This window comes from Pseudomonas sp. NPDC077451 (assembly GCF_044543345.1).
GTDB lineage: Bacteria > Pseudomonadota > Gammaproteobacteria > Pseudomonadales > Pseudomonadaceae > Stutzerimonas.
Genome location: NZ_JBITVX010000004.1, coordinates 88,325 through 313,525 on the forward strand (window position 1 = coordinate 88,325; position 225,201 = coordinate 313,525).

Sequence of the window (225,201 nt, forward strand, 5' to 3'; positions counted from 1 at the left end):
CCACTTGCACGGAAGCAAACCCAGGCGCTGGGCAAGCCCGAAGGGCAGATGATGCTCTTTCATCCACCGTTGGCCACTGCTCGGTGGATCGGTGAAGTGCGAACCACCCTACGACCCAAGCCTCAGCAAGTAGGGTGGGCTTTAGCCCACCACTTGCACGGAAGCAAACCCAGGCGCTGGGCAAGCCCGAAGGGCAGATGATGCTCTTTCATCCACCGTTGGCCACTGCTCGGTGGATCGGTGAAGCGCGATCCACCCTACCAAGGCTGAGGCTCACCACCGAGCAGCCCGACCTCAATCCAGGGCGAACCGGCGCTATTCGTTACACTCTGATGCTCCACCACCGCCATTGAGCAGTTGCATGCCCAGCTCCGCACCATCCGACACCGCTGAATTCCTTCCCCTTGTGCTTGCCGGACCCATGCTGCGCCGGCTCGACGCGGGGCGGCTGGTGCTCTGGCTGGTGGCCTGCGAGCCCCTGTCATTGCGCCTGATGTTGCAGCCCGAAGGTGACGCGTCGCGTTCGCTGGCGTTGGAAGGGGAGGCCTGCCGTCGTCTGCGCATCGGCACCTCGGCCTGGCTGCATCTGATTGATGTCCACCTCGAGACGCCGCTGCCGGTCGATCGACTGATTGAATACGACCTGCTGATCAGCGGACAGGGCGTCGAGCAGGGCATCGCTCAATGGGCGCCGCACCTGATCCACGAAGGCTGCGGCCGCCCGGCCTTCGTCGTCCGCTCGCGCTATGACGATCTGCTGCACGGTTCCTGTCGCAAGCCTCATCACCCATCGGCGGATGGGCTGGTAACCGTCGATTCGTTAATCAAGGATGTACGCCACGCGCCCGAGCGCTGGCCGGCCGCGCTGCTGATGACCGGTGATCAGGTGTACGCCGATGATGTGGCGGGCCCAATGCTGGTCGCCATCCATGCGCTGGTCCGCCAGCTCGGGCTCTACGGCGAATGCCTGGAGGGCGCGACCGTGGCCAACAGCGAAGAGCTGATGACGCACCCGGCCACTTACTATCAGCGCGAGCAGCTGTTGCCGGCGTTCCAGTCCAACGAGGCGCTGCGCGAGCGCTTCTTCGGTGGCGTAGAGAAACCGGTATTCACCACCTCCAGCGCGCACAACCATCTGGTGACGTTGGGCGAAGTCCTGGCCATGTACCTGCTGGTCTGGTCCCCGGTGCCCTGGACGCTGATCGAGCTACAGGCGCCGCTGCTGGACGAGGATATGGCCCAGCGCTACGCCCGCGAAGCCGAGTGCATCGACGCGTTCCGCCAGGGGTTGCCGCAGGTGGCGCGCGGGCTGGCACATCTGCCGTCGCTGATGATCTTCGACGACCACGACATCACCGATGATTGGAACCTCAGTGCGCGCTGGGAGGAGACCGCCTACGGCCATCCCTTCTCACGGCGCATCATCGGTAATGCGCTGCTGGGTTATTTGCTGTGCCAGGCCTGGGGCAATACGCCGGATGCCTGTGTCACGTCGTTGCAGACGGTCGCGGCATTGCTGGCAAGCGGCGAGGACGGCCAGCTCGACTGTGCGCTGCATGATCAAGTGGTGGACGAGGTGTTGCTGCGCGGTGATTGGGGCTATGTCATCGCCAGCGAACCGGCGCTGGTGGTGCTCGACACCCGCACCCGCCGCTGGCGAAACGAGCGCAACCTGAGTCGGCCTTCGGGCCTGATGGATTGGGAGGCGCTCACCGATCTGCAACAGCACATCCTCGACCATCGCTCGGTAGTCATCGTCTCGCCGGCGCCTATGTTCGGGGTGAAGTTGATCGAGACTGTCCAGCGCGTGTTCAGCTGGGCCGGGCTGTCCTTGTTGGTCGATGCGGAAAACTGGATGGCGCATCGCGGCGCCGCCCAAGTCATGCTCAACATCTTTCGTCACACCCGCACGCCGGGCAACTACGTTGTCCTCTCCGGTGACGTGCATTACTCCTTCGCCTACGAGGTACATGTGCGTGGCCGGGCGGAAGGCCCGAAGATCTGGCAGATCACCAGCAGCGGGGTGAAGAACGAATTTCCACGCCGTCTGCTGGACCTGTTCGATCGCCTCAATCGCTGGCTGTACTCACCGCGCTCGCCCCTGAACTGGTTCACCAAACGCCGCCGCGTGCGCGTCCAGCCGTGGCTGCCCAGCCGCAGCAAGTCCGGTGAACGTCTGTGGAACGGCTCGGGGATCGGGCGCGTCCGGCTCGACGGCGAAGGTCGCCCGGCACGGGTGGAGCAGATCAACGCCGACGGCTCGCCCCCGGTGACCTTTGCGCCTGAACGCGAGTAGCGTGTATCAGCTGAACGCAGCCCGCAGCGCTGGCAGGGTCGCGTAGTAGTAGGCCGGCGACTCGGCCATCAGCTCGGCGTGGCTGCCAAAGCCGTAGCCCACGCCGACCGCCTGCAAGCCGTTGCGGTGTGCGCCGATCAGATCGTGCTTGCGGTCGCCGATCATCAGCGTGTGCTCGGGATCGAGCCTTTCTTCGGCGATCAGGTGGGCAATCAGCTCGACCTTGTTTGTGCGGGTGCCGTCCAGCTCACTGCCGTAGATGACCTTGAAGTGGTGATCGAAGGCAAAATGCCGGGCGATCTCGCGCGCGAACACCGAGGGTTTCGAGGTCGCGACATAGAGCGTCCGCCCCTGACCGCGCAGGTGCTCGAGCATCTCAAGCACGCCATCGAACAGCAGGTTTTCGTACAGGCCGACCGTCTTGAAGCGCTCGCGGTAATGCCCCACCGCTTCCCAGGCGCGCGCTTCGTCGAAGCCATAGAACTCCATGAAGGCTTGCAGCAGCGGCGGCCCGATGAAGGGCTCGAGCTTGGTCAGATCCGGCTCGTCGATGCCGAGCTGCGCCAGCGCATGCTGAATCGAGCGGGTGATGCCTTCGCGCGGGTCGGTGAGGGTGCCGTCGAGGTCGAAGAGGATGGTCGAATGATGCATGAAGTCGAGCCGGCTGCTGGGGGGGCCGCCGATTGTCCCGCACTCGGCGCGCGGCCGGCAAACCCGAGCTCCGGCAACCTGGCCCTGGCAATCTTGGCCCCGGGCAAGCGTGGGCTCGGCGCAATGGATCAGCGGGCACCGCATCAAGGCGTCTGGCGGGATGTTTCCTTGCACCTCGCCATGATCGCCAGCAAGCTGGCTCCTACGGATCACCAATCCTCTGCGAAATCTGGGATTCGATCCCGGATTGGATCAGCAACCGCGCCAGAGTCGCAGGGCCTTGAACAGACGCGTGAGCATGGCACTGCTTTTCGTAGGAGCCAGCTTGCTGGCGATCCGCGGCGAACACGTCAGTCAGCGTAGGCCTGCTCCAGATGCTGATCCTTCAGCTTCACGTAATTACCCGCGGTATAGCTGAAGAAGCTGCGCTCCTTGTCCGTCAGCGGGCGGGCCTGCTTCACCGGGCTGCCGACGTAGAGGTAGCCGCTCTCGAGCGTCTTGCCCGGTGGCACCAGGCTGCCGGCACCGATGATGACTTCATCTTCTACCACCGCGCCATCCATCACGATGGACCCCATCCCCACCAGGATTCGGCTGCCCAGCGTGCAGCCATGCAGGGTGACCTTGTGTCCGACCGTCACCTCGTCACCGATGGTCAGCGGGAAACCGTCCGGGTTGTAGGGCCCGGCGTGGGTGATGTGCAGGACGCTGCCATCCTGGATGCTGCTACGTTGGCCGATGCGGATGCGGTGCATGTCGCCGCGGATCACGGTGAGTGGCCAGACCGAGCTGTCCGCGCCGATCTGGATATCGCCGATAAGCACCGCGCTGGGGTCGACGAAGACACGCTCGCCCAAGGTGGGCGTGTGGCCCTGGTAGGTTCGGATGCTCATGAATTGCTCCTCTAGCTCAAAGATTGGGCGGTTTCTAGTGGACAGGGCCAACGGCGGAACTGCTGCCGGGCCGGAAGAATTCGCCCGGCGTGGCGCCGAACTGTTCGCGAAAGGCCGCGATGAAGGCCGACAGGGATTCATAGCCGCAGCCCAGCGCGACGTCGGTGACTCGTTCGCCTCGCTCGAGTGCCGGCAGTGCGCTGAGCAGCCGCAAGCGCTGGCGCCAGGCGCGGAAGGTCAACCCGGTTTCGCGGAGGAACAAGCGGCTCAGGGTGCGTTCCGAGACCCCCAGGATTCGGCTCCAGTCAGCCAGCCCTTCCTGCGACTCCGGTTGCGCCTGCAGACTCTTGCACAGCCGATGCAGGCGCGGCTCGGTCGGCAGCGGCAGGACCAGCTCGACTTCTGGGGCTGATCCCAGCTGGTCCAGCAGCACCTGTACCAGACGACCTTCGGCGCCGTCCTCGGCATAGGCTTCGGGGAGCGAGCTGAAATGTCGGATCAGCTCGCGCAACAAGGGGCTCACCTGCAGCACCCGGCAATGCTCCGGTGCATGGCTGACCACACTGCGATCGATGTACAGGCTGCGAATGCAGGTGTCCGGCGCGCAGAACACCTGATGGCTGATGCCGGCGGGAATCCATACTGCGCGCAGCGGCGGCGCAATGAAGCGGCCGCTGTCAGTGCGCACCTCGAGCACGCCCTCGACCGCATGGGACAGCTGCACCCAGGGATGGCTGTGCCGGTAGCCGAGCTTGAGGTTGGGCGGGGAATCCAGCTGGCCATAGACGGGTCGCGGCAGTGCTTTGAGTTCGCCCAGGCGGGTAATCAATGCGGCTTCTTGTCCGATTGGCGACATTTCGTGCCTGCTTGGCGTTAGTCGGAAGGTTGCGCCCACGTTAAGGTCGATTCCAGTCACCCGCAAGCCCTAAGGAATAGTGTTCATGGCCAAGCTGCGCATCCTCTTCGATAACTTCACGCTCGCCTTGCTGGCGGTGGTCGCCATCGCCACAGTGTTTCCCTGCGAAGGCCAAGGAGCGGTGTTCTTTGAGTGGCTGACGGCGGCCGCCATCGCGCTGTTGTTCTTCATGCACGGTGCCAAATTGTCCCGTGAGGCGATCCTCGCTGGCGCCGGCCACTGGCGCCTGCACCTGCTGGTCTTCGCCTGCACCTTCGTCATGTTTCCCCTGCTGGGGCTGGCGCTCAAGCCGGTGTTGACGCCGATGGTGGGCGACGAGTTGTACCTGGGGATGCTCTACCTCTGTGCGCTGCCGGCTACGGTGCAGTCGGCCATCGCCTTCACTTCACTGGCGCGCGGCAACGTCCCGGCGGCGATCTGCAGCGCTGCCGCATCCAGCCTGATCGGCATCTTTCTCACGCCGCTACTGGTGCTGTTACTCATGGGCGTCGAAGGTGAGAGCGGCTCGACGCTGGACTCCATCGGCAAGATCGTCCTGCAGCTGCTGGTGCCCTTCATCGCGGGGCAGATCGCCCGGCGCTGGATCGGCGCCTGGGTGACGCGCAACAAGACTTGGCTGAAGACGGTCGATCAAAGCTCCATCCTGCTGGTGGTCTACACCGCGTTCAGTGGCGCGGTGGTCGATGGCTTGTGGCAGATCGTACCGCTGGGCCATTTGATGGGCCTGGTGGTCGCCTGCTGCCTGTTGCTGGCTATCGTGTTGTGGCTGACCAGTGTGCTGGCCAAGGTGTTCGGCTTCAATCTTGAAGACCGCATCACCATCCTCTTTGCCGGCTCGAAGAAGAGCCTGGCCACTGGCGTGCCGATGGCCCAGGTGCTGTTCGCCACCAGCGCGGTGGGCATGATCATCCTGCCGCTGATGATCTTTCATCAGATCCAGCTGATGGTCTGCACCGTGCTCGCCCAGCGCTATGCCCGCCGTCCCGAGCTGCCGGTGGAATCGCACGCGGCGTCGTAGGTGCCGCGTGCCTTGATCGCGAGCAAACTCGCTCCGACATGAGCCCTGTTGGGGGACCCCGCGTCGAGGAACCGTCGCAGTGATGCCCGTAGGAGCCAGCTTGCTGGCGATCCATGCCATCGGCATACCACGTGGCCGCAGCGGCGCGCCTTGTGCCCCACCAAGCCCTTTCCTTTCGCGGGAACCCGCGCTGCAGTAAACCGTCGCAGTTACTGCATACAACCACACGGCCGGTAGAGGCGGGTTCGATAATGCCTTTTACGGTACCAACTCTATGGCTTGAGTCCTGCTGTGTGGTTATCCATAGCGCCACGCTATCGATCCGTTTGCTGGCTGCGCTGTCGGGCAATTGTCTTTAACATGCTCAGCTGATCACTTATTCAAAAAGGGGCAAATGCCGTGACCGATACCAACCCGCTGCTTCGGGAATTCGACCTGCCGCCTTATTCCGAAATCCGCCCCGAGCACGTCGAGCCGGCGGTGGACGCCGTCCTCGGTGACAACCGTGTCGCCTTGCAGGAACTGCTCAGCCGCCCGGCCGAGAGCCTCGACTGGAGCACTCTAGTCGTCGGCCTGGACGAGATGAACGAGCGCCTCAGTCGTGCCTGGGGCCCGGTCAGCCACCTGAACGCGGTGCGCAACAATGCCGAACTACGCAGCGCCTATGAGGCCTGCCTGCCGAAGCTTTCCGCCTACGCCACCGAGCTGGGCCAGAACGCTGACCTCTTCGCGGCCTACCAGGCGCTGTCGCTGAGCCCTGAAGCAGACGGTTTCGATGTCGCGCAGAAGACCATTCTCGAACATGCGCTGCGCGATTTCCGTCTGTCCGGCATTGACCTGCCGCCCGCCGAACAGCAGCGCTTCGGTGCGATCCGCATGAAGCTCGCCGAGCTGGGCAGCACCTTTTCCAACCAGCTGCTCGACGCCACCCAGGCCTGGACCAAGCACGTCACCGATGAAAGCCTGCTGTCCGGCATCACCGATTCGTCCAAGACGCAGATGGCTGAGGCCGCCAAAGCCAAGGAGCTGGATGGCTGGTTGATCAGCCTGGAATTCCCCAGCTACTTCGCCGTGATGACCTACGCCGACAACCGCGCGCTGCGCGAAGAGGTCTACGTCGCCTATTCCACCCGCGCCTCCGATCAGGGACCGAACGCCGGTCAGTTCGACAACGGCCCGGTAATGGAGCAGATCCTCGACCTGCGACAGGAGCTGGCCAAGCTGCTGGGCTTCGGCAACTACGCGGAGCTGTCGCTGGCCACTAAGATGGCGGAGAGCACCGATCAAGTCCTCGGCTTCCTGCGAGATCTGGCCAAGCGCAGCAAACCCTTCGCCGAGCGTGACCTCAAGGAGCTGCGCGCCTTTGCAGCCGAGCAGGGCGTTACCGACCTACAGAGCTGGGACGTCAATTACTTCGGCGAAAAGCTGCGTCAGGCGCGCTACAGCCTGAGCCAAGAAGAGCTGCGTGCCTACTTCCCGGTGGACAAGGTGCTGTCCGGCCTGTTCGCCATCGTCAAGCGCCTGTACGGCATTGAAATCCACGAGCTGGAAGACTTTGACAGCTGGCATCCGGACGTTCGCCTGTTCGAAATCCGCGAGAAGGGCGAGCACGTCGGGCGCTTCTTCTTCGATCTCTATGCGCGGCCGAACAAGCGCGGCGGTGCCTGGATGGATGGCGCCCGCGACAAGCGCCGCACCTGCCTCGGCACCTTGCAGACTCCAGTGGCCAATCTGGTCTGCAACTTCACCCCGCCTGTAGGCGAGCGCCCGGCGCTGCTGACTCACGATGAAGTCACCACGCTGTTCCACGAGTTCGGCCACGGGCTGCATCACCTGCTGACCCAGGTCGAGCACGCGGGCGCCTCGGGTATCAATGGTGTCGCCTGGGACGCGGTTGAGTTGCCAAGCCAATTCATGGAGAACTGGTGCTGGGAGCCGGAAGGCCTGGCATTGATCTCCGGGCACTACCAGACCGGCGAGCGCCTGCCGCAGGACAAGCTGGACCAGATGCTGGCGGCAAAGAACTTCCAGTCTGGCCTGGTGATGGTACGCCAGCTGGAATTCTCGCTGTTCGACTTCGAATTGCACGCCACCCACGGCGACGGCCGTAGCGTGCTCGAGGTGCTGGAAAGCATCCGCAACGAGGTTTCGGTGATGCGTCCGCCGGCCAGCAATCGCTTCCCCAACAGCTTCGCGCACATCTTTTCCGGTGGTTATGCGGCCGGTTACTACAGCTACAAATGGGCCGAGGTGCTGTCCTCCGACGCCTTTTCGCGTTTCGAGGAAGAGGGCGTGTTCAACGCCGATACCGGTCGTGCCTTCCGCGATGCCATTCTGGCGCGCGGTGGTTCGCAGGAGCCCATGGTGCTGTTCGTTGACTTCCGCGGCCGCGAGCCGTCCACCGACGCGCTGCTGCGTCATCTAGGCCTGACCGAGGAAGTGGCATGAGCGACGAGCCGAAGGTAACCACCAAGCGCTTCATCGCCGGTGCCGTGTGCCCGGCGTGCAGTGCCAGCGACAGCATCAAGATGTGGGACGTCGACGGCGTTCCCCACCGCGAGTGCGTGGAGTGCGGCTACGCCGACACCCTCAACGCCCAGGGCCAGTCGGTGCCCTCGGAACTGGGGACGCGGGTTAACAAGGCCAAGCCGAAGGCGGCCGATCCGCAGGTGCAGGCGGTACAGTTCTTCCCCAACCCGAAGCTGAAGAAAAAACCCGACTGATAGATTGGAGAATCGCCATGTGGCATATCACCTGTGGCGATCTCGCCGCCGACAGCGTCCGGCAACTGCTGGCCGAGGGCAATGAGGTCCGCATTCTGCGCGACGACTTGGCGGTTGGGCCGCTCGCGGATATCGAATCCCCGCCATGCGAGACGCGAATGGCGTTCTGGGAAGGAGTCTGGCCTATCGGGCTGGAGCCTCGTCCGGATTTCTCCGGCATTGCCAACGATGCGGAGTGGCTGGCGCGACTGCCCGATCAGCCGCGGCAGATTACGGTCTGGCATGGCGACAGCGCCTCCGAACAGCTGATGTTTGCGCGGGTGGCGGCGGCTCTGGAAGGCTCGGCGATACCGCTGCATGAGGTTGCTTGCGGCACCGGTGACAGCCGAGTCGGTACACGCATGGCGGTGTCGATGCGTGCGCCGGATGCCCTGGCAGCGCTTTATCAGCCGCGCCTCGTTGCGCCTGCGCGCATCGCCGAACTCGCCTATCAATGGCGGGCCGCCGTCGAAGAGAGCGCAGCGATACGTCGCTGGGTCGACGGGCGTTTCGTCGGTGAAGACCACTCGCGGATCGACAGCGAGCTGCTGTCGGCCTGCGGCAATGACTGGATGCCGCTCGCCCGCGCCATGGCCGAGGTAATGGGCCATTGCGACGGCTTCTTCGCGACTGACCTGTTCCTCTATTGGCGCGCCCGTGAGCTGGCGAGACATGGTGTCATTGAGCTCAGCGACGCAGCTGAAGCCGAGTACAGCCAGGTGCAGGTGCGCCGCGCTTCAGGCATGTGATGTCCGCCGATGGGCTTGGGGTTCGTCGCCTGACATAGGGTAGATGCCGCTTTTTACATCCACGATCGCTCTTGCATGAGACATCACCGGTCGCTCGCGGGGCGGTGGAGCGACAAGGCGCGATCCACCCTGCGCGACGGGCGGTGCGGCGACATTGGAGAGGCTTTGCCGTATTCTGATACTGTATTCATATACAGTATTTTGGAGCCCTTCATGTTCCCGCCGAAAAGCACGCCGCGCGGCCGCGGCACCGCGATCAACCCGGACAACCGTTTCGCCCCGACCACTAGCGAGGCCTACGACGACGGCTGGGAACAGGACGTGCCGCTGACCCGCGCCACCGAGGTACGGTTCGAGACGGCCAAGAGCGTGCTGACCCGCAACCAGTCGCCGGACGTCGGCTTCGACCGCTCGGTCAATCCCTATCGGGGCTGTGAGCACGGCTGCATCTACTGTTTTGCGCGGCCCAGCCATGCCTATTGGGACATGTCGCCGGGGATCGATTTCGAGACGCGGCTGATCGCCAAGACCAACCTCGCCGAACGCCTCGAGCAGGAGCTGAGCAAGCCGGGCTACGTGCCTCAGCCCATTGCGCTGGGCGTCAACACCGATGCGTATCAACCCATCGAACGCGAACAGCAGCTGACCCGCCGTGCGCTGGAAATCCTGCTGCGCTTCAAGCATCCGGTGCACATCATCACCAAGGGCTCGCTGGTGCTGCGCGATCTGGATCTGCTGGTGCCGCTGGCCGAGCAGCGGCTGGTCAGCGTCTCGGTCAGCCTGACCACGCTGGACGATGAGCTCAAGCGCATCATGGAGCCGCGCGCGGCGTCGCCTTCGGCGCGGCTGCGGGTGTTGCGCACCCTGCATGAGGCGGGTGTGCCGGTCAGCGTGATGTGCGCGCCGATGATTCCGATGATCAACGACATGGAGCTGGAGCGCATGCTCGAAGCCGCGCGGGAGGCCGGAGCGCGCTCGGCTGGCTACGTGCTGCTGCGGTTGCCTCACGAAGTCGCCACGCTCTTCGACGAATGGCTGCAGGAGCATTTCCCGCAACGTGCCGCTCACGTCATGAGCCTGGTACGGCAGTCGCGCGGCGGAAAGGATTACGACAGCCGTTTCGGCAGCCGCATGCGTGGAGAAGGACAGTTCGCGCAATTGCTGGCGCAGCGCTTTCAGCTGGCCTGTAAGCGGCTGGGCTACAACCGTCGTGACCAGAACTACGGGCTCGATTGCAGTCGCTTCGCTCCGCCCGGGCAGCAGATGAATCTGCTCTAGTCAGGACCGGGCCGTAGGGCAGTTCACCGGAACTATACGAAGCGCTCAGCGCACCAATCCAGATATCGCTGCGGCGCCGGTATGGTCCGGCGCGCATTCGCGTCTGGAGGCAAGGTGGACTGGATCGATCTTCTGCAATGGCCGGCAATGGTGGTCACGGTGTTGGCAGCGTGGCTGATCGGCTCGCTCAAACCGCAACGGCGAACGGTGGGGTTCTGGTGCTTCCTGCTCAGCAACCTGCTCTGGGTCATCTGGGGCTGGTATGCCGAGGCCTGGGCGTTGATCACGCTGCAGGTGTGTCTGGCGCTGATGAACATTCGAGGCGTGAAGAAGAACGACCACGACGCCGCACAGGCCGAGGCAAGCCCAGGCACCTGATTAATTGCCAGTCCGGGTTCGCTGTCTATACTCCGATCGTAAGCGTACCGATTGAATCCGACTGCGCGTGCAAAGCGAGGACTGGCAACCAGGAATTGGGGGGAGCCAGATCGGAGCGTGGTCAGGCTGTCGTAGCGAGCGTTTTGCGCTGCTCTGCAGCCGGACAGGCGGTCGGCGGGATAACAAGAACCATAAGGGGAACCCGCAATGTCGCGACATCCACGAGCCTGGATGGGGATTGGATTGTGTTCGCTATTCGGTCAGGCCCACGGGGCCTGGGACTTGAATATGCGTTCCGGTGCCACAGACGTCAGTCGTTCCGTTTTCGATCTGCACATGACCATCTTCTGGATCTGCGTGATCATCGGCGTGCTGGTGTTCGCGGTGATGTTCTGGTCGATGTTCGCCCACCGCCGCTCCAAGCGGCTGCAATCGGCGCACTTCCACGAAAACACCAAGGTCGAGGTGCTCTGGACCATCATTCCGTTGCTGATCCTCGTCGCCATGGCGGTACCGGCGACCCGCACGCTGATCCACATCTACGACTCCAGCGAATCGGACGTGGATATCCAGATCACCGGCTATCAGTGGAAGTGGCACTACAAGTACCTGGGGGAAGACGTCGAGTTCTTCAGCAACCTCACCACCCCGCGTGAACAGATCAACAACCTGGCGCCCAAGGGCGAGCACTACCTGCTGGAAGTGGACGAGCCGCTGGTGATTCCAGTCGGCGCCAAGGTGCGCTTTCTGATTACTGCGGCAGACGTCATCCATTCCTGGTGGGTGCCAGATCTGGCGGTGAAGAAGGATGCCATTCCGGGTTTCATCAACGAGTCCTGGACCCGGGTCGACCAGCCTGGCATCTACCGGGGCCAGTGCACCGAGCTGTGCGGCAAGGACCACGGCTTTATGCCGGTGGTGGTGGAGGTCAAGTCCCAGGAGGACTACGCCACCTGGCTCGGCGAGAAGAAGGCCGAAGCTGCCAAGCTCGCCGAACTCACCAGCAAGGAGTGGACGCTCGAAGAGCTGACCGCACGTGGCGAGAAGGTCTACCAGACCAACTGTGCCGCCTGTCACCAAGCTTCAGGCGAAGGGCTGCCGCCGATGTTCCCGGCACTCAAGGGCTCGCCCATCGCCACGGGTGATGCGGAAAACCACATCAGCATCGTTGTGAAAGGCTCACCGGGCACTTCGATGCCGGCCTTCGGCCCGCAGCTGTCGGAAGTCGACATCGCCGCAGTGGTGACCTACGAGCGTCACGCGTGGGGCAACGATACGGGTGACATGGTCACGCCGAAAGACGTGCTCGTCTTCAAACAGGCCGAAGAAGCCACCCAGTAAGAGGATCAGGCGATGAGTGCAGTGATCGACGATCATGGTCATGCCGGGCATGACCATCACCACGGCCCGGCCAAGGGGCTCTCACGCTGGCTGCTGACCACCAATCACAAGGACATCGGCTCGATGTACCTGTGGTTCAGCTTCTGCGCCTTCTTGCTGGGCGGTTCGATGGCGATGGTCATCCGCGCCGAGCTGTTCCAGCCGGGGCTGCAGATCGTGCAGCCCGAGTTCTTCAACCAGATGACCACCATGCACGGGCTGATCATGGTGTTCGGTGCGGTGATGCCGGCGTTCGTCGGCCTCGCCAACTGGATGATCCCGCTGATGATCGGCGCGCCGGACATGGCCCTGCCACGGATGAACAACTTCAGCTTCTGGCTCTTGCCTGCCGCGTTCGGCCTGCTGGTCAGCACCTTGTTCATGGAGGGTGGCGGGCCCAACTTCGGCTGGACCTTCTACGCGCCGCTGTCGACGACTTACGCGCCCGAATCGGTGACCTTCTTTATCTTCGCCATTCACCTGATGGGCATCAGTTCGATCATGGGGGCGATCAACGTGGTCGCCACCATCCTCAACCTGCGCGCACCGGGCATGACGCTGATGAAGATGCCGCTGTTCGTCTGGACGTGGCTGATCACAGCTTTTCTGCTGATTGCAGTAATGCCGGTGCTGGCGGGCGTGGTAACGATGATGCTGATGGACATCCACTTCGGCACCAGCTTCTTCAGCGCGGCCGGCGGTGGTGACCCGGTGCTGTTCCAGCACGTGTTCTGGTTCTTCGGCCATCCCGAGGTGTACATCATGATCTTGCCGGCATTCGGTGCGGTCAGCTCGATCATCCCGGCGTTTTCGCGCAAGCCGTTGTTCGGCTACACCTCGATGGTCTATGCCACAGCGGCGATCGCCTTCCTCTCGTTCATCGTCTGGTCGCACCACATGTTCACCGTTGGCATCCCGCTGACCGGCGAGCTGTTCTTCATGTACGCCACCATGCTGATCGCGGTGCCCACTGGCGTGAAGGTGTTTAACTGGGTGGCGACCATGTGGCGAGGCTCACTGACCTTCGAGGCGCCGATGCTGTTTGCGGTGGCCTTCGTCATCCTGTTCACCATTGGCGGCTTCTCCGGGCTGATGCTGGCCATCGCTCCGGCGGACTTCCAGTACCACGACACCTACTTCGTGGTGGCGCACTTCCACTACGTGCTGGTGCCCGGTGCGATCTTCGGGATCTTCGCTTCGGCCTACTACTGGCTGCCCAAATGGACCGGGCACATGTACGACGAGACCCTGGCCAAGCTGCATTTCTGGATGAGCTTCATCGGCATGAACCTGGCGTTCTTCCCGATGCACTTCGTTGGGCTAGCCGGCATGCCGCGGCGGATCCCGGACTACAACATGATGTTCGCCAACTTCAATATGGTTTCGAGCATCGGCGCGTTCATGTTCGGCGCAACCCAACTGCTGTTCCTGTTCATCGTCATCAAGTGCATCCGCGGCGGCCCGGCTGCCGCAGCCAAGCCCTGGGACGGTGCAGAGGGTCTGGAGTGGAGCGTGCCGTCACCGGCGCCGTACCACACCTTCAGCGTGCCGCCTTCGGTAGAAGAGCTGCACGAGCATCGGACGGGCCCCAAGCATGATTAGGGCACAAGCCGCTAAAGGCTGGAGGCCGGAGGCTGGGCTTCGGGTGGCCTCGACGGGCTGCGCCGTGGCTATCGGACGCGTGGTAGGTAGTGCCGTTGGTGGGCTGAAGCCCACCCTACGTGGCGCCTGGCATTACCAGGAACCCGGAGGGGCTGGTCAGCGCTCCGCTTCAGCACGCCATAACGACCCGGTAGGGTGGGCTTCAGCCCACCGGAGTGGTTGCAATCAAAGTGAGCTACACCCGGCGCGTGTCGAAAAACACTGTGCGATGAGCGTGCGATGAGCGATTCCTTGCCCATACCCCGTCTGGTACGCCGACTGCTGCTGGTGGTCGTGGCGATGTTCGCCTTCGGCTTCGCGCTGGTGCCGATCTACGACGTCATGTGCAAGGCGTTCGGCATCAACGGCAAGACGGCAGGGGCCTACCAAGGGGTGCAGACAGTGGATGAAGATCGCGAGGTGCGGGTTCAATTCCTTGCCACCAATGCGTCAGGGATGGTCTGGGAATTCAAGCCGGTGGCTGACCAGCTGAGCGTTCATCCCGGCTCCAGCCGTGAAATGCGCTTCATCGCCTACAACCCGACGGACAAACCGATGACCGCCCAGGCGGTGCCCAGCGTGTCGCCGTCCAAGGCGGCAGCTTTTTTTCACAAGACCGAATGCTTCTGCTTTACCCAGCAAGTGCTGCAACCCGGTGAGCGCATCGAAATGCCGGTGCGTTTCATCGTCGACCGTGATCTGCCTGCGGATGTGCGTCACCTGACGCTCGCTTACACCCTGTTCGACATCACGTCTCGCCAACCTCCCGTCGCCGTCCTTTCCCAGGCGTCTTTGGTGGTGGCCAAGGAGAGTCTGCAATGAGCCAACAGACCACCACGCACGAGAATTATTACGTCCCCGCCCAGAGCAAATGGCCAATCGTCGGGACCGTCGCGCTGCTGACCACGGTGTTCGGCCTGGGCAGCTGGTTCAATGACCTCAAGGCCGGTCGCGACGAGATCAGCGGGCCGGTGATCTTTTTCGTCGGCGCGCTGTTGATCGCTTACATGATGTTCGGCTGGTTCGGCGCGGTAGTGCGAGAAGGCCGCGCCGGCCTGTACAGCCCGCAGATGGATCGCTCGTTCCGCTGGGGAATGAGCTGGTTCATCTTTTCCGAGGTGATGTTCTTTCTCGCCTTCTTTGGCGTGCTGTTCTACATCCGCTACTGGGTCGGCCCCTGGCTCGACGGTGATGGTGACAAGGGCGTCAGCGCCATGCTCTGGCCGAACTTCGAGTACAGCTGGCCGCTGCTGAACAACCCGGACCCGAGGTTCTACCCCGCGCCGTCCGGCACCATCAGCCCCTGGGGGCTGCCGCTGATCAACACCATCTTGCTGGTGACGTCCAGCTTCACCCTGACCTGGGCTCATCACGCCCTGCGCAAGGGCAACCGCAAGCAGCTCAAGCTTGGGCTTGGCCTGACCGTGCTGCTGGGTGCGGCCTTCCTGGTTCTGCAGATCGAGGAGTACATCCACGCCTATACCGAGCTTGGGTTGACGCTGGGCTCGGGCATTTACGGCGCCACTTTCTTCATGCTCACGGGCTTCCATGGCGCCCACGTGACCATGGGCGCGATCATTCTGACAGTCATGCTGGTGCGCAGCTTTCGCGGCCATTTCACACCTGAGCAGCATTTCGGTTTCGAGGCTGCAGCCTGGTACTGGCATTTCGTGGATGTGGTGTGGATTGGCCTGTTCGTCTTCGTTTACGTGATCTAGCGCGATCAGGCGCCAAAACCGGGCTGCAACTGCCCGCTATAAAAGCCCCATGCGATCAGGGCGACAGTCATTGCGGTGAGGGAGACGCGAACGAAGAGGGCCGTGAGCACGCGTGATGTATGGCCCTCATCCTTGACGAGAAAAAACAGACCACTGAACAGACTGACCAGTGTGGCTACTAATAACAGAACAATCGCCGCCTTGAGCATGAGCGGGTCCGCCGTGACAGGTGACTGGGGGTAAGTGGGGGTGCAGTATAGCCAGCCGGATCAATACGCTGCGGGGCCGGGTATGAGCGGCTTCAAGCCGGGCGTCATACCTACACTTGTGGTGCTGTGCCTGTTGCCATTTCTGGTCTGGCTGGGTTTCTGGCAGCTGGAACGCGCCGACCAGAAGCGCGACATGCTGGCGCGTCAGGAGGCGCGCGAAGCCGCAGCGCCATTGGGGCCGGAGCAGATCGAAACTCTCCAGGACCCCGCCTACGCGCGCATCAACTTGCAGGGCAGCTTCGACGCTGAGCACAGCTTCCTGCTCGATAGCCGCACCCGCGACGGCCGGGTCGGCGTCGAACTGTTGCAGCCGTTTCAGGATCAACCCAGCGGCCGTTGGGTGTTGGTCAACCGCGGCTGGCTGCCCTGGCCGGACCGGCGCATCCCGCCGAAATTCGACACCCCGGATCGTCCGCTGAAGCTGTCCGCGTGGGTGTACGCGCCGTCAGGCGAGCCGTTCATTCTCAACCGACGCATGGCCGAAGGCTGGCCGCGGCTGATCAACCACGTCGAGGTCGAGGACATCTGGCAGTTGCTCGACCGTGACGGCATCAAATACCAGCTGCGGCTGGAACCGGGCCCGGCAGCGTATCGTGCCGACTGGCCGGTCACCTTCATGCAGCCGCAGCAGCACGTCGGCTATGCAGTGCAATGGTTTGCGCTGGCAGCGGCATTGCTGGCGTTGTTCATCTACTTCGGCGTGCATCAGGCACGGGGGAGCAAGCAGTGACCGCGATGAATCCGACCTATAAGCCTGCACCGGCGCAACGGCGCCGGGGGCGTTTGCAACTGCTGCTGATCTTCGCCGTTGTGATTGGCCCCATGCTGCTGGCAAGCGCGATGTACCGTTTCGGTTTCTGGGTGCCTGAAACCCGCACCTATGACGGCGCCCTGGTCGCTACTGGGCAAGGCCGCGACGCCCTGGGTATCAACGCACCGGTCGGCGCCGAGCCGCGCTGGGAACTGCTGGTTACGGCGCCGGATGGCTGCGCCGAAGACTGCCAGCAGCTGGTCTATCTGGCGCGGCAAATCAACATCGGCCTGGCCCGCGAAGCCGGTCGGGCCAGCCACGCCATTGCCAGTGCTCAGCCTTTAGCGGCCGATTACGCCCAGCGTTTGCAGCGCGAGTATCCACAGCTGCAACGCTACTCCCTGGATCCCAACGTATACGGCGCAAATCCTGATCTACCGGATGGCGCACAGCTGTGGATTGTCGACCCGCACGGCAATCTGGTGCTGCGCTATGACAGCAAAGCCAATGGCAAGGCGATCCTCGACGACCTCAAGTACCTGCTGAAAATTTCCCAGATCGGTTGATCCAAGGCACTCGGCCGCCTCGCTGGAGTCCCAGAAAGGCTGCCCAAGGAGAACCAGATGGCAAAACCCGGCTACCGCCTCGCCCTTGTCGCCACGCTATTGGCTGTCGTGGTGGTGCTGCTTGGCGCCTATACACGGCTGACCCATGCCGGCTTGGGCTGCCCGGATTGGCCCGGTTGCTACGGATTTCTCAGCGTCCCTATGAGCGAGGACAAGCAGAGTCTGGCCGCGATGCGCTTCCCGGATGCCCCGCTGGAGGTACACAAGGGCTGGAACGAGATGGTGCACCGCTATTTCGCCGGTGCGCTGGGGCTGGTCATCCTTGGGCTCGCAGTGCAGGCGCTGCGCCGCCGCGCCGAGCCAGGACAGCCGCTCAAGCTTCCCTTGCTGCTGCTCGCGGTGGTCATCGCTCAGGCGGCATTCGGCATGTGGACCGTCACGCTGCAGCTCTGGCCTCAGGTGGTCACCGCGCATCTGCTGGGCGGCTTCACTACCCTGAGCCTGCTGTTCCTGCTGACGCTGCGCCTGTCCGGCCGGCAGCCGGCGATGCCGAGCGTGCCGGGCACGCTCAGAACCTTTGCGTTGATCGGCATGTTCGCGGTGATCATCCAGGTGGCCCTCGGTGGCTGGGTCAGCAGTAACTACGCGGCGGTGGCCTGTACCGATTTCCCTACCTGCCATGGCCAGTGGTGGCCGGAGATGGATTTCGCCAACGCGTTCAACCTGACTCATCACGACATCGGCCCGAATTACCTCGGCGGGATGCTTTATGGCGAGGCACGAACCGCCATCCACCTGACGCATCGGCTCGGCGCGCTCACGGTGACGCTGATACTGCTGGCGCTGGCCTGGCAGCTCTGGCGTCACGGTCTGTCGCGTCTGGCCGCGTTGCTTGTCGCCGCCCTGGCCCTGCAGGTCGCGCTAGGCATCAGCAACGTGCTGCTCAATCTGCCGTTGGCCGTTGCGGTCGCTCATAACGGCGGCGGTGCGCTGCTGCTGCTGGTAACCGTGCTGATCAACCATCGCCTCCGCCGGGCCCCGTCGGTTGCCGCCGTACAGGCGCCTCAGCCGCACCTGAATTCGAACACGACGAGCAGGCTCGACCTGCCTCGCGCATAAGGAGAACCCCATGGCCACTCTCATCAGCGAACGCGGCGCCCAAGCCATCTGGCGCGATTATCTGGAGCTGACCAAACCCAAGGTGGTGGTACTGATGCTCATCACCTCATTGGTGGGCATGTTCCTCGCAACGCGCTCCGGTGTGCCCTGGACCGTTCTGTTGTTCGGCAACCTGGGCATCGCTCTCTGTGCCGGTGGCGCGGCGGCGATCAATCATGTGGTGGACCGGCGCATCGACTTGGAAATGGCACGCACCCACAAGCGGCCGCTGGCACAAGGGCGGGTCGCGCCGGCCGCTGCTTTGCTGTTCGCCCTGGTGCTCAGCGTTGCCGGGATGGCCCTGCTGCTGACCTTTACCAATGCACTGGCGGCATGGTTGACGCTGGCCTCGCTGATCGGCTACGCGGTGATCTACACCGGCTTTCTCAAACGCGCCACGCCGCAGAACATCGTCATTGGCGGCTTGGCAGGCGCCGCGCCGCCGCTGCTCGGCTGGGTTGCGGTAACTGGGCAGGTGACGGCCGAACCGCTGCTGCTGGTTTTGATCATCTTCGCTTGGACGCCACCGCACTTCTGGGCGCTGGCCATCCATCGCAAGGATGAATACGCCAAGGTCAACGTGCCGATGCTGCCAGTGACTCACGGCGAGCACTACACCAAAGTGCATATCCTCCTGTACACCGCGATGCTCCTGGCCGTGAGCGTCATGCCTTTCGCCATTCACATGAGCGGCCCGCTGTACCTGGCTGCGGCCGTGCTGCTAGGCGCGCGCTTCTTGTTCTGGGCCGTGGTGCTCTATCGCGACAGTCGCCCGCATGCTGCCATCAAGACCTTCAAATTCAGCATCTGGTACCTGTTTGCGCTGTTCATCGCCTTGCTGGTTGATCATTATCTGCCGCTGACCTTCTAAGCCGGCCGCCAAGGACCTTCATGACACGCATCCAGAAAACCGTAATTGTTCTAGTGGCGCTGGTTGCGCTGGTCATCGGCCTGACGGTCTACAAGGTGCTCAACACCGAGCAGCAGCTCGATACCGCCGACCTGCTCGATGCGGGCATCGTCATGCTGCCTCAGGGCCGCGATGTGCCCAACCTGACGCTGACCAATCAGGACGGCGAGCCGGTATCCATGGAGCAGCTGGAGGGACGTTGGAACCTGTTGTTTTTCGGCTACACCTTCTGCCCGGACATCTGCCCCGCGACGCTCGCGGAACTGCGGCAGCTGCGCACTAAACTGCCGGAAGACGCGAAACAACGGATGCAACCGGTTCTGGTCAGCGTCGATCCCGAGCGAGACACGCCGGAACAGCTGAAGAAGTACCTGGAATACTTCGGCGCCGGCTTCATCGGCCTGACCGGCTCGCTGGACAAGATCCAGGAACTCGCCAATGCCGTGGGCGTACCCTTCATCCCTGCCGATACCTCGAAAGAGGACTACACCGTCGACCACGGCGGCAACCTCGCCCTGATCGGCCCGGATGGCAGGCTGCGTGGCTTCGTACGTGGCCCGCTGCGTACCGAAAAGCTCGCCGAGCAGCTGCCGGTGCTGCTCAGAAGCGAGGGCTGAGCGCCAGGACAAATGATCCGGCGGGTTGGAATCAGATCGGACTCGTTACGCTAGCTGTCTGCTCTAGCTGGCGCGTTTCTATGATCCTGGCCAGCGCGCCCTTCCTGCTGGCGCGAGGGCGCAACTGATGCTTCGCGCAGAAATCTCGAAGTGCGCCGCGGTGCTCGTAGCGTTTTGCAGGATCGACGTGCACCTGCGGGCCGGTGAGATTTTCGGCGTCCTGGGGCCGAATGGCGCACGCAAGAGCACCCTGCTCGGTGCGATCAGTGGTGAGCTCGCGGCCTGGCGGCGCGCTACTGCGATCGGCTGCTGCTTCTGCATGAAGGGCAGGCGCACCTGCAGGGTTCCGTCGAAGCGGTGCTGCAGGCGGAACCCTTGCGCGAGGTGTTCGGCCTGGACGTGCTGGTGCAGCGCTATCCTGAGCGAGGGCACCCGCTGGTGGTGGTGCGTTGAGTGGACTCCTGTAGGCGCCGTCGGTGGTTACCACCCTTCTCGAGTTGAACGCCTAGAAATGAACCCTTCGAAAGGTTTCAGGATAGTCCAGCACGAGACCGTGCCGGTCTAGGTCGAGGTCCGCAGTAAATTTCCGGAAGATCCCCTCATACCTGTATCGCTGATTAAGAGTGAGGCAGGTATAGCGTTGCTGAGCAATCCGAGGCAAAAAAGCGCCTGTAATCTGAGTCGGTAGTGGGACATAAGCTACGACTATCTCTTGACTAGCCTGCTCCGCTAGTTTTAAGCGTTTGATGGGAAGAGTGTTCGTCGCGGGCGTTACGCCAATATCGACATCCAAGCAGCCTGTTAAAGACGGAATTGGCTCGTTGCGAATCACATCGTGCCAGCGCCCCTCGCCATCTGTGCATATGTGCATGCGTGGGCCGCCAACATATTCGACCCGCACTTCCCGCGTGAGAAAACAAGCGTCGGTAAGGACGAAGTAGTGCGCACCGTAACTACCCTCGCGGCTGCCAGTGACTACCCCGTCGAGAACTGAAGACTCACTATTGGTCAAAAACGAGCAGTAATCGAGGCCGTTCCCCCTCCAATCACACCATTTAACCGTTGTCTGCATTGAAATCTCCATGTTTCGCGGGTCGCTATTCGTAACCTGAGATCAATTAAAATGGCCGACGGCGCAAGGGGAAAAGCAATGACCATTGCCGAAAGTGGTCCCGTTATCATGCACTTTGTATAGCAGACGCCATAAAAAACCCCGCACAAGGCGGGGTTCGTTGGGCTAGCTCACAGGCGATCAGAACGCCGGAACCACGGCGCCTTTGTACTTCTCATTGATGAACTGCTTCACCTCTTCGCTGTGCAGCGCTTCAATCAGCTTCTGCATGGCGGCGCTGTCCTTGTTGTCCGGGCGGGCGACCAGGATGTTCACGTACGGCGAGTCGTTGCCTTCGATGAACAGGGCGTCTTCGGTGGGGTTCAGCTTGGCTTCCAGCGCGTAGTTGGTGTTGATCAGCGCCAGGTCGACCTGGGTCAGCACCCGTGGCAGGGTGGCGGCTTCCAGCTCACGAATCTTGATGTCCTTCGGATTCTCGGCGATGTCCTTCGGCGTGGCGGTGATGCCGGCGCCGCCCTTCAGCGTGATCACACCGGCCTTCTGCAGCAGCAGCAGGGCGCGGCCGCCATTGGTCGCGTCGTTGGGGATCACCACGGTTGCGCCATTGGGCAGCTCGTCCAGCGACTTGTGTTTGCTCGAGTAGGCGCCGAAGGGCTCGATGTGCACGCCAGCAACGCTGACCAGTTCGGTGCCCTTGCCCTTGTTGAACTCATCCAGGTACGGCTGGTGCTGGAAGAAGTTGGCGTCCAGGCGCTTCTCGGACACTTGGATGTTCGGCTGCACGTAGTCGGTGAAGACTTTCACCTTCAGATCGACGCCCTGTTCGGCCAACTGGGGTTTGACGAATTCGAGGATTTCCGCGTGTGGAACAGCCGTGGCAGCGACGTTTAGTTCATCGGCGGCTTGGGCGGAGAAAGCCGCGACAGCGGCAAAGGCGGCAAGCAGTTTTTTCATGGAGGGCTCCTTGTGGGTTCCTGTAGCGGTGCCGGTTAGGCAGTTATTTTCTTGAAAAATGCGTTACCAACTTGTCACCGACGCTCTGCAGTACTTGGACCAGGACCAGCAGCAGCACCACGGTGACGACCATGACGTCGGTCTGGAAGCGTTGATAGCCGAAGCGGATGGCCAAGTCGCCGAGCCCGCCTGCACCCACCACGCCAGCCATGGCGGTGTAGGACACCAGGGTGATGGCGGTGACGGTTACGGCAGCAATAATGCCTGGGCGAGCCTCGGGCAGAAGCGCATTGAAGATGATTTGCCGGGTGGTGGCACCCATCGCCTGGGTGGCCTCGATAATGCCCCGGTCGACTTCGCGCAAAGCCGTTTCCACCAGTCGCGCAAAGAACGGCGCGGCACCCACCACCAGTGGTGGAATCGCCCCCGCCACGCCCAACGAGGTGCCAGTGACCAGCACCGTGAACGGAATCATCACGATCAGCAATATGATGAACGGCAACGAGCGCAGCACGTTCACCACGAAGGACAGAAAGCCGTACAGCGGGCCGTTCTCGAACAGTTGGCGCGGGCCGGTGAGGAACAGCAGCACGCCCAGCGGCAGGCCGAGGATGATGGTGAACAGCAGCGACCCGCCGAGCATCAGCAGGGTGTCCAGGGTCGCCAGCCAGATTTCGTACCAGTCGACATTCCCCAACAAAGAGCTAAACAAGGCGTCCATCAGCGCAGCACCTCCACATGCACGTCAGCTGCATCCAGCTGGGCCAGGGCAGCACCCATGTCGCCCCCTACCAGCGCCAGGGTCAGCTGGCCGTAGGGGGTGTCCTTGATGCGGTCGATGCGTCCCGAGAGGATGCTGAAATCCACACCGGTCTCCCGGGCGACGGTGCCGAGCAGCGGCTTGTAGGTGGCTTCACCCTGGAAGGTCAAGCGCAGAATCCGGCCGGGGACATGGGCAAAATCATCGTGCTGCTCGCCTTCGTCGACTGCTTCGTCTTCAAGGACGAAACGTTGCGTGGTCGGATGCTTCGGGTGCAGGAATACCTCGGTGACCGGCCCCTGTTCGACAATCTCACCGCCATCCATCACCGCGACGCGGTCACAGACACGGCGGATCACATCCATCTCGTGAGTAATCAACACGATGGTCAATCTCAGCTCGGCATTGATCTCGGCGAGCAGCTGTAGCACCGAGGCAGTGGTCTGCGGGTCGAGAGCACTGGTGGCTTCGTCGCAGAGCAGAATGTCCGGCTCGGTCGCCAGCGCGCGGGCGATACCGACGCGCTGTTTCTGGCCGCCCGACAACTGCGCCGGGTACTTGCGCGCCTGATCTTTCAGGCCGACGCGTTCGAGCAGGGCGGCGACCCGGCTGTCGATCTCGCTGCGTGAGTGGTTACCGGCCAGGCGCAGCGGCATGGCGACGTTATCGGCCACGGTCTTGGACATCAGCAGGTTGAAGTGCTGGAAGATCATCCCGACCCGCTGACGGAAGCGGCGCAGGCCGTTGGCGTCGAGCGCCGTGACGTCTTCTCCGTTAACCAGGATGCGGCCACCGGATGGTTCTTCCAGACGGTTGATCAGGCGCAGCAAGGTGCTCTTGCCTGCACCGGAATGGCCAATCAGGCCGAACACTTCGCCTGCACCGATGGTGAGTTCGGTCGGCTTGAGCGCAGGCACTTCTCGAGCAGTGCCCCGGCCGGCAACCCGATAGGTTTTGTGGACTTGCTGAAATTCGATCACGGGCGAACCTTGTGGGTGCGGTCGTATGTGCCTGGATGGTGGCGAAAGGCGTGCATTCTACGCGTTTGCGGCACCTGGGCGTAGCGAACTGCCGCGATTGAGGTAAGCCATCGGTGCGATAGCGGGAGCTAATCGACGTAAGGCGCAACCTTGAGAGGCTTTATAGGGTCACTAACCGGTATGCCGTGAATTGATGCATCCGGCCCAGATCGGTCAGGTCCCTTCGCGGTTAGGCACATACGCACAACCGAGGCCCAAGATGACGGACAACAAAGATCCAAAACACAGCGAAGTTGCCGGTACCGACACCGTTGACCGTAAGAACCACAACGCCAAGCTCGACCAGCTCGAGGGCGCACGCAGCGACGCCACCGGTGAAGCGTTGACCACCAACCAGGGCGTCAAGATCGCTGATAACCAGAACACGCTGAGGGCAGGCGAACGGGGACCCTCGCTGCTCGAAGACTTCATCATGCGCGAGAAGCTGACCCACTTCGACCACGAGCGCATCCCCGAGCGCATCGTGCACGCCCGCGGCTCGGCGGCCCATGGTGTGTTTGTCAGCTATGACGACCACAGCGCGCTGACCAAGGCTTCGTTCCTTGCCGGCAAGGGCAAGGAAACCCCGGTGTTCGTGCGCTTTTCCACCGTGCAGGGCTCGCGCGGCTCGGCCGATACCGTGCGTGACGTGCGCGGTTTCGCCACCAAGTTTTATACCGACGAAGGCATCTTCGACCTGGTCGGCAACAACATGCCGGTGTTCTTCATTCAGGATGCGATCAAGTTTCCCGACTTCGTGCATGCGGTCAAACCCGAGCCGCACAACGAAATTCCGCAGGGCCAGTCGGCCCATGACAGCTTCTGGGACTTCGTTTCATTGACCCCCGAGTCGGCGCATATGGTCATCTGGGCCATGTCCGATCGCGGCATCCCGCGTAGCCTGCGTGCCATGGAAGGGTTCGGCGTGCACACCTTCCGCCTGATCAATGCCGAGGGCGTGAGCCGCTTCGTCAAATTCCACTGGAAGCCTGTAGCTGGCGCCTTCTCGCTGGTCTGGGACGAGACGCTGAAGCTCGCCGGTAAGGATCCGGACTTCAACCGCCGCGACCTGTGGGAGTCCATCGAGATGGGCGACTATTTCGAGTGGGAACTGGGTGTACAGGTGGTGGAAGAGGCCGACGAGCACAAGTTCGATTTCGACCTGCTCGACCCGACCAAGATCATTCCGGAAGAGCTGGTGCCCGTGCAAAAGCTCGGCAAGATGACCCTCAACCGCAACCCGGACAACTTCTTCGCCGAAACCGAGCAGGCCGCCTTCCACATCGGCCACATCGTGCCCGGCATCGATTTCACCAACGATCCGCTGCTGCAGGGCCGGCTGTTTTCCTACACCGATACCCAATTGCTGCGTCTGGGCGGGCCGAACTTCCACGAGATCCCGATCAACCGCTCGATTGCGCCGGTGCACAACAACCAGCGCGATGCGTTTCACCGGCAGACGATCAACAAGGGCCGCGCCAACTACGAGCCCAACTCCATCGACGGCGGCTGGCCGAAAGAAACCCCGCCAGCAGCCAGCGGTGGCGGGTTCGAGAGCTATCCGGAGCGCATGGAAGGGCACAAGGTACGGGCGCGCAGCCCTTCGTTCGGCGATCACTTCTCCCAGGCGACCTTGTTCTGGAACAGCATGAGCGCCCCGGAGAAGGAGCACATCATCGGCGCCTATAGCTTCGAGTTGGGCAAGGTCGAGCGCGTCTTCATCCGCGAGCGTCAGGTCAACGAGATTCTGGCCAATATCGATCTGGAACTGGCTCGCCGGGTCGCTGAAAACATCGGCGTCACGCCACCGACCGCGCCGACCATCAGCCTCAAGCAGCCGAACCCGGCCAGCTCACCTGCGCTGAGCCTGATGAATCACCTGTCCGGCAACATCAAGTCGCGCAAAGTGGCCATCCTTATCGCCAACGGTGTGGACGGTAAGGCTATCGAGGCTTTCAAGCAGAAGCTTGCAGACGAGGGTGCAATCGCCAAACTGATCGGTCCGTCACCGGCTCCGGTCAAGGCGGCAGACGGCACGATGCTCACGCCTGATGCGGCGATGGATGGCATGCCCTCGATCGCCTTCGACGCGGTCTTCGTCCCGGGTGGCGCGCAGAGCGTGCAGGCCATGGCCAAGAATGGCGTGGCTAAGCACTACCTGCTTGAGGCCTACAAGCACCTCAAGCCCATCGCGGTACTGGGCGAGGCGCGGCAGCTGCTCACTGCGCTCAACCTGCCGGAGGATGCCGGTCTGGTGACCGGTGATGACGGTGATGTGGCTAGGGTATTCACGGCGTTCGCCCAGGCCCTGGCGCAGCATCGTATCTGGGCGCGCGAGGCGGCTGCGGAGCAGGTTCCGGCCTGATCGTAGCGGCATGTCCAGAGGCGGTTCGGTTATTCCGAGCCGCCTTTTTTATGCCTGGAGGCTGTGTGTCAGCTCAGCTCAGCTCGCGCCAGTGCAGGTAGCAGCGCAAGTCAAATTCGGTCTGCGCGTAACCCGGCATCATGTGTTCGCAGAGCTTGTAGAAGGCGCGGTTGTGATCGCTCTCGCGCAGGTGCGCCAGCTCATGCACGACGATCATCTGCAGGAATTCCGGCGCCGCTTCCTTGAACAGCGCAGCGACGCGGATCTCCTTCTTCGCCTTCAGCTTGCCGCCTTGCACGCGTGAAACGGCGGTGTGCAGGCCCAGTGCACGATGGGTGAGGTCGAGGCGGTTGTCGTAGAGCACCTTGTCAATGTTCGGCGCGCTTTTCAGATGGCTCTGGCGCAGCTGCTGCACATAGCCGTACAGCGCCTTGTCGCTTTGTACCTGATGACGTTGCGGGTAGCGGCGCTCTAGGTAGTCGCCCAGACGCTTCTCGTCGATCATCTGGCGAACCTGCTGCTGCAATGATTCAGGGTAACCCTGCAGGTATTTGAGCATGGCCGGCGCAACAGTCATCGCGTTAGGCCCTACGCGGCCAGGCAAAGCTGAGCAGAAATATCGCGGCCGCCGAGACGACAATAGACGGGCCGGCCGGCGTGTCCTGATACCAGGACAATGCAAGCCCGCAGCAGACCGCCAGCAGTCCCAGCAGGCTGGCACCCAAGGCCATCTGCTCCGGCGTGCGTGCATGGCGCTGGGCGGCAGCGGCCGGAATGATCAGCAGTGAGGTGATCAGCAGCACACCGACGATCTTCATCGCTACGGCAATCACCATCGCGATCAACAACATCAGGGCCAGGCGGATGGCTGCCACCGGCAAGCCTTCTACCTTGGCCAGTTCCTCGTGCACGGTAACCGCTAATAAGGGTCGCCATAGCGGGATGAGCGCCAGCAGCACCAGGGCGCTGCCACCGACGATCCAGGCCAGATCGGTCGGGCTGACGGCCAGCAGATCGCCGAATAGATAACCCATCAGGTCGATGCGCACGTCCTGCATGAAGCTCAGCGACACCAGCCCGAGCGACAGCGTGCTATGGGCGAGAATGCCCAGCAGGGTGTCCGAGGCCAGCGGCTGGCGCTGCTGCAAGGTCACCAGCAGCACCGCCAGCAGCACGCAGCAAACGATGACCGCCAGGGTCAGGTTGACCTCCAGCATCAAACCCAGCGCCACGCCTAGCAGCGCGGAATGCGAGAGGGTGTCACCAAAATAGGCCATGCGGCGCCAGACCACGAAGGAGCCAAGCGGGCCGGCGACCAGTGCCAGCGCGAGACCGGCGAGCAGGGCATTGAGAAGAAAATCTGGCATGTCGATCAGTGCTTGCAATTCGGGCCGTGGACGTGAGGTTTACCAGTGACCACGCTGCCGTGCAGGTCGTGGCTGTGGTCATGCTGATGGTGATAGACCGCCAGGCTGCGCGCGTCCTGGCCGAACAGTTCGACGAACGCCGGATCGGCGCTGACCTGTTCCGGGTGGCCGGAGCAACAGACGTGGCGATTCAGGCAGACCACCTGATCCGTGGCGCTCATCACCAGATGCAGGTCGTGGGACACCATCAGCACGCCGCAGCCGTAGCGCTCGCGCAATCGCCCGATCAGCCGGTAGAGCTCGGCCTGGCCGGCCACATCGACACCTTGAACCGGCTCGTCCAGCACCAGCAGCTCCGGTTCACGGAGCAGCGCCCGGGCCAGTAGCACCCGTTGCATCTCGCCGCCGGAAACCGATTGCAGCGGACTGTCGATGACGTGCCCGGCGCCCACCTCGTTAAGCGCCGACAGCGCCGCGCCTCTATCCACTCCCGGCACCAGGCGCAGAAAGCGCAGTACGGACAGCGGCAGGGTCGGGTCGACGTTAAGCTTCTGCGGCATGTAGCCGACGCGCAGCTTGGGTTTGCGCCAGACGGTGCCGCTGTCCGGCTTGAGCAGGCCGAGCACAGTACGCACCAGGGTGGTCTTGCCAGCGCCATTGGGGCCGATCAGCGTGACGATTTCGCCGCGATGCACCTGCAGCTGGGCGCCTTCTAACACGGCCTGCTTGGCGAAGCGCACATGGATGTCATCCAGGCGGATCAGCGCTTCGCTCATGCCGCGTTCCGGCAGGGCGCACACAGGCCGACCACTTCTACAGTTTGGCCTTCTACCTTGAAGTCCACGCTGCGCGCGGCCTTGTCAATGGCCTCGCTGATCGCCGGCTGTTCGAGCTCAATGGCGGTGTGGCAGTTGCGGCAGATAAGGAACTGGCCCTGGTGCGGGTGTTCAGGGTGATTGCAGCCAATGAATGCGTTGAGTGAGGCGATGCGGTGCACCAGCCCGTTCTCCAGCAGGAAATCCAGCGCGCGATAAACGGTAGGCGGCGCGGCGCGGCGGCCGTCCTGGGCCGTCAGCTCGGCGAGAATGTCATAGGCGCCGAGCGGCTTGTGGCTCTGCCAGACCAGCTCCAGTACGCGTTTGCGCAGGGCGGTCAGGCGCACACCGGAACGTTCGCAGAGGAGGTCGGCTTCGGCCAGAGCATGGCTGACGCAGTGGTTGTGGTCGTGGGGCGTGCAGGCCAGCGGAGACTTGGGCATGAGCGAGACGATGTGGTTGAGAGACGTTATTATGTTACCCATTCAGTTCAATCGAGTGTTGCCCGTGTTTCGTCTTTTTTCGATACCGCTTCTAGTGACCGCGAGCCTTTTCAGCAGCGCCCAAGCCCATGCCGAGATCGAGGTGCTGACCAGCATCAAGCCGCTGCAGCTGATCGCCGCTGCCGTTCAGGACGGTGTCGGCAAGCCTGCCGTTCTGTTGCCGCCGGGTGCCTCGCCCCACCATTACGCCATGCGCCCATCCGACGTACGGCAGATTCGCAGCGCCGATCTGTTCTACTGGATCGGCCCGGACATGGAAGGTTTTCTCGCGCCGGTGCTGGAAGGCCGCAAGCGGCCGAGCGTGGCGATACAGTCGCTGCCCGGAGTGACCCTGCGCCACTTCGGCGACACAGCCGGCGAGCACGAGGCCGAGCATGATCACCACGACGAGCATGCACACGAGGCGCACGGCGAGCACTCCGAGCAGGCACATGATGAACATGACGACCACGCTCATGAAGCCGCCGCCGACCACGACGAGCACGACCATGCTCACCGTCCCGGCAGCCTGGACGCGCACCTCTGGTTGTTGCCCGCGAACGCGGTGACCATCGCCGAGGGTATGGCGCAGGACATGGCCAAGGCCGATCCGGTCAATGCCGAGCGCTACATAGCCAACCTGGCCGCATTCAAGCAGCGGCTGGATGCGCTCGATAAGCGGCTCAGCCAGCGCCTGAGCGAAACCCGAACCAAGCCGTTCTTCGTCTTCCATGAAGCCTTCGATTATTTCGAAGCCGCTTATGGAATCAAACACGCCGGCGTGTTCAGCGCCGGTGGCGAAGCCCAGCCCGGCGCGCGACATGTTGCCGCCATGCGAGAGCGCCTGGAACAGGCCGGTCCGAGCTGCGTGTTCTACGAGCCACCGGTTCGTCCGCGTCTGGCGGATAGCCTGATCCGGGGGCTGCCAGTGAAGGTCACCGAGCTGGACGCGCTGGGTCACGGCATCGACGCCTCGGCGGGCGGCTACGAGCAGTTGATCGAAGATCTCGGTCGCTCGCTGGCGGAATGTCTGGAATCGCTCTGACTCTCGGTTCATAGCGCTCGGCGGCAACGCTCCGCCCGGCGCTTGTCCGGGTCGTCCGTCGGCCGACTTGATGCGCGTCATAGTGCTTCTGGCGCTCATGGCTATGCTTCGTGCTTTGGTTTCCACTCCATCGACACGAGGACGCGCAGCGCATGGCGAAGACGGACGGGCCCATCACGGCAGAGACGAAAATCACCCCAGAAATCGCTCTTCAGACGGCCTCCGAAGACATCTGGGCGCAAAAATACCGCCTGACCCGCAAGGACGGTAGCGCCGTTGATGACAGCGTCGACGCCACCTGGCAGCGGGTTGCCCGCGCGCTTGCTGATGTGGAGGAACAGGATGCCCGCGAGCACTGGTACGAACGCTTCCTCTGGGCGCTGCGCAACGGCGCCATCCCCGCCGGGCGGATCATTTCCAACGCCGGCGCGCAGGACTACAAACCGGCCACCTCGACGATCAACTGCACCGTGTCCGGCACCATCGCTGACTCGATGGACGACATCCTCGGCAAGGTGCATGAAGCCGGCCTGACGCTCAAGGCCGGCTGCGGCATCGGTTACGAGTTCAGCACCCTGCGCCCGCGCGGCTCCTTCGTCTCCGGCGCGGGCGCACACACCAGCGGTCCGCTGTCGTTCATGGATATCTTCGACAAGATGTGCTTCACCGTCAGCTCCGCCGGTGGGCGCCGCGGCGCCCAGATGGGCACCTTCGACGTCGGCCATCCGGACGTGCGCGAATTCATCCGCGCCAAGCGCGAGGACGGCCGGCTGCGGCAATTCAACCTCAGCTTGCTCATCACTGACGAGTTCATGCAGTCGGTGGAAGCCGACGCGGACTGGCCGTTGATCTTTCCGCTGCACATGAAGGAAAAAGCCGAGCTTGATCTGGCCGATGCCGAACAGGTGGTGTGGCGCGAATGGCCGAGCCATGACGGCTACATCGTCCGCGACGACGGCCTCGTGGCCTGCAAGATCTACGGGCGGGTCAAGGCGCGACATCTGTGGGACATGATCATGGTCTCCACCTACGACTACGCTGAGCCGGGCTTCATCCTCATCGACCGGGTAAACCAGTTGAACAACAACTGGTGGTGCGAAGCAGTCCGCGCGACCAATCCCTGTGGCGAGCAGCCGCTGCCGCCCTACGGCTCTTGCCTGCTGGGCTCGATCAACCTGACCCGCTTCGTCATCGACCCCTTTGGTGCCGATGCGCGTTTCGACTGGGACAAGTACCGCGAAGTGGTGCGCCTGTTCACCCGCATGCTCGACAACGTGGTGGAAATCAACGGATTGCCGCTGGCGCAGCAGCGCCACGAAATCGAGAGCAAACGCCGCCACGGCATGGGCTTCCTCGGTCTTGGTTCAGCCCTGACGCTGCTCAAGCTGCGTTACGGTAGCCCCGAAGCCTGCGTCTTCACCGAAGAAGTCGCGCGCGAAATGGCGCTGGTCGGCTGGGAAGTGGCGCTCGAACTGTCGAAAGAAAAAGGCCCGGCGCCTCTACTGACCGAAACCTTCGAGGTCACCGCCGAATTGCTGCGCAAGCGTCCGGAGATGAAGAAGGACGGTTACCAGATCGGCGATCAGGTGCCGGGCCGCGTATTGCACGCGAAGTATTCGCGCTACATGCAGAAGATCGCCGAATACGCGCCCGAGCTGATCGATCAGCTGGCCGAGCAGGGCGCACGTTTCACCCACCACAGCTCCATTGCGCCCACTGGCACGATCAGCCTGAGTCTGGCCAACAACGCTTCAAACGGCATCGAGCCAAGCTTCGCCCACCATTACTCGCGCAACCTGATCCGCGCCGGGCGTAAGGCCAAGGAAAAGATCGAGGTGTTCAGCTACGAGTTGCTGGCCTATCGCACGCTGATCAATTCACGCGCCAAGCCGGGCTCGACCGAGCCCGGCGAGCAGCTGCCGGAGTACTTCATCACCGCCGACGACGTCACCCCGACGCAGCACGTCGACATTCAGGCCGCAGCGCAGAAGTGGGTCGACTCGTCGATTTCCAAGACGGCCAACGTGCCCACCGATTATCCATTCGAAGCGTTCAAAGACATCTACCGCTACGCCTGGCAGCAGGGCCTCAAGGGTTGCACCACCTTCCGCTTCAATCCGGCGGCGTTCCAGGGCGTGCTGGTCAAGGAGGCCGATCTGGAAAAGACCCTGTACCGCTTCATCCTCGAAGACGGCAGCGTGGTAGAGCTAAAAGGCAACGAAGAGGTCGAGTACGACGGTGAGGTCAACTCCGCCGCCAACCTGTTCGACGCTTTGAAAGAAGGCTATTACGGCAAGTACTGAGCCCCGACTGATAACCGCGCGGCGTCTGTCGTGCGGCTGGAGAACCCGCAATGACCGTAAAGATCACCCAGCGCATCAAGGGCTTCAAGGTTGTCGACGAGACCCTGGAACGCCCCGCTGTCACACCTGACACTACCACCAGGGTCAATGTGGTGGAGATGGACGAGAGTATCCAGCGTCCAGAAACGCTGGTCGGCATGACCTACAAGATCAAGTCACCGCTGTTCGAACACGCGCTTTACGTCACGGTGAATGATGTGGTGCTCAACGCCGGCACGCCCCACGAGCAGCGCCGACCCTTCGAGATCTTCATCAACTCGAAGAACATGGATCACTTCCAGTGGATCGTCGCGCTCACCCGGATCATGTCTGCCGTGTTCCGCAAGGGGGGTGACTGCACCTTCCTAGTCGAGGAACTGAAAGCGGTGTTCGATCCCCGCGGTGGCTACCTGAAAAAGGGCGGCGTCTATATGCCGTCCATCGTGGCGGAGATCGGCGGCGTACTGGAGCGCCACCTGATCCATATCGGCATGCTCGAAGGTCATGCGTTGGACGAAACCCAGCTCAAGTATCTGGCGGAAAAGCGCGCCGCTTACGAGGCCAGCCAGGGGGCGGTGACCGTCGAGCCGGGCGAGGGCTTCCCGGCCGGTGCGCAGCTGTGCAGCAAGTGCAACACCCAGGCGGTGGTGCAGATGGATGGCTGCGCGACGTGCCTGAACTGCGGCAATTCCAAGTGTGGTTGAGCGGGTTGGATTACGCCTTCGATCCGTCGAATTACGCCTTCGGCTAATCCAACCTACATCGGCCGGTACATCACCGTGGCCCGGCCGGACGCACCTGTAGGGTGGGCGTTAGCCCACAAGATGCTTCCGTGCCCCGTCCCGCCCTCTGCAACCGACCAACCGCCCCGGTGGGCTGAAGCCCACCCTACGTTGGCCGGGATTGGCGGCTTTGTAGGACGGAATCGCCGAAGGCGCTTCCGTCGTTTACCGCGTAGCGTTTGCTTCGATGAGCTGGGCGACCCTAGCCGTCACGGCCCTTTCGAGATTTTCAGGTCACCACGCGATAGCACGGCTCGTAGGGGCGACCGCCCGGCAGCTTCATCCGATGCTGCTCGACGAAGGCCTGCAACAAATCGTCCAGTGGCTTCATGATCGCCGTGTCGCCGTTGATTTCGTAGCGGCCGAACTGCTCGATGCGGCGAATGCCCTTGTCCTTGACGTTACCCGCGACGATCCCGGAGAACGCCCGACGCAGGTTCGCCGCCAGCAGGTGGGGCGGCACTTCGCGGGTCAGCTGCAGGCTGGCCATGTTTTCGTGAGTCGGGTCGAACGGGTGCTGGAAGCCTTCCTCGATTTTCAGCAGCCAGTTGAAATGGAAGGCGTCGTTACGCTCACGGCGGAACTGCTTGACCGCTTTCAACCCTTCGGACATCTGCCGGGCTACCTCGGCCGGGTTGTCGATGATGATCTGGTACAAGCCCTGTGCTTTTTCGCCGAGGGTGGCGCCGACGAAGTCACGCAGCTGCTGCAAATACGGCGCGGCACTTTCCGGGCCGGTGAGGATGACCGGGAAGGGCACGCCGCGGTTGTCCGGGTGTAGCAGAATGCCCAGCAAGTAGAGGAATTCCTCCGCCGTGCCGACGCCGCCGGGGAAGATGATAATCCCGTGACCGACGCGGACGAAAGCTTCCAGGCGCTTTTCGATATCCGGCAGGATCACCAGCTCGTTGACGATCGGGTTCGGCGCTTCGGCGGCGATGATGCCCGGCTCGGTCAGGCCCAGGTAACGGCCGCCGACGATGCGCTGCTTGGCATGAGCGATGGTCGCGCCCTTCATCGGGCCCTTCATTACGCCCGGTCCGCAACCGGTGCAGATATTCAGGTTGCGCAGGCCCAGCTCGTGGCCGACGCGCTTGCTGTACTTGTATTCCTCGGTGCTGATCGAGTGTCCGCCCCAGCACACCACCATGTTCGGCTCGACGCCGGGACGTAGCGTGCGAGCGTTGCGCAGTAAATGGAAGACGTAATCGGTGATGCCCTGGGAGCTGCTCAGGTCGATGCGCGGGCTTCCCAGTTCGCTTTCGGTGTAGACGATGTCACGCAGCGCACTGAACAGCATTTCGCGGGTGCTGGCGATCATCTCGCCGTCGACGAAGGCATCGGCCGGCGCATTGAGCAATTCCAGACGCACACCGCGATCTTGTTGGTGGATACGTACTTCGAAGTCGTCGTAGGCCTCAAGGATGGTCTTGGCGTTATCGATGCGCGCGCCGGTATTGAGAATGGCCAAGGCGCACTGGCGGAACAGTGTGTAGGTACTGCCACAACCAGCTTCGCTCAGTTGCTGGACTTCCCGTTGGGACAGCGTCTCCAGACTACCTTTAGGGGTAACCGAGGCATTGATTACATAGCGTGAGGTCATGCGTGTTTTCCCTGAAAACAATGCGGCCTGGCCGAGACGGGCAGGTGCATCAGGATGTTGAGGGCCACGGCCGTGGGCAGCGGCGTATGAATAGGGCCATCCGAGCGGGCAGTGCGCCAGTGGACAGAGTTGCTGCTGGGCGCAGCGGCTAAACCCATAGCCGCAAGCTGCTTGCCGGTGCCGGCTGTATCTTTCCGGGTGCAACGATGCGCCTGGACGGGCTGTACTTGACGTTTAACCGGCGAAAACGTTCCTGAAAACCCCTCCTGGGGCATTGCTCTGTTCATGCGTACATCCCGTACGGTCTTAGGTGCAGGAACTTTGACCGCGAACATGGCTGTTTGATTGCGCACGGCGTGAAGGGTTTTTCCGGCACGGGGCGCGGAGCGGCCTTCCGCTTGAAAAAGGCCTCAAAAGGCAAACGGCAGGGCGCTGTGGCAGTGCTGACGGGCGCTGAGCATACGGCGGAATTCGTCGGGATCCTTGATCAACACCGGTTGGCCAGCGAACTTCTGCGCCGCGATCAAGCGCGACAGCCAGAAACGCACGCAGGCGACGCGTAGCATCGGGCGCCATAGTTCGGCCTCGGCCGGGGTGAAGCGGCGCAGGCTGGAATAGGCGGCCAGCAATGCCTGGCTGCGCGTCTCATCGATCTCGCCGTTGGGGTGCGAGCACCAGTCGTTAAGGGCGATCGCTATGTCGTAGAGCATTGGCCCGGAGCAGGCGTTGTAGAAATCGATCACGCCGGTCAGGTGGCTGCCCTCGAAGAGCAGGTTGTCACGGAACAGGTCAGCGTGCAGGTTGGCCCGCGGCAGCGCCAGAAGCTTTGGCTTCAGTTCGGCAATCTCTGCAAGGCTGTCACGCAGCAGCGGCATTTGCGCGTCGTCTAGCGACAGCGCCAGGCTCGGGCCTTCTTCCTGCATCCAGTCCAGGCCACGGTCGCTGCGCCGCTCGATGATGTGGTCGCGGGTCGCCAGGTGCAGTCGCGCCAGTAGCCGACCCACTTCAGCGCACTGATGGGGGTTGGGTGCACTGACGTGTTTGCCGGCCAGGCGCGGTTGCAGCAGGGCCGGCTTTTCCGCCAGCGTACGTAGCGCTTCACCGCGATCGGTACGCAGCGCGTAGGGCACCGGCAGACCGTGACGATGAAGCACGTCGAGCAGTTCGATGAAGAACGGCAGATCCTGGCTGGGGCCGCGTTCGATCAGCGTCAGGACGTATTCGCCCTGTTCCAGGCTGACGAAGAAATTGCTGTTCTCGCTGCCAGCGGCGATGCCCTCGAAATCGCGCAGGCGTCCCAGTCCATAAGGGGCCAGGAAAACTTCGAGTTCTTCGCGTTGCAGGGGCGTGAAAACCGACATGAGCTGCCTTCCGTTACGTGTGGCGCCAGGTTACCAGCTGAAGATTTCCCAGGCTGGGATCAGCATGTCCGGCTTATCGGCGCGGATGAAGTTGCTGTCGCCATCGGCGCGTACCAGGAAGTACGGCTTGCCGACCTTAGGCGTGATCTTTACTGCATAGAGGAAGCCGTTGACCCGGTATTCCTCAACCGTGCGATCACCTTCCTGGCGAATCGTGACGTCGGGTTCGCCATCGACCGATTCCTGAGCGAAACCGCTCAGCGGCACCAGTGCCAGCAGCCCGGCCAGCAGCAAAGGTTTGAATGTGCGCATGATAACCTTGTCCCTTTGTCGTCAAGTGGTCCTGTGCATTCTAGCCGCGGACCCGTCGAAAAGGTTGATCCTGCTCATGAGCCAAGCGCCCCTCGTTCTGGTGGACGGTTCGTCCTACCTCTACCGCGCCTTCCACGCCCTACCGCCGCTGACCACCTCGACCGGCAAGCCCACCGGGGCGGTCAAGGGCGTACTGAACATGCTGCTGTCGCTGCGCCGGCAATACCCGGACAGCCCCTTCGCGGTGGTCTTCGATGCCAAGGGCCCGACCTTCCGCGACACGCTGTTCGCTGAATACAAATCCCATCGTCCACCGATGCCCGACGACCTCCGCGGTCAGGTCGAGTCGCTGCATGCCAGCGTTCGCGCCCTGGGCATGCCGCTGCTGTGCGTCGACGGCGTCGAAGCCGACGACGTAATTGGAACACTGGCGCGCCAATGTGCGGCGCTGGGACGCGACGTGATCATCTCCACCGGCGACAAGGACATGGCGCAGCTGGTGTGTCCGCATGTCACCCTGGTTAACACCATGACCGGCAGCGTCTACGACATCGAAGGCGTGAAGAACAAGTTCGGCGTTGGCCCGGAGCTGATCATCGATTTCCTGGCGCTGATGGGCGACAAGGTCGACAACATCCCCGGCGTTCCGGGCGTTGGTGAGAAGACCGCCTGCGGCCTGCTCAACGGCATCGAAGGCGGCATCAAGGGGCTCTACGAGAACCTCGACAAGGTTTGCGACCTGCCGATTCGCGGCGCCAAGTCGCTGGCCGCCAAACTCGAGGAACATCGTGACGCCGCGTTCATGTCCTACGAGCTGGCGACCATCAAGATCGACGTGCCGCTGGACGTGCAGGTCGGCGACCTGATGCCCGGTGAGCCGCACCGCGAGGCGCTGATCGCCTTGTATCGCGAGTTGGAGTTCAAGAACTGGCTCGACGATCTGCTGCGTGAAGCCAAGGCCGCCGGCGAGGGTTGCGAGGTGCAGCCCGAGGGCTGTTCGATCCAGGCCGAAGCCGAGTACAGCACGACTTTCGAGCAAGCCGAGTTCGACGCCTGGCTTGAACAACTGAAGGCCGCCGATTGCTTCGCCTTCGACACCGAAACCACCAGCCTCGATGCGCAGAAGGCACAGCTGGTGGGCGTGTCATTTGCCATCGAGGCGGGCAAAGCGGCGTACGTACCGCTGGCGCACAGCTACATGGGCGTGCCGCAGCAGCTCGATCGCGATGCCGTGCTCGCCGCACTCAAGCCGCTGCTGGAAGACCCGAGCAAGCGCAAGATCTGCCAGCACGGCAAATACGACATGAACGTATTGATGCACTACGGCATCGAGATGCGCGGCATGACCTTCGACACCATGCTCGAATCCTACGTGCTCGACGCCACCGCGACCCGCCATGACATGGACAGCCTGGCGCTCAAGTACCTGGGCCGCGGCACCATCCGCTTCGAGGATATCGCCGGGAAGGGCGCCAAGCAGCTGACCTTCGACCAGATCGCCGTCGAGCAGGCCGGACCCTACGCCGCTGAAGACGCCGACGTCACCCTGCGTCTGCACCAGACCTTGATGAGCAAGCTCGAGGCCACACCCTCTCTGCTCAAGGTCCTCAACGAGATTGAGATGCCGTTGGTTCCAGTGCTGGCCCGCATCGAGCGCAACGGCGCGCTGGTCGACGCCAATCTGCTCGGGCTGCAGAGCGTCGAGCTGGGTAACAAGCTGGTCGAGCTGGAGCGTGAGGCGTTCGAGATCGCCGGTGAGGAATTCAACCTGGGCTCGCCCAAGCAGCTCTGCGCGATCCTCTATGACAAGCTTGGCTGCCCGGTACTGTCGAAGACCGCTGGCGGTCAGCCGTCTACGGCGGAAAGCGTGCTGGCCGAGCTGGCTGAGCGGGACTACCCGCTGCCCAAGGTGATCATGCAGCACCGTAGCTTGAGCAAGCTCAAAGGCACCTACACCGACAAGCTGCCGCAGCAGATCAATCCGCGCACCGGGCGCATCCACACCAGCTACCACCAGGCCGTGACGGCGACGGGACGGTTGTCCTCCAGCGATCCGAACCTGCAGAACATCCCGATCCGCACGGCAGAAGGCCGGCGGATCCGTCAGGCCTTCGTCGCGGCGCCGGGTTACAAGCTGCTGGCCGCGGACTATTCGCAGATCGAGTTGCGCATCATGGCGCACCTGGCGCAGGACGCTGGGCTGTTGTACGCCTTCCAGAACGACCTGGACGTCCACCGTGCCACGGCGGCCGAAGTGTTCGGCATCGAGCTGGACCAGGTCAGTAACGATCAGCGGCGCAGCGCCAAGGCGATCAACTTCGGCCTGATCTATGGCATGAGCGCCTTTGGCCTGGCCAAGCAGATCGATGTTTCGCGTGGCGAAGCACAGGCCTATATCGACCGCTACTTTGCCCGCTACCCCGGCGTGCTTGCCTACATGGAACGCACCCGCGCCCAGGCCGCGGAGCAGGGCTATGTGGAGACGCTGTTCGGCCGGCGGCTGTATTTGCCCGAGATCAACTCGAAGAATGGCGCCATGCGCAAAGGTGCCGAGCGCACGGCGATCAACGCGCCGATGCAGGGCACTGCGGCGGACATCATCAAGCGCGCCATGATCGCGGTGGACAATTGGCTGCAGGAGAGCGGGCTGGATGCGCGTGTCATCCTGCAGGTGCACGATGAACTGGTGGTCGAGGTCCGTGAGGATCTGGTCGAGCAGGTTCGCGAGCAGATTCTTCCGTTGATGAGCGGAGCAGCCCAGCTGGACGTGCCGCTGCTGGTCGAGGCGGGCGTTGGCAATAACTGGGACGAGGCGCACTGACGGCACCTGCGAGTCGACGTTCTGTAGTCGGCTCGCTCAGCGGCGAGCAGGCGTCAGTTCTACCGCAGATAGCCGGAAACGGGCGTTGGCGGAATGCGTCAGGTTAGGAAAGCTGCGTGCAAACGCGGTGAGGGGCGACTGGGCAAGGGCGCGTCGCGTTCGTGCAGCCTCGGGCCGCCGCGTTTTAGAGCGCCTACGCCCCGTTATTAAATTATTTTTCGGTCTGTATTGAACTGACGGATCGAAAGCCTGGTCATAGGCTACGAAGGGTGTAAAAGCCCTTCGATGCTCCTTGTTGTGTTAAGTGTTGGCAGATCTCTGGATACGCCTATGGCGTTCCGGATTTAGACCTCGAACTTCCCCCTCCCCCAACGAAGTTCGAGGTTTTTTTTCGCCTCGAAAAAGTGCCGGCACGTTGCTGACTGGAGCCTCCGGCAGCGCCTTCATGTGGCGCTGCCGATCCGCTTCGCTTTGTAGGAGCGAGGGAGGCGCCCAGTTCTTGCCCGTGATCGTGGGCGTTGCGCATGGTCCGGCACGTCGGGATGTATTGCCAGCAAGCTGGCGCCTCCGAGATCGGCATTAACGGGGGCACGGCGCGGCGGACGGGCGTCAGGGTAGCTGCAGACCTCCGCCGGCCTTGTGCAATCCGCGAAGGTGTTTACTGATCTGCGCCAGATTGGCTTCGACGCTTTCCAACTCCAGCCGCCGCTCTTCGCCGAGCAACAGGCGCACCTCGGCATTCAGCGCATCGGTAAGCTGATTCAAGCGCGCCTGGCGTTGGTTGCTTTCCGACTCCAGACGCTGCCATTCGCTGGCCTGCGGCAGCCCGTAGCCGTTGCCGTCGAGCAATTGCGCCGGCTGGCTCAGATAACCGCTGTTGGCAAGGATGCCCTGTAGGGTTTCGTCCGCCTTGGCCAGGCTCCTGTCGCCGTGCTCGCGTCCGCTCAGATAACGATTTTTCAACTCTTCTTGAGCCAGCAGCAGATGCCGGCGCAGCGCCGCCTGTTCGACCAGCAGCAGGGCCGCGCTGGCGCGCAGGTCGGCTTTTTCGATCCAAGGACGGCGTTGTTCGGCGCTGAGCGCTAGCCAGGCTTCGACATCGGTCTGCGGCAAGCCCAGACGCTCGCGAAGCACGGTGAACATGGCCTGGTAGCGATCACGGTAGGAATCGAAGCGATACCCCAGGCGCAGCGCCTCTTGTGGGTCGTCGAGTACGCTGGCATCGGCCAGGCCACGGCTGATCAGGAGCTCCAGCAGGCCGCTGGGCAGGATGCTGTCCAGCGCAACGAGTTCGGGGCGGGCGGTGCCGCTGCGTAGCAGCTTGAGCGTTTCCACCGCGCAATTGTTGGACAGGAAGTAGTAATTACCGTCGTAGCTCCAGTGCATTTCGGCGCTGCGGGTCACCAGGTTCTCGATCTCGTCACGCTGCAGTTTCAGCGGGATCGAGGCGAGGCTGCGCAGTTCGACCTTGGTGTACTCGTCGATCACCTGGCCCAGCGGCAGGACGAACAGGCGTGACGGATAGACGCCGGTGAGTCCGTCCCAGCTCGACAGCTGCACGTCGCCAACGAAGGCGCGGAAAGACAGCACCAGGTGATGGTCCAGATCCAGGCGGCAGTCTGCTCCGCGCGGCCGACCGGGCGCACAGATAACCAGGCGCAGCATGCTGTGGCCCCAGCGACTGACCCATGCGTCGTTGGCCTCGGCGAACAGATAATCAACGGCGTAGACGCGCTCGGGGTCGAGCTCGATCAGCGGGGTGCGCGCAAAGTCGTGTCCGGCATTGAGGATCGGCAATGCGCCTTTGCATGCCTCCGCACTGGCCGGGTGCCAGCCGAAATGCTCAGTGAAATAGCGATGCAGCAGCGGCCGGCGACAGGCGTAGCTGGGGTCCAGAAGAAAGTACTCCAGGTTCACCGCAACGAATTCCAGTGGGCTGGTCAGCTCATAGGCATCGGGGCTGCGCGCCTGTTGCGCATTTTCGCGCTCGCGCTCGCCACGCTCGCCGACGCGTTGCGGCCAGCCGGCAAGATCAAGCAGATATGGATCATCACTGAGGGTAAAGCGGCGCTCGGTCTGGCCGCGGCAACTGTCCGGCAACCCGACCAGGCCGAGGCTGCCGGCGCGTTGATTACAGAAACCCAGTTGCCGATGGGTTTCCGCTGACCAGAGGTGGGCGCGGTCATACAGATGGGCAACCTCATGGACCAGTGTCGCCAACATCTCGCGCCGCACCGTGCCGTGCGGTCGTTCCGTACGTTGATCGGCCGCGCTGCCATCGGCCAGTGCTGGCAACAGGCGTCGATTGAGCAGCAGCAGGTTGCCGCCGGCACTTCCATAAACGTCGTGGGTCAGCCCGTCATGCCAGCGGACGCGGGCGTCTCGGTCGAGACGCTCGAGCATTCGCGGCGGCAACGCGGCCAGCGCTTCGCCCAGCAATTGCTGGCTGGCTGACCGTTCGGCCGGTCGCAGGTCGGCGTTATCCAGGGTCAGGCGCAGTTCGGCCAGGCACATATTGCCGAACGCCATGACCGCAGTGAGCGCAACGCCCAGCCAGCGGGCCCAAGATGGTTTCACTGAGCGAGGATGGCTTCGGCCAGCGCCAGGTCACTGGCTTGTTGTGCTTCCGGGAATGCACCGCGCAAGCGGCCGAGCGCGGCTTCCAGCCGCGCGCCACGAATTTCACCACCGCTGGCGACAAAGCCGGCGGCTTCATCGCGGGCTTCGCTGACGACCTTCATGTCGCTGATGCGGCTGGTCACGTCGGAGGTGAAATTGATGCTGCGGTCCAGGGCGTTGACGACAATATTGCTGGTAGCCACCAGCGTCTGTGCCTGAGCACCGCTGGCAAGAAGGGCCAGGGCAAAAGGCGCGGCGATCAGCTTGAGGTTCATGAGTCTTCTCGAGGGAGCGGAGTGGGTGATTGGACGAGGATAGCCTCGGCCAGTTCAAGGTCGCTGGCCGTCAGCTGCGGTTGCCGCTCGCGCAGCCAACGCAAGGCACCTTCCAGGCGAGCGCCACGAAGCTCGCCGTGGCTGGCAACGAACCCGGCGGCGTCATCGCGGGCGTTGAGGATCAGCTTGTTGTCGAAGGGGGCGCTGGTCACCTGGCTGGCGACGTAGGAAGACGCGACGGTGCTGCCGATGAGGCTGTCGAAGGCCTGCGCGCTGCCGCAGACGCAGCAGCCAGCGAGTACAAGGTAAAGCGAACGCATGTGAATCCTGAGGCTGGACAATCAGCCGGCAAGGCTAGCGAAACGCCAGCCCCAGAGCCAGCGTCATGCTCGCTCACGCCGCGGATCAGAGCGCCAGAATTGCGCTGGCCAGCTGAAGGTCAGTTGCGTGCAGGCTCGGGGCCTGGGTGCGGATGTGCTGCAACGCCGCTTCAAGTTGCGCGCCGCGCGCTTCGCCATTGCTGGCAACGAAGCGGGCCGCATCGTCCTTGGCGTCGAGTACCAGCTTGTCATCGCCCAGGTTCGAGGTGATATCGGAGGTGCCTTCGACGGTGTTGACCAGCGAGGCGCCGATGGCGTCGATGGTGCCGGTGATGCTTCCCGCCGACGCGGTGCCCGCAGCCAGGCAGGCAGCGGTGGCAACAGACAACAGATACTTGTTCATGGTGTTCTCCAGACTAGACGCGGCTTCCCGCCGATAGTCACTTTGACCGTCGCGCGGGGCTTGCCGTTCAGCTTACGGCTCGACGACGTCGCCTGGAAAGCACCGTATCAGCGCCAGAAAGGCTTGTTCAGCTCGTCCAGGCGCTCGCTGTGGCTGATCCCGATGTCCGCCAATTGGCGCTCGTCGAGCGCGGCCAGCTGCTGCCGGGTCCGCATGCGTTGTTGCCACAGGCGTAGCTGCTGCAGCACCCGATGCAGCGGCGGCAGGCCGATTGCAAGTGTTTGCCTCCGAGTCAGTATGCGCTCCATGAGCCGCTCCTTCCCGCAATCAACGGGGATGGGTTATGGGCAGATAGAGTCGCGTGCCGGGCTGTTACGTAACAGTCACAGGGAGCTTGAATTGTGTCGGTTCAGTTGCGCGAGCAGCACTACTGTACCGGTGCTTCAGGCGCCGAAGTGTTCGGCTGCTGAGGGCGCTAAAAACAAAACCCCTCGCGGCAAGGCCGGGAGGGGTTTCGGTGTCACGGTGTCGCTTACTCCACGGCTTTAACCATGTCCTCGACGACCTTCTTGGCATCGCCGAAGACCATCATGGTCTTGTCCATGTAGAACAGCTCGTTGTCCAGACCGGCATAGCCGCTGGCCATGGAGCGCTTGTTGACGATAACGGTCTTGGCTTTGTACGCCTCGAGGATCGGCATGCCGGCGATGGGCGACTTCGGATCGTTCTTCGCCGCCGGGTTGACCACGTCGTTGGCGCCGAGTACCAGCACCACGTCGGCCTGGCCGAACTCGGAGTTGATGTCGTCCATCTCGAACACCATCTCGTACGGCACTTCAGCTTCCGCCAGCAATACGTTCATGTGACCTGGCATCCGACCGGCGACCGGGTGGATCGCATACTTCACGGTCACGCCCATGTGGGTCAACTTTTCGGCCAGCTCCATCAGCGCGTGCTGCGCGCGGGCCACCGCCAGGCCGTAGCCCGGGACGATGATCACGGTGTCGGCGTTCGACAGGAGGAAAGCGGCATCATCGCTGGAGCCGGATTTGACTGGGCGTTGCTCTTTGCTTCCCGTCGCCGGGCCGGCATCCACGTCGCCACCGAAGCCGCCGAGGATGACGTTGAAGAACGAGCGGTTCATCGCCTTGCACATGATGTACGAGAGGATTGCGCCGCTCGAACCCACCAGGGAACCTGCGATGATCAGCATCGAGTTGTTCAGCGAGAAGCCGATACCGGCCGCGGCCCAGCCCGAGTAGCTGTTGAGCATCGAGACCACCACCGGCATGTCGGCACCGCCGATGGGGATGATGATTAGCACACCGATGACGAAGGCCAGCGCCACCAGAATCATGAACGCCGTGAAGTTGCCACTGAAGGTGTAGATCAGGCCCAGCACCAGGATCGCCACGCCGACGGCGAGGTTGATCTTGTGCTGGTTGGGGAACGACACCGGTGCGCCCTGGAACAGGCGGAACTTGTACTTGCCCGACAGCTTGCCGAACGCGATCACCGAACCGGAGAAGGTGATGGCGCCGATGGCTGCACCGAGGAACAGCTCCAGGCGGTTACCGGCAGGGATCGGATAGCCGATGGCCTGGACGATACCCAGCGACTGCGGCTCCAGCACTGCGGCGATGGCGATGAACACCGCGGCCAGGCCGATCATGCTGTGCATGAAGGCGACCAGCTCGGGCATCTTGGTCATCTCGACGCGCTTGGCCATCAGCGTACCGATGGTGCCGCCGATCAGCAGGCCGAGGACGATGAAGCCCAAGCCGCTCCAGGGGCTGGCGCTCTCGGCCAGCTGTGAGCCGAGCTTGAACACCAGGAACACCGTTGTGACCACGGCGATGCCCATGCCGATCATGCCGAACAGGTTGCCGCGGCGCGAGGTGGTGGGGTGCGACAGGCCTTTAAGGGCCTGGATGAAGCTCACCGAAGCGATGAGGTACAGCAGGGTGATCAGGTTCATGCTCATGGCTTGGACTCCGCCTTGGCGCCAGCGCGCTCCTTCTTCTTGAACATTTCCAGCATGCGCCGGGTAACCAGGAAGCCACCGAAGACGTTCACGGCGGCCAGGGTCACCGCCAGGGTGCCCATCAGCTTGCCCATCGGGGTGACGGTCAGGGCGGCGGCGAGCATGGCGCCGACGATGACGATCGCCGAGATGGCGTTGGTGACCGCCATCAGCGGAGTGTGCAGCGCGGGGGTGACGTTCCAGACCACGTGGTAGCCGACGTAGATCGCCAGCACGAAGATGATCAGGTTGTAGATGCCATCAGAAATCATGTCCATGTTCAGGCTCCCTTAACCGTTGGTGCGTACGACCTGGCCGTCACGGCACATCAGGCACGCAGCGACGATGTCGTCTTCAAGATTGAGCTGGAACTTGGCTTCGCCATCGATCACCAGCTTGAGGAAGTCCAGCAGGTTGCGGGCGTATAGCGCCGAAGCGTCCGCCGGCACGAGGGTCGCCAGGTTGGTGTAGCCAACCAGGGTCACGCCGTGCTTGACCACCACCTGATCGGCTTCGGTCAATGGACAGTTACCGCCCTGGGAGGCGGCGAGGTCGATCACCACCGAGCCGGGCTTCATCTGCTGCACGGTTTCTTCTTGCAACAGCGTCGGCGCCTTGCGGCCCGGAATCAGCGCGGTGGTGATGATGATGTCGGCCTGCTTGGCGCGCTCGTGCACGGCCTGCGCCTGGCGGGCCATCCAGCTGGCTGGCATCGGCCGGGCATAGCCGCCGACACCTTCGGCACATTCACGCTCCTCGTCGGTCTCGCACGGCACATCGACGAATTTTGCGCCGAGCGATTCGATCTGCTCCTTCACCGCCGGACGCACGTCCGAGGCTTCGATCACCGCGCCCAGACGCTTGGCCGTGGCGATCGCCTGCAGGCCGGCAACACCGGCACCGAGGATCAACACGCGTGCGGCTTTCACCGTACCGGCGGCGGTCATCAGCATCGGCATGAAGCGCGGGTACTGGTTGGCAGCGACCATCACGGCCTTGTAGCCGGCGATGTTGGCCTGGGAGGAGAGCACGTCGAGGCTCTGCGCGCGCGAGGTGCGCGGCGCCGCTTCCAGGGCGAAGGCAGTGATGCCGCGTTCGGCCATGCGTGCGATGTTTTCGTTGTCGAAGGGGTTGAGCATGCCGACCAAGACCGTACCTGGCTGCATCTGAGCCAGTTCGGTTTCGCTCGGTGCGTTCACCTTCAGCAGGATCTCTGCTGCGAACGCCGCAGCGGCATCGGCGATGGTTGCGCCTGCCGCTTCGAAGGCACTGTCCGGAACACTGGCCTGTACGCCAGCTCCGCTCTGCACCGTCACCCGATGCCCTTGCCCGATCAGCTTTTTGATGGTTTCCGGTGTCGCGGCAACGCGCGTTTCACCGGGCCTGGTTTCGAGAGGAACACCAATGTGCATTGTTCTTGTTCTCCTGCTTGATCGTAACCAGCGTGCTGCCCGGTAAACCGGTTATCGCACCGCTGGTGTTACTTTTCGCCCGGCCACTGCGGATGGTGACTGGGTGTGGATCGGCTAACGGGCCCTGCACTAGTTGGTTTGAGCCTGCTGCGGCGCGGCATTCTGCAAGGGCTGCGGAAATCAAACAACTGTTTTAATCGGAACGCAACAGTGGCGATTCGTTCACGACGTGACCATTAGGTTGCTTTGTATCGCTGCAGGCTGCGTCGGTATTGGGTTCGACCTTCGTCTAAGGTTCCGTGCCCGGTTATGCGCGGCGCAATCATGAATGACGGACCATAGACGTTGTATTCGTCGGCGGGCTTGTCTGTATGCGACCTTGGTGCCGGTCGGCGCGGCGCATGTGCAAAAAAAATCGGATCACGGCCTGTAATGTCATGGATTCCCTGTAGTCCAATGCATTTGGTTGCGCTGGCTTCGGAATGCCGACGACGTTCGATCGCATTACTCATGAGAAATTCACATGGCCGATCTAGACGTGAATGAAATGATCCTGATGGAAGAAGCGCAGCCCAGGCGGCTGCCGTTCGCCTTCGCTCGCCGCCACGGCGTGCTTCTGTTGGAACGCCCGGAAGGCCTGCGTTTGTGCGTACGCGAAGGTGCGCCGCTGACCGCCTTGCAGGAAGCACAGCGCGTCGCCGGCGGGCCGTTGGCGATGCAGTGGCTGGCGCAGGACGAGTTCGAGCAGGCCTTGAGCGCGGCCTACCAGCATGACTCTTCGGCTGCGATGCAGATGGTTGAAGGCCTCGGCGACGACATGGATCTGCATAGCCTGGCCGATCAGATCCAGGAAACCGAAGACCTGTTGGAGCAGGAAGACGACGCGCCGATCATCCGCCTGATCAACGCCATCCTCGGCGAGGCGATCAAGGAAAACGCCTCGGATATCCACGTCGAAACCTTCGAGAAGCGCCTGGTCATCCGTTTTCGCATCGATGGCATCCTGCGTGAAGTGGTGCAGCCCAAGCGCGAGCTGGCGGCATTGCTGGTATCGCGAATCAAGGTCATGGCGCGGCTGGACATCGCAGAGAAGCGCATCCCGCAGGACGGTCGGATTTCCCTGCGGGTCGGCGGGCGGGAGGTCGATATCCGTGTGTCGACGCTGCCTTCGGCCAACGGCGAACGCGTTGTGATGCGTCTGCTGGACAAGCAGGCCGGTCGCCTGACCCTGCGCCATCTGGGCATGAGCGACCGGGATCGCAAGATTATGGAGCAGGCGGTGCAAAAGCCGCACGGGATCATCCTCGTCACCGGGCCGACCGGCTCGGGTAAGACCACCACCCTTTACGCCAGCCTGGTCACGCTCAACGACCGCACGCGCAATATTCTCACCGTTGAGGATCCGATCGAATACAACCTCGAGGGCATCGGCCAGACCCAGGTCAACACCAAGGTGGACATGACCTTTGCACGCGGCTTGCGCGCCATTCTGCGTCAGGACCCGGACGTGGTGATGGTCGGCGAGATCCGCGACCAGGAAACCGCCGACATGGCGGTGCAGGCGTCGCTGACCGGTCACCTGGTGCTCTCGACACTGCACACCAACAGCGCCATCGGCGCCGTGACCCGCCTGGTGGACATGGGCGTCGAGCCCTTCCTGATCTCGTCGTCGCTGCTCGGCGTGCTGGCCCAACGCCTCGTCCGCGTGCTGTGTAATGACTGCAAACGCGCCTATGTGGCCGATGAAGCTGAGTGCGCGCTGTTCGGCCTCGATCCGAGCGAGGCGCCGACGCTGTACCACGCCGAAGGCTGTGAGGTGTGCCGGCAGCTAGGCTATCGCGGGCGGACCGGGATCTACGAGCTGGTGATGTTCGATGACACCCTGCGCAGCATGATCCACACCCGTGCGGCCGAGCAGGACATGGTTCGCCATGCCCGCCGCCTGGGCCCGAGCATTCGTGACGACGGCCTGCGCAAGGTGCGTGAAGGCGTGACGACTATCGAAGAAGTGTTGCGCGTGACCCGCGAGGAATAAGCGCATGAGCAGTACTGGCAGAAGGATCGCTACCCGGCCATGACCAGCCCTGATGACTACATCCATATCGCCGCTGCTGACGTCGGGCAGGCAACTGCCCTCCAACGGCTTCGTGTCCACTGCACCGCGCTAGGGCACCTGACCGCAATGGCTAAGCGCTAATGGCAGCGTTCGAATACATCGCACTCGATCCGCGTGGCCGCGAGCAGAAAGGCCTTATCGAGGCCGATAGCGCGCGCCAGGCGCGGCAGCTGTTACGCGAGAAGCAATGGTCGCCGTTGGAGGTCAAACAGGCCAAGGCCAAGGAAGACATCAGTGGCGGAGGTTTCGCGTTTGGCCGTGGACTGTCGGCGCGCGACCTGGCGCTGGTGACCCGGCAGCTGGCGACCCTGGTGCAGGCTGCGTTGCCCATCGAGGAAGCGCTGCGTGCGGCAGCGGCGCAGTCGTCGTCACAGAAGATCAAGTCGATGCTGCTGGCCGTTCGGGCACGGGTGATGGAAGGCCATAGCCTGGCGGGATCGCTGCGTGAATACCCATCGGCGTTTCCCGAGCTGTACCGCGCCACGGTTGCGGCCGGCGAGCATGCCGGTCACCTCGGGTTGGTGCTCGATCAGCTGGCCGATTACACCGATCAGCGCCAGCAGTCGCGGCAGAAGATTCAGCTGGCGCTGCTGTACCCGGTGATCCTGCTGGTGGCTTCGCTGGCCATCGTGGTGTTGCTGCTGGGCTATGTGGTGCCGGACGTGGTGAAGGTATTCGTCAACACCGGGCAGGCGCTGCCAGCGCTGACCACAGGGTTGATTGCGGTGAGCGAAGTGGTGCAGCACTGGGGTTGGCTGATGCTCATCGGGATTGTGGCGGCAGCCCTGGCGATGCGCCAGGCGCTACGTGATGAAAAGATAAAGCGCCGCTGGCATGCCTTGATCCTGCGCATTCCGCTGGTGGGTCGGCTGGCGCGGGCGACCAACACCGCGCGTTTCGCCTCGACGCTGGCGATTCTGACGCGCAGTGGCGTGCCGCTGGTAGATGCGCTGGGGATCGCGGCGGCGGTGATCGCCAACCTGCGTATCCGTGACAAGGTCATCGAGGCGGCGCAGCGCGTGCGCGAGGGCGGCAGCCTGACCCGTGCGCTGGACGCCACCGGCGAGTTTCCGCCGATGATGCTGCACATGATTGCCAGCGGTGAGAAATCCGGTGAGCTGGATCAGATGCTGGCGCGCACCGCGCGCAATCAGGAGAACGATCTGGCTGCGCAAATATCGCTGATGGTGGGACTTTTCGAGCCCTTCATGCTGGTGTTCATGGGGGCTGTGGTATTGGTAATCGTGCTGGCGATCCTGCTGCCGATCCTTTCTCTCAATCAACTGGTGGGCTAGTGAGAATGATGTTGAACGAACGCAAACAGGGTGGCTTCACCCTTATCGAAATCATGGTGGTGGTGGTGATCCTGGGGATTCTCGCCGCGCTGGTGGTGCCGCAGGTGATGAACCGCCCGGATCAGGCCAAGGTCACCGTGGCCAAGGGCGATATCAAGGCCATCGGCGCCGCCCTCGATATGTACAAGCTGGATAATTATTCCTACCCCAGCACGCAGCAGGGGCTGGATGCGCTGGTGGAGAAGCCGGGCGGCAATCCGCAGCCGAAGAACTGGAACCGCGACGGCTACCTCAAGCGTGTGCCGAAGGATCCATGGGGCAACGAATACCAGTATCTGTCGCCCGGCACCCAAGGCCCGTACGACCTGTATTCCTATGGTGCCGACGGTAAGCAGGGCGGCTCCGAGCTGAACGCGGACATCGGTAGCTGGGACCTCTGAACCATGCCCCAGGCGCGCCGGGACGGTGGCTTCACGCTGATCGAGCTGCTGGTGGTAATCGTCATCCTTGGCAGCCTGGTGGGCCTGGCGGTGCTATCGACAGGTAACACCAGCTCATCGCGTGAAATCCGTGATGAAGCGCAGCGCGTGGCGACGCTGATCAGCCTGATGGCCGACGAAGCCGTACTCGATAGCCGCGAATATGGCCTGCGGTTTGACCGGGACGGTTACCGGGTGATGCACTACGACGAAGCCGATGCGCGCTGGCGCGATGTTGGTGATCGCGAGGCGCACCAGGTCCCCGAATGGATGCGCCTGGAGCTGGAACTCGACGGCACGCCGTTGCAATTGGTGGCGCCGGTCAAGCGCGAGGATGACCCGGCCGGGCTGTCCAATGACGAGGATCGAGAGCGTCGGCGAGCTCCTCGCGTGCAGCCGCAGCTGCTGATCCTTTCCAGCGGTGAGGTGTCTCCGTTCACCCTGACCCTGTCCGATCAGCGACCTGGAGGGAGCCGCTGGACGGTGTCCAGCGATGGCTTTCGCATGCCTCGTGCCGAACCCGTGGAGACCCGTCGATGAGTCATCGTCCGGCGCGCTCGCGCGGCTTCACCCTGCTTGAAGTGCTGGTGGCGCTGGCGATCTTCGCCATCGTCGCGGCTGTGGTATTGACCGCGGCCGGGCGCAGCGTGAGCAATGCCGGGCGGCTGGAAGCGCTGACTCTGGCCGGCTGGATCGCCGACAACCGCCTCACCGAGCTGCAGCTGCAACAACCGGCACCGAGTGTTGGCCGCGAAGATACCCGCCTGGAATTCGCTGGCCGTCAATGGCAGACCCTGAGCGAAGTGGTAACCAGCGGCACGCCCGGTTTGCTGCGTATTCGCGTCTGGGTCGCGGCCGTCGAGCAGCGGCGGGGTGTCGGGGCCGGCTCTATCGAAGAGCGCGCGGTGACCAGCCTCACCGGCTTCGTTGGCGTTGACCCATGACGATCCGCATACCTCGTGCCACCGCAGGCTTCACGCTACTGGAATTGCTGATTGCCATCGCGCTGTTCGCGCTGTTGGGCTTGGCCACCTACCGCATGCTCGAAGCGGTGATGCGCAGTGATGAGGTGGTGCGCGCGCAGGAAGTGCAGCTGCGCGAACTCGGTCGCGCGATGTGGAGTTTAGAGCGGGACCTCATTCAGGCCATGCCACGACCGGTGCGCGACGGCTATGGCGACGAGCAGAACGCGTTCATCGGCCAGATGGCCGGCGCCGCAGACGGCGTGTCGCTGGAGCTGACCCGCAGCGGCTGGCGAAACCCCACCGGTATGCGCCGGGCCAACCTGCAGCGGGTTCGCTGGCGGCTGGTTGGCGACACGCTGGAGCGGGTCTATTGGGTGGTGCTCGACCGCGACGTGGATAGCGAACCACGGGTGCAGCCTGTGCTCGACAATGTGTTGGCGCTGCGGCTGCGTTATCTGGATGCGGAGAACACCTGGCACGAGGAATGGCCGCCGTTCGAATTCGGTCGCGGTGACCCGGCTGAGCAAGCGCGGCGGCTGCCGCTCGCCGTGGAGGTCTCCATTGACCATCAGCGTTACGGCACCATCACCCGCCTGCTGCGGTTGCCGGATGGCCCGACGCCGGCTCCGCAATTCATCCAGCCCGACTCCCAGGGCGTACCGGAGCCCGGCGGCGTGGGAGAGATGCAATGAAGGCCCAGCGCGGCGTCGCGCTCATCACCGTGCTGCTGGTGGTCGCTATCGTTACGGTGATTTGCGCCGGGATGATTGCGCGTCAGCAGCTGTCCATCCGTGGCACCGGCAACCAGCTGCAGGCGCGCCAGGCCTGGCACTACGCGCTGGGTGGGGAGGCATTGGCGCAAACCATGCTGCGCCGTGATCAGCAACTGTCCGGCCAGGGCACAGGGCAACCGGCGGTGGATCATCTGCTGGAGCCCTGGGCGCTGCCGCAACCAGCGTACGATCTTGACGAGGGTCAGGGGCAGGTCCAGGTACGAATCGAGGACTTGGCCGGGCGTTTCAATCTCAACAGCCTGGTGCAGGAACAACAGCCCAACGCGGCAGCGCTCGCACAGTTTCGCCGGCTGCTGCTGCGCCTGCAGATCACCGAGCCTTATGCCGAGCGGCTGGTGGACTGGATCGACAGCGATCAGCAGCCCAGCGGCGAATTCGGCGCGGAGGACAACGCCTACCTGCTGCTTGATCCGCCGTATCGCACCGCGGGCAGACGGCTGGAGGATCTCTCTGAACTGCGCCTGCTGCTCGGCATGCGCGATGAAGACTTTCAGCGTCTGGCGCCCTATGTCAGTGTGCTGCCAGCGGATACACCGCTGAACGTCAACACGGCCAGTGCCATGGTGCTGTCGAGCCTTGCCGACAGCCTCAGCCCCAGCGCCGCCGAATCGCTGGTGAAGGCACGACAATCTGCCCCGTTCCGTGACACGGCCAGTTTCATGGCGCAACCAGCGCTCAGCGGTGTCCAACTTCAAAGCACCAACATCGCTGTGACCAGTCAATTCTTCCAGGCCATCAGCGAGGTGCGCCTGGCGGACCGCCGTCTGGCACTGGTGAGTCAGCTGCGGTGTGAGGACGACGGTGATGTTCGCGTGCTGCAGCGCAACCTGGGACAGCCGCCACGGCTGCCCCGACCAACCAATGACGGAGATCGATAGCCGATGGACTGCCTGTTTCTGCCCGCTGATTGCGGTTCCCAGATCGACAGCGATACGCGCGTCTACTGGCTGCCGGGTGAAGGGGATGACGGCTGGATGCCGTTGGCGAACGTCATCGAGCGGGCGCCGGCGGCTGTGACCCTGGTGCTGCCGGCCGAAGTCTGCAGCTCGTTCGCGGTCAACCTGCCGACCCGCAAGGCGCGCTGGGTCAATCAGGCACTGGCCTATGCCGTTGAAGAACTGCTCGCCGAAAACGTCGATGACCTGCACCTGACCCATGGCGATGCGCTGGAAGACGGGCGGCGTCGGGTCATCGCAATTCGCCGGCAGCTACTGGCCGATTGGCTGGAGGATCTGCAGGCGCTCGGCCTGACCATCGTCGCGATTCATGTCGATGCCGACTTGCTGCCGCGCGACGGTACACAGCTACTGTTCATCGACGGTCGCGCGCTGCTCGGAGGCAAGCCGGAAGCGCGACTGGCCTTCGAGAGCGCCCAGTGGCCGCACCTTGCTGGGCAGTGTCCTGCGCCGCATCACGGACATGGCACGCTGGAAGCAGCGCCCTCACCGCTGGACGACTACCAGCAGCTGGACGAGCCCTATCGTTTCCTGGCATCGGGGCGCGCTGCTGCGCTCAATCTGGCGCAGGGCGATTTCGCCATTCGCGCCGCGGGTAGCGGGCTGGGTCAATGGAAGCCGGTCATGATCGTGCTGGCGCTGGTGTTGGCTGTGCAACTGGTGTTCAACCTGGTCCAGGCCTGGACGCTGGAAAACCAGGCCGAGCAGTATGCAGAGGCAAGTCGGGCGCTCTACACCGAGCTGTTTCCCGAGGACCGACGCATCGTCAATCTGCGTGCTCAGTTCGACGACCATATCAGCCAGAACGCCGGTGCTTCGGCAGAGTTCATGCGATTGTTGAATGAAGTGGCGCTGGCATTGGCTGAGGGTATTCCGGTGTCGATCGGGCAGCTTGATTTCAACCAGGCCCGAGGTGATCTTGCCCTGCAGGTGCGTGCCAGCGATTTCGCTGCGCTCGAGCAGCTGCGACAGCGACTCGGGCAAACCGGGGAGAGCGTCCAGTTGGGGTCGGCCAGTCGTGACGGCGATGCCGTCAGCGCGCGTGTGGTGATCGGAGGCCGAGGATGAATTTGAGACAACAGATGCGCGTGCGCCTGGCCGAGTCGCCCCTGTGGCTGCGCTGGCAACGGCTGCAACCCCGTGAGCGCCTGTCGCTTACCTTGCTTGGCGCCTTTTTGCTGGTGGTGCTGTTCTACGTTCTGCTCTGGGCGCCTGCGCAGCAGCGCGTGCGGGACGCGCAAGCGTACTTCCAGCAGGAGCGTGAGCTGCATGCCTATCTCGAGCAAAACACCGAGTTGGCGCGACAGATGTCGCGTAGCAACCCGGTTTCGCTGGCACCGGATCAGTTGCAGGGACTGGTAACGCAAAGTGCGCAGCAGAGCGGCCTGATCATCGAGAGCTTCGATTTCGGCAATGACGGTAGCCTGCAGGTAACGCTCCCCAGTGCGTCCTATGGGGCGTTGTTGCGCTGGTTCGACGAGCTTCAGGCCGCGGGTGCGAGCCTCGCCGAGGTCAGCATCAGTCAGGTCGGAGAGGGGTTGGTCGATGCACGCGTAAGTTTCCGTGCAGAGGGCTAGACCGTTGCACAACGGAAGCGGGCAGGGCTCGGTGGCCAGCAGCGCCGCGTAGGCGCTGCTGGCCAATGCTCACGGCGCAGGATGAATCTGCATCGCCAGGGCGCGTAGCGCGGCTTCGGCCTCAAGCACCTTGTTCAACACCTCGTTGGCCTTCTCACGGCTCAGCCCAAGGCGATCGAAAAGATCCTGCGGGATCTCGCTGTAGGGGCCGGAGCCGATGCCACGGTTACGCAGCAGGCGGACCGCTAGACAGACTAGGTTGGCATGCCCGGCATGCTCGCCCTGGTAGTGCGGGTCATGCTGGAAGCGCAGTGCCGTCGACAGCTCGTCAGGCATCCCCCAGTAGCGCATCAGCCAGGCCCCGATCTGCTCACGGGTAATGCCCAGCAAGTGCTGTTCGATCACGCTGTGACTCAGATGCGGATTGACCTCCAGGTGTCGACAAATCAGCGAAAAATGCGGGGGAAAGACATGCGCGAGCACCAGATAGCCGAAGTTGTGCAATAACCCGGCAAGATAGCTGATGCCTGCCTCGGGCCGCTGGGTGCGCGGAATGGCGCGGTTCAGCCCCTCGATCACCGCCGCGGTATAGATCGACTGCTGCCAGTAAGGCGTGGCCTGCTGCGGCTGATCCTTGGGCAGGCTCAGGCTCTTGCCCAGCGCCAGGCCGAGCGCCAGGTTGATCACCAGGTCGAAACCGAGCACCCGCACGATGGCATCTTCCACCGAGCGGATCTTGCCGGGCGCGGCGTAGTAGGGCGAAGCGGCCCAGCTGACCACTTGGGCGGCCAGCGCCGGGTCGGTTTCGACCACGCCGGTGATATCGTCCACTGTGGCGTCAGGGTCGACACGTAGCTTGATGATTTTCTGCGCCGTCTGTGCCAGCGGAGGAATCTCGATGGTTTCCTCCAGCCGCTTCTGAATGCGCCGGGCGGTGAAGCTTTGCACCGCCTTGGTAATTTCAGCGCGGTCCTCTTCGGGACGGTCGAGGTTCGGCTGGATGGTACTCAACGGAACGGCGAACTGACCGGCGCTGGCTTTGCTGAGCAGTTGCTTGAAATCCTGGCTGGCCAGGGCCAGCAGCAAGCCGGGCTGACCGGATTCGATGAACAACTCCGGCTGTTGCAACAGCCGGTCCTCGTACAGGCAGGGCGAGCTGGTCAGCGGCGGCAGCCCGGGCAGAACCTTCAGGTCATGCTTGGACAACATCCGAGTGAGCCGCTCGGGCTTAACCGCCACCAACTGGCGCCCGGTCAGATCAACCAGACGTGGCAGATCGAGCAAATGGTCGCTGGGATAGAGCACCAGCAGCGCGCCGATGGCATCGTCGACCAGAATGGCCTGCACGCGCCGGGCCGGATCAAGATCCGGTCGGTCCTCGCAGGCGCGATAAGGCAGCGCCAGCTTGTCCAGCAGCTGAACGATCATGGGTGGGAGCGTAATGTTGTTTTTGGTTTCAGCAGCCGAATTCATGGAAAGTCCGTCTTTATTCCCGATCGGCGCAGTATAGCCTTAGCGTTAGTGCGGTTTGGGTTTGCCGACGAGCGTCAAACCTGCCCGTATTGCTGGCCATGGCGCAGCCAGCGCTCTAGCAAGGGGCTTACGTGCTGTGGCCAGCGTTCCAACAATGCATGCGCTGCATCGCGCACGGCAGGCAGCAAATCGGCATCGCGCATCAAATCGGCGACCTTGAACTGCAGCAGGCCGGTCTGTCGAGTGCCGAGCATTTCGCCGGGGCCGCGCAGTTCCAGATCCTTTTCGGCAATGATGAAGCCGTCGCAGGTCTCGCGCATGATCGCCAAACGTTCACGGCCGACCTGAGACAGCGGCGGGTGGTAGAGCAGCACGCAATGGCTGGCAGCACTGCCGCGACCGACCCGTCCGCGCAGCTGGTGCAGTTGTGCGAGCCCGAGGCGCTCGGGGTTCTCGATGATCATCAGGCTTGAGTTGGGCACGTCGACCCCCACCTCGATCACTGTAGTGGCAACCAACAGTTGCAGGCGGCCTTCCTTGAACTCGGCCATCACCGCCGCTTTTTCGGCGGGCTTCATGCGGCCATGGATCAGCCCGACATTCAGTCCGCCAAGCGCGGCGGAGAGGTCTTCGAAGGTGGTTTCCGCCGCCTGACAGGTCAGCTCTTCGGACTCCTCGATCAGGGTGCAGACCCAGTAGGCCTGGCGGCCTTCGTTACAGGCCGAGCGCACCCGCTCGATAACCTCCAGGCGGCGGCTGTCGGCCACCAGTACGGTGTTGACCGGCGTACGACCGGGCGGCAGCTCGTCGAGGATCGAGGTGTCCAGATCGGCGTAGGCACTCATCGCCAGGGTCCGCGGAATCGGCGTCGCGGTCATGATCAGCTGGTGCGGGCAGAGTCGTCCCTCGACGCCCTTGCGGCGCAGCGCCAGGCGCTGCTGCACGCCGAACCGGTGCTGCTCGTCGATGATCACCAGCGCGAGCCTGCTGAACCGAACTTCATCCTGAAACAGCGCATGGGTGCCGACCACCATCGGGCAGCCTGAGGCGATGCGTTCCAGTGCCGTGGCTCGTGTCTTGCCCTTGAGTTTGCCGGCCAGCCAAGCGACTTCGATGCCCAGCGGTTCCAGCCATTTGCAGAAGGTAATGAAGTGCTGTTCGGCGAGGATCTCGGTCGGCGCCATCAAGGCCACCTGATAGCCCGCCTCCAAGGCTTGCAAGGCGGCGAGGGCGGCGACCACCGTCTTGCCGGCACCGACGTCTCCCTGCACCAGGCGCAGCATCGGCTCGTTCTGGGCGAGGTCATAGGCGATCTCGGCGCCGACTCGCTGCTGGGCGCCGGTGGGCTGGAAACCGAGGTTTTGCAGGTAACGCTGCGGCAGGTCGCGGGCAGCCGGTAAGGGCGGTGCGTGCTGGGCGCGGCTGCTCTCGCGCAGGCGTTGCATCGAGAGCTGGTGAGTCAGCAGCTCCTCGAAGGCCAGGCGGTGCTGGGCCCAATGGCGGCCCTCGGCGAGTTCTTCCAGATCGGCATCGGGCGGCGGCCGGTGCAGGTAGCGAATCGCTTCGTCCAGCTTGGCCAGCCGATAGTCGCGGGTCAGCTCGTCGGGCAGCCAATCGGGCAGGCTGTGCGGGCCGAGCCGCGCCAGCGCCTGTGCGGTCAGCTGGCGCAGCCGCTGCTGCGTCAGGCCTTCGGTGGTTGGGTAGATCGGCGTCAGAGTCTGTTCGACGGCCACCGGCTCGTTGTCATTCAGTGCGCGGTATTCGGGATGATAGATCTCCAGCCCCGACGCGCCCGGGCGTGCTTCGCCATAACAACGCACCTGGGTGCCGCGCTTGAGCGCCTCTTTCTGGGCCTGGCTGAAATGGTAGAAGCGCAGGCTCAGACTGCCGCTGCCGTCATGCAGGCGAACCAGCAGGCTGCGGCGTCGGCCCATCACCACGTCGGCGCCGGTAACGGTGCCTTCGACGACCGCATCCTGACCGGGGCGCAGGGCACCGATCGGCACGATGCGGGTACGGTCCTGGTAACGCAATGGCAGATGGAACAGCAGGTCCTGTAGGGTTTCCAGGCCAACCTTGGCGAGCTTTTCGGCCAGCGCCGCGCCGACGCCTTTTATCGCGGTCACCGGGACCGCAGCCAGCTCGCTCATGACGTCAGGCTTTGTCGGCGGGCGGTTTTGCAACCGAGCACAGGCGGATGGAGTCGGCCAGCACTTCGATGGCCTTCGGGCGCGGGAAGCTGGCGCGCCAGGCAATGGCCACGGTGCGGAATGGCACAGGCGGCGTCAGCGGACGGATGTCCAGCACGCCAGGGGAGTAGTGGTGACTGTCCACGGCAGACAGCGGCAGGATCGACACGCCAAGGCCGGAGGCGACCATGTGGCGGATGGTTTCCAGTGACGAGGATTCCACCGTGGTGTGGCTCGGCGCCTCGCCTTTGCGCGTGGTCGGGCAGGCTTCGAGCACCTGATCGCGGAAGCAATGTCCCTCACCCAGGAGCAGCAGGCTCTTGTCGTTGAGCATCTCGCTGTCGATGGTTTCCTTCTTCGTCCAGGGATGCCCGGCGGGCATCAGCACATAGAAGGGCTCGTCATACAGCGGCAGGGTCAGAACGTCGGCTTCCTGGAACGGCAGCGCGATAATGATCGCGTCCAGCTCGCCGGTGCGCAGCTTGTCACGCAGGATGTGGGTGAAATTCTCTTCGATGTACAACGGCATGTCCGGTGCCACGCGATGCAGCTGCGGGATCAGATGCGGGAACATGTAGGGGCCGACCGTATAGATGGCGCCAACCTTGAGCGGTGCGGCCAGCTGATTCTTTCCAGCCTGGGCCAGCTCACGGATGCTCTGCGCCTGCTCCAGCACTTTCTGCGCCTGGGTGACGATGCCCTCACCGACCGGCGTCAGCCGTACCGCGCTCTTGGTCCGCTCGAATATCAGCACGCCGAGTTCGTCCTCGAGCTTTTTCACACCCACCGAGAGGGTAGGCTGGCTGACGTGGCAACGTTCGGCGGCGCGGCCGAAGTGAGATTCCTGGGCGAGCGTGACGATGTAGCGCAGTTCGGTCAGTGTCATAGCGTTATTCCATCAGAGTGCGGGCTAGCATAGCCTTTGCTCGTGTTCGAACCAACTGGCCAGCAGCCGTTCCCTTATTAAGGGATCAGCGGAAATCCTGCTGCAAGCAGTACACTCAAAAAAGGCGGGCCGAATCGGTGGTCCGCATCGGTTATGGAGCAACCGCCATGGCAACTCGACCCTCTGTAATGATCGCCGGCTGCGGCGATGTCGGTATTCGCCTCGGCCTGCAGCTGAGCCGCGCAGGTTGGACGGTGTACGGCCTGCGACGTCAGGCGGCGAGCCTGCCGGTACCGATCCTTCCGGTACGTGGCGACCTTGCCTCGAGCGAGGTGCCGCGTGGCTGGCCTAATGGCAAGCTGGACTACCTCGTATATGCCGCCTCGGCCAGCCAGCACGACGAGCCCGGTTATCGGCAGGCCTACGTTGAGGGCCTGCGCAATGCGCTTGGCTGGCTGGAGCAGCGGGGGCAACGCCCGCAGCGCGTTTTCTTTGTTTCCAGCACTGGTGTCTATGCGCAGAACGGCGGCGAGTGGATCGATGAAGCCTCGGCCACCGAGCCTACTGGCTACACCGGGCAGGTAATGCTCGAGGCCGAACAGCTGGCGCTTGACTGCGGATTTCCAGCGACGCGGGTGCGCATGGCGGGGTTGTATGACCCGGTGCGGCCATGGATGCAGAACCAGGTGCGCTCGGGTCTGCGGGTCGAGCGCGATCCGCCGCAGTACAGCAACCGCATCCATCGTGACGATGCGGCCGCCCTATTGGCCTGCCTGCTGCAGACCGACCTGAACGGTGGCGCTCTGGAAGATTGCTACCTGGGTGTCGACGATGACCCAGCGCCGTTGCACGAAGTGGTGGACTGGTTGCGCGAGCGACTCGGCGTGACCCAATGGGCCGAGCAGACCATGACCCGCCGTGCTGGCAGCAAACGGTGCAGCAACGCCCGAGCGCGGGCGCTCGGTTGGGTGCCGCAATACCCCAGCTATCGTAACGGATACGCCTCCATCCGCCCGGGCAAAGGCTGAGCGGCAACGAGGCCCGCGATGATGGCCGCGGCTTCTGTAGGAGCCAGGGGGACGCCCAGTCCTTGCTGGCGATCCGTATTCTGCTGTTGCACCGGAGCCGCGCCAGCCCCTGATCGCGAGCAAGCTCACTCCGACGAAAAGCGCTATGCCCGGCCGGCGATGATCGCCGCGGCTCCTACGAAAAGCGCTGTGCCCGGTCCGCGATGGTCGCCACAGAAATGACACGAACGCGCTGTGAATAGTTGATATAACGTTTCAATTCGGCACAAACGATCACTGTTCGTCGGTGATTTCGCTTCATTGCGCCGGAACCAGGCAACTCTGCCGGCACGCTGCTTACTAAAAATCTGATAGCACGCACGCCGTACACCCTGCCGCATGGCAGCAGTCGGGTCAGGAGCAGCTGCCGCAGCGCGGCGCAGAGATCAGGAAGAACCACCACGGCGGCGTTTTCGAACACCGAAGCAGGAGATTTTTCCAATGAGAGCCCTTCGCTGGCACGGCAAGCACGACATTCGCTGCGACAACCACGTACCTGATCCGTCGATAGAAGACCCCCGCGACGCCATCATCAAAGTGTCGTCCTGTGCCATCTGCGGCTCCGACCTGCACCTCTACGACGGCTTCATGCCCGGCATGCAGCACGGCGACATCATGGGCCATGAGTTCATGGGCGAAGTGATGGAGGTCGGCTCGGCGAACAAGAAGCTCAAGGTCGGCGACCGTGTAGTGGTGCCCTTCACCATCGTCTGCGGTGAGTGTGATCAGTGCCGGCGCGGCAATTTCTCCGTCTGCGAGCGCACCAACCGCAACAAGGACGTGGCCGATAAGGTCTTCGGCCACACCACCGCCGGCCTCTATGGCTACACACACCTCACCGGTGGCTATGCCGGCGGCCAGGCCGAATTCGTCCGTGTGCCCTATGCCGACGTCGGCCCCGTCGTGGTGCCGGATGGCATGACCGACGAACAGGTGCTGTTCCTCGGCGACATCCTGCCCACCGGCTGGCAGGCCGCGGCTCAGTGCGATATCCAGCCCACCGATACCGTGGCCGTCTGGGGTGCAGGTCCGGTCGGCCAGTTCGCCATCCGCAGCGCGATCATGATGGGTGCCGAGCAGGTCATCTGCATCGACAACGTGCCTGAGCGGCTGTCTATGGCCCGCGCCGGTGGCGCCATCACCATCAACTTCGACGAAGAAAGCGTACTCGAACGCCTCAAGGAACTGACCCGCGGCAAGGGCCCGGAAAAGTGCATCGACTCGGTGGGCATGGAGGCCCATGCCGCGCGTTCCATCGACTCCATGTACGACCGCGCGAAGCAGGCGCTGATGATGGAAACCGACCGTCCTCACGTGCTGCGCGAGATGATCTATGTCTGCCGGCCGGGCGGCATTATCTCGATACCAGGCGTCTATGGCGGATTGGTCGACAAGATTCCGTTTGGCGCGGCGATGAACAAAGCGCTGACCTTCCGTATGGGCCAGACCCACGTCAACCGCTGGACCGATGATCTGCTCAAGCGAATTCAGGAAGGGCAGATCGACCCCAGCTTCGTCATTACCCACAGCGTCAGCCTCGAGCAGGGTCCGGAGATGTACAAGACCTTCCGCGACAAGCATGACGGCTGTATCAAGGTCGTTCTCAAACCCTGAGGGCCGGGCCTCGCGTCTCGCTAGCGGGACGTGGTCGGCTGTTTCTCCCAGCCCCGAGGAGGGACTGATTCATGAGCGTTCCACATCGTGTCACCCATACCAACCACTCCGCCCGTACGCTGGCCCGTGGCCTCGGCTGGTTCAGCATCGGGCTGGGTCTGGCCGAAGTGCTGATGCCCGGCAAACTGGCGCGCTTTCTCGGCGTGCCCGGCAACGAAGGACTGATTCGCGCCTGTGGCGCGCGGGAAATCGCCACTGGCGTCGGGCTATTGCTGAGTGACGATCCCAAACCCTGGATATACGGCCGCATCGGCGGCGATGCGCTGGACCTTGTCGGCCTGGGCTTGAGCATCGAGAAGGGCACCGAGCAGGTCAACGCTGCCATCGCAGCGGGCGCTGTGGCCGGCATCACTGCGCTGGACATCTCCTGTGCAAAGGGGCTGGCGAGCGAAGGCCAGTTGGTGACGGAATGGGATTACAGCGACCGCAGCGGCTTCCCGCAGGGTGCGGATGCCATGCGTGGCCGAGTCGAAGCGGAGTTTGCCGCGGGGCGTGCCGAGCCAAATGGGTATCCCGTGTCGACTTTGTTGCATTAGATGAGCGTGCTCGACGGCAGTTGATTTGGTGAGGCTGGGTGTGTGGGTTGGGCGTTTCGCTTCACGGCAATTGCTGGCTTTTGGGGGCTTGGTTTTGCCCTGCTGGGCGACTCACTTTTTGCAGTCGCCGGAAGGCCGGCCCGAAAAAGTGAGAAAAAACGCTTGTCCGCCATCCGGCCCCGGCTGCGGTGACGTTCCAGGGCCCGCCGCGAAGGGCCCAAGGCTGGGCGCCCCCGACCAATAGCGGCTCTCGCGGCATCCATGCCGTTCAACCCCTATGTGCCACCTGCGTTCAGGCCTCCTGAAAGGGAGGACGGCGTCGTCTGCCAGGCCGTGCGCTAATAAGCTAAGCAAAACCGGCCACCACCAAGCTCCCAACCCACTGTTCCATCGGCGTGAAAGCGAAACGCCCAGCCAACCCCGTTTGCAAGTCGGGTGACGATCCGACTCCAGGCATGCGATGAGCCATTTTTTTGCTAAGGTCCGCAGCGGGCCCCCTACCACCACCCTCTGGTGGCCACCACACAATGAGAGTCCATGTCCGCCGTCGTTAACATCGTCCTCCCAGTCTTCGCTCTGATCCTGCTGGGTTTCATATGTCGCCGTACCGGGCGTATGGGGCCGACGGGCGCCTCCGAGCTGAACCGATTCGTGGTCTGGCTGGGGTTGCCAGCGCTGCTGTTCAGTGTCGTCGCCAATTGCACCTGGGAGCAGCTTTGGCAGCCAGGCTTTATCACGGCGTTCTCGGTGGGCTGCCTCGGTGTCTTCGGCTTCACGCTTGGTTATCGACTGCTGCAAAAGCAGCCGCTGGCCGACGCCAGTCTCGATGCGCTCGGTGCGTCCTATGCCAATACCGGCTACATCGGCATTCCGCTGTGCATGTTGGTGCTGGGCGACGAAGCGCTGCAGCCAGCCATGGTGGCGTCGATCATCGTCGTCTGCGTGTTGTTCGCGATTGCGCTGGCCTGCGTGGAAACCGGCTTGCACGCCGGGCAGGGCTTCAACCAGACGTTGCGAAAAGTCAGTGTCGCGCTGCTGCGTAATCCGCTGGTGGTGGCGCCACTGCTGGGTGGGGTATGGGCGGCGAGCGGTTTGGATCTGCCGGTGCCGGTGGCGACGCTGCTGAAGTTGCTAGGTGCGGCGGCGGCACCTTGCGCATTGGTCTCGCTGGGGTTGTTCCTGGCGCAACCGCAGCCGGGTGGCACGGTGAGTGGTGTCTGGCCGTTGGTCACGCTGAAGCTGGTAGTCCAGCCGCTGATCACCTGGTATCTGGCCTTTCAGGTGTTCGAGCTGCCGCCGCTATGGGCGTATTCGGCGCTCTTGCTCAGCGCACTACCCACCGGCACCGGGCCTTACATGCTCGCTGAGTTCTATGGACGCGAGGCGTCGCGAGTGTCGCGTGTGGTGTTGCTGTCGACACTCGGCTCGCTGATCACATTGTCGGCCTGCCTGGTGCTGCTGCCCATATAAAGGTCCTGGTACCCGTGGATAAGCCTGCGGCGTTATCCACCCTACGTCTGGGCTGGTCGTAGGGTGGAAAACCGCGAAGCGTTTTCCACGCGGTAACGTTCAGCCCGCCGATCGGGTGACTTCCAGCACCACCGCCGCAATCCGGTCGCATTCGGTATAGGCGCCGTCGAGCAGCTCTTCACCGAAGACATCGGGATCGACCTCTCGATATCGCCATTCCAGCCCGTGACCTTCGAGACGCTGCTCGATTTCGCGGCGGAACGGGTCCTGATTGCCCTTCATCGCTACGCCGGTATAGAGCAGCAAGGTGCCGCACGGGGCGAGACGCGCCAGTGCGCTGTCGAAAATCGCCAGGGAAAGCCCGGCCCCCAAGGGTCCACCGCCGTGGCGATAGGCGCGCTCGTCCGGATCGACCAGATAGGGCGGGTTGGCCAGGATCAGGTCGAACTGACCGTCTATGTCATTGAGCAGATCGCTATGGTGGGCCTTCAGGTTGTCGGCCTCGGCCAAGGCCGCGTTGATGCGGGTCATGCGCAGCGCGGCCGGGTTGATGTCCACCGCCAGCACCTCTGCCTGTGGCCGTGCCAGTGCCGTCAGGATGGCCCCCGCACCGGAGCCACATCCGATGTCCACGGCACGCCCGATCTGACCTTTGTGGTTGTTCAGGTGGGCCAGGATTGCATTGGCGAACCGGTAGGTGTCCGGACCGAAAAACACCGCGTCTGCCGCGTCGGTGGGGTGCGCCGAATGAACGAACAACTGGCCGTCGAGGCTCGACATCCGCACCCGGCTACGCCAGCGTGAGTCGCTGGGGGCAAGCACGCCGGCTTGATCCATCAGGCTGAAAATTGCCGGCGGCAGCAGCTCATGCTGGAACGGCCGGCTCCAGCCGAACACACCTTCCAGATCTTTAGCCAGCTGATTTTCCACCCGCGCGTTGACCCGCTCGTGCGTCAGCGGCGTGGGGGTGATGAAGTGATAACCGCGCTCGCGCAGCGCCTGGGCCAGGTGCAGCAGCGCGCGGTCCTGGGCAGTTTCCGTGGTCATGTCAGATTCCCTGGCGAGTTCGCCTCAATTGAACAATCCGGTGAAGATGCGGGTGGCCAGCAGCCCGGCCGCGCTGTGATGGCGCGTCGGTGCCAACAGCGGCAGCAAGTGGCGCATGCGTGCTTCACGTGTGGGCAGCTGGGTCAGTTGCTGCTCGAGCAGCAAGGCTTCCTGATCGAAGTCGCTGACGTGCTGGCCCTGCTGCACCAGCGCCGGCTTTGCCGGCCGCTCGGTAGACGTCCGTCGACGGCTGCTGAACGGCACCTGGCGTTGTGCAAGCGACGGGCGCGGCTTGCCACGGGTGGGCGTCTGCTCAGCCAGCCAGTCGCCAGCGATCCAGTCGTGAATCAGTTGCTGCTCGTGGGCGCTGAATACGCCGAACATCGGGGCCTGTTCGCCGGTAATCAGCTGCCAGAATCGGCTGTTTTGCGGGTCTTCGTGGCGCTTGATCCAGCTGCGGCGCTGCAGCGTCTCGATGAATTGCGGGATCTGTTCCGGCTCAGCCAGCCATTGGTTCACGGTACGCCCATCGAAGCGGCAGTAGTCCGAATGCACGAACTGGCCGACGCCGGCCTTCTTCTCCAGCACGCGCATCACTTCCTGCTCCGGGTCGAAACCGCCAATCACCGAAAGCGTGCTTGCACCCAGATCATTCAGGCGATAGCCGTTCATGACTCGTCGGTAGAACTCTTCGCTGTCGCCCACCTGCGGCCAGGCCGCAAGCAAGCCTTGAATGGCCTTCTTCGCATGGCCGTTGTCGGCGTTGTCGACCGTCACGTGCAAGGTGAAGTAATAGGGGTCGATGCCCAGCTCGGTGAGCTCATAGGAGCTGATCAAGAGGTGCAGCGGGAGTTGTTCATAGCCGAGGTTGAAACCGATTACCTCAGGCATGAACTGCTCGGCGTGCTCGGCCAGCGCCAGCTGGATGACGCCTTGGACGAAGTTGTCGTCATCCAGCGTCTGCCAGTCGTCACAGCCCTGGCTGGCGAGCAGCTTGCGGTAAAGCACCACGTGGTTCTTTTCCGGCTGACCTTCGCCCAGCTCCTCGAGATAGGTCTGAATCAGCGAAGTGAAGCGCGCATCGTCCCAGCGCTGCAGCAGGCCATAGAGCCAAGCGCCATCGACCAGTTTGGTCGGTGCTACACCGCGCAGAAAGTGCAGCGCATGAGCCTTGCTGGTGAAGTAGCGGCGTGGCGCGCCGGCGCGGCGTTCGTCAAGGTAGGCCTGATATTGCCCGCCGATCTTTGCCGTGTGCGCCTCCAGCCAATCCCCGAGCCCGGCTGGGTCTGGCGGCAGGTCGCAGGGCAGCGCTGAGGCTTCGTCCAGCTTTGCATTGAGGTAGTCGGCGGCGCGATTGCGCACGGCTGCGTCATCGGGGGCGTCGAGCAGGGCGAAGTAAAGCGCCCTGGAAGGCGCTGCCACCTCACAGGTCACTGGCGTGGTGTCGACGGGCATGCTTCGAGTCAGTTGCATAGATTCACACGGTGGCAGTGGGGAACCCCCCAGATGATTTTTTGGCCGTCGCTATGCCGGATTAGTTCAGCGCGCCTGCCGAATGGCCGGCCATCTCGGCAGATTTGCATGCAACTTCTGCGATCGCGCGTCTTCCTAACCTATAGAGATGCCGAGCGGTGTCCGAATGAGCAACCAGACGGAGGTCACCATGAATCAATCCGAACGCGGCAAGGAAAACCTGGAAACGATCAACGATCGCAACGATGAGCGCATCGACCAGGCGGGCAGGACCACCAATGGCGAAGCCGCTGGCGGTGATCGTGACGACGTTCCAGGCGGCGCCTACAACGTCCCGCCGGGCATGGCCGATGAGGTCAGCGATGAAGAGGCGTTGAAGCGCAACAAGCAGAATCGCCCCGAGCGCTAGCCAGGGTTGCGGAGCGGAGCCGTGGCCCCGCTCCGCTAGCTGTAAAAAATAATTGGCTGATCCCTTAATTTTCGTTGTGTTTCGGTCGCTTGCAGCCTTTAAGCACGCCGCCACCGTTATGCCTGGGAGGACGATCCCGGCCGTTTCGCAGCGGAACAAAGGACTGCCAGAGCCTCGCCATGCGCCAACACAGCCGACTCACCTTCCGCCATCTCAGCCGTATCCAGGTCACCAATCGTCTCAGCGGCGACCCTATGGGTTATGTGGCTGACCTGTCGAAAGGCGGGTTGCGCCTGGTCGCCAAGCAGCCATTGGGCGTGAACGGCTGCTATGAGATGTGCCTGCACGTGCCGACCGTGGGTGATCGAACCCGTGAAGTGCAGATCGTGGTGCTCTGCCAGTGGGTGCGCAAGGATTCCCGCCGCGACAGTTTCGAAATGGGCTTCTCCCTGGATCGCCCGAGTGAGGAATACACCCGGTTGATTGGCGAACTGATGCCCAAGCGGCGCGATTAGCGGTTCACCACCTTGGCCGGCAGCGCGATCACCAGCAGCGAGCCGAGCACCAGACACGCTGCGAAGAACCACAACGCCGCACCGCTTTCCCCGGTGAGGTCGAGCGTGACGCCAATCAGCGTATTGCTGACCAGCCCGGCGATGTTCGCCAAGGAGCAGGCCAGGGCGAAGCCGGTCGCTGCCGCGGTGCCGGTGAGAAAGGTCGCCGGCAGGCTGAAAAATACCGGAACCGCACCGATGATTGCCGCCTGGGCAATGGAGAACAGCAGCACCGTCATGATCACGTTGTCGGTGAACGCGGTGCTGGTTGCCATGGCGACGGCGCCGATCCAGAACGGCAGGATGATGTGCCAGCGGCGCTCGCGGAAGCGGTCGGAGCTGGCGCCCAGCACAAGCATGCCGAGCACCGCGGCGATGCTGGGCACGGCGGTCAGCAGGCCGATCTCCGACACATCACTGACGCCGGCGTTGCGGATGAAGGTCGGCATCCAGAAGCCCAGCGCATAGGCGCTCAGCAAGATCGCGAAATCGATGCCGCCGAGCATCCACACCTTGAGGTTGAAAAAGCCCTGGCGAAAGGTCTCGCCACTGGCCGGGCTCTGCGCCTCATCGAGGGTCAGGTCGCGCAGCACCTGGCCCTGCTCGTTGATATCCAGCCAGTCGGCGCGTTTCGGGCCGTCGGGCAGTACGCGTAGCGCCATCAGCCCGAGCAGCACGCTGGGAATGCCTTCGAGCAGGAACAGCCATTGCCAGCCACGCAGGCCCTGTACCTGATCGAATGCACCGAGAATCCAGCCGGACAAGGGCGCGCCGATGACGCTCGACAGCGGCAGGCCGATCATGAACAGCGCGATGATCCGCCCTCGGCGATAGGTCGGGAACCACAACGTTAGGTAATAGAGCACGCCCGGCAGGAAGCCCGCCTCGGCGACGCCCAGCAGCAGGCGCACCACGTAGAACTGCGCCGGTGTGGTGACCAGCATGGTGCAGGCCGACAGCACGCCCCAGGTGATCATGATCCGCGCAATCCAGACCCGTGCGCCGACACGCTTGAGGATCAGGTTGCTGGGCACTTCGAAGAGGATGTAACCGACGAAGAACAGGCCCGCACCCAGGCCGAAGGCCGCTTCGCTGAGCTGCAGCTGCTCGGCCATCTGCAACTTGGCGAAGCCGACATTGATGCGGTCCAGGTAGGCGGCCAGGTAGCAGAAGCACAGAAACGGAATCAGCCGCCAGGCGATCTTTCGATAAAGACGCGGATTGTTCGGTTCGCCGCTAAGGGTGTGAGCGTCTGGCGCCGGCGCCTGAGGCATCGGTCGTCTCCGTGTTGGTTAGGTGTCGAAGCAAGCTCGGCATGTTAATGGAGCCGGGCTGTCGAGTCAGAACCTCTGACCCAAGGCGCGCGGCGGAATGTTCCTTGTCGCCTCTGCCGTAATGACAGGCGGACATAGCGTGACTGAACGCAGGGCTGAGCCCGCGAACTCTGCCCCTTTGTACCTGTCGCACCTGTTCGACCGGTGCTCTTAGGTGCGCCTGAAATTGTCCGGCAACTCGCAACCCAACGGAGACAGGCATGACTTCACAGTGGATCGACATTCCCGCGCAAGACGGCAAGACCTTCAAGGGCTACCTGGCACTGCCGCCCGCCGGCCATGGCCCGGGCATCGTGCTGATTCAGGAAATCTTCGGTGTCAACGAACACATCCAGTCGGTCGCCGACCAGTACGCATCCGATGGCTACGTCGTAGTGGCTCCGGACCTGTTCTGGCGCAGCGAACCGGGCGTCCAGCTCGGTTATGGCGAGGAGGACTGGGAGCAGGCCTTCTCGCTGATGCAGGCGCTGGATTTCGACCTGGCGATCGACGATCTACGGCGCAGCGTCGAGCTGCTGCGCGGGCGCGATGACTGCAACGGCCGCGTGGCGTCGGTGGGCTATTGCATGGGCGGCGTGCTGTCGTTTCTGAGCGCGGCCAATGCGGGCGTCGATGCTGCAGTCTGCTACTACCCCGGCAGCATCGAGAAACGCCTGGACCAGGCCGAGCGGATCACCTGCCCGACGCTGTTCCACTTCGCCGAAGAAGACGACCACATTGACTCCGACGCGGTAGCCGCCGTGCAGGAAAAGATGGCCCAGGTCGGTCAAGCGCAGATCGAGACCTATCCGGGCGTCGACCACGGCTTCAACTGCTGGGCACGGCCCATGTACAACCAGAACGCTGCGGCGCTGGCCCATGGGCGGAGCTTGGTGTTCCTGGCCGAGAACCTCTGAGCAATCCAGACGGCCCGTGTTTGCCCGGAGGGCTGTAGGCGCACGCTCTGCTGGCAGTCTGCAGCCACGCAGGGCCCTTGATCGCGACCAAGGTCGCTCCTACAAGGGTGGCTCGCTCGGGGCGAACGGTTGCGCCGTCCTACACCTGTAGGAGCCAGCTTGCTGGCGATCCTTGGTCTGCGTGCGAGTAGCGACGAAGGATCCTTGATCGCGACCAAGGTCGCTCCTACATAAGCAGCCCGCACGGACAGTGAGCGAGATCGCCTCCCCGCACTCGTAGGAGCCAGCTTGCTGGCGATCCTTGGTCTGCGTGCGAGTAGCCACGACGGATCCTTGATCGCGACCAAGGTTGCTCCTACATAAGCAGTCCGCACGGACAGTGAGCGGGATCGCCTCCCCGCACCCGTAGGAGCCAGCTTGCTGGCGATCCTTGGTCTGCGTGCGAGTAGCCACGAAGGATCCTTGATCGCGATCAAGGTCGCTCCTACAAAGGCAGCTCGCTCGGACAGTGAGCGGGACCGCCTCCCCGCACCCGTAGGAGCCAGCTTGCTGGCGATCCGTGGTCGTTCGGGCGGGCCGCTGACAGGCCGCACGATACTGGGCGCCCTTGGCCTTCTCACGACGGGCCAAGGGCTACGGCTGTTAACCCAGCGTGCCGAGAATGTTCACCCCGACCCGATCCGGGATCTCGTTTTGCGACAGCACGTGCAGGCCGGGGCTGAACACCCGCGCATAGCGCGACAGCAACGGACGCAGCTGCGGCATCACGGTAAGGATCGGCGGGTGACCATCCTTGCGCAGCTTTTCCTTCACCACCGGCATGCTGTTCTGCAGCTGGTTGAGCAGACTCGGCTCCACCGGAATATTGTCCAGACTTACCTGGCCGGCTTGCTGGGCGATCGCCAGCGCATTGAGCAACGTGTTTTCCAGCGCATTTTCCAGCACGAAAACCGCCAGTTCGCGGCGATCACCGGCGATCATCGAAACGATGCTGCGGCGCAGCGCGTAGCGCACGTCGGCAGCCAGCAGCACCGGGTCCTTGGTGGTTTCGCTGCATTCAAGCAGGGTGCTGGCGATGGTTTCGATATCGCGCAGCGGGACTTCTTCCAGTAGCAGCTGGCGGTAGACGCGCATCTGCTGGGTGTAGCTCAGGGCGTTCTTGAGGCTTTCAGCGAGCTTCGGCGCCTGCAGCGTCAAGCGCTGCATCAGGTGCTCGACGTCGTCGTGCTTGAACAGATCCGGCAGGTGCTCACGCACCACCTTGTTCAGGTGCGTGGCAACCACGCTGGCGCAATCGATGACCTGATAGCCAAGGTTCAGCGCGCGGGATTTGTCCGACGGCTGAATCCACACCACCTGCATGCGGTAGGCCGGGTCGGTGCCGAGGATGCCGTCGATCTCGCCGTACAGCTCGGGTGACGGAATCGCCATCAGGCGATCGGCATGCAGCTCGGCGCCGTCGATCTTTTCGCCATTGATGTAGATGTCATATTGCGACGCCTTGAGCCGCAAGCTGTCGCGAATCTGCACTTCGGGCAGCAGGAAGCCCAGGTGCTCCGACAGGGTCTGGCGCACGCCACGCACCCGCGCCGGCAACGGCGCGCCGGAGGCTTCGTTGACCAGCCCGACCAGCTTGTAACCCAGCGAAATCGACAGCCGCTCGACCAGCGGAATGTCTTCCCAGGCCAGCGATTGCGCCTTTTCCTTGTCCATCGCCTGACCGATGGCCTGGATCTCCTTGAGATCGGCCCCAGCGGCAGGCGGCTCGTGCAGCGACACCCGCCAGCCGATGAAACCGATCAGCGCCGCGAAACCGATAAACGCCAGATGCGGCATGCCCGGCACCAGGCCGAGCACGAAGAGAATGCCGGCTACGGTGTACAGCGAGGCCGGGTTGGCCAGCAGCTGGCGCTGAACCTGGCTGGTGATGTCGCTGGATTCATTGATGCGGGTGACGATGATCGCCGCTGCGGTGGACAGCAGCAGCGCCGGAATCTGCGCGACCAGGCCGTCACCGATGGTCAGCAGGGCGTACTGCTTGAAGGCTTCGCCCGCCGCCAGGTCGTGAACGAACACGCCGATGGCAAAACCACCGAAGAGGTTGATCAGCAGGATCAGGATGCCGGCGATGGCGTCACCGCGAACGAACTTCGAGGCACCGTCCATCGCACCGTAGAAGTCGGCTTCCTTGGCCACTTCCTGACGGCGGGCCTTGGCGTCTTCATTGGTCAACAAGCCGGCGTTGAGATCGGCGTCGATGGCCATCTGCTTGCCGGGCAGGGCGTCCAGGGTAAAGCGCGCCGTGACCTCGGAGATCCGTTCGCCGCCCTTGGTGATCACGATGAAGTTGATCAGCATCAGGATCACGAACACCACCAGACCGACGATGAAGTTACCGCCGATCACCACCTCACCGAAGGCCTCGATCACCTTGCCCGCTGCGCCCGTGCCGCTGTGACCTTCGAGCAGCACCACCCGCGTCGAGGCGACGTTCAGGGTCAGGCGCATCAGCGTGGTGACCAGAATCACCGTCGGGAACAGCGAGAAATCCAGCGGACTCTTCGACGACACGCTGACCAGCAACACCAGAATCGACATGGCGATGTTGAACGTGAACAGCACGTCCAGCAGCTGCGGTGGCAGCGGCAGGATGATCATCGCCAGAATCGACAGGATGATCAGCGGAATCCCAATCCGTCCGCTGCTGAAGGTCGGTGTCAGTTTCTGAATCAGGCTCATGATCGGGCTCGGTTGAACAGTTCTTCGGGAATATGGATGTCACTGGTCAGCTTGGGCTTGGCCCGGCGACCCTGCTTCCAGGCCTTGAGCTGGAGGATGTAGGTCAGCACATGGGCCACCGCGGTGTAGAGCGGCGCCGGGATCTGCTGGTTGACCTGGGTACTGAAGTAGATCGCCCGTGCCAGCGGGGGCAGCTCAACCACTTCCAGGTTGTTGGCCTGGGCCAGCTTGCGGATGTACAGCGCCGTTTCATCGACACCACGGGCGATGACGAAAGGTGTTTCGGCCTTCTTCGGGTCGTACTTGAGCGCCACGGCGTAATGCGTCGGGTTGACGATCACCACGTCGGCGTCCTTGATCACTCGGCTGATCTGCCGTTGGGCCAGTTGGCGCTGCAGCTGCTTGATCCGCGCCTTTACCTCGGGCCGGCCTTCCTGGTTCTTGTGCTCTTCCTTGCGCTCCTGCTTGGTCATACGCATCTTTTTCAGAAAGAAGAAGCGCTGCAGCGGGATGTCGATGAACGAGAACAGCACGAATACCAGCAGCAGCGAAATCGCCAGATCGAAGGTCAGCGAAAAGGCACTGCTGATGGCATTGGTGATGTCGCTGCGCTGCAAGGCGATCAGTTTGGGCGCGGCGTAATACAGCTGGCCGACGGCGATGCCCAGCAGGGTGGTGATCTTCAGCAGCGACTTGAGAAGCTCGGTCCAGTTCTGCGCGCCCACCATCCGGCCCAGGCCGGTAATGGGGTTGAGCTTGCTGAACTGGGGGGAAAAGTTCTTCGAGGCGAACACCCAGCCGCCCGGCACCAGGGCGAAGGCGATCACCAGGATCGGCGTGACCAGCAATGGCAGCAGCACGCTGATGAACACCAGCAGGTTATGGGTGAGGATCAGCTGCAGATCATCGACGGTGATTTCGCTCTTGTGGAAGTCGATGTACGAGTAACTGAACGCCTGCTGCAGGCCGTCGAAAAAAAAGCCCAAGCTGAATTTGAGTACCAGTAGCGTGGCCAGCAGCGAGACGGTGGTGGCCACGTCCTTGGAGCGGGTCACCTGGCCATCGTCGCGACTCTTCTTGAGTTTCTGCTCGGAGGCCTCTTCGGTTTTTTCCTGGCTGCTGTTCTGCTCAGACATCGCGGCCGCTCCGCAGAATCTCGCCGATGTTGCCCAGTAGCTCGCGGGTCAGGTGCAGGTAGGCTTCCGACAGGTTTGGCAGGGTCAGGAAAATCAGGATCAGCCCGGCGATGATCGCCATCGGAAAGCCCAGGGAGAACAGGTTCATCGCTGGCGAGATGCGGTTGAGCAGGCCAAAGCAGAACTGCACCAGCGTCATGCAGAAGACGATGGGTAGCGCGATCAGCAGGGCGGCGGAAATGACCCAGCTCAGCGACATCGCGATGGTCTGCAGGCCGTCGAAATGGATGCCGCTGCCGACCGGCCAGAAGATGAAGCTCTGATAGATGATGGTCACGATCACCAGATGCCCATCGGTGGCGAAGAACAGCAGCGCCAGCAGGATGAAATACAGCTGATAGACGATCGAGGCCGACGACACACCGTTCATGGGGTCGTTGAACACCGCCATGGACAGCCCCAGCTGGGTCGAGACGATGTCGCCGATCAGGGTGAATACGGTGAACACCAGCATTAGGGCCACGCCCAGCAGCAGGCCCATGGCGATCTGCTCCAGCGCGGTGAGAATGCCCTTCATGGACAGCGGGTCGATGGGCGCTGTGGGCGGCAGGGCGGCGGTGAGCACCACCGTCAGCGCAATCGCCAGCAGCACCCGCGCGCGGATGCTCAGCGACTTGTGGCTGAACATCGGCGCCAGGCTGAACACCGCCATGATCCGGCAGAACGGCCACCAGTAACCCAGCAGCGACTGCAGGTATTGACCGACCTGCATGATGGGTTCGTTGCCCACGGCTAACCGACCAGCCGCCCGGCTTGGGTGAAGGTTTCGATGAACAGGTCGCTGAAGGTCCGCAGGATCCAGTGCCCGGCGAACACCAGCATGCCGAGGGTGATCAGCAGGCGCGGCAGAAAGCTGAGCATCTGTTCGTTGATCTGGGTGGCGGCCTGGAAAATGCTCACCAGCAGGCCGCCGAGCAGGCTCGGCACCACCAGTACGCAGACCACCAGCACGATGACGTGGATGGCGTTGGAGATGATATTGACGGCGGTGTCTGGGGTCAGCATGGGAGCACCTGGGAGGTGAGGGTGGTTGTGCCGGTTAGCGCGGCAGTAAGCCCATGTAGGAGCGAGCTTGCTCGCGATCCGGTGTTGGCAGCCCGTATGCTGCTAGATCGCGCCGCGCTTTCTCTGGCCGGTGCTACGGATTGCGCCGTCTGCAGTGGTTCCGACGCTTTTTGTAGGAGCGGGGAGCGAGACCGAGTTCCTAGCGAAGCTTTTTGGCTTTGGCTTTGGCTTTGGCTTTGGGTTCGTTGAGTGATCCCTGTTGGCCGGGTTGGCTGAGGCATTGGTTTCGCCCTGCTGGGCGACTCACTTTTTCCAGGCGCGGAAAAAGTAAGCAAAAACGCTTGCCCCTGCATCCGGGTCTCGCTGCGCTCGACTTCCCTCGCTCCGGTGACGTTCCAGGGGCCCGCGGCGACGGGCCATCCATGGCCCAACGCCGCTCTCGCGGCATCCATGCCGCTCAACCCCTTACACGCCACCTGCGCTCGGCCTCCTGAAAGGGGCGATCCGGTGGTGTGTGATGGGGCGTGCAACGAAACGGTTGTAAGGGCTATATGTAGGGTGGGTAACGCGAAGCTTACCCACCGCTTTTGGTGGGCAAGGTCCGATATCAATTGTGGGATCAATCGTGGTGGAAAATGCTCCGCAGTTTTCCACCCTACGAACTTCTGAAGGTTATTGATTAAGTGACCCTGGCTCGACACTGCTTCTTGCTTTTCCATTGCACGACCTGCCAGACGACGCCGAACGCCCCTTTCAGGAGGCCGAATGGAATCGCTGCGCAGAGGGGCGAGCGGCATGGATGCCGCGAGAGCCGTGAAGGGCCATGGATGGCCCTTGCGCGGCGACCCTCGGAGCAGCGATGGAATGAGGGAAGTCGAGCGCAGCGAGACCCGGATGCAGGGGCAAGACCTTTTGGTTCCTTTTGGGGCAACTGCCAAAAGGGACTCGCCCAGCAGGGCGAAACCTGAGGCTGGGGCCCCCAGCAGAGCGGCGGCGTCGTCGTTATCAGGTTGCGGCAACTCCGCCGGATCGCGAGCAAGCTCGCTCCTACGAAAAGCGACAGACCGCTCAGCGGTTATGGCATAAGGAGAGCGACGACTGTTCACGGCGCCCCCTAAAACGGCTGAATACTGGTGGTCAGGGTCCCCATCAACAACGCCCACCCATCCACCAACACAAACACCATCAACTTGAACGGCAGCGAAATCATCATCGGCGACAGCATCATCATGCCCATCGCCATCAGCACGCTGGCGACTACCAGGTCGATTACCAGAAACGGCACGAAGATCATGAAGCCGAGCTGAAAGGCTGTTTTCAGCTCGCTGAGCACGAACGCCGGCAACAGCAGGAAGAAGTCCAGATCATCGAGGTTCTCCGGCACTTCCTCGCCTGCCAGCGAGACCATGGTTTCCAGCGAGGTCTTGTTGGTCTGCGCCAGCATGAACGCCGAGAGGCTGGTTTTGGACACGTCCAGCGCCTGTTCCAGGCTGATCTCGTCGTTCTGGAAGGGCTCGAAGGCGGCGCTATGAATCTCCTGCCAGACCGGGCGCATCACCAGCAGGGTGACGATCAGTGCAATGCCGATCAGCACCTGGTTCGGCGGGCTCTGTTGCAGGCCGATGGCCTGGCGCAGGATGGCCAGCACGATGATGAAGCGGGTAAAGCAGGTCATCATCATCAGCATCGCCGGCAGGAAGCCCAGCAGCGTCATGATGATCAGGATCTGCAGCTTGATGCTGAATTCCTGGCCGTTCTCGGTATCGTTCAGGTTGAACAGAGTGATTTCGCCACCGGCAGCCTGCGCCACCAGCGGGAACAGGCTGGCCAGCAGCAGGCACAGCAGCGACAGCCCGTGGCGCAGCTTCATTGCGTCAGCGCATCCAGGCCGACGCCGGACAGTTCGACGATACGCAGGCCATAGCTGCCGTTCATCACCACCACTTCGGCCTTGGCGAACAGGGTGCCGTTGACCTTCACGTCCAGCGGCTCGCCGGCCACTTTGTCGAGCACGATGACGCTGCTGGTGTCGCACTCCATCAATTCTTTCAGCGAAATCTCTGCCGAGGCCACTTCCAGGGTGACGTTCACCGGGATCTTGCCGAAGAAGCTCAGGTCCTGGCGTGGCGCCTGGGGCTGGGGAGCGGGCGCGGCGGCTGGCTCGTCGGTGCCGTCGAGGCTCAGGTCGCCCTCGTTGATGAGGTTCTCGAATTCGTTGTCGGACAGTTGACCGGTCATTGGGATTTCACGCTTTCAAGTGAAGTGAGGAACAAGGCGCCGTCTTCTTCGAAGACAGTCCCCCGATAGAGCTTCTGCTGGTTGATGCGCACTTCGTAACGGTCCAGCGGGCGCACCATGAGAATGTCGTTGAGCTGCAGGGCAAGTACCTGCGACAGCGGCATCTGCACCGAGGCGACTACACAATCCAGGCGTACCGGCAGGTGTTTGATGTGATCGACCGGGTTACCGGTCAGCCGGGCGGGCACCGGGCCGGCCAGGCGACTGGTCAGTTCATCGACCAGATCGGTGTCCAGATGAATGAAAATCGATGAGCGGCTATTGGTCAGGTGGCTGATGTATTCGAACTCAGCGACATATTCCCAAGTGGTTTCTTCGTAATCGTTTTCATAGCGCTCAAGTGCGCCGAATGTGTCGCCGGATAATATCGAGCGCGCAAAAATATAAGTCAGATCCAAGCCCAGTCGATCACGCATCCGTTGTTCGGAAGTGCTGATCGGCGGTGCTTCCTGACTGGGCACGATTGTTCCGCCGTAATAGCACTCGAGTGCCTCGGTGAGCAGGGCCCGGTCAATTGAAAAACCAACTTTTCCCATCGGCGAACGGTAGATGCATTCCGGTGCGTTATCTGCCGGCTCCTGAACATCGACCTTGCTCAGCTCGAGGCTGATCCGGTAATTGCGCAAAAAGTAGTCGCCGATCAAGCGAGGGTTCTTATTGGTGGTTTCCTTGATGAACTGAGGAATCTTGTGGTGATGCCGGCCAAGCTTCTGCGGTTTTAATACAGTCAGGCTTTGGGCGGGCACGCCATGGTGGACTTTTGAATTGCCAGACATGTTGTGAACGGTAGTTCCTGGTTCTTGCACGGCTGGCGAAGGCCTGTCGCGCGGGTATAAGCAGAAGAAGGTTTGGCCAGGGCGGGTGTGCAATGCCTGAGGTCACGGGCACGGCTCTAGCGTGCCGCCAGTCTAGGCTTGGGCGCGAGGAAGAATTAAATCAATAGGTATCAATTGATCTTTTTTGAGATCACTGATGAGCATTTGATTTTAATTTAGCGGAACTGATTGGGCAGTTCCGGGCGGGCTTGTTAGCGTGCGCGCAATTGTTTCGGAGTGATCGGCTGCAGTTACCTGTCTCGTTCGGCGAGTTGGACAGGCAGGGCGACAAAAGTTCCGAAAGACTTAAATAAATTTTTCAGCGAATCCGGCGTTGTGCTCGAGCAACAGGCGTAACAGCGCCAAGGTGGTCACATTGAATAGTGTCAGTCATGCAATGAACTACTCCCGCGAAGAGCTATTCGCTCCAGCGCCGGCGCGCAAGAAAATACTTATTGTCGGCAATCCCGCAGAGGCGGGTTGCGAATTCCTTGAAACGGGTCTGCGCAAGGAAGGTTGTGCGGTCTTTTCCTATGCCGGTCTGAATGGTCTGGATAACGCCGCATTGAAGGGCGCGTCGCTGGTTTTTATTCTGATCAGCGGCATGCAACAGCCAACTCTCTATACGCAGGTCGATTCACTGATTCGTCGTGGACGCGCCATCAGCGTTATTCCCGTCGTGCAGTATGCCGATCAGGAAAAAGCCGCGGCCTTACTTGAACTGGGTTGCGTCGACTACTTGTTGTCGCCGTTCAGCGAAAGTCAGTTAAGCGCATTGTTGCGTCGTCAGGAATTCGCCGACGCGGCTCAGGAAAGTTTCGTCTCCTGCTCCCAGGCTGGCCGTCGTTTGCTGGCCATGGCGCAGCGTGTGTCGCTGACCCGCGCGCCGATCCTGATCACCGGTGAAACCGGAACCGGCAAGGAACTGATGGCACGTTACATCCATCGTTTCTCGGCCAGTGCCGATGCACCCTTCATTGCAGTCAACTGTGCGGCCATCCCCGAGCAGATGCTCGAATCGATTCTGTTCGGTCACGAGAAGGGCGCCTTTACCGGTGCGGTGACGGCCCAGCCGGGCAAGTTCGAACTGGCCAACGGCGGCACCCTGCTACTCGACGAAATCGGCGAGCTGCCGCTGGGGCTGCAAGCCAAGTTGCTTCGCGTACTGCAGGAGCAGCGCGTGGAGCGCCTCGGTGGACGCAAGGAAATCGAACTCAACGTGCGCATCATCGCCGCCACCAACCGCGATCTGCAGCTGGAAGTGGCGCAAGGGCGCTTCCGCGCCGACCTGATGTTCCGTCTCGACGTGCTGCCGCTGCACATCAGCCCCCTGCGTGAGCGCAAGGAAGACGTGCTGCCACTGGCTCGCCGTTTCGTGGCCAAGTACGCGCCGCAGGAGGCCGGTGAAGAATTGTTCACCAGCGATGCCTGCCGCGCCCTGCTGCAACACGACTGGCCGGGCAACGCTCGCGAGCTGGAGAACACCGTGCAGCGCGCCCTGGTACTGCGCAACGGCCTGTTCATTCAGCCGCAAGACCTCGGCCTGGCAGCACCGGCACAAGCCGAAGTGCGCACCGAGCGGCTGCCGCTACCCACCGCCGAGACCGGCAAGGCCGCCCTGCGCGCCAGCGGCAAGTGGGCCGAGTACCAGCACGTGATCGACACCATTCGCAAGTTCGACGGGCACAAGACCAAGGCCGCAGCCAGCCTCGGCATGACTTCACGCGCTTTGCGCTACCGCCTCAATGCCATGCGCGAGCAGGGCATTGAGCTGAATTTCTGATTTAAACAAGTCAAGGGAGAGCCAGCGATGAGTTCAATCACTCAGGTACAGCAGGAACTGCTGGGCCGGATGCAGCAGCTCCAGGGTGTCGCCTCAGGCGCGGCCATCAAGCCGGCTGACCAGGCGGCGCCCGATGCGGGCGGGATGTTCATGGCGGCAATGCGTTCGGTCGACGCCCAGCAACACCAGGCCGGCGCAGCCATGGCCGCGGTGGACAGTGGCAAGAGTGACGACCTGGTGGGTGCAATGATCGACAGCCAGAAGGCCAGCGTGTCGTTCTCCGCGTTGCTGCAAGTGCGCAACAAACTGACCACGGCGTTCGATGACGTCATGAGAATGCCGCTGTGATCGAGCGTGAGAGCTAAGCCGTGTTTGAAAAACTGAAAAGCAGGATGCCAGCAGGTGGCTTCCAACTCGACCCGCGGGTAACGCTCGCCGGCATGGCGGTGATCGCTGCCGCGCTGGCGGTGGCCGTGGCCTTCTACCTGTGGCGCGACAACGGCTCGTTCCGGCCGCTGCATGGCGCCGGTGAAGCCTTTCCGGTCGCCGAGGTGATGCAGGTGCTCGATGCCGAGGCCGTGCAATACCGCATCCATCCGCAGAGCGGGCAGATTCTGGTGCGTGAGGACCAGCTGTCCCGTGCGCGCATGCTGCTCGCCGCCAAGGGTGTGAAGGTGGCGCTGCCGGCCGGCTACGAGCTGTTCGACAAGGAAGAGCCGCTGGGCACCAGCCAGTTCGTTCAGGACGTGCGGCTCAAGCGCAGCCTCGAAGGCGAGCTGGCGCGCACCGTGATGTCGCTCAAGGGCATCCAGCATGCCCGTGTGCACTTGGCGCAGGAGGAGAACAGCTCCTTCGTGGTCAGCAAGCGCGCACCGACCAAGGCTTCGGTGATGGTGCAGCTGGAGCCCGGCTACAAGCTGAGCGCGGATCAGGTTGGCGCGATCGTCAATCTGGTGGCCGGCAGCGTGCCCAACCTCAAGGGCGAAGACGTCGGCGTGGTCGATCAATACGGTGCACTGCTGTCTCGCGGTCTGAATGTCGGTGGTGGCCCGTCGCAGAGCTGGGGTGCGGTGGAGGAGTACCAGCAGAAGGCCGTGGCTAATATCGAGGAAGTGCTGGCGCCGGTGCTGGGCAGCGGTAACTACCGCATCAGCGTGGCGGCCGATATCGATTTCAGCCAGAAGGAAGAGACGCTCCAGTCCTACGGCGAAACCCCACGTCTGCGTCGCGAAGTGCTGAGCAATGAAAGCGCGCTGGATCAACTGGCGCTCGGCGTGCCCGGCTCACTGGCCAACCGACCTGTGGCCCCGCCGAAGGAAGGTGAGGAGCCCAAGCCGGCCCCAGGCGAGACCAAGGGGGCGACCTCCCTGCGCGAAGAATCCACCCGTCAACTGGACTACGACCAGAGCGTGATCCACGTGAAGCACGCCGGTTTTGCCCTGCGCCAGCAGAGCGTGGCGGTGGTGCTCAACGCCGCCGCCGCGCCGGAAGGTGGCTGGAGCGACGAGGCCCGCGCGGAACTCGAAGCCATGGTACGCAGCGCCGTTGGTTTCAAGGAAACGCGTGGCGACCTGCTGACCCTCAGCGTGCTGCCCTTCGCCGCTGTTGAAACCGTCACTGAAGAAGTGCCGTGGTGGGAAAACAGTCAAGTGCATGCCCTGGCCAAGCTCGGCGTGGCCGGCCTGATCGCACTGCTGCTGCTGTTGATCGTGGTACGTCCGGCTGTTCGCAGCCTGACCCAGCGCAACGCGCCAGGCGAAGCTGATCCGGTTGCACTTGAAGGCACCCTGGCGGCTGCGCCCGGGCCGCTGCCCATCGAGGCCGAGGCCCGCGCGGCATTGGCCAGCCCACGGCCCAGTGGCGACGGCATCCACGTATTCGGCGAACTCAATCCGCTCTCGGAAATTCGCCTGCCAGCGCCCGGTTCGGGGCTGGAGCTACAGATCGAGCATCTACAGATGCTCGCCAAGAACGACCCGGAGCGCGTTTCGGAAGTCATCAAGCATTGGATAGGCCGCAATGAAAGAGACCTCAACCCAGCCAGCTGAGTCGGTGACCGGCTCGAGTAAGGAAATCAAGGCGCGCCCGGTGCAGTTGCGCTCGGTGAGTTCGCTGGATCAGGCGGCGATCCTCATGCTGAGCATGGGCGACGACATTTCCGCGGGCATCCTGCGCAACTTTTCCCGTGAGGAAATCATCAGCATCAGCCAGGCGATGGCGCGTCTGTCCAACGTCAAGCAGCCGATGGTTTCCGATGTGATCAGCCGCTTCTTCGACGATTACAAGGAGCAAAGCAGCATCAAGGGCGCCTCGCGCACCTACCTGTCCGGCATGCTTGGCAAGGCGCTGGGCGGCGACATCACCCGTTCGCTGCTCGACTCCATCTATGGCGAGGAGATCCGCGCCAAGATGGCCAAGATGGAGTGGCTCGATCCCAAGCAGTTCGCTGCGCTGATCGCCAAGGAGCACGCGCAGATGCAGGCGGTGTTCCTCGCGTTCCTGCCGCCGGGCATGGCCACCGACGTGCTCGAGTGCATGCCGGCCGAGCGTCAGGACGAGCTGCTCTACCGCATCGCCAACCTCAACGAGGTCAACAGCGACGTGATCGCCGAGCTGGAACAGCTCATCGATCGCAGCTTGCAGGTGCTCTCGAATCAGGGTTCGCAGGTGCGCGGCGTCAAGCAGGCGGCGGACATCATGAACCGCTTCAAGGGCAACCGTGACCAGATGTTCGAGTTGTTGCGCGCCCACAACGAAGAGCTGGTGGGCAAGATCGAGGATGAGATGTATGACTTCTTCATCCTCTCGCGGCAGAACCAGGACGTATTGCAGACCCTGCTGGAAGTGATCCCGCTAGAAGAGTGGGTGGTCGCGCTCAAGGGCGCCGAACCCGCGCTGGTCAAGGCCATCCAGGGTGCGATGCCCAAGCGGCAGGCGCAGCAGATGGAATCGATCAACCGTCGCCAGGGCCCGGTGCCGCTGTCGCGGGTGGAGCAGGTGCGCAAGGACATCATGGCGGTGGTCCGCGACATGTCCAACGAAGGCGATCTGCAGGTTCAGCTGTTCCGCGAACAGACCGTCGAGTAAGCGCCGATGAGCATCAAGATCATCAAGGGTGAAGGCCGCTCCTGGCGCCCGTTCCGCTTTCCGCCTCGCGTGCGCACCGCCGCCGAACTGGCCGACAGCATGGCCGGTGATCCGGCCGCTTTACAGCGCGCGGTTGCCGATGGCTTTCAGGAAGGCATCGACAAGGGCTACGAGCAGGGCCTGGAGCAGGGTCGTGAGGCCGGGCACCGCGAAGGGTTCGAGCGCGGTGTCGAGGACGGCAAGGCCATCGGCCGCGAAGAAGGTCGTGCCCAGGGACGTCGCGCATTCGACGAAGCGGCCCGGCCCATGGATGAACTGGTCGAGCGCTTCGAGCGCTTCCGTCAGGAGTTCGAGCAGGCGCGTCGCGAGCAACTGCTGGAGTTGGTGCAGAAAGTCTCCAAGCAGGTGATTCGCTGTGAGCTGACCCTCCATCCGACCCAGCTGCTGACGCTGGCGGAGGAAGCCCTGGCCGCCATGCCGGGCGATCAGGAAGACGTACGCATCCTGCTCAACCCCGAGGAATGCACCCGCATCAAGGAGCTGGCGCCGGAGCGCGCAACAGCCTGGCGTCTGGTGCCAGATGAAAAACTGGCGCTCGGCGAGTGCCGCGTGATCACGGCGCAGGCCGAAGCCGATATCGGCTGCCAGCAGCGCCTGGATTCATGCATGGACACGCTGGGCGAACACATCCGGGCGGAAGCCTGAGATGTCCCTGCGCGAGAGCTTCCGGCTCGACGAGGCGTTGCGCTCGCTGGATACCGTGCAGCTGGCGAAAGTCAGCGGCCGGCTGGTGCGCGTCTCCGGCATGCTCTTGGAAAGCCTCGGCTGCCAGCGCATGACCGGCCAGCGCTGCTTCGTCGAACAGGGCGACGGCAGCATGCTCGAAGCGCAGGTGGTGGGCTTCAATCGCGATATCACCTATCTGATGCCATTCAAGAAGCCGGTTGGGCTGACATCCGGTTCGCGTGTTTTTCCGGCACCGGATGACGCCAAGCTACATATCGACGAATCCTGGTTGGGGCGTGTGGTCAACGGCCTCGGCGAGCCCTTGGATGAGATGGGCAAGCTCAGTGGACGCGATCCACTGCCCACCGAGCTGCCATCGGTCAACCCGCTCAAGCGCAAGCCGGTCAGTGAACCGCTGGACGTCGGCGTGCGGGCGATCAATGCCATGCTTACCCTCGGCAAGGGCCAGCGCGTTGGCCTGTTCGCCGGTTCCGGTGTGGGCAAGAGCGTGCTGCTGGGCATGATCACCCGGCAGACCAAGGCCGACGTGGTAGTAGTCGGGTTGATCGGCGAGCGGGGTCGCGAGGTGCAGGAGTTTCTGCTGCATTCGCTGGGCGAGGAGGGCCTGAAGAAGGCCGTGGTCGTCGTCGCGCCAGCCAACGAGTCGCCCTTGATGCGCCTCAAGGCCACCGAGCTGTGCCACAGCATCGCGGCGTATTTCCGCGACCAGGGCAACGATGTGCTGTTGCTGGTCGATTCCTTGACCCGCTATGCGATGGCCCAGCGCGAAATCGCCCTGGCCCTGGGCGAACCGCCGGCCACCAAGGGCTATCCGCCTTCGGTATTCGGCATGCTGCCGGAACTGGTGGAGAGCGCCGGCAATGGTGCCAACGACAATGGCAGCCTCAGTGCGCTGTACACCGTGTTGGCCGAAGGCGACGACCAGCAGGACCCGATCGTCGATTGCGCGCGGGCGATTCTCGACGGCCACATCGTTCTGTCGCGTCGGTTGGCCGACGCCGGCCATTACCCGGCCATCGACATCTGCGCCTCGGTCAGCCGCTGCATGAGCCAGGTCGGTCAGCCGCCGCATCTCGGCGCGGCGCGCCAGCTCAAGGAGTTCTACAGCACCTACGAGAAGATCAAGGAACTGATCCCGCTGGGCGGTTACAGCCCGGGCGCAGACCTGAAAACCGACCGCGCCGTGAAGCTGGCACCCACCATCGAGCGCTTCCTGCGCCAGGAAGTGGGCGAAGCCGCGGAGCTGGAAACCAGTCTCACCATCCTGCAGAGCATCATCAAACAACCATGAAGCAGCAGATCGAAACGCTCACGCGCCTGGCCAGCCTGCGTGGCAACCGGGTCAAGCAGATGCTCGGGCAGGTTCAGTATCAGCAGAATCTCTGCCAGCGCTATCGCAACAACATCACTGGCCTCAGCCGTCTGTGCGGCTTCAGCGTGCCGATGAGCACACCCTTGCAGCGCGACAACCAGCAGCGCTACAAGGCCACGCTGTACAAGATGGTCGAGTTGCAGCGCCGTGAACTGGCGGTGGCCGAGCAGGCGCTGACGCGCATTCAGCAGGAGCTGCTGCAGGCCATGCGCAGCGAGAAGGTGGTCGAGCATGTGATCGAGGCCAAGATGCAGCAGTGGCAGCAACTGTTGATGGCGCAGGAACAGAAGATTCAGGATGGCCTAGCCGCGCAGACTTGGTGGCGTAACCAGATTGCCTAGGTGGTGGGGTTGGGCTACAAGTTTGCTTGGCCCCGGCCCCTCACCCCAGCCCTCTCCCCAAAGGGGCGAGGGGGCGTGTACGGCGCGGTGGACGGGTGGGGGCTGGATGCAGGGCCCCGGCGAAGGTTACGCAAAGGCAACCCGGGCACGTCGGCAACGGCCCGTAGGGCCAAATCCCTCTCCCTGATGGCGCAGAACCAAAAGATTCAAGGATGGCCTGGCGACGAAAAGGCCACCCTGGGCATGCCGGCAATGACTTGCACGGCCGACTCCCTCGCCCCGCTTGCGGGGAGAGGGCTGGGGTGAGGGGGTGTGCTTGAACACCGCACCGGAGGACCGGCTGAAAACGGTCCGCCTGTCAGCCCCAGCAAAAAAATATTTAAGGTTTCCGCCCGAGCGGTCGCTTGTTAGGCAGTAACCACCGAGTTGGAACGAAATCATGGAAATCAGCCGGCAGTTCAAGCCCGCCATTGCAATGCCCACCGAGACCGCCGCGGCGCGTCCGGCCAGCGCCCGTCCTGCAGCCCAGGCGGCCGCACGTCCAGCTGCAAGCCTGCCGCTGGAGCAAATGCAGGATGCCCTGCGCGCCATGCCCGAGGTCGATCTGGATCGCGTAGCGGCCATCAAGCAAGCCCTGCAGCGCGGCGAGATCTCTACCGATGTGGGCGAACTGGCCAGCAGCATGCTCAGCTATCACCGCGGAAACGATGCGTGAGCCAGCGCGAAAAGCTGCTGGCAGTCGTCGATGACGATCTCCAGCAGGACTGCGGCGATTACCTCGCCTTGCGCGAGCTGATGCAGGAACTCTACGGCCGTCTGCTCGAACGCGATGTGCCGGAAATCGACCGCATTAATATGCAAATCACAGTCCGCGTCGAAGCCATTGCCGCGCGTGCCCAGCGTCGCAGCAAGGTGCTGGCGGCTTTCCGGCTGGAAACCTCCGGCGTGGGCATGCGCCGGCTGTTGTCCAGCTGCACCGGCGAGCGCGGCGAATCCCTTCAGCAGCACTGGCGGCAGGTCGGTGACCTCGCCGTGCAGTGCCAGCAGTTCAACGAGCACAACGGCAAGCTGCTCGCCATGCACCACGACATCCTTCAGCAACTGCTCGCCGGTGGGCAGGACGCTCGGCTCTACTCGCCTCAGGCTTACTGAGGCGCAACGTTCGGCTTCCTGCGCCTTCCGTTAGCAAGCGCGCCGCGCTGGCCTCATGTTGGGGTAACCCACCCGCATATCCACCGCGAATGTTGGATGGGAAAACAACATCCGTCCTGCATCCAGTGGCGCTCGAAGTCGCTTCTAGCCTTGCAGATCGCCAGCAAGCTGGCTCCTACAGGAGCGCGCTATCGCGGCGGCGGCTGCCTGTCGTGATGCGCTCAATTTGCACGCAACGCTTTTGGTAGGAGCCAGCTTGCTGGCGATCGAAGCCTGCGAGCGCCATCAGGTCAAAAGGCTCGTCTCGAGCCAAAGCCTTCCACAGCTCAATCCACTTCATGGCGCTTTTGGGAGCGACCCACGCTTGTCGAGTCGCTCGCGCTGATAAGGATTAATCCTTTTCGGTTGCCGCTTTAACTCCCTCGCCTTTCACGTCGCCTTTATAGACAGATGTTCCGCCATCGGCCGAGGCGGAAACGGTGCTTCCCCGTTTCCTTGTCTTGTCGCGTTGCGGAAGCCTTTTTTCTGCATGGCCGGCTCTGAAACGCCCGTAATACGGGTATTCGAGAACTGGCATCCAACTTGCTCTACCTGTTTCAAGAGGGGATGGTGATGGCTATAAATTCCGATTACGTACAACAGATGTCGACGCAGTTGGCCACCTACGAAGTTCAGGGTTCGTTGGATCGGCTTAACCGCAACGAATCGCGCTACAAAGCTCAGCGCGACGCGTTGAACTCGCTGCGCACGTCGATGACGACTTTCAAGTCCGCCATCACCAAGCTCAACAGCAGCACGTCGAGCATGCTGACCAACAGTGCGACCTTCAGTCAGGAGGGGTACGCCACCGCTACCGTGGGCACCACGGCAAAAGCCGGCACCTACGACTTCTTCGTCGAGCGCCTGGCCGCCAAGCAGCAGGTCGCTGTACAGGGCCTGGTCGATGGCAGCCTGAGCGGCACCCTGACGCTGAATGCCCAGGCCTTCGACCTGAGCCAATACGCCACGCTGAGCGATGCTGCCACGGCTATAAACGATGCTGGGCTCGGTGTACAAGCAACGCTGGTACGCAGCGATGGCGCGGTCAGCCTGGTGGTCAGCAGCGAGCAAACCGGCGCCGCCAATGCGTTCAGTCTCAGCATGACGGGCAACGCTGCCGCAACCACGACCCAGCTATCCACTGCTCAAGACGCCATGGTGCGTCTGGGTGGTAGTTATGGCACCGGCGGCATTGAGCTGACCAGCGCCAGCAACACCTTCACCGACGTCATCGATGGCGTCAGCCTGACCGTGAGCAAGACCCATACGGCGACTGACACCGCGTTGACTGTCACGGTGGGTCAGGACAAGGCCGGCACCCAGGCCAAGGCGCAGACCTTCATCGATGCCTTTAACGCGCTGATGACGAGTTTCGACTCGCTCACCGCCAGCGGCAGCGACAGTGCCAAACGCGGCGCTCTGGCCGGCGATTCCAGCGTGCGCTCCATCGAGAGCCGCCTGAATGGCCTGCTGCGTGCCGATTTCGGTGGCAAGAGCCTGATCGAGTTCGGCATCAGTGCCGACCGTAACGGCAAGCTGACCATTGACGCCAAGCGCTTCGAAGCTGCGGTCGCTAATGATCCCGCGGGCTTCGAGGAGCTGTTCACTGGCACTGACAAGCTGCTCGACAGCATGGACAAGACCGTCGCCGCGTACACCAGCAGCACCAACGGGCTGCTGAAGAACCGCATGGACACGCTGGACATGAACCTGCGCCGTATCGACGAGCAGTTCGACAACCTCCAGCAGCAGTACGACACCCATTACAGCCGCTACCTGCGGCAGTTCACCACGATGATGCAGACCATGCAGAGCATGGAGCAGACCAGCGGAATGTTCTCGATGCCAACCACACCGCAAGCTAACGGATTGTTCTCATGAACAGCTATCACCCTAACGACAGTTATGACAGCTACCGCTCGGTAGACCTCGAGGCGCGTGCAGCCTCGGCTTCGCCTTACGAACTGGTGCTGGTGCTGATGGACGGCCTGCTGGATGAGCTGGCCCGTGCCCGCGGCCACATCGAACACAAGCGTTACCAGCAGAAGGGCGTGTCGCTGGAAAAGTGCATGAACATCCTCAACGGCCTTAACGGTGCACTCGACGAAGAGGGCGGTGGCGAGGTGGTTCAGGGGCTGGCGCGTCTGTATGAGTACTGCATCTACCGGCTTTCGGACGTCAGCGTGTCGCTGTCGCTGGAAGGGCTGGACGAAGTGATCAACCTGCTCAGCATTCTCCGCGAGGGCTGGGAGGGCGTCAGTGCCGCCCGTAAGTGACAGCGAGCGCCTGATGGCGCTGCACGGCGAATTGCAGCAGGCGTTGCAGAGCAACGACTGGACGGCGGTCGCCGCGGTTGACGCGGCGATCCGGCAGTGTCTCGAAACTCTGGCCGGGCGGCTTGAGCTGGACGAGCCGACCCACGCTGCAAAGAGCCGCCTCAAGCAGCTCCACGGTGAAGGCTTGCAAGCCTGTGCCGACGAATGTGAGCGCCTGCGCCTGTTGTTGTTGAACCACCTCGAACACGCCGAAGGGCGTGCCGCCTATCAGCGCATAGACATGTTCCAAGTCGGAGACAGGGGATGATCGTCCAGTCAATTTCCGCCACGCGTGCCGCCGCAGCAAGTGCTGAAGCCGCATTGCCGGTTGCTGCGCGCGCGAGCCACGGTGGGCAAACCACCGCCGGCCGGGCGATGGCAGCCGATGCCCTGCGAGGCTTTGCTGAGCGCATGCAGCGGGCGTCGACCGCAGCTGATGATCAGCCCTCTGAGTTCTCCGCTGTCCTGTTGCAAGGTGCGCTGCCTGAGCTGGCAGCCGAGCAGGGCCAGGTGATGCAGGCAGGCGGCAATTCCAGTCAGGGCAATGAAGCGCCCCAGGAGCTGACCCCTGAGCAATGGTTGTTGGGCATGATCGACCAGCAGCTGGCCGAAATTCAGGCGCGCGATGCGGCACAAGTTGGCGCCGCCCCTGTGCCACAGACACTGTCGCAAACCGCCACACCGACCAGCGACGACCTGCTGAGCGTATTGCCGGGGCAGGCCCAGCTTGCCAACGCCCCGCTCGACGCCGTGCCGGACGATTCGCTGAACATCGTGAAGATGGCCGTTCAGGGCCGCACCGTTGAGCTGAATCCGGTGGCGACGGCCATGCCCAAGCCCATCGTCGAGATGAGCATCGGCCAATCCCTGGCCGCCGCAGTCACGCCGGCTGATGCCATGCCGGCCGCGTCGCTGGACTCGCTTCTGGACGTCGCTGAGCCACTGGAAGCGGGCGACCCGCTGACCGTGACGGTCGAGCGCGGACAAAGCGCGCCGCTGCAAGCTGCGGACCGTGCGCTGAAGTTGCAGGCACCGGAGGCCAAGTGGGGCGAGCAGATGCTCCACGCCTTGCGCGAAAACGTAGATCTGCAAATCCAGCAGAAGATCCAGAGCGCCACCATCCGCCTCGATCCGCCGGAACTGGGCAGCATGGAAATCCTACTCAGCCACGAGTCGGGCCGGCTCAACGTGCACCTGTCTGCCGCGAACGCCGACGTGGCGCGTCTGCTGCAGCAGACCAGCGAGCGTCTGCGCCATGAACTGGTGGGCCAGCACTTCGTCCAGGTCAACGTGCAAGTCGGCGCCGACAGCGGCGGCCAGCAGGGTCAGCAGGGTCAGCCGCGTCAACGGCCAGTGCTTGCAGGGGAAGAGGCACCTCTGGCGGCCCGGCCGCAGGAGCAGGAACAGCAGCGTGAAAGCGGCCGCGCCCGGGACGTTCTGGTAACGGTTTGACCCGTTTCAACCTAATTAGCCATTTGTGAGTGAGTTATGTCGACGTCCCGTATTGTCCTGCTGATGCTGTTGCTCAACGTCCTGACCGTTGCCGGTGGCGTGGGTGCCAGTTACTGGCTGCTCAAGCCCGGCCTGGAAGGGGCCAGCTCGGGTGAAGTTGCTCAGGCTGAGCCGGTCGAGCCTTCGGAGTACGTGTTCTTCCCGGTGGACAAAGTGATCGTCAGCGTCCGTGGCGACGGCCGTGAGCATTACTTCGTGCTGGATCTGGCGCTGCAGGCGGATGCGTCAAAAGAGCCGCCTAAGTTCGAGCAAGCCGAACCCATCGTGCGTAACTCGGTGGTGGGCTACCTGTCGTCCCTTCCGTTCGATGAATTGCGTGGGCTGAAGATCGGTGAGTTGCAGGAGCGTCTGGAAACAGCCCTGTTCGCCGATTTTGCAGCCAAGAATGCAGCGGTGCCCTTCAAGCACGTGCTGGTCAACAAGCTGATCGTGCAGTAAAGGCCGCGCCATGAGTGCCACTTGCCCCATCGACTATTACGGCGCTACGCCGGCCGGCCCCTCGGTGTTCGCACCGGCGGTCGAACAGCGCTGGCTGATGCAGTACCTGCCACTGGTCAAACGCATCGTTCGCCAGCTGTCACTGCAGGCCAACCAGGTGCTCGACCGCGAGGACATGGAACAGATCGGCATGATGGGGCTGCTCGAAGGCTTGCGCCGCTACGGCGAGCCGGACGAAGGCTTCGGCAAGTTCGCGTCCCTGCGAATTCGTGGTGCCATTCTCGATGAGCTGCGCCGCCAGGACTGGCGCCCGCGCCAGGTCCGCCAGCAGGCGCACAAGGTTCGCGATGCGATCCGCGATCTGTCACGTCAACTGGGCCACGAACCCAGCGATGAAGAGATCAAGGCCCACACCGGCCTCGATGAAAAGGAATACCAGGAATTCCTCTGTGCTGACTCATCCGAAGCGATTGAAAGCCTCGATGAGCTGTTGCAGAGCGGCCACGAGCACTTCCCTGACACCACCGAGCTATTCGAGGAGCGCCTGATCAAGGAGCGCGTGCTGGCGCAAGCGCTGGCGCGACTGGACGAGCGCGAACGCCTGGTGCTGACACTGTATTACCAGCACGAACTGAGCCTGAAGGAAATTGCCCTGGTGCTGGAAGTCAGCGATGCCCGGGTTTGTCAGCTAAGCAAGCAGGCGATCGGCAAGGCCTGTCGCTTTTTAACCGAGAGAAGTCAGTAGTCATGCAGAAAGTATTAGGTGCCTTCATCATCATCGGTTGCGTGCTGGGCGGCTACGCCATGGCTAATGGCGATATGCGGGTGCTTTGGCAGCCTGCCGAGGTGGTGATCATTCTCGGCGCGGCCCTTGGCAGTCTGGTGGTTGGCAACCCCAAGGAAGTTCTGATCGAGATGCTGCACCAGATCAAGGACGTCTTTTCCTACAAGCGTCGGGGCGAGGAATTTCAGCGCCAGTTGCTGATGCTGCTCTATGAGTTGCTGGAGATGGTCGACGTGGGTGGCCTCAAGGTGCTCGACTCGCATATCGAGGAACCGGAACAGAGCGATCTGTTCGTGCGCTATCCCCTGATTCTTCAAGAAAAGAACCTGATGGCCTTCATTGCCGACAACTTCCGCCTGATGGCCATGGGCAAAATTAGCGCTCACGAGCTGGAAGGCTTCCTCGAGCAGGAACTCGAAGCCATGGAGCACGCCCTGCTGCAGCCAGCGCGCTCGCTGCACAAGATCGGCGAAGCCATGCCGGGGTTCGGCATTCTCGCGGCGATCATGGGCATCATCATCACCATGGGCAGCATCGGCGGCAGCGTCGCGGAAATCGGCGCCCATGTGGCCGCAGCGCTGGTGGGTACTTTCCTCGGCATCTTCTTCTGCTACTGCCTGATGGACCCACTGTCGAACGCCATGAGTCAGCGCATCAAGACCGAGCTGTCGGCGCTGGAATGCGTGCGCACCACGCTGGTCGCCCATGTGGCCGGCAAGCCCACGCTGCTGGCGGTGGACGCCGGTCGCAAGTTGATCGAGCAGGACGTGAAACCCGCTTTCCGTCAGCTGGAAAAATGGGTGACCCAGTATGAGGAAGAAAGGGACGCCGCATGAGGAGCCGGGACAAGAGCAAGGGCGGCGGCGAGCACGAGATCATCATCAAGCGCCGCAGCAAGAAGGGCCATGGCGACGAACATGGTGGTGCCTGGAAGGTGGCCTTTGCCGACTTCACCCTGGCGATGATGGCGCTGTTCATGGTGCTCTGGATCATCCAGCCGCAGATGAATCAGACCAACCCCTCCTTTGGTGAGATGGAAAGTAACCCGCTGGTTGATGGCGGAGCCGGTATCTTCGATGGCACCAGCACCTCGCCGCTGGAGCTCGATGGCGTACCGGTACGTCCGCCGCAGGCCGACGACACTGACCGCAACAACGCGAAAAGCGACAAGGATGGTAGCCACAACTATGGCTCGACCGAAGAGCTGAAAAAGCTCGCCGAGCTTATGCGCGAAGTCGCCAGTGAAGTCGATGCGCTGGCCAACCTGGAAGTGGACGTGGTCCCGCAGGGGCTGCGCATTCTGATCAAGGACGACCAGCAGCGCTTCATGTTCCAGCGTGGCAGCGCGACGCTCAATCCACATTTCCAGAAGCTGCTTGGCGTGCTCGCCGGCGTGCTGGCCAAGGTCGACAACAAGCTGATCATCAGCGGGCACACTGACGCCACGCCGTACCGGCAGAAGAATGGCTACAACAACTGGAACCTCTCTGGGGATCGCGCCTTGCGCGCCCGCAATGCACTGGTCGACTCTGGCCTGGGCGAAGGCTCGGTGCTGCAGGTAACGGCTCAGGCGGACGTCATGCCGCTGCACCCCGAAGACCCACAGAGCGGCGCCAACCGCCGGGTGGAAATCCTGTTGCTCACTGCCTCTGCCGAGGCGCTGTACAAGGAATTGTTCGGCGACAGCTACGGCAAGGTGCGCTTTTCCGAAAGCGGGGCGAGCTATAGCGGAGCTTCCGCGGATTAACAGCTTGCGGGCGATTGGCGGGAATGAGCGCCTACGGAGCGAGCCACTTAAGCTTGGATCGCGAGCACGCTCGCTCCTACAGAATTGGCTGACGGCAGGCCCGGCGTTCGGACCAACATGTCGGGTTTGAATCTAGCTGATATGCCGTTGGTAGGAGCCAGCTTGCTGGCGATTGGGTATTTGTAGAGACCGGCTCCTTGGAGTTCGCTGCACCTTGTTCGCGAACAAGCTCACTCTTACAGGGCGGCTATGGGCCCCGCAACAGGAAGAACGCTTCGGTTTGGTTCAGCGATATGCCGTTCGTAGGAGCCAGCTTGCTGGCGAATGGGCGGCGAGGGGGCTGGATCACGCGGGCGCCGTTACTGGTTCAGGCGCTGATGTTCACTGCTAGGCACAACGAATCTCGTAGAAGCCCGGGGACATGTTGACGATCAACCGCGCCGGCTCGGCACTCATGTTGCTCATCGTATCGACCAGCAGCCCTGTTTCCTTAATCAGCGCATCGAGCAGGTGTTGGCTCTTCTCCACATACAGCACCTCAAGCGCCCCAACATCGACCGTTTGAGTAAACGACGGCGCAGAGCTGCTGGCCAGGCGAAAGCCGAGGGTCGCCAGGCCCAGCAGCACCATCATTCCCGACCCGGCGAGCGCCATGCTTTGCCACGAACGGAAGCGGCGTGCGGCTTTAGGCTGCTCGGTCTTTGGCAAAGCGCTTGGCGCCGGCAGGTCCATCACCACCGCGCCTTTATTTTCAGCAACGGTCGTCAACGGCGCGGCGTTGATTGAGGGCTGCGCCTGATCGACTTTCAAATACTGCGGATTGAATAGGTAGCCGCGTCGCGGCAACGTCTGGATGATCTGGCTACCCGCATCGAACAGGGCCTGGCGCAGGGTGTAGATCTGCTGATTGAGGCTGCCCTGGCCAACTACCCGACCCTCCCAGGCATAGGTCATCAGCTCCTCGCGGGACACCACTTCTCCTGGCACCTGCAGCAGGCGCTCCAGCACTCGGCTACCGGAAAACCCCAGATCGAGTGTGTCTTCGTGTTCATCATGGGTCAGCACGAGCTGGAAGAGCGCGCGGTCGAAGCGAGCCGTGCAACCGTCTCGCCCGGTTTTCAGCAGGTGACAGACGAGGGCATCGGTGGCCAGTGGGGTCAGAGATGAGGTCATGAGCGCCTGAGTTCGGGTTTTTCGGATTAATGGTTTTACCGGTGTGATGACCTTGGCAAAACGGGACGCCGGCATATTGGCGTCGTTTTTTTGATAGGGCAAGCGGGTCGACCATTAAAAGCGCTGGGCGGCGAGGGGCCGAGCGCTCCGAACAGGTGCCGTTGGAAGGGCAGATATGGCGTTTTACGGCTGAAAATTGGGATTAATCGCGTATATCTAGTGTATGGACGTCTGGCTAAAAATAGCCTCCGTTTGTCGGAGCTTCCATGGGGCAGGGCTGGGAAAGCAAAAAGCCCCGAACCAGTCGGGGCTTTTTGATCCGGTCTTGGTGACCAGCAGTACTGCGTGCGGCTTAGCCCAGCAGACCCATGACCATGCCTGGCATCTGGCCAGCCTGCTTGAGCATAGAGATGCCCGACTGCATGAGCATGGAGTTCTTGCTCATGTTGGCGCTTTCGATGGCGAAGTCGGCGTCCATGATCCGGCCTTTGGCCATGTCGGTGTTGTCCTTCATGTTCGCCAGGTTGTTGTTGACGTGGTTCAGGCGGTTGATGGTGGCGCCAAAATCAGCTCGCAGGCCCCCGATCAGATCAAGCGCATCGGCAACTTTATCAATCGTTGCATTAGCGTTGGCTGCGTTCAGTTCGGTTTTCGTTGCAGCTGTAAGATCATCTGTGGGGTCTGCTGCTAACGCAGTAAACACCGAACTAATACCCCCGAGCCCGCCAGCACCTACAAGAGTAGTCAAATCAGCAATTACATTGACAGTCAACGTTTCAGCAGACGTTGCGCCGATTTGAAACGCAACACCCGCACCGGCAGCAGTAGCGTCTGCGCCGCCAAACTTACCCCCAGTGCCATTGGCTACACCGTCATCGGCAGCGAAAAGACGCTCGCCCGCATAGGTGGTGTTGCTGATGATGTTCGCCAGCTCTTTACCCAGTTCGTCATACTCGGATTGCAGGGAAGTGCGATCGTCGGCACTGTTAGTCCCGTTAGCTGACTGCGTAGCAAGATCTTTCATCCGCTGCAGGATATCAGTCATCTCGCTGAAAGCGCCTTCAGCAGTTTGCAACATTGATGTCGCATCGCCGACGTTACGCATAGCGACGCCCATGCCGCGGCTTTGAGCGTTCAGGCGAGTGGCGATTTGTAGACCGGCAGCGTCATCGGCGGCGGAATTAATACGCAGGCCGGTGCCGAGACGCTGTTGGTTGGTAGCTAGAGCATTGTTGGACTTGTTCAGCGCGGTATTTGTGGTCAGCGCGGAGTAGTTCGTGTGAATGGACAGAGCCATGTCAAAATCCTTTAGTTAGCGAGCATAGAGCTCATGAGCGCGTAAGAAATTAACCAAGCAGGCCCATGACCATGCCTGGCATCTGACCAGCTTGCTTGAGCATGGAGATGCCCGACTGCATGAGCATGGAGTTCTTGCTCATGTTGGCGCTTTCAATGGCAAAGTCAGCGTCCATGATCCGGCCCTTGGCCATCTCGGTGTTGTCCTTCATGTTCGCCAGGTTGTTGCTGGTGTGGCTCAGGCGGTTGATGGTGGAGCCGAATTCGGCGCGAAGCGAGCCAATGGCGTCTAGCGCCGTGCTTACCAGATCAACAGTTGCGTTTGCAGAAGCGGAGATTTCAACTCCCGTAGTATCAGCGGCTGCACCGGCCGTATACGCCGCTGACATCCCGTCTAGCGCATCGGTGAGAGTGGTGATCGCACTGGATCCTGTCGCGTCGCTAAGGTCCATCTTTAGAGTTTCAGCTGACGTAGCTCCGATTTGAAACGTAACGGCGGTGAAGAATTTACCGGCCGTATCTCCTCTGCTGAACAACTCTTCCCCTGCGTATGAAGTGTTGTCCATGATGTTGGCGAGCTCTTTGCCCAGCTCGTCATACTCTCCTTGCAGTGCGGTTAGATCGTCGGCGCTGTTGGTGCCGTTAGCACCTTGGGTCGCAAGGTCCTTCATACGCTGCATGATGTCCGTCATCTCGCTGAAAGCGCCTTCAGCGGTCTGCAGCATCGAGGTGGCATCACCTACGTTACGCATGGCAACGCCCATACCGCGGCTCTGGGCGTTCAGGCGAGTGGCGATCTGCAGGCCGGCGGCGTCGTCGGCGGCGGAGTTGATGCGCAGACCGGTACCCAGGCGTTGCTGGTTGGTGGCCAGGGAGCTGTTCGACTTGTTCAGCGCAGTGTTGGTGGTCAGCGCGGAGTAGTTGGTATGAATGGACAGTGCCATGAAGATGATCCTTTTTGCGTTGGGCTGTTAGGAGCTGGCTTGACTGCCTGCTGAAAGGGAAGGGCGACAGCACTGCGCAAAGGATTAAATCCTGACGTCAAATTTTTTTTGAAATCGTTCGGCACGCCGGATAGGGGCGTCGGTTTGGTCGTGGTTGGGCTGTGGGTTAAGTCGCGTCTTCAGCGCTTCGTGCAGCTCGGATCGCCAGCAAGCTGGCTCCTACAGGACGCACCCGCTGTCCCTGATCGCTTCGCCAGGCCGAGCATGCTCCGCTTCTACAGAGGCTGGCCCGATCAACTAGAACGTACTGGTCACCACACCCTGCTCAAGCACCTTCGCGTCGATCACCTTGCCGCTACCGACGTTGCGCACGCGGATGACGTCGCCTGGCTGGCCGTCGGCCAGGGCTTCGCCAGAGGTTGAGGCTTCGATGCCCTCGTTGTTGGCGACGATCTTCACCGGCTGGCCGCGTTTGACCGCCATGGCTTGTTCGAGCAGTGCTGGGGTGATGGTCTGGCCGGCGCGGATGCGGCGTTTGGCCGCCAGGCCGACCACCTCTTCGATGCGGTTGTAGTAGCCGCGCCGGGCCTTGGCGACGTTGATGCGTTGTAGCTTGAGGTCGTTGGCCGTCAGGGTCTGGCCGCGGTCGATGATGCCTTCGGCGTGGACGGCCGGAAGGAAGACGTGGGCTTGGCCTGTGGCGTTCGTTGACCAGCCGGGTGTGTCGACGCAGCGAAGCTGCAGGTTCTGCCGCTCCATGGCCGATGGCGCCTCGCCCGTCGCCCGGACCTGGAGTGCTTCGGAGCAGCGCGGCAGATTGGCTGCGCTGGCCGGCACGCTGATGTCGTAGCGCAGTTGCATGCCTTGCCAGCCCTGACGCGTGGCCTGCTGTTCGAGCATCAGCCGCAGGTGATTTTCCACGGCCTGCTGAACCTGCGTCGTGGCGTCCGCCTGCGCCTGGGGCATGACACCCATCAGTAGAAAGGTGACGAGCCACCATGCGGAAGGCGCTTTTCCGCTTCCGCATGGCTGCTTCTCGCCAAGCGGAAAAAGATGCTCGCTGCGTTCTGCTCTGTTCTCTTTTTTTGCTATGAAAATCAATGGATTACCCGTATCTGTAGGTTCGGCACGCTTTCTGCAAAAAGCAACAGCAAAGCGGTGGGCTGGGTTCAGCCTGCACAGGCTGCAAAGGGTATCGGCAAATGAGTATACGGATTGATGATGCGCTGGGCGTTCACGAGCGCGCCCTCGGTCTGCGCATGCAGCGCAGCGAGATTCTCGCGGCAAACCTGGCCAACGAAGACACACCGGGCTTCCAGGCGCGGGACATCGATTTCAGCAAGGAAATGCAGCGGCTCGACAGCAGCACCTCGTCGCGCGCCAGCATGGCCGGTACCGATCCGCGTCTGCTGTTCCGCGTGCCGAGCCAGGCTTCGCAGGACCGCAACACCGTCGAGCTGTCGACCGAGCAGGCGCAGTTCTCGCGCAACTCCATGGATTTCCAGACCAGCCTGACCTTCGTCACGATGAAATTTCGTGGCTTGAAACAAGCCATCGAGGGCCGTTAAGCCATGTCGTTCGATTCTATCTACCGCATCGCCGGCTCGGCGATGAACGCCCAGACCGTGCGTCTGAACACCGTGGCGAGCAACCTGGCCAACACCGACTCGGCCGCCAACAACGCTGCCGATGTCTACCAGGCGCGCAAGCCGATGTTTGCCGCCGTGTATGAGAACAACTCGCTGACTCGCGGCGTCGGCCTCGGTGGTGCTCATGTACAGGTGCTCGACGTGGTCACCTCCGGCGCCGAGCCCAAGCGTCGTTATGAGCCGGGTAATCCGCTGGCCGATGGCGATGGCTACGTCTATTACCCGGACATCAACGAGATCGAAGAAATGACCGACATGATGTCGGCCACGCGCAGCTTCGAGACCGGCGTCGAGGTGTTGAACCGTGTGAAAAGCATGCAGCAGAGCCTGTTGCGGCTGGGAGAATCCTGATGGCCGTGACCAATAACCTGCAGGGCAGCGGTCTATCCGGCGCTGCAGCGAGCGATCTGCCCAAGCAGGCGGTGAACATCAGCGATGCCACACAGATGGAGAACAACTTCATCAGCCTGATGGTTGCGCAGATCAAGTATCAGGATCCGACCAAACCGGTCGACAGCACCGAGTTTCTAAATCAGTTCTCGGCCATGTCTCAGGTCAAGAGCATGGAGAACTTGGCCACCCTGGCGCAGAACAATCTGGTGCTGACTGACAACCTGCAGACCCTCACCGCGGCTGGCCTGGTCGGCCAGCAGGTGAGCGTCGCCGTTGAGTCGCTGGAGCTCAGTGGGCAGGCCGTCAGCGGCGGGTTCGATCTGAGCCATGCCTCGACCCGGACTGCTGTTGTGCTGACCGACTCCAACGGCACCCAGACCCGCATCGAGCTGGGCGCGCAGTCCGCTGGCAAGGTGCCCTTCGTCATCGACCCGGCCAAACACGGCCTGCGCGACGGCAAATACAGCGTGAGCATCGAATCGGAAAACGGCGAGTTTCCACCGGTGGAAGTTGCCGGCCAGGTCTCCAACGTGCGCGTCAGCGCCGAAGGTCCGGTGCTCCAGGTTCAGGGCGTCGGTGCGGTGCCGTTCTACAACATCCTCGAATTTGCCCAGGCCGATGCCGGGCTGCTCGGCGGCTGAGCCTCGCGGCTCGCCAGTGTTCATTTCCCTTTAAGTATCGAGATCAGCCCATGAGCTTCAACATCGCCCTGACCGGCCTGTCCGCCGTCAATGAACAACTCAACACCATCGGTAACAACATCGCCAACGCCGGCACCGTCGGCTTCAAGTCGTCCCGGACCAACTTCGGCAGTCTTTATGCTGAAAGCCAGGCCATGGGCGTTGAAGTGACCGGCACCAGCCAGAGCATCAGTCAGGGCGGTGCCTTGACCACCACCAACCGTAACCTCGACCTGGCCATTTCCGGCGGTGGCTTCTTTGTTACCCGCGCCAGTAACGGCGATGTGGCCTACACCCGCGCCGGCGTTTTCGGCACGGACAAGGACAGCTACCTGACCAACAGCCTCGGCCAACGCCTGCAGGGCTACCCGGCCGATGCAACTGGCAACCTGCAGACCGGCGTGGTCAGCGACCTACAGATGAAGGCCGGCGGCCTGCCTGCCAAGGCCACCGACGCGCTGAGCTTTGTCGCCAACCTCGACGCGAACCAGGAAGTCCCGGCGGTCGCTTTCGATCCGCTGGTCGCCGACAGCTACAACTCCACTTACACCACCAAGCTGTACGACTCCCAGGGCAAGGAGCACACCCTGACCCAGTACTTTGCCAAGACCGCTGATAACAGCTGGAACGCCCATTACTATGTCGACGGCGCTGCGGTTGCCGGACCTCAGGCGCTGACCTTCGATGGCGCGGGCACACTCTCGGCCCCGATTGGCAAGGTTGCGATAAATGCCGCTCTGACCGGCGGCGTCGATCCGCTGGCCATCCAGCTCGACTACAGCGGCACCAGCCAGTACGGCTCTGAATTCAGCGTCACCAGCAATCGCGCCACCGGCTACTCGGCCGGCGAGCAGACCGGCATGAGTGTCGAGAAGGACGGCAAGGTCTACGCCAGCTATTCCAACGGCGAGCGCCTGCTGCAAGGCCAGGTGGTGCTGGCGAACTTCGTCAATGCCGAAGGCCTGAAGAACATCAGTGGCACCGCCTGGACCGAAACCGCGGCGTCCGGCGCGGCGATGCTCGGGGCGCCGGGTGTTGGCCAGTACGGCAACCTGGCCAGCGGTGCGCTCGAAAGCTCCAACGTCGACCTCACCCAGCAGCTGGTAGGCCTGATGGAAGGCCAGCGTAACTACCAGGCCAACACCCAGGTCATTTCCACCAACAAGGAACTGACCCAGGTTCTGTTTAGCGCACTCTGAGGCTGATCCATGGATCGTTTGGGATACACGGCGATGACCGCTGCCAGCCGCACGATGATGTCGCTGCAGGTGCGCTCCAACAACCTCGCCAACGTCAACACACCGGGCTTTCGTGCCGACCTCGAGCGCGCTCAAGCCGTCGCCGTGGAAGGCTACGGCTATGACAGCCGGCACATGGCGGTGGTCGAGAACAACGGCGTCAGCCTGGTCGCCGGCCCGATGGTCGCCACCGGTCGCGAGCTGGATTTCGCCGTCAAGGGCACCGGCCTGATCGTCCTGCAGGACGGCGAAGGCGAGGCCTATACCCGCCAGGGCAGCATGCAGATCGATGCCGAAGGTCGCCTGACGCTCAATGGCCGCGCGGTCATGGGCGAGGGCGGGCCGATCGAGCTGCCCGAGCATGAGCGGGTTGAGATTGGCAATGACGGCACCGTGTCGATCATGGCGCCGGGCGACTGGATGATGGCCGAAGTGGACCGCATCCGTTTGGTCGACGTTGCGGCTGCAGACCTGATGAAGAACGAAGCCGGCTTGCTGGTCACGCGCAACGGCGAGCCCGCCGCGCCCAGCGAAGAGGTACGCCTGGCCAGCGGCTTTCTGGAGTCGAGCAACGTCTCGGCGATCGACGAGCTGGCCTCGACCATGAGCCTGAATCGCCTGTTCGAGACTCAGGTAAAGATGATGAAAGCCGCCGAGGACCTCTCCGACGCCGGCAACCGAATGATCCGCGGCAGCTGATCGGGAGATAACGCATGAATTCCGCACTTTGGGTCAGCAAGACCGGCCTGGCTGCACAAGACACCGCCATGGCGACCGTCGCCAACAACCTGGCCAACGTCAACACCAACGGCTTCAAAGCTGACCGCGCGGTCTTCGAGGATCTGTTCTACAGCATCGAGAAGCAGCCCGGCGCCCAGGCGGATGAGATCAACACCGTTCCGTCCGGCATCCAGCTCGGCAGCGGCGTGCGTGTCGCCGGCACGCAGAAGGTGTTCACCGAGGGCAGCATCCAGACCACCGGCCAGCCGATGGACCTGGCGATCGTCGGCCGTGGCTTCTTCCAGGTCGAGTCGCCCAACGGCGACATCCTCTACACCGAGAACGGCCAGTTCCAGCTCAACGCCGAAGGCGTGATGGTCAATGCCCAGGGCTTGCCGCTGACGCCTGCCATCGAAGTGCCGCAGGGCAGCACCGGCTTTACCGTGGGCGCCGATGGCATCGTCACGGCCGTTCTGCCCGGTGACACACTGCCGTCCGAGCTGGGCCAGATCACCCTGGTCAACTTCACCAATCCGGGTGGCCTGGAAGCGCTGGGCGGCAACCTCTATCGCGAAAGCGTCGCCAGCGGCGAAGCGGTGGAAGGCGTGCCGGGCGAAGAGGGCCTCGGCCAGCTCAAGCAGGGCGTACTGGAAGGCTCCAACGTGCAGGTGGTCGAGGCGATGGTGGCGATGATCGCCATCCAGCGCGCGTACGAGGCCAACGCCAAAGTCCTCGATGCCGCCAGCGGCATGCAGCAGTTCCTCAACCAGACCGTCTGAGAATCATGATGCGTACGCCCATTCTGCTCGTCGCTCTGGCCTTGCTCGGCGGCTGCGCCAGCTTCAACGAAATGCTGCCGGAAGAGCCCTCGACCGAGTACGAACCGCTGGAGCTGGACTACAGCCTGCCGCCAACCACCGGTGGCGGCCTGTTCCGCTCCGGTTACACCGGCTCGCTGATCAGCGACAGGCGCGCGGTGCGGGTCGGCGACATTCTCACCGTGGTGCTGGACGAATCCACGCAGTCGAGCAAGAGCGCCGGTACTAGCTTCGGCAAGGAGTCGAGCGTTGGGATCGGCGTGCCGACCATTCTCGGCAAGACCTACCCGGACGTCGAAACTTCGGCCTCCGGCGAGCGTGAGTTCAAGGGCTCGGCCAAGAGCTCGCAGCAGAACACCCTGCGCGGCTCCATCGCCGTCAGCGTGCACCGCGTGCTGCCCAACGGCACCTTGCTGATCAAGGGTGAAAAGGCCCTGCGGCTGAATCAGGGTGACGAATACATCCGCCTCACCGGCCTGGTGCGTATCGACGACATCAACCGCTACAACCAGGTGTCCTCGCAAAGCGTGGCCAACGCGAAGATTTCCTATGCCGGGCGTGGTGTGCTCAACGACAGCAACTCGGCCGGCTGGCTGACGCGCTTCTTCGCCTCGCCGCTGTTCCCTCTTTAAGTGATGGCCCTTGGAATGACTAGCCCGATGCGATCCCTCAAGCTGTTCCTCGCCGCCGTCGCGCTGTGGCAACTGCCGGCCCAGGCTGTGCCGTTGATGGACCTGGTGGATGTCGAAGGCATTCGCGGCAACCAGCTGATCGGCTACGGCCTGGTCGTGGGTCTCGACGGCACCGGTGACAAGAACCAGGTCAAGTTCACCAGCCAGTCGGTGACCAACATGATCAAGCAGTTCGGCGTGAACCTGCCGCCGAACGTCGACCCGAAGCTGAAGAACGTCGCCGCTGTGACCATCACCGCCACGATGCCGCCGTCCTACAGTGCCGGCCAGACGGTGGATGTCACCGTCTCCTCGCTGGGCGACGCCAAGAGCCTGCGCGGCGGCCAACTGCTGATGACCCCGCTGCAGGGCGTCGACGGTGAGATCTACGCGCTGGCTCAGGGCGCGGTAATCGTCGGCGGCGTCAACGCCGAAGGTGCAGACGGCTCCAAGGTTTCCATCAACACCTCCAACAGCGGCCTGATCCCCAACGGTGCGACGGTCGAGCGGATGATCCCCAGCGACTTCACCGAACGCCCGGAAGTGATGCTCAACGTCCGCCAGCCGAGCTTCCAGACCGTCACCCGCGTGGTCGACGCGGTGGATGCCTATTTCGGCAAAGGCACCGCCACGGCGCTCAACGCCACCAAGGTGTCGATCCGTGCGCCCCTTACCAGCACTCAGCGCATGAGCTTCATGGCCATGCTCGAACGCCTGGAAGTCGAAGAGGGCCGCACCCGGCCTAAAGTGGTTTTCAACAGCCGCACCGGCACCGTCGTGGTCGGCCAGGGTGTGCGGGTCAAAGCCGCGGCGGTGGCCCACGGCAGCCTGACCGTGACCATCAGCGAGAACCCCCAGGTTAGCCAGCCGAACCCCTTATCCGGCGGCCAGACCGTCGTTACGCCGCAGTCGGATGTCGCCATCGAGCAGGACCGCAAGGCCATGTTCAAGTGGCCCGAGGGTGCCAGCCTGGAAAGCATCATCAGCACCATCAACAGTCTTGGCGCCACACCCGACGACGTGATGAGCATCCTGCAGTCGCTGGAACGTGCCGGCGCACTGAACGCTGAATTGATCGTGATGTAACAAGCGCCTGCTTCTGATGAAGCAGGCCTGACGCGCAGCAGATTGAATAGGTTTTTTGTCGGATGAGCATCGTATCCCTCCCCCAGCACCTCAACACCCTGCGCAACCGCCAGGACGGCCCGACCGCGGCCCGGCGCCAGCAGCTGGAAGTCGTCGCCGAACAGTTCGAGGCGATGTTCCTGCAGCAGATCCTCAAGCAGATGCGCAAGGCCGGCGACGTGCTCGGTGCCGGCAACCCGATGCGCAGCCGCGAGCTGGATACCATGCGCGACTTCTATGACGAAGTGCTTGCCGACACCCTGGCCGGCAAGCGTCAGACTGGGATCGCCGACATGCTGGTGCAGCAGCTAAGTGGTGAAGCCGGCAGCGCGCCCGCGCCGACAGCTCTGGCCGGTCACGCTGGCAGCGGTTTGCAGGGTGGCGGCTTGCATGCGCTGCGGGGCACCTGGCAGCGTGGCGTCGATGCGCTGGACAGTGCTTGGGAAAGCGGCAAGGCCGGCTTCAAGTCGCTGGTCGACAGCGTGATCAAGCATGAGTCCAGCGGCAACATCGCCGCCGTCTCGCCCAAGGGCGCGCGTGGCCTGATGCAGCTGATGCCGGGTACGGCACGGGACATGGCGGCCGAGTTGGGTTTGCCGTTCAGTGAAGCGCGGTTGACCACCGATGCGGAATACAACAAGCGCCTCGGCAGCGCCTACCTGAACAAGATGCTCGACCGCTACGACGGCCATCAGGCGCTGGCGCTGGCCGCCTATAACGCCGGCCCCGGGCGGGTAGACGAGTGGCTGAAGAGCCATGGCGACCCGCGCAAGGGCGAGATCGGCACCGGCGCCTGGGTGCAGAAGATCCCTTTTGCAGAGACCCGCAACTACACCCGCAACATCCTCAACGATCTGAGCGCCGCTGCGCCTCGGCAGGCCGAACCGCGTGCGCAGCTGCAAGCCGTTCCGCCTGTTGTGCCGTCGCCGCTTAATTCCGCTGGCGATTCGGTCGCTCTTTCTACTGGGCACAGTGTTGTTGCTGGAGCCCGCCTCTCGGTGGCGTTCGCGCAACCGATCCGGATCGAGCCGAAGGAAGTCGTGTCGTGAGTATTCTTGGTCAAATTGGCTACAGCGGCGTTCGCGCCTCGCAGATCGCCCTCTCGGCGACCGGGCAGAACATCGCCAACGTCAACACGCCGGGCTTCAGCCGTCTGACGCCTGACATGAAGTCGGTGGGCGGGCAGACCTCGGTCAGCATCGGTGGTGGCGTACAGGTCAGCAGCATTCGGCGTCTGTCCAACGACTTCCAGAATCAGCAGCTCTGGCGCGCCAGCACCGACAAGAACTACTTCAACACCAGCCAGCAATACCTCACCGCCCTCGAAGGCCTGATCGACAGCGAAGGCTCGAGCGTCAGCGTTGGCCTGGACAACTTCTTCGCCGCCCTCAGCGAAGCCAGTTCGACCCCCGAATCCATCGCGCTGCGCCAGCAGATCATCGGCGAGTCGAAGCAGTTGGCACAGCGCTTCAACGGGCTGAACAGCAACATCGGCACCCAGCTCAACGCCCTGCAAGGCCAGCGCGTGGCCATGACCAGCGAAATCAACGGGCTGTCTGGCAACATCGCCGAGTTGAACGCACAGATCCGCGAGATGGAGTCCTCGGGCCGTGATACCGCGACCCTGCGCGATTACCGCGACAACCTGGTCAAGGATCTCAGCCAATACGCCGGCATCCGCGTGCAAGAAGCTGCTGATGGCACTCTGAATGTCTCGCTGGCCAACGGTCAGCCGCTGGTCGCCGGGGCAACGGCGGGGCAGTTGAAGGTCAATGCCAACCTGGCCGGCGAGCAGGAAATGACGCTGGTGTTCGCCAAGACCACCTTTCCGCTCAACCAGCAGGGCATCGGCGGCTCGCTCGGCGGTCTCTACGACATGGAATACGGCGCGCTGCGCCCGGCCCAGAAGGACCTGCACGACATGGCCTCGGCCGTGGCGACCATGGTCAATGACACCCTCGCCGGTGGCTTCGACCTCAACGGCAACCCCGGCCAGCCGCTGTTCAGCTACAACGCGGGCAGCACCAGCGGGATGCTGGCGGTCAACGCGCTGGGCGCCTCGGAACTGGCGTTTTCCGGCACGGCAGGCGAGGTGGGTAACAACAAGACCCTGCTCATCATGCTTGAACTCAAATCAGCGGGTGTCACGGTCGCCGGCAACACCGTACCGCTCAACGACGCCTACGCCGGCCTGGTTGGCCGCGTCGCCAGTGCCAGCCGGCAGAACCAGGCGGATCTGCGCGCCGCGACCACGGTAGCCGAGCAGGCTCAGGCCCAGCGCGACAGCGTCAGTGCGGTCAACCTGGACGAGGAGGCCGTCAACCTCATGGCCTACGAGCAGGCCTACCAAGCCAACATGAAAGTCATCAGCACTTCCAACGATCTGTTCAACGCCGTACTGGCGATGTTCTGAGCTGGCGCAAGCCAACTCGACTGACGAGAAAGACACCATGCGCATCTCCAACGCCCAAATCACCGCCATGATGCACGGCTCGATGAACACCAGCTCCGAGAAGCTCGGCAAGCTGATGCAGCAGATGGCCACCGGCGAGCGCATGCTGATGCCCTCGGATGACCCGATTTCCGCCGTGCGCGTGTTGCGCATCCAGCGCGAGGAAGCGACGCTGACCCAGTACCGCACCAACATCGCCAACGTGTCCGGCAACCTGTCCAAGCAAGAAGCCAACCTCAAGGCGGCGTCCGACACCATGCTCAACGTGCGCGACCTGCTGCTGTGGGCCGCCAACGGCAGCAACACCAGCGAAGACCTGGCCGCCATCGCCAATGAGATGGGCAATCTGGAACGCACCATCGTCAGCTTCGCCAACGTGCGCGACGAGGAAGGTCGTTATCTGTTCTCCGGCACCCTCAGCGACCGGCCGGCCATTACCTTCGATGCCGCCACCCAGAGCTACGGGCTGACCGGCAACGATCAATACCGCCAGGCGGCAGTCGCCAATGGCGTACTGGTCGAGGAGAATGTCACCGCCGCGCAGGTCTTCGGTGGCGGCGTCGGCATGCTCAACGACCTCAATGCGCTGGTCAAAATGCTCGCCGACCCGGCACTGAATGCCAACGATCCGGCAGTACAGGCTTCGATCAGCGCTACGCTCAACAGCCTCGACAAGACTCACGGCGACCTGCTGGGCGCCGTCTCGGAGCTGGGCGGGCGGCAGAACACCCTGACGTTGCTGTCGAGCAGCAACGAGGACGTTTCGCTGGTGAACCAGAAAATCGACGGCGAGCTGTCGCAACTCGACTACGCCTCGGCCAGCATCGACCTGAACAACTATCAGCTGTCGCTGCAGGCGACGCAGAAAACCTATTTGAAGATCAACGGGCTGTCGCTGTTCGGCATGCTCTGACCGAGGTAGCGTGAATGAAGATTGGCAAGCAGCTCCCCGCTGTTTCCGCAATCAACCCACAGGAACGCCGCGAGGCGCTGCTGCGGGATGCGCCTGCGCCGCTGCGTGCCGGTACGCCGGTTGACACGCCGCACACCGAAACGGCCCCCAGCAAGAACACCAGCTTCAGCCTGCAGCTCAATCAGCAACTGTCCTCGATGCAGTCGGCCGACAGCTACCTCGGCGACCTGCAGACGCGTCTGTCACAGCTCAAGCTGAATCTCAGTCGCCAGATCAGCTCGCCGCAGCCCAACGGTGAGGAAAGCATTCGCCAGACCGTGCAGCAGGTTGGCGAGTTGCTCAAAGAGCGCAGCAAACGCTCCGGCAATTCTCTGGACGCCAATCTCAAACTGCGACTGACCGAGCCGGTGCGCAGCCGCTTCAGCCTGCAAGGGCTGGAGTCGCTGGAAAAGATTCGCCAGTCAGGCCGCGAGACACTGCTGTTCAGCGGCGGTCGCCAACTGGCCGAGCCCGTGGCCGTAGTGCTCGACGACGAGATGACCGACGAGCAAATCCTGCGCCGCTTCAATGGCAGTCTTGGCCAGGCCGGTATCCGCGCCGAACTGGATCAGAACGGCGAGCTGAAGTTTTCCGCCCGCGAAGGCGATTGGCAAAAGCTCAAGGACCAGCTGGCGGTGCAGGGCGAAGGCAAGCTGTTCGACAAGGGCCGATACGTCCGCGTGCAGAGCGAGGACGAGCAGCTGCTGAGCTTCCCTGAAGAGCTGCAGCTCGATTCCTTCCGCGAACTGCGCCGCCTGCTTGACTCGGTGGTGGCCGGGCTCGACAAGGTCACCTCGCTGCGCGAACAGCTGAGCAACCGCCAGCAGGAAATCCGCGAGTTCCTTGCCCGTCAGGCCCACGCCGACGAGAAGCAGTGGGCCATGGATTTCTCACGCTCAGTTTTCAACCTGATGCAGCGCAGCCCCTCCAGCTACGCGGCGGTCACCCAGACCGTCGTGGCCCAGGCGACCATCAGCCGCTTCGCAGTGGTCAGCCTGCTGTCCTGATCGATCCTGCGCCGGGCTGCTTACGGCCCGGTTCGATCGATGAATTTCACATCCGAAGGTCGCCCCATCGGCAACGTCTGCACGGTATCGCCCAGCTTGCCGCTGTCGGGGTCGCGCTGCACGATCACCAGTGCATCACTCTTCTGATTGGCAATGATCATGAACTGGCCGCTCGGGTCGATGGCGAACTCCCGCGGCTCGCGGCCCTCACTGTCGCGCTGCTGGATCTCGCGCAGATTGTCGTTCTCCGCGATGGCATAAACCATGATGCGGTTCTTCTCGGCGCGGTCACTGACGTAGAGAAAGCGACCGTCCGGCGAAGGATGGATAGCGCCGGGCGAATGCAGGCTGACATCGCCGCCCGCGGCCAGATCGACCAGTTGACGCTGCACCAGGCCGCCATCCACATGATCGAAGCGCGCGATCTGAGCGCTCAGCTCCAGCGTCGCGTAGGCCTGGCTGCCATCCGGGCTGAACACCAGATGACGCGGGCCGCTGCCGTCCGGCAGGCTGATAAAGGCCGGGTCAGCTGGCGACAATGGGCGCTCGGCGTTGGTCGGGTCGTAGCGATAGACGAAGATCTTGTCGGCGCCCAAGTCGCTGACGAACAGCGTCTTGCCGTCCGGTGACATCACCGCGGAGTGCACGTGAGACGATTGCTGGCGTTCCGGGTGCACTTCGCTGGCCTTGTGGGTCGCGATCTGGGTGACCGGCAAAAGCGTCCCATCCTTGGCCAACGGGACCACCGCGAGGCTGCCACCCGGGTTTGCGCGCGACCCGTAGTTGGAGACGAACAGATAACGCCCGTCGCGGCTCTGGCTCAGGTGCGTGGGTTCGTCGCCCAGGGTGATCTGCTGCTCCAGAACCGATAACTTGCCCGTGGTCGGTGACAGGATGAAGGCGCTGACCCGGCCCACCGGATCAGGATGGCCCGGGCCGTTCTCGTTCACCGCATAGATCCGGTTGCGGTTGAGATCCAGCGTCAACCAGGACGGGTTGTGAGTCCGCACGATCTGTAGCGGTTGCGGTTCGATCTGGCCGTTTTCGGCATCGAACTGCATGCGATAAATCCCTTCGCTGTTTCCTTCGGTGGTGTAGCTGCCGATCAATATCTGATGCATGGGCGCCGCTGCTCCGCTGGTACAAATGGCTAGGAGTGCCGCGGCTATGCCGTGGCGAAAGGTGCGTGGTTCGTGCATGCCTGCATCCTTTTGGTGTCGGCGCGTGGCTGGGAGCCGTTCTTGCCTGTGGATCGTCTTTGACCAACTTACTGGCGGTACGTTGTGAAGCTCCCTGCCGAACTGCGTAGGGCGATCTGTGTCATTTCCCTGACTAGACCATTGCCCACGCGAAAAGCTCGGGCATTATGACGGGGCCAATCCCACCAGACTTCATCCCGAACCCTTCCGGGCACTGACTCTCATCAGCGTGGCTTATCTCTCATGGAACTACCTGCTTACCTTCAGTCGCTCCAGGAACGCACGGCCGCCGTCGTTGAAGCCGAAATCGCGCCTCGCTCTTCTCAGGTGGACCAGGCCGCTCAGTGGCCAGCCCACTCGATGAAGGCGCTTGGCGAAGCAGGGCTGCTGGGGCTGATGGTGCCAGCCGCGCTCGGCGGCCATGGCCAAGGACTGCTGGGGCTGAGCGTGATTACCGAAGCCATCGGGCGGGCTTGTCCGTCGTCTGCGCTGTGTTTCGGCATGCACTGCGTGGGCACGGCGGTTATCGCCGCCAAGGCTACCGAGTTCCAGCAGGAGCACTATCTGCGGGCCATCGCTGAAGGGCGTCACATCACCACGCTGGCGTTGTCCGAGCATGGTTCCGGTGCGCATTTCTACGTACCCCAGACCCGAATCGAGGATACCGGCCAGCATTTTCTCGTCGACGGCACCAAGCAGTTTGTTACCAATGGCGGACACGCCGACTCTTATGTTGTTTCGTCGGTCGCGAGTTCGGACAGTGATGCTGGCGATTTCAGCTGTCTGATCGTTGATTCCGACAGCGCTGGCATGAACTGGCTCGATCCCTGGCTGGGTTTCGGCATGCGCGGTAACTCATCGCGTCCGCTGCATCTGGATCGGGTGCAGGTGAGGCACGAAAATCTGCTCGGCGAAGAGGGCGACCAGGTCTGGTATGTCTTCGAGGTAGTGGCGCCGTTCTTCCTGATGGCCATGGCCGGCACCTATCTCGGCCTGGCTCAGGCTGCGCTTGACGTTACCGGTGAGCACTTGCGGGCGCGGCGTTATACCCATTCGGGCGAGTCGCTGCGCGATATCGAATCGATGCAGACCCGTTACGCCGAAATGTGGATGGCGGTCGAGAAGACCCGTGCGCTGATTCGCGAGGCGAGTCGGCGCGGCGACATCAACCATCCCGAGGCGCTGCCGTTCATCCTCTCCTGCAAGGCTGATGCCGGTGATACGGTGGTGCGAGTGACCAACGAGGCGATGACACTCTGTGGTGGAGCTGCGTACCGGGAGAACAGCCGCATCGGCCAAATGCTGCGTGACGCCCGTGCCGCTCACATCATGAGTCCTACGACCGATCTGCTGAAACTCTGGGCAGGCCGTAGCTTGCTCGGCCTGCCGCTGCTTTGAAGAGGACCGAGGCCGTGCAATCGCTGCTCTTGCTCACCGCCGTGGCAAATCAGGAAGCACCGCGCCGCATGCTTGAAGACATTGCGGTAGCGCAGCAGGTACGGCTGGATATCCTTGACCAATCATCATTAAGCGAACGGTTCCAGACAGAAGATGAACCCTCGCTGGTGCTGCTGGCACCTGGGCTTGGCAAGACGTTGTCGCTGGCCCGCGCGGTGCGCAAGCGATGGCCACAATGCGAGCTGATTTTTCTCTGCCTGCCGGGCGGCGTCGATACGCTGCGTCAGTCGTTCGGTATCGCACCGCTCATTGGGGCGCACTGGTCCATCGCCGAGATGGAGCGTGACCAGCTCGCCCGTGAGGTGGATCGCTCGCTGAACGCGGGGCGGCGGCGTAGCAAGCTGCGAACCACGCTGGAGCGTGCCAATGCGACGATTGCAAAACCCCGTACGGAGTTCGAAGGCATATCGCAGCGTCGGCTGAACGCCGATTACTACGTGCACAACATTATCGACGCCGCCCGTGATGCCATTGTCGGGCTAGATACCACGCTTGAGGTGTTGTACTGGAGCGCTGGCGCTTGCGAGTTGTTCCGGCTCTCCGCCCGCGACACGGTCGGGCGGCAGGCCGAGCAGCTGCCGTTCTGGTCGGAAGCGCTGGTAACCGCGGTGCGCCAGGTGTTGTCGGGTAGCGGTACGCAAAGCCATGAATGCAGCTGCGTAGTCGGGGATGTCGAGCTGGCCCTCGAGGTCAACGTCTCGGCAGTGAGTGGTGGCGATGGGCTGGCCGTGGGCGCGTCTCTGACTATCCGCGACATTACGGCCCTGGCCGCGGAACGTCGCGCCAACGCAGAGCGGGGTCGTCAGCTGAGCGATGAGCGCCAGCATCTGCATCGACTTTTTGAACAGGCGCCCGGCTTCATCGCCATCACTCAGGGTCCACAACACGTTGTTGAGATCGCCAATCGCTCGTTTCATCAGCTCGTTGGGTTGCGTGACGTAATCGGCCTGCCCGCTGCGGTCGTGTTTCCTCAGATTGAGGGACAGGATGTAGGCAGCCTGTTGCAACGGGTCTACATCACCAGGCGGCCCTATGTGGGTCGCGGCACGCCAATATTGGTCACTCGTGCTGGCGAAGAGCAGCCGCGCAGAGGCTATGTCGATTTCGTCTTCCAGCCGGTGCTGTCCGAGCAGGATCAGCTCACTGGCGTTTTTTGTCAGGGCCATGATGTAACTCAGCAGGTGCTGGCGCAGCTGGCGCTGCAGCGTTCACAAGAGGACTTGCAAGCGCTGGTGGACGAACGGACCCGGGAGCTGGAGCAGAGCCGTCACGCGCTCTACCAGTCGCAGAAACTGGAAGCCATCGGCAAGCTGACCGGGGGCGTGGCCCATGATTTCAATAACGTGCTTCAGGTCGTCAGCGGCAATCTACAGCTGTTGCGTCCGCTGCTGAGCGGCAATCGTCTTGGTACCGGCCGGCTCGATGCGGCGACCGGCGCAGTCGACCGGGGTGCCAAGCTGGCGGCGGAGTTGCTTGCCTTTGCCCGCAAACAGCCTTTGCGTCCGGCGCCCACGCATCTGGCCCGACTGTTGCGCAACATGGATGCACTGCTGCGCCAGGCACTCGGCGAGGCGATCGAGATCGAGACGGTCGTTGCCGGCGGGCTATGGACCACCATGGTGGACCCGCACCAGCTTGAAAACGTCGTGCTCAACCTGGCGATCAATGCCCGCGACGCCATGCAGGCCAGCGGCAAGCTGACGCTGGAACTGAGCAACGCGATGCTTGACGAGCTGTATACCCAGACCCAAATCGATGTCGAGCCCGGACAGTACGTGCTGCTGGCCGTTTCCGATACCGGCTCGGGCATGTCGGCGCAAACCCTCGAGCATGCGTTCGAACCCTTTTACACCACCAAGCCCGAGGGCGAGGGCACCGGCCTCGGCCTCAGCATGGCTTACGGGTTTGCCAAGCAGAGTGGCGGGCACATACGGATCTACAGCGAGCCCGGCAGCGGCACCACAGTAAAGCTGTATCTGCCGCGAACCGAACAGCCGGAAGTTCTAGCGGTGCCACTGCCGGTCGGGCCGGCTGTGGGTGGCGACGAAACCATTTTGGTGGTCGAGGATGACCTGGCGGTGCAGGGCACAGTAGTCGAGCTGCTCAATGGGCTCGGCTATCAGGTGCTGCGGGCCAACGACGCGCAGAGTGCCCTGAGCATCCTGCAAAGTGGCCTGCGCATCGATGTGTTGTTCACCGACGTGGTTATGCCCGGCGCGCTCAGCACGACTGAGCTGGCACGACAGGCCAAGCTCTTGCTGCCCGCTATCGCTGTTCTCTTTACCTCCGGCTACACGCGTAACGCCATCGTCCACGGCGGCAAGCTCGATACCGGCGTCGAGCTGCTGAGCAAGCCGTACCGGCAGGAAGAGCTGGCGCGCAAACTGCGGCAATTACTGGCGCCTCGACAGACCCCGGCGCTGCCTCCCGAAGCGGTGCGGCCAGCGGTATTGGTGGTCGAAGACCAGCTGCAGCTGCTAGCCCTGACCTGCGAGATGGTTCAGGAGCTGGGGCTGACCGCAGAGGGCTTTCCTTCGGCCGAAGCAGCACTACCAGCCCTGCGCGAGAAGCACTTTGAGTACCTGTTGGTCGACGTGAACCTCCCAGGCATGTCCGGCCCCGAGTTTGCCAGGCTCGCCTTGCAAGAACAGCCGAAGTTGCAGGTCGTGTTGCTCTCTGGCGAAGGTGCGGTGGAAACCAGCATTCCGGCAAGCTCGTTGGGCAAGCCCTATACCTTCGAGCAGCTCGAGGCGATCCTCAAGGGCTGAGTTTTTTCAGCAAGCTGTCGATTTCCGGCACGGCCAGACGACCAGTACACAAGAGAAGCCGCTGCCGAGGAAGCTGCGATGCGCTATCTGTGCCTGGTCTACCTGAACGAGGACGCCGTGGCGGCACTGCCGCCAGCCGTTCACGCCGCGCTCGATGCCGAATGCTGTGAGTACCACGCGCAGCTGCGGCACAGCGGCGAGCTGGTCGTCGGCGAAGCCCTGCAGCCGGTGTCGAGCACCACCACCGTGCGCCGACAAGGCGACCGCCTGCTTCTGCACGATGGGCCAGTGCGCGACGGCCACGAGCAGCCCGCGGCGATCTATCTGTTCGAGACCCAGGACCTCAACGGCGCGATCCGACTGGCATCCCGCCTGCCATCGGCGCGGTTGGGCGGCGTCGAGGTGCACGCGCTGGAGGCGCGAGCGCCGCCTTGAGTGCCAGCAACTGTGATCGGCCCGAACCATCGACCCCGAGGATGACGACATGAACAACCTTACCCAAACGCAGGACGAAGCCCGGATCCGCCAACTCACCGAGACCTTCCAGCAGGCCACCGTGCGCAAGGATCTGGACACCATCATGGCGCAGTACGCCGCAGACGTACGGGCCTTCGATGCGGTTGGCCCGCTGCAATTCAAAAGCGCCGAGGCGTACCGCCAACACTGGCAAAGCTGCTTCGATTTTTGTCAGGGCGAAGGCTTTTTCGACATCAGTGAGCTCGAGATCAACGTCAGCGGCGACCTGGCCTATAGTCATTTCCTGAGCCACTGCGGCGGCACCGATGAAAAAGGTGACATGCAGTCCGGATGGATGCGCGGCAGCCGCTGCTGGCGTCGTCAGGACGGCGACTGGAAGGTTGTCCATGAGCATTTCTCGATGCCATTCGACATGGCCAGCGGCCAAGTCAATTTCGGCATCGAACCCGAACCACAGGCTGGCGTAGCCAACTGATCGACCCTTCGTTCCGTCGCGGCTGCCAGGGTGGCAGCCGACGGGCGTCATCGGAGAATGAAATGAAATACCTGTGTCTGGTCTATTACGACGAGCAGCGCGTGGATTCGATGACTGACGAGCAGTGGGCGGCGCTGGTCGAGCAATGCATTACCAACAGCGAGCGGCTGAAGCAGAGCGGGCAGTTCATCGCGGGCGAGCCGCTGCAATCGGTGCGTACCGCCAAAACGGTGCGGGTCCGCGACGGCGCGGTTTCGGTCGTCGACGGCCCGTTCGCCGAAACCCGAGAGCAGCTGGCGGGCTTCTATCTGATCGAAGCGCAGGACCTGGATGAGGCCCTGCACCTGGCGGCAAAAATCCCGCCTGCGCAACTGGGCAGTATCGAAGTTCGCCCGTTGCGCCAGTTACTTGATCGTTAATCGATGCCTGAGCGGGGCAGGCCGACAGCAACCGATCATGTCGGTAACGGGCCGACGCTGGCTGAAATCGACATTCTTTACCGCACTCAATCGCGGCGGGTGTTGGCGACGCTGATTCGCTTGCTGGGTGATTTCGAGCTGGCCGAGGAGGCCCTGCATGACGCCTTTATCGCGGCGGTGCAGCAGTGGCCGCATGATGGTTTGCCGTCCAATCCCCGTGCCTGGCTGGTGTCCGCCGGTCGCTTCAAGGCCATCGATGGGCTGCGCCGGCGTGCGCGTTTCGACGCATCCCTGAGCCTGTTGGCCGATCAGCTGGACGGCCGCGATGAACCCGAATGGGAACGTGAAGACCTTGAGGACGATCGCTTGCGACTGATCTTCACCTGCTGCCACCCGGCGTTACCGGGCGATGCGCAGGTGGCGCTGACGCTGCGTGAGGTCTGCGATCTCAAGACCGAAGAGATCGCGCGAGCCTTTCTCGCCTCCCCCAGCACCATTGCCCAGCGCATCGTGCGGGCCAAGCAGAAGATCCGCGACGCGAGAATTCCCTACCGGGTGCCCACACGCGAAGAGCTGCCGGCTCGACTGGATAACGTGTTGCGGGTGATCTATCTGGTCTTCAACGAAGGTTATTCCGCCTCCAGCGGCAGCGAGCTGACCCGTGCAGACCTCAGCGCGGAGGCCGTCCGTCTCGGTCGTCTGCTGCTCGAACTGTTGCCGGACCCCGAGCTGATGGGGTTGCTGGCGCTGATGCTGCTGCACGACTCGCGTCGCGCCGCGCGTACCGATGAGGCCGGCGAGCTGGTGCGCCTCGACGAGCAGGACCGCAGCCGCTGGAATCAGTCGCAGATCGCCGAAGGTGCCGCGCTGGTGCGGCGTGCGCTTGCCTCCAGGCGCTTCGGCCCTTACACCGTTCAGGCCGCCATCGTCGCCGTACACGCCGAGGCCGCCTCTTCAGCTGAGACGGATTGGGCGCAGATTGTCGGGCTCTATGACCTGTTGCTGCGCATCAGCCCGTCGCCGGTCATCGAGCTCAATCGCGCGGTGGCGCTGGCGATGCGTGACGGTGCCACGGTCGGGCTGGCCGCCATCGACAGGTTGCTGGCCCGCGGCGAACTGCGTGACTACCATCTGCTGCACGCGGGCCGCGCTGATTTTTGTCGCCAACTGGGCCGTCTGGACGAGGCCCGCGAGGCCTACCGAACCGCGTTGGCCTTGGCCCAGCTGGATCCGGAAAAGCGCTTTTTGCAGCAGCGTTTGGATGAGCTGGGCGGGGCGGGCGTGTCATAGCACCGTTTCGTTTCGCCTCATCCGAAACTCCGTAGGATGGGCCGCACGGCGTTGCGCTTCAGCCCACCGTTATCAATGCCAGAGGTAACACTCAGCCCCGCCACGCCCCAGGGTTCACCAGGTTCTCCGGCCATTCGCCCGCCAGCGCGGCTAGCAGATTTTCCACCGCACAGCACGCCATCGCCTCCCGCGTCTCGTGGGTGGCCGAACCCATATGCGGGGTCGCCACCACATTGTCCAGTTGTAACAGCGGCGAATCCGCACTCAGCGGTTCCTGCTCAAATACATCCAGCCCGGCGCCGCGAATCTGGCCGTTGCGCAGGGCCTCAATCAGTGCCGCCTCGTCGACCACCTTTCCGCGGGAAATGTTGATGAAGATGCTCTCAGGGCGCATCTGCTCGAACGCTGACGCCCCGATCAGGCCATGGGTTTCGGCGGTCAGCGGCAAGGTCAGGCAGATGAAATTCGCCTCCCGCAACAGTGCCTCGAGGCTGCGATAGCCCGCTCCGAAACGCTGCTCGGCTGCCGGATTAGGCGAGTGGCTGTGGTAGATCACCGGCATGCCGAAACCGAAATGCCCGCGCTGGGCGAGGGCTTCGCCGATGCGCCCCATGCCGATGATGCCCAGCGTCTTGCCATGCACATCGCTGCCGAAATGCCGAGGCCCGATGTTCTGTTGCCACTGCCCGGCGCGGACCATGTTCGCCAGCTCCACGACTCGCCGAGCGGTCGTCAGGATCAGCGCGAAGCCGGTGTCGGCGGTGGTTTCGGTCAGCACGTCCGGGGTGTTGCTGAGCAGGATGCGACGTTCGGTCAGGTAGTCGATGTCGTAGTTATCGACGCCCACCGAGACGCTGGCTACAGCTTGCAGCTCCGGCGCCAGATCCAGCAGTGACGCATCCAGCCTGAGGCTTGCACCTAGCAGACCGTGGGCGCTGGGCAGGGCGTCGCGTAGCTGCGCCAGGCCCTGGGCATCGAGACGCTCGATGAGGGTGACTTCGGCCCGCGCCTGTAGGCGCGCCATCAGCGGCGCGGACAGCGTCTTGTACAACACGATGTGCTTTTTCATGAGAGTCCTCGAATCAGGGGCGAGCGGTGGCAGAAAGGGGCGTTGCGGTTGCCGGCGCTGTACGGTCGCTGGCGCCGGGTTTGAGGGCCAGGGTCAGCACCACCGACAGCAGCAGCGCGCCGCTCATCAGCAGGAAGGACATGCTGGGCGAGCCGGTGGAGCCGTTGAGGTAGCCCACCAGGTAGGAGCCGCCGAACGAGCCCAGCGCGCCCATGCTGTTGATCAGTGCCATGGCGCCACCGGCCACGTTCGCCGGAAGGATTTCCGGCACGATGGCAAAAAACGGCCCGTAGGGTGCGTACATGCAGGCCCCGGCGATCACCAGCAGGCTATAGGACCACCAGAAGTGCTCGGCGCCGAGCAAGTACGACGCGTAGAAGGCGATAGAGGCGATCAGCAGCGGCGGCCAGACGAAGCGCTTGCGTTTTTGCACCTTGTCCGACGCCCAGGACACCAGCAGCATGGCGATCACCGCCGCCAGGTAGGGCAGCGCCGACAGCCAGCCGGCCTCGACCATGTCCATTTGCTGACCGGCCATGAGGATCGACGGCAGCCACAGTACGAAGCCATAGACACCGATGCTCCAGCAAAAGAACTGCAAGGCCAGGATGATCACGTTGGGCGAGCGGAAGGCCTCGGCGTAGTTCTTCACCGCTTTGATGCCGACCTGTTCGGCGGCCAGTGCGTTTTCCAGGTCCTGCTTCTCCCGCTCGTTGAGCCAGTTGGCCTGGGCCGGGCGGTCGTCTGCCAGGCGCCACCAGATGAAGGCCCAGAACACCGCTGGCAGCCCTTCGATGATGAACATCCAGCGCCAGTCGAATTGCTCCACCAGATAACCGGAGACCACCGACATCCACAGCATGGTCACCGGATTGCCGAGAATCAGAAAGGTATTGGCGCGCGAACGTTCGGCGCGGGTGAACCAGTGGCACAGGTAGACCAGCATGGCCGGCATCACCGCGGCCTCGACCACGCCGAGCATGAAGCGGATCACGATCAGCCAGTAGGCGTTGGAGACCATGCCCGTCAGGGTCGCCAGCGAGCCCCAGAGGATTAGGCTGACGAAGATGAGTTTCTTAACGCTGCGCTTCTGCGCGTAGATCGCGCCGGGTACCTGGAAGAAGAAGTAGCCGAGGAAGAACAGCGCGCCAAGCAGTGACGACATCCCTGGGGTGATCATCAGGTCTTCGGCCATGCCCGAGGCGGCGGCGAACCCGTAGTTGGCCCGGTCCAGGTAGGCCAGGCTGTAGGTGATGAAGACGATGGGCATGATGTACCACCAGCGGCGGGTGGCGAGGTTGCGCGTTTGCATGTCATGACTCCTGAGCTTGTTGTTTTTGTCTGCAGCAGGTGTGTGTAGGTGTGTCTCGGGCCTTTATCGAGCGTCGGCTCCTGCCTAGCCCGTCGCCTGGGAGGCGCTGGTCTGCTCGCAATCGAGGCCCGCGAATTCCGCCGATAATTCAAGGCGGGTCGGCAGTCCCTCCATGTCGCCGCGGCTCTGTACCGCTCGGCTGCCGATCCAGTTGGCGCGCTGCACCGCCTCGTCCAGGCTGCGCTTTTCCAGCAGTGCGCTGATCAGACCGACAGCGAAGCCATCGCCGGCGCCGACGGTGTCCACTACCTGAACGTCCGGCACCGCAGCGACGAAGCCTTGCGCGTCGGCCGTGCGGTAGTAGGCGCCCTCTGCGCCAAGCTTGATCACTACCGCGTTGGCGCCCTGATCCAGATAGAAGGCGGCGATGTCGGCCGGATCGTCGAAGCCGGTCAGCACGCGGCCCTCGGCGAGCCCGGGCAGGACCCAATGGGCGAGGGCGGCGAGGCGGTTGATCTCGCGGATCATGGTCGACTCGCTGTCCCACAGACTGGGCCGCAGGTTGGGGTCGAAGGACAGGCTGCGCCCGGCGTCGCGCATGCGCGTCATCAGTTCGAAGGCCATCTCGCGGGCGGTGATCGACAGCGCCGGGACGATGCCGGTGGCATGCAGGTGGCGGGCCTCGAGCAGCGCCGGCGCGATGGAGTCGATCGATAGGTGGCTGGCCGCCGAGCCGCGGCGGAAATACTCGACCTGCGGGTCGCTACCATCGTCGCTGCGGGACTTGAACTGAAACCCGGTGGGGTGGGCCGCGTCGACCGCCACGTGGCGACAATCCAGGCCTTCGTTTTCCAGCGTCTGCAACACGAAGCGGCCGAGGGAGTCGGCACCGACCCGGCTCAGCCAGGCCACCTTAAAGCCCAGCCGCGACAAACCGATGGCGACGTTGCTGTCGGCCCCGGCGATGCGCTTGTGAAATCGCTCGACGCTGGCCAGGTCACCGGTCTGCTCGGCCACCAGCATCGCCATGGTTTCGCCGAAGGACAATACGTCGAACTCAGACATGGGCGGCCTCCCGATGCGGCTGCCCCAGGCGGGACAGGAGGGCGACGTGTTCAGAGGTCAGTTGCAGCAGGTCATCGCCTTGCAGCGGGTACTCGGCGGCGCGCATCACGCCGGCCGGCATCTGCTCGAGCAACTGCTCCCACAGCGGCAAGTCGGCCATGACGGGTGGGATGGCAACGAGCTTGCCGTCCGGGCGGCGCGTCACCGCCTTGCAGTGCACATAGGTCACGTGTCGGCCGAGCTGGCGGGCGGCGACCGGCGCCGACTGGTCCTGCCATTGCCAGTTGCCGATGTCGAACGTCATGCCGATGGGCAGGCCCCGTTGTTCGACCGCCGAGAAGAAGCACTGCAAGGGCTCGATCCGCCCGCCTTGCGAGGTCTGGTCATTCTCGACCAGCAACTGCACCGGGCTTCCGGCGAGTGCAGCGGCCAGGGCCGACAGGTCGTGGGCCTCGCTGAAATGGCCGAGGGAGACCTTCAGCCAGCTCGACCCAAAGGCCTCGGCGCGCCGCAGCGCCGTCAGCAGGGCGGAATTGGGCGCGGGCTGGTCGGCGAGCCACAGCTCCAGCGGCGACGAAAAGATGCTGCGCAGCCCCTTGGTCCGGGCGGCAGCGGCCAGTTCGGCGGCATTTTCGGTGGTCAGCAATTCCTCGCGCCATTCGATCCGCGAGGCGCCGGCGTCGGCCAGCAGATCGACGAAGCTGCCCTGACCGCACGCGCGCACCAGGTCGGCACCGTAACTGGAGAGGCTGATGGAGACGGGTGGTTTATGCATTGTTGTGCTCCTCTGAAACCGGTTTCAGGTTTGCTTAAAAAAACACGCATCGGTCAAGGCCTCGTCGTACGAGACCTCCTACTGTCAGCGTTGCGGGCCGCGTGTCGATCCGCGCTCTATCAGTCGCGCCGGGAAATCGAGGGTGCGCGCTGGTCCACTGTCGCCGCGCAGCCGCTTGAGCAGACAGTCGAACGCGCTGGCGCCAATCTCGGTAGTGGGTTGCGCCAGGGCGCTGATGCCGCTGCCTACCAAGGGGTACCAGTCGAGATCGTCGAGGGCGAGCAGGCCAACATCGTCGAACAGGTTGCAGCCCAGCTCGCGCAGCGCCTGAGTAGTTGCCAGCGCGGCGACGCCGTTGGCGCAGAACAATGCTTTGGGACCGTAGTCCGGCCCGGCCAGAAAGGTTTCGATGCGTGCGGCGAAGCGGTCGGAGGTTTCCACAACGGCGCCGCGTAGCGCGGGACGCTGCTCGATGCTGGCGTTGAAACGCTCGACCCGTTCGATGCGCGAGCTGGTGCCGTCGACCGGCTCGGTGACCAGCAGCAGGTCGCGGTAACCGCGCTGCTCGAGGTGATCGAGAGCCATGTCGACGGCGGCCGGGTTGTCCAGGCCGACCAGGTCGCTGTCGAGCCGATCGACCTTGCGGTCGACCAGTACCAGTGGCATTTCCTGATGCAGCTCCAGCAGCTCGTCCCGGTGGTGGCCGAGGGTGTTCACGATCAAGCCTTCGATGTTGTAGGCGCGCAGCAGCGCCAGATGCTGGCGTTCCTGCTCGTCGTCGCGATCGGTGTTGCACACCACCAGGCTGTAGCCATGACGCCGGCAGGCGGTTTCCACACCGTGCATCACGGCAATCGAATAGGGGTTGCGGATGTCGGCCACCAGCATGCCGATCAGCCGGGTGCGACCGCGCTTGAGACCGCGGGCCATCTGGTTCGGTCGATATCCCAGCTCTGCGATCGCCTGCTCGATCCGCCGAGCGATCTCATCGGAAAGCAGGTCGCGGTCTTCGCCAATAAAGCGCGAGACACTGGCCTTGGACACCCCGGCGCGCTCGGCAACATCGAGCATTGTCACGCGGCTGCGCTGGGCGGCGGAAAAGGAATTCACGGGCGGTAAACCTGTTTGTTGGTTTTATTGTCTGGCTCTGAAACCGGTTTCAGGAAACCTTGAATCGCTGTTGCGAGTCAAGGGTCTCGTGCCCCAGCGGCGACCGACGGTCGCGGGCGAATTTCCTGCAACTGCGCCTATCGGAGAGTGCGAGGGTCAGCTTTCGCTGCTTCCCGCCGGCAGGTAATCGCTGCGGCTCAGCCCGTGGCGTTGCATCTTTTCGTTGAGGGTGCGGCGGGGCAGCTGCAGTTGCGCCATGACTTCGCTGATGTTGCCTTTGTGCTGTTGCAGGGCGCTGTGCAGGCACTGGGCTTCGAAGGCTTCCATCTGGTCGGCCAGTGACGTGCCGGTGATGGCTGTCGGGGGCGTGGCGGGTGGAGGTGGCGTCAGGCCAAGGGCGTGGCGCTCGGCGGCGTTGATCAGTTCGCGCACGTTGCCGGGCCAGTCGTGGGTGAGCAGCTGCGCCAGTTCGGCCGGGCTGGCTGGGACCGGATCGCGGCCGTGGCGTTGTGCGGCTTGGGTGGCAAAGTGATCGAACAACAGGGGAATGTCCTCGCGGCGATCACGCAGCGGCGGGATGTGCAGTTCCGCGACGTTCAGGCGGTACAGCAGATCCTCACGGAAGCGCCCGCCACGCACCTCTTCCAGCAGGTCCGGCTTGGACGCGCTGATCACGCGCAGGTCGACCTCGATGCTGCGGTTCGAGCCCAGCCGTTCCAGCGTTTTTTCCTGCAGGACGCGCAGCAGCTTGACCTGCTGGGCCAGCGGCATGCTCTCAATCTCGTCGAGAAACAGGGTACCGCCGTGGGCGTGCTCGATGCGGCCGATGCGTTTGCCCTGGGCGCCGGTGAACGCGCCGCTCTCGTGGCCGAATAACTCGCTTTCGAAGATGGTTTCCGGAATCGCCGCGCAATTGAGCGCGACGAAGGGGTTGCGCGCCCGCGGGCTGAAATCATGCAGGCAGCGCGCAACCTGCTCCTTGCCGCTCCCGGTGTCGCCGCGAATCAGTACGTTGACGTCCGTGCCCGCCAGCTCCAGCACCTGGCGGCGAAGGTTCTCCATGGTCCGCGAGACGCCCAGCAGCATCGATTCGATGCGGCCTTTGCGGGTGAACTGTTCCCGCAACTGCCGGTTCTCGCAGACCAGCCGGCGCTTATCCTGGGCGCGACGGACACTGTCGAGCAGGCGCTCCGGGGTGAAGGGTTTCTCGATGAAGTCGTAGGCGCCCTGGCGCAGCGCCTGGACCGCCATCGGCACATCGCCGTGGCCGGTCACCATGATCACCGGCAGCTCCGGGTCCAGCGCCACCAGCTTCTCCAGCAGGCCAAGGCCGTCCAGGTCCGGCATGCGCACATCGCTGATCAGCACACCGGGAAAGCCCCGGTCGACGATGGCCAGGGCTTCCTGGGCGCGTGCGCAGGTACGCACACTGAAGCCCGACAGCTCCAGCCACTGCTGCACCGCCTGGCGAATCGCCGCTTCGTCATCGATGAAGATCACCTGACCGCTCATGTTTCACTCCTCCTGTGAGTGGCCAGTCTACTCGTCGCCATGCGATTCGGCCGCCGGCAGATGCAGCTCGAATACGGCGCCCTGCGCATCGTTGTGCACGCTGAGGCTGCCGCCAAGGTCGCGCACGATGCCGTAGGAGACGGCAAGGCCGAGGCCGAGCCCGTGGCCGACCGGTTTGGTGGTGAAGAACGGCTCGAAGACCTGATCCAGATGCTCATCAGCGATGCCACCACCGCTGTCGGCGACACTCAGCGTCCAGCCGCCGCCCTGCGGCTGGCAGAGGATGCGCAACGTTTTGGTCTCGGCATTGCTCATGGCGTCCAGCGCGTTGGTCAGCAGGTTGATCAGTACCTGCTCCAGGCGAATCGCATCGCCATTGACCCAGGCCTCAAGCGGTACCTGACAGATCACCTCGACGCGTTCGCTGCGAATGCGCGGGCCGAGCAATTGCAGCGCCTGGTCCAGTACCTCGGCCAGGCTCAATCGTTGGCGCAGCCCGGCGGGGCTCTTGCGCGCGAAGGTCTTCAGGTGACTGGTCAGCGCGGCCATGCGTTCGAGCAGGCCTTCGACCTGGCCGATGCCTTCGCGCACAGCGTCGGTGCGGCCGCTGTCCAGCAGCAACCGCTGGCTGGCCAGTTGCATGCGCAGGGCGGTCAGTGGCTGGTTGATTTCGTGGGCGAGGGCGGCTGACATCTGCCCCAGCGCGGCCATGCGCGCGGCATGCACCAGTTCATCCTGTGCCGTGTTCAGCTCGCGGGTACGTTCCTCTACCAGGCGCTCCAGCTCGTTTCGGCTGCGTCGCTCCACACGCAGGGTCTTGCGCCGCTGGGCCAGGTACAAGAGCAGGAACGCGAGCGTCATCCAGACGCCCGCCGCGGCCAGGCGATAGCTGCGGACGTTGGCGGCCACCAGTTGCGGCTCCTGCAATAGGTGCAGGGTCCAGTCTTCTTCCGGTAGAGCCAGGCGTTGCCAGAGGTAGTCGCGGCGGCCATCGGGGCCGTCGACCAGGCGTCGCTCGCTGTTATCGGCGATACGCTGCAGGCTTTCGCTGGCCAGCGGCTGCAGGTTCTGTTCGGCGTAGCGGCGGACCGCGACGAGGCGGTCGCGCACGGCGTCGCTGAGCGGGCGCAGGTAACGGAAGCGCCAGGCCGGACGGTTGGTCAGGATGACGATGTCCAGCGAGTCGGAAATCAGCAGGATGCCGGACTGCCCGACCCATTCCCGCTGCATGTCTTCGAGTTCGAGCTTGACCACCAGAACGCCGATCACCTCGCCGTTGGCATCCTTGACCGAACTGGAGAGGAAATAGCCGGGGATGCCGGTGGTCACGCCGACTGCGAAGTAGCGGCCCGAGTCGTTGGTTACCGCATCGATGAAATAGGGCCGGAAGGCGTAGTTGTTGCCGACGAAGCTGCTCCAGTCGCGCCAGTTGCTGGCCGCCAGGGTTTCGCCATGGCGGTCGAGCAGGTACAGCACCGAGGAGCCTGCGGCCTGATTCTGCTCCTCCAGCCGATGATTGAGCTGCTCACGCAGGGCTTGGTCGCTGGGGTTGTTCAGCAGCGCCTGAATGTCACTGTCGAGCGCCAGCAGCGCGGGCACCGAGCGGAAGCGTTGCACCTGGGTGTGGATCGCTTGGGCATATAGCTCGAGCTGGCCAGCGGCCTCCTGGCTGCGCTCGGTCCAGGCGCGTTGCTCGGCGATGCGCCCGGCCCAATACATGCTCAGCAGTAGCCCGGCCAGAATAAGCGAGGTAATCAGGGCGACGCGGTAGCGGCTGGTCTGGGCTGGCATGGTCGGCTCGGGTAGTGATGCCGCATGGTAATGCAGCGCATGTCCTGTGACGAAAAGGCTGTACATATATTTCATGTTGTACAGTTATCCTGATAGAGGCACTATGATGCCAACGCGCGACTTTATCGAGTTGCTCGATCAGCAAGGACGCTACTGTCAGTAGTGGCCACCTCGGCAAGGTGGCCAGCTCCTTGTTTCGTATCGCCTCGAGGTGCCCATGCTGAAGAAGATTCCTGCCGATGCGGTGCGTTTAGGCATGTATCTCCACGCATTCGAAGGCAGCTGGCTTTCGCATCCGTTCTGGAAAAATAAGTTCATCCTCGACGATCCTGAAGATGTGCAGCGTCTGCACCAGAGCGGGCTGACGGCCGTTTGGATCGACCCTAGCAAGGGCGTCGATGTCGTCGATCCGGCGGTGGTGCTGTCCACGACGCCGGCCTCGGCTCCTCCGCCTGAAGCGCCTACCGCTCCGGTTGTGGCGCGCTGCAGTGCGCGTGATGAACTGCAGCGCGCTGCCCGAGTGCTCAACCGTTCGAAGAAGGCGATCACCGAACTGTTCAACGAGGCACGGCTGGGCAATGCGATCAGCGTCGAAAGCTGCCTGCCGTTGGTGGCGGAGATCAGCGACTCGTTGGCGCGCAACAGCTCGGCGCTGATCGGCCTGGCGCGGCTCAAGCACAAGGACGAATACACCTATATGCACTCGGTGGCCGTTTGCGCCCTGATGGTTTCGCTGGCCCGGCAGCTCGGCCTGAGCGAAGACGCCGTGCGTGAGGCCGGGCTGGCGGGGTTGTTACACGATGTAGGCAAGATGGCCATGCCAGTGGAGGTACTGAACAAACCCGGCAGCCTGACGGATGCCGAATTCGCCGTGATGCGCAGCCATCCAGAGCGGGGGCATGCGCTGCTGCTGGCGGCAGGAGCAATTCCCGCATCCGCACTGGACGTCTGCTTGCACCACCACGAGAAATTCGACGGCAGCGGCTATCCGCATCGCTTGCAAGGCGAGGCCATCAGCCTGTTCGCGCGGATGGGTGCGGTCTGCGATGTATACGACGCCATCACCTCCAACCGTCCTTATAAAAAGGCATGGAACCCGGCGGAGTCGCTGGCCCGCATGGCGCAATGGACTGGCCACTTCGATACCCAGGTGTTTCACGCGTTTGTGCGCTCGGTGGGCATCTATCCGCTCGGCTCCTTGGTGCGGTTGGAATCCGGCCGGCTCGGCGTGGTGATCGACCAGCACCCGGAAAAACTCACCGAACCGCTGGTACGGGTGTTCTTCTCGGCGAAGGCCAAGACGCCAATTCAGCAGCTGGACCTGGACCTGTCTCGGCCGGGTGCGAACGACCGCATCGTGGGCCGGGAAGATCCTGCGCAGTGGGGCTTCGGCAACCTCGATGACTTCTGGCGGTAGGCCGGTCATGCCGGATTTGGAGGCACTCGACCAGATCCGTAGGGCGCGTCGGGCGCGACGGCGGAGGCTCTGACGGCCGCTGTGGGTCGCGCCAGACGGCTTGCTGCGCTATCATCCGCGGCCTGTTTTCAGCGGCTTCGAGCTGTCGAAGCCCGCCACCGAGTAAGACCTGTCACATGATTTGGTTGCCCAGTCCGCCTTAGCGCAATGCCCCCGCCTTGCCGCGATCGCTTGTAATCGGATGCAGGCGCACACGGCTGCGCGCACGTCGCATGTGCGCGAATCGCACGTTAATCGAAATCAGAAACTAGCCTTGTATCAACCGCGTGCCGCCCCGGCCTGCCGGTGATGCCTTTGCTCCGGAAATCACCATGCTTCATTCACTGAAACAAAACTGGCTCTGCAACATCCGTGGCGACGTGCTCGCCGGTCTCGTCGTCGCTCTGGCATTGATCCCGGAAGCGATTGCCTTCTCGATCATTGCCGGTGTCGATCCGCGGGTGGGCCTGTACGCCTCCTTCTGTATCGCGGTCGTGATTGCCTTCGTCGGCGGCCGGCCGGGCATGATCTCGGCAGCCACGGGCGCCATGGCGCTGCTGATGGTGACGCTGGTGCGCGAACACGGTTTGCAGTACCTGCTGGCGGCCACATTGTTGTGCGGCGTGCTGCAAATCGGCGCCGGTTACCTGCGCCTCGGCTCGCTGATGCGCTTCGTCTCGCGTTCGGTGGTCACCGGCTTCGTCAACGCGCTGGCGATTCTGATTTTCATGGCGCAGCTGCCGGAGCTGACGAACGTCACCTGGCACGTCTACGCCATGACCGCCGCCGGGCTGGGCATCATCTACCTGTTCCCCTATGTGCCGAAGATCGGGCGGATCATTCCGTCACCGCTGGTGTGCATCCTCGCGTTGACCGCCGTCGCCATGTACATGGGTCTGGATATCCGCACCGTGGCCGACATGGGCGACCTGCCGGACACCCTGCCGATCTTCCTCTGGCCCGAAGTGCCGCTGACCTTCGAAACCCTGGCGATCATCTTCCCGTACTCAGCCGCGCTGGCCGTGGTCGGCCTGCTGGAGTCGCTGATGACGGCGACTATCGTCGATGACCTGACCGATACCGGCAGCGACAAGAACCGCGAATGCAAAGGCCAGGGCGTCGCCAATATCGTCTCCGGACTGTTTGGTGGCATGGCTGGCTGCGCGATGATCGGCCAGTCAGTGATCAACGTGAAATCCGGCGGCCGCACCCGACTGTCGACCCTGATCGCCGGCGTCGTGCTGCTGCTGATGGTGGTGTTCCTCAGTGACTGGGTCGGTCAGATCCCCATGGCGGCGCTGGTTGCCGTGATGATCATGGTCTCCATCGGCACCTTTAGCTGGGACTCGCTGCGCAACCTCAAGCGCTACCCGCTCTCCACCAATATCGTCATGGTGGTGACCGTCGTGGTGGTGGTCTTTACCCATAACCTGGCGTACGGCGTGCTGGCTGGCGTGCTGCTGGCGGCGCTGTTCTTTGCCAACAAGGTCGGGCATTACCTGCACATCGGCTCGGAACTGGATGCCGAAGGCAACCAGCGCACCTACCGGGTCACGGGCCAGGTGTTCTTCAGCTCCTCGGACAAATTCACCGCCGCTTTCGACTTCAAGGAAGCGCTTTCCCGCATCATCATCGACCTGACCCATGCCCATTTCTGGGACATCACCGCCGTTGCGGCGCTCGACAAGGTCGTCGTCAAACTCCGCCGGGAAGGCACCGAGGTCGAGGTGCTGGGATTGAACGAAGCCAGCGCGACCATCGTCGACCGCTTCGGTGTCCACGATAAACCTGAAGCCATCGACAAGCTGATGAGCCACTGACCAGGAGAACAACAATGAACAACGTAATGGCTTGCATCGACGGCTCCCCTCAGGCCTCAGCCGTCTGCGATTGCGCCGCCTGGGCCAGCCGCCAGCTGGATGCACCGCTGACCCTGCTGCACGTGCTCGATCAGCAGCAGTACCCGGCGACCGGCAACCTCAGCGGCATCATCGGTCTCGGCAGCCGCGAATACCTGCTCGAAGAACTCGCCGCGCTGGATGAAAAGCGCAGCAAACTAGCGCTCGAAGAAGGTCGGATGATGCTCGACGCGGCCAAACATCGCGTCGTCGGCGCGGGCGTCGCGCAACCGGAAGTGCGTCAGCGTCACGGCGATCTGGTGGAAAGCCTGCGTGATCTGGAATCCGATATCCGTCTATTGGTGATCGGCAAGCAGGGCGAGGACAGCGGCACCGACCTGCAACTCATCGGCAGCCAGCTGGAGAGCGTGATCCGCACCCTGCACCGGCCGATCCTGGTCACCCCGGCGAGCTTCTCTGTGCCCACCAGCGTCATGCTCGCCTTCGACGGGAGCGCCACCACGCGCAAGGGCGTCGAGATGCTGGCCTCCAGCCCGCTGTTCAAAGGCATACCGATCCATCTGGTGATGGTCGGCGAGGATACCGGCGACAGCCGCACCCTGTTGGAATCTGCGCGCGATGCGCTGGTGGCGGCCGGGTTCGAGGTGCACATCGCTATCCGTGCCGGCGAAGTCGAACCTACGCTGCATGCCTATCAGGCCGAGCACAACATCGGCCTGCTGGTGATGGGCGCCTACGGACATTCGCGCATTCGCCAGTTCCTCGTCGGCAGCACCACCACCAGCATGATCCGCTCCGCCACCACGCCGCTGTTGTTGCTGCGCTGAGGGCGCCAGGTCGCCGATAAAAGCAACGCTTCGCCCCGAGGGCGGGCCTCTCACTTCAGCTCTTATGCATAAGCTGTGGAGGCGCGACCCGCGGCGAATGGTGATCCCGGATCTGCCTCGGGGCCGCAGATCGCCGCCCTGACTGGCTGCCATCGTTGATCGACCCTTGTTCAAGAATGCGATCGAGCAGAATAACTATCGGTAGATATCAGCCCGCGACCAGGGCAGTTCGTGGGAGCCATCCGGCAGCGGCTTGCTCGCCAGGATCTGATGCAGGTTGATCCAGTTGCGTCGGAAGCCGTAGGCACAGCCCGCAAGATAAACCCGCCAGATACGCAGCGCTCGCTCGGGGACCATCCGCTGCGCCTCGTCCAGCCGCGCCTCCAGCCGCTCACTCCAGAATTGCAGCGTGCGCGCGTAATGCAGGCGCAGGCTTTCCACATCGACGATTTCCAGTCCTGACTCGCTGATGCAGGCGCTGATCTTCACCAGATGCGGCAGCTCGCCATGGGGAAAGACGTAGCGGTCGATGAACTCGCCAGCCCCATGGGCCACGGGCCGGCCGTCGATATGACGCGAGGTGATGCCATGGTTGAGCACCAGCCCACCCGGCCTGACCACCTCTGATAATTGCTTGCAGTACAGCGGCATGTTCTCGTGACCGACATGCTCGAACATGCCGACACTGACTACCTTGTCGAACTGGCCCTCGGTGGCCAGATCGCGGTAGTCCATCAATTCCAGCTGCACCTGATCTTCAAGCCCCTCAGCGGCGACCCGCTCGCGCCCTAACTTCAGCTGCTCACGGCTGAGTGTGATGCCGAGCACCTGCGCGCCATACTCGCGCGCCGCAAAACGCGCCAGGCCGCCCCAGCCGCAACCGACATCGAGGAGACGGTCGCCGGGTTTCAGTCGCAGCTTGCGACACAGATGCTGCAGCTTGGCCTGTTGCGCCTGGTCGAGATCTTCATTCCCCGTCTCGAAATAGCCGCAGGAATAGACCATGTCGCGGTCCAGCCAGAGCTGGTAGAACTCATTCGAAAGGTCGTAATGGTAGGAGATGGCCTCGGCGTCGGTGGCCTTATCGTGGGCTTCACGCACAGGCGGCGCGGAATGTGAGCCGCCCAGTGCCCGGCTGATCTCGTCGCCGATGCGGATCACCTCTTCCAGCGGGCCGTGGAGATCGACCTTGCCCTCGACGTAAGCGCCGCCAAGCAAGGCCAGGCTGGGATGGGCCAGCTGCGGAATCAGGTTGGGGTCTTTGATCTCCAGTGTCACGCTGGGGGCGGGCCCGAGATCGATCTCGTTGCCGTCCCAAAGCCGCAGACGCAACGGCAACTCCAAGTCTCGAAGTACTGGAAGCAATGTGGTCAACATGCTCGTTCTCCTGGATTTGGCGTGCATGAAGCCTAGACCAGCTTGTTTCCGCTTGCGCTCCATCGACCGATGGTTTCGGCTATCGGGAGATGGACGGAAGTGATTCGAACAATGTTATGGGTGACGGCCGTTTGCGGAAGCCTTCGCGCTAGATGCAGTGGGCTTTGCAGGCGGTAACGTGTCGCTAGAGCGACAGCGATAAACCTGTTTCGTGTACTCCTGTTGGAACCTACGGCCTGTTTGGCGTGCGAACAATAAAAGGCAAAGCGATGACCCATTTCGACTGGCATAGCGATCAGATAACGAACGAAACAGTGGTAACCGCCAGCTATAGAAACACGCAGAACGTACGAAGGTTCATGGCCGAGGCTTGCGGGCCCGATTTCAAGTTCGACCGTGATTTTATGGGCTGGATAAAGGATGGAACATCCAAAACCATGGGGCAGGTAGCCCGCGAGTGGCTGCGACGTCATAAGCGCTGACGCGCTGCGCGGTTAACGAGGCTGCTTCGAAGATGGCGGAACGCAGCGGAATAGGTAGTTCGACACCCCTCTGGTAAGGTCCCGATGCCTTGCGGCAGTCTGTCGCGTCAATGGCTGGGAACAGTCATGCTCACTTGGTGGTGGTAATCGTCACATCCGGCCATGGATCATTTGGCTTTTGCGTTAGGCTGAGACATGAGTCATTCAGTGGGCGGTGAGGCGGTGCCAGCAATGCCCTGGCGCGTTATTTGGGCTGCTGCGATCGGCAACGGGCTGATCACGTACGACTTCACGGTATACAGCTTTTCTGCCGTGATCATCGGAAAGCTGTTTTTCCCCGCTGACAATCCAATGGCATCGCTGCTGTTATCCCTTTTGACCTTCGGGGCCGGCTTTGCGTTGCGTCCGATCGGAGCCTTGCTGATTGGTCATCTGGCTGACCGAAAAGGGCGCAAGCCAGCGTTGCTGCTGTCCATTGCCCTGATGCTGCTGGGCACTGGGGTTATTGCCTTTGCTCCGACCTATGACGCCATTGGCGTCAGCGCCATGCTGCTAATGGTCGGTGCGCGGCTGATTCAGGGCTTTGCCGCCGGTGGGGAAATCGGCGTGGCCTCGGTGGTGCTAATGGAGCTGGCGCCGCGTGCCCAGCGCTGTTTTATCGTCAGCTGGCGTTCCTCCAGCCAGGTGCTGGCAGCCTTGCTCGGCGCTTTGGTGGGGGCGGCACTGACCTTCTCGCTGTCTCCTGACGCGATGCTGGCGTGGGGCTGGCGCTTGCCCTTTATCCTCGGCCTGCTGCTCGGGCCGGTGGGCTGGTACTTGCGTTATCACTTGATCGAACAGGCCAGCACTGCGCCCCAGCGGCCCTCCCTCAAGCGGGTCCTCACCCAGCGTGTACGCACGCTTTGCCTCGGCATTGCCTTGATGGCAGCGCCGACCTCGGGGATCTATCTACTGGTGTATTACATGCCGACCTACTTGGTCAGGAGCCTTGGACTGTCATCGGGGGTGAGCCTGCTCTCGGCTTGCGCGTCCAGCCTGGCGATTGTCATCACCTTGCCGTTGCTGGCGCGCCTGGCCGACCGCCAGGTAGGCAGAAAACCCACTCAATATGCCACGATGCTGGCGAGCATGCTTTTGCTCTTCCCTGTCTTTGCGCTGCTGGTAGAGGGCGTTCGGGAGGTTGCCTCGATTCTGCTGATCGCCGGTTACAGCGCCTTGCTGATGGGCAATAACGCGGTCATGACGGTGATGATGGTCGAGGCGTTCGCAGTGCAGGAGCGGGCGACGGGCACCTCGATCATGTACAGCGTCGGCGTCACGCTGTTTGGCGGTTTTTGCCCGTTTATCGTCACCTGGCTTATTCACGCAACGGGCAGCCTGATGGTGCCGGCCTGGTACCTGCTCGGCGCGCTGTGTGTCAGTCTCTATGCGCTCTATCGGTTTCCCGAAAACCCACGGCCGGCTGACTCGGCTATATGACTTGGAGTCGGTGACGCTTACGCGATTCGCGGCAAAGGTCGCACTTATGGCGGCGTCGATAGGCTGAGCTGCAGGGCGTTGATGCGAAAGTCGCGCGGCGCCATGTCATGCACCCGGCGAAAGGCACGGGTGAAATCCGAGGCACTGCCAAATCCCAGGCTGTAGGCAATATCCAGCACTGGTGTCTGCGGGCATTTGAGCAGCTGTTCGGCGGCTTCGCGCAAGCGGCAGCGCAGGATATAGGCCGCGAGCCCGCCTTCATGTTCCAACAGGCGATAGACCGTGGCCCGCGGCAGCCTTAGATCCAGCAGCACACGCTCCGGCGACAGCTCGTCGCTGTACAGGTTGTGCTGTATGTAGCGGCGCACACGGCTGAACATCAGGCTACGCGCGGCGGCCCTTGCGTTGCCGCTGAGCTTGGCCTGCTTGGTAAAGGCGCCAAGCAGCGATTGGGCGCTGTATTCGAGGGCCACCAGCGCCTCAAGGGGCGGCATCGTGGGCAACTCGTGGGCGAGTGCCAGCAGGTGCTCGATTAGCTTGCCGACCTCGGTGTGGGTCGAGTTCAGGACCCGGCCATGCAGCGACTCGGCGTTGGGGAACAGACTTTCCACGCAGGTCCGGGGGGCGAATAACGACAGCACGCGACAGGCACTGCGCTGCATGCGCAACGGCTGGTTGAGGTCCAGTAGCAGGATGCCGGCCGACTGGGGCGTGCGCAGGTTCTGCGCCTTGCTCGGGTCGAGGCTGATGCCGCCGTTGATAAATAGCTGAAAAACGTAATCGCGCTTGTTATCGGTGGAGATGCGGGCAAGCGAGCGGCTCAGCAGCAGCGGGTCGCTGTAGCAGTCCGTGAGTGTCCATTCACCCAGCCGGTAACGGTCAATCGCCGCCTGGAACGGCTGCTCGAGTTGCCACTTTGCCGGCACCACATCGATCACGTGGCCAACCCGCTCACGCCAGGCCAGAAGTTGCTGGTGCATGTGCACCTGGCCGACATCAAAGTGGTCATGGGCGAGGGGGCCATTTGCGGCTGATGAATTATGAGCGCCGGGCTGCAGCATGTGTGGGTCTCAGGGCATACCTACATGACTTGTGTGGGCAGGTGCCGTGCATCATCACACGCCCACCCTGGCAACACTACGGTCATCAGCAGTCACAAAGGCTTAAAACTGCAACGCAGGGTCAAGTCCGCCTTTCGGGTTAGCAGCATACTGATGGCACTTGCATGTGCTGCTGAACCCCGCGCCGCCGGCAAGGCCCATGTATCTGCTCTATCTGGAACGAACCATGAATTTTAAAACGCGCGCCCGCCAACTTGGCCAAGGGATGACTGAGTACATCATCATAGTGGCACTGATCGCCATTGCCGCGATCGTCGTCTACAACCTGTTCGGCGATACCGTGCGCGGCCAAGTAGGTGATATGGCCGCCGAGTTGGGCGGCGGTACCGCCACCGGTCAAGGCGCGACCAAGGGTGCAGCCGCTGGCGTTGAAGCGATCAATGACGCCTATAACCTGGGCGACTTCAAACAAAGCGAGACCGGCCAGTAATAAGCCCGGCGTAGCGCTAAGCCTCGTGGGCACTTTGCGCCAGGGCGGCCAGGCGATGATTATCGGCCTGCTGTTTCTCGGCATGATTGTGGTCGCGATGCTGTTGGTCTACAACCACGGCATCCTCACCCGTGACCGTGTGCAGCTGGAGAACGCCGCCGATGCCGCGGTGTATTCGCAAGCCAAGCTGTTCGCGCGCAATCAGAATTTCATCGCCTATACCAACCGGGCGATGGTCGCCAACGAGATGTCCATCGGTCAGATGGTGGCCATGATGTCCTGGGCCAAGCGCTACCAGAACATCCCGCAGTGGCTGAACTCGTTTCCTCCATACCAGATGGTCGTTGCGCCTCCAGCGCCGCGGCCGTCTTTCAGCGAAGTACTGAACGCGGTGTATTCGCCGTATATCGCCCTGGGCACCGGGGTAAATTCCGTGGCCAATGTCATGGTTGGCTTCTACCCGACCACCGTCTCCTACTTCAACATGGCGCTGTCGATGTTCCAGAAGGCCTTCGCCGTGGCGACCGTCGAGGCGCAGATGGAAGGCATGCTGGATGTCGTGGAGGCGCATCAGAATCGTTCCCTGGCGGACCCCGGCGATGAGCTGTACATCCCCATGCTCGGCTACTTCTTCCTGGCGCAGAACACCACCCTGACCTATTACGGCGACAAATTCAGCTACGAAAACCTGCGCAAGGCTGCCAACTCGGTTGCCGGCGGCGTGGGCGAGAACGTCGTCAGCTCGTTCCTCGGCAGCGGCGATGGCCCGGCCACGATGCTGGTGGACACCAGTCCTGGGCGTTACAGCGATCCCAACTCGGCGGCGGCCACCAATGGCAATGCGCGCACGGCCTACAAGCAGTTTGCCGCGATGATCAACGGCGGTCGCAACGACTGGTTGAGCAATCGTTCGTTTGCGCTAACGACGCCGACCATCACGTCGCCGGAATTGCCGTTCTTTCTCGGCCCGCTGGTGATCAGTCTGCAGTTTTCCCTGCAGGCCGGCTCGTACAACGACGGCGGCACGGCCTATCGCTACAACCCCGAACGGACCAACTCCAATAACGACAAGATCGAACGTTACGCCTGGACCTCGTTTGATTCGACCTCCCTGGGCTTCAGCCTGGGCATCAAGCTTGGCGTCGATTTGTGTATCTGGATCCCCTTTGCCGGCAAGCAGTGCTTTGGCATTTACCATCCTGACCCCTTCACCCTGAGCCTGGGCATGCCCATAGGCGCGGCGACCACCCAACTTGTGGCCGAGCAGGCCGATGCCATGCGCCGTGCCGCCCAGTGGGGCAAGACCGGTATGAGTCAGCCGGGCCCTGACGGTATGTACGGTGATGTCTTCGATGAAGTGCACCGGGTGACCAACCTGTGGGGCAACGTGATGCAGACCTACGGCACCCTGCCCACCGACGTGTCGACCAACTACGCAGGCCCGCCGGCGTTCTTTTCTCTGAATCCGGCTTTCGCCAGCAGGGGCACCAGCCACGAGTTCAGCATCGCCGTGGCCAAGCGCCTGAGCGATGTGCCGACCACCGACAGCGCGGATGGGCTCAACCTGAATGCCTCGGCCGGCAATAACCTGCATCGCTTCCAGCTGGAGACCAGCAGCGCCCGCGATGACGGCGCCGAGGTGCTGTGGCGCGAAGCCGATGCCCTGATGACGGTGTCCTCGGCGGAAACCTACTTCGCCAGCCCGCGCAGCACGGGCGAGGTCGCCAGCCAGTACAGCCCGTTCTGGGACGCGCGCCTGCGCGAGCCGAGCGAGATCACCCGGCGCATCGCCAATGGTGAGCTGGACCCGTTCCAGCTGCTCGCGGACCTGAACCTGGCCGATGGCGTGATGGGCGTCGCGCGCTGGGTCGTCGACATAACCCTCAACCAGCTGGTCGACCCGGCCAAGGCGCAAATCCTGGGTAAGGTGCCGTGGCCGGTCAAGCCCCTGGCCGAGAGGGTTGTCAATGGCGTGGTCGATACCGTCGGCGGCGCCGCCCGAGACGCTACCCTGAGCGAGATCGGGAGCTACAGCCCATGAATGCCGGTTACGGCTGCACGCCCAAGCGCTGCCAGGGGCAGGCCATGACCGAGTTCGTGGTGATGACCAGCGGTGTGCTGCTAACCCTGTTTCTCGTCGTGCCGGCGCTGGGCAAGCTGCTCGACATGAGCTTCCAGACCCAGGTGCTGGCGCGTTATGTCGCCTGGGAACGCACCGTCTGGTATGACCTCGGCAACCAGCCGGGGGAAACGGGCGAGCCGGGCACGGACATCGCCCTTCGCAGCGACAGCGAAATCGCCGGCACCGCACAGAAGCGCCTGCTGAGTTTCACGAAAACCCCTGAGTTGCTGTCTGGCAACGACATCAGCGGGCTGGGTGACAAGGCGCAGCATGCGCTGTGGCGCTGGAGCAATGGCCAGCAGATGCTTGGCAGCGGCGGCCTGAACAGCGGCAGCCTGGCGGCCCATGGCACGCCCTCGGTGGCCTACGACGTGCTGGCTGTCTACAACGACGGCATGGACCTGCTGATGAAGCCCCTGAACATGCTGAAAATCCAGAAGGATGATGACTTTCTGCAGGTCGCCCACCCGGTCAAGAACTACTTCACCCCCAGCGTCGCCCTGCAGGTCAACTTGGCCGGTAGCGGCGCAGAAGGCGGCGCTCGGTTCGGCTTTCTTCCCACCAGCCTGACCCTGCGCGCCAACAGCGCGGTGCTGGCCGATGGCTGGAATGCCCAGGGCGATCACCACTTCAAGGAGCGGGTCGATGACTTCGCCATCGGCACCATGATGGATAACGCCGTGGTCAACGCGGTGATCGATGTAGTCGGCATCTTCGAGCCGTCCTTCGGCGATGTCGATTTCGCCGCCATCGATATCACCCCCGTCCCGCAAGCCCCGGTGAAGTGCGATTACGGCTTCTGTTACTTCAATGAATAGTCCATGGCGGTGCGTCCTCATCTTTTGTCTGGGGCTGTTGCCCGGCAAAGCGGTCCACGCCGCCTGCGATTTCGACGATTTCCCGGTGCTCGACGAAATGGTCGTGGCGAGCATTGCCGATCAGTTGCAGTGGAACAACCAGCCGATGAACGTCAAAGCCTTCAGCCTCGACGGGCCGCTGTCGGCGGTTACCAGCTTCTATACCAACAAGTGGCAGGGCGCGGTGGACGTGACCCGCTTCGGTGAGTGGCAGCAGGTGCTGCACATCAGCGAGGCGTGTCTGATGCTGGTTCAGGTGCAGGCACACCAGGACAAGAGCATCGGCCGGCTGATGCTGGTCAACCCACCAGTCGAGGCGTTGGCCGGTCGCGTGCTCGGCAGTGGCGTACCGATGCCGCCCGATGCCGTGGTTGTCAGCGACATGCAGAGCGACGATGGCGGCCGCGAAGGGCAACAGGTGATGCTCGCCAGCACCGAAAGTCTGGAAGACAACCTGCGCTGGTACCAAAGCGAAATGCTCCGCGGGGGCTGGCATGCCAACCACCAGACCCAGCAGCAGAACGACGCCACACTGATCTACAGCAAGGGGCGCAAACAGTTCTCGGTAGTGCTGCTGCGCCATCAAGGCTTCACCCAGATTTTGCTCAATCGGATGGAGCACTGATGCGGTGCCAATGGGGCCAGGCAATGGCCGAGTACTTGGTCGTACTGGGTGTCAGCGGCAGCCTGATCGCCGCGCTGACTCTGCTGCCTTGCGACGAGGCAAAGAGCAGCAAAGGCTGTATCCCGACCATTCTCGATGCACTGCACAGCAACTACCAAAGCTACTCCGCGTCGCTCAGTGGCGTGCAGGACTATGGCCGGTTGGCCGTTGCCGCGCCGCCCAGCAGCGTCCCGCCGGCCAGTGATGATGACAGTGACGATGCTGACCAGAGCGCGCCGCCCGGCGAGACGCAAGCCGCAATCCAGACCCTGCAGGTGCAGGAAGTCGTCGACAACGCCGGTAATGTGATTGGCACCCTGAAGAACGGCCGCGTTATAGATGCCAATGGCAATGATATCGGCGCCTACCTGTTCGACGTGCAAACCGGGGTGCAAACCGTGGTGATCGATGGCCAGACCCTGGTCGTCAGCCTAAACACGCTGATCATCGGCAGCGATGGCAAGCCGGCGGTACTGAAAGCCTTCGTCAATGCTCAGGGCCAGGTGGTCGGCTTTGGCTACTTCGAGGCCGGCGGTTACTACGACTCGACCAGCGCCAACAAAGTCGGCGTGCCCACGGGTACCCAGGCTGTGGCAATTCGCCCGGTGAAAACCCGTGACGACAAGGGCAGCGACCAGTTGTACGGCTACGAGGCTGGCGGCTACTTCTACTCGCTGAAAACCATACTGACCCCTCAGAGCACCTATGCCAGCGCCCTGGTCGCCGATGGCGAACTGCTCGAGATGCGTATCTCCGAGGCTGATACAGCGGGCGCCTGGAGCAGCTACTCCACCTGCGTGGTGCGCAAACCGGGCTGGACCACCCGCGAGCTGGAGGGGTATGCCGGCAGCGGTGGCTTCACCTTCGCCAAATTTGACGCAATCAGCATGAGTACGAGCAACAACACCGTCGTCGCGAGTCCTGAGAAAACCAACGGGTTTATCGAGGCGAGCGAAGTGGGTTCAGGCGGTTGCCAAGGGCGCTGGGTGCTGCAAGAAGACCCGGCTAACTGGACCTTGAGTGGCCCTTTCACGGTTGTGCAGTAACGCGTTGCCGAGCCTGGGTGGGCGGCATCGGTTTATTTAGGAGTGGGAATGCAAGCGGTATCGGCAAGCAAGTTGGTCATCATTGCGGTGGTATGTGGGCTCCTGGCAACGGGCGCGGCCTGGATGTACCTGAAAAACAAGGAAGACCAATACCGCCAGGCCTATAAACCGGTGGTCGAGCAAAAGATTGCGCTGATCGTGCCGCGCCTGGACATCGCCAAAGCCGAGGTCATGACCAAGGAAAAGGTAGCGGTGCTCGAAGTACCGGCCGCCTTCATTCCCTCCGGCGCCGTGCTCGCCCAGGACTGGAAGACGCTCGAAGGGCGCATGGTCACTACGCCGCTGCAAAAGGGTAAGCCGATTACCTGGAGCGCCGTGGAGGGCAGTGCGGTGTCGCGCTTTTCCGAAAACGTCGAGCTGGGTAAGCGCGCCAAGACGGTGAAGATCAGCAAGATCAACTCCTTCGATGGCCTGCTGCGCCCCGGCGACCATATCGACCTGCTTGGCAACTTCAGCGCCGGCGACATCGGCCTGCAAAAGCAGCCCAACTACGCCGACGACGTGATCATCAGCGTGCTGGAGAACGTAGTGTTGCTGGCGGCCGGGCGCGAAGACGCCAGCGGGCGCAAGTACGAAACCTTCTACGACCAGAACTCGGCCGACGGCTTCAATATGAACTTCTCCACCGTCACCCTGATGCTCAGCCCCCTGCAGGTGGCGCGGGTCGAACTGGCGGAAAAGAGCGGCGAGCTGGTCGCGGTCTTGCGCCATCCGAAAGACACCAGCTTAAGCCCCATCGGCCAGGTCACCGTGGCCAACCTGCTCGACCCGCCCCCGGCTGAAAGCATCGACGTGGTGCTCGACAGCAGCGGCAACCTGGTCGGCCGTATCGTCGGGGACAACGTGGTCGATGCCTCTGGGCAGATTGTCGGCAAGATGGTCGATGGCAAGGCCGTGGGCTTCGATGGCGCGAGCCTCGGTCAGGTGCTCGAACAGGTGGCCGCCAATGACCCGCTGTTGCGCGTGCGCGAGCGCGCCGATGTGGTCCGCGATGCCCAGGGCAATGTGGTCGGCCGGGTGGTCGATGGCCAGGTGATTGATGCCAGCGGCAAGCCCATCGGCACCCTGAAAGATGGTGTGGCGGTGGGCCTTAAAGGCGAAGCCTTGGGGCGGGTGGAGCGCAATGTCGCACTGGATGCGCGCGGTCACGTTGTCGATATGAGCCTCTCCAGCGCACAACCTGATCCCGGGCAGCCGGCGCGTCAACAACAGGTGGTGCGCGACGCCAGCGGCAAAGTGATTGGCCGGGTGCAGGGCAACCAGATCGTCGATGCCAACGGCCAGGTGCTCGGGCAGCTCAAGGGCGGCAAAGCCATCGGTCTGGACGGCAAGGATCTGGGCCAGGTGGCCAGCATTCTGGTCGATGCCCAGGGCCAGGAAATAGGCGAGGTGGCCGAGGTGGTGCGCGACGCCAGCGGCAAAGTGATTGGCCGGGTGCAGGGCAACCAGATCGTCGATGCCAACGGTCAGGTAGTCGGGCAGCTCAAGGACGGCAAGGCCATCGGCCTGGACGGCAAGGACCTCGGCCAGGTGGCGCGTGCGGTGCTCGATGCCAAGGGCCAGGAGGTGGTGCAGCGTGGCAATGTCGTGCGCGATGCCAGCGGCAAGCTATTGGGAACGACCCTGGGCGATCAGGTTATCGACAGCGAGGGCCGGACGATTGGCACCCTGGTTGACGGTCAGGTGGTAGCGGCCGACGGCAAGGTGATCGCCGTAGGCGTCAGCGTTACACCGCAACGCCAACTGGCGAGCACCAGCCAGCGTGGCAGCGATGAAGCGCAGCAAAAGGTTACGCCAAGCCGGCTGGTGCAGTTCATCCCAGGGGGGACCGGCAAGGGCGGTATCACACCGATGCAAAGCATTCGCCTGGAATAAAACACCGATCTGCCAGCACAGCGGCCACGCAGCCGCTGCACATAAGAAACGCTAGGGCTCGATATGACGATGATAAAAGCGCAATGGCTGACGCTGTTGCTGGTAATGAGCGGGGCCGCCCAGGGGGTTGCCGCTGACGACAGCCTGCCGACCCAGCTGACCCTCTACAAAGGCGATGTGCGCGTGCTCGAAGCGCCTGGTATCGAGCGCCTGGCGGTCGGCAACACCGAGATCCTCAGCACCACGCTGCTGAAGAACCAGGAGATGGTGCTGGTTGCCGAAGCGGAGGGTGAAACCACCGTGCAGGTGTGGTTCGAGGACGGCCATCGCGAGCAGATCGGCGTGGTGGTGGTGAAAGCCAACGGCTATCGCCAGGTCGGTGAACTGCGCCAGTTGCTCGCCGATATTCCCGGCCTGCGCATTCGCACGGTCGGGCGCCAGGTGGTGATGGAAGGGCGCCTGTACAGCACCGACCTGGAGCGGGTCAAAGACGCAGTGAAGTTCTACGACAACGTACTGGTGCTGGCCGAAGAGCAGACCGGCGCGGCGACCAAGGCTGACTCCGGGCTGATGCTGACCGAAGTGCAGGCCATGCTCGGGCAGATTCCGGGCATTTCGATCAAACCGGTGGGTCGGCAGATCGTGGTCGATGGAGACCTCAACGTCATCGATATCGAGCGCATCAAACTGCTCAGCGCGCGCTACCCGGAGCTGCTGATTCTGGCCCAGCCGATGTCGCAGTTCGTCGCGCCGATGATCTATTTCGATGTGCGCATCACCGAGTTCACCAAGGACGATGTCGAGGAACTGGGCGTCAGTTGGAGTGACAGTATCAGCGGGCCGACAGCCGGCTTCGCTGTCTCCGGTGGCAGCAGCCGGGTCGGTGTGCCCGGCGACACGAGCGGTTTCTGGGGTATCGCCACAAATATCACCTCGACCATCAATCTGCTGGAGCGCAATGGTTCGGCCTTGACTCTGGCCTCGCCGCGGCTGAGCGCGCGCAGTGGCGGCATGGCGGAGCTGACCGTGGGCGGGCAGACCCCGGTGATCACCAGCAGCATCAATGGCTCCTCGGTGGAATACAAAGACTTCGGCATCATGCTAAGCATCGCCCCGCAGATTTACGGGAAGGACCGCATCGCCGCCAAGGTCTCGGCGGAGGTCAGCCAGTTGGACAAGGCTAATCAGGTGGGCGACTACCCGGCCTTCAAAACTCGCCGCACCGATAACGAGGTGCAGTTGCGCGTCGGCGAGACCCTTGTGCTCTCGGGTCTGGTTAGTCGTGAGGATCAGAGCACCTACGAGGGCATTCCCTGGTTTATGAACCTGCCGTTTCTGGGGCCTGTCTTTCGCAACAAGAGCCTCAAGGCCGGGCAAACCGAACTGGTGATCTTCATCACCCCGCAACTGCTCACCGATGGCACCAGCAATGTCAATCAGCGCGAACTGGAACGCGCCGAGCGCATGCAAGAGCGCTTTGGCGAGGCCCTGAAAACCGGGTTGCTGGAGTGAGCGGGGCACAGCCATGTTTGAACTAGACATTACCTACCGCAATGGCGAGGCGGTCGACACACTCACCTGCACCGCGCCGCAGTGTGAGCTGGGCAAGGCGCGCACCTGCATTCTGCGCTTGCGCGGCTGGAAGGTCGCACCGTTGCACGCACGCATCGAGCAGTCCCTGGCCGGGCTGTTCGTCGAGGACATCAGCCGCGGTTACGAGTTGGAGGTGAACGGTCGGCTGGTGCAGCGCCATGGCCCGCTGACCCCGGATGATCTGATCGGCATCGGCGGTTACCTGGTCCGTGTGCGCTCGCTGAGCGGCGAGCTGGACGATCCGACGCCGCCGCTGGATATTCAGGCGCCCGAGGTGGTGATCAGCGTCGCAGGCGACCAGGCCGCCTACATGGAGTGGTCGAAGTACATTACCGGCGAGCTGTTTCGCGCTATGGACCTGCGCCGCCTGAACCTGGACACCATGTCCCACGACGAGGTGCGCACGCGCCTGGCCGAGCTGGTCGATGAAATCCTCGAGCAGATCCGCAGCCGCCTGCCGAAAAACCTCGACAGCGCCATGCTGCACAAGATCGTCCTCGACGAAGCCGTCGGCCTCGGCCCGCTGGAAGACCTGCTGGCCGATGAGAGCATCACCGAGATCATGGTCAACCGCCATGACGACATCTATGTCGAACGCGCCGGGCGGCTCGAACGCTCGGCGGTCAACTTCAGCTCCGATGCGGCGGTCATGGCCACCATCGAGCGGATCATCTCGCCCCTGGGCCGGCGCATCGACGAAAGCTCGCCGATGGTCGATGCGCGGCTCAAGGACGGCTCACGGGTCAACGCCATCATCCCGCCCCTGGCGCTGCGTGGGCCGTGCCTGACCATTCGTAAATTCTCCCAGCACAAGCTGACCACCGACGACCTGCTGCGCTATGGCTCGATCAACGAACCCATGGTGCACTTCCTGCGCACGGCGGTGGAGCAGCGCATGAACATCGTGGTGTCCGGCGGCACCGGCTCGGGCAAGACCACCTTGCTGAACATCCTCTCCAACTTCATCCCGCCCGAAGAGCGAGTGGTGACGGTGGAAGACGCCGCCGAGCTGAAATTGGTCCAGCCCCATGTGGTGTCCCTGGAGTCGCGCCCGGCCAACATGGAGGGCAAAGGCCATGTGACCATCCGTGACCTGGTGCGCAACTGCCTGCGCATGCGCCCGGACCGCATCGTAGTCGGCGAGTGCCGGGGCGGCGAAGCGCTGGACATGCTCCAGGCGATGAACACCGGCCACGACGGCTCGCTGACCACCGGCCACGCCAACACCCCACGGGACATGCTGCGCCGTTTGGAGGTGATGGTGCTGATGGCCGGCATGGACCTGCCCCTGCAGGCGATCCGCGAGCAGATTTCCTCAGCGGTGCAACTGATCGTCCAGCAATCGCGCTTCGGCGATGGTTCGCGGCGCATCACCAGCATCACCGAGGTCACCGGCATGGAGCAGGGCACCATCCAGCTCAACGAGATCTTCTGTTTTCGCCAGCACGGCTTCGACCAGGGCGGGCGCATCCAGGGCAGCTACCAGGCCACCGGCCAGGTGCCGGAGTTCTACGAGGCCCTGCGTAATCGTGGCGTGCCGCTGGACATGGGCATCTTCAAACCCACGCTGGAGGTCAACGGATGAACACCCTGTTGCTGCTGTTCTGCCTCACCTGTGCGGGCGTCGGTATCTTTTCCCTGGTGTTGGTGTTCGGGCGTAACGTCTCGGTCAACATGCGCTTTTACCGTCGCCAGTTCAGCGCCAACGCCGAGGTGGAGCTGGCCGATATGTTTATCTTCGCCAGCGGCCAGCAACTGTTCGTGCTCAACCTGATGCTGCTGGTGATCGTGCCCTTGCTGCTGCATGCGTTGTTTCATATCAGCGTCATCACCCTGGGCGGTGCGCTGGTGAGCCTATTTGTGCCGCGCATGCTGTTCAAGATGCTGCGACGCAAACGCATGCAGAAGTTCGAGGAGCAACTGCCGGACGCCTTTATGCTGCTGTCGAGCAGCTTGCAGTCCGGGGCCAGCCTGAACATGGCCCTGGAAAATCTGGTTCAGCAATCGCCCGCGCCGCTGTCCCAGGAGTTCGGCCTGCTGATGAAAAAGGTGCGCCTGGGCGTCAGCCTGGAGGAGGCCCTGGTGAAGATGGAGCAGCGCATGCCGCTGCCGTCGTTCGTCATGGCCAGCTCGGCGGTGCGCATCAGCCGCGAGGTGGGCGGCAACTTGGTGGAAACCATCACCGGCATGGCCACCACCCTGCGCCGCAAAAAAGTCATGGAAGGCAAGATCGACAGCCTCACCGCCCAGGGCCGTGCCCAGGGCATCTTTATGGCCATGCTGCCGATCTTCCTGGCCGGCATTCTCAGCGTGATCGAGCCCGAGGCGATGAGCCAGCTCTACACCACCCGCGTGGGCCTGATGGTCCTGGCCGGCATGGTGGTGATGGAGATTCTCGGCTTTACCTTTATCAAAAAAATCACCCAGATCGATGCCTAGCGCCATGACCGAACTCCTCGCCCTGATGAGCAGCGCCGGCTTCGGCGTGGCCCTGACCTGCCTGATCCTGATGTTCGCCGCCTTGTTCCGCTTCGTGCCGAGCGAAAGCCGCACCTACATGGACCCGGTGCCGCCGCTGATGAAACCGGTCTGGCCGCTGGTGCGCCTGGTCGCCTACTTCGTCGGCGCCGTCCTCCCGGCGCCGTTGCTCGACCGCCTGGACCGGCGCCTGCAACGCACCGGCGCGCTCTACGTGCTGACCCCGGAAGACTACTTCGCCCTCAGCCTGGTGCTGGCGATTGTGCTGCCGCTGGTGGCGCTGCTGCCCATGCTCAGCGGCAAAAGTGGTGTTATCTGGTCGCTTTTGCTGTTGATGAGCCTGGTCGGCGCCGTGTTGCCGGAATTGTGGATCAGCGACACGCGCAAGCGCCGCGACCGCGACATCGTGCGTAACCTGCCGATCTTCCTCGAATACCTGACCATGTGCGTGGACGCCGGGCAGAACTTCCTCGGCGCCCTGCAGCAGGCAGTGGAGAAGGGCCCGAACGGCGCGATGAAGAACGAGTTCCGCATCGTCCTGCGCGATATCCGCTCGGGCCTGCCGCGGGCCGAAGCCCTGGGGCGCATGGAGCAACGGGTCAACCTCAAGGACATCGCCACCTTCGTGCGCGCCGTGGTGCAGGCCGAGAAGATGGGCTCCAGCCTCAAGCAGACCTTGCAGATACAGGCCCAGCAACGCCTGGAAGAGCGCTTTCAGCGCGCAGAGAAAACCGCCATGCAGGCGCCGGTGAAGCTGATCATTCCGCTGATCCTGTTCATCTTCCCGCTGACCTTCGTCATTTTGCTGTTCCCGATTGCCGTCAAATTCATGGGCCAGGGATGAGCGCGCACATACGCCCGGTACAGGTCTGGCGCGGCGAACGCCTGCTCGTCGAACTGCAAGTGTTCAGAGCCTTCAGCCCCTGGCAGCGCGCCCGTGGCCTGCTCGGCCGGCCCAGCCCCGGCGCGCTGCAGGGCCACTGGTTGCAACCTTGCAATGCGGTGCACAGCTGGTTTATGGGCTATGCCATCGACCTGCTGTTTCTCGATGCCAGCGGCCGCGTCATCAAGCAAGTAGAGGCTCTGCAGCCCTGGCGCATGGCCGCCTGCCGCCACGCCCGCAGCGTTATCGAACTGGCCGCCGGCGAAGCCCGACGCCTCTCCATCGAAGAAGGTGACCTATGTTTATCCGCTCCCTGACGCTCGCCGGCCTGCTACTGTCCCTGGCTGCCTGTAGCCAGTTTCCCCTGGCCCAGCCCGACCTGCTGGCGCTGCAAAAACAGGCCAGCAGCGCCTACGCGGCCGGCGACTACGCCAGCGCCAGCGAGGGCTTTCGCACCCTGGCCGAGGCCATGCCGCAGGATGCCGACGTGCGCTACCGCCTGGGCAACAGCCTGGCCCAGCAAAAGCAGATAGACGCCGCCATCGCCGCCTACCGCGAAGCGCTGCAGCGCGACCCCAAACACGCCAAGGCCTGGCACAACCTGATCTTCCTACAACTGGAAGGGGTCAACTACAGCGTCGCCGAGATGTACAAACACATCGACACCCGGGACCCGCAAATCGCCCCCATCGTCAGAAAAGCCGAGGCGGTCATGGACCTCTTCGATGTGCGGCAGCAGCCGTAGGGCGCCCGCCATGCTCAAGCGCAAGCAGCGCGGCCAGGCCATGGTCGAGTTCTTGATAGTTGCGCCTGTGGTGATCATGCTGATCTTCGGCACCATCCAGGCGGCCTTTATCTACTCGGCCAAAAGCACCCTCAACTACGCCACCTTCCAGGCCGCGCGCCTGGGCGCGGTGAACAACGCCAGCTACGATGGCCTGCGCCGTGGGCTGATCCGTGGCCTCACGCCCATGTTCACCCACCAGAACACCGACGCCGACAAAACCCGCGCCCACCTGCAAGCCGGCAACGAGGTCGACAACTACATACGCATCACCCGCATCAGCCCCAACCTCGGCGACTTCAGCGCCTTTGGCCAATGGGACAGCAGCAAGGCCGATTACGCCATTCCCAACGACAACCTCATGTACCGCCCCGGCATCGGAATTCAGGACGCCAACCTGCTGAAAGTGCGTGTGCAATACTGCTTGGCCCTTACTGTACCCATCGTCGACCGTCTCCTCAGCGCCGCCTCGCGGTTTAACAACGCCGGCATCGAAGGCAGCTTCAGCGGCGCCTCCGCCAACGCCGTCAGCCAATACGCCACCCTATGCCAAGCCGGCCGCCGCGGCATCGTCATCACCGCCGAAACCACCCTGCGCATGCAATCTAACGCAATGCGGGACAGTACAGGCTGTGCGAGCCGGATGGCCTGTATGTAGCGGGCGGGCGCGCTACCCGGGCTCGGCTGGCGGTTTTGATTTCCCCGGGTGCATGCTGTCGTATGGTTGGCGCTCACTTTCCGCAGAGTACGTGTTGTCACAGCCCCACCTTTACTTGCCCACCGGCACTTGATCGGGGGAGAAGGCGTTGGACATCCGTACGATTGAAAAACCTAGCCGAGTCGGGCGCCGGGTTAAAGGAAGAGCCTGTAGGAAAAAGCATTTCGCGAGCGTGAAGGAGATTGGTGATTGCCAGGGATATTGGCGGAAGGCAGTGGGAGTCGAACCCACCCAGGAACGGCTGCCGCCCCCAACCGGGTTTGAAGCCCGGCCGCACCACCGGGTGCGATTGCCTTCCAGCGAGGCCTCGAATGAGGTCTGGACTGGAGATTAATAAGCAGCCTACCTGACCTCGGGCTCCGAGGCCAAGGCGCTGTCGCGTCGCACCTTGCGTTCGTTGCCGAACCGACGGGTAAGGCCGATGCGGTCGAAATGTTCGAGCAGTTGGATGCTGCGTTTACGGCCCAGTTGGATCTGGTCGCGGAAGGCGGCGGCGCGGATCACGCCGGACTGGCGCTCCATGTCCAGTACCTGGCTGGCCAGTTGGCGGATGGTCGCATCGGGGTAGAAGAGATCTTTGACGACCTGCTGCAACTCGCCGATGCGCGAAAGCTTGCGCAGCAGGTGCCGGATGCGCTCCTCCTCGACATTCAGCGCGCTGGCGAGGTCGCGAACCCAGGGCGGGTTGAACCGCGCCGCTTCGAGCAATGGCCAGAGCCGGGCCTTCAGGGCTTCTTCTTCCTCGCTCAGGCGAACCCGGTGTCCGGGAAGGTGCAGCCACGGGCCGCTGGCTTCGATGGTGCCAACCGCCAGCAGGCTTTCCAGCAGCGCCAGGTAGACCGGTCGCTCAAGCTGAGGTAGGGCGTAGCGGCGCAGGCGATCACGATCCGGCCCAAGTTCGTCCGGTTGGGCTTCGTGAAAGCGCTGCATAGCCGCCACCAGCGTTTGTCCGAGGTAATCCCAGGTGCCGCGTTCGAACAGTCTCCGGCCCTGCCGTGTATGGATCTCCAGCGCTTCGTCTGGCAACCGCCAGGTCTGCCGGGGACGATTGAACTGCCGTTCCAGCAAGGTGGGGTCCAAACCTTTGAGGGCGCTCGGCAGCAGCCCGGGCAAAATATCTTCCAGTGTGTCCCCGGCCAGCGCGCGTAGCACAGCCAGGCGCGCCTGACGATGTCGGTTGCGTGGCGGTGCGAAGGGGTCGAGGACGCGGCCGCCGCCAAGGGTGCGCTGGGCGGATTGATCGCGCAGGACCACGCGGTCGCCATGCACGGCATGCGCGGGTGCATTGAGCAGCAACTGCGCATGCACGTGCCCACCGGGCGCCAGACATTCGCCTTCGAGCAGGGCGATACGGCCGGTGACATCCTGGGCACCAAGGTGGACGTGTACCGGTGTCCAGTGGCGCAATTCGCGGGTTTCGCTGGGCAGCAGTGTGAATTCGATGTCGATACGCTGGCTGCCGACCTGCAGTTCGGGCGTCACCAGCCAATCGCCGCGTCTGATATCAGCCACCGAGAGTCGGTCACCGCTGAGGTTGAGGGCGACGCGCTGGCCAGCCTGAGCCTCCTGCGTCTTCTGATTCTGCGCATGCAATCCGCGGACGCGGACCTTGTGCCCGGATGGCCCCAGACTCAGTTCGTCACCCACCTTGACGCGACCTGCGAAGGCGGTGCCGGTCACGACCACGCCAGCGCCGGTCACGCTGAACGCCCGGTCGATGGAGAGGCGAAAATGGCCGTCTTCGCGGCGCACGCGCACTTCACTGGCCTGCTCGAGCAACTGGCTGCGAAGGGCGTCAATGCCTTCGCCGGACACGCTGGACACCGGAAGGATCGGCGCGCCGCAGAGCGGCCCAGCCTCCAGCAGCGCTTCGACTTGCAGCTGCACTTCGGCGATGCGCGATGGCTCGACCCGGTCGATTTTGGTCAGTGCCACCAGTGCACGGCGAATGCCCAGCAGCTCGACGATGGCCAGGTGCTCGCGGGTCTGCGGCATAACGCCGTCATCTGCGGCGACGACCAGCAGCACGCAGTCGATACCGCAGGCCCCGGCAAGCATGTTATGCACGAAGCGTTCATGACCGGGCACGTCGATGAAACCGGTCAGGTCGGGTTCGCCCAGCGAGGCATAGAGGTAGCCGAGATCGATGGTAATGCCGCGCAGACGCTCTTCCTGGCGCCGGTCGCCGGCCTGCCCGGTCAACGCCTGGAGCAGAGCCGTCTTGCCATGGTCGATGTGGCCGGCGGTGCCGATGATCATGACGCCAGCTCCCGTTGCAGATGCGGCAGCTGTTCAAGGAAGGCCGGCTCGTCGTCCAGCTGTCGCAGATCGAGCCAGAGGGCGTCGTCGGCAACCCGGCCGAGAATCGGGATTGGCAGGCAGCGCAGCGCTTCTTCGAGCTGACGCAGGCTGCGACCGCGCAAACGGCGGGGTTGCAACGGGCGAATACAGAGCGCGGCGCTTGGCAGTCGTGCAACCGGTTGGGCGCCGCTGCCGATCATGCCCAGCGCATCCTCGACAACCACCTGCCAGCTTTCGCCAAGGGAGGTGGCCACTGTTGGCGCGATGCGCTCGGCCTGGGCGCGGATGTCATGCTGCGGGCGGCTGAGCAGGCGCAGGCTGGTCAGCCGCTCGCCGAGGCGGTCCGGATCACGGTACAGATTGAGCACGGCTTCCAGCGCGGCGAGGGTGAGCTTGTCCACGCGCAGGGCGCGCTTGAGCGGGTTCTTCTTGATCTTCTGGATCAGCTCGCGGCTGCCGACGATCAGCCCAGCCTGCGGCCCGCCAAGCAGCTTGTCGCCGCTGAAGGTGACGATGTCAGCGCCATCACGCAGGGCTTCCTGAACGGTGGATTCCTTTGGCAGACCCCAGCGCGACATGTCGACAAGGCTGCCGCTGCCCAGGTCTTCCAGCAGCGGCAGGCCGTAGGCGCGGGCGATGGATGCCAGCTCGGCCGTGGCGACGCTGGCGGTGAAGCCTTGCACGCTGTAGTTGCTGGTGTGCACACGCATCAGCAGGCCGGAGCGGGGATTGATCGCCGCTTCGTAATCCTTGGCATGCGTGCGATTGGTGGTGCCGACCTCGTGCAGCTTCACGCCGGCGCGGGCCATGATGTCGGGGATGCGGAAGGCGCCGCCAATCTCAATCAGCTCGCCACGGGAGATGATGCCTTCCTTGCGCGCGCCGAGGCTGTTCAGCGCAAGCAGCACAGCGGCGGCGTTGTTGTTCACCACGGTGACGGCTTCGGCGCCGGTCAATTCGCGGATCAGGCCTTCGATGAGGTCATCGCGGTCGCCGCGCTTGCCGCTGGCCAGATCGAACTCGAGATTCATTGGATAACGCGCTGCCAGCGAGATGGCCTCGATGGCTTCATCAGGTAGCAGCGCGCGGCCGAGGTTGGTGTGCAGCACCGTGCCGGTGAGGTTGAACACGCGGCGTACGCGGCTGCGGTGCTGGTTGGCCAGGCGTTCGCCTGCGCGGCCGGCAAGCACCGCCTCTGACAGCTCCAGCGCAGCCAGTTGGCCGTGGCGAGCGGGTTCGCGCAGTTCGTCGAGCAGGTCGCGCAGGGTGCCGAGAAGCGCTTCACGTCCGTAACGCTGTTGCAGCGGCGCACAGGCGGGAGCGCGCAGCAGCTTGTCGACGGAAGGTAGGCGAACGCTATTCATCGCGGGTGTAACCAGTACTGGCGTGCGGTGAACACACCGCCCTGACTACAGCAGTGGCGCCAACCCTTGTTTCGATGCTGCCTGACACGCAGGACCTCTCGACTATTGCTGTTATGCGAACAGCATAGACGTCCATTTGCTGGCAGGGTTCAGATGGCCTCGCCAGGATGGGCAAGGGTTGGAGCCGGTGGGGGTGTGTTGGATCGGCGTGCTGACAGGCGCTGTAGGGCAGCCTCTATTCAGCCATGGGCGGCGGTCGGGCAGGGCCCTGCCGGTTCGTTGCGTTCAGGAAGCAAAGCAAGCGCGCAATAAAAAGCCCCGCCAGTACGGCGGGGCTCTTTATCAAACGACTCTGTGCATAGCGGAGTCGCGTCAAACCTCAGTTCAGGCGTTCTGGCGGATGCCGGCCACCAGCCAAGGCTGGTTCTCGCCCTGTGCACGCTCCATGCGCCAGCTTTCGCTGAACGGCTCGCCCTGGTCGAAGCGTGAGTTCTTCGACACGCCTACGAACGTCAGGGTGGCGACGGTCTTGTCGGCCTGATCATCCACGCCATCGAGCTGAATCTGCAGGTCGTCAACGTAGGTGGATTGATAGGCGTCGCCGATCTCGGCACGTTCGCGCTGGAGGAATTCGAACAGCTGCGGCGTGACGAACTCGCTGATCTTGTCCATCTCGTTGGCATCCCAATGCTGTTGCAGCGAGATGAAATGTTCGCGAGCGGCCGCCACGAAGTTCTGCTCGTTGAACCAGGCCGGCGCGTTGATCACCGGTGCGGCAGCCGGACGTGCAGCGCTAGCGCCGCCGAAAATCGATTGCTGGGCAGGCATTTCGCGCTGCATCGGTGCGTTTCCGTGTCCGGCCATGGCCGGTTGCTGCTGGCGACGACGCGCCGCAAGGAATCGGAACAACAGGAAGGCAATGCCGCCGAAGATCAGGATGTCCATGAACTGGATGCCTTCGAAGCCATCTCCCATGAACATCGAAGCCAGCAGGCCACCTGCGGCGAGACCGGCCAGCGGGCCGAGCCAACGCGACGCGCCACTGGCAGCTGCGGGAGTTTGACGGCCAGCCTGGTTGGGCGCCGCCTGAGTTTGTTGGGGTGCCTGGCGAGTCTGATGGCTGGGCGCCGAGCCGAAGCTCTTGCCGCCACCGAAGCGCTTGGCGTGAACGTCGAGGCTGAAGGTCAGGCTGATACACAGGGCCATGAAAATGCTGAGCACACGTTGCATTTGGTATTCCTGAATGGATGATGATACGGCGCTGATGGTGCATGGCCCGGTGCGGGCACGCCAGTCATAGAGTGTTTCGGGCTTTTGCTTCGTTGCGCTTGCCGGCTCACCGACAAGCGCAACGGATCGTCTGACTCAACGCCAGTTGTACAACTCTTTCTCGGAGATCTCGTGCATCGGCTTGACCTGCGCCTGGAACGCCTTCATTGAGGCCCAGATGCGGCCATTCAGCTCGCTTTGTGCGGCCAGTTCGCCAAGGACGACGTCGGACTGCTCGCGCATGGCGTTCAGCACCTCGTCAGGGAAGCGCTTGAGTTGCGTACCTTGTTGCTTGAGCTGCTCGAGCGCCATGGCGTTGTTATAAACGTAATCGTCGATCATGTCGCGGCTGGCGGCGCCGGCCGCCTCGGTGAGGATGGCGCGCAAATCGTCCGGCAGGGTGTCGAGCGCCTTCTGGTTGATCAACAGCTCCAGCACGGCCTGGGGCTCCTGCCAGCCGGGGTAGTAGTAGTACTTGGCGGCCTTGTGCAGACCAAAGGCGAGGTCGTTGTACGGGCTGACCCAGTCGGTGGCGTCGATCGCGCCGGTTTGTAGCGCGGTGAACACTTCACCGCCAGGCATGTTGACGGTGGTCGCGCCGAGACGGGTCAGCACTTCGCCGCCCAGGCCTGGGGTGCGGATTTTCAGGCCCTGCAGGTCCTGCAGCGAGTTGATTTCCTTGTTGAACCAACCGCCCATCTGCATGCCGGTGTTCCCCACGACCATAGGCTTGACGCCATAGGGTGCGTAGGCTTCGTCCCACAACTCCTGACCGCCGCCGCGGGTCAGCCAGGCGTTCATTTCACTGGTCGACAGGCCGAACGGAACCGAGGTGAAGAATTGCGCGGTGGGCACCTTGCCCTTCCAGTAGTAGGCCGCGCCATGGCCTAGCTCGGCGGTACCGCGCGAGACGGCATCAAACACTTCGAGGGCGGGAACCAGCTCACCTGCGGCATAAACCTTGATCGTCAGGCGACCATCGCTCATGGCCTCGACCCTATCGGCCAAGCGCTGGGCGGCAGTGCCCAGGCCCGGGTAGTTCTTCGGCCAGGCGGTGACCATTTTCCAGTTGTAGGTCTCGGGGGCTTCGCTGGCGGCGGCCTTCGGCTCGGCGGAGGGTTCGACTTTCTTTTCGTCGTTGCAGCCTGCGAGGCTGAGGGAGGCAAGCAGGGCAGCGGCGGCACCAAACAAGTGACGGCGTTTCATGAATGGCTATTCCTTTGGCGAATTTTATTAGTATCGGTATAGGTTGACGTAAACGTCATAGCGGTTCCAGTTTGGCATAACTGAGCATCAACCACTTGCTTCCTTCACTTTCGAAATTCACCTGCACCCGCGCCTGGGCGCCGGAACCTTCGAAGTTGAGGATGGTGCCTTCGCCAAACAGCGAATGGCGGACGCGCTGACCGAGGTTGAACGGGGTATCCGGCACATTGGCGCCGTCGAACAGCGAGCCGCCACCCATGCCGCGTGTGTTGAAGCTGCGGCTGACGGTATTGCTCAGACGGACTTCGCTGATCAACGCTGGCGGCAACTCGCGGATGAAACGCGAGATTTTATTGTAGGTCTCGCTCCCGTAGAGCCGACGGGTTTCTGCGTAGGTGACGATCAGTTGCTGCATGGCGCGGGTGATGCCGACGTAGGCCAGGCGGCGTTCCTCTTCCAAGCGGCCCGGTTCTTCCAAGCTCATCTTGTGCGGGAACAGGCCTTCTTCCATGCCGACCAGGAACACCAACGGAAACTCCAGGCCCTTGGCGCTGTGCAGGGTCATCAGCTGCACGCTGTCTTCGTGGTCGCCGGCCTGCTGTTCACCGGCTTCCAGCGAGGCGTGATCAAGGAAGGCGGCGAGCGGTGTCTGCTCGTCTTCCTGGTCTTCGCTGTAGTTGTCGAAGGCGCGCGCAGCGGAGACCAGTTCCTCAAGGTTTTCCACCCGCGCCTGGGCTTTCTCACCTTTCTCGTCACGGTGGTACGCCAGCAGGCCGGACTGTTCGATGACCAGCTGCGCCATGTTGTGCAGCTGCATGCCCTCGACCTTCAGCGCGAGGGTATCGATCAGCTCGACGAAGCCGTTCAGCGCGCTCGCCGCGCGGCCCGACACCACCTTTGTGCCGACCGCCTGATGCAGCGCGGCCCACATCGAGCTTTCCTGCTGTCGGGCCAGCTGGCGAAGGCATTCGACAGTCTTCTCGCCGATGCCACGGGCCGGCACGTTGATTACCCGCTCCAGCGCCGCATCGTTGTCCCGTGCCTGAATCAGACGCAGGTAGGCCATGGCGTTCTTGATCTCGGCGCGCTCGAAGAAGCGCTGGCCGCCATAGATGCGGTAGGGGATGCGTTCACGCAGCAAGGCTTCTTCGAGTACCCGCGACTGGGCGTTGGAGCGATAGAGGATGGCGATCTCGCTGCGGCTCATGCCGTCGCGGATCGCTTTCTCGATGCTCTCGACCACGTAGCGCGCCTCGTCGTGCTCGTTGAACGCGGCATACAGGCTGATCGGCTCGCCTTCGCAGCCTTCGGTCCACAGTTCCTTGCCCAGACGGCCCTGGTTGTTGGCGATCAGCGCGTTGGCGGCCTTGAGGATGCAGGCGGTGGAGCGGTAGTTCTGTTCCAGGCGGATGGTTACGGCGTCCTGGAAGTCTTCGCTGAACTGATGCAGGTTTTCCACCCGTGCGCCACGCCAGCCGTAGATCGACTGGTCATCGTCGCCCACCACCATCAGGCTGTCGCCGCCCTTGGCCAGCAAACGCAACCAGGCGTACTGAACGGCGTTGGTGTCCTGGAACTCGTCCACCAGAATGTGGCGGAAGCGGCGCTGGTAGTGATCCAGCAGGCCCGGGTTGTCACGCCAGAGGTCCAGCGCTCGCAGCAGCAATTCGGAAAAGTCGATGACGCCGGCGCGGGCACAGGCCTCTTCATAGCCCTGATAAATGCTCAGCATGGTCGCGAGGAACAGATCGCCGCTGGGCTGGATGTGCTTGGGCCGCAGACCTTCGTCCTTCTGCCCGTTGATCCACCACTGGGCCTGGCGCGCCGGCCAGCGCTGTTCGTCCAGGCCGAGCTCGCGGATGACCCGCTTGACCAGGCGCTGCTGATCGTCGGAATCGAGAATCTGGAAGTTCTGCGCCAGCTTTGCTTCCTGCCAGTGAGCGCGCAGCAGTCGGTGCGCTAACCCGTGGAAAGTGCCAACCCACATGCCTTGAGGGTTGACCTTCATCAGCTGCTCGATGCGCTGGCGCATCTCCGCCGCGGCCTTGTTGGTAAAGGTCACTGAAAGAATCGAGTGCAATGATGCGCGCTCGACCTGGTGCAGCCAGGCGATGCGGTGCACCAATACGCGGGTCTTGCCCGAGCCGGCACCAGCGAGGACCAATTGACGACCCAGCGGCGCGGCCACGGCCTGGCGCTGGGCATCGTTGAGGGAGTTCAGGAGGAGAGAGAGATCGTCATGCATGGGCGCCATTCTAGCCGGAAATCCGGCCGACCCGCTCGTGCAACGGACGGGCGCCAGTCAAGCGAGGGCTTGGTTGGGGGAGGACAGGAACCGCGCCGAGAGCCGGGGCGGGTCGTGGTCATCGACCTGTCGAAAATCCATCTGATCGATACCCGCGTATCGTCATCCACGGTCTTTGGTCGGAGAGACGATGACCAGACGCTAGCGTCGTGCCATTGTCGAGGCGTGCTTAATGCAGGCCTACTGCTCCAGACATCCATTACAAGAACAACCCGATGACCGATTCCGCACAAGCCAATCCGTCGGCGTCAATGGCCATGGAGGACCACGCCGCTTTCAACCTTGCAGAGCTTGATCAGCGGGCCGAGCGCACGCGGCTGCTCTATGAGGGCTCGCGGCTCGCGCTGCTGCTGATGATCATCACCAGCCTGGTATTCCCTGCCGTGCTCTGGACGGAAGGCCCGAAGCTGCAATTGGCGATCTGGTCTGGTGTGACCTTTGCACTCGCCCTGCTGAGGCTGCAGCAGACGCGCAGCTTCGCCAAGGCCAGCGCCGAGGAGCAGCAGCACCCCCGCTGGTATCGATCTTTCCTGCTGGCCAGTATCGCCAGCGCGGTGACGCTGGACTACGCGATCATCGAGCTGGCGTTAGACGGGCCATTCCTGCAACAAACGGTACTGCTCGGTTCGCTTGCCTCGGTGTTTTTTGCAGGCTGCGTGGCCTGCGGCGTATCGCTTCGCGCGTTCGGCGCCTTTGCCATCCCAGGGCTGCTTCCCGCTGCGGTGGTGCTGTTAAGCAGCGGCGAGCCCCATCTGCAGGGTTGGGGGCTGCTGGCGGCAATCGTGCTGCTGACGCTGAGCATGATTGCCTGGCAGATGAACCGGCTGGTGACGGCCAGTCTGGCGCAACGTCTGCACAACCAGTTGCTGATTCGTCGCCTGGAAAGCATGCGTGGTGAAGCCTTCGAATTAAACGGCGATCTGGCCCGGGAGATCGAGCAGCGACGCCATGCCGAGGTCCGGCTGCGAGAGGCTTTCGATGGGCTCGAGCGGCGGGTGATTGAGCGCACCGCTGCGCTGCGTGAAAGTGAGGCACGCCTGAGCCTGGCGCTGGAAGCCAGTGAGCTGGGCATGTGGGACTGGGACATGGCCAACGGTGAGGTCCATCACTCGAGAATGGATGTGGTTTTTGGTGTCGGCCTGAGTGACCGCCTGCTGCTGGCCGAGCAGCAGCGTCCCGAAGTGCATCCCGAAGATGGCCCGCGTGTACGGCAGGACATGATTGATCACCTGAAGGGCAAGACCGAAAGCTATGCCGTGCAATACCGGGCCATGCTCAACGACGGCAGTTCGATTTGGATCGAAGACCGCGGGCGTGTCACCGAGCGCGATGCTAACGGCCGGGCCTTGCGCATGATCGGCACCCGGCGAGACATCAGCGAGAGCCATCGCCAGGCCGAGCAATTGCGGTTGGCGGCCACGGTGTTCGAAGCGGCAGGTGAGGGCATGGCGATCATGGATCCCGAATTTCACCTGCTGGCAGTCAACCAGGCCTGCTGCACGCTGTCCGGTTTCAGCCGAGAGGAACTGATCGGACGAAGCGTCGCCCTGTTGGCGAGTTCCGAGGACAGCCGCCAGCAGTATTCGGTTATTCGCGAAAACCTGGCGCAGCACGGTATCTGGCAAGGCGAGCTGATCGAGACCCGCAAGAATGGCGAGGTGTACCCGCAATGGGCGCAGATGCGAGTGGTGCACGACCGGCACGGCAACGTCACCAACGTGGTCGCGTTCGTTTCCGATCTCAGCGTCAGGCGCCAGGTCGAGGAGCGTCTGCGTTACCTGACCCACTTCGACGAGCTCACCGGACTGGCCAATCGCAGCCTGCTCAAGGAGCGTCTGCACAGCGCCTGCGAGCGTAGCCGATGCAGCAATCGCGGGCTGGCGGTTTTGTATATCGATTTGGACCGTTTCAAGACGCTTAATGAAAGCCTTGGGCACGAGGCGGCTGATCAGCTGTTGCGCGAGGTCTCCCGCCGTCTGTCCCATACGTTGTCGGACGCCGACACCATTGCCCGTTTATCCGGTGACGAGTTCGTGGTGGTGCTCGAAGGTTACGGCAGCCTTGCCAGCCTGGCGCACAGCGGCAGCCGCCTGCTGTCGCGCATCAGCAAACCCATTCCGCTCGACGACCAGGAACTGGTCATCACCGCGTCCATCGGCGTCAGCCTGATGCCAGACAACTCGCGCGAGGCGACCTCGCTGCTGTTGCAGGCGAACATGGCCATGCAACATGCCAAACATCTCGGCGGCAACACCCTGCAGTTCTTCACCGAGCGCTTGCAGGTGTCGAGCCTGGAAAATCTCAAGCTTGAGAACCAACTGCGTCGCGCACTCGAGGAAGGCCAGCTGGAAGTCTTCTATCAACCGCGACTGAACGTGGCGGAAGACAGCCTGGATGCGGCCGAAGCACTGGTGCGCTGGCGGCATCCGCAGAAAGGCCTGATTGCGCCAGGCTTTTTCATTCCCCTGGCAGAAGAAACCGGGCTGATCATCCCGCTGGGTGAGTTTGTTCTGCGCGAAGCCTGCCGGCAGGCGCGTCAGTGGCAACTCGATGGGCTGGCCGCCATTCGGGTGTCGGTGAACCTGTCCGTTAAACAGTTGCGCCAGGGCAACTTCGTCAGCCTGGTGCGACAGGTACTGGAAGAGACCGGGTTGCCCGCCGACCGGCTCGAGCTGGAGCTGACCGAAAGTCAGCTGCTCGATGACATCGACAATGCGATCAACATCAGCCGCCAGTTACGCGCGTTGGGCGTGAAGCTGGCGATCGATGACTTCGGCACCGGCTATTCCTCGCTCAGCTACCTCAAGCGCTTCCCGGTGGACTACGTGAAGATCGATCGCTCGTTCATTTCCGAACTGGATCAGGTCGGAGAGGATTCAGCCATCGTCCGGGCCATCATCGCCATGGTCCATAGCCTGGAGCTGAAGGTCGTCGCCGAGGGCGTCGAAACCCAGGCACAGGCGGACTTCCTCAAAGCTCACGGCTGCGACGAGATGCAGGGTTACCTGATCAGCCGGCCAGTGCCGCCTGAGGAGTTCGTCAAACTCTTGGTTTGATGGTGCGGGCTGGGCTTTGCGGACCGTAGGGTGGGCTTCAGCCCACCGCTTGTCTCTGCGCCACCAACTGCTGGTGGGCTGAAGCCCACCCTACGGCTGTCGCAGCGAAACTCGCCACGCGGTGTGGCGAGTCCTGAGCCAGCGCCGTGCTGGCGGCTAGCCGCGGGTGGTGCCGCCGTCCAGCTCCCGCATCACTAGCGCATACTGCAGGTCCACTGTTTCCGGGACCGGCAGATAGAGCACGTGTCCGTCGCCGGGTGCCACATCGACACGTTCGCCGCGTTTGTTTTCCAACCCGTCCAGGCGGAAATTCAGGTTGCCCTGCGGGGTCATCAACTCCAGGCGATCGCCGACGGCGAAGCGGTTCTTGACGATCACTTCGGCCAGCCCGTTGCGCCGTTCACCGGTCATCTCCCCGACGAACTGCTGGCGCTCCGATAGCGAAAAGCCTCGCTCATAGTTCTGGTATTCGTCATGCACGTGACGACGCAGAAAGCCTTCGGTGTAGCCGCGGTGCGCGAGCGATTCCAAGGTGTCCATCAGTGACTTGTCGAAAGGTCTGCCTGCGACCGCATCGTCGATTGCCTTGCGATAGACCTGGGCGGTGCGCGCCACGTAGTAGTGGGATTTGGTCCGGCCTTCGATCTTCAGCGAATGCACGCCCATCTGTACCAGCCGCTCGACATGCTGGACGGCGCGCAAGTCCTTGGAATTCATGATGTAGGTGCCGTGCTCGTCCTCGAATGCTTCCATCATTTCGCCAGGACGGCTGCTGTCTTCGAGCAGGAAGACCTGATCGGTCGGCGCGCCGGCACCCAGAGTCGGCTGGATGGCGCCTGCTCCAAGCTGCTGCACGGGGATCGGCTGATACTGCTGGACGATATTGCCCAGCTCGTCTTCCTTGCCCTCGTGCGCCTTGTATTCCCAGCGGCAGGCGTTGGTGCAGGAACCCTGGTTGGGGTCGCGCTTGTTGATGTAGCCGGAGAGCAGGCAGCGTCCGGAATAGGCCATGCACAGCGCGCCGTGAACGAAGACCTCCAGCTCCATGCCCGGCACCTTTTCACGGATCTCGCCGATCTCTTCCAGCGACAGCTCGCGCGAGAGTATGGCGCGGGTGAGGCCCTGCTGCCGCCAGAACTCGACGCTGGCCCAGTTCACCGCGTTGGCCTGTACCGACAGGTGAACGGTCATCTCGGGGAAGTGCTGGCGAACCAGCATGATCAGACCGGGATCGGACATGATCAGCGCATCCGGGCCCATGGCGACCACCGGCTCGAGATCCTTGATGAAGGTGCGCAGCTTGGCGTTGTGCGGCGCGATGTTGACCACCACATAAAACTGCTTGCCCTGGGCATGCGCCTCGTCGATCCCCAGACGCAGGTTGGCGTGGTCGAATTCATTGTTGCGCACGCGCAGGCTGTAGCGCGGCTGCCCGGCGTAGACCGCGTCGGCGCCGTAGGCAAAGGCGTAGCGCATGGATTTCAGGGTGCCGGCGGGCGACAGCAGTTCGGTGCGAGGGTGGGTCATGGTGCGGTGGCTCTGTATACCAGCAGAAAGTGTGCGGATTCTACTGAGTTGGCCGGCGCTTTTCGCCCCGTCAGGTCAAGTCGATGGAGAACTCCTGAGGCTGACCCCAGTCACTCATAGACAGGGCTTGAGTCGAGCGTACCGAGTTCCGATGCAAGCCAACCCGTTAGCAGCCGGAGGCCCATCGTGAGCAAACACCCCGCCGATGCCAGAGGTAGTCTGATCGCGACGAGCTTTTTCGGGATTGGTTTGATGGCCGCCATCGACGAGATCGTCTTTCACCAGATACTCGCCTGGCACCATTTTTTCGACCGATCCACACAAACCGTCGGGCTGATATCTGACGGTCTGTTGCATTCAGCCGAGCTGCTAATGCTGGCCGCCGGCTTTTACCTGTTCGTGCAGCTGAGCAGCCGCCGCGCGGTGTCGCGCTTGCACGGTTGGGCCGGTTTGTTTCTTGGCGCAGGTGGCTTTCAACTGTTCGATGGGATCGTCGATCACAAGATTCTCCGGCTGCATCAGGTGCGCTACGTGGATAATCTTCTGCTCTACGACCTGGCGTGGAATGCCTTTGGCGCGCTGCTGCTGGCGATAGGCTTCATGATCTGGCGAACAGCTCGGTCATCCCCTGCCTCGTTGCAAGGGGGTCGGTAGCCGGTGGCCCACGATACCCATCTACTCACCCTGGCCGGCACCTCGCTGCTGGTCTTGCTGACGCTGGCCCTCTGGTTTGCGTATGTTCTCGGTGTACGCGCGCAACGGCGGCGTCGAAAGACCTGGCATTGCTGGCGCACCGTCAGTTTCAGTCTGGGGTGCGGGCTGCTGGTGGCCGCGTTTTCGCCGTTTATGGTCGAGTGGGGCCATGCAGACCTGCGCGGGCACATGGCGCAGCATCTTCTGCTCGGCATGTTCGCGCCGATTGCGATGATGCTCGGCTCGCCGGGCACGCTGCTGTTGCGCAGTGTGCCGGCCGTGACCGCCCGACGAATTACCGAGTTTGCGGGCAGCGTGCCGGTGCGCTGCCTGAGCCATCCGGTGACCGCACTGATGTTGAATGTCGGCGCGCTGTACATCCTCTATCTCACGCCGCTATACCAGCTGAGCTTCAGCGAACCTGTCCTGCATGTATGGCTGCATCTGCACTTCGTACTGGCGGGCTATCTTTTCAGCTGGTCGATTGCCGGACCGGACCCTGCGCCGCATCGCCCCGGCATGTGGTTGCGGCTGATCGTACTGTTCGTGGCGATTGCCGCTCATGCCGTGCTGGGCAAACTCATGTATGCCTACGGCTTTCCGCGCGACGCCGGCCACGACCTGGCGGAAATCGAAGCGGCTGCACAATTGATGTATTACGGCGGCGATCTCGCCGAGCTGTTGCTGGCGGTGGTGTTTTTTGCCACCTGGTATCGGCGGCGCAAGCTGGCCGGGTCCTCCAGCGACGGCGGACAGCAAACTGCCGACCCTGGCTAGAGCCAAGGCCGGCGGTCAGTGCAGCCGTAGCTTAGGCTGCGGCGATCACATCACCGTGGTTTTCCGGCTCGATCAGCGCGCGGTGCAGGGCCGCGACGGCGTCGTCGTAGTCTTCCTCGTTGACCACACACTGCATCTCAACCTGGCGGATCGACTGATGCACCGCCTGGATGCTGATACCGGCACCGGCCAGGGCCGCGACGGTCTTGGCGAGGATTCCTTTGACCTTGAGGTCGGAGCCGATCGCCGAGACGATGGCGACGTTGTGCACGGTCACTTCCGCAGCCGGATACTTCTCCTCAATCAGCCGCGCGGCGCGGTTGATCAATTTGCGCGAGCCCGACGCGTAGTAGGTGATGCTGTTGGCATCGGAGTCCTTGTTCACCACATAGAGACGCAGCTGCTTGAGCAGCTTGCTGATCTCAATGTCGTAGCCGATGTCGCCGAGCATGTCCTGATCGAACACTTCGATGCCGAAGACATCCTTGCGCCCGGCGATAATCTCGACGCAGGGCCGCTCGCTCTTGTAGTCCTGGCTGATGAGCGTGCCGGCGTGGTCTGGCTCGAAGGCGTTCTTGATGCGCAGCTCGATGCCAGCACGACGCAGCGTCTTGGCCGCGCGCGGATGGATCGCTTCCATGCCCAGGTTCGACAACTGGTCGGCGACGTCGTAATTGGTACGGCCGATGGTGACCACCTTGTCCGCTCCGACCAGGTTCGGGTCGGCGCTGGAAAGGTGGAATTCCTTGTGGATGATCGCTTCACGGGCACCGGTAGCAGCGGCAATCTGAGCAAAGGTGATCTCGCTGTAACCGCGGTCGAAGGTGTTCATCAGGCCTTCGCTGCAGTGCGTGTAGCCGGTTGCGACCACCAGTTCGCGGGAGAGGTCGACCTCTTCGAAGCTATGGCGCACCATTTCTTCGAAGGGCAGCGGCGCGTCGCGATGCCAGCCGGTGAGGTCGACCATTTTCGCGTTGACGCCGCGATGCTTGAGCGCCAACACCGAGTTGAATGCCGAGTGCGCCTCGCCGAGGGAGGCGAGCATCTCGCGGACCTTCATCAGGTGCTCGTCGAGCTGGAAGTGGCCATAGGCACAGAGGCGCTGCAGGCTGCTCATGCACTCGCGGGCATCGTCAATGCGCGAGTTGATGAACTGGTTGGCGGCACGCAGCTCGAAGTCGCTGGCGAACAGCTCAGCGTTCTTGCCGAGCATGCGCTCGCGGACGATGTCCAGTGCATCGAGCCAGGCGCCCTCGTTGCGAGCGTCGGCGAAGCGTTGGTAGACGCCGGGTTCGCCAGTCTTCTTGTGTTCCAGCAGCAGGTTGGTCATGCCGCTGTAGGCTGAGACGACGAAGACGCGCTGATAGAGCTCGTCGCCTTCGCGTCCGCCGATAAAGATATTGTCCAATAGCTCGTCGAAGCGGCTCATGGATGTGCCGCCGATTTTTTCTACGGTATGCATCGATTCAACTTCCCGTCTTGGGGGTGAATTTTCATCCCTGGGCCGCCTCTCGGCCGCCAACAAAGAACAGGCCCGGTAGTCGGGCCTGATCGGGTACGTCAGAGATACTTCTGCTTCTGGATCTGCAGGGGCTCGAAATTCTCGCGTTCACCGACGAAGGCCGGACGTGGCGAGAGGCCGCAGAACGGCGCCTGCGCGGCATTATCTACATGGTTGTAGACATAGAACAGATTGCTGCGCGCGCTGGGTGTAATGTTGCTGTTGGAGCCGTGCATGGTGTTGCAATCGAAGAACACCACGCTGCCCGCCGGGCCCGTAGCGGTCTCGATGCCATAACGGTCCGCCAGCTCGGTCAGGCTGTCGTGATCCGGTACACCGAACTCCTGCTTGCGCAGGGACTTCTGGTAGTGGTTCTCCGGTGTCGCACCAACGCAACGGATGTAGTGCTTGTGTGATCCAGGCACCAGCATCAGCGGGCCGTTGTGCGGCTCATTGTCGGTCAGCAGGATCGAGCAGCTCAGGGTGCGCATGCGTGGCAGGCCGTCTTCGACGTGCCAGGTTTCGAAATCGGAGTGCCAGTAGAACTCTTTGCCGGTGAAGCCGGGTTTGAAGTTCATCCGCGACTGATGCACATAAATGTCACCACCGAGGATGAAGCTGGCGATGGCGGCAATGCGCTCGTCGCTGGCGACACGGGCAAACAACGGATTGTCGGCGTGGATGGCGAACACCGAGCGGATCGCGCCGCTGTCGGGTTCCTTGATGGTCTTGCCGGACTCGGCAACGGCCGGGTCCTGACGCATGCGGTCGAGTTCTTCGCGGAATACCGCGACTTCCTCGGCGCTGAACAGATTGGGGATGACCAGATAGCCGTCACGCTCGAAGCGTTCGATCATCTCTGGTGCGATCGGGGCGTTGGCCAGGTCACTGCGGTAGACGACCGGGTCCATACGCTCTTGCCAGCTAGGTTCGTCGTGCTGGCGCGAAGGGTACAGGTCGGCTTGCACGGGGTTCACTTTAAACTCTCCTTGAATCGGGTGTCGCAGGGCGGGGTGCAGCCGCCCTGCGGAGTCGCATCAGACTACGGTTTCGGCCTCAAGCGGATACACACCGCTTTCGTCATGCACTTCTTTGCCGTTGAGTGGCGGGTTGAAGACGCACGCCAACTTCATTTCCTCGCTGCCGCCACGGAGCAGGTGCTCGTCGTGCTTGTCGAGGATGTACAGAGTGCCGGGCTCGATTTTGTAGATCTTGCCGTCAGCGATGGTCTCGATCTCGCCATTGCCGCTCATGCAATAGACCGACTCCAGATGGTTCTGGTAGTGGATGTGCGTCTCGGTGTTGGCGTAGATGGTGGTGATGTGGAACGAGAAGCCCATTTTGTCGTCCTTGAGCAGCATCCGCGTGCTGTCCCAGGTATCGGTCTTGATCTTGCGGTTGGACTGCTCGCATTCAGCCAGGGTACGTACGATCATTCTTCAATCCTCAAGAAGCTTGGTTGGCGGCTTGATCGGACATAACGGCGGCGAAGGCCTTGTCCAGGATGCTCATAGCCTTGTCGATCTGCTCTTCGCTGATGATCAGCGGGCAGAGACACTTGACCACTTCGCTGTGGGCGCCGCTGGTTTCGACGACGAGGCCGTTCTCGAAGGAATGGCGGCAAATCGCGGCGGCGGTGTCGCCGTCCGGGCAGCTGATGCCGATCATCATGCCGCGACCTTTGACGAACAGTGAATCCGGGCCGTAGCGGCGAACGATTTTGTTCATGCCGTCGGCAATACGCTTGCCCTTGGCCTTGACGCTATTGGCGAACTCGTCGTCTTTCCAGAAGTGTTCGATGGCAGCAGCAGCAGTGACGAACGCGTGGTTGTTACCGCGGAAGGTGCCGTTGTGCTCGCCCGGCTTCCATTGGTCCAGCTCTTTGCGCAGCAGCACCATGGCGAAAGGCAGGCCATAGCCCGACAGCGACTTGGACAAGGTGATCATGTCCGGCTTGATGCCCATCTCTTCAAAGCTGAAGAACGTACCAGTACGGCCGCAGCCGGCCTGGATGTCATCAACGATCAGCAGCATCTCGTGCTTGCGGCAGAGTTTCTCCAGCTTGCGGACCCACTCGGCGGATGCGGCGTTGAGGCCGCCTTCGCCCTGAACAACTTCCACGATCACCGCGGCCGGCTTGTCGATGCCGCTGGATGGGTCGGTCAGCAGTTTGTCCATCATCGCGATGGTGTTGACCTTGTCACCGAAGTAGTTGGCATAGGGCATGCGGCTGACGTCAGTCAGCGGTACACCGGCGGCGCCACGGTGATGCTTGTTGCCGGTCGCCGCCAGCGCGCCGATGCTGCAGCCGTGGAAGCCATTGGTGAAGCTGATGACGTTGTTGCGGCCGGTCACCTTGCGCGCCAGCTTCAGCGCGGCTTCCACCGCGTTGGTGCCGGTCGGGCCGGTGAACTGCATGACGTAATCCATCTTGCGCGGCTTGAGGATCAGGCGGTCGAAGGTCGATAGGAAGGTTTCCTTCGCCTCGGAGTACATGTCCAGACCATGGGTGATGCCGTCAGCTTCGATGTAATCGAGCAGCGCCTGCTTGAGCACCGGATGGTTGTGGCCGTAGTTGAGCGTGCCAGCGCCAGCGAGGAAGTCGATGTAGTGCTTGCCTTCGCGGGTGATCAGTTCAGCGCCACGGGCTTGCTTGAAGACCACTGGGAAGGAGCGGCAGTAGCTGCGAACGCCAGATTCGTGCAGTTCGAAAGTTTTCATGCGTTTTCCTCTAGTTCTTCTTCTGAATTAGGTGCGGCGAACGGGCCGGCGCGGTAGAGCACTTCGTCTTCATGCTTGCCGGCAAAGTGTTCGGCGCGGGAGAACAGGGTGCGGGTGCTGTAGTCGACGCCAAGTTTGGCGAAGGCCTTTTTAAACAGCGCCTGGGATGCCCCGTTGTCCGGCGAGATGGTGGTTTCCAGGTTAGCGACGCCCTGCTCTCTGGCGACTCGTGCGACCAGTGCCATCAGCATGCGCAGCGCCAGCCCCTGACCGCGCATCGACGCGTCGACTGCGACTTGCCAGACGAACAAAGTGTCTGGGCGAGCAGGAGGGCAGTAACCGGAAATGAAACCTACCAATTGGCCATCCGCGTTTGTGGCGGCAATGGAGGTGTCGGCGAAATCGGAGCATTGCAGGAGGTTGCAGTACGCCGAATTTGTGTCCAGAGGTTGGCAGCGTGCTACCAGCTCATGGAGGGGGAAACCGTCGCCGTCGGTTGGGCGACGGAGCGTTACGGTAGGAACACTCAAAACAAGACCTTTGGGGTTGCTGATTGAAATCCTTTTCTAGAATAAACACATCAAAAAATTAATCTCAACCTCAGTCGCCGATCATGGGCGTTGATTCGCCGCTGATATCTCCGAAGTTCGCCGTTTATCGCGAAAGTTGAACTTGCCGGTCAAGCGCCGTCACCGGACTCGATCTGGAGTGTATATACGGCCGAATATGCGCGTCGGATTTGGCTCATGGGCTGGGCGAATAGATCGGCCTGTTTCGGGCGCGGCAGAAGAGTACGTCACCGTGCTTGCGAAATTTGACAGAGCCCGCGCGAAACAAGGCGTTTAGCTGATCGTGGTGATAGCGGTTTGGTTGTGGATAACGTGCGCATTAGTCTGGCTAGAACCATCCGAAGTTACGGCTGGTTTAAGCCCGGCTCGACGGGCTAGAGCGAGCGAGTTCAGTCGCCGATATCATGCCTAGATATCGGCGATCTGCTCCGCGGAGATGACGACTTCGTCGCGTTCTGTTAATTTTTTTTGTCAGCGCGACAAATTGATGATGTTCGGAAGTTCAGTCGATAGTTGCCAGGCACCTGGTTTGTTAGTTGCCGATACTTGCATTTGACCGCTCTATTTCGCGGCTGGAAGCGATTTTGCAGGGCCGCCAATTGGATGCTTAGGCTGGCTCAGCGCCACCATTGCCGACCCTGATGCTCAATCAGTTGGTGTGCTTGCTCGGGACCGTCCGTTCCGGCCGGATAGGGCCTGGGCTTGCGGTAGTGACTCTGCCAGCCGCAGAGGATCGGATCGACCCAGTTCCAGGCCGCTTCCACCTCATCGCGGCGCATGAACAGTGTCGAGTCGCCTTCGATAACGTCCAGCAACAGACGCTCGTAGGCCTCCCAGCGGCGTGTGCTGCTGAACGCATGGGCCAGATTCAGATCGAGCTCGACGGGCTCCAGTTGCATCCCTTTACCGGGTGCCTTGGCCATGAGCTGCAGGCTGATGCTCTCCTCCGGCTGCAGGCGGATCACCAGGCGGTTGACCTCGCCTTTGGTGAACAGCATGTGCGGCACCTGTTTGAAGGTGATGATGATTTCCGAGCGCTTCTTCGCCATGCGCTTGCCAGTGCGCAGGTAGAAGGGCACGCCAGCCCAGCGCCAGTTGTCGATTTCGGCCTTTACGGCGACGAAGGTTTCGGTGTCGCTGTCGTTATCCACGTCCTTTTCGAAGTAGTAAGCCTGCACATCATTGCCGCCGATCTGCCCGGCGACGTACTGCCCGCGCACGGTCTTGTCCTGCACGTCGTTACCGGTAATCGGCTTGAGGGCTTCCAGAATCTTGACCTTTTCGCCGCGAATCGATTTGGCATCGAAGCGCACCGGGGCTTCCATCGCCACCAGGCAGAGCAGTTGCAGCAGGTGATTCTGCAGCATGTCGCGCATGGCGCCGGCATGGTCGTAATAGCTGCCGCGTTCCTCGACGCCAAGGGTCTCGGCCACCGTGATCTGCACATGATCGATATGGCCGCTGCGCCAGATTGGCTCGAACAGAGCGTTGGCAAAACGCAGTGCCATGAGGTTCTGCACGGTTTCCTTGCCGAGGTAGTGGTCGATCCGATAAATGCGCGATTCGGGGAAGACGTTACCGATGGCCTCGTTGATCTCGAGTGCTGATTCGAGGGAATGGCCGATGGGCTTCTCCAGGACGATGCGCGCGTCTTCTCCGGCAAGCCCGGCGCTCTCAAGGTTCGAGGCAATAGGCTCGAATAAGTTGGGCGCGGTCGCCAGGTAGTGGACCCGCACGCGGCCTTCGGCCTGGCCGAGGTGATGCGCCAGACGGACGTACTCACCCCTCTGAGTGGCGTCCATGGGGAAGTAGTCGAGGCGCTGGCTGAACGCATTCCAGATTTCAGCCTCGAAGTCCGTGCGCGCGATTTGCGCTCGGATATGTCGCTCGGCCAACGCGAGATAGGCGTTGCGATCAATATCCTGGCGCGCAATCGCCAGGATGCGGACATCATCATGCAGACGATGCTCGCGGTGCAGGTAATAGAGTGCAGGGATGAGTTTGTGTAGCGCCAGGTCGCCGGTACCGCCAAATACCAGCATGTCGCAGGAAATGGACACAGCGTCACTCCTAGAAGGTGGACAGACTCGATAGGTGGGCGATACTGCGAGGCTTGTAGTATAACTACAAGCCCACTACAACCCAGCCGGCTTGACGGATGCGAGCGCACCCGCAGCGTTCGACCATTCTTGCCAGGTTTTGATCATAGCGAGTCCGCCACGTGAACCTGCTGCAACACATTGCCCAATCGAGAGGTTCGTTACGCAAGTCGGAGCTGAAAGTCGCCGACCATGTACTCCTCGATCCAGCTGCCGTGATGCACAGTTCAATGGCCGACCTGGCCCATGTGGTGGGAGTCAGTGAGCCGACCATCGTGCGCTTCTGCCGCGCCATCGGTTGCCTGGGATTTCAGGACCTCAAATTGAAACTGGCGCAGAGCCTTGCTGCCGGCGCCAGCTTCGGCCAGTTCGCCATCAGCGAAAACGACTCGGTCACCGATTTCGCGCTGAAAATCTTCGACACCACCCTGCACACGCTGATGGAAGTGCGCGAGAAGCTCGACTCCGATGCGCTCGAGCGCGCAGTGGCGGCGATGGCCAAGGCCGAGCGAGTCGAGTTTTACGGCTTTGGCGCATCCGGCGCGGTGGCGACCGATGCCCAGCACAAGTTCTTCCGCCTGCTGCTCAGCGCCGCGGCCTATTCCGACCCGCACATGCAAGCGATGTCGGCTGTCACGCTGAAGCCCACCGACGTGGCGATCTGCATTTCCCAGTCGGGCCGCTCCAAGGATTTGTTGATCACGGCGAATGTGGTTCGCGAATCTGGCGCTACGCTGATCACCCTCTGTCCGAGCCAGACCCCGCTCGCCGAACTGGCGACCATCAACCTGGCCATCGACGTGCAGGAAGACACCGAGATCTATACGCCGCTGACCTCGCGTATTGCGCATCTGGTGGTGATCGATGTACTGGCGATGGGTGTGGCGATGGCACGCGGTCCGAGCCTGGTCAATCACCTCAAGAGCGTGAAGCGCAGCTTGCGTAGCCTGCGCCTGTCGCCGAAATCGGTGAAGCCGCACGAAGATTGACGAGCGCTTGAGCGGCGTTCATCGCTCCGTCATCTGCTGGTCCTCATAGCGTCACCCGGGGCTTCGATGCTGGGCTCTCCCGACACCTGTTCCGGAGACCGCGCATGTCCCAGCACCGTGAAGCCTACGTCAACCTCGATGCCCGTGCCCGCCGCAAGCAGCTGGACGAGCGCCGCATGCATTTCCGCCGTGCCATCGAAAGCTACGACGAGCAGCGCCAGCTGCATGCACAGCTGATGGAGTTCCCCGACCTGCTGATGGTCAGCCCGCTGCTGGAGGGTTTGCCTGCGAGCCGTCAAAGCGCGCAGCCAGGGCGATGATCTGCGCGCGTTCTTCGCGGATAAAAGTGAAGAACGCCTGAGCCACCGGGCTCAGCCGCTTGGCTCGCGGATGTACCACGCACCAGCTGCGGTACAGCGGTAGCTCCTCAACTGGCAGCTCTCGCAGCAGGCCGTGAGCCAGCTCCAGGTGGACTGCATGGCGTGGCATCAGCGCTACGCCGAGCCCTGCTACGACGCTCTCGCGTAGCGCGTCCAGTGAGGCCACCTGGATCGTCTGGGCGAAATGCGCACGCTTCTGGCGCAGATAGTCTTCGCCAGCTTTGCGCGTACCCGATCCCGGCTCTCGGACTAGCAGTGGGTAGGCGGTCAGGTCCTGCAAGGTCAGGGATGTCGCCTGGCTTAGTGGATGATCAGTCGGTGCGACGGCCACGATGGGGTTGTTCAGGAATGGCATGAATTCCAGATCCATGTCAGTCGGCACCTGCGACATGATCAGTAGATCGTCGCGGCTGATCGAAAGGCGTTTGACCGCCTGCGCATGGTTGACCACCACGAGTTCCAGGCTGACCTCTGGATGCTTGCGTTTGAAGGCCGCAAACAGGTGCGGCGTGATGTATTTGGCGCTCGACTCGACCGCCAGATTCAGCTGACCCTGTAGCGAGCCCTGCATGTCGGATAGCTGCATATCCAGGCTGTCCAGGCGCCCAAATATGTCGGTGCTGGCGCGCTGCAGCGCTTCGGCAGCGGCGGTCAGGTAGAGTTTTTTGCCCAGATACTCGAACAGCGGCTGGCCGATCAGCTCCTCGAGTTGGCGAATCTGCAAGCTCACGGCTGGCTGGGTCAGCGCCATTTCTTCTGCCGCTCGGCTATAGGAGCGGCTTTCACATACCGCCCGGAACACCTGCAGCTGACGCAAGGTTATCCGCATCATGCTTTTGCGCATTGATTCCGCCGCTCCTGTTTAGTTGGGTCCATTGATCCCGCTGATCGCTAGGCCGCTAAGGCCCGTTCAGTGCGGGTTTGACTGAGCGTATAAGTTATTACTTATGCAAGATCAAACTATTATTCATTTTCAGTAATCATGCCGGTAGGCGTAGGGTTTATAGGCTTGTACAACGTGCAGGCGTGACATGGCCCCTCAAGGCGGCCTTCTGCTCATCGACCGAGGGAATGACAGCGTGATCAAGAAGCTGCTGATCGCTAACCGCGGTGAAATCGCCGTCCGCATCGTGCGGGCTTGTGCCGAAATGGACGTACGCTCGGTGGCGGTGTTTGCCGAGCCCGACCGGCACGCGTTGCACGTCAAGCGTGCCGACGAGGCCCATTTCATTGGCGACGATCCGCTTGCCGGCTACCTCAACCCGCGCAAGCTGGTGAACCTGGCCGTGGAGACCGGCTGTGATGCGTTGCATCCAGGCTATGGATTTCTGTCCGAAAACGCCGAACTGGCGGAAATCTGCGCCGAGCGCGGCATCCGCTTCGTCGGCCCCAGCGCCGAAGTGATTCGACGCATGGGCGACAAGACCGAGGCGCGGCGCAGCATGATCAAGGCCGGCGTGCCGGTCACGCCGGGCACCGAAGGCAACGTGGCGGATGTCGAAGAAGCGCTGGCCGCAGCTGAGGGCATCGGCTATCCGGTGATGCTCAAAGCCACCTCGGGTGGCGGCGGTCGTGGTATCCGCCGCTGTAACTCGCGTGACGAGCTGGCCCAGGCCTACCCGCGCGTCATCTCCGAGGCGACCAAAGCCTTCGGATCGGCTGATGTATTCCTTGAGAAATGCATCGTCGAGCCCAAGCACATCGAGGCGCAAATTCTCGCTGACTCCTTTGGCAGCACCGTGCACCTGTTCGAGCGCGACTGCTCGATCCAGCGCCGCAACCAGAAGCTCATCGAGATCGCCCCCAGCCCTCAGCTCACCCCGGAACAGCGCGCCTATATTGGCGACCTGGCGGTGCGTGCGGCCAAGGCGGTGGGTTACGAGAACGCCGGCACCGTGGAGTTCCTGCTCGCCGAAGGCGAGGTGTACTTCATGGAAATGAACACCCGCGTGCAGGTGGAGCACACCATCACCGAGGAAATCACCGGCATCGACATCGTCCGCGAGCAGATCCGCATCGCCTCCGGTCTGCCGCTCTCGGTCAAGCAGGAGGACATCCAGTATCGCGGCTTCGCCCTGCAATTCCGCATCAACGCCGAGGAACCGCGTAACAACTTCCTGCCCTGCTTCGGCAAGATCACCCGTTACTACGCCCCCGGCGGCCCCGGTGTGCGCACCGATACGGCGATCTACACCGGCTACACCATTCCCCCGTATTACGACTCCATGTGCCTGAAGCTGATCGTCTGGGCACTGACCTGGGAGGAGGCGCTGGCGCGCGGCTCGCGTGCGCTGGACGACATGCGCGTGCAAGGTGTGAAAACCACCGCCACCTATTACCAGCAGATTCTCGCCAACCCGGATTTCCGCAGCGGGCAGTTCAACACCAGCTTCGTCGACAACCATCCGGAACTGCTGAACTACTCGATCAAACGCAAGCCGGGCGAACTGGCCCTGGCAATCGCTGCCGCCATCGCCGCCCACGCAGGCCTGTGAGGAACGAACCATGACTGCTCAGAAGAAAATCACCGTTACCGACACCATCCTGCGTGACGCCCACCAGTCGCTGCTGGCCACCCGTATGCGCACCGAGGACATGCTGCCGATCTGCGACAAGCTCGACCGCGTCGGTTACTGGTCCCTCGAAGTATGGGGCGGCGCGACCTTCGACGCCTGCGTGCGTTTTCTGAAAGAAGACCCGTGGGAGCGCCTGCGCCAGCTCAAGGCCGCGCTGCCCAACACCCGGTTGCAGATGTTGCTGCGCGGACAAAACCTGCTGGGCTACCGGCACTACGCCGATGACGTGGTCGAGGCGTTCTGCGCCAAGGCGGCAGAGAACGGCATCGACGTGTTCCGCATCTTCGATGCGATGAACGACGTGCGAAACCTCGAAACCGCCATCCGGGCGGTGAAGAAGACCGGCAAGCACGCGCAAGGCACCATCGCCTACACCACCAGCCCGGTGCATACCGTCGAGCTGTTCGTCGAGCAGGGGCGGGCGATGCGCGACATGGGCGTCGACTCCATCGCCATCAAGGACATGGCCGGTTTGCTGACACCGTTCGCCACCGGCGAGCTGGTTCGTGCGCTGAAGGCCGAGATCGACCTGCCGGTGTTCATCCATTCCCATGACACGGCGGGCGTCGCCAGCATGTGCCAGTTAAAAGCCATCGAAAACGGCGCGGATCACATAGACACGGCGATCTCGTCCATGGCCTGGGGCACCAGTCACCCTGGCACCGAGTCGATGGTCGCTGCGCTGCGCGGCACGCCCTACGACACCGGCCTCGACCTGGAGCTGCTGCAGGAGATCGGCCTGTACTTCTATGCGGTGCGCAAGAAGTACCACCAGTTCGAGAGCGATTTCACCGGCGTCGACACCCGCGTGCAGGTCAACCAGGTCCCGGGCGGGATGATTTCCAACCTGGCCAACCAGCTCAAGGAGCAGGGCGCACTCAACCGTATGGATGAAGTGCTGGCCGAGATCCCTCGCGTGCGCAAGGACCTGGGCTACCCGCCGTTGGTGACGCCCACCTCGCAGATCGTCGGCACCCAGGCGTTTTTCAATGTGCTCGCCGGCGAGCGCTACAAAACCATCACCAACGAAGTGAAGCTCTACCTGCAAGGCGGCTACGGCAAGGCGCCGGGCACCATCGACGCCAAGCTGCAGCGCCAGGCCATCGGCGGTGAGGAGCTCATCGAGGTGCGTCCGGCCGATCTGATTAAACCCGAGTTGGACAAGCTGCGGCGGGAGGTCGGTGCGCTGGCGAAATCCGAAGAGGACGTGCTGACCTACGCCATGTTCCCCGACATTGGCCGCAAGTTTCTTGAGGAGCGTGAAGCCGGTACGCTGGTGCCAGAAGTGCTGCTGCCGATTCCGGATGGCAGCACGGCAACTGCCGCGGGCGCGCAGGGCGTGCCGACCGAGTTCGTCATCGACGTGCACGGCGAGACCTACCGCGTCGATATCACCGGCGTAGGCGTGAAGGGTGAAGGCAAGCGGCACTTCTTCCTCTCTATCGATGGCATGCCGGAAGAAGTGGTGTTCGAGCCACTGAACAACTTCGTCGGCGGCAGCGGCGGCGGTCAGCGTAAACAGGCCAATGGTCCGGGGGACGTGAGCACCAGCATGCCGGGCAACGTGGTGGACGTGCTGGTCAAGGAGGGCGACGTGGTCAAGGCCGGCCAGGCCGTGCTGATCAGCGAAGCGATGAAGATGGAAACCGAGATCCAGGCGCCGATCGCCGGCAAGGTGAAAGCGGTGCATGTGGCCAAAGGTGACCGGGTGACCCCCGGCGATCTTCTTATCGAGATCGAAGCCTAAGCAATTGTCCTCTGGGAGCCGAAAGGCTCCCTTTTTTCTGTTCAATGAATCCGGGAGGTATCGATGGGGCTCGACCCAGTAGTGCTGTTCTTCCTGTTCGGCCTGTTTGCCGGGTTGGTGAAGAGTGAGTTGAAGCTGCCACCGGCGTTGTACGACACGCTGTCCATTCTGCTGCTGCTGGCGATCGGTCTACACGGTGGTGTCGAGCTGGCCGAACAGGCCAGCGCAGCGCTGCTGGGCCAGTCCGCGCTTGTGTTGCTGCTGGGTTGTACGCTGCCACTGTTGGCGTTTCCGTTTCTGCGGCTGCTGGGCTTTTCGCGGGTCGACTCGGCCAGCGTGGCGGCGCACTACGGCTCGGTCAGTGCCGGTACCTTTGCCGTGGTAGTGGCCTTTCTGTTGGCCAACAAAATCGCCTTCGAAAGCTACATGCCGCTGTTCGTGGCGATCCTGGAAATCCCGGCGATCCTTATCGGCATAATCCTGGCCAAGGGGATCAGCCGCGATACACATTGGAAGGAGCTGGGGCGCGAGATCTTTCTCGGCAAGAGCATCATGCTGCTACTGGGAGGATTGATCATCGGCGCCATCGCCGGCAAGGAGGGGATCAAGCCGCTCGAGCCCTTCTACACCAGCATGTTCAAGCCAGTGCTCGCACTCTTCCTGCTGGAAATGGGGTTGATTGCGTCCGGCCAGATGGGCTCCCTGCGCCGCTATGGGCTGAGGCTGGCGGTGTTCGGCCTGGGCATGCCACTGGTAGGCGCGGTGATCGGTGCGCTGCTAGCGCGACTGATGGGCCTGTCGCTCGGGGGCACTGCCATGCTCGCCACGCTGGCCGCCAGCGCCTCCTATATTGCGGTACCGGCGGCTATGCGACTGGCATTGCCTGAGGCCAACCCTTCGTTGTCGCTGACGGCGTCGCTGGGCATCACCTTTCCGTTCAACATCCTGGTCGGCATTCCGCTGTATCTCGCGCTGGCCGAAACCCTGATCGCCTGGGGGCTGTAGACATGACAATCGCAACCCGAACCCTGCTTACCGTGATCTGCGAAGCAGCGCTGGAAAAGAAGCTGGTGGCCGACCTCGACCACCTCGGCGCACCGGGCTGGACGCTGTCCGAAGCGCGCGGGCGAGGCAGCCGTGGTGTGCGCAGCGCCGAATGGGATACCGAAGGCAACATCCGCCTGGAGATCATCTGCAACCGCGAACTGGCCGAACGCATCGCAGAGCATCTTCAGGCGCGCTATTACGATAACTTCGCCATGGTCTGCTATCTGGCTGAAGTTGAGGTGTTGCGCCCGGAAAAGTTTTAACCGACTTGTCACGCGCCATCGGCTGGACGAGCTACAAGCGTTTGGAGCGATCCATCGCCTCAGGGCATACCGAGGCGATGTGCCGCGGGAATCTAGCGGTCTAGACGGCGCTGACTGCGAAGATCCTTCAGGTCGCCCTGGGTGCAGCTGAGCGGCTCGGCACCGGTCAGGTCATAGCAGCGCTGACCGAACCCCATCGGCCAGTAGATGATGCCTCCTGGCGGCCAGAAAATGGAGGCGACGCGGAAGCGCGCACGCAGCTGGCCTTGCTGCAGCAGCTCTCCGTCTTCGCTGCTGAGTTTGTAGGGAATGCCGCCAGCGGCTGTCCAGAAGAACGGACGCGTCTTGACCAGACCCTGGGAGTATTGCTGCGGCCGTTCATAAACCGAGACTTTGCTGTTCTCGGGCAGTTTGAAGTAGGTCGCGGTGGAGCAGCCGCTCACTGCCATCGCGAGCGCCAGCAGGCCCGCCGCACGTTTCAGTTTCATCTGTTTTCTTTCCTTGTTGTGACGCCCGAGGCACAGGCCGTGCCCCGTGAAGCGGGCGGCACTATACCGGAGCCAATCGTGATCTCGAAAACAGGGTGCTTTGTGTCGAGCGCCAGTTCAGCCGGAATGCGCCGTGAAGCCTTGATGTGTCACCTGCACGCGTTTGATTAGTGGGCTCGGCAGACTGTCTAGAGCATGGGTCGGAACGTGAGGCGTTGCGGTTGGACTCATGAAACAGACGCACCTTTTCGTACTGTGATGACCGTGGGTTTAGCGGCGTCTAGTAGCCTGGTGCGCCTCGCGCCTTTTACATGAGGATGTCATGCAAAACCTATTGAGTGAGATTCTCGACGAAGTCCGCCCGCTCCTCGGCCAAGGCAAGGTGGCCGACTATATTCCGGCGCTGGCGCACGTACCGGCTGATCAATTGGGGATCGCGGTCTACAGCGCCGAGGGTGAGCTTTACCACGCCGGTGATGCGAAGACGCCGTTTTCGATCCAGAGCATTTCCAAGGTCTTTAGCTTGGTGCAGGCAATTCAGCATTGCGGCGAGTCGTTGTGGGAGCGCCTGGGTCACGAGCCGTCTGGGCAGCCGTTCAACTCGTTGGTGCAGCTGGAGTTCGAGCGTGGCATACCACGCAACCCGTTCATCAATGCCGGGGCGCTGGTGATCTGTGACATCAACCAGTCGCGCTTTGCCGTGCCGGCACTGTCCATGCGCGATTTCGTTCGGCATCTGTCGGGCAATCCGCTGATTGTGTCCGACTCGGTAGTAGCCGAATCGGAATACCAGCATCGCGCGCGTAACGCCGCGATGGCGTATCTGATGCAGGCGTTCGGTAACGTCCACAATGATGTCGAGGCGGTGCTGCGCAGTTACTTCCATCATTGCGCGCTGCGCATGAGCTGCGTCGACCTGGCCCGTGCGTTTGGCTTTTTGGCTCGTGACGGCGCTTGCCTGGCAGGTGGCGAACCGGTGCTGACACCGCGCCAAGCGAAACAGGTCAATGCGATCATGGCCACCAGCGGTCTGTATGACGAGGCAGGTAATTTCGCTTACCGCGTTGGGTTGCCCGGCAAGAGCGGCGTAGGCGGTGGCATCGTCGCGGTCGTGCCGGGGCGCTTCACGGTCTGCGTCTGGTCACCCGAACTGAACCAGGCTGGGAATTCACTGATCGGCATGGCGGCACTGGAGAAGCTCTCCCAGCGAATCGGCTGGTCTATCTTTTGAGATCAGCGGTACAGATTCATCACGTCGAGGCAAGCGCCCGGCGTTCGTTACGGTCTGTCACATCTGTGCAGTGTCCGGCCTGATGCGTGCAACGTCGTACCTAACCAAACCATAAGAGAGATCGTGTTATGAGTCTCGAAGACAAGAAGACCGAAACAGCGCAGGAGGCGCTCGACAACCTGATCGCGGGGGTCATTCAGTTTCGTGAAGACATCTACCCGGAGCAGCGTGAGCTGTTCAGCAAGCTGGCCCACGAGCAGACGCCTCGGGCCATGTTCATCACCTGCGCGGACTCGCGAATCCTGCCCGAGCTGATCACCCAGAGCTCGCCGGGCGACCTGTTCGTGACCCGTAATGTCGGCAATATCGTGCCGCCCTACGGGATCATGAATGGCGGCGTGTCGACCGCCATCGAGTTCGCGGTGATGGCGCTTGGCGTGCATCACATCATCGTCTGCGGGCATTCCGATTGCGGTGCGATGAAAGCGGTGCTGAATCCCTCGAGCCTCGACGGAATGCCGACCGTACGGAGCTGGCTGCGACACGCCGAAGTGGCGAGGACGGTGGTCGAGGAAAACTGCGGCTGCGCCGACCACAACACGCTGGGCGTGCTGACCGAGGAGAACGTGTTGGCCCAACTCGACCATCTACGTACTCACCCATCAGTGGCGGCGCGGTTGGCCAGTGGGCAGCTGTTCATCCATGGCTGGGTGTACAACATCGGCACCAGTGAGATTCGCGCTTACGATGCGTCCAAGGGCGAGTTCCGTCTGATCGGCGACGGCCCACTGCCGATGGCCACACCGAAGTCACGCTACGTCTGAGCGCCTCGCGACCCCGGTGCGCTCAGGGCACCTTGCGGTCGCGTATCAGATAGCAGAGGTCGGGGGTCTTGCTGCAGCCGGCATACCCCTCGCCAATCACATCATTGAGCGCGCTCTGCAGACGCTCCACGGCTTCGTCAGGCGTGTCCTTGTGCAGCGCCAGGTACAGGTCTTCAGCTCGATAACTCAGCGCTGGCTTGAGGCCTTCTGCGCCCTGTTCTTTGGCCTGGTAACGCCAGACCGGATCAGCCGTTGCCCAGAGATCGAGGCGGCCGCTGAGCAATTTGCGCAGGTTTTCGTCTTCGCTGAGGCTATCGATTGGGCGCAACCCTTGTTGTTCCAGGTACTGGCTGATGCCGCTGCTTTTCTGCGCGCCGATTTCCAGCCCCTGGGCCTGAGCCAAGGAGTTGAGGTCGATGTGCTTGTCCGCCGCCGCGAGCAGCACACTTTCGTAGCGGGCCAGGGGCCCGACCCATTTGAATAAGCCTTCGTTCTGCGCCGTACGGGTGACGGAAAACAACCCGTGACCGGTGTCGGTGAGGGTCTGGTTGTAGATGCGGTCCCAGGGCGAGCGAAGCGTCAGGTTGTAGTCGATGCCGGCACGTTTGAAGATCTCCCGCACGGTATCAGTGGCGATGCCTTGCACCTCATCGCCGCGAGCGAAGTTCTTGTGCGCTGGCCCCATGTTGAAGGGTGGGAAATTGTCGGTCTGCAGGATGATCTGATAGTTCTTCGGCAACTCGGCGTGCGCGGCACCGCTGAGGGCGAGCAGCACACTGAGCAATAGGATGGCTTTACGGGACAGGCCCATGGCATCGGCTCCTTGACGCTGTATTTTTATTGTTGGCAGGTGCAGCGTAGTCCGGCGTGCGCTTGCATGCCAGTCTTAGCGGTAGCTTGCTAGCGCGGTAACGTCCGGCAATTGCTTACGATGGGGCACGACCGAACAGCCGGCGCCAGCCCGCCGCTTCGCAGTGGTTGCGCGGGCGTTTGGGCAGCGAGCGGTCAACGGTGCGCGCGGGCTGTAGCAGCCCGACGCACCCTGGCAGTGCAGAGGGGGCGGCTGCGTTTACTTATGCAGCACGAACTGGCCGGTGAAACGCACTGCGTCCCGGCCATCAGCAGCCAGGATGCGGCTGTGCAGGGTCAGACGCGAACGGCCACGGCGACGGTAGATCGTCTCGAATCGCTCCCAGGCGCTATCGTCCGGGGCCGAGCATACAGCGGTGGCGTCATCCATCACGGGCAGCGGATAGTCGATCTGGCCTTCCTGAATGACGATATGACCGTCGTCGATCCCGGCCTCGCGCAGGCGCAGGTGCAGCCAGCCCCAGCCAGCCAGCACCGAGGCGCAGTAGAGGCTGCCACCGAACATGCTGCTTTTGTGGTTGATGTTCGCTTGCAGCGGGACCTTCAGGCGCAGCTCATGATTTTCCCAATGCTCGACGCGCAGGCCCATCGCCCGGGTCAGTGGGATGTCGTGGTGCAGAATGGCTTCCAGGTAGCGGCTATCGCGGCTCATGCCGGGTGGATTCCTAACGTATGCGGATACAGGCAGACGTCAAGCATGACTGCTGAGTCACGATATTGCCAGTTTCCGCGGCGCTTTTTAGCGGCCGTTTTCCGACGTTTCGGATGGGTTGGAAAGCGGCGTTAGCGCGCTGCGGTTTTCTGCTGATAGGCGCAGTAGCAGGGCCTTGGACCGACATGCGGGTGGTTGCGGCAGGTATCGGGGCGCTTGGCATAGACCGTGCACAAGCGTGTCTTGCGATCGAGGTAAAGACAGTCTCCGTTGGCCAGTCGGGTCAGGGTGAAGATGCCGTGCTTCTGATTGAAATGTTCAACGAGGCCTTCTTTGCTCAGGCGTCTGGCGATGCCCTTGAGCGGCTCGTCACGCTCGAAGGCGTCGACCACCTCAAGGCGGATCAGGTCATCGATCCGCACCTCGACCGGCAAAGTGCAACACCTGGCGTGGCAGTCTCGGCACAGGCCGTTGCTGTATCGCGCCCAGGTTTCGAGGCGTACGGGGTCGGCAGAAGCGATCAAACGTGTCTTCACAGCGGCGGTATCGGTAATGGCGGCGCGCGCTCATAGCGACATGGGGTGGAATTTCCAGCGAAACCCACGAGTCGAACGCCGGACAGACGGTCGCCCAGATGCTGTTGAAACCTGCAAACCTGTCTGTATTGCCGTTTTTTGGGGCGGCCTGGCGCCGCCATGAATGCTTCGTATCCTTTCACCCGCTGCACGAGGTCTGTCCATGACGCAAGAAACGACTGCTCCCAACGCCGATGAGGTCGCAGCTTTTCGTGAAAACGTAATCAGCAAGCTGACCTATTCGATCGGTAAGGACCCCGAGCATGCCTCCGACCATGACTGGTTCGAGGCGGTGGCGCTGGCCACGCGTGACCGTATGATCGACCAGTGGATGGACCGTACCCGACAGGGCTATCGCGAAGGCAAGAAGCGGGTCTATTACCTCTCGCTGGAATTCCTCATAGGCCGTCTGCTCACCGACAGCCTCAGTAACCTGGGCCTGCTCGATGTGGCGCGCGAGGCGCTGGCCGGCGTAGATGTCGACTTCGAGCGCATTCGCGTGCTCGAGCCTGACGCCGCGCTGGGTAATGGTGGCCTGGGGCGTCTGGCGGCCTGTTTCATGGAAAGCATGGCGACTCTCGGCGTTGCCGCGCACGGCTATGGCATCCGCTACGATCACGGCCTGTTCCGCCAGGCGATCGTCGATGGTTGGCAGCACGAGCAGACCGAGACCTGGTTGAATTTCGGCAATCCATGGGAATTCGAGCGACCCGAAGTCAGCTATCTGATCGGCTTCGGCGGCAGCGTGGCGGCGATGCCGTCGGATGGCAGCAGCTCTGATCAGCCCAAGCATTTCTGGCACTGGGCCGAAGGGGTCCGGGCCATTGCCTACGACACGCCAGTGGTGGGCTGGCGCGGTGCTAGCGTTAACACTTTGCGTTTGTGGCGTGCGCGGGCCGAGGCTGACTTCCATCTGGAACGCTTCAACGCCGGCGACCACATCGGTGCGGTCGCTGAGGAAGCGCGCGCTGAAAGCATCTCTCGTGTTCTGTATCCCGCTGACAGCACCGAAGCGGGGCAGGAGCTGCGTCTGCGCCAGGAGTATTTCTTCGTTGCGGCATCCTTGCAGGACTTGCTGCGCCGACACCTGGATCAGCGCGGCACGCTGATGAATCTTCCGGAATTCGCCGCTATCCAGCTCAACGACACGCACCCGGCGATCGCCGTTGCCGAGTTGATGCGCCTGCTGGTAGACGTGCATGACGTGCCGTGGCGCAAGGCCTGGGAGCTGACCGTCGGCACCCTGTCCTACACCAACCACACGCTGCTGCCCGAGGCGCTGGAAACCTGGCCGGTGGGGCTGATGGAGCGCCTGCTGCCGCGGCACATGCAGATTATCTACCTGCTCAATGCCCAGCATCTCGATGCGTTGCGTGAGCGCGGTATCCACGACGTAAATCTGCTGCGCTCGGTCTCGCTGATCGAAGAAGGCCACGGCCGCCGCGTACGCATGGGCAACCTCGCGTTTCTCGGTTCGCACTGTGTTAACGGTGTTTCAGCACTGCACACCGGGCTGATGCGCGAGACGGTCTTCACCGACCTGCATTCGCTCTATCCCAAGCGGATCAGCAACAAGACCAACGGCATCACTTTCCGCCGTTGGCTGTATCAGGCCAACCCTCAGCTCACCCGGCTGCTGGTCGATCATGTCGGCGAAGAGCTGCTTGATTCGCCGGAGACGCTGCTGCGCAAGCTGGAGCCATGCGCCGATCAGCCGGATTTCCGCGCCCGCTTCGCATCGCAGCGACTGGGCAATAAACAACTACTAGCGCGCATGATTCAGGACCGCCTGGGTATCACCGTCGACCCGAATGCCCTGTTTGATGTGCATGTCAAACGCATCCACGAGTACAAGCGGCAACTGCTCAACCTGCTGCATACCGTCGCGCTGTATCAGGCGATTCGCTCCGATCCAGGTGGTAACTGGGTGCCGCGCGTGAAGATATTTGCCGGCAAGGCGGCGGCCAGTTACCACACGGCAAAACTGATCATCAAGCTGACCAACGACATCGCGCGGACCATCAACGATGACCCAACGGTGCGCGGCCTGCTGAAGGTGGTGTTCCTGCCGAACTACAACGTGAGCCTGGCCGAACGCATCATCCCGGCGGCCGACCTATCCGAGCAGATTTCTACCGCCGGGCTCGAGGCGTCGGGCACCAGCAACATGAAGTTCGCCCTCAACGGCGCGCTAACCATCGGTACGCTGGACGGCGCCAACGTCGAAATGTGCGAGCAGATCGGTGCCGAGCATATGTTCATCTTTGGCATGACTGCGCAGGAGGTCGAGGCGCGCAAACAGGCGAATGAGTACAACGCCGAAGCCACCATCATCGGCTCGCCCCGGCTCAACGAGGTGTTGATGGCGATCCGCAATGGCGCCTTCTCGGCGGAAGACCCGGGTCGCTATACCGCCTTGATCGACGGCTTGAAATGGCACGATACCTTCATGGTTTGTGCCGACTTCGAGGCCTATTGGCAGGCGCAGCTGGAAGTCGAGGCGCGCTGGCGCGATGCGGACAGCTGGTGGCGCTCGGCAGTGCTCAACACGGCACGCACCGGCTGGTTCTCGTCGGACCGTACCATCCGCGAATATGCCCAGGAGATCTGGAAGGTGCTCTGATGGGTAAAGTGAAGCGGCTTGGCGGGTTGTTGGATCGAACCGCCGCCGCTTCCGCATGATGGGAGGCGTTCCGGGAAGACGGAAGATATGGTTTGCAGGCACTTTGCCGCTTCGCTGAACTCTGCACCCGGTCGACAGGTCTGAGGGAGGGTTAGTTTCCCCCCGGCCTGCTAAACTGCGCGGGCTTATCCATCCCTCCGGAGCCATTCCATGTCACGCGTAACCCTGAGTCGCTACTTGATTGAGCAGACCCGCAGCAACAACACCCCTGCAGATCTGCGCTTCCTTATCGAAGTAGTGGCTCGAGCGTGCAAGGAAATCAGCCACGCCGTCTCCAAAGGCGCATTGGGCGGTGTTCTCGGGGCGACTGAAACCGAGAACATCCAGGGCGAAGTGCAGAAGAAACTCGACGTCCTTTCCAACGAAATCCTGCTCGAAGCCAACGAATGGGGCGGCCACCTGGCCGGCATGGCCTCGGAAGAAATGGACAACGCCTACCAGATTCCTGGCAAGTATCCGAAAGGCGCCTACCTGCTGGTCTTCGATCCGCTGGATGGCTCCAGCAACATCGACGTCAACGTATCCGTCGGCACTATCTTCTCCGTGCTGCGCTGCCCAGACGCGTGCTTCTCCCAAAATGACGCCCTTGGCGAGGAGGCTTTCCTCCAGCCCGGTACCAAGCAGGTTGCAGCCGGTTATGCGATCTACGGACCGCAGACCATGCTCATGCTGACGCTGGGCAACGGCGTTATGGGCTTCACCCTCGATCGCGAACTGGGCAGCTTCGTGCTGACTCATGAAAACATCCGTGTGCCGGAAAGCACCGCTGAATTCGCCATCAACATGTCCAACCAGCGTCACTGGGAAGCACCGGTGCAGCGCTACGTTGGCGAGTTGCTGGCCGGCAATGAAGGCCCGCTGAACAAGAACTACAACATGCGTTGGATCGCTTCGATGGTGGCTGACGTGCACCGCATCCTGACCCGTGGCGGCATGTTCATGTACCCACGCGATTCGCGCGAGCCTGGCAAGGCCGGCAAGCTGCGCCTGATGTACGAAGCCAACCCGATGTCTTTTATCATCGAGCAGGCCGGCGGCGCGGCAACCACCGGCACTCAGCGCATTCTCGACGTCCAACCCGAGTCGCTGCACCAGCGTGTGCCAGTGTTCCTGGGGTCGAAGGAAGAAGTCGAGCGCGTCACTGGTTATCACAAGGCCTGAAAGATGACCTCGCCCTCACAGGAATTGCTGAACTGGTGGTTCGGTGAGGGCGCCACTGCTACTGAGGTAGCTGGCGCAAAGAATAGCCTCTGGTTCGGCTACAAGCCCGAACAGGATGAAGAAGCCCGCGAGCGTTTCGGTGGTCTCATCGAGCGTGCACTCGCAGGCGAGCTGAACGAGTGGGCCGAGTCGCCACATGGCTGGCTCGCACTTGTCCTTCTCCTTGATCAGCTTCCACGCATGATCCATCGCGGCACGCCGAAGGCATTCGCCGGAGACGAGCGCGCGCTGCAGCTCGTGCGGGACGGCATGGCCCATGGCGGCGATGTCCTGCTGGCGCCTATACAGCGTGTATTCATTTACCTTGTGCTGGAACACGCGGAAAATCTCAGCGTGCAGGATCAGGCCGTGCAGCAGTTCGAGCAACTCCTTGGCATCGCCGATGCGGGCGAGCAAAAGCTGTTTGCCGATTTCCTCGACTTTGCTGAACGCCATCGGCAGGTCATTGCTCGCTTCGGCCGCTTTCCTCATCGCAATGCCATGCTGGGTCGCAGCTCGAGCGAGGCTGAACAGACTTTTCTCGCCGGGCCTGGTTCAGGCTTCTAGTCCTGCTGAGGAACCTTCCTGGGCGGCTTGTTTTCTATCTTTTACCGCAAGGCCAAGCAAGGCCAGCCGTTGACTCGAAAAAAGGAATCCGCCATGTCGTTGCGCTATGTATCGCTGGTCATCGCTGTCGTGCTGTTGGCTGCGTGCAGTCCGGTGACGCAGGAAAACTTCTCCAAGTTGCAGGCGGGGATGTCCCGTGCAGAGGTCGAAAAGCTATTGGGCAAGCCAGGCGAGTGCGCTGGCGCGCTGGGCATGTCGAGCTGCACCTGGGGGCAGAAAAATCGATTCATCAGCATCCAGTTCGCGGGTGACAAAGTCATGATGTTTTCGGGCCAAGGTCTGAAATAAGGAGCTCGCATGCGCCTGTTCGTTGCGCTTTTCACTGCACTGCTGGTCGCCGGATGTGCAGGTTCCGGCAGTAACGTGAACGGACCTGAGACCGCCGGGCAGGTGGATCTGGAACGCTATCAAGGCACCTGGTACGAGCACGCGCGCCTGCCGATGTTTTTTCAGCGCAACTGCGTGCGCTCGCAGGCGAATTACCAGCTGCAGGATGACGGCAGCGTGGCGGTAACCAATCGCTGCGAAACCGAAGATGGTGAACAGCAGGAGGCCACGGGGGAGGCGGTACCGCAGCAGAAGGGCGAGACGGACAAGCTGTGGGTTCGCTTCGACAACTGGTTCAGCAATCTCTTCCCGGGCCTGACCAAGGGACATTACTGGATCCTTTATCTTGCCGATGACTACAGTGTGGCGCTGGTCGGCAGTCCTGATCGGGATTACCTCTGGTTGCTATCGCGAGAAAAGGAGATCAAGGAGGCAACCCGGGACCGCTTGCTCGACGAGGCGCGTAAGCGTGGCTATGACATCAGCGCGCTGATCTGGCGCGGTGAAGCGGGCTGAGTTGCCATTTCGCAGGGGCAGGTCGGCTAGTCCCAGTTCAATCGAGCCAGTTGCCATTTCCCATCGGCTAGCCACCATTCGAGCCGGGCGTTGTAATGCCCGAGCCGCTGAGGCAGGAGGGCTTCGGCACCGGTCAGCGCCACCTGTGCCTCGCTGTAGCCTTTGTCCGGGTAGGTCGGGTCAATCCAGCTGCGGCTGTTGAGTGCGATGACGTGCACGTTGCGATGACGTAGGAACATCAAAGTAGCCGTGCGTCTTGCCCAGTCCCGATCCGCCTCTTGGTTAGCGCTGAACTCCTGGTGAATGAGATCCATGAGCCGTGAGGCGTCTTTGCTTTCGATGCTCTCCTGCAGCGATTCAACAGCCGCCTGCAGCGCAGCCTCTGGATCATCGCGACCACATCCGACCAGCATCAGCGCTACTGCCATGAACGCGACGGCTAATTTCCATACGGGCATGCCTAACCTCTCGAACCTCGTTATGATGCCGGAAACGTCCGGCGGCCTAACCCGCGTACCGATCATGGAGTGTGCCATGCAAACCTTGTATCCGGAGATCAAACCCTACGCCCGGCATGAGCTGGCGGTCGAAGCGCCGCATGTGCTTTACGTCGACGAGAGTGGGTCGCCGGAGGGCCTGCCTGTTGTATTCGTTCACGGTGGCCCAGGCGGTGGTTGTGATGCGCTGAGTCGTCGCTTCTTCGACCCTAACCTTTACCGCATCATCACGTTCGATCAGCGTGGCTGCGGTCGTTCCACGCCCCATGCAAGTCTCGAAAATAACACCACGGCGCACCTGATCGCGGACATGGAGCACATCCGCGAATTTCTTGGCATCGACAAGTGGGTGCTGTTTGGCGGCTCCTGGGGTTCGACGCTGTCGCTCGCGTATGCCCAGACCTTTCCCGAGCGTGTCCATGCACTCATCCTGCGAGGCATCTTCCTGTGTCGGCCGGAGGACTTCCAGTGGTTCTATCAGGAAGGCGCTAGCCGCCTGTTTCCAGATTATTGGCAGGACTTCATCGCCCCGATTCCGCCAGAAGAACGCGGCGATCTAATGCAGGCGTTCTACAAACGTTTGACCGGTACCGACCAGATCGCCCAGATGCATGCGGCCAAGGCCTGGTCCTGCTGGGAGGGGCGCACGGCCACGCTGCGGCCCAATACCCAAGTAGTCGATCGTTTCTCCGATACTCATCGTGCGCTGGCAATGGCGCGTATCGAGTGCCATTACTTCGTCAACCAGGCATTTCTTGAACCGAACCAGTTACTGCGCGACGTGCACAAGATTGCACACCTGCCGGGCATCATAGTGCATGGCCGTTATGACGTAATCTGCCCGCTGGACAATGCGTGGGCGCTGCACGAGGCCTGGCCCAACAGCGAGCTGCAGATCATTCGCGAGGCTGGCCATTCAGCATCCGAACATGGCATCTGCGATGCACTGGTCCGAGCCGCGGCCGAGATAGCACAGCGCCTGCTCGACCTGCCCCCTGAGGAGGCCTGATGAAGGCATTGATCCAGCGCGTGGGTCAGGCGCGGGTCGAGGTGGCTGGCGAGGTGATCGGCTCGATCGATCAGGGCCTGCTGGTGCTGGTCGGGGTCGAGCGAGAGGATGATCGAGCGCGTGCCGATAAGCTCCTGCACAAGCTGTTGCGATACCGAGTGTTCAGCGACGAGAACGACAAGATGAACCGCTCACTTTCCGACGTCGGCGGTGGTCTGTTGCTGGTTTCTCAATTCACCCTAGCGGCGGACACGAACAGTGGTCTACGGCCGAGCTTCTCAACTGCTGCGCCTCCAGAGCTGGGTGAAGAGCTCTACAATTACCTGGTCGGTCAGGCGCGTCTGCAGCATCCGAATGTGGCCTGCGGCCGTTTCGGTGCCGATATGCAGGTCTATCTTCAGAACGACGGGCCGGTGACCTTCCTGCTGGAAAGCTGAGGGTAAGGCGGCGGGCTAGGTCAGCGTTTCGACGATTCGAGCCCATTTTCGTGCAGCCAGGTAATAGCGTATTCACGTAACTGCACCGCCTGATAGTCCAGCCAGGCCTGGCGAACATCCGGAAAGTCTTCCAGCTTGAAGTCGAACGTTCGCAGCGGCTTGCGTCCCTGCAAGGCATTGGCAAGGACGGTATGTGCGTTGGGGTCGTGCTGGGTGAACAGGAACGCTTCACGCATCGCGATCGATTGCGCCAGCCCGAGAGGCTCGATGTGCAAGTAGCGATCTTCTTGCACATCATATTTTTCATCGGCACCTGGGGCGGCTTCTCCGGGGAAAACCGCCTGAATCTGGCCGGACTCCAGGTCCAGGTAATGCTCGCTGGCGTCGCGGTTTTCCAGGGCGTATTCCAGGCGGTGAAGATCTATGGTCAAGGGTCGCATGGCTACAACTATGATTGAGGGGTTCACAGGCTCTGACCCGTGCGCACCGCTTGCGTGCACTACGTTCATCGGTACCGCGTCGCATCTCGGCTAAATGATCTTCAGAACAAGCGCGCCAGCAGGGCGCTGACGGCGGTCTCAACTCGCAGAATGCGATCCCCAAGCTGCACTGGCTGCAAGCCTGCCTCGGTCAGTTTCTCCACTTCGTAGGGTATCCAGCCGCCTTCGGGACCAATAGCCAGCGTCACCGGCTCGCTCAGTGCACGAGGGCAGGCCGGGTAGTCGCCTGGGTGACCGACCAGGCCGCGGGTACCGGCAACCAGCTGTGGCAGGCGGTCTTCTACGAAGGGTTTGAAGCGCTTCTCGATGATGACTTCAGGCAACACGGTATCGCGGGCCTGCTCCAATCCGAGTAGCAGCTGTTCGCGGATGGCCTGCGGCTCGAGGAACGGGGTCTGCCAGAAACTCTTCTCTACGCGGTAGCTGTTAAGCAAGACAAGCTTAGGCACGCCCATGCTGGCTACCGTTTGCAGGACGCGGCGCAGCATCTTCGGCCGGGGCAAGGCCAACAGCAGAGTAACGGGCAATTTGGCTGGCGGAGTTTGCTGCAGCTCGATCTTGAGTTCGGCTTCCGTGGCGTCCAGACGCAGCAGTTGTCCCTGGCCCATTTGGCCGCCTAGCAGTCCGACCCTCAGGCACTCTCCCGCCTCGGCGCGGTGAACCTCATGGAGGTGTGTCAGACGGCGGTCACGCAGAACTACCCGATCGGCGGCGACAAAGTCGGCCGCCTCCAGCAGCAACAGATTCACGGACGTGAAACGGGTGGTTGATCGCCGGGGTCGGGTTCGCTGCCGTCTGCATCACCGCGAAATTCTTCTTCGCGCTTCTTCACCATGCTGCCGCAGATTAGACCGGCCTCGAACAGTATCCACATAGGCACAGCGAGCAAGGCCTGGGAGAACACGTCGGGCGGCGTCAACACCATGCCAACGACGAAGCAGCCGACCACAACGTAGGGACGGCTTTTGCGCAGGGTGGCTACGTCGACGATGCCCACCCAGATCAGCAGGAAGGTCGCTACCGGGATTTCGAACGCCACGCCAAAGGCGAAGAACAATGTCAGCACGAAGTCGAGGTACTGACCGATGTCGGTCATCATCGCCACGCCTTCGGGTGTCACGCTGGCAAAGAAGCCGAACATGATTGGGAAGACCACGAAGTACGCGAAGGCCATGCCGCCGTAGAAGAGGAAGATGCTGGAGATCAGCAACGGCACCGCAACGCGCTTTTCATGCTTGTACAGACCGGGCGCAATAAAGCTCCAGATCTGATGCAGGATGACCGGCATCGACAGGAACAGCGCCACCATCATCGTCAGCTTGAACGGTGTCAGGAACGGCGAGGCCACGCCTGTGGCGATCATCGTCGCGCCTTCTGGCAGGTAGGCCCGCAGCGGTGCGGCCACCAGCGCGTAGATCTGCTGGGAGAAGTAAAACAACCCGCCAAACAGCAGCAGTATCGCCACCACGCAGCGCAGTAGCCGCTTGCGCAATTCGGTCAGGTGGGCAATCAGCGGCATTTCCTGATCATCAATGGATGTATTGCTCATGGCTCAGGCGATTTGTCCGGGCGAGGTACGGGGGCCGTGTCGGCGGGTTTGGCTTCTGTGGACGCTGCCTCTTCGAGGTGGCTGGCATCCGGTGGCGGTGTGGCCGATTGCGGAGATGGCGTGCTGTTGGCGATGGGCGAGCTGGGCATGATGCTCTGCTTCATTTCCCGCTCAAGGTCGAGGATGCGCTCGTTGTGTAGCTGACGGCGAATCTCGTCGGCGCCAATCTCGCGTTCGACCTCGGACTTGATGTTCGCAAAGCTTCGCTTGGCGCGACCAATCCAAAGTCCTGCAGTGCGCACCGCACCGGGCAAGCGCTCAGGGCCGAGAACGAACAGCGCAACCAAGCCGATCAGCAGCAGTTCGGTGAAACCGATATCGAACATGGCGCGTCAGTTCTTCTTTGTCGGTTCTTCGACCTTGCGGGCCTCGGCATCGATGGTGTGGTTTTGTTTCTCATCGACACCGGGCTTTTCCTCGTCGGTGCCCATGGACTTGCGGAAGCCCTTGATCGCATCGCCAAGGTCGGAGCCCATGCCCTTGAGGCGCTTGGTGCCAAAAAGCATGACCACGATGAGCAGAACGATCAGGAGCTGCCAGATGCTGATTCCACCAAAACCCATGCTGCAGTACTCCGAAGTTGTCTATCAGGAATGTGGGCGCGCGGCTTTTTCCGCATGCCCAGAGAGACCGAATCGCCGGTCGAGTTCGTCCAGAACCGCCTGTGGATGCTGGTCCAACGCGGCCAGCATTACCAAACTGTGAAACCAGAGGTCGGCGGTTTCGTAGATCAGGTCGCTGGCGTCACCGCTTGCGGCAGCGTCTTTGGCGGCTAGTATGGTTTCAACCGACTCCTCGCCGACCTTCTCAAGAATCTTGTTGAGTCCCTTATGGTAGAGGCTGGCCACATAGGAACTGTCTGCCGCGGCTCCCTTGCGGGCTTCCAGCACCTCGGCCAGGCGGGAAAAGGTATCACTCATGTGTGTGCTCCGCGTATATCGCGTGCGGGTCCTTGAGGACCGGTTCGACAGTCTTCCAATCACCGTTCTCAAAGACTCGGTAGAAACAGCTTTCACGCCCGGTGTGGCAGGCAATGCCACCAAGCTGTTCGACCATCAATACGATCACGTCGGCGTCGCAGTCCAGGCGCAGCTCGTGCAGCTTCTGCACGTGGCCGGATTCCTCCCCCTTGCGCCACAGCTTGCCACGCGAACGTGACCAATAGATGGCGCGGTTCTCTGTAGTGGTCAGTTCCAGCGCTTCGCGATTCATCCAGGCCATCATTAGGATGCGCCCGGTCTGATGGTCCTGGGCGATCGCCGGTACTAGCCCGTCTTCGTTCCAGTTGATTTGATCCAGCCAGTTCATCGGATTCTCCACTCTGTACGCTCAGTGTGCCAGCCTGCCCGACCGCTGGCTATCGGCGCACCACGATGTAGATGCCGGCCGCCAGCATCAGCCAGGCGGGCCAGGTCGCCAGCGCGGAAATACTCTCGGCCGCCGCCGCCAGCGTGGCGCCCCCGGCTAGCAACGCGGCGCCGACCAGACGCAATGGCCAGTGATGATGGTGTTCGCGCCAGGGCGGCGGCAGGTTGTGCGCGTGGGGCCCCGACATCCGCTCGAGCAGCTCGCGCGTCATGCCCGCCAGGTGCGGCAGCTGTTCGATCTGCGCCTGGGCGTTCTTCAACAGCTGTTTCGGGCTCATGCGTTCGCGCATCCAGCGCTCGAGGTAAGGCTGGCCAGTGGCCCATAGGTCCAGCTCCGGGTAGAGCTCACGGCCCAGACCTTCGATGTTGAGCAGCGTTTTCTGGAGCAGGACCAGCTGCGGCTGGACTTCCATGTTAAAGCGGCGCGCGACCTGGAACAGGCGGACCAGCAGCTGGCCGAAGGAGATGTCCTTTAGCGGCTTTTCGAAGATTGGCTCGCAGACGGTACGGATTGCCGCCTCGAACTCATTGACCTTGGTTTCGGCCGGCACCCAGCCTGAGTCGATGTGCAGCTGTGCCACCTTCCGATAATCGCGTCGGAAGAAGGCCATCAAGTTGCGTGCAAGATAGTCCTGATCCTCCGGGGTGAGACTGCCGACGATGCCGAAGTCGACCGCAATGTATTGCGGGTTCCACGGCTGGTGCGTGCTGACGAAAATGTTGCCGGGATGCATGTCGGCATGGAAGAAGCTGTCGCGGAAGACCTGGGTGAAGAAGATCTCCACGCCGCGCTCGGCCAGCTGTTTCATGTCGGTGCGCTGCTCAGCCAGGCGCTTCATGTCGGTCACTGGCACGCCGTAGATACGCTCCATCACGAGCACCTGCGGGCGGCAGTAGTCCCAGTAAACCTGAGGGACATAAAGCAGCGGCGAACCTTGGAAGTTGCGCTTCAGCTGGCTGGCGTTGGCCGCTTCGCGCAGCAGGTCGAGTTCGTCGTAGATGGTCTTGGCGTAGTCGTCGACCACTTCTACCAGGTGTAGGCGGCGGGCCTCGTTGGAGGCGCGTTCGGCGGTCTTCGCCAGCAGGAACAACCAGGCAATGTCCTGGCTGATGATTGGTCGCAGGTTCGGTCGTACCACCTTGACAACCACCTCTTCACCGCTGCGCAGTTTGGCGGCGTGTACCTGGGCGACCGAGGCGGACGCCAACGGCTTGCTGTCGAATCGGGCGAACACTTCGCCCACTGGCGCGCCCAGCTCACGTTCGATGAGTGCCGTGGCGACTGCCGAGTCGAACGGCGGTACCCGGTCCTGAAGCATGGCCAGCTCTTCGGCGATGTCGAGCGGCAGGAGGTCGCGTCGGGTCGAAAGAATCTGGCCGAATTTGATGAAAATCGGGCCGAGCCCTTCCAGCGCCAAGCGTAGGCGCGCCCCTCGAGAAAGTTCGGTGCGCCGGCGTGGCAGCCAACGCCATGGCAGCAGGTAACTGGTCGCACGCAGCCACCACGGCATCGGCAGGTCGAGAATGATGTCGTCCAGGCGGTAGCGGATCACCACCAGCAGGATGCGAAACAGGCGGCGGGCCGCGGCGAACAGCTTCATTCGGATCGGTCTGGTTTTTGAGAGTGGGTGAGCCGCTCGATGCGGGCTTCGAGTCGGTCGAGGTCGAGCTTGAGGCGGTCGAGTTCAGCGAAGCGCGTTTCAGCCTCGGCCATGCCGACCAGTGTGCGTGATTCTTCGCTGAGGTATTCGGCCAGGTTCTGCTGCAGGCTGTCAGCAGTTTGTCGCAACCAGGCGGATTGACGGCGAGCGCTGGAACCGAGCAGATGCGCACCAACCGGACCCAGCCAGCGCGACACCTCGTATTCCCAGTCCAGCTCGAGATCCTGCAGCACTTCGGCGAGGCTCATAAGCGCGCCGCTGTCGCCTTGGATTTCGACATCCGGACCATGCAGGATGGCCGTCTTGTTGCGGTTGGTCGCCAGGCGCAGCAGATCCGTGGCGGAAGCGCGCAAGCGGCAATCCGGCTCGCTGCCCCATTGCGTTGCCAACCGCAGGCCATCGGCATCGGCCAGGATGAACAGTTTCAAAGCCGGTGCCGTGCAGTCGATTTCTATGATTCGACCACTGAGCTTGGCCAGCCGCGGCAGGGCGGTCGGATCCAGGCGCAGAACGCCATTGAGACCGCGCTCGGCGCCGGCCAGCAGGGCAGCGCGCAGCATCAGGGCTTGATGCCGCGGTGCAGGGCGACGATGCCGCCGGTCATGTTGTGGTAGGTGACGCGCTCGAAGCCGGCGTCGGCCATCATGCCCTTCAGGGTTTCCTGATCCGGATGCATGCGGATCGACTCGGCTAGGTAGCGGTAGCTTTCGGAGTCGTTGGTGATCAGCTTGCCCATCATCGGCAGGAGGCTGAACGAGTAGGCGTCGTAGGCCTTGGAGAACAGCTGGTTGGTCGGTTTGGAAAACTCCAGAACCAGCAGCCGACCACCGGGTTTGAGCACGCGCAGCATGGACGCGATGGCGTCTTCCTTGTGCGTCACGTTGCGCAGGCCGAAGGCGATGGTAACCACATCGAAGTGGTTGTCCGGGAATGGCAGCTTTTCGGCATCGGCCTGAACGAACTTGACGTTATCGGCCACGCCTTTATCCAGCAGGCGGTCACGTCCAACCTTGAGCATCGAGGCATTGATGTCGGCCAGTACGACTTCGCCGGTCGGCCCAACGATGCGTGAGAACTGGCGCGCCAGGTCGCCAGTGCCGCCGGCGATATCCAGCACCCGGTTGCCGTGGCGGACGCCGGACAGCTCGATGGTGAAGCGCTTCCAGAGGCGATGCACGCCGCCGGACATCAGGTCGTTCATGAGGTCGTACTTGGCGGCTACAGAATGGAATACCTCTGCCACCTTCTGCGCTTTTTCGCTCTCCGGCACGTTCTTGTAGCCGAAGTGGGTGGTGGCTTCTGCGTCACGCTCTTTGCGGGGATCGGTCATGTCACTGTCACCGGAAGAATGTGCCGGCATTCTAAACCTAAAAGCATCCTCGAGCGCCAAGCCGCGAGCGGCAAGTCAGCATAGTCCATGCTGGCCGAACACAGCCTGACAGTCGGCGCTGGGCGACGGCGTTCAGACGCAAATCGAGCAAGCCCTGGTGCAGGCGCTTCGATCCTGAACCCCATTTGAGCGCAAGGCTGCTGCGATTTTTTGCAACCCCGGTGGCCCGGTCGTGGATCAATGAAGCGCGGTCCACCGTAGCGGGTGCCTACACGTTGAAGATTAGAGCATTAGCTTGACCGGTGAGATGTCCGGATCACGGGACTTTCCAGCGCGGGCAAGTGCGTCGAGGTAGTCCGCCCACATCTGCTGCTGATCGGTCGACAACCGATAGAGATAGTCCCAGCTGTACAAGCCGCTGTCGTGGCCATCGCTGAAGGTCAGCTTGAGTGCGTACTGCCCGGCCGGCTCGATCCCTTCAAGGCCGACGTTGATCTTGCCGGTCTGCAGGATCGGATTGCCATGACCCTGCACCTCGGCTGAAGGCGAGTGGACCCGCAGAAATTCAGCGGATAGCACATAGCGCTGCTCTGGCCCGTATTCCAGCTCCAGTGTTTTCGACGTTTTGTGCAGCTTGATTGCAGTAGGGATACGCATCGATTGCTCCTGACAGCGCACCGAGCCTCGTCCATGAGGCGCAGTCGCTCATTTCAAAGGATATAGCGCGACAGGTCTTCGTCTTCGGCCAGCTCACCGAGGTGACTGTTGACGTAAGCGGTATCGATGCGGATCGGCTCGCCATTCTGCTGTCCGGCCAGGTCGCCAGCGCTGAACGAGACCTCTTCAAGCAGGCGCTCAAGCAGCGTGTGCAGGCGGCGAGCACCGATGTTCTCGGTCTTCTCGTTGACCTGCCAGGCGATCTGCGCCAGGCGCTTGATGCCGTCCTCGGTGAATTCAATGCCCAGCCCTTCGGTCTTCAGCAGCTCACGATACTGCTCGGTCAGCGAGGCGTGTGGCTCGGTGAGGATGCGCTCGAAGTCTTCCGGCGACAGCGCTTTCAGCTCGACGCGGATCGGCAGTCGACCCTGAAGTTCCGGCACCAGATCGCTGGGCTTGGACAGGTGGAACGCGCCGGAGGCGATGAACAGGATGTGGTCGGTCTTGACCATGCCCAGCTTGGTGTTGACCGTGCTGCCCTCGATCAACGGCAACAAGTCGCGCTGCACGCCTTCACGGGAGACATCGGCGCCGCTGGTGTTGCCGCGCTTGGCGACCTTATCGATCTCGTCGATGAAGACGATGCCGTGCTGCTCCACCGCTTCCAGTGCGCGGGCTTTGAGCTCTTCTTCATTGACCAGGCGCGCGGCTTCTTCATCGCGGACCAGTTTGAGTGCGTCCTTGATCTTCAGCTTGCGGCTCTTCTTCTTGCCTTTACCCATGTTGGAGAAAAGACTCTGCAGCTGATTGGTCATCTCCTCCATGCCTGGGGGAGCCATGATCTCGACCCCGGCTGGGCTCTCGGCCACTTCGATATCGATTTCCTTGTCGTCGAGCTGGCCCTCGCGCAGGCGCTTGCGAAACAGCTGGCGCGTATTGGAATCAGTGCTCTGCACCGGTTGCTCCTCATTGAAGCCGGCCGGGCGAGCCTGAGGTAGCAGCGCGTCGAGGATGCGCTCTTCGGCGGCATCTTCGGCGCGATGGCGCATCTTCACTACTTCCTGCTCGCGGAGCATCTTCAGTGCCGCATCGGCGAGGTCGCGGATTATCGACTCGACATCACGGCCGACATAACCCACTTCGGTGAACTTGGTCGCCTCCACCTTGATGAACGGCGCATTGGCCAGCTTCGCCAGGCGCCGAGCGATCTCGGTCTTGCCCACGCCAGTGGGGCCGATCATCAGGATATTCTTTGGCGTTACTTCCGGGCGCAGCTCGGCGGAGAGCTGCATCCGCCGCCAGCGGTTGCGCAGCGCAATGGCGACGGCACGCTTGGCGTCGTCCTGGCCGATGATATGGCGATTGAGTTCGTGGACGATCTCGCGGGGCGTCATGGACATGGTGCGGTACTCCGGGGCTCGAGGGCGATTAGATCGCGCTGTCGAGCTCCTCGATGGTGAGATTCTGGTTGGTGAAGACACAGATGGTGCCGGCAATGTTCAACGCGGTTTCGGTGATGTCCTGGGCCGACATGCTCTGGTCACCTTTCTGCATCAGTGCCATGGCGGCGGCCTGGGCGAAGCCGCCACCGGAGCCCATGGCAATCAGATCGTTCTCCGGCTGCACCACATCGCCGTTGCCGGTGATGATCAGCGAGGCGTCTTTGTTGGCTACCGCGAGCATGGCTTCCAAGCGGCTCAGTGAGCGATCGGTCCGCCAGTCTTTAGCCAACTCAACGGCCGCCCGAACCAAATGACCCTGATGTTTTTCCAGCTGACCTTCGAAACGCTCGAACAGTGTGAAGGCATCGGCGGTGGCGCCAGCGAAGCCCGCCAGGACCTGGCCGTGATAGAGGCGCCGGACTTTCTTGGCGTTGCCTTTCATGACGGTGTTGCCGAGGGAAACCTGGCCGTCGCCGCCCATGACGACTTTGCCGTTGCGGCGTACTGAAACGATGGTGGTCAAAGGAAAATCTCCACGCAGCGGGGCGATGAATGCCCGAATGCGCTTGATATGGGGACACTGCCGCGCATTTCAACCGATGCGAGGGAATCGCGTCTTGCCCCCTTATGAACCTACCGACGTGACGCCAGGCGGCTCGCCGTGCAGGCAGGGCTGAGCGTTACTGATCGCCAAGCGACACGCACGGGCCCGCTGTTGGCGAGGCAGCGCTATTGCAGCGCGAAGTCCAGCTGTCGCCAGGCCTCGTAGACGGCGACGGCCACGGTGTTGGAGAGGTTCAGACTGCGGCTGTCTGGACGCATCGGCAGGCGCAGGCGCTGCTCGTTGGGCAGCGCGTCGCGGATCTCCGGCGGCAAACCGCGGCTTTCCGGGCCGAACAGGAAGGCATCGCCGCGCTGAAATTTGACCTCATGAAAGGGTTGCGAGCCTTTGGTGGTAAAGGCGAACAGGCGAGGGCGGCCGAGGCTCTCTAGGCAACTATCGAGATCGGCGTGTCGCTTGAGCGGCGCGTACTCGTGATAATCCAGCCCGGCGCGGCGCAACCGTTTGTCATCCAGCTCAAAGCCCAGCGGTTCGATCAGGTGCAGGCTACAACCGGCATTGGCGCAGAGCCTGATAATGTTGCCGGTATTCGGGGGAATCTCCGGTTGAAAAAGGATTACATGAAACATGCGCGGCACCGACTCTGAAAACGACCGGCATTCTACTGCGGCTAACGACCCGCTACCTCGCCTTCGCCGGCGCTTTTTCGGCTCGCTGGTGCTGCTCGGGCTGTTGTTCGGCTCTTTTCTCGGCCACGTCTTTCGGCCTGGCCCGGCCGAGCTGTTACGTATCGAGCCTGTAGCGAGTGGGCTGCAGCTATGGTTTAACCGCGAGCCGGAGCTCTACAGCCAGGACGTCGAAGGCGCCGTGGGCATGCTGTTTCAGTCCAAGGGCAGCGCCGATGCCGGGCGTATAGAGGTTGGGAGCACCAGTGCTGGCTGGCGCGTGCAGACGACCGAGAAGGGGTTGTTGCTGCATTTTGTGGCGACCCGACCGCTCGTAGCGGCCTGGTCGGGTGAAAAAATCGATGGCGAGTGGCGCTTGCTGGTCGAGGTCAAGCCGCGCTAAGGCGCAGCCGCTGGCTGCGCCAGTTCAGGTCAGGCTTCGTCGCCCTCATCCTCGTCTGCGCTGTCGCCCATTCCCAGCTCTTTGATTTTGCGCGTCAGCGTATTCCGTCCCCAGCCCAATAGCAGAGCCGCATCACGGCGGCGGCCGGCGGTGTGCTTGAGTGCAGTCTCGATCATGATGCGTTCGAAAGCCGGTACCGCCTCGTCGAGCAGATTCGATTGGCCGCGAGCCAGTGCCAGGTCGGCCCAATGGCGCAGCGCCTGCTCCCAGTTGTTCGACGGCATGGCATCGGCCGGCTGATTGAGCAGTTCCGGGGGCAGGTCGTCGACATGCACTTCGCGCCCGGACGCCATCACCGTGATCCAGCGGCAGGTGTTCTCCAGCTGGCGCACGTTGCCCGGCCACGGCAGGTTTTGCAGGTATTCCTCGGTTTCGGGCTTGAGCAGCTTGGTCTCGACTGCCAGTTCGGTAGCGGCACTGGCAAGGAAATGTGAGGCCAGCGTCGGAATGTCTTCGCGGCGGTCGGACAGGCGTGGGATATGGATGCGGATGACATTCAGCCGATGAAACAGGTCTTCGCGAAACTTACCGGCCTGAACCAAGGTTTCCAGGTCCTGGTGGGTAGCGGCAATGATGCGTACGTCGACCTTGACCGGTGTATGACCGCCGACCCGGTAGAACTCGCCGTCAGCCAGTACGCGCAGGAGGCGGGTCTGGGTGTCGGCGGGCATGTCGCCAATTTCGTCGAGGAACAGCGTGCCGCCATCGGCCTGCTCGAAGCGGCCGCGACGCTGGTTGGCAGCACCGGTGAAGGCCCCTTTCTCGTGACCGAACAGCTCCGATTCCATCAGATCCTTTGGAATCGCGGCCATATTCAGCGCAATAAACGGGGAAGCCGAACGTGGGCTATGCCGGTGCAAGGCATGAGCGACCAGCTCCTTGCCGGTGCCGGACTCACCGTTGATCAACACAGTAATGTTTGAGTGGGAGAGGCGGCCAATGGCGCGAAACACCTCCTGCATCGCTGGCGCTTCGCCGATGATTTCCGTTGTGTGGCGTTGATCGGCGGGTGCCTTTAGCCCTTGTTGCTCTTTGGCGTGCTGGTTGGCGCGCTTGACCAGCGATACCGCTTCATCCACATCGAAAGGCTTGGGCAGGTATTCGAACGCGCCGCCCTGATATGAAGCCACCGCGCTGTCGAGGTCCGAATGTGCGGTCATGATGATCACGGGCAGGCGCGGGTAGAGGTCGCGGATCTGCGCCAGCATGTCGAGACCGCTCACTCCCGGCATGCGGATGTCGGAAATGATCACATCCGGCTGCTGCCGTGCGAGTTTCGCCAGTACACCATCAGCGCTTTCGAAGCTTTGGGTGGTCATGCCTTCCTGTTGCAGCGCTTTCTCCAGGACCCAGCGGATGGAGCGGTCATCGTCGACAATCCAGACAGTTTCGCTGCGGCTCATGCGGTTGGTACTCCTTGTTCCAGCGGCAGGAAGATCGAAAACGAGGTGTGCCCGGGATGGCTTTCGCATTCGATCAGCCCCTGGTGCTGGCTAATGATGTTCTGGGTAATGGCCAGGCCTAGACCGGTGCCGTCGGGGCGGCCGCTGACCATCGGGTAGAAAAGCGTGTTCTGCAGTTCGGCGGGAATGCCTGGCCCGTTGTCGATGATTTCGATCCGGGCGACCAGCCGATGGCGTATATGACCAATGGTGAACTGGCGCAGCGTGCGAGTACGTAGCGTCAGGCGGGCCAGCCCCAGTTCGGTTTGCCCGGCAAGCGCCTGCATGGCGTTGCGCATGATGTTGAGCACGGCCTGAATCATCTGCTCGTGGTCCATCAGGACCTCGGGAATACTTGGGTCGTAATCACGCACCAAAATGAGGCTGCCTTGGCATTCGGCTTCGATCAGGCTGGCGACATGTTCGAGTACCTCGTGAATGTTGGTCATCGCCAGCGATGGCAACTTGTTTGAGCCGAGCATCCGATCGACCAGGTTTCGCAGGCGGTCGGCCTCCTCGATGATGACTTCGGTGTAATCCTTGAGGTGTTCTTCGGGCAGCTCGCGGGCCAGCAGTTGGGCGGCGCCGCGTATTCCCCCAAGCGGGTTCTTGATTTCATGGGCAAGCCCGCGGACCAGCATCTTGGTGGTTTCCTGCTTGGACAGCTGGGCCTCTTCCTTGGTGATGCGCAGCAGCCGGTCGCGTGGCAGCACTTCCAGCAGCAGCATCGTTTCCTGCTTCGTCAGTACCGGCGTCACGGCGTAGTCGACGGTCAGCGTCTGGCCGCTGGCGGATGTCAGGGTCGCTTCCCGCTTGGTGAACGGATGGGCTTCTTCGACGGCCAGGCGCAATGCAGCCAGGGCTTCCGACGACTCGGTGAACAGTTCGCTGATGAACTGACCGTGGCTGCGCTGGCCGCTGACGGCAAGCAGCATCTCGGCAGCGGGGTTCATGTATTCCAGGCGCAACCGTGAATTAAGCAAAAGGGTGGCGGTGGTGAGATTCTCGATCAGCAGGCGCTGTAGGGCTTCGTTGATCATGGCAGTCTGCATCCGGGGTGTACGTCAGGAAATGCAAGAAGCAAACCAAGGCGCTCCTTTTCGGCGCGGCGCCGCGAGCACTAGCGCTCCAGAGCAGGGCGTCGAACAGGAAGGGGAGCGCTACACAACATGGCTTAAACTATGCACCATTCAGGTGCGCAGCATGGTCACAGAAAGGGCACGAATGGAATATCTTTCTTTTCCTTCGGTTTATCTTTCAGCGGGCATTCTGGCCGAACGCCGTAGTCGCCTTTCTTGCAAGGGTTGACCATTCGGCGTTGCGCAAGGGAGGTGCGCATCATGTGGAACACGCGAGGCGCGCTGGCCTGTAGGCGCTCGCCCTGGCTGTCGATCACTTCGACCACCAGCTGGTGGGTACCTCGGTCGACGTTTTGCAGCATCAATACGGGGCTTTCACCTGGCGCGCCCACAGCCGCGCCATCAAGCAGCAATTGATACTGATGGCCCGGATGCAGGGCAGGCGTGCTGGTCACACTGACTGCCAGCTCACCGGCATTGTTGCGAATGGTGGCGTCGGGATCGGGCTGCACGATATCGAGCACTGTGTAGCCTGGTGTGGTCGCCTTTAGAACCTTAACCACTTGCTTCGGCGGCGGTACGGGCTGTGCCGCCATGCTGTTAGCCGGTTTGGTCTCGACCTGCTCGGCGGCGCGGCCGCCCGGGCGATCGGTGAATACGCGGTTACCCTCGGCATCGGTGTAGCTGTAAATGGCTGCGCTCGCGGGCAATGCGAACGCTAGCAGCAGCCCCGAAAGCCCCAGCCGCGTGGTGCGTCTCATCGGCGCGCCGGGCTGGAGGTGTGGACGCGCTGAACGGTGAACTGCTCCTCGGCCTGCTGCACAACTTGGCCCCCGCTGAGCACCTGTACTTCGAGCAGGTGGGTGCCGCGATCCACGTTTATTAACTGTAGTGCGGTCGCGCTGCTGGGTTCTGCCTGGGGAACGCCGTCGAGCAGGAAGCGGATCTGGTGGCCCTGCTTTAGCGGCGGATCGAGCTGGGCGTTGACGATAAAGGTGCCGCTGTTTGCGCGTAGCGCTTGCTCGTCCGGAATACCGCCGATCGCGACGCTCCGATAGGGTTGCTGACGCTCCCCGCCGCTCTGCTCGTTGGCCAGCGGTGGTGGAGCTGTTGGCGTCTTGATATCAACGGTGTTGGCGGGCGGAAGGTCGACAGCGTCTGCCTCGACGCCCTCGGGTGGCTGATTGGTGAAGACGGTGTTGCCCTTGTCGTCGGTGTATTTGTAAATCTGTGCCATGGCCGGGGCCATGAGAGCGAGTAGCAGGCTGAACAATGCAATGCGCATGGGAAGCTCCGCGGTAGGGGTGGCGAGAAGCCTTGCACCGTGCTGGCGGCGAGGCAAGCGCGACCGTTGCGATTTGGGATCGACGCCACTCCGGTCGTTTGTCGTAACATCGGTATCACCAACTGATGACATCGCAGAAACGGAAAAGCCTCCCGAAGGAGGCTTTTCTGTCACGCGTACTGGCTTAGACGCTGTAGTACAGGTCGTATTCCAGCGGGTGAACGAAGGTACGGACCTTGATTTCTTCCTCGCTCTTCAGCTCGAGGTAGGCATCGATGAAGTCATCGGAGAACACACCGCCCTTGGTCAGGAACGCACGGCCCTTGTCGAGTTCTTCCAGGGCTTCCTTCAGGCTGCCGCATACCTGCGGGATCAGCTTGCCTTCTTCTGGCGGCAGATCGTACAGGTTCTTGTCAGCAGCATCGCCGGGGTGGATCTTGTTTTGGATGCCGTCCAGGCCAGCCATCAGCAGTGCAGCGAAGCACAGGTAGGGGTTGGCAGCCGGATCCGGGAAGCGCGCTTCGATACGGCGGGCTTTCGGGCTGGAAACGTAAGGGATACGGATCGAGGCGGAACGGTTACGAGCCGAGTAGGCCAGCATGACCGGTGCTTCGAAGCCTGGAACCAAGCGCTTGTAGGAGTTGGTAGCCGGGTTGGTGAAGCCGTTCAGCGCCTTGCCGTGCTTGATGATTCCGCCGATGAAGTACAGGGCGGTTTCGGACAGGCCGGCATAGCCTTCGCCAGCGAAGGTGTTCTTGCCGTCTTTGGAGATCGACATGTGTACGTGCATGCCCGAACCGTTGTCGCCGTACAGCGGCTTCGGCATGAAGGTCGCGGTCTTGCCGTAGACATCGGCCACGTTGTGCACGCAGTACTTCAGGGTCTGAACTTCGTCAGCCTTGTTTACCAGCGTGTTGAACTTGACGCCGATTTCGTTCTGACCGGCAGTCGCCACTTCGTGGTGATGCACTTCGACGACCAGGCCCATCTCTTCCATGGCGTTGCACATGGCCGTACGGATTTCGTGGTCGTGGTCGCACGGCGGAACCGGGAAGTAGCCACCCTTCACGGCCGGGCGATGGCCCTTGTTGCCGCCTTCGACGTCCTGGTCGGTCATCCAGGAGCCTTGCTCGGAGTAGATCTTGAACATCGAGCCGGAGATGTCGGACTTGAACTTCACCTGGTCGAAGATGAAGAACTCAGGTTCCGGGCCAACGAATACAGTGTCGCCGATGCCGGTGGACTTGAGGAATTCCTCGGCGCGCTTGGCGATGGAGCGTGGGTCGCGGTCATAGCCCTGCATGGTGCTTGGCTCGACGATGTCGCAGACCAGAATCAGGGTTGGCTCTTCGGTGAACGGATCCAGAACGGCAGTTTCATCGACCGGCATCAGGATCATGTCGGAGGCTTCAATGCCTTTCCAGCCATGGATGGACGAGCCGTCGAACATTTTGCCGTGCTCGAAGAAATCTTCGTCGTGAGCATCGCGCGCCGGAACGGTCACGTGGTGCTGCTTGCCCTTGGTGTCGGTGAAGCGCAGATCAATCCACTTCACATCGTAATCTTTGATCAGTTGAAGCGACTTCGACATGGTGCTCTCCAAGTGGTGGAAGCGTTGACAGATATGCTTCCGGAATCTAGGGGGTGAAGCCGAGCGGGCGATACTCCGTCAAGGCGACCTGCCTCACAAGGGAGCAAATTACATGCCAGTGCTCCGAGATGGATCCGAGCACCCTTGTTAAGCCGCCCTAGCGTACTCGCCGTCGTTTAGTGCAGCTGTGCTTGTTTATATGCGCTCTAAATTGGTGCGAAAAGTAATGGGATTGTTCCATAAGGGTGCAAGGTTGGGCTTTCCGATAAAACTGTCTAAAGCTTGACCAAATTCCGATATACTCCGCCCCCCTCTTTTCACGCCATGCTGGCGCTGCGCTGTTTCCATGAAACTGATCGTCAAGGTTTTCCCCGAAATCACCATAAAGAGCCCACCGGTACGCAAGGGCTTCATTCGCCAATTGGCGAAGAACATCCGTACCGTGCTGCGCGACCTCGATCCCGAACTGCGGGTGGAGGGGGTGTGGGACAACGTTGAGGTGGAAACCGCGCTCAGTGATCCGAAAACCTTGCACCAAATGATCGAGCGCCTGCGCTGCACGCCGGGCATCGCCCATTGCCTGGAAGTGCACGAGTACCCGCTAGGCGATCTGGACGACATCCTCGCCAAGTGCAAGGCGCACTATGCCGACCGTCTGCCGGGCAAGATCTTCGCCGTGCGATGCAAACGGGCAGGCAAGCACCCATTCAGCTCGATGGATGTAGAGCGATATGTTGGCAGCGAGCTTCGCCAACAGTGCGGCGCCGCTGGCATCTCGCTCAAAGCACCGGAAATCCAAGTGCGGATGGAAATCCGCGACCAGCGCCTGTTTGTCGTGCACGCACAGCACGACGGTATTGGCGGCTACCCGCTGGGCGCACTTGAGCAAACGCTGGTGCTGATGTCCGGCGGCTTCGACTCCACAGTGGCGGCGTATCAGATGATGCGCCGCGGGTTGATGACCCATTTCTGCTTCTTCAATCTGGGTGGTCGCGCCCACGAGCTGGGCGTGATGGAAGTGGCCCACTATTTATGGAAGAAGTACGGCAGCTCCCATCGCGTACTGTTTATCAGCGTGCCGTTCGAAGAAGTGGTCGGTGAGATCCTGGAAAAGGTCGATAACAGCCACATGGGTGTGGTGTTGAAACGCATGATGCTGCGCGTCTCGACTCAGATCGCCGAACGTTTGCATATCGACGCGCTGGTAACCGGTGAAGCGATCTCTCAGGTCTCGAGCCAGACGCTGCCTAATCTGTCGGTTATCGACTCGGCTACCGATATGCTGGTGCTGCGTCCGCTGATCGCCAGCCACAAACAGGACATCATCGACACCGCTTCCGAGATCGGCACCGCCGAGTTTGCCAAGAACATGCCCGAGTACTGTGGCGTGATTTCGGTGAACCCGACGACCAAAGCCAAACGCTATCGCGTCGAGCACGAAGAGAAACAGTTCGACATGGCGATCCTCGAGCGCGCTCTGGCGAATGCCCGGCAGGTGGCCATCGATCGGGTGATCGACGAGCTGGGCCAGGATTTGCAAGTTGAAGAAGTTATCGAGGCGAGTGCCGGGCAGGTGGTAATCGACATTCGCCACCCCGACCTTGCCGAGGACGAACCTCTGCAACTGCAGGGCATCGAAGTGCAAACATTGCCGTTTTATGCACTGAACAACCGATTCAAGGAACTGGACGACAATCGCCAGTACCTGCTGTATTGCGATAAAGGTGTCATGAGCCGCCTGCATGCTCATCATTTGCTGAGCGAGGGGCATGTCAATGTGCGCGTTTATCGTCCGAGCTAAACAGCCCGGCCTGCTGGGCGGCAGTATCCGCCACCGCCCTCCCGACCCGCTTTGCGGCTGAATCGCCGCAACACGTCGCTAACGATCTATTCCCTTCATCCAATCTTTTCGCGTTGGGCAGCTTGAAGCATTTGCCGAGTAGCCCAACCCAACTACGAGACCACTACTGTGATCGACAATCTTCGCAACATCGCCATCATCGCTCACGTTGACCATGGCAAAACCACTCTGGTCGACAAGCTCCTGCGTCAGTCCGGCACTCTGGAGCGCGGCGAGCTCAACGACGAGCGCGTGATGGATTCGAACGACCAGGAAAAAGAGCGTGGTATCACCATTCTCGCTAAGAACACTGCAATCCGTTGGAACGACTACCGCATCAACATCGTCGACACCCCCGGCCACGCCGACTTCGGCGGTGAAGTTGAGCGCGTGATGTCGATGGTCGACTCCGTGCTGCTGCTGGTCGATGCCCAGGACGGCCCGATGCCGCAAACCCGCTTCGTGACCAAGAAGGCCTTCGAAGCCGGCCTGCGTCCGATCGTGGTGATCAACAAGGTCGACCGTCCGGGCGCGCGTCCTGATTGGGTGCTGGACCAGATCTTCGACCTGTTCGACAACCTCGGCGCCACCGAAGAGCAGCTGGACTTCCAGGTCGTCTACGCCTCGGCCCTGAACGGCATCGCCGGTCTGGACCACACCGACATGGCTGAAGACATGACCCCGCTGTACCAGGCCATCGTCGACCACGTACCGGCTCCGAAGGTCGACATGGACGGCCCGTTCCAGATGCAGATTTCAGCGCTGGACTACAACAGCTTCCTCGGCATCATCGGTGTAGGCCGTATCGCCCGTGGTCGCGTCAAGCCGAACACCCCAGTCACTGCCATCGACATGCACGGCAAGAAGCGTAACGGCCGTATCCTCAAGCTGATGGGTCACCACGGTCTGCACCGTGTCGACGTCGAAGAAGCCACCGCTGGCGACATCGTCTGCATCAGCGGTATGGATGAACTGTTCATCTCCGACACCCTGTGCGACCAGAACAACGTCGAAGCGATGAAGCCGCTGACCGTTGACGAGCCGACCGTTTCCATGACCTTCCAGGTCAACGATTCGCCGTTCTGCGGCAAGGAAGGCAAGTTCGTCACCAGCCGTAACATCAAAGACCGTCTGGACAAGGAGCTGTTGTACAACGTAGCCCTGCGCGTTGAAGAAGGCGACTCGGCCGACAAGTTCAAGGTCTCCGGTCGTGGTGAGCTGCACCTGTCGGTACTGATCGAGAACATGCGCCGTGAAGGCTTCGAAATGGCCGTAGGCCGTCCGGAAGTGATCATTCGTGACGTCGACGGTGCCAAGCACGAGCCGTTCGAGAACGTCACCATCGACATCCCGGAAGAAGCTCAGGGCAAGGTCATGGAAGAGATGGGCTTGCGTAAGGGCGACCTGAGCAACATGGTTCCGGATGGCAAGGGCCGTGTGCGCCTTGAGTACAACATCCCGGCTCGTGGCCTGATCGGTTTCCGTAACCACTTCCTGACCATCACCAACGGTGCGGGCATCCTGACCTCGATCTTCGACCGCTACGACGTGATGAAATCCGGCCACATGTCCGGTCGTCAGAACGGCGTATTGGTTTCGGTCGAGACTGGCAAGGCACTGACCTATTCCCTGGAAACCCTGCAGGCGCGCGGCAAGCTGTTCGTTGAGCACGGCCAGGAAATCTACAACGGTCAGATCGTCGGCCTGAACAGCCGTGACAACGACATGGGCGTCAACCCCACCAAAGGCAAGAAGCTCGACAACATGCGCGCATCGGGCAAGGATGAAACCATCGCCCTGGTTCCGCCGGTGAAGTTCACCCTGGAGCAGGCGCTGGAATTCATCCAGGACGACGAGCTGTGCGAAGTTACGCCGAAGTCGATCCGTCTTCGCAAGAAGATCCTCGACGAAGGCGAGCGCAACCGCGCTGCGAAGAAAGCCAAGGCTTGATTCGGGCTTAGCTGCAAAAAGGCGCCTTAGGGCGCCTTTTTGCTACCCGCGAAAACTGCCAAACAAATGCCTGGGCTCGAAATCAATTCAATGCATCGCTTAAAGATACGCAGTACTACTTAGATCGCGGGTCGTTCGGGTGCTCTGTGGGAGAGTCGTTACAGGTCTAGCGCTGTTTAAACAGGCACTGGCTTGCTTGCCTGCTCAAGCTATATCGAGTTGTAACAGGTGCTTGCCGCGATGGTACCTCGCGTTAGGGAATGCCGAAGAGCAGCGATACAAGCGATCCAAAGCATTTGTTAGTGAGGCCGCATCTGAGCAAGAGCTGAACGCGATCAGTGAGGCGTTACAGCGTGGTCAGTGACTGGCGATAATAGGTTTGTCGACGAAGTGCAACGCATCACCGAGCGCGGTATCGAGCGAAAAGCCAATGTAGGCTGCGAGCCAAAAACGAAAGTAAATCTGTTCAGTTTTTTATTTTTCTTTTTGACAAAACAAAACGCCCCAACAAAAGATCGGGCGTTTTTGGTCTCTTCTGCTGGGTTAAGGGTGTATACAACTCTGATGCTAGCTCAATAATCGCGCCATGACTCTCATAGGCACTAGCCTTTTCTTTCCAATATTTTCCATTTGTGAATAATATTTTTGGTAGTAAGGTTTCGCTTCCTCTTGAAGTCCTTTCTCCCAAAGGACGTCGGCCAGATTCAGCATGAGTACAGTGCGTTCGGGCGATATTTCTTCTACGTTTCGAAGCACGCAAAGAGCTAGATCAAGCTCGTTCGCTTCAGCTAATGCATAGCCAATGTCGTTATAGATCGAAATGTCGGGTTTAGCGGTTGGAGGTTTTCTAATTGTTTCCTTATTTTTTCTGTCAGAGGTATAGGATCTGATTGCTTCATAGTCGCGGTTTGCCAGTCTGGTAAGAATTATTTGGTGAATAAGCTTAGGGGAGTCAGTTTCCCCATCTTTCAGCTTTTGTTTGGCCAGTTCACTTGTTGGGTAAAAGTAATACTGCCTTTCTCCATTTTCTGCGTCCCCCTCGTAGCCAGAGATAAGCTGTTCAAGCCTTTTAAACCTTTCGATTGATCCAGAAACCTCCTTAAACACGTAGCTGATATATTGCGTTCCTTTTAATCCTAAACCACTGTGGTTCAGGTCATAAGAACAGGTAATAACTAACGCATTAGACCCGTCGGGTAACGCGAGCGAGTAGGAGCTACTAAGCGACGGTTCTCCTCCCTCCGGGTTGCATCGCACTGGAAGGACCATGCGCTGCCCACCTTCCTGAACCAATTCAGCTGTTAATGCCTTTTCGTCGCCATCGCTAGCGGTGTTAGAAAAGTGTATCTCATGGCTTCCTAAGAAGCTTGGTGATAGGGGCTTTATTAGCTCTTCGGCTACAGAGGTATTAACGAGGAGGATCGAAATTATTAGTGGCTTAAGGAAGTTCATTTATATCTCAAAGAGTCCACGGAGCGATTCGAAAAGTTCGACGCGTTCGGGTAGGCCGATAGTTCCACCGTTAACGATTGTGGAAACGTCCGCGACGTGAGTGGTAATATTACTCTCAGTCCTTGCGCTATAAGACTTCAGTATTTTTTTATTCATATCGTTCATTTCCCACCAGACAAAGGCGGACTCAATTCCATATTCAAGGTTGCTGGTAACCAAGTCTGGATTGCTTACAAAATCTTGGTGGTCCTGTGCGTTTTTTTCATTATGTATGCGAGTATAGGCTATGTAGTTATTTTTGCCGGTAAGCTGAATAATCCCTCGGCCACGGTACTTGTATCCGTCGCGGCTTTCTTCATCACCATTACCATTTCGGCCAGCGTAAACATAGCTGCCTAGGTTTTCTGCGTTTCTTTCGTATTTGGCAGCTTCTGTCCATAGCTTTGGCCTTAGCCTAGGGGATATCTTGCAGTCGTCCTTGCTCGCGTCGTAACCACGTATGTTGTTCTTGCAGCCAAATACTTCCCGCATACGCTTGGCAGAATAGCTCAAGTTTTCTGATCTCACTATGAAGCCGCTTTCATGGCCGACTTGAGATAGAAAGTTGGCAATAAGTAGCGGCGTGTCTATCTTGTATGATATGGCGTATTTATTGAGGTGCGGAAGTACAGCTTCAGCGTAATTGTCAGTAATGCTAGGGCTCGCAGTTTTGAGCATTTTAAGAGTAATGAACTCTTTGCGTTTCGCTTTAAAGAGGACTGTTAACCACTGAGGCTGTACATGCCAAGCCTTACCATCCCCACCGATCCCGTGTTTTTCGGCTAGATCGCTCCACCAGCTCAGCTTCTCGATTCGCTGCTTTTCCGTTTGCCAAATCAGATTCGGTCTTCCAGGTTCTTCCTCCAGTAACGGATCCAGCTCATCCCATTTACTTTTTTCCCAGAACCATTCGCTTTCATGTCCGGTGATCAACTGTCCGAGCAATTGCGCCTGCCAAGGCTTGGTAAGGGCGGCACGGATTTCCCGGCTGCTCAGTATGCCGTCCTTGTCTGCGTCGACGATGTCATGCAACCGGGCCAGCGTCAGGATGGGGCCACCGTCTGCCTTGTTGATCTGGGCGCGGTAGTTTTGCTGTTCTTCCGTGCTCAGCAGGCGGCGGGCGTTGAGACTATAAGCAAGCTTCTCGACAGCAGTCCCGGTTTCCTCGACGCAATGGAAGCCTTCCCATTCCCAAGGGCTATGGCGGGTAGTGATCAGCTCCTGCTCGGCGAGCCAGCCATCGATGGGGTTGCCGTTTTCGTCGGCGAACAGGCTGTTCAGTCGCCACCATATGGTTGTGCTTGCTGGCGTACTGCCTTCGGCAGGGATAGTGACCTGAATCTTGTGCGAAGCCGGCAATCCATCCACCAGCGTTTGCGGAATTATCAGGTCGACACCGACTTGCGAGCCTTCATCGCTGAGTTTGGGTGGATTCTCAGCACCTATGTCCTCTCGATGAGCGATCAGTTTGCTGGCGCCTTTGTAGACCTTGAGCAGGGTTTTCTGGCCGTCTGGCAAGCGGCTGGCCCAGGCGCGGCTGCGCGCGATGAACGCAGGTGCATCATCGCAGCTGAACAGTTCGACATGGACCATGTGCTGGGCGGCGCTGTCGTGGTTCTGGTACAGGCCTGGATGGCCGATCAGATCATCGGCCTTGATCGGCAGCCCGCTCTCGAGAACGACTACCTTGTCGTATTCCGTTGGTTCGCTGTGCGGTTTGAGCAAACTGGTGGATACATAGCCGGGCAGTTGCCCTTGATCGTCAGCAGCCAGCGCGGGCTGTGCCGTCCCGCTGATGATGCTGATCAGCTTGCTGAATTCGCCTTCCGTTTCGCCAATGGTGACTTCAGCACCCTTGCACAGCTCTGACAGTTTGGTGGTGTTCTTGCTCGGGCCTGCGCGAACGCTCAGGCCGTCTCTCTGCGTATTCACGGTATAGCGCTTGGCATCCCAGAAAGCGGGGCGCATCAGGTCCGGTTTCGCTTGGTAGCCCGCCCAGTCCAGCAGATGCATGTAGAGGCTGTAGAGGGTCAGGCTTGGAGGGTTTTGCCCATTGCTAAGGCTGCCGTCAGAGTTCTTCAGTGGCGGTGGCTGGAGGCTGTGCTTGACCAGCACGAACCCCGTGGAAAAGGGCGCTCGTTTCACGCGCGGGATCTCGTCAGTGAATTCGCTGACCGGGTAGCGCTCGTCGATGCGGTAGGCAATCACATCGCCATCGGCTATACAGCGCACGCTCGTCTGATCGAAAAATGCCGCCGTGCCATCGTCGAAATGTACGCCGCCGTGCCATAGGCCATTCTCCCCAGTGGGGTAGTAGCCACCCTTGGCGTTAGCCATATGGGTCATGAGCTGCAGTGGGTTGCTGTTCGGTTCCTTGCTGGGAAACGGGTATGCCCAGTTGATCGGCTTGTTTTCGGCCATCGATGCTTCCTTACTGTTCGAGCTGGCCTGACGGCCGCCCCTGTCCTTTTCTAGCCGGAGAAATTGAGAGAGCGCTTGCGTTTGCTGGTTACCTTGGCTCCCTCGCCCGGTGGTGCCTGTTCCAACAGGCTCCCCGCCTTATCCCTATCTGCCATTCCCGGCGGCACCGGCGGCTTGATCTTTATCCCTGCTCCCTTACCTGGCGCACCACCGGCGTTGATCTTGATCATCGGGCCGCTGACGGTGATGCCGCCGGGGTCGAGCTTGATAAAGCTGCCGCCTGCTTTCAGGGTCAGTTCGATGCCGGCTTCGATGACCATCTTCTGGCCGGCTTTTAGGTGAATCTCGCGGCCGGCTTTGGTCAGTTGGGCGGTGCCGAGCTTGATGTGCTGGGCCTGGCCGACGGTGAGGTGATCTTCAGGTTTGACTTCGACCTTGCGGTGGCCGACGACGGTCAGGTGTTCTTCGGCGCGGAACTCGCTGTAGCTGTTCTTCTCAACGGTGTCGTGGCGTTCATGGCCAACGCGGATCTTCTGGTCGTGCTCGATGTTTTCGTCCCAGTCGCGCTGGGCGTGGATGTAGATCTGCTCGGCGCCTTTGCGGTCTTCGATGCGTAGTTCGTTGTAGCCACCTCCACCGGGTGAGCTCAGGGTCTTGAAGACTGAGCGGGTCTTATTTGCCGGCAAGTCGTAGGGAACCTGGTGTTCGGCATGGTAGAGGCAACCGGTCACCAGGGGTTGGTCGGGGTCAGCTTCGAGAAAGGTGACCAGCACTTCCATGCCGACGCGCGGGATTGCGATACCCCCGTAGCCGTCACCGGCCCAACTGTTGGAGACGCGCAGCCAGCAGCTGGTCTTGTCGTCCGCCTTTCCCTCTCGATCCCAGAAGAATTGCACTTTGACCCGACCGTACTCATCGCAGTGAATCTCCTCGCCAGCGGGGCCGGTAACCACCGCGGTCTGGGCGCCGAGTACGCGAGGTTTTGGGTGGTTCAGTGCTGACCGGTAAGGAACTTCCCAGGGTGTAGCAAGGAAACGGTTGCGGTATCCCTGATTGAATTCGGTGTCGCCGAAAGGCCCCTCACCCCAGCTGTCTCCTCGACGGGGAGGAGGGCTTGAACCTTGTAGGTCGGGATTACTGGTAATTGACTCTTCCAACACCTGTGGCTGTTTGCCCTCATGAAGCACCTCGGTCAGCAGCCAGAGGTCGTTCCATTCCGGGCGGGGGTGGTCGGATATTTCCAGCAAGTGACCACTCACAAGCGTGGGCTGGTCGCTTCGGCCTTCAGCCAGTCGGTAGTCGGCACGATGGCGTTCAAGGGCGCGCTGGGAAAGGTGCTTGCCACGGGTGCGATCCGAAAAGCGCGCGGGGTAATCGTAGTCTTCAAGCGCTGGTCTTGGTGAGCTCTGTTGTTCGGTGCTCTTGTGGTTAGCCTCCATCACCAGGCGCGGCTGCTCGAAGTCATAGTCACGCCGACTTACTTGGTTGGTTCGGGTCTCCAGACGCACGGAAAAGCGTTTGATCACCGGCTCGTCGGCGACCAGCCCGCTGTCCTGCAGGTACGCGGTGGGCTGTCCGAGTTTCGGGAAGCTCGTCTGGTCATCACCGAACACCAGCACATGGCCCTGTGCGCTGTGCTCGAAGTGGTAGTGGATGCCCTCTTCTTCACACAGACGCTGGACAAAATGCAGGTCGGTTTCGTCGTACTGAGTGCAGTAGTCACGCTCGGGATAGATCGCCGGGCCGAGCTGAAATCGATAGACGTCCGCTTGTATGCCGTGACCTTCGAGCACCTGAGCGATGATTTGCGGGACGGTCAGGTGTTGAAAGATGCGCTGATCGGTGCGGTGCGCGAGGTAGGCCAGTTGCGGAACGATGGTCACCTGGTAGCGGGTCAAGCGTTTGCCGGACTCGCCCTGGGCGACGCGATAGATCACCCCATTGATACCGTTGCCTGCCGGCGAGAGTGCTAGGAAGGCTGGCTGGTGCAGCAGGCTTTGCAGATCCAGATCGGCGTGCTCGCTGACAACCTCCAAGTCGAAGCGGTAGGGCTGGCTGATGGCCTCGCGACCGTTGAAGGCGAGTACCTGCAGGTCGTGATCGATGCCTTCGATGGTGAGGCTGAAATGGGCTTCATTGGCCGCGTTGAACATGGCGCTTCCTTGTTTCCTTGTCATCCATGGGCGCGCCCGAACCAGCGCTGCAGGCGGCTTGGTGCGGGGCGGCGGAATATATTCAGCAGTTGGGTCAAGCTCGCTGTGCGCTGATCAGCATCAAACGCCAGCGCTGCCTGCAATGTGAGCCAGCCATGAGCCAAGTGCGGTGGGCGTTGTAGTTCCTTGTCGAGGGCCAGCGCTTTTGCCTGCTTGGCACTCAGCCGCCGGAACGGGTGGCGGCCGCTGGCCATTTCATAAAGCAGGCAACCGAGTGCGTACATATCGCTGGCTGCTGATGGCTCGCCGCCGTCCAGAAGCTCAGGGGCTGCATAGCGCGTGGTCCAGGCCTTGAATCGGTTGCGGGACAGACGAGGCAGATTCTTCAGCACGCCTTCGAGCGGCTGGCCAAGCCCGTAGTCGAACAAGCGCAGACCATCCTCCGCCAGTATTACGTTGCTTGGTTTGATGTCACCGTGAATGACGCCGCGGCTGTGGGAGTAAGCCAAGGCTTCGATCAGCGGCACGGCGATTTCGCGTAACTCGTCCCAGGTGAGGCCTTCGGGACGTTCGCTGAGCAACTGGTCGAGCGTGGGTCCCTTGAGCAGTTCGAGTGTAATGAAGGCGCGCTGGCTGAGGGCGTCCACGTCAAAACCGAACAATCGCACAACGTGGCGATGACTCAAGCGTGCGGTCAACGCGAACTCGGTATAAAGCAGCGCATGTGCGTCGGGGTACTCGGTGAACTCGTCGCTCAGGGTTTTGACGGCGATGTAGGGTTCCGGGTCGCCAAACTGCTCACGTAGAAGGTCCCGCGCGCGGTAAACGGCGCCCATGCCGCCGACGCCGAGCAGCCGTTCGATCAGGTAGCGTCCTGCCAAGACTTCAGGCAAGTCGCTAGCGGCGGTGGCTGCGGCCGATGTGGCCAGACTCGCTGGTGTGGTGGCCGAGGCAGCGAAAGCGAAGTAGGTGAGGTCTGATGCCGGCTCTGCACGCAGGGGCTCGTTCATAGGCGGATCACCACAGCGCTCAGGTTGTCTCGACACGGACCGTCCATGGCCTCGTCAAACAGCCGCTGCAGGGCTAGGCTCGTTGACGGTGCGTTGAGCGCTGCTCCCAGGCTGTCCGGCGACAGGCTTTGGTAGAGCCCGTCGCTGCACAGCAGCAAGGTATCGCCTGGATACACGTCGAACTCGAGGATATCCAGCGTCAGTTGTTCGCTGGCGCCGATGGCGCGGGTAAGGGCATGCGCTGCAGGGTGGCGCGCGGCTTCCTGCGGGCTCAGGCTCTGCTCATCGATCAGCTGTTGCAGCAGCGAATGGTCGCGTGAGAGCTGATAGAGCCGCCCGCGGCGCCAGAGGTAGCAGCGGCTGTCGCCAGCCCAGACGCAGGCGGCGCGATCGGCTTCCATCAGCAGCGCGACCACGGTGCTGCCAATCACGGGGTCGGGGCGGTCAGCCGTGACTGTCAGTTCCTGTCCCAGCCTGCGGTTAAGGTCATGCAGGCAGCGGCGCAAGCTGACCAGGCGCTCGGACATGTTGCCCTCAGGCAACACGGCGAGCTGCTCGACGATCAGACGGCTGGCCAGCGCGCCGTTGTGGTGGCCGCCCATTCCATCGGCGACAACCCAGAGGCCTTGCTCGGGACGGTCGAGAAGGGCATCTTCATTGCGCGCGCGAACTTTACCCGTATCGGTCCGCGCGGCGCTGCGCCAGCTGTAAGCCAGGCTTGCGGTGGCTGACATCACAGCGTTGCCGGAAGCTTGAAGTCACGCAGCCGGGCGATGTCGAACGGGTTCGGCGAGCGCTGGCTGTGCAACAGGTAGTTAGCGTTGCGACCTCCCAGATTGGCCTTGAGCATGAGCACGTCGCGACCGCTGTGGTAGTCGACCTGCATCAGGTCCAGCAGACGGAACAGCGACCAGGGGCCGGTGTTCTTCTCGATGCCAACGCGGCGCCCGCCCAACTCTTCGACTACCAGGCTGGTGCGGCCGTCCTCTGCATCGGCTGGCCAGCTGAAGGCGGTCTGCATGATCGGACCGTGGCGGTATTCCATCTGTTGATTACCGAAGCGGAAGTCGGCGCGACCCAGGCTCGAATCCAACGAGTAGGGTTCGAGTTTGAAACGAATCTGCGGCTCGTTCGGGTTTTCTGCAAAGAAACTGCGGCGGATGGTTTGTGCGTTACTCATTTGCGACAGGAATTCGCGTGACAGGGGCAAGCCACGGCCGTCGACTCGACGAAGTTGATAGTGGCCAGCGCTTCCGCTGACGAACGCCTTCAGGTAGCGATCAAAGAACCCGTCAGCGACGCCTTGCGTCTTGAAGAACTCCCTGAAGTCAGCGATGGCCACATCACTCTCGCTGTGGGCGCTAAACGGATAGCGCTGGCGCAGCGAACCCTTGTAGACCGCGTAGAGCTCGCTCTGGTAGCGCTGGTTGAGGTAGTGATAGGCATCGTTTAGAACGAGCGTCCAGCTGTCTTCGGCGAGGAGGCCGAGCCAGTTACCGATCGGTTGTGGCAAGCGCGCTGCGCTCGCGCGCAACTGGTTGATTGCATCACGTTGCCCGCCCATGCGCGCCTTAGCGAGTTCGAACGCCGCCTGATCAGGCGCGCTGGCGTGGGTCAGGCTAGCCAGTTGCAATTGAAGAGCGTCGAGGGCTTGCAGTGTTGGGACAAGCTCGGCGCTGGCGCCTGCGTTTTCATCGAGCAGCCGATGCAGCGGTTCGAAGCGGCGCTCGAGTGTTTTGCGCGCCGTATCAGGCAGGTTCTTTGCTAATGCTGCCTGTGTTTGCTCTGCAGCGGCTGAAGCCAGCTTGGCCGCCTTGCCGAGCTTGCCGTTGGCTTCCTTGAGGGCGTCGGCTGCCTCCGTGGCATCGCCGGCGGCATCGGCTACGCCGGCGAATCGGGTGTTATCGCGGACCTCGACGAGCAATTGCAGCAGCGGCGAATTGGCTGCGCTCAAGCCGCTGAGAAGTACCGAGCCCTGGCCAGCACCTGCGATAGGCTCCAGCGCCAGCTGAGCTACCGCTTCGCTCCAATAGTTGGCGTAGTCACGGAAGTAGAGCTGCTCCATCTCGACCATCAGCCGTCCAAGATCTTTCAGACTCAAGCTGTCGCCTTCGCCGAGCACCCAGTTGTCGCGGAGGATCTCGCGTACCAACTCGCTGCCTTGGGCGAGATAAAACTTCTGATAACCATGCTGGGTATAAAAGCCAGGAATCGTGTAGTCGCTGCCGCTGAACAATGCGCCCTGCGGGCCGAGACGCTGACTGAACCGGTAGTCGGGCAAGCTGCGAGCCTGGTCGCGCAACATGCGATAGACGACGTTGGCTAGCGACTCGCTGCGCAGCACCTGACGTGCCTCGGTAACGAGCTGGTCGTTAAGCGCATAAGGAGCGAATCCGTCATTGAGTAGCCGCTCGAAATGGGTGTTGAGACCGTTCTGCGCGACGGCGTTTCCGGCGTAGCGCAGCGACCAGTCGGCGGCGACCCAGTCCTTGAGGAAGTCGTCGTCGCGGCGTTCTTCCAGATTGAACATCAGGTAGGCGCGCAGGCTGCCAAGCAGGCGCTCTCGATCAGTGAGATTGGCGCGGATTTGGGCTTCGAGCTGACGCGCAACACGAGGCAATAGCAGGGTTTGCAACTCGCGGCGGTAGGCCTGATAGACGGTGGGATCGACCAGCGCGCCCTGGTAGAGCCCGCCGCGCTGCAGGTAGGACACCTTAGCCTTGTCTGGGAATACCTGGGCGGCCGCATAGCTGGTATCCAGCGCCTTGAGCGTACGCAATGCATCGTCTTGGGGAGCGATTTCCTGGAGCTCGCGACCCAGCTGGTTAGCGAGGTTGCGCAGCTGCTCGAGTCGTTCGTGATTGCCGGAGAAACCGTTTGCCCAGAGCGCACCAAACAGTGCCAGGCAGGCGAAGCTCGCGGCATACAGGGCGCGCTGACCCCAGTCGATGCGGCGTACTTCCTTCTGATCCAAGCCGGCCAGGTCCGCCTCGGGGAAAATTACGCGGCTTAGCAGGTGATTAATGAAGCGCGCCCGACCGCTACGGAACGTCGGCAATGTACTGCTCGACAAACCGAGGTTGCGTCCGATGCCGCTGGTGAGCGGGTCGAGTTCACCTTGCAGCTGCGGTGCGCTGGTCAAGTAGAACCCGCGCAGTTGGCTGGCACGCTGGTAGCGGTTACCGGAGAAGGCCAGCTCGACGAAGAGGCACAGCCGCTCGCCGATCTGGCCGAGCTGATGCGGAAAATCGAGAATGCGCCCCCGGCGCTGGGTGTCGCGCTCCTGGTGCATGCGCAGGATGACCTGGCTGTTGAGTCGGCGCAGCAGTTCCTCGAACTCGCCCCGGATTGCATTGACGTCGGTGCCGTCCTGCTCCTTGCGGAAGCTGGCCCCCAGCACCTGATCGCTTTCTTCGCGCGAGAGTTGATCGAAGAACTCGTCGAAGCCAAGCACCTTGTCCGCTTTACTCAATACCAGATAAACCGGTACGTCGGCCCCGAGGCGCTGGTGAATTTCGTGCAGGCGCTGACGGCTCTGGCGCGCCAGGGTCTCGAGTTCCAGTTCGCTCGAATGAAGCAGCTGCTCGACCGGGATGTTGATCAGTACGCCATTGAGTGGCCGTGCACGGCGGCGACGCAGCAGGCCAAGCAATGTATTCCAGGCTTTGCCGTCGACTCCCGAGTCCGGCTGGGTCAGGTATCGGCCGGCGGTATCGATCAGCACGGCGTGGTCGGCGAAGTACCAGTCAGCGTAACGGGTGCCTGATACATCTTTGGTCAGACGCTGGTTTTCACCGCGGTTGAGTGGGAAGTCCAGGCCGGAAAAGTCCAGCAACGAGGTTTTGCCACTGCCCTGAGGGCCGAGCAACAGGTACCAGGGCAGGTCGTTGCGCCATTTCTCACTGCGCCCGCGGTACAGGCTCGAACTCTTGAGCGTGCGCACGGCGTCGCGGTAGCGTTGGCTCAGGATGCCTTGTTCCTCACTGACCAAGCCCTCACGCCGAAGTCGCTCCTGCATTTGTTCGTCGCTGGCTTCGGCCTGTTTGCGGCGGGTGCTACGCCAGCTGGCGAACACGATGAATAGACCCCAGACCAAGCACAGGCCGGCAATGGTCAGCAGGCGGCTGGTCGAGGGCTCCCAGAATTTGTAGTCGTCCACCGCCAGCAGCGGTCCGACGAACCACACCAACAGGGCCAGGGCCAGCAAGACGCACAGGCTCCATACCCAGGTCTTGCGGAAAAACGCGGCAAGCTTGCCGAAAAAAACCTTCATGGCGTTACGTCCTTGTTACGGCTTGGGCTCGATCTGAATGGCTGGATCGATGGGTTGGTATGGTTGCAGGACCGTTTCGCGCTGCTCGCCCAGCACCCAGGCAAAACCGGCGTAAAGCATCCCAAGGCAGATCAGGGTACACAGCGCGACCATCCACCACGGCACGATGCGCACCAAGCGCCGGCGGGTATCCTTCAGACCCTGCCAGTGGGGCGAGACCTCGCGCGGTACGTCGCCGCGCAGTTGACGAATCTGCCGGTAGAGGCTGTCTCGCACCGCTTCGAGTTCGAGCATGCCGCGCGGCATGACCCGGTACTTGCCCTCGAAACCGAGCGACAGGCAGAGATACATCAGCTCTAGCATCGGCAAGTGCTTGACCGGGTTGCGCGAGAGGCGCTCGAGCAGCTGGAAGAACTTCTCGCCGCCAAAAGTCTCGTTATGGAAGGAGGAAAGCAGGCTCATCTGCGACCATTCACTTTCGTTGCCCCAAGGTGTGGTCACCACAGCCTCGTCGATTGCCGTGCATAACACGTAACGGGCGGCCATCACCTGGCTGCTTTCCGCACCATCGTGCAGGGCCCGGTGTTCGAACAGCTTGAGTTCGCCGGACAGGCGCTGGTTCAGCGCGAGCAGATCTTCGCCTTCGTAGCTGTGCTTGAGCCGCACCACTTCCGAGAGCAGAGAGGAGGCCGCCGCTACCAATGGGTTGAGGCTGATGTTGAAGGTTTCGGCCGGACGCAGCCGCGCTGCGTAGATCATCCGCTCTTCGAGCTGCTCGAATTTGGGGGGCGTGCTGAAGTCGGTCAGCGGGCTTTGCGCCGGGGCATCGCCGTGGCGATTGAGGATGACGGTCTTGTCGTCCTGTTCGTAGTCCATTTCTCTGATCATGTCGGTCAGTTCCTGATCGCCCAAAATTTCAGCTCAAGGCCGGTGAATTCTCCGGACACGTGGAAGGCGAAGCCGCCGGAACGCTCCAGCTGCGCCAGTTCCTCGGAGTTGAGTTCCAGTGCGAAATAGGTCTTACCGGAATGAAATGGGATCTGCCGCGGCGCCACCGGCAGCGGTTTCACCTTGATCCCCGGCAGGTGAAGATTGACCAACTGGCGAATACGCTCCACCGGACCGACCTTGAGGTGAGCTGGCAAGCGCGTTCGCAACTCTTCGGAGTCGCATTGGGCGCTGGCTGCGAGTACGAACGAGGCGCTGCCGAGCAGCTTGTGGTCGTGCAGCGGTGAGACCTGGATGCCGTACTGGCGCTGCTGCAGTAGCAGCTCGATGGCGTGCTGCTCAAGCACCATCGACAGCACCTGGCGAATCGCGTCCATCAGCTTGCGAAACGACAGACCCTGGTCATTGTGCAGGTAGCGACCCTCCAAGCGAGGGCGCTTGGTCTCGCTGGAGAACGTCGCCAGTTCCCCCAGCAACCCCAGCAGCTCACGGTAGATGTGTTCGGGATGGATCCGGTCGATGCCCATGTAATGGCGTAGCACGGGTTCGTAGCGGTTGATCAGCTGCAGCATCATGAAGTCGCCGACTTCTGCGCCGCCTACTTTGCCGGTCGCGCGAATACGCTCGGCCAGGATGTCGCCGCGATGCCCCAGCATGCTGATCACTTCCTTCAGGCACGACAGCAGATAGCTGGACGCCTGGAAGTCGATAAAGGTCGGTATGTACTCGGGGTCGAGGCTGATGACCCCATCCGGTGTGGTGTCGAGGATGTCGCAAAGCTTGAGTTTCACGTAAGCCTGGTCGCTCTGCTGCTCTCCCAGCAATAGCCGAAAGTCCGGTCGCCCAGTGCTGACCTGGCTGCTGCTGCTGTCGCCTGCGTTGGAGTCAGTGACCTCTTCGTCGAACGCGGTATAGCGCGCCAGCACGTCCTTCTGTTCTGGGCGGCGGCTCTCGATGTGATTGCCGGTCACCAGCGGTAACGCCAGGTACACAGGCGTATTTCCAGTGTTGGGCGGCACGTCCAGGGCCAGTGGCTCACGCTCGGCGCCAATCTCGAAAAGGCTGCCATCAGGAAGTAGACCACTCGCCTGGCTAAGCACCAGCTTGCCCATGTTGAGGAACTGACGGTCGATCTCCAGTCCGAAGAAGCCCCAGGCGTAATGGCCTAACTTCTGTGTCCGCAGCTTGAGCTGCGCGTCGTAGTAGCGATCGCTTTGCTGGAAATGCTGTGGACGCAACAGCATGCCTTCCTGCCAGATGACTTTGTTCATGCTCATCAATCAGTCTCCCTTCGCGAGCGGATCGATGGCCTTGATGCCGTGCTCGTCCAGCATCAGCTCAATGCGGTTCTGTGCCTTGTCTTGCAGCGGGATTACGAAACGCCAGCTCGATTCAGGCAGGTCGCGATAGGCGGCCAGCACGCCGACATAGCGGCTACCGTCCTGAACAAACAGCTTGAGGTCGCGCTGCTCGCCTGGGCGCAGTTCCAGCTCTTCCTGAATCACCATGTCCGGGGACAGGGCTTCCTTGGGTCGCTGGTAGAGCGAGAAGAAGTCGGCGTTCTCGAAGGCCACCGGATGCTTGAGCTCCAACAGGCGTATCACGACGGGCGAAGGGCGGCCGTTAAGGTCGGGGTTGAGCCTGTCGCTCCCCTGCAGCGACAGGTCCAGCTTGGTCAGATCTGAGTTGGGCGTGAGGGCAGAGCAGCCGCTCAGAACGGCAAGTGCCGCCATCACCGCGGCGGATAAAAAGCGTGACATGGACATCATCCTTGAAGGTCTGTGTTGAGCGTGGCGATCAGGCGGGCCTGCTCTTCGTAAGCCTGTGCGAAGTCTCGAGCAAACAAACGTTCGCCCCAATCGTCGTCACGCTGCATCGCCGAGTGCAGCCGCTTATAGGCACGCCAACGATTACCGGATGTGGAAATAAGAGGCTTGTTGTCACGCTCGAAGCGCAGCGCCAGCTGATCAGGGGACAGTTGCTCCAGCATGCCTTTGATGGCGGCGCGACTGGCGGCCAGCATGGCCACTTGGTGCGCCTGAAGATCACGGTAAGCGCGCCCCATGGCCTGTTCCGCAGGTAGCTGCCCCGGTTTGCCGCCGCGCAGCAGGAGGTTCAGAGCTTCCCCCCTGTCGGTGCTGTGCTTGAGCGGGTTGTTGCCGGCACTCTGCACGGTGGTCACTGACAGGCGCATCTCGTTTTTCAGCTCGCCCCGGGTGCGCAGCGCCTGTTGAAGCCCACCGACGCTCTGCTTGAGCAGACATGCGGCCTTGAGGGCCAATGCTTGACGAGCTTCTTCGTCCAGGCTGTCCAGATTAACGCCGAGCGCTTCACCGAAGCGCGTCCAGAAGTCTGGTGCTAGACGTTCGGGCTCCGGTGCGATCTGGGGTGGTGTGGCCTCCTTGGGCATCACCAATTCGGGAACCCGGAGGTTCTCCTCGTCGATCTGCGCATAATCGCGCTGCTGAGCTTGGGCGCGTGGGGGCGCGAGGACCGCAGTCAGGTCGTCGACCTCAGCGTAGACGCGTTCCTGCTGATCGAGAGCAGTCAACGGGTCGAGGTCAAGAAAGGCATCGTCGGGGATGATGCTGCCGGCCGGCTGTGGGCGGCCGATATCGCCTTCGAAAGAAGCGGGGTCCTGAATCAGTCGTGCGCGGATTTCGAAGTCGCCCAGGCAATACACGCTGCCGTGTTCGATTCGCTGCGCCCGGCCTTTGTCCAGGCTGGCGCCAGAGTCTTTGAGCTGAATGCCGTTGCTACTGGTGTCGGTGAGGAAGAATGTCCCGTCGCGGTAGCTTACTTCGGCGTGTCGGCTGGACAACACCCGCTTACGGTCCGGGATTACCCAGTCGCAATCCTCAGCGCGGCCGATGATGCCGCCGGCCTGCTTGAAGGTCTTACTGCTAATCAGCCCTGGCGCGAACTGCTGCGCACTGACCATATCGAAAACCAGTTCCATGGCTTCTTCTCCTTGGCGAGTCAGCTACTGCGTGTCGATGCTTGCGGATCACCCAAAGGGCGATACTCGTCGTCGTTGAATTTGTAGTTACCGGAGCAGCCGGCAAGGGCGAGGGATGCGATGAATAAAACGAGGGCGCAATAGCGGGCTAGCACGCGATTTCCTCCTTGAAAGCGTGTGGGCAGACGGCCCCGCTGACCGATAACGGCGAAGCGAGACTCAGGCTGTGCATTGAAGTTCAGCTGGCTACTCGCGTGGGTGAACGGGGTCACGAAAAAAAGGGGGGGTGGCTTGGAAACGAGAGCTGCAGCTATAAATGCTTTCGCCCTCGTCAGACCTAACGAAACTGCTAGGCGAAGGCTTGGGCGCTTTCTTTTTTGATGGCAGCAAGCCGCTCTGCTGCCTGGTTGTCGTTGATGGCGCGCCATTGCGCGACCAACTCCGCAATATCGACTCGTTTTGCGTGTTCGCCGAACACGCTGCGTGGCGTCACCAAGCGTTCCGCCTGTGCAAGTAAACGTTGCTGGGTTCGAGTAAGAGCGGGACTCTGTTCAGCTCGAACACGTTCCCCCTGTTCGATTGCATCGGCATAAATGGCACGTAGTTCCAGATCGCTTTTGCCGTAGAAACGCATCTCACCCCTGCGCCTGATTTCCCAGCGGAACTCATTGAATGAGCGCGCTTGCCAGTTTTCCAGTAGCTGGGCGGTGCTTAGCAGCTGGGCATAGATGTCACGGATTTCAGCCTCGCTGAAGAGCTTTCCGTTGCGCTCTTCGACGCTGGCATTCCAGCGCAGCAGATTAGTGAGCGCTGCTCGTGCATAGCCGCTATCGCTGGCATGGTGAGTACCCGCAAGTGCAAGCCGATTCGGCATATCACCATCCAAGCCGATTTCGCCAACGTAGCGTGCGCAGGTTTGCTCATCGATCAGCGCGCAGCCCGGTTGCCACAGCACTGCTGCCTCGCTTCCGCCCCCGGGTTTACGAGGCATGAAATGCCACTGCTCGCCGTGGTGCTCGTAGGAGTCGCCCTGAAGATTAACGAGCCCTGCAAGCAACAATGCTATGCCGCTTACTGGCGAGCTGAAAAGCAGAGCTGTACCGGGGAGAGCCAGTTTCCACTCCGCGTCCATCCAAGGCAGCGGAACGGCGGGAACTGGGTCGTTATGGTTGACGATACGGTGGTGGGTAAGCGGCTGGGCGGCTTTAACGAAAGCAGCGTCGCCGGCGCGGGGTGCGCCATAGGTATAAAGGATGACCTTTGGTTTGGTGGGCTTACGACGCAGCCACTCCGCAAGCAGAAGGGCAACTGCTCCCCCTAGGCTATGGCCACAAATCACTAACGTTTGCTCGCCTGTGTAGAAGGCATTGAGGTAGCGCTCAACGAAGGGTTTCGCTGCTTTGTAGCCACCATAGAACCCGCGATGTGCCTGGCCTTCGCCATCCTCAAATGGCACCTGGCGAGCATCAGCGTCGCGGCTGGCATCTGCCAGAATTTCCTGAGTGCCGCGCACCGAGATCAGTACTACTTTGTCGTTATGCGTAATGAAGGCTTGGGTATTCGCGACCGCGCTGTATAGAAAATGCACGTCTTCTGGGTTGTGCCATTCAGCCCGCGCTTCTTTTCCGTAGCGATCTGGATCGTAGGGCACAATCTCGAGGCGCTTCGAATAAGCAACTTCCTCACAAAGTAAATGATAGGGGCCCGCACCATCGAACTGCGTTGGCTTGACTCGACGTCCCAACTGATTCTGCAGCACATGGCCGATGCTCCCAATCGAGTCGTAGGGAGGAGGTGAAGAGACGTAAGGCTTCTTTTCGGTATTAAAAGGGGCGTAAACGAACGTGCTCATCAGCGCGAGGTGGTAAGCGTTCAGTGCACAGAAGTCGGTATCGCGGGAAAGTAGTGGACTATAGGCGCGAAGCGCTTTGATTTCGATTACATGGTGCTGGTTACAAATGAGCGCAATGCCAAACTGATCCGTTGCTAAACCTGCGCTTTTCTTTAATTGCGAAGGTCGTCCCTTCCAAGACTCGTCTGGCTCTGGCAGATGACTTTTTACCTCGGTGAAGTCGCTGACTTCAGCCCGAAGAAAACGAGCCCTCTCTCTCGCTGCGCGTTCTTCTGCTAGATAAGTCATGCCGTTGGGACTACGAGGTCCGGCGGGCGATTGCTCCGCCGCTATTTGCAGTGATGTCAGCGGAATCTTGAAAGACTTTCTTAGCGCTAGCTCTTCATACCATGGGTCTGGATATGTAGTGGCTAGTTGCGATAGATCCAGAACGGCGGCTCCCGGATGTACATTGTGGATTTCCGCCAACCCATCGCTATCCAGAAGGCCTTCGAAAGCTTGCCCTTGGCAATCAACCAATCTGTACGGCAACTCAGCATAGGGTTTTCCTTCTCCTAACTCATTTACGAGCCGAAAGCTAAACCAGGTGCTGCGTAATGGGCATTTAAGTATTTCAACGGCACGCTCCATCCTTGGTCACTCCGTACAGTTTGGGTAGATAGTGCATTCACGATTGTTATTTCTGTAGGTCTTGAATACCGGCGGGTCTTGGCATCCCTGCCATCCCTCTTTTGGTAAGCATGGCTTCCAACCTTTCGGAAATTTAATCCAGGTATTATCCCGGTAAGGGAGTTCTTCGGGCTTCAGTTTAAAAGAAAGGTTGACGGTTTTATTAGGAAGTTTATCCCGCGTTAGGTATGCGCCAGCGTTGGTGCAATCCAATACTTTGGATATTTCAAGGTTTAGCTTGCTTTCCTGAAACAGCCATGAGCATTCGGCTGTCTTGGCTAGAGTCCCGTCTGCTCGAAATGCTGGAGCACCCTCGGGTAGTTGGTCGATTATGGTCAACCCACCGTTGTCATAAGTTTGTTGCCAGTCCTTGTCGCCGTAACGGGCATTGATGAACAGCCCGACCCGGGCCAGCGGCAGGTCGCACGTACCATCGCGGTAGTTCACTGGAATACGGAATCGGTATTCATGAGGGTGACTGTCAAAGTCTGCTTTGAATGTCTTCGTCTGGCTCCGGCCGCCGCAGTTTCCCGCTGCTCCGTAGTGAGCCTGTGCTTTGAGGGCAAAGTCGGCGGGCAGCTCACCTTCTAGCGTGAAGGACTCAGCGCCTAGCGGACCCACCGTGCTGCAAGCATTAAGGGAAAGGGCTAGCAGCGCCGGCCACCACAGCAAGGCGCCGGTATAGGATTTCTTGGTCGGATTCATAAGAAAGGTTTCCGTGCATTGGGACTCGAAAGCACCGTGCTGACCCGGGCGAAATGGGCTTCTCTTGTTTCATGCTCGGCGGGCGCCCAAGCCGGGTGCTCAGCAAGCGCAGGGTCCAGTTGGTGGAGCAGCAAGAAATGCAGCTGTTGTTCAGCAAGCCAATTCCAGCGTCGGGCTTTATCGAGTTGCTGATCCAGCCAGTCCGTTAGCAGACGAGTTTCGGCGAGATCCGCGGTGGCCTTTGAATGGTTCTGCCACAGCCAGAGCTCAAGATTGTGTCGGCTGATATGGTGCTGCACCGTTTCCGGTTCGGCTATCGCAAGCCATGGCGTCTCGAAC

Annotated in this window: 214 protein-coding genes, 1 tRNA gene and 2 pseudogenes (1 of these 217 running past the window's edge); 113 read left to right on the forward strand and 104 right to left on the reverse strand. The window is 62.0% G+C overall.

What is annotated here, in order from left to right:
• Positions 1 to 361: 361 nt before the first annotated feature.
• Positions 362 to 2,296 carry a metallophosphoesterase family protein gene (locus ACIGHL_RS08725; RefSeq protein WP_128119746.1) on the forward strand — a complete coding sequence of 645 codons (1,935 nt, stop codon included), beginning with the start codon at positions 362 to 364 and terminating at the stop codon, positions 2,294 to 2,296.
• 6 nt (positions 2,297 to 2,302) lie between these two features.
• On the opposite strand, the gene ACIGHL_RS08730 is transcribed toward ACIGHL_RS08725, so the two are convergent.
• From ACIGHL_RS08730 to ACIGHL_RS08740, 3 genes are all read right to left on the reverse strand, one after another.
• Positions 2,303 to 2,947 carry an HAD family hydrolase gene (locus ACIGHL_RS08730; protein ID WP_128119745.1) on the reverse strand — a complete coding sequence of 215 codons (645 nt, stop codon included), beginning with the start codon at positions 2,945 to 2,947 and terminating at the stop codon, positions 2,303 to 2,305.
• Between the two features lie 350 nt (positions 2,948 to 3,297).
• Complete coding sequence (locus ACIGHL_RS08735) at positions 3,298 to 3,840, reverse strand: gamma carbonic anhydrase family protein (RefSeq protein WP_128119744.1); 543 nt, start codon at positions 3,838 to 3,840, stop codon at positions 3,298 to 3,300.
• A 34-nt stretch (positions 3,841 to 3,874) separates the two neighbouring features.
• Entirely contained in the window at positions 3,875 to 4,696 is an 822-nt protein-coding gene (locus tag ACIGHL_RS08740; RefSeq protein ID WP_128119743.1) for an AraC family transcriptional regulator, read from the reverse strand.
• An 85-nt stretch (positions 4,697 to 4,781) separates the two neighbouring features.
• On the opposite strand from ACIGHL_RS08740, the gene ACIGHL_RS08745 reads away from it, so the two are divergent.
• The 10 genes from ACIGHL_RS08745 (at position 4,782) to ACIGHL_RS08790 (ending at position 15,680) form a co-directional block, all read left to right on the forward strand.
• On the forward strand, positions 4,782 to 5,774 hold the full coding sequence (locus ACIGHL_RS08745; protein ID WP_128119742.1) for a bile acid:sodium symporter family protein: 993 nt from the start codon (positions 4,782 to 4,784) through the stop codon (positions 5,772 to 5,774).
• 399 nt (positions 5,775 to 6,173) lie between these two features.
• Complete coding sequence (gene prlC, locus ACIGHL_RS08750) at positions 6,174 to 8,222, forward strand: oligopeptidase A (protein WP_216707018.1); 2,049 nt, start codon at positions 6,174 to 6,176, stop codon at positions 8,220 to 8,222.
• The gene (locus ACIGHL_RS08755; RefSeq protein WP_064481155.1) at positions 8,219 to 8,497 is read left to right on the forward strand and encodes a YheV family putative zinc ribbon protein; all 279 of its coding nucleotides are present in this window, start codon (positions 8,219 to 8,221) and stop codon (positions 8,495 to 8,497) included. The genes prlC and ACIGHL_RS08755 overlap by 4 nt, the downstream gene beginning before the upstream one ends.
• A gap of 17 nt (positions 8,498 to 8,514) precedes the next feature.
• Positions 8,515 to 9,285: a DUF1835 domain-containing protein gene (locus tag ACIGHL_RS08760; protein ID WP_128119740.1), complete on the forward strand. Its 771-nt coding sequence runs from the start codon at positions 8,515 to 8,517 to the stop codon at positions 9,283 to 9,285.
• A 213-nt stretch (positions 9,286 to 9,498) separates the two neighbouring features.
• Positions 9,499 to 10,563, forward strand: coding sequence for a PA0069 family radical SAM protein (locus tag ACIGHL_RS08765; RefSeq protein WP_064481157.1), 1,065 nt, complete (start codon positions 9,499 to 9,501; stop codon positions 10,561 to 10,563).
• Positions 10,564 to 10,644: 81 nt separating this feature from the next.
• Positions 10,645 to 10,941, forward strand: a complete 297-nt coding sequence (locus tag ACIGHL_RS08770) for a hypothetical protein (protein WP_413818142.1) — start codon at positions 10,645 to 10,647, stop codon at positions 10,939 to 10,941.
• Between the two features lie 207 nt (positions 10,942 to 11,148).
• The gene (coxB, locus tag ACIGHL_RS08775) at positions 11,149 to 12,282 is read left to right on the forward strand and encodes a cytochrome c oxidase subunit II (protein ID WP_045422800.1); all 1,134 of its coding nucleotides are present in this window, start codon (positions 11,149 to 11,151) and stop codon (positions 12,280 to 12,282) included.
• Between the two features lie 12 nt (positions 12,283 to 12,294).
• Complete coding sequence (gene ctaD, locus ACIGHL_RS08780; RefSeq protein WP_128119738.1) at positions 12,295 to 13,923, forward strand: cytochrome c oxidase subunit I; 1,629 nt, start codon at positions 12,295 to 12,297, stop codon at positions 13,921 to 13,923.
• A 279-nt stretch (positions 13,924 to 14,202) separates the two neighbouring features.
• On the forward strand, positions 14,203 to 14,784 hold the full coding sequence (locus tag ACIGHL_RS08785) for a cytochrome c oxidase assembly protein (RefSeq protein WP_128119737.1): 582 nt from the start codon (positions 14,203 to 14,205) through the stop codon (positions 14,782 to 14,784).
• On the forward strand, positions 14,781 to 15,680 hold the full coding sequence (locus ACIGHL_RS08790; protein ID WP_128119736.1) for a cytochrome c oxidase subunit 3: 900 nt from the start codon (positions 14,781 to 14,783) through the stop codon (positions 15,678 to 15,680). The genes ACIGHL_RS08785 and ACIGHL_RS08790 overlap by 4 nt, the downstream gene beginning before the upstream one ends.
• Before the next feature lie 5 nt (positions 15,681 to 15,685).
• On the opposite strand, the gene ACIGHL_RS08795 is transcribed toward ACIGHL_RS08790, so the two are convergent.
• Positions 15,686 to 15,889 (reverse strand): twin transmembrane helix small protein, encoded by a 204-nt coding sequence (locus tag ACIGHL_RS08795; RefSeq protein ID WP_128119735.1) that lies wholly within the window; start codon positions 15,887 to 15,889, stop codon positions 15,686 to 15,688.
• An 82-nt stretch (positions 15,890 to 15,971) separates the two neighbouring features.
• Here ACIGHL_RS08795 and ACIGHL_RS08800 point away from each other — a divergent pair, with 82 nt between their 5' ends.
• The 7 genes and pseudogenes from ACIGHL_RS08800 to ACIGHL_RS08830 form a co-directional block, all read left to right on the forward strand.
• On the forward strand, positions 15,972 to 16,679 hold the full coding sequence (locus ACIGHL_RS08800) for an SURF1 family protein (protein ID WP_045422790.1): 708 nt from the start codon (positions 15,972 to 15,974) through the stop codon (positions 16,677 to 16,679).
• Positions 16,680 to 16,684: 5 nt separating this feature from the next.
• Positions 16,685 to 17,266: a PA_0111/PP_0108 family redox-active disulfide protein gene (locus ACIGHL_RS08805; RefSeq protein WP_128119734.1), complete on the forward strand. Its 582-nt coding sequence runs from the start codon at positions 16,685 to 16,687 to the stop codon at positions 17,264 to 17,266.
• Between the two features lie 57 nt (positions 17,267 to 17,323).
• Entirely contained in the window at positions 17,324 to 18,385 is a 1,062-nt protein-coding gene (locus ACIGHL_RS08810) for a COX15/CtaA family protein (RefSeq protein ID WP_128119733.1), read from the forward strand.
• A 10-nt stretch (positions 18,386 to 18,395) separates the two neighbouring features.
• Positions 18,396 to 19,295, forward strand: coding sequence for a heme o synthase (gene cyoE / locus ACIGHL_RS08815; protein WP_045422786.1), 900 nt, complete (start codon positions 18,396 to 18,398; stop codon positions 19,293 to 19,295).
• Between the two features lie 20 nt (positions 19,296 to 19,315).
• Positions 19,316 to 19,951, forward strand: coding sequence for an SCO family protein (locus ACIGHL_RS08820; protein ID WP_128119732.1), 636 nt, complete (start codon positions 19,316 to 19,318; stop codon positions 19,949 to 19,951).
• 127 nt (positions 19,952 to 20,078) lie between these two features.
• A pseudogene (locus tag ACIGHL_RS08825) lies at positions 20,079 to 20,219 on the forward strand (heme ABC transporter ATP-binding protein); the annotation flags it as partial.
• Positions 20,220 to 20,233: 14 nt separating this feature from the next.
• Positions 20,234 to 20,404: pseudogene (locus ACIGHL_RS08830) on the forward strand (heme ABC transporter ATP-binding protein); the annotation flags it as partial.
• Between the two features lie 52 nt (positions 20,405 to 20,456).
• Here the strand turns inward: ACIGHL_RS08830 and ACIGHL_RS08835 are convergent.
• From ACIGHL_RS08835 to ACIGHL_RS08850, 4 genes are all read right to left on the reverse strand, one after another.
• Positions 20,457 to 21,035 (reverse strand): putative glycolipid-binding domain-containing protein, encoded by a 579-nt coding sequence (locus tag ACIGHL_RS08835; protein WP_499176008.1) that lies wholly within the window; start codon positions 21,033 to 21,035, stop codon positions 20,457 to 20,459.
• 168 nt (positions 21,036 to 21,203) lie between these two features.
• On the reverse strand, positions 21,204 to 21,977 hold the full coding sequence (locus ACIGHL_RS08840; protein ID WP_128119729.1) for a MetQ/NlpA family ABC transporter substrate-binding protein: 774 nt from the start codon (positions 21,975 to 21,977) through the stop codon (positions 21,204 to 21,206).
• A gap of 43 nt (positions 21,978 to 22,020) precedes the next feature.
• A complete protein-coding gene (locus tag ACIGHL_RS08845; protein WP_045422780.1) occupies positions 22,021 to 22,698 on the reverse strand; it encodes a methionine ABC transporter permease in 678 nt (225 codons plus the stop codon).
• Positions 22,698 to 23,717 (reverse strand): methionine ABC transporter ATP-binding protein, encoded by a 1,020-nt coding sequence (locus tag ACIGHL_RS08850; protein ID WP_128119728.1) that lies wholly within the window; start codon positions 23,715 to 23,717, stop codon positions 22,698 to 22,700. The genes ACIGHL_RS08845 and ACIGHL_RS08850 overlap by 1 nt, the downstream gene beginning before the upstream one ends.
• A 259-nt stretch (positions 23,718 to 23,976) precedes the next feature.
• Between ACIGHL_RS08850 and katE the strand changes: the two genes are divergently transcribed.
• Positions 23,977 to 26,121, forward strand: a complete 2,145-nt coding sequence (gene katE, locus ACIGHL_RS08855) for a catalase HPII (protein ID WP_128119727.1) — start codon at positions 23,977 to 23,979, stop codon at positions 26,119 to 26,121.
• A gap of 73 nt (positions 26,122 to 26,194) precedes the next feature.
• Here katE and ACIGHL_RS08860 read toward each other — a convergent pair whose 3' ends face one another.
• Genes ACIGHL_RS08860 through zur form a run of 4 tightly spaced genes read right to left on the reverse strand, consistent with a single transcriptional unit; the run spans position 26,195 to position 28,746 of the window.
• Positions 26,195 to 26,698 (reverse strand): M48 family metallopeptidase, encoded by a 504-nt coding sequence (locus ACIGHL_RS08860; protein WP_241509071.1) that lies wholly within the window; start codon positions 26,696 to 26,698, stop codon positions 26,195 to 26,197.
• 4 nt (positions 26,699 to 26,702) lie between these two features.
• On the reverse strand, positions 26,703 to 27,488 hold the full coding sequence (gene znuB / locus ACIGHL_RS08865) for a zinc ABC transporter permease subunit ZnuB (protein ID WP_046163573.1): 786 nt from the start codon (positions 27,486 to 27,488) through the stop codon (positions 26,703 to 26,705).
• Between the two features lie 5 nt (positions 27,489 to 27,493).
• The gene (znuC, locus tag ACIGHL_RS08870; RefSeq protein ID WP_128119726.1) at positions 27,494 to 28,264 is read right to left on the reverse strand and encodes a zinc ABC transporter ATP-binding protein ZnuC; all 771 of its coding nucleotides are present in this window, start codon (positions 28,262 to 28,264) and stop codon (positions 27,494 to 27,496) included.
• Complete coding sequence (gene zur / locus ACIGHL_RS08875; RefSeq protein ID WP_128119725.1) at positions 28,261 to 28,746, reverse strand: zinc uptake transcriptional repressor Zur; 486 nt, start codon at positions 28,744 to 28,746, stop codon at positions 28,261 to 28,263. Before zur ends, znuC begins: the two co-directional genes overlap by 4 nt.
• A 64-nt stretch (positions 28,747 to 28,810) precedes the next feature.
• On the opposite strand from zur, the gene ACIGHL_RS08880 reads away from it, so the two are divergent.
• The 3 genes from ACIGHL_RS08880 to ACIGHL_RS08890 all read left to right on the forward strand — a co-directional run bounded on the left by ACIGHL_RS08880 (position 28,811) and on the right by ACIGHL_RS08890 (position 32,876).
• A complete protein-coding gene (locus ACIGHL_RS08880) occupies positions 28,811 to 29,830 on the forward strand; it encodes a zinc ABC transporter substrate-binding protein (RefSeq protein ID WP_128119724.1) in 1,020 nt (339 codons plus the stop codon).
• Between the two features lie 152 nt (positions 29,831 to 29,982).
• Complete coding sequence (locus ACIGHL_RS08885; RefSeq protein WP_128119723.1) at positions 29,983 to 32,133, forward strand: adenosylcobalamin-dependent ribonucleoside-diphosphate reductase; 2,151 nt, start codon at positions 29,983 to 29,985, stop codon at positions 32,131 to 32,133.
• 50 nt (positions 32,134 to 32,183) lie between these two features.
• Positions 32,184 to 32,876: a TSCPD domain-containing protein gene (locus ACIGHL_RS08890; protein WP_128119722.1), complete on the forward strand. Its 693-nt coding sequence runs from the start codon at positions 32,184 to 32,186 to the stop codon at positions 32,874 to 32,876.
• A gap of 307 nt (positions 32,877 to 33,183) precedes the next feature.
• Here ACIGHL_RS08890 and ppnN read toward each other — a convergent pair whose 3' ends face one another.
• The 3 genes from ppnN to ACIGHL_RS08905 form a co-directional block, all read right to left on the reverse strand.
• Positions 33,184 to 34,557, reverse strand: a complete 1,374-nt coding sequence (gene ppnN / locus ACIGHL_RS08895) for a nucleotide 5'-monophosphate nucleosidase PpnN (protein WP_128119721.1) — start codon at positions 34,555 to 34,557, stop codon at positions 33,184 to 33,186.
• A 410-nt stretch (positions 34,558 to 34,967) separates the two neighbouring features.
• Positions 34,968 to 35,918 carry a homoserine kinase gene (locus ACIGHL_RS08900; RefSeq protein WP_128119720.1) on the reverse strand — a complete coding sequence of 317 codons (951 nt, stop codon included), beginning with the start codon at positions 35,916 to 35,918 and terminating at the stop codon, positions 34,968 to 34,970.
• Positions 35,919 to 35,948: 30 nt separating this feature from the next.
• On the reverse strand, positions 35,949 to 36,230 hold the full coding sequence (locus ACIGHL_RS08905; protein ID WP_127838111.1) for a DUF2782 domain-containing protein: 282 nt from the start codon (positions 36,228 to 36,230) through the stop codon (positions 35,949 to 35,951).
• Between the two features lie 76 nt (positions 36,231 to 36,306).
• Here ACIGHL_RS08905 and polA point away from each other — a divergent pair, with 76 nt between their 5' ends.
• Positions 36,307 to 39,051 (forward strand): DNA polymerase I, encoded by a 2,745-nt coding sequence (gene polA / locus ACIGHL_RS08910; protein WP_216707017.1) that lies wholly within the window; start codon positions 36,307 to 36,309, stop codon positions 39,049 to 39,051.
• Positions 39,052 to 39,660: 609 nt separating this feature from the next.
• Here polA and ACIGHL_RS08915 read toward each other — a convergent pair.
• From ACIGHL_RS08915 to ACIGHL_RS08950, 8 genes are all read right to left on the reverse strand, one after another.
• The gene (locus ACIGHL_RS08915; RefSeq protein ID WP_128119804.1) at positions 39,661 to 41,580 is read right to left on the reverse strand and encodes a DUF7844 domain-containing protein; all 1,920 of its coding nucleotides are present in this window, start codon (positions 41,578 to 41,580) and stop codon (positions 39,661 to 39,663) included.
• 44 nt (positions 41,581 to 41,624) lie between these two features.
• Positions 41,625 to 41,945, reverse strand: coding sequence for a DUF2388 domain-containing protein (locus tag ACIGHL_RS08920; protein WP_045422762.1), 321 nt, complete (start codon positions 41,943 to 41,945; stop codon positions 41,625 to 41,627).
• Positions 41,942 to 42,265 carry a DUF2388 domain-containing protein gene (locus ACIGHL_RS08925; RefSeq protein WP_045422760.1) on the reverse strand — a complete coding sequence of 108 codons (324 nt, stop codon included), beginning with the start codon at positions 42,263 to 42,265 and terminating at the stop codon, positions 41,942 to 41,944. Before ACIGHL_RS08925 ends, ACIGHL_RS08920 begins: the two co-directional genes overlap by 4 nt.
• 85 nt (positions 42,266 to 42,350) lie before the next feature.
• Positions 42,351 to 42,668: a DUF2388 domain-containing protein gene (locus ACIGHL_RS08930; protein ID WP_128119719.1), complete on the reverse strand. Its 318-nt coding sequence runs from the start codon at positions 42,666 to 42,668 to the stop codon at positions 42,351 to 42,353.
• Between the two features lie 107 nt (positions 42,669 to 42,775).
• Positions 42,776 to 42,976 (reverse strand): DUF1127 domain-containing protein, encoded by a 201-nt coding sequence (locus ACIGHL_RS08935; protein WP_128119718.1) that lies wholly within the window; start codon positions 42,974 to 42,976, stop codon positions 42,776 to 42,778.
• A gap of 224 nt (positions 42,977 to 43,200) precedes the next feature.
• Complete coding sequence (locus tag ACIGHL_RS08940) at positions 43,201 to 44,652, reverse strand: NAD(P)(+) transhydrogenase (Re/Si-specific) subunit beta (RefSeq protein ID WP_128119717.1); 1,452 nt, start codon at positions 44,650 to 44,652, stop codon at positions 43,201 to 43,203.
• The gene (locus tag ACIGHL_RS08945) at positions 44,649 to 44,969 is read right to left on the reverse strand and encodes an NAD(P) transhydrogenase subunit alpha part 2 (protein ID WP_021209089.1); all 321 of its coding nucleotides are present in this window, start codon (positions 44,967 to 44,969) and stop codon (positions 44,649 to 44,651) included. The genes ACIGHL_RS08940 and ACIGHL_RS08945 overlap by 4 nt, the downstream gene beginning before the upstream one ends.
• Positions 44,970 to 44,981: 12 nt before the next feature.
• Positions 44,982 to 46,103 carry a Re/Si-specific NAD(P)(+) transhydrogenase subunit alpha gene (locus tag ACIGHL_RS08950; RefSeq protein WP_046163449.1) on the reverse strand — a complete coding sequence of 374 codons (1,122 nt, stop codon included), beginning with the start codon at positions 46,101 to 46,103 and terminating at the stop codon, positions 44,982 to 44,984.
• Between the two features lie 523 nt (positions 46,104 to 46,626).
• On the opposite strand from ACIGHL_RS08950, the gene gspE reads away from it, so the two are divergent.
• From gspE to ACIGHL_RS08995, 9 genes are all read left to right on the forward strand, one after another.
• Positions 46,627 to 48,138 (forward strand): type II secretion system ATPase GspE, encoded by a 1,512-nt coding sequence (gene gspE, locus ACIGHL_RS08955; RefSeq protein ID WP_128119716.1) that lies wholly within the window; start codon positions 46,627 to 46,629, stop codon positions 48,136 to 48,138.
• Positions 48,139 to 48,299: 161 nt separating this feature from the next.
• Positions 48,300 to 49,514, forward strand: coding sequence for a GspF family T2SS innner membrane protein variant XcpS (xcpS, locus tag ACIGHL_RS08960; RefSeq protein ID WP_128119715.1), 1,215 nt, complete (start codon positions 48,300 to 48,302; stop codon positions 49,512 to 49,514).
• Between the two features lie 5 nt (positions 49,515 to 49,519).
• Positions 49,520 to 49,954 (forward strand): type II secretion system major pseudopilin GspG, encoded by a 435-nt coding sequence (gene gspG, locus ACIGHL_RS08965; RefSeq protein WP_128119803.1) that lies wholly within the window; start codon positions 49,520 to 49,522, stop codon positions 49,952 to 49,954.
• Between the two features lie 3 nt (positions 49,955 to 49,957).
• Positions 49,958 to 50,533, forward strand: a complete 576-nt coding sequence (gene gspH, locus ACIGHL_RS08970; protein ID WP_128119714.1) for a type II secretion system minor pseudopilin GspH — start codon at positions 49,958 to 49,960, stop codon at positions 50,531 to 50,533.
• Entirely contained in the window at positions 50,530 to 50,937 is a 408-nt protein-coding gene (gene gspI, locus ACIGHL_RS08975; protein WP_128119713.1) for a type II secretion system minor pseudopilin GspI, read from the forward strand. The genes gspH and gspI overlap by 4 nt, the downstream gene beginning before the upstream one ends.
• Positions 50,934 to 51,650, forward strand: a complete 717-nt coding sequence (gene gspJ, locus ACIGHL_RS08980) for a type II secretion system minor pseudopilin GspJ (RefSeq protein WP_045422741.1) — start codon at positions 50,934 to 50,936, stop codon at positions 51,648 to 51,650. Before gspI ends, gspJ begins: the two co-directional genes overlap by 4 nt.
• Positions 51,647 to 52,630 (forward strand): type II secretion system minor pseudopilin GspK, encoded by a 984-nt coding sequence (gene gspK, locus ACIGHL_RS08985; protein WP_128119712.1) that lies wholly within the window; start codon positions 51,647 to 51,649, stop codon positions 52,628 to 52,630. The genes gspJ and gspK overlap by 4 nt, the downstream gene beginning before the upstream one ends.
• 3 nt (positions 52,631 to 52,633) lie before the next feature.
• The gene (gene gspL, locus ACIGHL_RS08990; RefSeq protein ID WP_128119711.1) at positions 52,634 to 53,776 is read left to right on the forward strand and encodes a type II secretion system protein GspL; all 1,143 of its coding nucleotides are present in this window, start codon (positions 52,634 to 52,636) and stop codon (positions 53,774 to 53,776) included.
• Complete coding sequence (locus ACIGHL_RS08995) at positions 53,773 to 54,285, forward strand: type II secretion system protein M (RefSeq protein ID WP_128119710.1); 513 nt, start codon at positions 53,773 to 53,775, stop codon at positions 54,283 to 54,285. The genes gspL and ACIGHL_RS08995 overlap by 4 nt, the downstream gene beginning before the upstream one ends.
• A 69-nt stretch (positions 54,286 to 54,354) precedes the next feature.
• On the opposite strand, the gene ACIGHL_RS09000 is transcribed toward ACIGHL_RS08995, so the two are convergent.
• From ACIGHL_RS09000 to ACIGHL_RS09010, 3 genes are all read right to left on the reverse strand, one after another.
• Entirely contained in the window at positions 54,355 to 55,758 is a 1,404-nt protein-coding gene (locus tag ACIGHL_RS09000) for an aminoacyl-tRNA deacylase and HDOD domain-containing protein (RefSeq protein WP_128119709.1), read from the reverse strand.
• Between the two features lie 74 nt (positions 55,759 to 55,832).
• Complete coding sequence (recG, locus tag ACIGHL_RS09005; protein WP_128119708.1) at positions 55,833 to 57,908, reverse strand: ATP-dependent DNA helicase RecG; 2,076 nt, start codon at positions 57,906 to 57,908, stop codon at positions 55,833 to 55,835.
• A 4-nt stretch (positions 57,909 to 57,912) separates the two neighbouring features.
• The gene (locus ACIGHL_RS09010; protein ID WP_045422729.1) at positions 57,913 to 58,833 is read right to left on the reverse strand and encodes a hydrogen peroxide-inducible genes activator; all 921 of its coding nucleotides are present in this window, start codon (positions 58,831 to 58,833) and stop codon (positions 57,913 to 57,915) included.
• A gap of 167 nt (positions 58,834 to 59,000) precedes the next feature.
• Between ACIGHL_RS09010 and ACIGHL_RS09015 the strand changes: the two genes are divergently transcribed.
• Entirely contained in the window at positions 59,001 to 59,861 is an 861-nt protein-coding gene (locus tag ACIGHL_RS09015) for a Rossmann-fold NAD(P)-binding domain-containing protein (protein WP_128119707.1), read from the forward strand.
• 175 nt (positions 59,862 to 60,036) lie between these two features.
• Here ACIGHL_RS09015 and ACIGHL_RS09020 read toward each other — a convergent pair whose 3' ends face one another.
• Positions 60,037 to 60,342 (reverse strand): hypothetical protein, encoded by a 306-nt coding sequence (locus ACIGHL_RS09020; RefSeq protein WP_128119706.1) that lies wholly within the window; start codon positions 60,340 to 60,342, stop codon positions 60,037 to 60,039.
• Here ACIGHL_RS09020 and ACIGHL_RS09025 point away from each other — a divergent pair.
• The 3 genes from ACIGHL_RS09025 to ACIGHL_RS09035 all read left to right on the forward strand — a co-directional run bounded on the left by ACIGHL_RS09025 (position 60,342) and on the right by ACIGHL_RS09035 (position 63,580).
• Positions 60,342 to 61,514: a zinc-dependent alcohol dehydrogenase gene (locus tag ACIGHL_RS09025; protein WP_128119705.1), complete on the forward strand. Its 1,173-nt coding sequence runs from the start codon at positions 60,342 to 60,344 to the stop codon at positions 61,512 to 61,514. The two genes, ACIGHL_RS09020 and ACIGHL_RS09025, sit on opposite strands and share 1 nt — an antisense overlap.
• A 71-nt stretch (positions 61,515 to 61,585) precedes the next feature.
• Positions 61,586 to 62,110, forward strand: coding sequence for a transcriptional regulator (locus ACIGHL_RS09030; protein ID WP_128119704.1), 525 nt, complete (start codon positions 61,586 to 61,588; stop codon positions 62,108 to 62,110).
• A 537-nt stretch (positions 62,111 to 62,647) separates the two neighbouring features.
• Positions 62,648 to 63,580 carry an AEC family transporter gene (locus ACIGHL_RS09035; protein WP_128119703.1) on the forward strand — a complete coding sequence of 311 codons (933 nt, stop codon included), beginning with the start codon at positions 62,648 to 62,650 and terminating at the stop codon, positions 63,578 to 63,580.
• Positions 63,581 to 63,679: 99 nt separating this feature from the next.
• Here ACIGHL_RS09035 and ACIGHL_RS09040 read toward each other — a convergent pair whose 3' ends face one another.
• Both ACIGHL_RS09040 and ACIGHL_RS09045 read right to left on the reverse strand, forming a co-directional pair.
• Complete coding sequence (locus tag ACIGHL_RS09040; RefSeq protein WP_128119702.1) at positions 63,680 to 64,627, reverse strand: methyltransferase; 948 nt, start codon at positions 64,625 to 64,627, stop codon at positions 63,680 to 63,682.
• 24 nt (positions 64,628 to 64,651) lie between these two features.
• The gene (locus ACIGHL_RS09045) at positions 64,652 to 66,100 is read right to left on the reverse strand and encodes an iron-containing redox enzyme family protein (RefSeq protein ID WP_128119701.1); all 1,449 of its coding nucleotides are present in this window, start codon (positions 66,098 to 66,100) and stop codon (positions 64,652 to 64,654) included.
• 190 nt (positions 66,101 to 66,290) lie between these two features.
• Between ACIGHL_RS09045 and ACIGHL_RS09050 the strand changes: the two genes are divergently transcribed.
• On the forward strand, positions 66,291 to 66,509 hold the full coding sequence (locus tag ACIGHL_RS09050; RefSeq protein WP_128119700.1) for a hypothetical protein: 219 nt from the start codon (positions 66,291 to 66,293) through the stop codon (positions 66,507 to 66,509).
• A gap of 179 nt (positions 66,510 to 66,688) precedes the next feature.
• Entirely contained in the window at positions 66,689 to 67,024 is a 336-nt protein-coding gene (locus ACIGHL_RS09055; RefSeq protein ID WP_046163465.1) for a PilZ domain-containing protein, read from the forward strand.
• Here ACIGHL_RS09055 and ACIGHL_RS09060 read toward each other — a convergent pair.
• Positions 67,021 to 68,337: an MFS transporter gene (locus ACIGHL_RS09060; RefSeq protein WP_128119699.1), complete on the reverse strand. Its 1,317-nt coding sequence runs from the start codon at positions 68,335 to 68,337 to the stop codon at positions 67,021 to 67,023. The genes ACIGHL_RS09055 and ACIGHL_RS09060 overlap by 4 nt on opposite strands.
• A gap of 260 nt (positions 68,338 to 68,597) precedes the next feature.
• Here ACIGHL_RS09060 and ACIGHL_RS09065 point away from each other — a divergent pair, with 260 nt between their 5' ends.
• Positions 68,598 to 69,293, forward strand: a complete 696-nt coding sequence (locus ACIGHL_RS09065; protein WP_046163467.1) for a dienelactone hydrolase family protein — start codon at positions 68,598 to 68,600, stop codon at positions 69,291 to 69,293.
• 642 nt (positions 69,294 to 69,935) lie between these two features.
• Here ACIGHL_RS09065 and ACIGHL_RS09070 read toward each other — a convergent pair.
• From ACIGHL_RS09070 to ACIGHL_RS09100, 7 genes are all read right to left on the reverse strand, one after another.
• The gene (locus ACIGHL_RS09070; RefSeq protein WP_128119698.1) at positions 69,936 to 72,032 is read right to left on the reverse strand and encodes a flagellar biosynthesis protein FlhA; all 2,097 of its coding nucleotides are present in this window, start codon (positions 72,030 to 72,032) and stop codon (positions 69,936 to 69,938) included.
• Positions 72,029 to 73,168 carry a flagellar biosynthesis protein FlhB gene (flhB, locus tag ACIGHL_RS09075; protein WP_216707016.1) on the reverse strand — a complete coding sequence of 380 codons (1,140 nt, stop codon included), beginning with the start codon at positions 73,166 to 73,168 and terminating at the stop codon, positions 72,029 to 72,031. Before flhB ends, ACIGHL_RS09070 begins: the two co-directional genes overlap by 4 nt.
• Positions 73,161 to 73,940, reverse strand: a complete 780-nt coding sequence (fliR, locus tag ACIGHL_RS09080) for a flagellar biosynthetic protein FliR (RefSeq protein WP_128119697.1) — start codon at positions 73,938 to 73,940, stop codon at positions 73,161 to 73,163. The genes flhB and fliR overlap by 8 nt, the downstream gene beginning before the upstream one ends.
• A gap of 20 nt (positions 73,941 to 73,960) precedes the next feature.
• Positions 73,961 to 74,233, reverse strand: coding sequence for a flagellar biosynthetic protein FliQ (locus ACIGHL_RS09085; protein WP_045422699.1), 273 nt, complete (start codon positions 74,231 to 74,233; stop codon positions 73,961 to 73,963).
• Between the two features lie 1,114 nt (positions 74,234 to 75,347).
• On the reverse strand, positions 75,348 to 76,103 hold the full coding sequence (fliP, locus tag ACIGHL_RS09090; RefSeq protein ID WP_128119696.1) for a flagellar type III secretion system pore protein FliP: 756 nt from the start codon (positions 76,101 to 76,103) through the stop codon (positions 75,348 to 75,350).
• Positions 76,100 to 76,471: a flagellar motor switch protein FliN gene (gene fliN / locus ACIGHL_RS09095; RefSeq protein WP_046163473.1), complete on the reverse strand. Its 372-nt coding sequence runs from the start codon at positions 76,469 to 76,471 to the stop codon at positions 76,100 to 76,102. Before fliN ends, fliP begins: the two co-directional genes overlap by 4 nt.
• Positions 76,468 to 77,307, reverse strand: coding sequence for a FliM/FliN family flagellar motor C-terminal domain-containing protein (locus ACIGHL_RS09100; RefSeq protein ID WP_128119695.1), 840 nt, complete (start codon positions 77,305 to 77,307; stop codon positions 76,468 to 76,470). Before ACIGHL_RS09100 ends, fliN begins: the two co-directional genes overlap by 4 nt.
• 436 nt (positions 77,308 to 77,743) lie before the next feature.
• Between ACIGHL_RS09100 and ACIGHL_RS09105 the strand changes: the two genes are divergently transcribed.
• The 9 genes from ACIGHL_RS09105 to flgN all read left to right on the forward strand — a co-directional run bounded on the left by ACIGHL_RS09105 (position 77,744) and on the right by flgN (position 85,828).
• The gene (locus tag ACIGHL_RS09105) at positions 77,744 to 79,129 is read left to right on the forward strand and encodes a sigma-54-dependent transcriptional regulator (protein WP_128119802.1); all 1,386 of its coding nucleotides are present in this window, start codon (positions 77,744 to 77,746) and stop codon (positions 79,127 to 79,129) included.
• Between the two features lie 27 nt (positions 79,130 to 79,156).
• Positions 79,157 to 79,477, forward strand: a complete 321-nt coding sequence (gene fliE, locus ACIGHL_RS09110) for a flagellar hook-basal body complex protein FliE (protein ID WP_128119694.1) — start codon at positions 79,157 to 79,159, stop codon at positions 79,475 to 79,477.
• 20 nt (positions 79,478 to 79,497) lie between these two features.
• Entirely contained in the window at positions 79,498 to 81,177 is a 1,680-nt protein-coding gene (gene fliF, locus ACIGHL_RS09115; RefSeq protein ID WP_128119693.1) for a flagellar basal-body MS-ring/collar protein FliF, read from the forward strand.
• Positions 81,149 to 82,216, forward strand: a complete 1,068-nt coding sequence (locus ACIGHL_RS09120; protein ID WP_128119692.1) for a FliG C-terminal domain-containing protein — start codon at positions 81,149 to 81,151, stop codon at positions 82,214 to 82,216. The genes fliF and ACIGHL_RS09120 overlap by 29 nt, the downstream gene beginning before the upstream one ends.
• A gap of 6 nt (positions 82,217 to 82,222) precedes the next feature.
• On the forward strand, positions 82,223 to 82,921 hold the full coding sequence (gene fliH / locus ACIGHL_RS09125) for a flagellar assembly protein FliH (protein WP_128119691.1): 699 nt from the start codon (positions 82,223 to 82,225) through the stop codon (positions 82,919 to 82,921).
• Between the two features lies 1 nt (position 82,922).
• Positions 82,923 to 84,254 (forward strand): flagellar protein export ATPase FliI, encoded by a 1,332-nt coding sequence (gene fliI / locus ACIGHL_RS09130; protein WP_046163480.1) that lies wholly within the window; start codon positions 82,923 to 82,925, stop codon positions 84,252 to 84,254.
• On the forward strand, positions 84,251 to 84,676 hold the full coding sequence (locus ACIGHL_RS09135) for a flagellar FliJ family protein (RefSeq protein WP_046163481.1): 426 nt from the start codon (positions 84,251 to 84,253) through the stop codon (positions 84,674 to 84,676). Before fliI ends, ACIGHL_RS09135 begins: the two co-directional genes overlap by 4 nt.
• A 439-nt stretch (positions 84,677 to 85,115) precedes the next feature.
• A complete protein-coding gene (gene flgM, locus ACIGHL_RS09140) occupies positions 85,116 to 85,391 on the forward strand; it encodes a flagellar biosynthesis anti-sigma factor FlgM (RefSeq protein ID WP_128119690.1) in 276 nt (91 codons plus the stop codon).
• Complete coding sequence (gene flgN / locus ACIGHL_RS09145; protein ID WP_128119689.1) at positions 85,388 to 85,828, forward strand: flagellar protein FlgN; 441 nt, start codon at positions 85,388 to 85,390, stop codon at positions 85,826 to 85,828. Before flgM ends, flgN begins: the two co-directional genes overlap by 4 nt.
• A gap of 175 nt (positions 85,829 to 86,003) precedes the next feature.
• On the opposite strand, the gene ACIGHL_RS09150 is transcribed toward flgN, so the two are convergent.
• Entirely contained in the window at positions 86,004 to 86,168 is a 165-nt protein-coding gene (locus ACIGHL_RS09150) for a hypothetical protein (protein ID WP_181689975.1), read from the reverse strand.
• 272 nt (positions 86,169 to 86,440) lie between these two features.
• On the opposite strand from ACIGHL_RS09150, the gene fliD reads away from it, so the two are divergent.
• Genes fliD through ACIGHL_RS09190 form a run of 8 tightly spaced genes read left to right on the forward strand, consistent with a single transcriptional unit; the run spans position 86,441 to position 92,663 of the window.
• Positions 86,441 to 87,748, forward strand: coding sequence for a flagellar filament capping protein FliD (fliD, locus tag ACIGHL_RS09155; protein ID WP_128119688.1), 1,308 nt, complete (start codon positions 86,441 to 86,443; stop codon positions 87,746 to 87,748).
• Positions 87,745 to 88,143 (forward strand): flagellar export chaperone FliS, encoded by a 399-nt coding sequence (gene fliS / locus ACIGHL_RS09160; RefSeq protein WP_045422669.1) that lies wholly within the window; start codon positions 87,745 to 87,747, stop codon positions 88,141 to 88,143. Before fliD ends, fliS begins: the two co-directional genes overlap by 4 nt.
• On the forward strand, positions 88,127 to 88,450 hold the full coding sequence (locus ACIGHL_RS09165) for a hypothetical protein (protein WP_128119687.1): 324 nt from the start codon (positions 88,127 to 88,129) through the stop codon (positions 88,448 to 88,450). The genes fliS and ACIGHL_RS09165 overlap by 17 nt, the downstream gene beginning before the upstream one ends.
• On the forward strand, positions 88,447 to 89,634 hold the full coding sequence (locus ACIGHL_RS09170) for a flagellar hook-length control protein FliK (RefSeq protein WP_446697623.1): 1,188 nt from the start codon (positions 88,447 to 88,449) through the stop codon (positions 89,632 to 89,634). The genes ACIGHL_RS09165 and ACIGHL_RS09170 overlap by 4 nt, the downstream gene beginning before the upstream one ends.
• A gap of 36 nt (positions 89,635 to 89,670) precedes the next feature.
• Positions 89,671 to 90,132, forward strand: coding sequence for a flagellar basal body-associated FliL family protein (locus tag ACIGHL_RS09175; RefSeq protein ID WP_046163486.1), 462 nt, complete (start codon positions 89,671 to 89,673; stop codon positions 90,130 to 90,132).
• Between the two features lie 10 nt (positions 90,133 to 90,142).
• On the forward strand, positions 90,143 to 90,877 hold the full coding sequence (locus tag ACIGHL_RS09180; RefSeq protein ID WP_446697622.1) for a FliA/WhiG family RNA polymerase sigma factor: 735 nt from the start codon (positions 90,143 to 90,145) through the stop codon (positions 90,875 to 90,877).
• 2 nt (positions 90,878 to 90,879) lie between these two features.
• On the forward strand, positions 90,880 to 91,752 hold the full coding sequence (gene motA, locus ACIGHL_RS09185) for a flagellar motor stator protein MotA (RefSeq protein WP_446697621.1): 873 nt from the start codon (positions 90,880 to 90,882) through the stop codon (positions 91,750 to 91,752).
• Entirely contained in the window at positions 91,749 to 92,663 is a 915-nt protein-coding gene (locus ACIGHL_RS09190) for an OmpA family protein (RefSeq protein WP_446697620.1), read from the forward strand. The genes motA and ACIGHL_RS09190 overlap by 4 nt, the downstream gene beginning before the upstream one ends.
• Before the next feature lie 387 nt (positions 92,664 to 93,050).
• Here ACIGHL_RS09190 and ACIGHL_RS09195 read toward each other — a convergent pair whose 3' ends face one another.
• The 4 genes from ACIGHL_RS09195 to flgA all read right to left on the reverse strand — a co-directional run bounded on the left by ACIGHL_RS09195 (position 93,051) and on the right by flgA (position 97,042).
• Positions 93,051 to 93,836: a transcriptional regulator gene (locus ACIGHL_RS09195; RefSeq protein WP_128119683.1), complete on the reverse strand. Its 786-nt coding sequence runs from the start codon at positions 93,834 to 93,836 to the stop codon at positions 93,051 to 93,053.
• Between the two features lie 352 nt (positions 93,837 to 94,188).
• Entirely contained in the window at positions 94,189 to 95,133 is a 945-nt protein-coding gene (locus ACIGHL_RS09200; protein WP_216707015.1) for a flagellin N-terminal helical domain-containing protein, read from the reverse strand.
• A 49-nt stretch (positions 95,134 to 95,182) separates the two neighbouring features.
• Positions 95,183 to 96,076 (reverse strand): lateral flagellin LafA, encoded by an 894-nt coding sequence (lafA, locus tag ACIGHL_RS09205; protein ID WP_128119681.1) that lies wholly within the window; start codon positions 96,074 to 96,076, stop codon positions 95,183 to 95,185.
• A 297-nt stretch (positions 96,077 to 96,373) separates the two neighbouring features.
• The gene (gene flgA, locus ACIGHL_RS09210) at positions 96,374 to 97,042 is read right to left on the reverse strand and encodes a flagellar basal body P-ring formation chaperone FlgA (RefSeq protein WP_241509069.1); all 669 of its coding nucleotides are present in this window, start codon (positions 97,040 to 97,042) and stop codon (positions 96,374 to 96,376) included.
• 236 nt (positions 97,043 to 97,278) lie between these two features.
• Between flgA and flgB the strand changes: the two genes are divergently transcribed.
• The 12 genes from flgB (at position 97,279) to ACIGHL_RS09270 (ending at position 107,781) form a co-directional block, all read left to right on the forward strand.
• Complete coding sequence (gene flgB, locus ACIGHL_RS09215) at positions 97,279 to 97,644, forward strand: flagellar basal body rod protein FlgB (protein WP_128119679.1); 366 nt, start codon at positions 97,279 to 97,281, stop codon at positions 97,642 to 97,644.
• Positions 97,645 to 97,647: 3 nt separating this feature from the next.
• Positions 97,648 to 98,076: a flagellar basal body rod protein FlgC gene (gene flgC / locus ACIGHL_RS09220; RefSeq protein ID WP_021209033.1), complete on the forward strand. Its 429-nt coding sequence runs from the start codon at positions 97,648 to 97,650 to the stop codon at positions 98,074 to 98,076.
• Positions 98,076 to 98,759 carry a flagellar hook capping FlgD N-terminal domain-containing protein gene (locus tag ACIGHL_RS09225; protein ID WP_241509067.1) on the forward strand — a complete coding sequence of 228 codons (684 nt, stop codon included), beginning with the start codon at positions 98,076 to 98,078 and terminating at the stop codon, positions 98,757 to 98,759. The genes flgC and ACIGHL_RS09225 overlap by 1 nt, the downstream gene beginning before the upstream one ends.
• Positions 98,760 to 98,809: 50 nt before the next feature.
• A complete protein-coding gene (gene flgE, locus ACIGHL_RS09230; RefSeq protein ID WP_128119678.1) occupies positions 98,810 to 99,997 on the forward strand; it encodes a flagellar hook protein FlgE in 1,188 nt (395 codons plus the stop codon).
• 9 nt (positions 99,998 to 100,006) lie between these two features.
• Entirely contained in the window at positions 100,007 to 100,735 is a 729-nt protein-coding gene (gene flgF / locus ACIGHL_RS09235; RefSeq protein ID WP_128119677.1) for a flagellar basal-body rod protein FlgF, read from the forward strand.
• Positions 100,736 to 100,749: 14 nt separating this feature from the next.
• Positions 100,750 to 101,535, forward strand: a complete 786-nt coding sequence (gene flgG, locus ACIGHL_RS09240) for a flagellar basal-body rod protein FlgG (RefSeq protein WP_019340569.1) — start codon at positions 100,750 to 100,752, stop codon at positions 101,533 to 101,535.
• A 5-nt stretch (positions 101,536 to 101,540) separates the two neighbouring features.
• Positions 101,541 to 102,206, forward strand: a complete 666-nt coding sequence (flgH, locus tag ACIGHL_RS09245; protein WP_046163497.1) for a flagellar basal body L-ring protein FlgH — start codon at positions 101,541 to 101,543, stop codon at positions 102,204 to 102,206.
• Positions 102,207 to 102,233: 27 nt separating this feature from the next.
• A complete protein-coding gene (locus ACIGHL_RS09250; RefSeq protein ID WP_128119676.1) occupies positions 102,234 to 103,331 on the forward strand; it encodes a flagellar basal body P-ring protein FlgI in 1,098 nt (365 codons plus the stop codon).
• A 62-nt stretch (positions 103,332 to 103,393) separates the two neighbouring features.
• Complete coding sequence (locus ACIGHL_RS09255; RefSeq protein WP_046163498.1) at positions 103,394 to 104,419, forward strand: lytic transglycosylase domain-containing protein; 1,026 nt, start codon at positions 103,394 to 103,396, stop codon at positions 104,417 to 104,419.
• A complete protein-coding gene (flgK, locus tag ACIGHL_RS09260; RefSeq protein WP_128119675.1) occupies positions 104,416 to 105,783 on the forward strand; it encodes a flagellar hook-associated protein FlgK in 1,368 nt (455 codons plus the stop codon). The genes ACIGHL_RS09255 and flgK overlap by 4 nt, the downstream gene beginning before the upstream one ends.
• Before the next feature lie 37 nt (positions 105,784 to 105,820).
• Entirely contained in the window at positions 105,821 to 106,735 is a 915-nt protein-coding gene (gene flgL / locus ACIGHL_RS09265) for a flagellar hook-associated protein FlgL (RefSeq protein WP_128119674.1), read from the forward strand.
• 14 nt (positions 106,736 to 106,749) lie between these two features.
• Complete coding sequence (locus tag ACIGHL_RS09270) at positions 106,750 to 107,781, forward strand: hypothetical protein (protein ID WP_128119673.1); 1,032 nt, start codon at positions 106,750 to 106,752, stop codon at positions 107,779 to 107,781.
• A gap of 20 nt (positions 107,782 to 107,801) precedes the next feature.
• Here the strand turns inward: ACIGHL_RS09270 and ACIGHL_RS09275 are convergent, their stop codons facing one another.
• On the reverse strand, positions 107,802 to 108,980 hold the full coding sequence (locus ACIGHL_RS09275; protein ID WP_216707014.1) for a lactonase family protein: 1,179 nt from the start codon (positions 108,978 to 108,980) through the stop codon (positions 107,802 to 107,804).
• Between the two features lie 243 nt (positions 108,981 to 109,223).
• Between ACIGHL_RS09275 and ACIGHL_RS09280 the strand changes: the two genes are divergently transcribed.
• The 6 genes from ACIGHL_RS09280 to ACIGHL_RS09305 all read left to right on the forward strand — a co-directional run bounded on the left by ACIGHL_RS09280 (position 109,224) and on the right by ACIGHL_RS09305 (position 115,867).
• On the forward strand, positions 109,224 to 110,378 hold the full coding sequence (locus ACIGHL_RS09280; protein WP_128119672.1) for an acyl-CoA dehydrogenase family protein: 1,155 nt from the start codon (positions 109,224 to 109,226) through the stop codon (positions 110,376 to 110,378).
• Positions 110,379 to 110,446: 68 nt separating this feature from the next.
• Positions 110,447 to 113,206, forward strand: coding sequence for a response regulator (locus tag ACIGHL_RS09285; RefSeq protein WP_128119800.1), 2,760 nt, complete (start codon positions 110,447 to 110,449; stop codon positions 113,204 to 113,206).
• A 78-nt stretch (positions 113,207 to 113,284) separates the two neighbouring features.
• Positions 113,285 to 113,641: a YciI family protein gene (locus ACIGHL_RS09290; protein ID WP_128119671.1), complete on the forward strand. Its 357-nt coding sequence runs from the start codon at positions 113,285 to 113,287 to the stop codon at positions 113,639 to 113,641.
• A gap of 49 nt (positions 113,642 to 113,690) precedes the next feature.
• The gene (locus ACIGHL_RS09295; RefSeq protein WP_128119670.1) at positions 113,691 to 114,158 is read left to right on the forward strand and encodes a YybH family protein; all 468 of its coding nucleotides are present in this window, start codon (positions 113,691 to 113,693) and stop codon (positions 114,156 to 114,158) included.
• 62 nt (positions 114,159 to 114,220) lie between these two features.
• Positions 114,221 to 114,577: a YciI family protein gene (locus ACIGHL_RS09300; protein ID WP_128119669.1), complete on the forward strand. Its 357-nt coding sequence runs from the start codon at positions 114,221 to 114,223 to the stop codon at positions 114,575 to 114,577.
• 3 nt (positions 114,578 to 114,580) lie between these two features.
• Complete coding sequence (locus tag ACIGHL_RS09305; RefSeq protein ID WP_241509065.1) at positions 114,581 to 115,867, forward strand: RNA polymerase sigma factor; 1,287 nt, start codon at positions 114,581 to 114,583, stop codon at positions 115,865 to 115,867.
• Between the two features lie 91 nt (positions 115,868 to 115,958).
• On the opposite strand, the gene ACIGHL_RS09310 is transcribed toward ACIGHL_RS09305, so the two are convergent.
• The 7 genes from ACIGHL_RS09310 to ACIGHL_RS09340 form a co-directional block, all read right to left on the reverse strand.
• Complete coding sequence (locus tag ACIGHL_RS09310) at positions 115,959 to 116,936, reverse strand: NAD(P)-dependent oxidoreductase (protein ID WP_128119668.1); 978 nt, start codon at positions 116,934 to 116,936, stop codon at positions 115,959 to 115,961.
• 13 nt (positions 116,937 to 116,949) lie between these two features.
• Positions 116,950 to 118,248 carry an MFS transporter gene (locus ACIGHL_RS09315; RefSeq protein ID WP_216707013.1) on the reverse strand — a complete coding sequence of 433 codons (1,299 nt, stop codon included), beginning with the start codon at positions 118,246 to 118,248 and terminating at the stop codon, positions 116,950 to 116,952.
• A gap of 84 nt (positions 118,249 to 118,332) precedes the next feature.
• The gene (locus ACIGHL_RS09320) at positions 118,333 to 119,313 is read right to left on the reverse strand and encodes a sugar kinase (protein ID WP_128119666.1); all 981 of its coding nucleotides are present in this window, start codon (positions 119,311 to 119,313) and stop codon (positions 118,333 to 118,335) included.
• A complete protein-coding gene (locus ACIGHL_RS09325) occupies positions 119,306 to 120,088 on the reverse strand; it encodes a TIM barrel protein (protein ID WP_128119665.1) in 783 nt (260 codons plus the stop codon). Before ACIGHL_RS09325 ends, ACIGHL_RS09320 begins: the two co-directional genes overlap by 8 nt.
• 84 nt (positions 120,089 to 120,172) lie before the next feature.
• On the reverse strand, positions 120,173 to 121,198 hold the full coding sequence (locus ACIGHL_RS09330; protein WP_128119664.1) for a LacI family DNA-binding transcriptional regulator: 1,026 nt from the start codon (positions 121,196 to 121,198) through the stop codon (positions 120,173 to 120,175).
• A 156-nt stretch (positions 121,199 to 121,354) separates the two neighbouring features.
• On the reverse strand, positions 121,355 to 122,710 hold the full coding sequence (locus tag ACIGHL_RS09335; protein ID WP_216707012.1) for a sigma-54-dependent transcriptional regulator: 1,356 nt from the start codon (positions 122,708 to 122,710) through the stop codon (positions 121,355 to 121,357).
• A gap of 27 nt (positions 122,711 to 122,737) precedes the next feature.
• Complete coding sequence (locus tag ACIGHL_RS09340; RefSeq protein WP_216707243.1) at positions 122,738 to 124,501, reverse strand: sensor histidine kinase; 1,764 nt, start codon at positions 124,499 to 124,501, stop codon at positions 122,738 to 122,740.
• A gap of 217 nt (positions 124,502 to 124,718) precedes the next feature.
• On the opposite strand from ACIGHL_RS09340, the gene ACIGHL_RS09345 reads away from it, so the two are divergent.
• From ACIGHL_RS09345 to ACIGHL_RS09355, 3 genes are all read left to right on the forward strand, one after another.
• Positions 124,719 to 125,918, forward strand: a complete 1,200-nt coding sequence (locus ACIGHL_RS09345; RefSeq protein ID WP_128119663.1) for an HD-GYP domain-containing protein — start codon at positions 124,719 to 124,721, stop codon at positions 125,916 to 125,918.
• Between the two features lie 371 nt (positions 125,919 to 126,289).
• A complete protein-coding gene (locus tag ACIGHL_RS09350; protein ID WP_128119662.1) occupies positions 126,290 to 127,777 on the forward strand; it encodes a SulP family inorganic anion transporter in 1,488 nt (495 codons plus the stop codon).
• Between the two features lie 14 nt (positions 127,778 to 127,791).
• On the forward strand, positions 127,792 to 128,643 hold the full coding sequence (locus ACIGHL_RS09355) for a universal stress protein (protein WP_128119661.1): 852 nt from the start codon (positions 127,792 to 127,794) through the stop codon (positions 128,641 to 128,643).
• A gap of 195 nt (positions 128,644 to 128,838) precedes the next feature.
• Here ACIGHL_RS09355 and cfaB read toward each other — a convergent pair whose 3' ends face one another.
• Positions 128,839 to 130,020, reverse strand: a complete 1,182-nt coding sequence (gene cfaB / locus ACIGHL_RS09360) for a C17 cyclopropane fatty acid synthase CfaB (RefSeq protein ID WP_128119660.1) — start codon at positions 130,018 to 130,020, stop codon at positions 128,839 to 128,841.
• 269 nt (positions 130,021 to 130,289) lie between these two features.
• Between cfaB and ACIGHL_RS09365 the strand changes: the two genes are divergently transcribed.
• Positions 130,290 to 130,502: a DUF6434 domain-containing protein gene (locus ACIGHL_RS09365; protein ID WP_128119659.1), complete on the forward strand. Its 213-nt coding sequence runs from the start codon at positions 130,290 to 130,292 to the stop codon at positions 130,500 to 130,502.
• A 195-nt stretch (positions 130,503 to 130,697) separates the two neighbouring features.
• The gene (locus ACIGHL_RS09370; protein ID WP_241509063.1) at positions 130,698 to 131,981 is read left to right on the forward strand and encodes an MFS transporter; all 1,284 of its coding nucleotides are present in this window, start codon (positions 130,698 to 130,700) and stop codon (positions 131,979 to 131,981) included.
• Positions 131,982 to 132,025: 44 nt separating this feature from the next.
• Here ACIGHL_RS09370 and ACIGHL_RS09375 read toward each other — a convergent pair whose 3' ends face one another.
• Entirely contained in the window at positions 132,026 to 132,961 is a 936-nt protein-coding gene (locus tag ACIGHL_RS09375) for an AraC family transcriptional regulator (protein WP_241509061.1), read from the reverse strand.
• Between the two features lie 280 nt (positions 132,962 to 133,241).
• Between ACIGHL_RS09375 and ACIGHL_RS09380 the strand changes: the two genes are divergently transcribed.
• The 13 genes from ACIGHL_RS09380 (at position 133,242) to ACIGHL_RS09440 (ending at position 146,552) form a co-directional block, all read left to right on the forward strand.
• Entirely contained in the window at positions 133,242 to 133,532 is a 291-nt protein-coding gene (locus tag ACIGHL_RS09380) for a pilus assembly protein (RefSeq protein WP_128119657.1), read from the forward strand.
• A 55-nt stretch (positions 133,533 to 133,587) separates the two neighbouring features.
• On the forward strand, positions 133,588 to 135,573 hold the full coding sequence (locus ACIGHL_RS09385) for a hypothetical protein (protein ID WP_216707011.1): 1,986 nt from the start codon (positions 133,588 to 133,590) through the stop codon (positions 135,571 to 135,573).
• A complete protein-coding gene (locus tag ACIGHL_RS09390; RefSeq protein WP_128119655.1) occupies positions 135,570 to 136,472 on the forward strand; it encodes a hypothetical protein in 903 nt (300 codons plus the stop codon). The genes ACIGHL_RS09385 and ACIGHL_RS09390 overlap by 4 nt, the downstream gene beginning before the upstream one ends.
• Complete coding sequence (locus ACIGHL_RS09395; protein WP_128119654.1) at positions 136,465 to 137,136, forward strand: hypothetical protein; 672 nt, start codon at positions 136,465 to 136,467, stop codon at positions 137,134 to 137,136. Before ACIGHL_RS09390 ends, ACIGHL_RS09395 begins: the two co-directional genes overlap by 8 nt.
• The gene (locus ACIGHL_RS09400; RefSeq protein WP_128119653.1) at positions 137,136 to 138,221 is read left to right on the forward strand and encodes a hypothetical protein; all 1,086 of its coding nucleotides are present in this window, start codon (positions 137,136 to 137,138) and stop codon (positions 138,219 to 138,221) included. The genes ACIGHL_RS09395 and ACIGHL_RS09400 overlap by 1 nt, the downstream gene beginning before the upstream one ends.
• 48 nt (positions 138,222 to 138,269) lie before the next feature.
• The gene (gene cpaB, locus ACIGHL_RS09405; protein WP_128119652.1) at positions 138,270 to 140,156 is read left to right on the forward strand and encodes a Flp pilus assembly protein CpaB; all 1,887 of its coding nucleotides are present in this window, start codon (positions 138,270 to 138,272) and stop codon (positions 140,154 to 140,156) included.
• A 63-nt stretch (positions 140,157 to 140,219) separates the two neighbouring features.
• The gene (locus ACIGHL_RS09410) at positions 140,220 to 141,668 is read left to right on the forward strand and encodes a type II and III secretion system protein family protein (protein ID WP_128119651.1); all 1,449 of its coding nucleotides are present in this window, start codon (positions 140,220 to 140,222) and stop codon (positions 141,666 to 141,668) included.
• Positions 141,669 to 141,681: 13 nt separating this feature from the next.
• On the forward strand, positions 141,682 to 143,334 hold the full coding sequence (locus tag ACIGHL_RS09415; protein ID WP_128119650.1) for a TadA family conjugal transfer-associated ATPase: 1,653 nt from the start codon (positions 141,682 to 141,684) through the stop codon (positions 143,332 to 143,334).
• Positions 143,331 to 144,188: a type II secretion system F family protein gene (locus ACIGHL_RS09420; RefSeq protein WP_128119649.1), complete on the forward strand. Its 858-nt coding sequence runs from the start codon at positions 143,331 to 143,333 to the stop codon at positions 144,186 to 144,188. Before ACIGHL_RS09415 ends, ACIGHL_RS09420 begins: the two co-directional genes overlap by 4 nt.
• A 4-nt stretch (positions 144,189 to 144,192) precedes the next feature.
• Entirely contained in the window at positions 144,193 to 145,071 is an 879-nt protein-coding gene (locus tag ACIGHL_RS09425) for a type II secretion system F family protein (protein WP_128119648.1), read from the forward strand.
• Positions 145,068 to 145,427 (forward strand): DUF192 domain-containing protein, encoded by a 360-nt coding sequence (locus ACIGHL_RS09430; RefSeq protein ID WP_128119647.1) that lies wholly within the window; start codon positions 145,068 to 145,070, stop codon positions 145,425 to 145,427. Before ACIGHL_RS09425 ends, ACIGHL_RS09430 begins: the two co-directional genes overlap by 4 nt.
• A complete protein-coding gene (locus ACIGHL_RS09435; protein ID WP_128119646.1) occupies positions 145,409 to 145,855 on the forward strand; it encodes a tetratricopeptide repeat protein in 447 nt (148 codons plus the stop codon). Before ACIGHL_RS09430 ends, ACIGHL_RS09435 begins: the two co-directional genes overlap by 19 nt.
• 10 nt (positions 145,856 to 145,865) lie before the next feature.
• The gene (locus tag ACIGHL_RS09440) at positions 145,866 to 146,552 is read left to right on the forward strand and encodes a TadE/TadG family type IV pilus assembly protein (RefSeq protein WP_181689973.1); all 687 of its coding nucleotides are present in this window, start codon (positions 145,866 to 145,868) and stop codon (positions 146,550 to 146,552) included.
• Positions 146,553 to 146,814: 262 nt separating this feature from the next.
• On the opposite strand, the gene ACIGHL_RS09445 is transcribed toward ACIGHL_RS09440, so the two are convergent.
• The 6 genes from ACIGHL_RS09445 to uvrD form a co-directional block, all read right to left on the reverse strand.
• Positions 146,815 to 146,910: transfer RNA gene (locus ACIGHL_RS09445), tRNA-Sec, on the reverse strand.
• Positions 146,911 to 146,954: 44 nt separating this feature from the next.
• Complete coding sequence (selB, locus tag ACIGHL_RS09450; RefSeq protein ID WP_128119644.1) at positions 146,955 to 148,871, reverse strand: selenocysteine-specific translation elongation factor; 1,917 nt, start codon at positions 148,869 to 148,871, stop codon at positions 146,955 to 146,957.
• Positions 148,868 to 150,277 (reverse strand): L-seryl-tRNA(Sec) selenium transferase, encoded by a 1,410-nt coding sequence (selA, locus tag ACIGHL_RS09455; protein WP_128119643.1) that lies wholly within the window; start codon positions 150,275 to 150,277, stop codon positions 148,868 to 148,870. The genes selB and selA overlap by 4 nt, the downstream gene beginning before the upstream one ends.
• Before the next feature lie 384 nt (positions 150,278 to 150,661).
• Positions 150,662 to 151,507, reverse strand: a complete 846-nt coding sequence (locus ACIGHL_RS09460) for a Tim44 domain-containing protein (RefSeq protein ID WP_064481234.1) — start codon at positions 151,505 to 151,507, stop codon at positions 150,662 to 150,664.
• Between the two features lie 135 nt (positions 151,508 to 151,642).
• A complete protein-coding gene (locus ACIGHL_RS09465) occupies positions 151,643 to 152,752 on the reverse strand; it encodes a TRAP transporter substrate-binding protein (RefSeq protein WP_128119642.1) in 1,110 nt (369 codons plus the stop codon).
• 55 nt (positions 152,753 to 152,807) lie between these two features.
• Entirely contained in the window at positions 152,808 to 154,997 is a 2,190-nt protein-coding gene (gene uvrD, locus ACIGHL_RS09470; protein WP_128119641.1) for a DNA helicase II, read from the reverse strand.
• Positions 154,998 to 155,272: 275 nt separating this feature from the next.
• On the opposite strand from uvrD, the gene ACIGHL_RS09475 reads away from it, so the two are divergent.
• Positions 155,273 to 158,113 carry a putative bifunctional diguanylate cyclase/phosphodiesterase gene (locus ACIGHL_RS09475; protein ID WP_128119640.1) on the forward strand — a complete coding sequence of 947 codons (2,841 nt, stop codon included), beginning with the start codon at positions 155,273 to 155,275 and terminating at the stop codon, positions 158,111 to 158,113.
• A 156-nt stretch (positions 158,114 to 158,269) separates the two neighbouring features.
• Here the strand turns inward: ACIGHL_RS09475 and trhP are convergent, their stop codons facing one another.
• Complete coding sequence (trhP, locus tag ACIGHL_RS09480; RefSeq protein ID WP_128119639.1) at positions 158,270 to 159,640, reverse strand: prephenate-dependent tRNA uridine(34) hydroxylase TrhP; 1,371 nt, start codon at positions 159,638 to 159,640, stop codon at positions 158,270 to 158,272.
• 186 nt (positions 159,641 to 159,826) lie between these two features.
• On the opposite strand from trhP, the gene ACIGHL_RS09485 reads away from it, so the two are divergent.
• The gene (locus ACIGHL_RS09485) at positions 159,827 to 160,294 is read left to right on the forward strand and encodes a DUF2243 domain-containing protein (protein ID WP_128119638.1); all 468 of its coding nucleotides are present in this window, start codon (positions 159,827 to 159,829) and stop codon (positions 160,292 to 160,294) included.
• 3 nt (positions 160,295 to 160,297) lie between these two features.
• Positions 160,298 to 161,110 carry a cytochrome c oxidase assembly protein gene (locus tag ACIGHL_RS09490; RefSeq protein ID WP_128119637.1) on the forward strand — a complete coding sequence of 271 codons (813 nt, stop codon included), beginning with the start codon at positions 160,298 to 160,300 and terminating at the stop codon, positions 161,108 to 161,110.
• A gap of 31 nt (positions 161,111 to 161,141) precedes the next feature.
• On the opposite strand, the gene ACIGHL_RS09495 is transcribed toward ACIGHL_RS09490, so the two are convergent.
• The 6 genes from ACIGHL_RS09495 to zwf form a co-directional block, all read right to left on the reverse strand.
• Positions 161,142 to 162,572, reverse strand: coding sequence for an aspartate kinase (locus ACIGHL_RS09495; RefSeq protein ID WP_128119636.1), 1,431 nt, complete (start codon positions 162,570 to 162,572; stop codon positions 161,142 to 161,144).
• 98 nt (positions 162,573 to 162,670) lie between these two features.
• Positions 162,671 to 163,579, reverse strand: a complete 909-nt coding sequence (gene thpD / locus ACIGHL_RS09500; RefSeq protein WP_128119797.1) for an ectoine hydroxylase — start codon at positions 163,577 to 163,579, stop codon at positions 162,671 to 162,673.
• A gap of 69 nt (positions 163,580 to 163,648) precedes the next feature.
• Positions 163,649 to 164,047, reverse strand: a complete 399-nt coding sequence (locus tag ACIGHL_RS09505) for an ectoine synthase (RefSeq protein WP_045422582.1) — start codon at positions 164,045 to 164,047, stop codon at positions 163,649 to 163,651.
• 10 nt (positions 164,048 to 164,057) lie between these two features.
• On the reverse strand, positions 164,058 to 165,332 hold the full coding sequence (gene ectB / locus ACIGHL_RS09510) for a diaminobutyrate--2-oxoglutarate transaminase (protein ID WP_128119635.1): 1,275 nt from the start codon (positions 165,330 to 165,332) through the stop codon (positions 164,058 to 164,060).
• Positions 165,329 to 165,862, reverse strand: a complete 534-nt coding sequence (gene ectA / locus ACIGHL_RS09515; protein WP_128119634.1) for a diaminobutyrate acetyltransferase — start codon at positions 165,860 to 165,862, stop codon at positions 165,329 to 165,331. The genes ectB and ectA overlap by 4 nt, the downstream gene beginning before the upstream one ends.
• Positions 165,863 to 166,518: 656 nt before the next feature.
• Positions 166,519 to 167,961: a glucose-6-phosphate dehydrogenase gene (zwf, locus tag ACIGHL_RS09520; RefSeq protein WP_101152764.1), complete on the reverse strand. Its 1,443-nt coding sequence runs from the start codon at positions 167,959 to 167,961 to the stop codon at positions 166,519 to 166,521.
• A gap of 161 nt (positions 167,962 to 168,122) precedes the next feature.
• Here zwf and hexR point away from each other — a divergent pair, with 161 nt between their 5' ends.
• Both hexR and ACIGHL_RS09530 read left to right on the forward strand, forming a co-directional pair.
• Positions 168,123 to 168,989, forward strand: a complete 867-nt coding sequence (gene hexR, locus ACIGHL_RS09525) for a transcriptional regulator HexR (RefSeq protein WP_046163525.1) — start codon at positions 168,123 to 168,125, stop codon at positions 168,987 to 168,989.
• Between the two features lie 104 nt (positions 168,990 to 169,093).
• On the forward strand, positions 169,094 to 169,309 hold the full coding sequence (locus ACIGHL_RS09530; RefSeq protein ID WP_064481241.1) for a PA3496 family putative envelope integrity protein: 216 nt from the start codon (positions 169,094 to 169,096) through the stop codon (positions 169,307 to 169,309).
• Here ACIGHL_RS09530 and ACIGHL_RS09535 read toward each other — a convergent pair.
• Complete coding sequence (locus tag ACIGHL_RS09535) at positions 169,251 to 170,198, reverse strand: LysR family transcriptional regulator (protein WP_181689977.1); 948 nt, start codon at positions 170,196 to 170,198, stop codon at positions 169,251 to 169,253. The genes ACIGHL_RS09530 and ACIGHL_RS09535 overlap by 59 nt on opposite strands.
• A 250-nt stretch (positions 170,199 to 170,448) precedes the next feature.
• Here ACIGHL_RS09535 and ACIGHL_RS09540 point away from each other — a divergent pair, with 250 nt between their 5' ends.
• The 4 genes from ACIGHL_RS09540 (at position 170,449) to ACIGHL_RS09555 (ending at position 175,002) form a co-directional block, all read left to right on the forward strand.
• Complete coding sequence (locus ACIGHL_RS09540) at positions 170,449 to 171,864, forward strand: acetyl-CoA carboxylase biotin carboxylase subunit (RefSeq protein ID WP_128119632.1); 1,416 nt, start codon at positions 170,449 to 170,451, stop codon at positions 171,862 to 171,864.
• Positions 171,865 to 171,874: 10 nt separating this feature from the next.
• Positions 171,875 to 173,692, forward strand: coding sequence for a sodium-extruding oxaloacetate decarboxylase subunit alpha (gene oadA / locus ACIGHL_RS09545; protein WP_128119631.1), 1,818 nt, complete (start codon positions 171,875 to 171,877; stop codon positions 173,690 to 173,692).
• Positions 173,693 to 173,755: 63 nt separating this feature from the next.
• The gene (locus tag ACIGHL_RS09550; RefSeq protein WP_045422567.1) at positions 173,756 to 174,697 is read left to right on the forward strand and encodes a sodium-dependent bicarbonate transport family permease; all 942 of its coding nucleotides are present in this window, start codon (positions 173,756 to 173,758) and stop codon (positions 174,695 to 174,697) included.
• A gap of 2 nt (positions 174,698 to 174,699) precedes the next feature.
• Positions 174,700 to 175,002: a P-II family nitrogen regulator gene (locus ACIGHL_RS09555; protein ID WP_045422564.1), complete on the forward strand. Its 303-nt coding sequence runs from the start codon at positions 174,700 to 174,702 to the stop codon at positions 175,000 to 175,002.
• 92 nt (positions 175,003 to 175,094) lie between these two features.
• On the opposite strand, the gene ACIGHL_RS09560 is transcribed toward ACIGHL_RS09555, so the two are convergent.
• Positions 175,095 to 175,490, reverse strand: a complete 396-nt coding sequence (locus ACIGHL_RS09560; protein ID WP_128119630.1) for a hypothetical protein — start codon at positions 175,488 to 175,490, stop codon at positions 175,095 to 175,097.
• 322 nt (positions 175,491 to 175,812) lie between these two features.
• On the opposite strand from ACIGHL_RS09560, the gene glsB reads away from it, so the two are divergent.
• Positions 175,813 to 176,721, forward strand: coding sequence for a glutaminase B (gene glsB, locus ACIGHL_RS09565; RefSeq protein ID WP_128119629.1), 909 nt, complete (start codon positions 175,813 to 175,815; stop codon positions 176,719 to 176,721).
• 128 nt (positions 176,722 to 176,849) lie between these two features.
• Entirely contained in the window at positions 176,850 to 177,545 is a 696-nt protein-coding gene (locus ACIGHL_RS09570) for a carbonic anhydrase (protein WP_128119628.1), read from the forward strand.
• A gap of 22 nt (positions 177,546 to 177,567) precedes the next feature.
• Here the strand turns inward: ACIGHL_RS09570 and ACIGHL_RS09575 are convergent, their stop codons facing one another.
• From ACIGHL_RS09575 to ACIGHL_RS09585, 3 genes are all read right to left on the reverse strand, one after another.
• A complete protein-coding gene (locus ACIGHL_RS09575) occupies positions 177,568 to 178,356 on the reverse strand; it encodes a substrate-binding periplasmic protein (protein WP_128119627.1) in 789 nt (262 codons plus the stop codon).
• A 258-nt stretch (positions 178,357 to 178,614) separates the two neighbouring features.
• Entirely contained in the window at positions 178,615 to 179,067 is a 453-nt protein-coding gene (locus tag ACIGHL_RS09580) for a thioesterase domain-containing protein (protein WP_045422554.1), read from the reverse strand.
• Between the two features lie 131 nt (positions 179,068 to 179,198).
• Positions 179,199 to 179,603 carry a YkgJ family cysteine cluster protein gene (locus tag ACIGHL_RS09585; protein WP_216707010.1) on the reverse strand — a complete coding sequence of 135 codons (405 nt, stop codon included), beginning with the start codon at positions 179,601 to 179,603 and terminating at the stop codon, positions 179,199 to 179,201.
• 202 nt (positions 179,604 to 179,805) lie between these two features.
• On the opposite strand from ACIGHL_RS09585, the gene ACIGHL_RS09590 reads away from it, so the two are divergent.
• From ACIGHL_RS09590 to ACIGHL_RS09610, 5 genes are all read left to right on the forward strand, one after another.
• Complete coding sequence (locus ACIGHL_RS09590; RefSeq protein ID WP_128119626.1) at positions 179,806 to 182,265, forward strand: glycogen/starch/alpha-glucan phosphorylase; 2,460 nt, start codon at positions 179,806 to 179,808, stop codon at positions 182,263 to 182,265.
• 210 nt (positions 182,266 to 182,475) lie between these two features.
• Positions 182,476 to 183,486 carry a class 1 fructose-bisphosphatase gene (locus ACIGHL_RS09595; protein WP_128119625.1) on the forward strand — a complete coding sequence of 337 codons (1,011 nt, stop codon included), beginning with the start codon at positions 182,476 to 182,478 and terminating at the stop codon, positions 183,484 to 183,486.
• A gap of 3 nt (positions 183,487 to 183,489) precedes the next feature.
• Positions 183,490 to 184,092 carry a DUF924 family protein gene (locus ACIGHL_RS09600; RefSeq protein WP_128119624.1) on the forward strand — a complete coding sequence of 201 codons (603 nt, stop codon included), beginning with the start codon at positions 183,490 to 183,492 and terminating at the stop codon, positions 184,090 to 184,092.
• A gap of 93 nt (positions 184,093 to 184,185) precedes the next feature.
• Positions 184,186 to 184,440, forward strand: a complete 255-nt coding sequence (gene bamE / locus ACIGHL_RS09605; protein WP_128119623.1) for an outer membrane protein assembly factor BamE domain-containing protein — start codon at positions 184,186 to 184,188, stop codon at positions 184,438 to 184,440.
• A gap of 9 nt (positions 184,441 to 184,449) precedes the next feature.
• On the forward strand, positions 184,450 to 184,995 hold the full coding sequence (locus ACIGHL_RS09610; RefSeq protein WP_128119622.1) for a lipocalin family protein: 546 nt from the start codon (positions 184,450 to 184,452) through the stop codon (positions 184,993 to 184,995).
• Positions 184,996 to 185,021: 26 nt separating this feature from the next.
• On the opposite strand, the gene ACIGHL_RS09615 is transcribed toward ACIGHL_RS09610, so the two are convergent.
• Positions 185,022 to 185,453, reverse strand: coding sequence for a hypothetical protein (locus tag ACIGHL_RS09615; RefSeq protein WP_128119621.1), 432 nt, complete (start codon positions 185,451 to 185,453; stop codon positions 185,022 to 185,024).
• Positions 185,454 to 185,529: 76 nt separating this feature from the next.
• Between ACIGHL_RS09615 and pip the strand changes: the two genes are divergently transcribed.
• A complete protein-coding gene (gene pip / locus ACIGHL_RS09620) occupies positions 185,530 to 186,501 on the forward strand; it encodes a prolyl aminopeptidase (RefSeq protein WP_128119620.1) in 972 nt (323 codons plus the stop codon).
• Positions 186,501 to 186,938, forward strand: coding sequence for a D-aminoacyl-tRNA deacylase (dtd, locus tag ACIGHL_RS09625; RefSeq protein WP_128119619.1), 438 nt, complete (start codon positions 186,501 to 186,503; stop codon positions 186,936 to 186,938). Before pip ends, dtd begins: the two co-directional genes overlap by 1 nt.
• 20 nt (positions 186,939 to 186,958) lie before the next feature.
• Here dtd and ACIGHL_RS09630 read toward each other — a convergent pair whose 3' ends face one another.
• From ACIGHL_RS09630 to trmL, 14 genes are all read right to left on the reverse strand, one after another.
• A complete protein-coding gene (locus ACIGHL_RS09630; protein WP_128119618.1) occupies positions 186,959 to 187,378 on the reverse strand; it encodes a UPF0158 family protein in 420 nt (139 codons plus the stop codon).
• 101 nt (positions 187,379 to 187,479) lie between these two features.
• Positions 187,480 to 188,187 carry a 16S rRNA (uracil(1498)-N(3))-methyltransferase gene (locus ACIGHL_RS09635; RefSeq protein WP_128119617.1) on the reverse strand — a complete coding sequence of 236 codons (708 nt, stop codon included), beginning with the start codon at positions 188,185 to 188,187 and terminating at the stop codon, positions 187,480 to 187,482.
• Complete coding sequence (gene tatC, locus ACIGHL_RS09640; protein WP_128119616.1) at positions 188,184 to 188,987, reverse strand: twin-arginine translocase subunit TatC; 804 nt, start codon at positions 188,985 to 188,987, stop codon at positions 188,184 to 188,186. The genes ACIGHL_RS09635 and tatC overlap by 4 nt, the downstream gene beginning before the upstream one ends.
• Positions 188,984 to 189,373, reverse strand: a complete 390-nt coding sequence (gene tatB / locus ACIGHL_RS09645) for a Sec-independent protein translocase protein TatB (RefSeq protein WP_128119615.1) — start codon at positions 189,371 to 189,373, stop codon at positions 188,984 to 188,986. The genes tatC and tatB overlap by 4 nt, the downstream gene beginning before the upstream one ends.
• 6 nt (positions 189,374 to 189,379) lie before the next feature.
• On the reverse strand, positions 189,380 to 189,610 hold the full coding sequence (gene tatA / locus ACIGHL_RS09650) for a twin-arginine translocase TatA/TatE family subunit (protein WP_128119614.1): 231 nt from the start codon (positions 189,608 to 189,610) through the stop codon (positions 189,380 to 189,382).
• A gap of 24 nt (positions 189,611 to 189,634) precedes the next feature.
• Positions 189,635 to 189,967, reverse strand: a complete 333-nt coding sequence (locus ACIGHL_RS09655) for a phosphoribosyl-ATP diphosphatase (RefSeq protein WP_045422524.1) — start codon at positions 189,965 to 189,967, stop codon at positions 189,635 to 189,637.
• Positions 189,960 to 190,355, reverse strand: a complete 396-nt coding sequence (hisI, locus tag ACIGHL_RS09660) for a phosphoribosyl-AMP cyclohydrolase (RefSeq protein WP_127838182.1) — start codon at positions 190,353 to 190,355, stop codon at positions 189,960 to 189,962. The genes ACIGHL_RS09655 and hisI overlap by 8 nt, the downstream gene beginning before the upstream one ends.
• A 49-nt stretch (positions 190,356 to 190,404) precedes the next feature.
• Positions 190,405 to 192,015: a ubiquinone biosynthesis regulatory protein kinase UbiB gene (ubiB, locus tag ACIGHL_RS09665; protein WP_128119613.1), complete on the reverse strand. Its 1,611-nt coding sequence runs from the start codon at positions 192,013 to 192,015 to the stop codon at positions 190,405 to 190,407.
• On the reverse strand, positions 192,012 to 192,635 hold the full coding sequence (locus ACIGHL_RS09670) for a ubiquinone biosynthesis accessory factor UbiJ (protein ID WP_128119612.1): 624 nt from the start codon (positions 192,633 to 192,635) through the stop codon (positions 192,012 to 192,014). Before ACIGHL_RS09670 ends, ubiB begins: the two co-directional genes overlap by 4 nt.
• Positions 192,635 to 193,405 carry a bifunctional demethylmenaquinone methyltransferase/2-methoxy-6-polyprenyl-1,4-benzoquinol methylase UbiE gene (gene ubiE, locus ACIGHL_RS09675; protein ID WP_045422518.1) on the reverse strand — a complete coding sequence of 257 codons (771 nt, stop codon included), beginning with the start codon at positions 193,403 to 193,405 and terminating at the stop codon, positions 192,635 to 192,637. Before ubiE ends, ACIGHL_RS09670 begins: the two co-directional genes overlap by 1 nt.
• Positions 193,406 to 193,687: 282 nt before the next feature.
• Positions 193,688 to 194,062, reverse strand: a complete 375-nt coding sequence (locus ACIGHL_RS09680; protein ID WP_128119611.1) for a gamma-butyrobetaine hydroxylase family protein — start codon at positions 194,060 to 194,062, stop codon at positions 193,688 to 193,690.
• A 53-nt stretch (positions 194,063 to 194,115) separates the two neighbouring features.
• Complete coding sequence (hslU, locus tag ACIGHL_RS09685) at positions 194,116 to 195,462, reverse strand: ATP-dependent protease ATPase subunit HslU (protein WP_046163548.1); 1,347 nt, start codon at positions 195,460 to 195,462, stop codon at positions 194,116 to 194,118.
• Between the two features lie 28 nt (positions 195,463 to 195,490).
• Positions 195,491 to 196,027, reverse strand: a complete 537-nt coding sequence (gene hslV / locus ACIGHL_RS09690; RefSeq protein ID WP_045431382.1) for an ATP-dependent protease subunit HslV — start codon at positions 196,025 to 196,027, stop codon at positions 195,491 to 195,493.
• A 206-nt stretch (positions 196,028 to 196,233) separates the two neighbouring features.
• Positions 196,234 to 196,695, reverse strand: coding sequence for a tRNA (uridine(34)/cytosine(34)/5-carboxymethylaminomethyluridine(34)-2'-O)-methyltransferase TrmL (trmL, locus tag ACIGHL_RS09695; RefSeq protein ID WP_045422512.1), 462 nt, complete (start codon positions 196,693 to 196,695; stop codon positions 196,234 to 196,236).
• Here trmL and ACIGHL_RS09700 point away from each other — a divergent pair.
• Positions 196,694 to 197,134 (forward strand): hypothetical protein, encoded by a 441-nt coding sequence (locus ACIGHL_RS09700; RefSeq protein WP_128119610.1) that lies wholly within the window; start codon positions 196,694 to 196,696, stop codon positions 197,132 to 197,134. The two genes, trmL and ACIGHL_RS09700, sit on opposite strands and share 2 nt — an antisense overlap.
• A 29-nt stretch (positions 197,135 to 197,163) precedes the next feature.
• Here the strand turns inward: ACIGHL_RS09700 and ntrC are convergent, their stop codons facing one another.
• From ntrC to glnA, 5 genes are all read right to left on the reverse strand, one after another.
• Positions 197,164 to 198,597 carry a nitrogen regulation protein NR(I) gene (gene ntrC / locus ACIGHL_RS09705; RefSeq protein ID WP_128119609.1) on the reverse strand — a complete coding sequence of 478 codons (1,434 nt, stop codon included), beginning with the start codon at positions 198,595 to 198,597 and terminating at the stop codon, positions 197,164 to 197,166.
• Positions 198,594 to 199,676, reverse strand: coding sequence for a nitrogen regulation protein NR(II) (glnL, locus tag ACIGHL_RS09710; protein WP_128119608.1), 1,083 nt, complete (start codon positions 199,674 to 199,676; stop codon positions 198,594 to 198,596). Before glnL ends, ntrC begins: the two co-directional genes overlap by 4 nt.
• 167 nt (positions 199,677 to 199,843) lie before the next feature.
• Positions 199,844 to 200,476: a DUF4124 domain-containing protein gene (locus ACIGHL_RS09715; protein ID WP_128119607.1), complete on the reverse strand. Its 633-nt coding sequence runs from the start codon at positions 200,474 to 200,476 to the stop codon at positions 199,844 to 199,846.
• Entirely contained in the window at positions 200,473 to 201,000 is a 528-nt protein-coding gene (locus tag ACIGHL_RS09720) for a DUF4124 domain-containing protein (protein WP_128119606.1), read from the reverse strand. The genes ACIGHL_RS09715 and ACIGHL_RS09720 overlap by 4 nt, the downstream gene beginning before the upstream one ends.
• 184 nt (positions 201,001 to 201,184) lie before the next feature.
• Positions 201,185 to 202,591: a glutamate--ammonia ligase gene (gene glnA, locus ACIGHL_RS09725; protein WP_045422502.1), complete on the reverse strand. Its 1,407-nt coding sequence runs from the start codon at positions 202,589 to 202,591 to the stop codon at positions 201,185 to 201,187.
• Between the two features lie 346 nt (positions 202,592 to 202,937).
• On the opposite strand from glnA, the gene thiI reads away from it, so the two are divergent.
• Both thiI and typA read left to right on the forward strand, forming a co-directional pair.
• The gene (thiI, locus tag ACIGHL_RS09730) at positions 202,938 to 204,392 is read left to right on the forward strand and encodes a tRNA uracil 4-sulfurtransferase ThiI (protein WP_128119605.1); all 1,455 of its coding nucleotides are present in this window, start codon (positions 202,938 to 202,940) and stop codon (positions 204,390 to 204,392) included.
• A 168-nt stretch (positions 204,393 to 204,560) separates the two neighbouring features.
• Complete coding sequence (gene typA, locus ACIGHL_RS09735) at positions 204,561 to 206,381, forward strand: translational GTPase TypA (protein WP_216707009.1); 1,821 nt, start codon at positions 204,561 to 204,563, stop codon at positions 206,379 to 206,381.
• 567 nt (positions 206,382 to 206,948) lie between these two features.
• On the opposite strand, the gene ACIGHL_RS09740 is transcribed toward typA, so the two are convergent.
• From ACIGHL_RS09740 to ACIGHL_RS09805, 14 genes are all read right to left on the reverse strand, one after another.
• Positions 206,949 to 207,833: a tetratricopeptide repeat protein gene (locus ACIGHL_RS09740; RefSeq protein WP_128119604.1), complete on the reverse strand. Its 885-nt coding sequence runs from the start codon at positions 207,831 to 207,833 to the stop codon at positions 206,949 to 206,951.
• On the reverse strand, positions 207,834 to 210,293 hold the full coding sequence (locus tag ACIGHL_RS09745; RefSeq protein WP_128119603.1) for a hypothetical protein: 2,460 nt from the start codon (positions 210,291 to 210,293) through the stop codon (positions 207,834 to 207,836).
• A gap of 50 nt (positions 210,294 to 210,343) precedes the next feature.
• Positions 210,344 to 212,446, reverse strand: a complete 2,103-nt coding sequence (locus ACIGHL_RS09750) for a type VI secretion system Vgr family protein (protein WP_128119602.1) — start codon at positions 212,444 to 212,446, stop codon at positions 210,344 to 210,346.
• A gap of 20 nt (positions 212,447 to 212,466) precedes the next feature.
• The gene (locus tag ACIGHL_RS09755) at positions 212,467 to 213,456 is read right to left on the reverse strand and encodes a serine/threonine-protein kinase (RefSeq protein WP_216707008.1); all 990 of its coding nucleotides are present in this window, start codon (positions 213,454 to 213,456) and stop codon (positions 212,467 to 212,469) included.
• Entirely contained in the window at positions 213,453 to 214,190 is a 738-nt protein-coding gene (locus ACIGHL_RS09760; protein WP_128119601.1) for a PP2C family protein-serine/threonine phosphatase, read from the reverse strand. The genes ACIGHL_RS09755 and ACIGHL_RS09760 overlap by 4 nt, the downstream gene beginning before the upstream one ends.
• Positions 214,190 to 217,729, reverse strand: a complete 3,540-nt coding sequence (tssM, locus tag ACIGHL_RS09765; RefSeq protein WP_128119600.1) for a type VI secretion system membrane subunit TssM — start codon at positions 217,727 to 217,729, stop codon at positions 214,190 to 214,192. Before tssM ends, ACIGHL_RS09760 begins: the two co-directional genes overlap by 1 nt.
• A gap of 15 nt (positions 217,730 to 217,744) precedes the next feature.
• Positions 217,745 to 218,617, reverse strand: coding sequence for a type IVB secretion system protein IcmH/DotU (gene icmH, locus ACIGHL_RS09770; protein WP_128119599.1), 873 nt, complete (start codon positions 218,615 to 218,617; stop codon positions 217,745 to 217,747).
• Between the two features lie 5 nt (positions 218,618 to 218,622).
• Positions 218,623 to 219,954 (reverse strand): type VI secretion system baseplate subunit TssK, encoded by a 1,332-nt coding sequence (gene tssK, locus ACIGHL_RS09775; protein WP_064481266.1) that lies wholly within the window; start codon positions 219,952 to 219,954, stop codon positions 218,623 to 218,625.
• A 3-nt stretch (positions 219,955 to 219,957) separates the two neighbouring features.
• Positions 219,958 to 220,437: a type VI secretion system lipoprotein TssJ gene (gene tssJ, locus ACIGHL_RS09780; RefSeq protein WP_128119598.1), complete on the reverse strand. Its 480-nt coding sequence runs from the start codon at positions 220,435 to 220,437 to the stop codon at positions 219,958 to 219,960.
• A gap of 5 nt (positions 220,438 to 220,442) precedes the next feature.
• Positions 220,443 to 221,636 (reverse strand): type VI secretion system-associated FHA domain protein TagH, encoded by a 1,194-nt coding sequence (gene tagH, locus ACIGHL_RS09785; RefSeq protein ID WP_128119597.1) that lies wholly within the window; start codon positions 221,634 to 221,636, stop codon positions 220,443 to 220,445.
• Positions 221,637 to 221,656: 20 nt separating this feature from the next.
• Complete coding sequence (locus ACIGHL_RS09790) at positions 221,657 to 221,791, reverse strand: hypothetical protein (protein ID WP_045422479.1); 135 nt, start codon at positions 221,789 to 221,791, stop codon at positions 221,657 to 221,659.
• 194 nt (positions 221,792 to 221,985) lie between these two features.
• Positions 221,986 to 224,118 carry a lipase family protein gene (locus tag ACIGHL_RS09795; protein WP_241509058.1) on the reverse strand — a complete coding sequence of 711 codons (2,133 nt, stop codon included), beginning with the start codon at positions 224,116 to 224,118 and terminating at the stop codon, positions 221,986 to 221,988.
• 6 nt (positions 224,119 to 224,124) lie between these two features.
• Positions 224,125 to 224,862, reverse strand: a complete 738-nt coding sequence (locus ACIGHL_RS09800; protein ID WP_128119596.1) for a hypothetical protein — start codon at positions 224,860 to 224,862, stop codon at positions 224,125 to 224,127.
• Positions 224,859 to 225,201, reverse strand: the 3' end of a protein-coding gene (locus tag ACIGHL_RS09805; protein ID WP_241509057.1) for a DUF4123 domain-containing protein. 449 nt of this gene lie beyond the right edge of the window; the window shows 343 of its 792 coding nt (coding positions 450-792); its start codon lies beyond the right edge, outside the window; its stop codon occupies positions 224,859 to 224,861. Before ACIGHL_RS09805 ends, ACIGHL_RS09800 begins: the two co-directional genes overlap by 4 nt.

Coding starts and splice junctions, on each gene's coding strand:
- ACIGHL_RS08725 (WP_128119746.1), top strand. CDS start 362: ATGCCCAGCTCCGCACCATCCGACACCGCTGAATTCCTTCCCCTTGTG.
- ACIGHL_RS08730 (WP_128119745.1), bottom strand. CDS start 2,947: ATGCATCATTCGACCATCCTCTTCGACCTCGACGGCACCCTCACCGAC.
- ACIGHL_RS08735 (WP_128119744.1), bottom strand. CDS start 3,840: ATGAGCATCCGAACCTACCAGGGCCACACGCCCACCTTGGGCGAGCGT.
- ACIGHL_RS08740 (WP_128119743.1), bottom strand. CDS start 4,696: ATGTCGCCAATCGGACAAGAAGCCGCATTGATTACCCGCCTGGGCGAA.
- ACIGHL_RS08745 (WP_128119742.1), top strand. CDS start 4,782: ATGGCCAAGCTGCGCATCCTCTTCGATAACTTCACGCTCGCCTTGCTG.
- ACIGHL_RS08755 (WP_064481155.1), top strand. CDS start 8,219: ATGAGCGACGAGCCGAAGGTAACCACCAAGCGCTTCATCGCCGGTGCC.
- ACIGHL_RS08760 (WP_128119740.1), top strand. CDS start 8,515: ATGTGGCATATCACCTGTGGCGATCTCGCCGCCGACAGCGTCCGGCAA.
- ACIGHL_RS08765 (WP_064481157.1), top strand. CDS start 9,499: ATGTTCCCGCCGAAAAGCACGCCGCGCGGCCGCGGCACCGCGATCAAC.
- ACIGHL_RS08770 (WP_413818142.1), top strand. CDS start 10,645: ATGGTCCGGCGCGCATTCGCGTCTGGAGGCAAGGTGGACTGGATCGAT.
- coxB (WP_045422800.1), top strand. CDS start 11,149: ATGTCGCGACATCCACGAGCCTGGATGGGGATTGGATTGTGTTCGCTA.
- ctaD (WP_128119738.1), top strand. CDS start 12,295: ATGAGTGCAGTGATCGACGATCATGGTCATGCCGGGCATGACCATCAC.
- ACIGHL_RS08785 (WP_128119737.1), top strand. CDS start 14,203: ATGAGCGATTCCTTGCCCATACCCCGTCTGGTACGCCGACTGCTGCTG.
- ACIGHL_RS08790 (WP_128119736.1), top strand. CDS start 14,781: ATGAGCCAACAGACCACCACGCACGAGAATTATTACGTCCCCGCCCAG.
- ACIGHL_RS08795 (WP_128119735.1), bottom strand. CDS start 15,889: ATGCTCAAGGCGGCGATTGTTCTGTTATTAGTAGCCACACTGGTCAGT.
- ACIGHL_RS08800 (WP_045422790.1), top strand. CDS start 15,972: ATGAGCGGCTTCAAGCCGGGCGTCATACCTACACTTGTGGTGCTGTGC.
- ACIGHL_RS08805 (WP_128119734.1), top strand. CDS start 16,685: ATGAATCCGACCTATAAGCCTGCACCGGCGCAACGGCGCCGGGGGCGT.
- ACIGHL_RS08810 (WP_128119733.1), top strand. CDS start 17,324: ATGGCAAAACCCGGCTACCGCCTCGCCCTTGTCGCCACGCTATTGGCT.
- cyoE (WP_045422786.1), top strand. CDS start 18,396: ATGGCCACTCTCATCAGCGAACGCGGCGCCCAAGCCATCTGGCGCGAT.
- ACIGHL_RS08820 (WP_128119732.1), top strand. CDS start 19,316: ATGACACGCATCCAGAAAACCGTAATTGTTCTAGTGGCGCTGGTTGCG.
- ACIGHL_RS08835 (WP_499176008.1), bottom strand. CDS start 21,035: ATGGAGATTTCAATGCAGACAACGGTTAAATGGTGTGATTGGAGGGGG.
- ACIGHL_RS08840 (WP_128119729.1), bottom strand. CDS start 21,977: ATGAAAAAACTGCTTGCCGCCTTTGCCGCTGTCGCGGCTTTCTCCGCC.
- ACIGHL_RS08845 (WP_045422780.1), bottom strand. CDS start 22,698: ATGGACGCCTTGTTTAGCTCTTTGTTGGGGAATGTCGACTGGTACGAA.
- katE (WP_128119727.1), top strand. CDS start 23,977: ATGACGGACAACAAAGATCCAAAACACAGCGAAGTTGCCGGTACCGAC.
- ACIGHL_RS08860 (WP_241509071.1), bottom strand. CDS start 26,698: ATGACTGTTGCGCCGGCCATGCTCAAATACCTGCAGGGTTACCCTGAA.
- znuB (WP_046163573.1), bottom strand. CDS start 27,488: ATGCCAGATTTTCTTCTCAATGCCCTGCTCGCCGGTCTCGCGCTGGCA.
- znuC (WP_128119726.1), bottom strand. CDS start 28,264: ATGAGCGAAGCGCTGATCCGCCTGGATGACATCCATGTGCGCTTCGCC.
- zur (WP_128119725.1), bottom strand. CDS start 28,746: ATGCCCAAGTCTCCGCTGGCCTGCACGCCCCACGACCACAACCACTGC.
- ACIGHL_RS08885 (WP_128119723.1), top strand. CDS start 29,983: ATGGCGAAGACGGACGGGCCCATCACGGCAGAGACGAAAATCACCCCA.
- ACIGHL_RS08890 (WP_128119722.1), top strand. CDS start 32,184: ATGACCGTAAAGATCACCCAGCGCATCAAGGGCTTCAAGGTTGTCGAC.
- ppnN (WP_128119721.1), bottom strand. CDS start 34,557: ATGACCTCACGCTATGTAATCAATGCCTCGGTTACCCCTAAAGGTAGT.
- ACIGHL_RS08900 (WP_128119720.1), bottom strand. CDS start 35,918: ATGTCGGTTTTCACGCCCCTGCAACGCGAAGAACTCGAAGTTTTCCTG.
- ACIGHL_RS08905 (WP_127838111.1), bottom strand. CDS start 36,230: ATGCGCACATTCAAACCTTTGCTGCTGGCCGGGCTGCTGGCACTGGTG.
- polA (WP_216707017.1), top strand. CDS start 36,307: ATGAGCCAAGCGCCCCTCGTTCTGGTGGACGGTTCGTCCTACCTCTAC.
- ACIGHL_RS08915 (WP_128119804.1), bottom strand. CDS start 41,580: ATGGCGTTCGGCAATATGTGCCTGGCCGAACTGCGCCTGACCCTGGAT.
- ACIGHL_RS08920 (WP_045422762.1), bottom strand. CDS start 41,945: ATGAACCTCAAGCTGATCGCCGCGCCTTTTGCCCTGGCCCTTCTTGCC.
- ACIGHL_RS08925 (WP_045422760.1), bottom strand. CDS start 42,265: ATGCGTTCGCTTTACCTTGTACTCGCTGGCTGCTGCGTCTGCGGCAGC.
- ACIGHL_RS08930 (WP_128119719.1), bottom strand. CDS start 42,668: ATGAACAAGTATCTGTTGTCTGTTGCCACCGCTGCCTGCCTGGCTGCG.
- ACIGHL_RS08935 (WP_128119718.1), bottom strand. CDS start 42,976: ATGGAGCGCATACTGACTCGGAGGCAAACACTTGCAATCGGCCTGCCG.
- ACIGHL_RS08940 (WP_128119717.1), bottom strand. CDS start 44,652: ATGAGCATGAACCTGATCACCCTGCTGTACCTCATCGCTTCGGTGAGC.
- ACIGHL_RS08945 (WP_021209089.1), bottom strand. CDS start 44,969: ATGGACATGATTTCTGATGGCATCTACAACCTGATCATCTTCGTGCTG.
- ACIGHL_RS08950 (WP_046163449.1), bottom strand. CDS start 46,103: ATGCACATTGGTGTTCCTCTCGAAACCAGGCCCGGTGAAACGCGCGTT.
- gspE (WP_128119716.1), top strand. CDS start 46,627: ATGGCCGATCTAGACGTGAATGAAATGATCCTGATGGAAGAAGCGCAG.
- xcpS (WP_128119715.1), top strand. CDS start 48,300: ATGGCAGCGTTCGAATACATCGCACTCGATCCGCGTGGCCGCGAGCAG.
- gspG (WP_128119803.1), top strand. CDS start 49,520: ATGATGTTGAACGAACGCAAACAGGGTGGCTTCACCCTTATCGAAATC.
- gspH (WP_128119714.1), top strand. CDS start 49,958: ATGCCCCAGGCGCGCCGGGACGGTGGCTTCACGCTGATCGAGCTGCTG.
- gspI (WP_128119713.1), top strand. CDS start 50,530: ATGAGTCATCGTCCGGCGCGCTCGCGCGGCTTCACCCTGCTTGAAGTG.
- gspJ (WP_045422741.1), top strand. CDS start 50,934: ATGACGATCCGCATACCTCGTGCCACCGCAGGCTTCACGCTACTGGAA.
- gspK (WP_128119712.1), top strand. CDS start 51,647: ATGAAGGCCCAGCGCGGCGTCGCGCTCATCACCGTGCTGCTGGTGGTC.
- gspL (WP_128119711.1), top strand. CDS start 52,634: ATGGACTGCCTGTTTCTGCCCGCTGATTGCGGTTCCCAGATCGACAGC.
- ACIGHL_RS08995 (WP_128119710.1), top strand. CDS start 53,773: ATGAATTTGAGACAACAGATGCGCGTGCGCCTGGCCGAGTCGCCCCTG.
- ACIGHL_RS09000 (WP_128119709.1), bottom strand. CDS start 55,758: ATGAATTCGGCTGCTGAAACCAAAAACAACATTACGCTCCCACCCATG.
- recG (WP_128119708.1), bottom strand. CDS start 57,908: ATGAGCGAGCTGGCTGCGGTCCCGGTGACCGCGATAAAAGGCGTCGGC.
- ACIGHL_RS09010 (WP_045422729.1), bottom strand. CDS start 58,833: ATGACACTGACCGAACTGCGCTACATCGTCACGCTCGCCCAGGAATCT.
- ACIGHL_RS09015 (WP_128119707.1), top strand. CDS start 59,001: ATGGCAACTCGACCCTCTGTAATGATCGCCGGCTGCGGCGATGTCGGT.
- ACIGHL_RS09025 (WP_128119705.1), top strand. CDS start 60,342: ATGAGAGCCCTTCGCTGGCACGGCAAGCACGACATTCGCTGCGACAAC.
- ACIGHL_RS09030 (WP_128119704.1), top strand. CDS start 61,586: ATGAGCGTTCCACATCGTGTCACCCATACCAACCACTCCGCCCGTACG.
- ACIGHL_RS09035 (WP_128119703.1), top strand. CDS start 62,648: ATGTCCGCCGTCGTTAACATCGTCCTCCCAGTCTTCGCTCTGATCCTG.
- ACIGHL_RS09040 (WP_128119702.1), bottom strand. CDS start 64,627: ATGACCACGGAAACTGCCCAGGACCGCGCGCTGCTGCACCTGGCCCAG.
- ACIGHL_RS09045 (WP_128119701.1), bottom strand. CDS start 66,100: ATGCAACTGACTCGAAGCATGCCCGTCGACACCACGCCAGTGACCTGT.
- ACIGHL_RS09050 (WP_128119700.1), top strand. CDS start 66,291: ATGAATCAATCCGAACGCGGCAAGGAAAACCTGGAAACGATCAACGAT.
- ACIGHL_RS09055 (WP_046163465.1), top strand. CDS start 66,689: ATGCGCCAACACAGCCGACTCACCTTCCGCCATCTCAGCCGTATCCAG.
- ACIGHL_RS09060 (WP_128119699.1), bottom strand. CDS start 68,337: ATGCCTCAGGCGCCGGCGCCAGACGCTCACACCCTTAGCGGCGAACCG.
- ACIGHL_RS09065 (WP_046163467.1), top strand. CDS start 68,598: ATGACTTCACAGTGGATCGACATTCCCGCGCAAGACGGCAAGACCTTC.
- ACIGHL_RS09070 (WP_128119698.1), bottom strand. CDS start 72,032: ATGAGCCTGATTCAGAAACTGACACCGACCTTCAGCAGCGGACGGATT.
- flhB (WP_216707016.1), bottom strand. CDS start 73,168: ATGTCTGAGCAGAACAGCAGCCAGGAAAAAACCGAAGAGGCCTCCGAG.
- fliR (WP_128119697.1), bottom strand. CDS start 73,940: ATGCAGGTCGGTCAATACCTGCAGTCGCTGCTGGGTTACTGGTGGCCG.
- ACIGHL_RS09085 (WP_045422699.1), bottom strand. CDS start 74,233: ATGCTGACCCCAGACACCGCCGTCAATATCATCTCCAACGCCATCCAC.
- fliP (WP_128119696.1), bottom strand. CDS start 76,103: ATGAAGCTGCGCCACGGGCTGTCGCTGCTGTGCCTGCTGCTGGCCAGC.
- fliN (WP_046163473.1), bottom strand. CDS start 76,471: ATGACCGGTCAACTGTCCGACAACGAATTCGAGAACCTCATCAACGAG.
- ACIGHL_RS09100 (WP_128119695.1), bottom strand. CDS start 77,307: ATGTCTGGCAATTCAAAAGTCCACCATGGCGTGCCCGCCCAAAGCCTG.
- ACIGHL_RS09105 (WP_128119802.1), top strand. CDS start 77,744: ATGAACTACTCCCGCGAAGAGCTATTCGCTCCAGCGCCGGCGCGCAAG.
- fliE (WP_128119694.1), top strand. CDS start 79,157: ATGAGTTCAATCACTCAGGTACAGCAGGAACTGCTGGGCCGGATGCAG.
- ACIGHL_RS09120 (WP_128119692.1), top strand. CDS start 81,149: ATGAAAGAGACCTCAACCCAGCCAGCTGAGTCGGTGACCGGCTCGAGT.
- fliH (WP_128119691.1), top strand. CDS start 82,223: ATGAGCATCAAGATCATCAAGGGTGAAGGCCGCTCCTGGCGCCCGTTC.
- fliI (WP_046163480.1), top strand. CDS start 82,923: ATGTCCCTGCGCGAGAGCTTCCGGCTCGACGAGGCGTTGCGCTCGCTG.
- ACIGHL_RS09135 (WP_046163481.1), top strand. CDS start 84,251: ATGAAGCAGCAGATCGAAACGCTCACGCGCCTGGCCAGCCTGCGTGGC.
- flgM (WP_128119690.1), top strand. CDS start 85,116: ATGGAAATCAGCCGGCAGTTCAAGCCCGCCATTGCAATGCCCACCGAG.
- ACIGHL_RS09150 (WP_181689975.1), bottom strand. CDS start 86,168: ATGAAGTGGATTGAGCTGTGGAAGGCTTTGGCTCGAGACGAGCCTTTT.
- fliD (WP_128119688.1), top strand. CDS start 86,441: ATGGCTATAAATTCCGATTACGTACAACAGATGTCGACGCAGTTGGCC.
- fliS (WP_045422669.1), top strand. CDS start 87,745: ATGAACAGCTATCACCCTAACGACAGTTATGACAGCTACCGCTCGGTA.
- ACIGHL_RS09170 (WP_446697623.1), top strand. CDS start 88,447: ATGATCGTCCAGTCAATTTCCGCCACGCGTGCCGCCGCAGCAAGTGCT.
- ACIGHL_RS09175 (WP_046163486.1), top strand. CDS start 89,671: ATGTCGACGTCCCGTATTGTCCTGCTGATGCTGTTGCTCAACGTCCTG.
- ACIGHL_RS09180 (WP_446697622.1), top strand. CDS start 90,143: ATGAGTGCCACTTGCCCCATCGACTATTACGGCGCTACGCCGGCCGGC.
- motA (WP_446697621.1), top strand. CDS start 90,880: ATGCAGAAAGTATTAGGTGCCTTCATCATCATCGGTTGCGTGCTGGGC.
- ACIGHL_RS09190 (WP_446697620.1), top strand. CDS start 91,749: ATGAGGAGCCGGGACAAGAGCAAGGGCGGCGGCGAGCACGAGATCATC.
- ACIGHL_RS09195 (WP_128119683.1), bottom strand. CDS start 93,836: ATGACCTCATCTCTGACCCCACTGGCCACCGATGCCCTCGTCTGTCAC.
- ACIGHL_RS09200 (WP_216707015.1), bottom strand. CDS start 95,133: ATGGCTCTGTCCATTCACACGAACTACTCCGCGCTGACCACAAATACC.
- lafA (WP_128119681.1), bottom strand. CDS start 96,076: ATGGCACTGTCCATTCATACCAACTACTCCGCGCTGACCACCAACACT.
- flgA (WP_241509069.1), bottom strand. CDS start 97,042: ATGCCCCAGGCGCAGGCGGACGCCACGACGCAGGTTCAGCAGGCCGTG.
- flgB (WP_128119679.1), top strand. CDS start 97,279: ATGAGTATACGGATTGATGATGCGCTGGGCGTTCACGAGCGCGCCCTC.
- flgC (WP_021209033.1), top strand. CDS start 97,648: ATGTCGTTCGATTCTATCTACCGCATCGCCGGCTCGGCGATGAACGCC.
- ACIGHL_RS09225 (WP_241509067.1), top strand. CDS start 98,076: ATGGCCGTGACCAATAACCTGCAGGGCAGCGGTCTATCCGGCGCTGCA.
- flgE (WP_128119678.1), top strand. CDS start 98,810: ATGAGCTTCAACATCGCCCTGACCGGCCTGTCCGCCGTCAATGAACAA.
- flgF (WP_128119677.1), top strand. CDS start 100,007: ATGGATCGTTTGGGATACACGGCGATGACCGCTGCCAGCCGCACGATG.
- flgG (WP_019340569.1), top strand. CDS start 100,750: ATGAATTCCGCACTTTGGGTCAGCAAGACCGGCCTGGCTGCACAAGAC.
- flgH (WP_046163497.1), top strand. CDS start 101,541: ATGATGCGTACGCCCATTCTGCTCGTCGCTCTGGCCTTGCTCGGCGGC.
- ACIGHL_RS09250 (WP_128119676.1), top strand. CDS start 102,234: ATGCGATCCCTCAAGCTGTTCCTCGCCGCCGTCGCGCTGTGGCAACTG.
- ACIGHL_RS09255 (WP_046163498.1), top strand. CDS start 103,394: ATGAGCATCGTATCCCTCCCCCAGCACCTCAACACCCTGCGCAACCGC.
- flgL (WP_128119674.1), top strand. CDS start 105,821: ATGCGCATCTCCAACGCCCAAATCACCGCCATGATGCACGGCTCGATG.
- ACIGHL_RS09270 (WP_128119673.1), top strand. CDS start 106,750: ATGAAGATTGGCAAGCAGCTCCCCGCTGTTTCCGCAATCAACCCACAG.
- ACIGHL_RS09275 (WP_216707014.1), bottom strand. CDS start 108,980: ATGCACGAACCACGCACCTTTCGCCACGGCATAGCCGCGGCACTCCTA.
- ACIGHL_RS09280 (WP_128119672.1), top strand. CDS start 109,224: ATGGAACTACCTGCTTACCTTCAGTCGCTCCAGGAACGCACGGCCGCC.
- ACIGHL_RS09285 (WP_128119800.1), top strand. CDS start 110,447: ATGCTTGAAGACATTGCGGTAGCGCAGCAGGTACGGCTGGATATCCTT.
- ACIGHL_RS09290 (WP_128119671.1), top strand. CDS start 113,285: ATGCGCTATCTGTGCCTGGTCTACCTGAACGAGGACGCCGTGGCGGCA.
- ACIGHL_RS09295 (WP_128119670.1), top strand. CDS start 113,691: ATGAACAACCTTACCCAAACGCAGGACGAAGCCCGGATCCGCCAACTC.
- ACIGHL_RS09300 (WP_128119669.1), top strand. CDS start 114,221: ATGAAATACCTGTGTCTGGTCTATTACGACGAGCAGCGCGTGGATTCG.
- ACIGHL_RS09305 (WP_241509065.1), top strand. CDS start 114,581: ATGCCTGAGCGGGGCAGGCCGACAGCAACCGATCATGTCGGTAACGGG.
- ACIGHL_RS09310 (WP_128119668.1), bottom strand. CDS start 116,936: ATGAAAAAGCACATCGTGTTGTACAAGACGCTGTCCGCGCCGCTGATG.
- ACIGHL_RS09315 (WP_216707013.1), bottom strand. CDS start 118,248: ATGCAAACGCGCAACCTCGCCACCCGCCGCTGGTGGTACATCATGCCC.
- ACIGHL_RS09320 (WP_128119666.1), bottom strand. CDS start 119,313: ATGTCTGAGTTCGACGTATTGTCCTTCGGCGAAACCATGGCGATGCTG.
- ACIGHL_RS09325 (WP_128119665.1), bottom strand. CDS start 120,088: ATGCATAAACCACCCGTCTCCATCAGCCTCTCCAGTTACGGTGCCGAC.
- ACIGHL_RS09335 (WP_216707012.1), bottom strand. CDS start 122,710: ATGAGCGGTCAGGTGATCTTCATCGATGACGAAGCGGCGATTCGCCAG.
- ACIGHL_RS09340 (WP_216707243.1), bottom strand. CDS start 124,501: ATGCCAGCCCAGACCAGCCGCTACCGCGTCGCCCTGATTACCTCGCTT.
- ACIGHL_RS09345 (WP_128119663.1), top strand. CDS start 124,719: ATGCTGAAGAAGATTCCTGCCGATGCGGTGCGTTTAGGCATGTATCTC.
- ACIGHL_RS09350 (WP_128119662.1), top strand. CDS start 126,290: ATGCTTCATTCACTGAAACAAAACTGGCTCTGCAACATCCGTGGCGAC.
- ACIGHL_RS09355 (WP_128119661.1), top strand. CDS start 127,792: ATGAACAACGTAATGGCTTGCATCGACGGCTCCCCTCAGGCCTCAGCC.
- cfaB (WP_128119660.1), bottom strand. CDS start 130,020: ATGTTGACCACATTGCTTCCAGTACTTCGAGACTTGGAGTTGCCGTTG.
- ACIGHL_RS09365 (WP_128119659.1), top strand. CDS start 130,290: ATGACCCATTTCGACTGGCATAGCGATCAGATAACGAACGAAACAGTG.
- ACIGHL_RS09370 (WP_241509063.1), top strand. CDS start 130,698: ATGAGTCATTCAGTGGGCGGTGAGGCGGTGCCAGCAATGCCCTGGCGC.
- ACIGHL_RS09375 (WP_241509061.1), bottom strand. CDS start 132,961: ATGCACCAGCAACTTCTGGCCTGGCGTGAGCGGGTTGGCCACGTGATC.
- ACIGHL_RS09380 (WP_128119657.1), top strand. CDS start 133,242: ATGTATCTGCTCTATCTGGAACGAACCATGAATTTTAAAACGCGCGCC.
- ACIGHL_RS09385 (WP_216707011.1), top strand. CDS start 133,588: ATGATTATCGGCCTGCTGTTTCTCGGCATGATTGTGGTCGCGATGCTG.
- ACIGHL_RS09390 (WP_128119655.1), top strand. CDS start 135,570: ATGAATGCCGGTTACGGCTGCACGCCCAAGCGCTGCCAGGGGCAGGCC.
- ACIGHL_RS09395 (WP_128119654.1), top strand. CDS start 136,465: ATGAATAGTCCATGGCGGTGCGTCCTCATCTTTTGTCTGGGGCTGTTG.
- ACIGHL_RS09400 (WP_128119653.1), top strand. CDS start 137,136: ATGCGGTGCCAATGGGGCCAGGCAATGGCCGAGTACTTGGTCGTACTG.
- cpaB (WP_128119652.1), top strand. CDS start 138,270: ATGCAAGCGGTATCGGCAAGCAAGTTGGTCATCATTGCGGTGGTATGT.
- ACIGHL_RS09410 (WP_128119651.1), top strand. CDS start 140,220: ATGACGATGATAAAAGCGCAATGGCTGACGCTGTTGCTGGTAATGAGC.
- ACIGHL_RS09415 (WP_128119650.1), top strand. CDS start 141,682: ATGTTTGAACTAGACATTACCTACCGCAATGGCGAGGCGGTCGACACA.
- ACIGHL_RS09420 (WP_128119649.1), top strand. CDS start 143,331: ATGAACACCCTGTTGCTGCTGTTCTGCCTCACCTGTGCGGGCGTCGGT.
- ACIGHL_RS09425 (WP_128119648.1), top strand. CDS start 144,193: ATGACCGAACTCCTCGCCCTGATGAGCAGCGCCGGCTTCGGCGTGGCC.
- ACIGHL_RS09430 (WP_128119647.1), top strand. CDS start 145,068: ATGAGCGCGCACATACGCCCGGTACAGGTCTGGCGCGGCGAACGCCTG.
- ACIGHL_RS09435 (WP_128119646.1), top strand. CDS start 145,409: ATGTTTATCCGCTCCCTGACGCTCGCCGGCCTGCTACTGTCCCTGGCT.
- ACIGHL_RS09440 (WP_181689973.1), top strand. CDS start 145,866: ATGCTCAAGCGCAAGCAGCGCGGCCAGGCCATGGTCGAGTTCTTGATA.
- selB (WP_128119644.1), bottom strand. CDS start 148,871: ATGATCATCGGCACCGCCGGCCACATCGACCATGGCAAGACGGCTCTG.
- selA (WP_128119643.1), bottom strand. CDS start 150,277: ATGAATAGCGTTCGCCTACCTTCCGTCGACAAGCTGCTGCGCGCTCCC.
- ACIGHL_RS09460 (WP_064481234.1), bottom strand. CDS start 151,507: ATGCAACGTGTGCTCAGCATTTTCATGGCCCTGTGTATCAGCCTGACC.
- ACIGHL_RS09465 (WP_128119642.1), bottom strand. CDS start 152,752: ATGAAACGCCGTCACTTGTTTGGTGCCGCCGCTGCCCTGCTTGCCTCC.
- uvrD (WP_128119641.1), bottom strand. CDS start 154,997: ATGCATGACGATCTCTCTCTCCTCCTGAACTCCCTCAACGATGCCCAG.
- ACIGHL_RS09475 (WP_128119640.1), top strand. CDS start 155,273: ATGACCGATTCCGCACAAGCCAATCCGTCGGCGTCAATGGCCATGGAG.
- trhP (WP_128119639.1), bottom strand. CDS start 159,640: ATGACCCACCCTCGCACCGAACTGCTGTCGCCCGCCGGCACCCTGAAA.
- ACIGHL_RS09495 (WP_128119636.1), bottom strand. CDS start 162,572: ATGCATACCGTAGAAAAAATCGGCGGCACATCCATGAGCCGCTTCGAC.
- ACIGHL_RS09505 (WP_045422582.1), bottom strand. CDS start 164,047: ATGATCGTACGTACCCTGGCTGAATGCGAGCAGTCCAACCGCAAGATC.
- ectB (WP_128119635.1), bottom strand. CDS start 165,332: ATGAAAACTTTCGAACTGCACGAATCTGGCGTTCGCAGCTACTGCCGC.
- ACIGHL_RS09530 (WP_064481241.1), top strand. CDS start 169,094: ATGTCCCAGCACCGTGAAGCCTACGTCAACCTCGATGCCCGTGCCCGC.
- ACIGHL_RS09535 (WP_181689977.1), bottom strand. CDS start 170,198: ATGCGGATAACCTTGCGTCAGCTGCAGGTGTTCCGGGCGGTATGTGAA.
- oadA (WP_128119631.1), top strand. CDS start 171,875: ATGACTGCTCAGAAGAAAATCACCGTTACCGACACCATCCTGCGTGAC.
- ACIGHL_RS09550 (WP_045422567.1), top strand. CDS start 173,756: ATGGGGCTCGACCCAGTAGTGCTGTTCTTCCTGTTCGGCCTGTTTGCC.
- ACIGHL_RS09555 (WP_045422564.1), top strand. CDS start 174,700: ATGACAATCGCAACCCGAACCCTGCTTACCGTGATCTGCGAAGCAGCG.
- ACIGHL_RS09560 (WP_128119630.1), bottom strand. CDS start 175,490: ATGAAACTGAAACGTGCGGCGGGCCTGCTGGCGCTCGCGATGGCAGTG.
- glsB (WP_128119629.1), top strand. CDS start 175,813: ATGCAAAACCTATTGAGTGAGATTCTCGACGAAGTCCGCCCGCTCCTC.
- ACIGHL_RS09570 (WP_128119628.1), top strand. CDS start 176,850: ATGAGTCTCGAAGACAAGAAGACCGAAACAGCGCAGGAGGCGCTCGAC.
- ACIGHL_RS09575 (WP_128119627.1), bottom strand. CDS start 178,356: ATGGGCCTGTCCCGTAAAGCCATCCTATTGCTCAGTGTGCTGCTCGCC.
- ACIGHL_RS09580 (WP_045422554.1), bottom strand. CDS start 179,067: ATGAGCCGCGATAGCCGCTACCTGGAAGCCATTCTGCACCACGACATC.
- ACIGHL_RS09590 (WP_128119626.1), top strand. CDS start 179,806: ATGACGCAAGAAACGACTGCTCCCAACGCCGATGAGGTCGCAGCTTTT.
- ACIGHL_RS09595 (WP_128119625.1), top strand. CDS start 182,476: ATGTCACGCGTAACCCTGAGTCGCTACTTGATTGAGCAGACCCGCAGC.
- ACIGHL_RS09600 (WP_128119624.1), top strand. CDS start 183,490: ATGACCTCGCCCTCACAGGAATTGCTGAACTGGTGGTTCGGTGAGGGC.
- bamE (WP_128119623.1), top strand. CDS start 184,186: ATGTCGTTGCGCTATGTATCGCTGGTCATCGCTGTCGTGCTGTTGGCT.
- ACIGHL_RS09610 (WP_128119622.1), top strand. CDS start 184,450: ATGCGCCTGTTCGTTGCGCTTTTCACTGCACTGCTGGTCGCCGGATGT.
- ACIGHL_RS09615 (WP_128119621.1), bottom strand. CDS start 185,453: ATGCCCGTATGGAAATTAGCCGTCGCGTTCATGGCAGTAGCGCTGATG.
- pip (WP_128119620.1), top strand. CDS start 185,530: ATGCAAACCTTGTATCCGGAGATCAAACCCTACGCCCGGCATGAGCTG.
- dtd (WP_128119619.1), top strand. CDS start 186,501: ATGAAGGCATTGATCCAGCGCGTGGGTCAGGCGCGGGTCGAGGTGGCT.
- ACIGHL_RS09630 (WP_128119618.1), bottom strand. CDS start 187,378: ATGCGACCCTTGACCATAGATCTTCACCGCCTGGAATACGCCCTGGAA.
- tatC (WP_128119616.1), bottom strand. CDS start 188,987: ATGAGCAATACATCCATTGATGATCAGGAAATGCCGCTGATTGCCCAC.
- tatB (WP_128119615.1), bottom strand. CDS start 189,373: ATGTTCGATATCGGTTTCACCGAACTGCTGCTGATCGGCTTGGTTGCG.
- tatA (WP_128119614.1), bottom strand. CDS start 189,610: ATGGGTTTTGGTGGAATCAGCATCTGGCAGCTCCTGATCGTTCTGCTC.
- ACIGHL_RS09655 (WP_045422524.1), bottom strand. CDS start 189,967: ATGAGTGATACCTTTTCCCGCCTGGCCGAGGTGCTGGAAGCCCGCAAG.
- hisI (WP_127838182.1), bottom strand. CDS start 190,355: ATGAACTGGCTGGATCAAATCAACTGGAACGAAGACGGGCTAGTACCG.
- ubiB (WP_128119613.1), bottom strand. CDS start 192,015: ATGAAGCTGTTCGCCGCGGCCCGCCGCCTGTTTCGCATCCTGCTGGTG.
- ACIGHL_RS09670 (WP_128119612.1), bottom strand. CDS start 192,635: ATGCTGCGCGCTGCCCTGCTGGCCGGCGCCGAGCGCGGTCTCAATGGC.
- ubiE (WP_045422518.1), bottom strand. CDS start 193,405: ATGACCGATCCCCGCAAAGAGCGTGACGCAGAAGCCACCACCCACTTC.
- ACIGHL_RS09680 (WP_128119611.1), bottom strand. CDS start 194,062: ATGCGTATCCCTACTGCAATCAAGCTGCACAAAACGTCGAAAACACTG.
- hslU (WP_046163548.1), bottom strand. CDS start 195,462: ATGTCCATGACGCCCCGCGAGATCGTCCACGAACTCAATCGCCATATC.
- ACIGHL_RS09700 (WP_128119610.1), top strand. CDS start 196,694: ATGCGCGGCACCGACTCTGAAAACGACCGGCATTCTACTGCGGCTAAC.
- trmL (WP_045422512.1), bottom strand. CDS start 196,695: ATGTTTCATGTAATCCTTTTTCAACCGGAGATTCCCCCGAATACCGGC.
- ntrC (WP_128119609.1), bottom strand. CDS start 198,597: ATGAGCCGCAGCGAAACTGTCTGGATTGTCGACGATGACCGCTCCATC.
- glnL (WP_128119608.1), bottom strand. CDS start 199,676: ATGATCAACGAAGCCCTACAGCGCCTGCTGATCGAGAATCTCACCACC.
- ACIGHL_RS09715 (WP_128119607.1), bottom strand. CDS start 200,476: ATGAGACGCACCACGCGGCTGGGGCTTTCGGGGCTGCTGCTAGCGTTC.
- ACIGHL_RS09720 (WP_128119606.1), bottom strand. CDS start 201,000: ATGCGCATTGCATTGTTCAGCCTGCTACTCGCTCTCATGGCCCCGGCC.
- glnA (WP_045422502.1), bottom strand. CDS start 202,591: ATGTCGAAGTCGCTTCAACTGATCAAAGATTACGATGTGAAGTGGATT.
- thiI (WP_128119605.1), top strand. CDS start 202,938: ATGAAACTGATCGTCAAGGTTTTCCCCGAAATCACCATAAAGAGCCCA.
- ACIGHL_RS09740 (WP_128119604.1), bottom strand. CDS start 207,833: ATGAACTTCCTTAAGCCACTAATAATTTCGATCCTCCTCGTTAATACC.
- ACIGHL_RS09745 (WP_128119603.1), bottom strand. CDS start 210,293: ATGGCCGAAAACAAGCCGATCAACTGGGCATACCCGTTTCCCAGCAAG.
- ACIGHL_RS09750 (WP_128119602.1), bottom strand. CDS start 212,446: ATGTTCAACGCGGCCAATGAAGCCCATTTCAGCCTCACCATCGAAGGC.
- ACIGHL_RS09755 (WP_216707008.1), bottom strand. CDS start 213,456: ATGAACGAGCCCCTGCGTGCAGAGCCGGCATCAGACCTCACCTACTTC.
- ACIGHL_RS09760 (WP_128119601.1), bottom strand. CDS start 214,190: ATGTCAGCCACCGCAAGCCTGGCTTACAGCTGGCGCAGCGCCGCGCGG.
- tssM (WP_128119600.1), bottom strand. CDS start 217,729: ATGAAGGTTTTTTTCGGCAAGCTTGCCGCGTTTTTCCGCAAGACCTGG.
- icmH (WP_128119599.1), bottom strand. CDS start 218,617: ATGATCAGAGAAATGGACTACGAACAGGACGACAAGACCGTCATCCTC.
- tssK (WP_064481266.1), bottom strand. CDS start 219,954: ATGAGCATGAACAAAGTCATCTGGCAGGAAGGCATGCTGTTGCGTCCA.
- tssJ (WP_128119598.1), bottom strand. CDS start 220,437: ATGTCACGCTTTTTATCCGCCGCGGTGATGGCGGCACTTGCCGTTCTG.
- tagH (WP_128119597.1), bottom strand. CDS start 221,636: ATGGAACTGGTTTTCGATATGGTCAGTGCGCAGCAGTTCGCGCCAGGG.
- ACIGHL_RS09795 (WP_241509058.1), bottom strand. CDS start 224,118: ATGGAGCGTGCCGTTGAAATACTTAAATGCCCATTACGCAGCACCTGG.
- ACIGHL_RS09800 (WP_128119596.1), bottom strand. CDS start 224,862: ATGAATCCGACCAAGAAATCCTATACCGGCGCCTTGCTGTGGTGGCCG.